This is a genomic window from Spirosoma sp. KCTC 42546 (assembly GCF_006965485.1).
GTDB lineage: Bacteria > Bacteroidota > Bacteroidia > Cytophagales > Spirosomataceae > Spirosoma.
On record NZ_CP041360.1, the window covers coordinates 8260871 to 8491556 of the forward strand.

The 230686-nt window shown below is 47.4% G+C and carries 185 protein-coding genes and 1 tRNA gene (2 of these 186 cut by a window edge); 133 read left to right on the forward strand and 53 right to left on the reverse strand.

The genetic code is table 11. The features are described from left to right. The 3 genes from EXU85_RS33595 to EXU85_RS33605 all read left to right on the forward strand — a co-directional run. On the forward strand, positions 1-2019 hold the 3' portion of the coding sequence (locus EXU85_RS33595; RefSeq protein WP_142776261.1) for a LamG-like jellyroll fold domain-containing protein. 63 nt of this gene lie to the left of the window's left edge; the window shows 2019 of its 2082 coding nt (coding positions 64-2082); the start codon falls outside the window, past its left edge; it ends in the stop codon at positions 2017-2019. Positions 2020-2063: 44 nt separating this feature from the next. Next, positions 2064-3305 (forward strand): DUF6588 family protein, encoded by a 1242-nt coding sequence (locus EXU85_RS33600; RefSeq protein WP_142776262.1) that lies wholly within the window; start codon positions 2064-2066, stop codon positions 3303-3305. Between the two features lie 246 nt (positions 3306-3551). Then, positions 3552-4673 (forward strand): acyltransferase family protein, encoded by a 1122-nt coding sequence (locus EXU85_RS33605; RefSeq protein ID WP_246859357.1) that lies wholly within the window; start codon positions 3552-3554, stop codon positions 4671-4673. Between the two features lie 26 nt (positions 4674-4699). Here the strand turns inward: EXU85_RS33605 and EXU85_RS33610 are convergent, their stop codons facing one another. Next, positions 4700-5659 (reverse strand): FAD:protein FMN transferase, encoded by a 960-nt coding sequence (locus EXU85_RS33610; protein ID WP_246859358.1) that lies wholly within the window; start codon positions 5657-5659, stop codon positions 4700-4702. 93 nt (positions 5660-5752) lie between these two features. Here EXU85_RS33610 and EXU85_RS33615 point away from each other — a divergent pair, with 93 nt between their 5' ends. Beyond that, positions 5753-5956, forward strand: coding sequence for a hypothetical protein (locus tag EXU85_RS33615; RefSeq protein ID WP_142776265.1), 204 nt, complete (start codon positions 5753-5755; stop codon positions 5954-5956). Positions 5957-5967: 11 nt separating this feature from the next. On the opposite strand, the gene aroC is transcribed toward EXU85_RS33615, so the two are convergent. Both aroC and EXU85_RS33625 read right to left on the reverse strand, forming a co-directional pair. Then, entirely contained in the window at positions 5968-7047 is a 1080-nt protein-coding gene (aroC, locus tag EXU85_RS33620; RefSeq protein ID WP_142776266.1) for a chorismate synthase, read from the reverse strand. Positions 7048-7195: 148 nt separating this feature from the next. Beyond that, positions 7196-8665, reverse strand: a complete 1470-nt coding sequence (locus EXU85_RS33625; RefSeq protein WP_142776267.1) for a BatD family protein — start codon at positions 8663-8665, stop codon at positions 7196-7198. Positions 8666-8773: 108 nt separating this feature from the next. Here EXU85_RS33625 and EXU85_RS33630 point away from each other — a divergent pair, with 108 nt between their 5' ends. Continuing rightward, positions 8774-8977: a hypothetical protein gene (locus EXU85_RS33630; RefSeq protein WP_142776268.1), complete on the forward strand. Its 204-nt coding sequence runs from the start codon at positions 8774-8776 to the stop codon at positions 8975-8977. 138 nt (positions 8978-9115) lie between these two features. Here the strand turns inward: EXU85_RS33630 and EXU85_RS33635 are convergent, their stop codons facing one another. Continuing rightward, on the reverse strand, positions 9116-10510 hold the full coding sequence (locus EXU85_RS33635; RefSeq protein ID WP_142776269.1) for an MBL fold metallo-hydrolase RNA specificity domain-containing protein: 1395 nt from the start codon (positions 10508-10510) through the stop codon (positions 9116-9118). Positions 10511-10615: 105 nt separating this feature from the next. Between EXU85_RS33635 and pbpC the strand changes: the two genes are divergently transcribed. The 41 genes from pbpC (at position 10616) to EXU85_RS33840 (ending at position 61238) form a co-directional block, all read left to right on the forward strand. Beyond that, entirely contained in the window at positions 10616-13006 is a 2391-nt protein-coding gene (pbpC, locus tag EXU85_RS33640) for a penicillin-binding protein 1C (protein ID WP_142776270.1), read from the forward strand. 61 nt (positions 13007-13067) lie between these two features. Continuing rightward, a complete protein-coding gene (locus EXU85_RS33645; RefSeq protein WP_142776271.1) occupies positions 13068-13505 on the forward strand; it encodes a nuclear transport factor 2 family protein in 438 nt (145 codons plus the stop codon). A gap of 94 nt (positions 13506-13599) precedes the next feature. After that, the gene (locus EXU85_RS33650; RefSeq protein WP_142776272.1) at positions 13600-19083 is read left to right on the forward strand and encodes an alpha-2-macroglobulin; all 5484 of its coding nucleotides are present in this window, start codon (positions 13600-13602) and stop codon (positions 19081-19083) included. Positions 19084-19224: 141 nt separating this feature from the next. After that, the gene (locus EXU85_RS33655; RefSeq protein ID WP_142776273.1) at positions 19225-20367 is read left to right on the forward strand and encodes an NAD(P)/FAD-dependent oxidoreductase; all 1143 of its coding nucleotides are present in this window, start codon (positions 19225-19227) and stop codon (positions 20365-20367) included. Between the two features lie 95 nt (positions 20368-20462). Next, the gene (locus EXU85_RS33660; RefSeq protein ID WP_142776274.1) at positions 20463-21176 is read left to right on the forward strand and encodes a methyltransferase domain-containing protein; all 714 of its coding nucleotides are present in this window, start codon (positions 20463-20465) and stop codon (positions 21174-21176) included. After that, complete coding sequence (locus EXU85_RS33665; RefSeq protein ID WP_142776275.1) at positions 21173-22225, forward strand: type III polyketide synthase; 1053 nt, start codon at positions 21173-21175, stop codon at positions 22223-22225. Before EXU85_RS33660 ends, EXU85_RS33665 begins: the two co-directional genes overlap by 4 nt. Next, a complete protein-coding gene (locus tag EXU85_RS33670; RefSeq protein WP_142776276.1) occupies positions 22219-23016 on the forward strand; it encodes an SDR family oxidoreductase in 798 nt (265 codons plus the stop codon). Before EXU85_RS33665 ends, EXU85_RS33670 begins: the two co-directional genes overlap by 7 nt. Then, positions 22994-23473: a 3-hydroxyacyl-ACP dehydratase FabZ family protein gene (locus tag EXU85_RS33675; RefSeq protein WP_168207912.1), complete on the forward strand. Its 480-nt coding sequence runs from the start codon at positions 22994-22996 to the stop codon at positions 23471-23473. Before EXU85_RS33670 ends, EXU85_RS33675 begins: the two co-directional genes overlap by 23 nt. Continuing rightward, the gene (locus tag EXU85_RS33680; RefSeq protein WP_142776277.1) at positions 23466-24737 is read left to right on the forward strand and encodes a beta-ketoacyl synthase; all 1272 of its coding nucleotides are present in this window, start codon (positions 23466-23468) and stop codon (positions 24735-24737) included. Before EXU85_RS33675 ends, EXU85_RS33680 begins: the two co-directional genes overlap by 8 nt. Positions 24738-24744: 7 nt before the next feature. Then, positions 24745-25002 carry an acyl carrier protein gene (locus tag EXU85_RS33685; RefSeq protein ID WP_142776278.1) on the forward strand — a complete coding sequence of 86 codons (258 nt, stop codon included), beginning with the start codon at positions 24745-24747 and terminating at the stop codon, positions 25000-25002. Continuing rightward, positions 24999-25625: a 4'-phosphopantetheinyl transferase superfamily protein gene (locus tag EXU85_RS33690; protein WP_142776279.1), complete on the forward strand. Its 627-nt coding sequence runs from the start codon at positions 24999-25001 to the stop codon at positions 25623-25625. The genes EXU85_RS33685 and EXU85_RS33690 overlap by 4 nt, the downstream gene beginning before the upstream one ends. 194 nt (positions 25626-25819) lie before the next feature. After that, entirely contained in the window at positions 25820-27253 is a 1434-nt protein-coding gene (locus tag EXU85_RS33695) for a hypothetical protein (RefSeq protein WP_246859359.1), read from the forward strand. Positions 27254-27355: 102 nt separating this feature from the next. Next, positions 27356-27868: a gamma carbonic anhydrase family protein gene (locus tag EXU85_RS33700; RefSeq protein WP_142776280.1), complete on the forward strand. Its 513-nt coding sequence runs from the start codon at positions 27356-27358 to the stop codon at positions 27866-27868. A 103-nt stretch (positions 27869-27971) separates the two neighbouring features. Further along, on the forward strand, positions 27972-28595 hold the full coding sequence (locus EXU85_RS33705; protein WP_142776281.1) for a HupE/UreJ family protein: 624 nt from the start codon (positions 27972-27974) through the stop codon (positions 28593-28595). 212 nt (positions 28596-28807) lie between these two features. Next, positions 28808-31198: a M1 family metallopeptidase gene (locus EXU85_RS33710; RefSeq protein ID WP_142776282.1), complete on the forward strand. Its 2391-nt coding sequence runs from the start codon at positions 28808-28810 to the stop codon at positions 31196-31198. A gap of 24 nt (positions 31199-31222) precedes the next feature. Then, the gene (locus tag EXU85_RS33715; protein ID WP_142776283.1) at positions 31223-33628 is read left to right on the forward strand and encodes a M1 family metallopeptidase; all 2406 of its coding nucleotides are present in this window, start codon (positions 31223-31225) and stop codon (positions 33626-33628) included. 120 nt (positions 33629-33748) lie between these two features. After that, positions 33749-36343: a zinc-dependent metalloprotease gene (locus tag EXU85_RS33720; protein ID WP_142776284.1), complete on the forward strand. Its 2595-nt coding sequence runs from the start codon at positions 33749-33751 to the stop codon at positions 36341-36343. Between the two features lie 65 nt (positions 36344-36408). Then, positions 36409-36482: transfer RNA gene (locus EXU85_RS33725), tRNA-Pro, on the forward strand. Positions 36483-37081: 599 nt separating this feature from the next. Further along, the gene (locus EXU85_RS33730; RefSeq protein WP_111346203.1) at positions 37082-37918 is read left to right on the forward strand and encodes a MotA/TolQ/ExbB proton channel family protein; all 837 of its coding nucleotides are present in this window, start codon (positions 37082-37084) and stop codon (positions 37916-37918) included. Between the two features lie 73 nt (positions 37919-37991). Next, positions 37992-38618 carry a biopolymer transporter ExbD gene (locus EXU85_RS33735; protein ID WP_142776285.1) on the forward strand — a complete coding sequence of 209 codons (627 nt, stop codon included), beginning with the start codon at positions 37992-37994 and terminating at the stop codon, positions 38616-38618. 55 nt (positions 38619-38673) lie between these two features. Beyond that, on the forward strand, positions 38674-39210 hold the full coding sequence (locus EXU85_RS33740) for a biopolymer transporter ExbD (RefSeq protein ID WP_142776286.1): 537 nt from the start codon (positions 38674-38676) through the stop codon (positions 39208-39210). 4 nt (positions 39211-39214) lie between these two features. Then, complete coding sequence (locus EXU85_RS33745) at positions 39215-40039, forward strand: energy transducer TonB (protein WP_142776287.1); 825 nt, start codon at positions 39215-39217, stop codon at positions 40037-40039. 7 nt (positions 40040-40046) lie between these two features. Next, on the forward strand, positions 40047-40268 hold the full coding sequence (locus EXU85_RS33750) for a hypothetical protein (protein ID WP_142776288.1): 222 nt from the start codon (positions 40047-40049) through the stop codon (positions 40266-40268). Next, positions 40261-41193, forward strand: a complete 933-nt coding sequence (locus tag EXU85_RS33755) for a PstS family phosphate ABC transporter substrate-binding protein (RefSeq protein WP_142776289.1) — start codon at positions 40261-40263, stop codon at positions 41191-41193. The genes EXU85_RS33750 and EXU85_RS33755 overlap by 8 nt, the downstream gene beginning before the upstream one ends. Before the next feature lie 89 nt (positions 41194-41282). Further along, positions 41283-43064 carry a tetratricopeptide repeat protein gene (locus EXU85_RS33760; RefSeq protein ID WP_142776290.1) on the forward strand — a complete coding sequence of 594 codons (1782 nt, stop codon included), beginning with the start codon at positions 41283-41285 and terminating at the stop codon, positions 43062-43064. 171 nt (positions 43065-43235) lie between these two features. After that, the gene (locus EXU85_RS33765; protein WP_142776291.1) at positions 43236-43817 is read left to right on the forward strand and encodes an adenylate kinase; all 582 of its coding nucleotides are present in this window, start codon (positions 43236-43238) and stop codon (positions 43815-43817) included. Positions 43818-43826: 9 nt separating this feature from the next. After that, positions 43827-44831, forward strand: a complete 1005-nt coding sequence (gene obgE, locus EXU85_RS33770) for a GTPase ObgE (protein WP_142776292.1) — start codon at positions 43827-43829, stop codon at positions 44829-44831. Between the two features lie 59 nt (positions 44832-44890). Continuing rightward, a complete protein-coding gene (locus tag EXU85_RS33775; protein ID WP_142776293.1) occupies positions 44891-47866 on the forward strand; it encodes a sialate O-acetylesterase in 2976 nt (991 codons plus the stop codon). A gap of 184 nt (positions 47867-48050) precedes the next feature. Then, on the forward strand, positions 48051-50234 hold the full coding sequence (locus tag EXU85_RS33780; RefSeq protein ID WP_142776294.1) for a T9SS type A sorting domain-containing protein: 2184 nt from the start codon (positions 48051-48053) through the stop codon (positions 50232-50234). A 205-nt stretch (positions 50235-50439) separates the two neighbouring features. Then, positions 50440-50811 carry an NADH-quinone oxidoreductase subunit A gene (locus EXU85_RS33785; protein WP_142776295.1) on the forward strand — a complete coding sequence of 124 codons (372 nt, stop codon included), beginning with the start codon at positions 50440-50442 and terminating at the stop codon, positions 50809-50811. Positions 50812-50892: 81 nt separating this feature from the next. Next, positions 50893-51438, forward strand: coding sequence for an NADH-quinone oxidoreductase subunit B (locus EXU85_RS33790; protein WP_142776296.1), 546 nt, complete (start codon positions 50893-50895; stop codon positions 51436-51438). An 84-nt stretch (positions 51439-51522) separates the two neighbouring features. Next, the gene (locus EXU85_RS33795; protein ID WP_142776297.1) at positions 51523-52023 is read left to right on the forward strand and encodes an NADH-quinone oxidoreductase subunit C; all 501 of its coding nucleotides are present in this window, start codon (positions 51523-51525) and stop codon (positions 52021-52023) included. Between the two features lie 87 nt (positions 52024-52110). Next, positions 52111-53343: an NADH dehydrogenase (quinone) subunit D gene (gene nuoD, locus EXU85_RS33800; RefSeq protein WP_142776298.1), complete on the forward strand. Its 1233-nt coding sequence runs from the start codon at positions 52111-52113 to the stop codon at positions 53341-53343. 15 nt (positions 53344-53358) lie between these two features. Next, positions 53359-53859 carry an NAD(P)H-dependent oxidoreductase subunit E gene (gene nuoE / locus EXU85_RS33805; RefSeq protein WP_142776299.1) on the forward strand — a complete coding sequence of 167 codons (501 nt, stop codon included), beginning with the start codon at positions 53359-53361 and terminating at the stop codon, positions 53857-53859. Positions 53860-53868: 9 nt separating this feature from the next. Then, a complete protein-coding gene (gene nuoF / locus EXU85_RS33810; protein WP_142776300.1) occupies positions 53869-55209 on the forward strand; it encodes an NADH-quinone oxidoreductase subunit NuoF in 1341 nt (446 codons plus the stop codon). Between the two features lie 66 nt (positions 55210-55275). Beyond that, a complete protein-coding gene (locus EXU85_RS33815) occupies positions 55276-56361 on the forward strand; it encodes a 2Fe-2S iron-sulfur cluster-binding protein (protein WP_142776301.1) in 1086 nt (361 codons plus the stop codon). A gap of 116 nt (positions 56362-56477) precedes the next feature. Next, complete coding sequence (gene nuoH / locus EXU85_RS33820) at positions 56478-57632, forward strand: NADH-quinone oxidoreductase subunit NuoH (protein ID WP_142776302.1); 1155 nt, start codon at positions 56478-56480, stop codon at positions 57630-57632. Positions 57633-57703: 71 nt separating this feature from the next. Continuing rightward, entirely contained in the window at positions 57704-58270 is a 567-nt protein-coding gene (locus EXU85_RS33825) for an NADH-quinone oxidoreductase subunit I (protein WP_142776303.1), read from the forward strand. 91 nt (positions 58271-58361) lie between these two features. Then, the gene (locus tag EXU85_RS33830; RefSeq protein WP_142776304.1) at positions 58362-58916 is read left to right on the forward strand and encodes an NADH-quinone oxidoreductase subunit J; all 555 of its coding nucleotides are present in this window, start codon (positions 58362-58364) and stop codon (positions 58914-58916) included. A 146-nt stretch (positions 58917-59062) separates the two neighbouring features. Beyond that, the gene (locus EXU85_RS33835; RefSeq protein WP_142776305.1) at positions 59063-59935 is read left to right on the forward strand and encodes a PHB depolymerase family esterase; all 873 of its coding nucleotides are present in this window, start codon (positions 59063-59065) and stop codon (positions 59933-59935) included. A 124-nt stretch (positions 59936-60059) separates the two neighbouring features. After that, a complete protein-coding gene (locus EXU85_RS33840; RefSeq protein WP_142776306.1) occupies positions 60060-61238 on the forward strand; it encodes an acetyl-CoA C-acyltransferase in 1179 nt (392 codons plus the stop codon). 68 nt (positions 61239-61306) lie between these two features. On the opposite strand, the gene EXU85_RS33845 is transcribed toward EXU85_RS33840, so the two are convergent. From EXU85_RS33845 to EXU85_RS33860, 4 genes are all read right to left on the reverse strand, one after another. Further along, positions 61307-63103, reverse strand: a complete 1797-nt coding sequence (locus EXU85_RS33845; protein WP_246859361.1) for a LysM peptidoglycan-binding domain-containing protein — start codon at positions 63101-63103, stop codon at positions 61307-61309. Positions 63104-63498: 395 nt separating this feature from the next. Further along, the gene (locus EXU85_RS33850) at positions 63499-64263 is read right to left on the reverse strand and encodes an SDR family NAD(P)-dependent oxidoreductase (protein ID WP_142776308.1); all 765 of its coding nucleotides are present in this window, start codon (positions 64261-64263) and stop codon (positions 63499-63501) included. Between the two features lie 192 nt (positions 64264-64455). Beyond that, positions 64456-65385: an AraC family transcriptional regulator gene (locus tag EXU85_RS33855; RefSeq protein WP_142776309.1), complete on the reverse strand. Its 930-nt coding sequence runs from the start codon at positions 65383-65385 to the stop codon at positions 64456-64458. Between the two features lie 42 nt (positions 65386-65427). Further along, positions 65428-65757 carry a helix-turn-helix transcriptional regulator gene (locus EXU85_RS33860; RefSeq protein WP_142776310.1) on the reverse strand — a complete coding sequence of 110 codons (330 nt, stop codon included), beginning with the start codon at positions 65755-65757 and terminating at the stop codon, positions 65428-65430. Positions 65758-65958: 201 nt separating this feature from the next. Here EXU85_RS33860 and EXU85_RS33865 point away from each other — a divergent pair, with 201 nt between their 5' ends. The 7 genes from EXU85_RS33865 to EXU85_RS33895 all read left to right on the forward strand — a co-directional run bounded on the left by EXU85_RS33865 (position 65959) and on the right by EXU85_RS33895 (position 76008). Then, positions 65959-67044 carry an efflux RND transporter periplasmic adaptor subunit gene (locus EXU85_RS33865; protein WP_142776311.1) on the forward strand — a complete coding sequence of 362 codons (1086 nt, stop codon included), beginning with the start codon at positions 65959-65961 and terminating at the stop codon, positions 67042-67044. 41 nt (positions 67045-67085) lie between these two features. Continuing rightward, on the forward strand, positions 67086-70181 hold the full coding sequence (locus tag EXU85_RS33870; protein ID WP_142776312.1) for an efflux RND transporter permease subunit: 3096 nt from the start codon (positions 67086-67088) through the stop codon (positions 70179-70181). A gap of 199 nt (positions 70182-70380) precedes the next feature. Next, positions 70381-71727 (forward strand): TolC family protein, encoded by a 1347-nt coding sequence (locus EXU85_RS33875; protein WP_142776313.1) that lies wholly within the window; start codon positions 70381-70383, stop codon positions 71725-71727. 16 nt (positions 71728-71743) lie between these two features. Beyond that, positions 71744-72148 (forward strand): VOC family protein, encoded by a 405-nt coding sequence (locus EXU85_RS33880; RefSeq protein WP_142776314.1) that lies wholly within the window; start codon positions 71744-71746, stop codon positions 72146-72148. Between the two features lie 110 nt (positions 72149-72258). Then, the gene (locus EXU85_RS33885) at positions 72259-74070 is read left to right on the forward strand and encodes an acyl-CoA dehydrogenase family protein (RefSeq protein ID WP_142776315.1); all 1812 of its coding nucleotides are present in this window, start codon (positions 72259-72261) and stop codon (positions 74068-74070) included. Between the two features lie 145 nt (positions 74071-74215). Continuing rightward, positions 74216-74701, forward strand: a complete 486-nt coding sequence (locus EXU85_RS33890) for a GyrI-like domain-containing protein (RefSeq protein ID WP_142776316.1) — start codon at positions 74216-74218, stop codon at positions 74699-74701. Between the two features lie 128 nt (positions 74702-74829). Beyond that, positions 74830-76008 carry a Gfo/Idh/MocA family protein gene (locus tag EXU85_RS33895; RefSeq protein WP_142776317.1) on the forward strand — a complete coding sequence of 393 codons (1179 nt, stop codon included), beginning with the start codon at positions 74830-74832 and terminating at the stop codon, positions 76006-76008. Between the two features lie 91 nt (positions 76009-76099). Here the strand turns inward: EXU85_RS33895 and EXU85_RS33900 are convergent, their stop codons facing one another. From EXU85_RS33900 to EXU85_RS33915, 4 genes are all read right to left on the reverse strand, one after another. Further along, complete coding sequence (locus EXU85_RS33900) at positions 76100-77002, reverse strand: DUF4249 domain-containing protein (RefSeq protein WP_142776318.1); 903 nt, start codon at positions 77000-77002, stop codon at positions 76100-76102. Positions 77003-77068: 66 nt separating this feature from the next. Next, the gene (locus EXU85_RS33905) at positions 77069-79510 is read right to left on the reverse strand and encodes a TonB-dependent receptor (protein ID WP_142776319.1); all 2442 of its coding nucleotides are present in this window, start codon (positions 79508-79510) and stop codon (positions 77069-77071) included. A 173-nt stretch (positions 79511-79683) separates the two neighbouring features. Next, positions 79684-80568 (reverse strand): PPK2 family polyphosphate kinase, encoded by an 885-nt coding sequence (locus EXU85_RS33910; RefSeq protein ID WP_142776320.1) that lies wholly within the window; start codon positions 80566-80568, stop codon positions 79684-79686. A gap of 1 nt (position 80569) precedes the next feature. Beyond that, complete coding sequence (locus EXU85_RS33915; RefSeq protein WP_142776321.1) at positions 80570-81451, reverse strand: PPK2 family polyphosphate kinase; 882 nt, start codon at positions 81449-81451, stop codon at positions 80570-80572. A gap of 112 nt (positions 81452-81563) precedes the next feature. Between EXU85_RS33915 and msrA the strand changes: the two genes are divergently transcribed. Both msrA and EXU85_RS33925 read left to right on the forward strand, forming a co-directional pair. Continuing rightward, positions 81564-82130, forward strand: coding sequence for a peptide-methionine (S)-S-oxide reductase MsrA (gene msrA / locus EXU85_RS33920; protein ID WP_142776322.1), 567 nt, complete (start codon positions 81564-81566; stop codon positions 82128-82130). Between the two features lie 280 nt (positions 82131-82410). Continuing rightward, positions 82411-82935 (forward strand): hypothetical protein, encoded by a 525-nt coding sequence (locus tag EXU85_RS33925; protein WP_142776323.1) that lies wholly within the window; start codon positions 82411-82413, stop codon positions 82933-82935. A gap of 74 nt (positions 82936-83009) precedes the next feature. Here EXU85_RS33925 and EXU85_RS33930 read toward each other — a convergent pair whose 3' ends face one another. Next, positions 83010-85136: a prolyl oligopeptidase family protein gene (locus tag EXU85_RS33930; RefSeq protein ID WP_246859362.1), complete on the reverse strand. Its 2127-nt coding sequence runs from the start codon at positions 85134-85136 to the stop codon at positions 83010-83012. A 200-nt stretch (positions 85137-85336) separates the two neighbouring features. Between EXU85_RS33930 and EXU85_RS33935 the strand changes: the two genes are divergently transcribed. Further along, positions 85337-88561, forward strand: coding sequence for a sensor histidine kinase (locus EXU85_RS33935; RefSeq protein ID WP_142776324.1), 3225 nt, complete (start codon positions 85337-85339; stop codon positions 88559-88561). On the opposite strand, the gene EXU85_RS33940 is transcribed toward EXU85_RS33935, so the two are convergent. The 4 genes from EXU85_RS33940 to EXU85_RS33955 all read right to left on the reverse strand — a co-directional run bounded on the left by EXU85_RS33940 (position 88558) and on the right by EXU85_RS33955 (position 92097). Continuing rightward, complete coding sequence (locus EXU85_RS33940; RefSeq protein WP_142776325.1) at positions 88558-89100, reverse strand: PolC-type DNA polymerase III; 543 nt, start codon at positions 89098-89100, stop codon at positions 88558-88560. The genes EXU85_RS33935 and EXU85_RS33940 overlap by 4 nt on opposite strands. Positions 89101-89192: 92 nt before the next feature. Further along, positions 89193-90710 (reverse strand): S41 family peptidase, encoded by a 1518-nt coding sequence (locus EXU85_RS33945; RefSeq protein ID WP_142776326.1) that lies wholly within the window; start codon positions 90708-90710, stop codon positions 89193-89195. Between the two features lie 188 nt (positions 90711-90898). After that, entirely contained in the window at positions 90899-91108 is a 210-nt protein-coding gene (locus EXU85_RS33950; protein ID WP_142776327.1) for a hypothetical protein, read from the reverse strand. 80 nt (positions 91109-91188) lie between these two features. Then, complete coding sequence (locus tag EXU85_RS33955) at positions 91189-92097, reverse strand: DMT family transporter (protein WP_142776328.1); 909 nt, start codon at positions 92095-92097, stop codon at positions 91189-91191. A 234-nt stretch (positions 92098-92331) separates the two neighbouring features. On the opposite strand from EXU85_RS33955, the gene EXU85_RS33960 reads away from it, so the two are divergent. The 11 genes from EXU85_RS33960 (at position 92332) to EXU85_RS34010 (ending at position 103367) form a co-directional block, all read left to right on the forward strand. Beyond that, positions 92332-92874: a DUF177 domain-containing protein gene (locus EXU85_RS33960; RefSeq protein WP_142776329.1), complete on the forward strand. Its 543-nt coding sequence runs from the start codon at positions 92332-92334 to the stop codon at positions 92872-92874. 85 nt (positions 92875-92959) lie between these two features. Continuing rightward, a complete protein-coding gene (gene rpmF / locus EXU85_RS33965; protein WP_142776330.1) occupies positions 92960-93154 on the forward strand; it encodes a 50S ribosomal protein L32 in 195 nt (64 codons plus the stop codon). Positions 93155-93300: 146 nt separating this feature from the next. After that, a complete protein-coding gene (gene plsX, locus EXU85_RS33970) occupies positions 93301-94242 on the forward strand; it encodes a phosphate acyltransferase PlsX (RefSeq protein ID WP_142776331.1) in 942 nt (313 codons plus the stop codon). A gap of 99 nt (positions 94243-94341) precedes the next feature. Then, positions 94342-95325, forward strand: coding sequence for a beta-ketoacyl-ACP synthase III (locus EXU85_RS33975; RefSeq protein ID WP_142776332.1), 984 nt, complete (start codon positions 94342-94344; stop codon positions 95323-95325). Positions 95326-95430: 105 nt separating this feature from the next. Next, positions 95431-95994, forward strand: a complete 564-nt coding sequence (efp, locus tag EXU85_RS33980; protein ID WP_142776333.1) for an elongation factor P — start codon at positions 95431-95433, stop codon at positions 95992-95994. A gap of 96 nt (positions 95995-96090) precedes the next feature. After that, positions 96091-96570, forward strand: a complete 480-nt coding sequence (gene accB / locus EXU85_RS33985) for an acetyl-CoA carboxylase biotin carboxyl carrier protein (RefSeq protein WP_142776334.1) — start codon at positions 96091-96093, stop codon at positions 96568-96570. 128 nt (positions 96571-96698) lie between these two features. Beyond that, positions 96699-98042: an acetyl-CoA carboxylase biotin carboxylase subunit gene (gene accC, locus EXU85_RS33990; protein WP_142776335.1), complete on the forward strand. Its 1344-nt coding sequence runs from the start codon at positions 96699-96701 to the stop codon at positions 98040-98042. Between the two features lie 144 nt (positions 98043-98186). Then, on the forward strand, positions 98187-99839 hold the full coding sequence (locus tag EXU85_RS33995) for a sodium/solute symporter (protein ID WP_142776336.1): 1653 nt from the start codon (positions 98187-98189) through the stop codon (positions 99837-99839). A 5-nt stretch (positions 99840-99844) separates the two neighbouring features. Beyond that, on the forward strand, positions 99845-100933 hold the full coding sequence (locus EXU85_RS34000) for a serine hydrolase (protein ID WP_142776337.1): 1089 nt from the start codon (positions 99845-99847) through the stop codon (positions 100931-100933). A gap of 82 nt (positions 100934-101015) precedes the next feature. Then, on the forward strand, positions 101016-101870 hold the full coding sequence (locus tag EXU85_RS34005) for an inositol oxygenase family protein (RefSeq protein WP_142776338.1): 855 nt from the start codon (positions 101016-101018) through the stop codon (positions 101868-101870). Between the two features lie 114 nt (positions 101871-101984). Next, on the forward strand, positions 101985-103367 hold the full coding sequence (locus tag EXU85_RS34010; RefSeq protein ID WP_142776339.1) for a sodium:solute symporter family protein: 1383 nt from the start codon (positions 101985-101987) through the stop codon (positions 103365-103367). Here the strand turns inward: EXU85_RS34010 and EXU85_RS34015 are convergent. The 5 genes from EXU85_RS34015 to lhgO form a co-directional block, all read right to left on the reverse strand. Further along, positions 103335-103871, reverse strand: coding sequence for a GNAT family N-acetyltransferase (locus EXU85_RS34015; protein ID WP_142776340.1), 537 nt, complete (start codon positions 103869-103871; stop codon positions 103335-103337). The genes EXU85_RS34010 and EXU85_RS34015 overlap by 33 nt on opposite strands. A gap of 39 nt (positions 103872-103910) precedes the next feature. After that, positions 103911-104357, reverse strand: coding sequence for a DinB family protein (locus tag EXU85_RS34020; RefSeq protein WP_142776341.1), 447 nt, complete (start codon positions 104355-104357; stop codon positions 103911-103913). A gap of 53 nt (positions 104358-104410) precedes the next feature. Further along, positions 104411-104863 carry an NUDIX domain-containing protein gene (locus tag EXU85_RS34025; RefSeq protein ID WP_142776342.1) on the reverse strand — a complete coding sequence of 151 codons (453 nt, stop codon included), beginning with the start codon at positions 104861-104863 and terminating at the stop codon, positions 104411-104413. A gap of 155 nt (positions 104864-105018) precedes the next feature. Continuing rightward, positions 105019-105519 carry a Dps family protein gene (locus tag EXU85_RS34030; RefSeq protein WP_142776343.1) on the reverse strand — a complete coding sequence of 167 codons (501 nt, stop codon included), beginning with the start codon at positions 105517-105519 and terminating at the stop codon, positions 105019-105021. A 95-nt stretch (positions 105520-105614) separates the two neighbouring features. Further along, positions 105615-106811 (reverse strand): L-2-hydroxyglutarate oxidase, encoded by a 1197-nt coding sequence (lhgO, locus tag EXU85_RS34035; protein WP_142776344.1) that lies wholly within the window; start codon positions 106809-106811, stop codon positions 105615-105617. 191 nt (positions 106812-107002) lie between these two features. On the opposite strand from lhgO, the gene EXU85_RS34040 reads away from it, so the two are divergent. Further along, the gene (locus EXU85_RS34040) at positions 107003-108388 is read left to right on the forward strand and encodes a sulfatase (RefSeq protein WP_142776345.1); all 1386 of its coding nucleotides are present in this window, start codon (positions 107003-107005) and stop codon (positions 108386-108388) included. Positions 108389-108401: 13 nt separating this feature from the next. Here the strand turns inward: EXU85_RS34040 and EXU85_RS34045 are convergent, their stop codons facing one another. Next, positions 108402-109661: an anthranilate phosphoribosyltransferase gene (locus EXU85_RS34045; protein ID WP_142776346.1), complete on the reverse strand. Its 1260-nt coding sequence runs from the start codon at positions 109659-109661 to the stop codon at positions 108402-108404. 241 nt (positions 109662-109902) lie between these two features. Here EXU85_RS34045 and EXU85_RS34050 point away from each other — a divergent pair, with 241 nt between their 5' ends. The 4 genes from EXU85_RS34050 to EXU85_RS35585 all read left to right on the forward strand — a co-directional run bounded on the left by EXU85_RS34050 (position 109903) and on the right by EXU85_RS35585 (position 116359). Further along, on the forward strand, positions 109903-110913 hold the full coding sequence (locus EXU85_RS34050; protein WP_142776347.1) for a hypothetical protein: 1011 nt from the start codon (positions 109903-109905) through the stop codon (positions 110911-110913). Positions 110914-110971: 58 nt separating this feature from the next. Continuing rightward, on the forward strand, positions 110972-114520 hold the full coding sequence (locus EXU85_RS34055; RefSeq protein ID WP_142776348.1) for an SNF2-related protein: 3549 nt from the start codon (positions 110972-110974) through the stop codon (positions 114518-114520). Positions 114521-114597: 77 nt separating this feature from the next. Continuing rightward, a complete protein-coding gene (locus EXU85_RS34060; RefSeq protein ID WP_142776349.1) occupies positions 114598-115734 on the forward strand; it encodes an ATP-binding protein in 1137 nt (378 codons plus the stop codon). 349 nt (positions 115735-116083) lie between these two features. Then, complete coding sequence (locus EXU85_RS35585; protein WP_168207913.1) at positions 116084-116359, forward strand: hypothetical protein; 276 nt, start codon at positions 116084-116086, stop codon at positions 116357-116359. Between the two features lie 188 nt (positions 116360-116547). On the opposite strand, the gene EXU85_RS34070 is transcribed toward EXU85_RS35585, so the two are convergent. The 3 genes from EXU85_RS34070 to EXU85_RS34080 form a co-directional block, all read right to left on the reverse strand. After that, positions 116548-117924 carry a Gfo/Idh/MocA family protein gene (locus EXU85_RS34070; RefSeq protein ID WP_142776351.1) on the reverse strand — a complete coding sequence of 459 codons (1377 nt, stop codon included), beginning with the start codon at positions 117922-117924 and terminating at the stop codon, positions 116548-116550. Positions 117925-117964: 40 nt separating this feature from the next. Further along, positions 117965-119137, reverse strand: coding sequence for a S9 family peptidase (locus tag EXU85_RS34075; protein WP_142776352.1), 1173 nt, complete (start codon positions 119135-119137; stop codon positions 117965-117967). 181 nt (positions 119138-119318) lie between these two features. Further along, complete coding sequence (locus EXU85_RS34080) at positions 119319-120338, reverse strand: LacI family DNA-binding transcriptional regulator (protein ID WP_142776353.1); 1020 nt, start codon at positions 120336-120338, stop codon at positions 119319-119321. Positions 120339-120727: 389 nt separating this feature from the next. Between EXU85_RS34080 and EXU85_RS34085 the strand changes: the two genes are divergently transcribed. The 6 genes from EXU85_RS34085 (at position 120728) to EXU85_RS34110 (ending at position 132387) form a co-directional block, all read left to right on the forward strand. Beyond that, positions 120728-123772: a TonB-dependent receptor gene (locus EXU85_RS34085; protein WP_142776354.1), complete on the forward strand. Its 3045-nt coding sequence runs from the start codon at positions 120728-120730 to the stop codon at positions 123770-123772. Positions 123773-123898: 126 nt separating this feature from the next. Then, positions 123899-125374 carry a RagB/SusD family nutrient uptake outer membrane protein gene (locus tag EXU85_RS34090; protein WP_142776355.1) on the forward strand — a complete coding sequence of 492 codons (1476 nt, stop codon included), beginning with the start codon at positions 123899-123901 and terminating at the stop codon, positions 125372-125374. A gap of 241 nt (positions 125375-125615) precedes the next feature. Further along, complete coding sequence (locus EXU85_RS34095; RefSeq protein WP_142776356.1) at positions 125616-126737, forward strand: hypothetical protein; 1122 nt, start codon at positions 125616-125618, stop codon at positions 126735-126737. Positions 126738-126882: 145 nt separating this feature from the next. Then, positions 126883-128688, forward strand: a complete 1806-nt coding sequence (locus tag EXU85_RS34100; protein WP_142776357.1) for an FAD-dependent oxidoreductase — start codon at positions 126883-126885, stop codon at positions 128686-128688. Positions 128689-128806: 118 nt separating this feature from the next. Then, positions 128807-129718 carry an FAD:protein FMN transferase gene (locus EXU85_RS34105; protein WP_246859363.1) on the forward strand — a complete coding sequence of 304 codons (912 nt, stop codon included), beginning with the start codon at positions 128807-128809 and terminating at the stop codon, positions 129716-129718. An 80-nt stretch (positions 129719-129798) separates the two neighbouring features. Next, complete coding sequence (locus EXU85_RS34110; RefSeq protein WP_246859364.1) at positions 129799-132387, forward strand: glycerophosphoryl diester phosphodiesterase; 2589 nt, start codon at positions 129799-129801, stop codon at positions 132385-132387. Positions 132388-132547: 160 nt separating this feature from the next. On the opposite strand, the gene EXU85_RS35590 is transcribed toward EXU85_RS34110, so the two are convergent. Both EXU85_RS35590 and EXU85_RS34115 read right to left on the reverse strand, forming a co-directional pair. Further along, entirely contained in the window at positions 132548-132706 is a 159-nt protein-coding gene (locus EXU85_RS35590; protein WP_168207914.1) for a hypothetical protein, read from the reverse strand. A 29-nt stretch (positions 132707-132735) separates the two neighbouring features. Continuing rightward, entirely contained in the window at positions 132736-133176 is a 441-nt protein-coding gene (locus EXU85_RS34115; RefSeq protein ID WP_142776359.1) for a hypothetical protein, read from the reverse strand. Between the two features lie 36 nt (positions 133177-133212). Here EXU85_RS34115 and EXU85_RS34120 point away from each other — a divergent pair, with 36 nt between their 5' ends. Continuing rightward, positions 133213-134940, forward strand: a complete 1728-nt coding sequence (locus EXU85_RS34120; RefSeq protein ID WP_142776360.1) for a sodium:solute symporter family protein — start codon at positions 133213-133215, stop codon at positions 134938-134940. On the opposite strand, the gene EXU85_RS34125 is transcribed toward EXU85_RS34120, so the two are convergent. Further along, the gene (locus tag EXU85_RS34125) at positions 134896-135303 is read right to left on the reverse strand and encodes a putative toxin-antitoxin system toxin component, PIN family (RefSeq protein ID WP_142776361.1); all 408 of its coding nucleotides are present in this window, start codon (positions 135301-135303) and stop codon (positions 134896-134898) included. The genes EXU85_RS34120 and EXU85_RS34125 overlap by 45 nt on opposite strands. After that, positions 135303-135536, reverse strand: coding sequence for a hypothetical protein (locus EXU85_RS34130; protein ID WP_142776362.1), 234 nt, complete (start codon positions 135534-135536; stop codon positions 135303-135305). Before EXU85_RS34130 ends, EXU85_RS34125 begins: the two co-directional genes overlap by 1 nt. A 68-nt stretch (positions 135537-135604) precedes the next feature. On the opposite strand from EXU85_RS34130, the gene EXU85_RS34135 reads away from it, so the two are divergent. Together EXU85_RS34135 and EXU85_RS34140 are read left to right on the forward strand one after the other, a co-directional pair. Beyond that, a complete protein-coding gene (locus EXU85_RS34135) occupies positions 135605-137671 on the forward strand; it encodes a glycoside hydrolase family 2 protein (protein ID WP_142776363.1) in 2067 nt (688 codons plus the stop codon). Continuing rightward, entirely contained in the window at positions 137646-139928 is a 2283-nt protein-coding gene (locus EXU85_RS34140) for an FAD-dependent oxidoreductase (protein WP_142776364.1), read from the forward strand. Before EXU85_RS34135 ends, EXU85_RS34140 begins: the two co-directional genes overlap by 26 nt. A gap of 178 nt (positions 139929-140106) precedes the next feature. Here the strand turns inward: EXU85_RS34140 and EXU85_RS34145 are convergent, their stop codons facing one another. The 5 genes from EXU85_RS34145 to prmA all read right to left on the reverse strand — a co-directional run bounded on the left by EXU85_RS34145 (position 140107) and on the right by prmA (position 149193). Continuing rightward, a complete protein-coding gene (locus tag EXU85_RS34145; RefSeq protein WP_142776365.1) occupies positions 140107-141846 on the reverse strand; it encodes a GMC oxidoreductase in 1740 nt (579 codons plus the stop codon). 58 nt (positions 141847-141904) lie between these two features. After that, a complete protein-coding gene (locus EXU85_RS34150; protein ID WP_142776366.1) occupies positions 141905-142840 on the reverse strand; it encodes a CPBP family intramembrane glutamic endopeptidase in 936 nt (311 codons plus the stop codon). A 144-nt stretch (positions 142841-142984) separates the two neighbouring features. Beyond that, a complete protein-coding gene (locus EXU85_RS34155; protein WP_142776367.1) occupies positions 142985-143212 on the reverse strand; it encodes a hypothetical protein in 228 nt (75 codons plus the stop codon). Between the two features lie 35 nt (positions 143213-143247). Then, positions 143248-148323: a hypothetical protein gene (locus EXU85_RS34160; protein WP_142776368.1), complete on the reverse strand. Its 5076-nt coding sequence runs from the start codon at positions 148321-148323 to the stop codon at positions 143248-143250. 39 nt (positions 148324-148362) lie between these two features. Then, the gene (gene prmA / locus EXU85_RS34165; protein WP_142776369.1) at positions 148363-149193 is read right to left on the reverse strand and encodes a 50S ribosomal protein L11 methyltransferase; all 831 of its coding nucleotides are present in this window, start codon (positions 149191-149193) and stop codon (positions 148363-148365) included. A gap of 133 nt (positions 149194-149326) precedes the next feature. On the opposite strand from prmA, the gene EXU85_RS34170 reads away from it, so the two are divergent. From EXU85_RS34170 to EXU85_RS34190, 5 genes are all read left to right on the forward strand, one after another. Next, positions 149327-149887: an RNA polymerase sigma factor gene (locus tag EXU85_RS34170; protein WP_142776370.1), complete on the forward strand. Its 561-nt coding sequence runs from the start codon at positions 149327-149329 to the stop codon at positions 149885-149887. Continuing rightward, positions 149884-150504, forward strand: a complete 621-nt coding sequence (locus tag EXU85_RS34175) for a hypothetical protein (RefSeq protein WP_142776371.1) — start codon at positions 149884-149886, stop codon at positions 150502-150504. The genes EXU85_RS34170 and EXU85_RS34175 overlap by 4 nt, the downstream gene beginning before the upstream one ends. 68 nt (positions 150505-150572) lie before the next feature. Further along, positions 150573-151463, forward strand: a complete 891-nt coding sequence (locus EXU85_RS34180) for a DUF4097 family beta strand repeat-containing protein (RefSeq protein WP_246859365.1) — start codon at positions 150573-150575, stop codon at positions 151461-151463. An 11-nt stretch (positions 151464-151474) separates the two neighbouring features. Then, complete coding sequence (locus EXU85_RS34185) at positions 151475-152785, forward strand: hypothetical protein (RefSeq protein ID WP_142776373.1); 1311 nt, start codon at positions 151475-151477, stop codon at positions 152783-152785. A gap of 6 nt (positions 152786-152791) precedes the next feature. Continuing rightward, on the forward strand, positions 152792-153964 hold the full coding sequence (locus EXU85_RS34190; protein ID WP_142776374.1) for a porin family protein: 1173 nt from the start codon (positions 152792-152794) through the stop codon (positions 153962-153964). Between the two features lie 8 nt (positions 153965-153972). Here the strand turns inward: EXU85_RS34190 and EXU85_RS34195 are convergent, their stop codons facing one another. Beyond that, positions 153973-155328: a thioredoxin family protein gene (locus EXU85_RS34195; RefSeq protein ID WP_142776375.1), complete on the reverse strand. Its 1356-nt coding sequence runs from the start codon at positions 155326-155328 to the stop codon at positions 153973-153975. A gap of 204 nt (positions 155329-155532) precedes the next feature. On the opposite strand from EXU85_RS34195, the gene EXU85_RS34200 reads away from it, so the two are divergent. Together EXU85_RS34200 and EXU85_RS34205 are read left to right on the forward strand one after the other, a co-directional pair. Next, complete coding sequence (locus tag EXU85_RS34200) at positions 155533-156318, forward strand: isochorismatase family protein (protein ID WP_142776376.1); 786 nt, start codon at positions 155533-155535, stop codon at positions 156316-156318. 22 nt (positions 156319-156340) lie between these two features. Further along, positions 156341-156970 (forward strand): LON peptidase substrate-binding domain-containing protein, encoded by a 630-nt coding sequence (locus tag EXU85_RS34205; protein WP_142776377.1) that lies wholly within the window; start codon positions 156341-156343, stop codon positions 156968-156970. Positions 156971-157067: 97 nt separating this feature from the next. On the opposite strand, the gene EXU85_RS34210 is transcribed toward EXU85_RS34205, so the two are convergent. Next, positions 157068-158219 carry an AI-2E family transporter gene (locus tag EXU85_RS34210; RefSeq protein WP_142776378.1) on the reverse strand — a complete coding sequence of 384 codons (1152 nt, stop codon included), beginning with the start codon at positions 158217-158219 and terminating at the stop codon, positions 157068-157070. A 292-nt stretch (positions 158220-158511) separates the two neighbouring features. On the opposite strand from EXU85_RS34210, the gene EXU85_RS34215 reads away from it, so the two are divergent. Together EXU85_RS34215 and EXU85_RS34220 are read left to right on the forward strand one after the other, a co-directional pair. Further along, positions 158512-159225: a response regulator transcription factor gene (locus EXU85_RS34215; protein WP_142776379.1), complete on the forward strand. Its 714-nt coding sequence runs from the start codon at positions 158512-158514 to the stop codon at positions 159223-159225. Between the two features lie 119 nt (positions 159226-159344). Next, entirely contained in the window at positions 159345-160379 is a 1035-nt protein-coding gene (locus tag EXU85_RS34220; protein ID WP_142776380.1) for a cell wall metabolism sensor histidine kinase WalK, read from the forward strand. 95 nt (positions 160380-160474) lie between these two features. On the opposite strand, the gene EXU85_RS34225 is transcribed toward EXU85_RS34220, so the two are convergent. Beyond that, a complete protein-coding gene (locus EXU85_RS34225; protein ID WP_142776381.1) occupies positions 160475-161737 on the reverse strand; it encodes an aspartyl protease family protein in 1263 nt (420 codons plus the stop codon). Positions 161738-161975: 238 nt separating this feature from the next. Between EXU85_RS34225 and tpiA the strand changes: the two genes are divergently transcribed. Together tpiA and EXU85_RS34235 are read left to right on the forward strand one after the other, a co-directional pair. After that, positions 161976-162740 (forward strand): triose-phosphate isomerase, encoded by a 765-nt coding sequence (gene tpiA, locus EXU85_RS34230; protein WP_142776382.1) that lies wholly within the window; start codon positions 161976-161978, stop codon positions 162738-162740. Between the two features lie 102 nt (positions 162741-162842). Then, positions 162843-163370 (forward strand): cupin domain-containing protein, encoded by a 528-nt coding sequence (locus EXU85_RS34235; protein ID WP_142776383.1) that lies wholly within the window; start codon positions 162843-162845, stop codon positions 163368-163370. On the opposite strand, the gene EXU85_RS34240 is transcribed toward EXU85_RS34235, so the two are convergent. From EXU85_RS34240 to EXU85_RS34250, 3 genes are all read right to left on the reverse strand, one after another. After that, complete coding sequence (locus tag EXU85_RS34240; protein ID WP_142776384.1) at positions 163363-164433, reverse strand: hypothetical protein; 1071 nt, start codon at positions 164431-164433, stop codon at positions 163363-163365. The genes EXU85_RS34235 and EXU85_RS34240 overlap by 8 nt on opposite strands. Next, positions 164414-165040, reverse strand: a complete 627-nt coding sequence (locus EXU85_RS34245; protein ID WP_142776385.1) for a hypothetical protein — start codon at positions 165038-165040, stop codon at positions 164414-164416. Before EXU85_RS34245 ends, EXU85_RS34240 begins: the two co-directional genes overlap by 20 nt. Positions 165041-165112: 72 nt before the next feature. Next, complete coding sequence (locus EXU85_RS34250) at positions 165113-165685, reverse strand: RNA polymerase sigma factor (protein ID WP_142776938.1); 573 nt, start codon at positions 165683-165685, stop codon at positions 165113-165115. Positions 165686-165850: 165 nt separating this feature from the next. On the opposite strand from EXU85_RS34250, the gene EXU85_RS34255 reads away from it, so the two are divergent. The 5 genes from EXU85_RS34255 to EXU85_RS34275 all read left to right on the forward strand — a co-directional run bounded on the left by EXU85_RS34255 (position 165851) and on the right by EXU85_RS34275 (position 171857). Then, complete coding sequence (locus tag EXU85_RS34255; protein WP_142776386.1) at positions 165851-166294, forward strand: hypothetical protein; 444 nt, start codon at positions 165851-165853, stop codon at positions 166292-166294. A 123-nt stretch (positions 166295-166417) separates the two neighbouring features. Then, positions 166418-168712: an ATP-dependent helicase gene (locus tag EXU85_RS34260; RefSeq protein ID WP_142776387.1), complete on the forward strand. Its 2295-nt coding sequence runs from the start codon at positions 166418-166420 to the stop codon at positions 168710-168712. A gap of 104 nt (positions 168713-168816) precedes the next feature. Next, entirely contained in the window at positions 168817-170436 is a 1620-nt protein-coding gene (locus EXU85_RS34265) for an OmpA family protein (protein WP_142776388.1), read from the forward strand. Positions 170437-170550: 114 nt separating this feature from the next. Beyond that, positions 170551-171420, forward strand: a complete 870-nt coding sequence (locus EXU85_RS34270) for a transglutaminase family protein (RefSeq protein WP_142776389.1) — start codon at positions 170551-170553, stop codon at positions 171418-171420. Further along, positions 171420-171857 (forward strand): hypothetical protein, encoded by a 438-nt coding sequence (locus EXU85_RS34275; RefSeq protein WP_142776390.1) that lies wholly within the window; start codon positions 171420-171422, stop codon positions 171855-171857. The genes EXU85_RS34270 and EXU85_RS34275 overlap by 1 nt, the downstream gene beginning before the upstream one ends. 71 nt (positions 171858-171928) lie before the next feature. Here the strand turns inward: EXU85_RS34275 and EXU85_RS34280 are convergent, their stop codons facing one another. Then, entirely contained in the window at positions 171929-172876 is a 948-nt protein-coding gene (locus EXU85_RS34280; protein ID WP_142776391.1) for a hypothetical protein, read from the reverse strand. A 381-nt stretch (positions 172877-173257) separates the two neighbouring features. On the opposite strand from EXU85_RS34280, the gene EXU85_RS34285 reads away from it, so the two are divergent. After that, positions 173258-174076 (forward strand): Fpg/Nei family DNA glycosylase, encoded by an 819-nt coding sequence (locus EXU85_RS34285; protein ID WP_142776392.1) that lies wholly within the window; start codon positions 173258-173260, stop codon positions 174074-174076. 50 nt (positions 174077-174126) lie between these two features. Beyond that, the gene (locus EXU85_RS34290; RefSeq protein ID WP_142776393.1) at positions 174127-174987 is read left to right on the forward strand and encodes a pirin family protein; all 861 of its coding nucleotides are present in this window, start codon (positions 174127-174129) and stop codon (positions 174985-174987) included. Positions 174988-175094: 107 nt separating this feature from the next. Here EXU85_RS34290 and EXU85_RS34295 read toward each other — a convergent pair whose 3' ends face one another. Next, positions 175095-176360: a DNA polymerase IV gene (locus tag EXU85_RS34295; protein ID WP_142776394.1), complete on the reverse strand. Its 1266-nt coding sequence runs from the start codon at positions 176358-176360 to the stop codon at positions 175095-175097. A gap of 143 nt (positions 176361-176503) precedes the next feature. Here EXU85_RS34295 and EXU85_RS34300 point away from each other — a divergent pair, with 143 nt between their 5' ends. Next, on the forward strand, positions 176504-177193 hold the full coding sequence (locus EXU85_RS34300) for a LexA family transcriptional regulator (RefSeq protein ID WP_142776395.1): 690 nt from the start codon (positions 176504-176506) through the stop codon (positions 177191-177193). 86 nt (positions 177194-177279) lie between these two features. Here EXU85_RS34300 and EXU85_RS34305 read toward each other — a convergent pair whose 3' ends face one another. Then, entirely contained in the window at positions 177280-179058 is a 1779-nt protein-coding gene (locus EXU85_RS34305) for an ABC transporter ATP-binding protein (protein WP_142776396.1), read from the reverse strand. Positions 179059-179272: 214 nt separating this feature from the next. On the opposite strand from EXU85_RS34305, the gene fusA reads away from it, so the two are divergent. The 28 genes from fusA (at position 179273) to leuB (ending at position 220067) form a co-directional block, all read left to right on the forward strand. Next, positions 179273-181384: an elongation factor G gene (gene fusA, locus EXU85_RS34310; protein WP_142776397.1), complete on the forward strand. Its 2112-nt coding sequence runs from the start codon at positions 179273-179275 to the stop codon at positions 181382-181384. A gap of 130 nt (positions 181385-181514) precedes the next feature. Further along, on the forward strand, positions 181515-181769 hold the full coding sequence (locus EXU85_RS34315) for a hypothetical protein (RefSeq protein WP_142776398.1): 255 nt from the start codon (positions 181515-181517) through the stop codon (positions 181767-181769). Beyond that, positions 181766-182089, forward strand: a complete 324-nt coding sequence (locus EXU85_RS34320; RefSeq protein ID WP_142776399.1) for a type II toxin-antitoxin system RelE/ParE family toxin — start codon at positions 181766-181768, stop codon at positions 182087-182089. The genes EXU85_RS34315 and EXU85_RS34320 overlap by 4 nt, the downstream gene beginning before the upstream one ends. A 134-nt stretch (positions 182090-182223) precedes the next feature. Continuing rightward, entirely contained in the window at positions 182224-182529 is a 306-nt protein-coding gene (gene rpsJ, locus EXU85_RS34325) for a 30S ribosomal protein S10 (protein WP_012930032.1), read from the forward strand. A 178-nt stretch (positions 182530-182707) separates the two neighbouring features. After that, positions 182708-184762 (forward strand): DNA mismatch repair endonuclease MutL, encoded by a 2055-nt coding sequence (gene mutL / locus EXU85_RS34330; RefSeq protein ID WP_142776400.1) that lies wholly within the window; start codon positions 182708-182710, stop codon positions 184760-184762. A gap of 37 nt (positions 184763-184799) precedes the next feature. Next, a complete protein-coding gene (locus EXU85_RS34335) occupies positions 184800-185579 on the forward strand; it encodes a rhomboid family intramembrane serine protease (protein ID WP_142776401.1) in 780 nt (259 codons plus the stop codon). Between the two features lie 2 nt (positions 185580-185581). Continuing rightward, a complete protein-coding gene (locus EXU85_RS34340; RefSeq protein ID WP_142776402.1) occupies positions 185582-186505 on the forward strand; it encodes a rhomboid family intramembrane serine protease in 924 nt (307 codons plus the stop codon). A gap of 253 nt (positions 186506-186758) precedes the next feature. Further along, on the forward strand, positions 186759-188693 hold the full coding sequence (dxs, locus tag EXU85_RS34345) for a 1-deoxy-D-xylulose-5-phosphate synthase (RefSeq protein ID WP_142776403.1): 1935 nt from the start codon (positions 186759-186761) through the stop codon (positions 188691-188693). Positions 188694-188779: 86 nt separating this feature from the next. Then, positions 188780-190027, forward strand: a complete 1248-nt coding sequence (locus EXU85_RS34350) for an aspartate kinase (protein WP_142776404.1) — start codon at positions 188780-188782, stop codon at positions 190025-190027. Between the two features lie 342 nt (positions 190028-190369). Further along, entirely contained in the window at positions 190370-191017 is a 648-nt protein-coding gene (locus EXU85_RS34355) for a response regulator transcription factor (RefSeq protein WP_142776405.1), read from the forward strand. A gap of 19 nt (positions 191018-191036) precedes the next feature. After that, entirely contained in the window at positions 191037-192815 is a 1779-nt protein-coding gene (locus EXU85_RS34360; RefSeq protein ID WP_142776406.1) for a sensor histidine kinase, read from the forward strand. 98 nt (positions 192816-192913) lie between these two features. Next, complete coding sequence (locus tag EXU85_RS34365) at positions 192914-196141, forward strand: TonB-dependent receptor (RefSeq protein WP_142776407.1); 3228 nt, start codon at positions 192914-192916, stop codon at positions 196139-196141. Between the two features lie 98 nt (positions 196142-196239). Beyond that, positions 196240-197808 (forward strand): RagB/SusD family nutrient uptake outer membrane protein, encoded by a 1569-nt coding sequence (locus EXU85_RS34370; protein WP_142776408.1) that lies wholly within the window; start codon positions 196240-196242, stop codon positions 197806-197808. 150 nt (positions 197809-197958) lie between these two features. After that, positions 197959-199044 (forward strand): IPT/TIG domain-containing protein, encoded by a 1086-nt coding sequence (locus EXU85_RS34375; protein ID WP_142776409.1) that lies wholly within the window; start codon positions 197959-197961, stop codon positions 199042-199044. Positions 199045-199227: 183 nt separating this feature from the next. Continuing rightward, positions 199228-200325: a glycosyl hydrolase gene (locus tag EXU85_RS34380; protein ID WP_142776410.1), complete on the forward strand. Its 1098-nt coding sequence runs from the start codon at positions 199228-199230 to the stop codon at positions 200323-200325. Positions 200326-200404: 79 nt separating this feature from the next. After that, complete coding sequence (locus tag EXU85_RS34385; RefSeq protein ID WP_142776411.1) at positions 200405-202237, forward strand: glycoside hydrolase family 9 protein; 1833 nt, start codon at positions 200405-200407, stop codon at positions 202235-202237. A gap of 498 nt (positions 202238-202735) precedes the next feature. Next, positions 202736-203410, forward strand: a complete 675-nt coding sequence (locus EXU85_RS34390; RefSeq protein ID WP_246859366.1) for an RNA polymerase sigma-70 factor — start codon at positions 202736-202738, stop codon at positions 203408-203410. Positions 203411-203506: 96 nt separating this feature from the next. Then, positions 203507-204511, forward strand: coding sequence for a FecR family protein (locus EXU85_RS34395; protein WP_142776412.1), 1005 nt, complete (start codon positions 203507-203509; stop codon positions 204509-204511). A 17-nt stretch (positions 204512-204528) separates the two neighbouring features. After that, positions 204529-208047: a TonB-dependent receptor gene (locus EXU85_RS34400; RefSeq protein ID WP_142776413.1), complete on the forward strand. Its 3519-nt coding sequence runs from the start codon at positions 204529-204531 to the stop codon at positions 208045-208047. A 20-nt stretch (positions 208048-208067) separates the two neighbouring features. Continuing rightward, on the forward strand, positions 208068-209510 hold the full coding sequence (locus EXU85_RS34405; RefSeq protein ID WP_142776414.1) for a RagB/SusD family nutrient uptake outer membrane protein: 1443 nt from the start codon (positions 208068-208070) through the stop codon (positions 209508-209510). 61 nt (positions 209511-209571) lie between these two features. After that, a complete protein-coding gene (locus EXU85_RS34410; protein WP_142776415.1) occupies positions 209572-210771 on the forward strand; it encodes a YncE family protein in 1200 nt (399 codons plus the stop codon). 178 nt (positions 210772-210949) lie between these two features. After that, positions 210950-211561 (forward strand): YhcH/YjgK/YiaL family protein, encoded by a 612-nt coding sequence (locus EXU85_RS34415; RefSeq protein WP_142776416.1) that lies wholly within the window; start codon positions 210950-210952, stop codon positions 211559-211561. 147 nt (positions 211562-211708) lie between these two features. After that, the gene (locus tag EXU85_RS34420) at positions 211709-212650 is read left to right on the forward strand and encodes a D-2-hydroxyacid dehydrogenase (protein ID WP_142776417.1); all 942 of its coding nucleotides are present in this window, start codon (positions 211709-211711) and stop codon (positions 212648-212650) included. Positions 212651-212735: 85 nt separating this feature from the next. Beyond that, positions 212736-213884, forward strand: a complete 1149-nt coding sequence (locus EXU85_RS34425) for a zinc-dependent alcohol dehydrogenase family protein (protein WP_246859367.1) — start codon at positions 212736-212738, stop codon at positions 213882-213884. Then, on the forward strand, positions 213884-215362 hold the full coding sequence (locus EXU85_RS34430; RefSeq protein WP_142776418.1) for an NAD-dependent succinate-semialdehyde dehydrogenase: 1479 nt from the start codon (positions 213884-213886) through the stop codon (positions 215360-215362). The genes EXU85_RS34425 and EXU85_RS34430 overlap by 1 nt, the downstream gene beginning before the upstream one ends. A gap of 166 nt (positions 215363-215528) precedes the next feature. Next, complete coding sequence (locus EXU85_RS34435; protein ID WP_142776419.1) at positions 215529-216800, forward strand: MFS transporter; 1272 nt, start codon at positions 215529-215531, stop codon at positions 216798-216800. Between the two features lie 92 nt (positions 216801-216892). Then, the gene (locus tag EXU85_RS34440; protein ID WP_142776420.1) at positions 216893-218785 is read left to right on the forward strand and encodes a malate synthase; all 1893 of its coding nucleotides are present in this window, start codon (positions 216893-216895) and stop codon (positions 218783-218785) included. 208 nt (positions 218786-218993) lie between these two features. Continuing rightward, complete coding sequence (leuB, locus tag EXU85_RS34445) at positions 218994-220067, forward strand: 3-isopropylmalate dehydrogenase (RefSeq protein WP_142776421.1); 1074 nt, start codon at positions 218994-218996, stop codon at positions 220065-220067. A gap of 62 nt (positions 220068-220129) precedes the next feature. Here leuB and arsB read toward each other — a convergent pair whose 3' ends face one another. The 5 genes from arsB to EXU85_RS34470 form a co-directional block, all read right to left on the reverse strand. Continuing rightward, positions 220130-221194: an ACR3 family arsenite efflux transporter gene (arsB, locus tag EXU85_RS34450; protein WP_142776422.1), complete on the reverse strand. Its 1065-nt coding sequence runs from the start codon at positions 221192-221194 to the stop codon at positions 220130-220132. After that, positions 221191-221640 (reverse strand): arsenic resistance N-acetyltransferase ArsN2, encoded by a 450-nt coding sequence (arsN2, locus tag EXU85_RS34455; protein WP_142776423.1) that lies wholly within the window; start codon positions 221638-221640, stop codon positions 221191-221193. Before arsN2 ends, arsB begins: the two co-directional genes overlap by 4 nt. A gap of 3 nt (positions 221641-221643) precedes the next feature. Next, positions 221644-222075 (reverse strand): arsenate reductase ArsC, encoded by a 432-nt coding sequence (locus EXU85_RS34460; protein ID WP_142776424.1) that lies wholly within the window; start codon positions 222073-222075, stop codon positions 221644-221646. 18 nt (positions 222076-222093) lie between these two features. Beyond that, positions 222094-222975 (reverse strand): arsenite methyltransferase, encoded by an 882-nt coding sequence (locus tag EXU85_RS34465; RefSeq protein WP_142776425.1) that lies wholly within the window; start codon positions 222973-222975, stop codon positions 222094-222096. Between the two features lie 80 nt (positions 222976-223055). Next, positions 223056-223382, reverse strand: coding sequence for a helix-turn-helix transcriptional regulator (locus EXU85_RS34470; protein ID WP_142776426.1), 327 nt, complete (start codon positions 223380-223382; stop codon positions 223056-223058). A gap of 126 nt (positions 223383-223508) precedes the next feature. On the opposite strand from EXU85_RS34470, the gene EXU85_RS34475 reads away from it, so the two are divergent. After that, on the forward strand, positions 223509-224330 hold the full coding sequence (locus tag EXU85_RS34475) for an aminotransferase class IV (RefSeq protein WP_142776427.1): 822 nt from the start codon (positions 223509-223511) through the stop codon (positions 224328-224330). Here the strand turns inward: EXU85_RS34475 and bioD are convergent. From bioD to EXU85_RS34490, 3 genes are all read right to left on the reverse strand, one after another. Further along, complete coding sequence (bioD, locus tag EXU85_RS34480; RefSeq protein WP_142776428.1) at positions 224295-224933, reverse strand: dethiobiotin synthase; 639 nt, start codon at positions 224931-224933, stop codon at positions 224295-224297. The genes EXU85_RS34475 and bioD overlap by 36 nt on opposite strands. A 103-nt stretch (positions 224934-225036) precedes the next feature. Further along, a complete protein-coding gene (locus tag EXU85_RS34485) occupies positions 225037-226215 on the reverse strand; it encodes an 8-amino-7-oxononanoate synthase (RefSeq protein WP_142776429.1) in 1179 nt (392 codons plus the stop codon). 185 nt (positions 226216-226400) lie between these two features. Then, positions 226401-227447 carry a zinc-binding dehydrogenase gene (locus tag EXU85_RS34490; protein WP_142776430.1) on the reverse strand — a complete coding sequence of 349 codons (1047 nt, stop codon included), beginning with the start codon at positions 227445-227447 and terminating at the stop codon, positions 226401-226403. A gap of 78 nt (positions 227448-227525) precedes the next feature. Here EXU85_RS34490 and EXU85_RS34495 point away from each other — a divergent pair, with 78 nt between their 5' ends. From EXU85_RS34495 to EXU85_RS34505, 3 genes are read left to right on the forward strand one after another with little or no spacing between them, the layout of a single operon-like run. Continuing rightward, positions 227526-228050: a GNAT family N-acetyltransferase gene (locus tag EXU85_RS34495; RefSeq protein WP_142776431.1), complete on the forward strand. Its 525-nt coding sequence runs from the start codon at positions 227526-227528 to the stop codon at positions 228048-228050. Positions 228051-228056: 6 nt separating this feature from the next. Next, positions 228057-228476, forward strand: coding sequence for an rRNA maturation RNase YbeY (gene ybeY / locus EXU85_RS34500; protein ID WP_142776432.1), 420 nt, complete (start codon positions 228057-228059; stop codon positions 228474-228476). A gap of 12 nt (positions 228477-228488) precedes the next feature. Then, positions 228489-229436, forward strand: coding sequence for a polysaccharide deacetylase family protein (locus EXU85_RS34505; protein ID WP_142776433.1), 948 nt, complete (start codon positions 228489-228491; stop codon positions 229434-229436). Here the strand turns inward: EXU85_RS34505 and EXU85_RS34510 are convergent. Continuing rightward, complete coding sequence (locus EXU85_RS34510; protein WP_142776434.1) at positions 229422-230213, reverse strand: SDR family NAD(P)-dependent oxidoreductase; 792 nt, start codon at positions 230211-230213, stop codon at positions 229422-229424. The genes EXU85_RS34505 and EXU85_RS34510 overlap by 15 nt on opposite strands. 67 nt (positions 230214-230280) lie before the next feature. Here EXU85_RS34510 and EXU85_RS34515 point away from each other — a divergent pair, with 67 nt between their 5' ends. Beyond that, positions 230281-230686, forward strand: the beginning of a protein-coding gene (locus tag EXU85_RS34515; RefSeq protein ID WP_142776435.1) for a nitrilase-related carbon-nitrogen hydrolase. The gene runs 767 nt beyond the window's last position; 406 of the gene's 1173 nt are visible here — the first part of the coding sequence; its start codon is at positions 230281-230283; its stop codon lies off the right edge, out of view.

Consider the following 230686-nt stretch of genomic DNA (forward strand, 5'->3'; position numbering starts at 1 on the left):
AGCCCCAAAACCGTCGACACGCCCGCCAGTCCAGCCGCAGGCTTGACCGAAGCCGACAAGATCCAGGTTGCCGAAGCCTACGGGGCCATTGCACAATCGGCTACGCCCATCCTGCACGGATCGACGCCCGAAAAAATCAGGGCAGCTTATCAGGCTCAAAGCAGTACTTATCGAAAAGTTTCGGGCGTTACCGATGTTCGAATCAACCCGAATGAGCTGGTCGTTACGTTTACGAAGGGCATTCAGGTGGCCTGGAGTTTTGGGTATCCCGAAAGCGAGTCGCTTTCAGACGATGAACTCGACGAAATTATGCCCCAGAGCATTTCGATTCCGGGCACGACCGACAACCGGCAGGCTCGCACGGCCGCCGACTATCCCGGTAATAAAAAAGTAGTCTGGATCAACCAGCACTCCAACGACGACGGGCATGGAGGTACCGCCAGCTTTTATCCACGGATTCGCGCCAGCTTTCTCAACAAAAACTATATCGTCGATAACATTCCGAACGAAGCCATGACATTGGACTTTATGGGCAGCCAGTTGAGTCAATACGGCGTTATTTTTCTCAATTCACACGGTGCTTATGACGAAGCCACCGGGCATACCTGGATCTGCACCGGCGCACGGGCTATCGGCGATGCTCAGATGAACCGGTTGGCCTCTCCCTCTCCCCAACCCTACAAAGACGATTTTATAGCTTACCTAAACCAATACGTTCAGCTCCAGAACGATGAACGCTTCTTGGGATTGCCGATGCGCGTTAATGTGTATGAAGAGCGACAGCAGAACAACTACGTATACCGGGCTTATATCGAAATTTCGGACGAGTTGATCCAGCGTGTGTACGCAAAAAAACGTTTTCCCAACAGCCTGGTGCTGCTCAATATCTGCCAGGGTAGCAAAGACCGCAATAAAGCCCTCCTGAAAGCTTTTACGGCCAACGGCGCCAAACTAGCCCTTGGCTGGGACGAAATCCAAAACATTGGCGTGAAGGCTTTTGCCAATTTGCTGGGTTCGATGCTGGCAGGTTACAGTTTTGCGGATGCGTATGAGCAGATTCCGAATAATCTGCGCAACGGCTGTGTGCTGCCCGAATGTAGTGGCTATGCCAACATGAGGGCCGATCCCAGCCTGAGCGACGATGCCCTGAAAAGCCTTTATCTCTACAAAGCCGACCTCAGCAGCGGGCTGGTTGCTTATTTCCCCTTTGAGGGCAACGCTACCGACAAAAGCGGTAACAACAACCACGGCCAGGCCAACGGCATCGACTATGTGGCGGGCCAGAAAGGCAAAGGAGCGTACTTCCACGGGGTTCAGCAGGCCGACGCTTCGTTCTCTAACGTCGATAAGATATTTCTTCAGCCCTCCTCTTCGCTCACCTTTCAGAACGGAATGACGATTTCATTCTGGATAAAACTACCTACCGATACATTCTGGCCCGACAAAGCCACCTACTGCAATGGAGCCACTTTAACGGGCTATACGTTTGGGTGGGGGGGTATTTTTTCGCGTATGCCCGACGATCTGGCATCTTACCAGGGACCAATAGTAGGGGTTCCGCCAGGCTTTCAGTGTTTTGTTAACCTATCACCCAACATCGGCACCGGTATTACGAGTGGTATCACGAGCCAGCATTATGACCTGACTCCTTATCTGAGTCCTGTAGAAAGCTCACTAGCTTCATTCATTACCAGCTCTGATCGGTTTCTGCATGTGGTGATGGTATTTAAAGGCAAAACCGTCAAATTTTATACAGATGGTTCTGAAAACGGATCGGCCGAGCTACCCCGCCCTTTATATGCCGAAGCCGCCGACAAGCCCATACTGATTGGCGCAGGCCGAAATGTTCACCTGCCTTTCACCGCCAAGCACTACCTCTACAGTGGAGCGGTAGCCGAACATTTTCACTGCTTCCAATATATCCACCCACTCGAAGGCGTGCTGGATGAACTGCGTATCTACAACCGTGCCCTATCGGCCCCCGACGTAAAACAGCTTTATGAAACAGACCGGCAGTAACGACTAAATCACCATCATAACGAGTAACCGTAACCCCTTAATCCATGAAAAATACGTGTGTTAGCATACTCCTCGGCGTGCTGCCGCTGGCGGCCTTTTCGCAGAAAGTTGAAGGGCTTGGCAACACTATAGCTTACCCGGAGGAGGCCCGTCAGCTCATCGGGGAGGCCTCAAAAAGCTTTTTAAACCTGGTGCCCGGTGGCTACAATACAGTCTGGTTCTCGGCACCCTCTACGCTGAAACCCGGCAAAGTCGACTTTAAATTTACCTTCACCGCCAGTATAGCCCCCAAATCGGCCGAAAGCTTTACGTGGCATCCTGAAAGCTACCCGCACTATGCCGTTGCAAACGGAGCTACGTCGCTGCCCACTGTATTGGCAGGCCCTGACCAAAAAGCCTTTATCATCACCCGCCCGCCTGCCCATTTAACACCCGCCGAAGCCAGCCAGTACACAACCTTAGCCGGGAGCGATACACTTCAGGGTAGTTCTCTTGGCCGTACCTTACCAGGGTTTATTCCGCAGCTATCCATCGGCTTACCGCTCAACTCCGAGCTTACGGTTCGCGGCTTAACGTTCGGCAAAAAATTTGGTCTTTATTACTGGGGGGCTGGGTTGAAACACAACCTGGGCCGAACCTTGAAATGGCCGTTCGACCTGGCTATTCAGTTGGGTTTTACGCGATTCAATATAGAACGGACTGATTCAACGGTGGTGCCCAACCTTCCCCGGCAAACGCCTGTAGTAGCAGGCTTTGTCAGTATAGAAGGCAACAAGTCATACACACCTGTTTTATACGGAGTTGATATGTGGCATGTGTCGGCCACCATTGGTAAAACGTTTTCGACCAACTTCGACGACGGCCGAACGCGCCAGTTCACGCTGTATGGGGGTCTTCAACTCATGCAAAGTACAACCCACATGGGCTACAGCGGTACCCTGCCGATTCAACTGATCGAAACCCGGCGCGACAATCCGAATTTCCTTAAACCCGTTACAACGGGCTGGACGGGGTTTCAGATCCAGGATACTTATACGCGTGTAGGCGCGCTGGGTGGCATGGAATATAAATCCCTGTCAGACATACGGTTATCGCTGGGCGGCACCTACCAGCCCGACGGCTACGCCAGCCTGAACGCCACCGTTGGCGGGCCTCCGCTAAAAATGCTCAAAGGCACAGCGCAGGTTATGCTCCTGCCTACGGTTATTGTGCTGCGGGCTATATCTTATGCCTTCAGTTATCAGTATCGTGTTGTGCACCCCTGGCATTGGTGGTACTACTGGTAAGAAAGGCAGGTTTCCAGGCATAAGGAGGCTCACTAACTATTCCTGGAAACCTATTTTCAAAACAGAGTCGACGGCTATACGTGCAACTGGCCATATCCTTACAAAGCATCAACCTATTTTTTGTGTTGATGCAACCGAAGCAAGTAACCCCGCATCTTCCAGATAATCAGCTCATTTTAGATTATCATGGCCACCGTTCAACATCAACGAGAACATTATATTGATTGGATAAGGGTTATCGCCTTTATGATTTTAATCTTTTTCCACTGCTCCATGCCCTTTGTGCAGTTTGGCTGGGAAATAAAAAATAAGGAGCATTCTCTCTTCCTCGACCGACTTATTATCTGGCTTCACCAATGGCGGTTACCCTTACTGTTTTTCATTTCTGGCGTAGGGGTTAGTTTTTCGTTACGTAAGCGATCAGTTCTTTCGTTTTTTGGCGAGCGCATTGTTCGGCTGTTCATTCCTCTGGTATTTTCAATGTTATTTGTCATACCTCTCCAGGTATATTTTGAGCGACTGCAAGAAAAGAAGATCAGTGAATCATACTGGGATTTCTACCCTTCGGTTTGGAATTTTATACCCTATCCGGACGGAACGCTTACCTGGAGCCACTTATGGTTTATTGTCTATCTTTTCGTTTTTACAATCTTACTATTACCCGTTTTCTCTTTATTCAAGATCAGGGCTCTACACGGTTGGAAGCAGCGGATCAACCCTTTCTTTAGGCATCCATCCGCCAATCTTTTGCTGGCAGCCCCCTTCATCATATACTATTTCCTATGGTACATCCGGTGGCCCGTTCAGGGTAGTTTACTTGATGACTGGTTCCTGTTTTATTCATCGATTACGTTTTACTTCATCGGTTATTTTCTGGCCGATCTGCCCTCATTCTGGAAAACCTGCGAAACGTATCGAAACTTTTTTTTAGGGGTAACCTTATCTTGTCTGGTTGTCCTTTTCTGGAAGTATTACTGGTCAGTAGAGCTGCCAAAGCAACAGGATGCTTCGCTTTATAGTTACGGCTTTTTCGATGGGTTACACATCTGGTCAATCATCCTGACAATCATTGGGTTTGCACGACGATATCTAAATTTTTCCAATCCATCACTCGTGTATTTAACCTCGGCGGTTTACCCATTCTACATTCTTCATCAAACGATCATTGTGGCAACGGGCTACTACATTGTTCAATGGGAAAGTCCGATTTGGATCAAGTTGACTAGCCTGATTGTGGTTTGTTTTACCTTGATCCTTCTACTGTACCATTTCCTGATTCGTCCCTTTGTTCTCACACGTATCCTGTACGGGCTGAAGCCTAAGCAACTAAGGCCAACAAATCACGTATCGTATGCCGAACAGGAATAGTGATGGTTCCTGGGCAAAATCAATGGTCAAAACTCAGCCGACTGCCATTTGCGCAGTTGGTCGTGTTTGTTTTCCAGCATGAGCAGTTTTACACCCGGAAATTGGCCTAACAACCGACGGCTTTTCCGTAATCCGGCCACGCTGAAAACCTTTGTTAGTGCATCGGCCTGATACCCGTTGGGTGCCAGGACGGTAGCCTGCACAAAGTGATGTAATCCAAGCCCGGAACGTGGGTTCATAATGTGCGAGTAGCGCCGACCCTTATACTCTAGAAAACGATACGTATCGCCAGAGGTTGTGATAGCCGCATTTTTGAGCAGAATGGTTTTTGTGTCCATATCACCAGCTTTTCCTGAACCAATGCCAACCCGCCAGCCAGTCAGATTTGGAGGAGAATCTCCAGCCAAAATATCGCCACCAATATCAATCAGAGTAGACTGTATTCCGAAGCCATGAAGAACGTTCAGGGCTTCGTCGATCGCAAAGCCCTGCCCAATCCCACCAACATCCAGCCGCATATGAGATCGGCGTAGTCGTACCGAACGAGTGGTGCTATCTAACTCCATCAGTCTATAGCCAACAGCACGTCTGGCCCGATGACGTTCCCTCACGGTTGGAAATTCCTTCCGGCGAACAGCCCTTCGCCAAAGCAATGACAGCGGTCCAAGGGTTGGATCATACCGACCCTTAGAAAGTCGGGCGATAGTTTGTGCTTTTTGCAGAACGTTAAACAAATCCATCGAAACCGGTGTCCATTGGCCAGACCCACTGGTAGCGGACAACCGATTGATTTCGGAGCCGTCCATGTAATCGCTCATAACCTGGTTCAGGGAATCCATCCGGGCCGATACTGCGGTATAGGCCCGTTGAGCTATCAGGCTGTCGGGTGCGTAAAAAATGACATTGAATTGCGTTCCCATCAAGCCACGGTGAAACGAAAACCGCGTCTGAGCGTTCGACTGGGCATGAACAAAAACTGGTAGCAAGTTTATTGCTACCAGATGAACTAAGGTAAAATGAAGGAATAACGTAGTCCGCAAACTATTTTTACACGATATGTTTATCAAGCTACTTACAGTATGGTCACGATCAAAAATAAATTCGTTTTACTAGCCGCCGGTTTCTGGTTATCAGGCATTGTACTTATCCTAATTGGCGCAGGGGTTAAAAGTGCACGTCCTGATGTTGCCGGACCATTATTAACTGTGGGAATTATAGCGCAGGCAGCTGGCTTCGGCTTCTTAGGATTTGCGATTATGCAGGCAGTTCTAAAGAAAAAGTGAGTGGCAGCGATCTAAACGCGCGCTACCTTATCCCGCAGATACATATCAGCTAGCACCAGGGCAGCCATGGTTTCTACAATGGGCACGGCACGGGGTACAACGCATGGGTCATGCCGACCTTTGCCCGAAACGGTAACGGCCTGCCCATGTACATCTACACTATCCTGATCCTGCATGATGGTGGCTACCGGTTTGAAGGCCGTTCTAAAGTAGATATCCTCGCCGTTGCTAATTCCACCCTGAATGCCGCCCGATTGATTCGTTTTTGTCCGAACTCGACCCTGTTCATCGGTATAAAATTCGTCGTTATGCTGAGAGCCGTATTGTTCTACCCCGGCAAATCCGCTACCGTATTCAAATCCTTTTACGGCATTGATACTGAGCATAGCTTTACCCAGTTCGGCATGGAGTTTATCGAAAACAGGTTCGCCCCAGCCCACGGGAACTCCCGTCACAACGCAGTCGACAATACCGCCAATAGAATCGCCCCGCTTACGTGTTTCATCAATATAGGTAAACATTTGCTCAGCCGTTTCGGGATCGGGGCAACGAACGGCATTTTCTTCGGCCAGAGCCAGATTTAATTCCTGATATGGCTTATCAAGTTTTAGTTTTCCTACCTGAGAGACATAGGCCTGAATCTTAACCCCTTGTTGTGCAAGCAGTAATTTGGCAATGGCTCCAGCCGCTACGCGAGCCGCCGTTTCGCGAGCCGACGAACGGCCACCACCCCGGTAATCGCGGGAGCCATATTTAGTCTGATAGGTATAATCAGCATGAGATGGCCGGAATTGCTCGGAGATATGGCCGTAATCTTTACTTCGCTGATCGGTATTTCGAATAAGCAGAGCAATAGGCGTTCCCTGGGTTTTTCCATCAAATACGCCTGAGAGTACCTCAAATTCATCTGCTTCACGCCGTTGGGTCGTTATGCGCGACTGCCCAGGTTTCCGTCGATCTAGTTCATGCTGAATAAAGTCTGTATCGAAGGCTAATCCGGCTGGGCAACCGTCAATCACAACGCCGATACCCGGCCCATGGGATTCACCAAATGTAGAAATTCGAAATAGCTTTCCGTACGTACTGCTCATGCCTGTTGGGTAATATGTATTCAGGCAAAATTAGCTAGTTATTGAGTCATTATTTAGCCGGTTCGCATCAACAATCCCCTGGCAGAACGCCTATCTTTATATAACTGCCTAAAATACTGACGATTAGAAAAATATTTTATGATACTAACTATCGTCCTGTATCCTGTTTTTTAAAAAAAACGAATACCATTCCGATCAACATAACCAAAATAAGCACATTGGCAATGGCCCGAACCAGCACCGAAATGCTAATTGGCTGGAGTGTACTATCCATGGCTTCAATACCTGCATATAGCGAGTGATCAGTCGTTATACCTGATGACGTTTCGCCATTAGCTCCCGAACCACTACTGGGTGCCGCCACCTGAGCTGCGGCAGTAGGATTTTTGTTCCCAACCTGGAGTCGCAATTGTGGTCGAAGTGTATCGTATTGCCCGGTTTTGGGGTCGAAGTAAATCCATTGGAAACGGTTCGCCAATGAAATCTCTCCATTCTGGTGTGGTACAATAAAGTAGCTGAATGTTTTACGGCCTGTTACCTGATTCCCATTATTCGTAACTGTGTGGCGTTCTTCGGGCGGAAACACATCAAACTCTGCTGTTTCATTTGAAAGCGCGGGAGCAGGAAGCGTAGCAATATTTCCCTCTCCTATTACGGTTAGCGTATAGCGAACACTTTGCCCTATAGTAACACCCTGCCGATCTAGCCCTTCTTCCAACTGAAACGACCCGACCGGCACCCTTCCCCGCAGTGGGTGCGGAGGTAATGCCTTAACCGTTATGGTGAGTGGTCTGCTGGTAAATACTACTGTTTCGGGCTGAGATGAGGGTGGCCCAATGTTGGGTCGTGGACGTACTAACTGAAGCGACACGGCGGGCAATCGTAAATCCTGATTCGAAAGCGGGAAAAAGACGGATTGGTAGATACGAAACTCCCGGAATCTTTTCCCTCTGATTAGGATTGAGATCGGCTTCAATTCTGTAATGGCCAGGTTTTCCTCCCACGAGTTAGCCGGACGGATTTTTTTGGTGATCTCCTGTAATTGCTTGTCGAGAGCGGTAAAATTGAGGACGTATGGATAGTCATCGGCAATATACAGTGATAGGGTCAGCGCCACGTCTTCACCCGCATAAACCGACGATTTAGACGCACGTAGTGATAGAAAAGCGGCTTTCCCTGTAACTACATCTACCGTATTAAGTGTAGTAGCGGTTGGTGCAGTTGCCGTTTTGGAGGGCAGAACAACTAGTACTGCCCCATCCGAACGCACGGTTTCACCATTAATGGTAATCGTAAATGGTGGCAACCGAAATCGACCGGAAGCAGTAGCCAGATAATTTTGCGTAATTACTTGATTAGTAATTGTTTTTCCACCAACTTCACTAGGGGAAACACTAGTCGATATTCCTTGTTTAGTGAATCCGGTTATATCAGGAAAGGGAATGGTAACCCTATTTTCGCTATTGGGAATGATGACTGAAATAGTAAAAGGCCGCTCAATAGGAAAAGTAGTTTGGCTTAATTCAATAGAAGTAACATTATCAGGAACTTGTCCAAAAGCTATACTACTACCCAAGAAAAATAATGCAAAAAATTTGCGGAATATTGCAAGTAACATTGTTATTTTGAAGCAACAATTTTCATAGTAAGTCGTTACCGATATAAGAACGAACCAGTCAACCTCTTTCAATATCCATAGGCTTCCTAAACAACAAATTAATACCCTATGCTCTCTATGCTCGAATATATCAAAACCATCCTTCAGAAGGTGAGTTTTGATAAATCTCTTTTTGAAAAAGAATTGGCCAAAGCCATTAAGTTGCTCATTCCAAAAGAAGTTAAGCAACTAAAACGCTGGTGTTATCTCCAATTTGGCAAAGTTTACCGAGTGGTATTGAACCACTGTTTTTCACGGGTTCGGTTCACCTGACAAAGTAGTCTGACGGCTAAAAAAGCTCCCCTGGCTTCGCGAAGCCAGGGGAGCTTTTTGTTTTGTCCGTATTCGGTCTACGGTAATTAGTTTACGGTTAATAACACGCATGCGCAGCCAACCGTAAACCAAATACCTTTACAGATTCACTTTCTGTCCCATTTCAGGTATCTCTATATGCTGAAATCCAGCCGCCTGCAGGTGATCTTTCCAGATAAGTTGCTTGTCGTATTCGCCATGAACCAGAAATACCTGTTTAACCTGAGCGGGATTCTGGCAGCTCAGAAAGTGAAGCATTTCCTTATAATCGCCATGGGCCGAGAACGAGTCCATAATAGCTACACGGGCAATAACCGGGTATCGTTCGCCAAAAATTGTCACTTCCTTATCACCCCGCTTCAGAGCGCCACCCAGGCTGGTTGGCGATGCATAACCAACCAGAAGAATGGTGGTATTGGGTTTTGTAATGTTGTTCTTGATATGATGCTTGATACGTCCGGCCTCAGCCATGCCCGATGGCGCAATGATAATACAGGGTTCTTTGCTATCATTGATGGCTTTCGACTCGTTTACGTCCGTCACATAATGCAGATTAGGGAAATTAAACGCATCGCCATCCTTTTTGATATAAGCCAGAATATCCGGATTAAAATCTTCTTCATGATCACGCATGACCTTCGTCGCTTTCACCGACATTGGGCTGTCGATATACACTGGCAAACGGGGTAAACGACCTTCACTTTCTAACTGGTCGAGCGCATAAATCAACTCCTGTGTACGGTCAACTGCAAAAGCCGGAATAATGAGCTTACCCCGCCCTTCTACACAGGTCTGCTGAACGATATTGAGCAAATGCGCTTTCATATCAGGTTCCGCTTCATGCAGTCGGTCGCCGTAGGTCGATTCGCAAATGATGTAGTCAGCCTGTGGGAAGGTATCGGGCGAGCGCAGAATTTTATCATCGGGACGGCCAATATCACCACTAAAAAAAAGATGCTTCTCCACCCCGTTGTCTTCAATCATCAGGCTAACGGCTGCACTGCCCAGTAAATGGCCCGCATCGGTTAGTAAGCCCGTCACTTCATCGCAAATCATGAACGACTTTCCATACTGCACGGCTTGCATCTGATCGAGTGCCTTCTGTACGTCTTCTTCGTCATAGAGTGCCTCAAGCTCAGGCTCGCCCCGGCGCTTACGTCGCTCATTAACTCGTTCGAGGTCGCGTTCCTGAATCCGCGCACTATCCATGAGCATCACTTCGCAGAGATCAATTGTGGCCGATGTCGTGTAAATTGGGCCTTTGAACCCCTTGCGCACGAGCCTGGGAATCAGCCCTGTGTGGTCGATGTGCGCATGCGAAAGGACCATGTAATCAACCAGGGCCGGATCGAATCCAAACTGTTGGTTCAGCTCATCGGTGTTGATCCCCTGAAATAGCCCACAATCGAGCAAGATTTGTTTGCCACTGGCGGTGGTCAGCAAGTGTTTACTGCCTGTAACGGTACGGGCTGCGCCGAAAAATTGAATGGTCATGATTTAGGTATGTTCTCGGTAAATCTGTGCGTTTCTTTGTACATCTCCGTGTACAAACTATGCTACTGAGACGTGCAAATAAACAGAGAGTTTCACGGACTTATCATGGTGACTATTGAAAAAGGTAAAATCCTGGCGAAGCAACTCTGGAAATCGCGTTTTGTGAAAACCAGTATCACCGCTATATTGATTTTTTTCGGCCTGGATTTCTTTTTCCCTGTTCAAACCAACGTACCGTATTCAACGATCATTACGGCCCGAGACGGCTCCATTCTGCATGCCTTCCTGAGCCGCGACGACAAATGGCGCATGTATGCCGAACTCAATGAAATTACGCCCACCCTACGCGATGCCATTCTGTTTAAAGAAGACAAATACTTTCGATTTCATCCCGGTTTTAATCCAGTGGCCATGCTTCGGGCAGCGGCCCGGAATCTGCTAAAAGGTAGACGAACGTCCGGGGCTTCGACCATTACGATGCAAACGGTACGGCTTCTCGAACCGCGCGACCGCACCTATGGAAATAAACTAATTGAGTTGTTCCGGGCCTTGCAGTTAGAAGTTCATTTCTCGAAAGATGAGATTCTGCAACTGTACCTGAATCTGATTCCGTATGGGGGTAACATTGAGGGCCTTAAGTCGGCATCCCTGCTTTATTTTGGTAAACCGCCCGTATTGCTTAGTCTGGCCGAACTGACAACACTGACCATTATTCCGAACCGGCCATCGAGTCTACGACTAGGGGTCCGAAACGCGCTCATTGTGCAGGAACGCAATCGGTGGCTCGCACGCTTCCAGAAGGCACACCTCTTCGACGATGTAACTATAACTGATGCGCAACGGGAGCCACTCAACGCGTATCGTCGGGAAGCTCCCCAACTGGCACCGCACCTATCGCGTCGGCTCCGGGCCGAAAACCCAACGACTCCAATTATACAGTCAACCCTGAACCCGACAGCACAAACCACGGCAGAACGGTTAGTGCAGCATTACGCCGATCGTATACGAGCCTATAATATCCACAATTCGGCGGTATTGATTGTGGATAACCTATCACAGGAGGTGGTAGCGTATGTCGGCTCGGCAGATTTTGGGAATGCCTTCGATGGCGGTCAGGTAGATGGTGTGCGCGCGGTACGATCCCCTGGTAGCGCGCTAAAACCGCTTCTGTATGGGTTGGCTTTCGATGAGGGTATCATTACGCCCAAAACCAAATTGGCCGATGTGCCGAGCAACTTCGGTGGCTATGAGCCCGACAACTACGATCGACGTTTCAATGGCCCAGTTACAGCTGAATTTGCCCTGGCGAATTCGCTGAATATTCCGGCCGTTGCGTTGCTTAAGGAAATTGGAACCCCATCTTTAGTATCAACCCTTCAGAAAGCCGGATTTTCGGCCATAAAAAAACAGGCAAAAGAGTTGGGGCTTTCCATGATTCTGGGTGGTTGCGGTGTTACACTAGAGGAGATGACACGGCTCTATACCGGGTTGGCGAATGGGGGGAAGATGAGGGAGTTACGGTTTAGTGTGAATACTACCCCACCGACCCGTCGGACCGCCCCGGCCCCGCCCCTTAAAAAAGGGGCGGGGCCGGGGGTAAGTCTTTTATCCCCCGAAGCCGCCTACCTGGTTACCCACACCCTCACCCAAATCACTCGTCCAGATCTGCCCAATAACTTCGACAATAGCTATCACCTTCCGAGGATTGCCTGGAAAACAGGCACCTCCTATGGCCGGCGTGATGCCTGGAGTATTGGCTATAACCAACGGTATACAATTGGGGTTTGGGTTGGTAATTTTTCGGGGGTGGGTGTAGCCGAACTTAGTGGCGCTAATACCGCGACGCCTTTGCTGTTTCAGCTGTTCAACGTGCTGGACTATAATTCATCAACGGGTTGGTTCCGAATCCCCAAAGGCGCAACCAAATTATCGTCGCGGCTTATATGCCCCGAAACGGGCGACGTTCCAGGCGAGTTTTGTACCAATCCGGTGACAGACTATTGCATTATGGGCGTATCTAGATATAGGCGTTGCCAGCATCGGAAAGCTGTTTTCACCAATGCATCCGGGACAATTTCCTATTGCGCCCAATGCCGTCCGGATAGCGGTTCCGTGCGTCGCTCCTATCCAAATTTGGCGCCGGAAGTCATTACGTTTTACCAAAGTCGTCATATTCCGTTTGAGGTAGTCCCTCCTCATAATCCATCCTGCGAACGGGTGTTTGAGAATATTGGCCAGACTGGACCGCAGATAACGGGACTGAATAACGGTAGTGCGTATTTTATCAACCCAAAACAACCTGCCGAAATGGAGTTGAGCTGCCAGACTGCCAATGATGTACAAACCGTATTCTGGTATTTGAACGATAAATTTTACCGACGAGCCAAGCCAACCGAAGCAGTATTTTTCAAACCTAAAGCGGGGGCGTTAAAAATTTCCTGCGCCGATGATAAAGGTCGGAGCAGTGATATTCGGATACTAGTAAATTATGAGTAAGTGTTTGTTTATCTTGCCTTTCTCACGTAGTTATTTACCCTCAAACCGAATTAACGTATCCATGAAACTAGTACTCCCCTTTATTACGGCACTTCTTCTCTCCACAGCCACCTTCGCGCAACAAGCTACCGATTCTACACAAGACCCAACCGCTCTGGGCAATGCCTTCTTCAAAGCCATGCTGGATGAAGATAGCAAAACCCTTGGCACCTTAGTCGCCAGCGATTTCAGCCTCGTTAGTTTCGATGGTAGCACCGTTGATGGCGATATGCTTGTACAGGGCGTTGGGGGTGGTTTCGTGGTGGTTGATGCAGCTACCGTATCGGATACCCGGACGCGCCAGTATAATAGCGATTCGGCCGTAATGACGGGCATGTGGAAGGCCAAAGGTAATGTTCAGGGAAATGGGTTCGATAATTCCGTTTCTTTCTCGGTTGTATGTGCCAAACAGGGAGGCTCCTGGAAAATTGTTAACGTTCAGTTTACACCTACCCGGTAACTACCGCTTAGTAAGTCAGCTACTGGAAACCAACCCACTCCACAATTTAGGAGTGGGTTTTTTCGTCTATATTCGGCCTTTCACTCCTACCGTCATGCAAACGCGACTCTTTAGACCCTTTCTGTTTTTTTCTCTACTCTCGCTTCTTCTTTTTCAATGCTCGCGTCTACCGTTCAATGAAGTGTCCGTAGTAGGTCGCAATTTTGATGATGAAATTCAACAAACGCAGAACCTCACTTTTACCTTCAACAAAAACGTTGGCCCAACCAATCAGTTCGATGAATGGGACTCCACTCAATATGTGCGTTTTATACCTGCCGTTCGGGGGAAATTTAAGTGGACGGCGCCAAATGAACTGGTCTTCTCACCCGCCCGTGCGTTTGACCCAGCCACGGATTACCGCGCCGAACTGACCGATGATTTACTGAAGCGGTCGGACACCAAAGACTTGAAAATTTCGGGCGACGAGATCGCGTTTCATACACCTTATCTGCAACTCACTGGTACCGAAAACTGGTGGTCACGTTCCCGCGAAACGGGGCAGCCTGTTGCTAAAACCCGGCTGAATTTTAACTACCCTGTTTCGTCCGCAGAGATAGCCAGCAAAGCCGCTGTTTCGACTGAAGACAAAGCCCTTAGCCTGCAAACATCCCCTAGTGATGCACAAAACTCTGTTGCGCTCACGCTCACGAATGCGCCAGCGCAGAAAAACGAACAACCTCTAACCGTCAAGCTAGAAAAAGGGCTGAAAGTACCGAACACCGCTTATGTAAGCAAAGATGTTATTGAGGAAACCAGTACGCTCCCTTCTCGCTATAAAGTCGAAGTGGCCGATGTGCAAACGAGCTTTGAGAATAATAAGGGCATCGTTCGGGTTATTACTACGCAGGAACTACAACCCGCCGAACTGAGCCAGTATTATACCATTCAGCCAGAGGTTGAAACAACAGCCGAACTAACCGAAAATGGGTTCATTATCCGGGGTAACTTCAACGAGATAGATACGTACGTTCTTACCCTGACCGACCAGATTCGGGGTGTATTAGCAACGAAACTGGATGAGCCGGTAAGCAAAGATCTATTCTTCGGGAAGATGCCCGCCAGCATCCAGTTCGCCAATAAAAAGGCGCTCTATCTATCGTCAAAAGGTGCACGAAACATAGGACTTAACATCGTTAACGTGCCGAAAGTACAGGTCAAAATAGCAAAAGTCTATGAAAACAACCTTCTGAATTACTTCCGTAGTAATCGCTACGAGGAGTATAAAGAAAACGCTAATGGCGAATGGGGACCATCCGGATCGTTTAATTATAGTGATGACGAACCGGGGTATCTAAGCGATGTGCTCGTGAAGAAAACCATTGAAACTGCCGATTTACCCAAGGTTCGGGGTGTTTCGGCATTGAATCTGGCTCTACCCGATCAGAATAATAACTTTAGAGGTGTTTACCTGGTTTCTGTCGACTCAAAAGACGAAGCGTATTTACAAGCCAGCCAGCTTGTCTCGGTCTCCGACATTGGCCTGGTGGCCCATGAGACAAAAAACGAAGTGCTGGTCTGGGCCAATTCCATCCGTACCGCAGAACCTCTTCAAGGTGTTGAGGTAACCCTGGTGAGCAATAACAATCAATCTGTTTATACACTTAAAACCGACGGCAGCGGCTTTGTTAAGTTCGATAAGGTAACCGAGAAAGCGCCGGGCTTCAAAATTGCGCTCCTTACCGCCCGCACTGCCGACGACTTCAATTTCCTGTTCCTGCCCGACACGCAGGTTGAAACCTCCCGCTTTGAGGTAGAAGGCAAGTACGATAATGAGTCTGGATTCGATGCCTTCGTATATGGTGACCGTGACATTTACCGTCCCGGCGAAACCATTCATTTCAACACCGTTATTCGGGCGCAGAATTGGCAAAGTGTTGGTGAAATTCCGGTGTTGATCCGAGTGTTAACGCCCAATGGCCGCGAATTTCGTACGTTCCGAAAAACCACCAACGCACAGGGAGCCGTTGCCACCGACGTACCCCTGAACCCTGCCGCCGTAACCGGTAGCTACACCATTGAAGTACTGAATGCGAACAACGTCTTGCTCACATCACAGGCGGTGAGCGTTGAAGAATTCGTTCCCGATCGGATTAAAGTGGATGTGCTGACCGATAAGACAAGCTACAAATCAGGGCAGACCATTACACTATCGGCAACGGCGATGAATCTGTTTGGCCCGCCTGCGTCTGATCGGGCGTATGAGGTAGAGCTACAGCTGAAGCGTAAAGTATTTGCCCCCAAAGGCTTTGGTGATTATGATTTCGATATTCCAAATGGCCAGTCCGGTACTGCCGGAGAAGCCGCGGGCAAACCTGATGTTTTTCCAAAAGAAGTCCGGCAGGGACGTACCAATGCCAATGGCCAGGCCACTGAAAAATTCCCCATTCCAGCACTCTATCAGGACATTGGCCTGCTTGAAGCCAAACTATTCGTAACCGTCTTTGACGAAAATGGCCGACCTGTTAATAGACTCCGCCGATTGGACGTTCTAACGCAGGATACGTTCTTTGGTGTGCGGCTTCCGGATCGCTATGTAGCAACCAACGCCCCGGTTGCGGCTGAACTCGTTGCACTTGACCCCGACGGTGCACTCCGGGCTTCAGCTTCCGCATCGGTCGAAGTGGTACGCTATGACTACCAAACGGTGATCGAGAAAGACGGTGATCGGATAAAATACTCGACTAAACGGCGTGAGAAATCGGTTTACACAAACTCGTTGCTATTCAAAGGTGGGAAGTCAGCCTTTCGTTACGTACCAACCGTTTCGGGTGAATACGAAATCCGTGTTCGGCGGCCTTCGGCACAGAATTATGCAGCCACTAGTTTTTACGCGTACGGCTACGGAAGCACCTCAGCTTCATCGTTTGAAGTAAGCCAAGAAGGTCAGGTGCTAATGACCCTCGATAAACCGACTTACCAAACCGGCGACAAGGCAAAGGTCCTGTTCAAGGCTCCTTTCGATGGTAAACTGCTCGTAACTGTCGAGCGAAATCATGTACTTGAACAACACTGGTTAACTACAAGCAATAAATCAGCTGAATGGAGCTTTTCGGTTGGGAGTGAGCATTTACCGAATGTGTACGTAACGGCCACCCTCATCCGGGCCATCGACAACACAAACTTACCTTTGACGGTTGCCCATGGTTTTGCGCCCGTGTCTGTTCAGGATGCTGACACAAAACTTCCGGTCACAATTACGGCGGTGACCCAATCGCGCTCGAAAACGAAGCAAACGATTCGGGTGAAAACAGCGGGCAATTCTCAAGTTACGGTGGCCGTGGTCGATGAAGGAATTCTGCAACTCAAGAACTTCAAAACGCCCGATCCACACGGGTTCTTTTATCAGAAACGTGCGCTCGAGGTTGGTAGTCACGATTTATACGCACTGCTCTATCCTGAACTGTCACTAAAATCCACATCGAGCGTAGGAGGTGACGGCTATGACCTGGAGAAACGAGTGAATCCACTTAGCAATGGTCGCGTTCGATTAGTTGCCCTCTGGAGTGGTATTTTAGAAACTGGCTCTGACGGAGAAGCTGAATTCTCGGTAGACATCCCGCAGTTTTCGGGCGATTTGCGAGTCATGGCCGTTGCCTACAAAGACAACGCCTTTGGGTCGGCAAACAGCAATATGAAAGTGGCCGACCCTATTGTGATTAGTACGGGCGTTCCTCGTTTCCTCACCCCCGGCGACCAGCTCGAACTGCCAGTCAACCTAAGCAACACAACCAAACAAGTAGCCAGCATTACAGCCAAACTAAGCCTTACCGGACCGTTACTTGCCGATAGCTTATCTACCCAGAAGCTCACGATTCAGCCCGGACGTGAAAGCCGAGCCATCTTCCGAATTTCGGCAAAACAGGCCATTGGTGCCGGAACCATCACGATAGCAGCCAACGGATTGAATGAAACCTTCACCGAAAAAACGGACATCACGGTTCGACCAGCGGCTTCGTTACAGAAAACATCGTTATCAGGTGCCGTAGCGGGTGGAAAAACGCAAACGTTGCAATTAGCGGGCAATTTCCTGTCCGGCACTGCTAAGGCCAGTATTACGCTAAGCCGGTCGCCGGTGGCGCAGTATGGGCGCGAGTTGTCGTATTTGCTCGGTTATCCGCATGGTTGTATCGAGCAAACGATCTCGAAAGCTTTCCCACAATTGTATTTTGCTGATCTGGCCAGGCAACTATCTACCAACACCTATTTTGTTCGGGCGGGCGAGAGCGATCTTAATCCAGCCACCAACGTTCGGCAGGCGGTACAAACGGTAGAAAGTCAGCAAGCATCAAACGGCGGTTTCACGATGTGGCCGGGTATGGTTGCGGTAGCAGGTAAGTCGAATGTGGACGAATGGGCCAGCGCCTATGCCATGCATTTCCTGGCCGAAGCGCAGGAAGCGGGTTATGAAGTCCGGCCATCGGTGCTGAGTTCGGCCATCGACTTTTTAACGACCTTCACTAACAGCCCGGCCACTGAAAACGCCGTTACGTTCGATGAAACGGGTGGAAAAACGGTTCATAAGGTGGCTAGTCGGACTAGTATTTACGGGCTTTATGCGCTGGCAGTAGCAGGCAAACCGAATCGGTCGGCTATGAATTATTACAAGCAGAACGCGGCCTTACTTACACCCGACAGTCGTTATTTGCTGGCATCAACCTTCTTCCGCGTTGGCGACACTCGCAGTTTTGCCGCTCTGCTTCCTAAACGGTTTACGGACAATACAACCGGACGGCAAACAGGGGGCAGTTATGCATCACCTGTGCGGAACCTTGCCCTCGTTCTCGACGCACTAGTTGATACGGACATTAATAACATCCAGATTCCGACATTGGCCCGCCAGCTATCGGGAGCCTTGAAACAGACCAGTTACCTCAACACGCAGGAAGCCGCGTTTGCGTTTCTGGCACTGGGCAAGCTGTCCCGCCAAACAGCCAACAGCACCGCTACGGCTACGTTGACTGCCGGAGGAAAATCGCTGGGCACTATGAACGCAGCTTTGCTCAATCTAAAGCGTGTGCCAACAAATGCGCCACTTAATCTGAGTGCTCAAGGCAGCGGGAACGTATATTATTTTGCCCAGAGCGAGGGCATTCCGGCGAGCGGAAAAATTGCGGAAGAAGACAATGGGGTTCAGGTTCGTCGTCAATACTTGAATCGGGAAGGTCAGCCCATAAGCGATATCCGGCAGAACGATCTGGTGGTGGTAAAAATTACCCTCGCCAGTACCAATGGTCTGAATGTAGAGAATGTTGTTGTAACGGATTTGCTCCCGGCCGGGCTTGAGGTCGAAAACCCGCGCCTGACGGAGCCTCGCGACATGCCCTGGATCAAGAAACCAGACGCCCCTGACTACTTCGACCTGCGCGACGACCGGATCAATTTTTACACAACAGCTACCGGAACCGAGCGCACGTTTTATTATCTGACAAGAGCCGTATCGAAAGGTCGCTTCGTTGTGGGGCCGGTGTCAGCCGATGCGATGTACAATGGCGAATACCGGAGCTATAACGGAGCAGGTGTTCTGGTAGTGAAATAATAGTAGAACGCTGCTAACGCTGATCTTTATGATTTACGCGGGTATAATCTGTGTAAATCATAAAGATCAGCGTCATCAGCGGGCTATTGTGTCAAACATGTTGGCTCATCGTATAGTTTATCACCCAAAACGAGACAATCCATGCTCCAGGATGCCGACATACTTATTATTGGTGGTGGTTTGGCAGGGCTGACGGCGGGCATTCATCTATCTCGGGAAAACTTTCGAGTCGCTCTTATTGAAAAACATGCCTATCCACAACACAAAGTATGTGGTGAGTATGTATCCAATGAGGTATTGCCTTATCTGCACCAGTTGGGTATCTCAGTTGATGGCTTACATCCTTCTCGAATACATCGTTTTTTGTTTAGTACCGTTTCTGGGAAAACAATAGAAAGTGAATTGCCGCTGGGTGGATTTGGCATTAGTCGGTACACACTCGATGACTTCCTATATAAGCAAGCCCTAATTTCTGGCGTTTCCATTATACAAAGTCAGGTAACAGATGTTCAGTTTCAGAATGATCAGTTCACAGTACGTACATCCGACGGGAAAGTGTATACATCAAAACTGGTTATTGGGGCTTATGGCAAACGCTCGTCGGTAGATAAACAACTCCAACGGAACTTCATACTAAACGAGTCGCCGTGGATGGGTGTCAAGGCTCATTACAAAGCCGATTTTCCCGATGATTTAGTATCGCTTCACAATTTCGATGGCGGATACTGTGGGCTGTGTCAGGTAGAAGACAACCTGGTTAATGCCTGCTATTTAACGAATTACAGCAGTTTCAAAAAACATAAAAACCTTGAGGCCTTTCAACAGAATGTCATGAGCCAGAATCCTTTTTTAAAGGATTTTTTTTCTAAGGCCATCCCATTATTTGATAAGCCCTTGACAATTAGCCAGATCTCATTCGCGAAAAAGCAACCAGTCGAAAACCACATGTTAATGTGTGGCGATACCGCTGGGGTTATTCACCCATTATGCGGAAATGGTATGGCGATGGCCATTCACAGTGCCAAAATTGTTTCCGAATTAATCATTAACTATTACAGAAGTACAAACCTGAATAGGGAGGTTTTGGAAGATGAGTATACCATTTCCTGGAATTATTTTTTCAAAAAAAGATTGACCACGGGCCGAATTGTTCAATCCTTATTACAACGACCCTTTCTTGCATCCGTTTTAATGAGTGGCTTACAACTAACTCCTGCTATGCTACCCTTACTGATTAAACAAACGCATGGCGAACCATTAGTGGGTAACTATGTAGACAGTTAGAGTAATAAGTGAATGTAATTTCGTTAAATTTTACGAAAGAATAGAATCCAAATAATCAACAGAATCCAGGTTGGCCCAAGTAATTTTTTACGTTAATGATTGTAAATACTGCACAGCGTACATCCAAAGAAGAATTTTTAGACGATTTTTCGCTGGAAGGTGATGAATTACGGGATGCGTTAGACAAAATTGCCACTATTAATCAATGGTTGGGCGGGAATAAAATTACGCTGGATGGATTAAAAAAATTACTAAAAGATCAGCCAAACGGGAAGGTAATTTCGGTTGTCGACGTAGGTTGTGGAAATGGTGATATGTGTCGGGCAATTGCTGATTTTGGCAAAAAAGAAGGTATTCCGTTTAAAATTCTGGGCATCGATGCAAATGCCGATGCCATTAATCATGCAAAGGCCTGTTCTGAAGCCTACCCAACAATAACCTATACGTCTGCAAATGTCTTTGGCGACGAATTCGCTTCGTTGACGTACGATGTCGCCGTATGTACCCTAACGTTACATCATTTCTCCGATAAAGAAATTTTACAACTGATGGGTTTATTAACTAACAAAGCTACACTTGGTGTAGTTATCAATGACCTACAACGTAGTGCCTTGGCTTACCGTCTTTTTCAGCTTATCTGCGTTGTATTTGGGCTTACTAAATTATCTAAAGAAGATGGCCTGACCTCTATTTTGCGTGGCTTTAAAAAGCATGATTTAGAATCATTTTCTAAAGAACTGCAATTAAAAAAATACTGGATTAACTGGAGGTGGGCTTTCCGCTATCAATGGATTATCAAAAACCTATGAGTGTAAAAATTACAGCAGTAGCAAAAGCATTACCAAAAAATTGGCGTGACACAAAAGACATTTTACCATTTCTGGAAGTTTGGCTGGCTGATCAGGATACTCGTTTTCAACGAAAAGTAAAAAAGATTTTTGAAAACGCAGCGGTTGATCGGCGCTATTCAATTATGGGACCAACTGAGGTTTTTGCAAAAACGTCGTTCGCCGAAAAAAACGCGATATATAGTCGAGAGTCTATTAAGTTAGGGGAAGAAGCGCTTAAAAATGCACTAGCCAAAACAGACTGGAAACTAACCGATATTGATTACCTGATTACGGTAAGTTGTACGGGCATTATGATTCCGTCGTTGGATGCGTATCTGATCAATAGACTACAAATGCGGCAGGATGTGGTCCGGCTTCCTGTTACTGAAATGGGCTGTGTAGCTGGTGTATCTGGTATCATCTATGCCAAAAATTTTTTAAAGGCAAATCCTGGTAAACGGGCTGCCCTGCTAGCGGTAGAGTCGCCAACAGCGACGTTTCAGCTGGATGATTTTTCGATGGCTAATATTGTTAGTGCAGCCATTTTTGGGGATGGGGCCGCCTGTGTGTTGCTATCGTCCAATGAAGCAGATAAAGGGCCGGAAGTAATTGCCGAAGATATGTATCATTTTTACGATGCCACCCATTTAATGGGATTCGACCTCTCCAATACAGGCCTTCAAATGGTCCTGGATAAGTCGGTGACCGATACGATAGCCGCCCATTTTCCCGACATTATTTATCCATTTCTGGCAAAAAACCAGTTGAGTATCGATGAGATATCGCACTTGATATTCCACCCTGGTGGCCGAAAAATTGTGGAGGTTGTGCAGGAGATTTTTGGCAAAATGGGCAAGAATATTGACGAAACGAAAGAGGTGTTACGCCTGTATGGTAATATGTCGAGCGCTACGGTGCTTTATGTATTGGAGCGATTTATGGATAAACAGCCCGCCAAAGACACCTACGGGCTCATGTTAAGTTTTGGTCCAGGGTTTTCGGCACAACGCGTTTTACTGAAGTGGTAAAAGAATTTAGCGATAAAAATTATTGGGCCGTTATTTTAGGTGGTAGCCAGGGATTAGGGTTGGCAACAGCACAAAAACTGGCGCGTCATGGTATGAATATGTGTATCGTCCACCGCACCCGAAAAGCGGACCTTCCTGCTGTTGAAGCCGAATTTAAGCAACTTGAAGCGGAAGGTGTTTTACTCAGGCAGTACAATGTGGATGCCACCAATGCTGACAAACGCCGTTTCGTAATCACCGATTTACGTGAGCATTTGGGTACAGATGGAAAAGTAAGAGCCTTAGTCCACAGCATCGCTAAGGGGAATTTAAAACCGATGATCTCAGATAATAAGCCTCAACTTCAGCATGACGATTTTCAGTTAACAATTGAGGCCATGGCAATTAGTTTATACAACTGGTCGAAAGACTTATTAACCGCTTCATTATTTGCCACCGACGCACGTATCATTAGTTTCACCAGCGAAGGAAGCACCAAAGCCTGGAAAAACTACGCGGCCGTTTCGGCAGCCAAAGCAGCTTTGGAAGCTATCTCCCGAAGTATTGCGCTGGAAATGGCCCCTTCGGGTATTCGGGCAAACTGCATTATGGCAGGCGTTACAGATACCGCTTCATTACGCATGATTCCCGGTTACGAATCTTTATTAAGTCATAGCAAACAAAGGAATCCATTTTCCCGATTAACCCAAGCAACCGATGTAGCCAATGCAGCGTATCTACTCTGTAAAGATGAAGCGGCCTGGATTAATGGTACCGTGATTCAGGTGAATGGCGGTGAACACCTTCAATAACGATTACCCCTTGCAGACGTTTAGCCATATCCTCTCAAAGCTACCCTACAGCAAACCCTTTTTGTTTGTGGACAGTCTGTATGCAATCGATGAAAATGGGGTTGAAGGGAGTTATACCTTCCCCGCTGATTCGTATTTCTACGAAGGACATTTTGCTGAAAAACCGGTAACGCCCGGTGTTATTCTGACGGAAGTTATGGCCCAGATAGGCGTTGTTTGCCTGGGTATATTTCTACTGGCAGATACCCACTCCAGCGACATCGAAATAGCCCTTACGTCTACCCAAGTCGACTTTTACAAACCCGTTTTCCCCAGCGAAACCGTTATTGTACGGTCTACGAAAGACTATTTTCGATTTCATAAGTTGAAGTGTAACATAGAAATGTTCAACACTACTGGAGAGTTAGTTTGCCAGGGTGCCATTTCAGGTATGATGAAATCGAAAAAGTATGCGTAATCGAGTCGTTATCACGGGCCTGGGTGTAGTGGCACCAAATGCAGTGGGTGTACCTTCGTTTTTAGAGGCTATTCAGGCAGGCAAAAGTGGAATTACCTTTCACCAGGAATTAGCCGACCTTAAATTTTCCTGTCAGATTGGAGGCATTCCACCCGTAACCGACGCACATAAACATCAGTATTTTTCAGACTTACAGCTTCATCAACTCAACAGTAGTGGTGTTATCTATGGAGTGATTGCTGGCATGGAAGCCTGGCATAACGCCGGTTTACCAATAGCCACCCATGAGCCAGACTGGGACTGTGGTATCGTATTCGGAACCGGTATTTTGGGAATCGACAAACTTCGGGAAGCAATTTATAAGGTTGATCAGGGCCAGGTCAGGCGATTAGGCAGCACTGCCGTTGTGCAAACCATGACCAGTGGGGTAAGTGCTTACCTAAGTGGAATGTTGGGACTCGGCAACCAGATTACAGCAAATTCAGCCGCCTGCGCTACGGGCACCGAAGCCCTTTGGCTCGCCTACGACCGTATCGCAAATGGTCATGCTAAACGAATGCTGGCTGGTAGCTGCAATGACCATGGACCTTATATTTGGGGTGGCTTTGATGCCATGCGTGTGCTACCCTATCAATACAACAACTCACCAGAGAAGGCATCAAGGCCCTTGAGTGCTACCGCCAGCGGCTTCGTTCCGGCCAGCGGTGCCGGTGCGCTGGTACTGGAATCCCTGGATAGTGCGCTGGCGCGAAAGGCGACTATTTATGCCGAAATTGCGGGGGGACACGTCAACTCCGGTGGCCAGCGGGGTGGCGGCTCTATGACAGCCCCTAACCCGAACGCTGTTAAACGCTGTATCCAGAAAGCAATGGAACAGGCCAATGTTCAGCCTGAGTCTATTGATGTGATTGACGGCCATTTAACCGCTACAATTAAAGATTCGGCAGAAGTGACCGCCTGGTGCGAAGCACTGCAACGAAGAGGAGCCGATTTCCCGATTATTAATTCGCTAAAATCCATGGTGGGGCACTGCCTGAGCGCTGCCGGAAGCGTTGAATGTGTGGCCGCCGTTTTAGAGTTATATAACGGATTTATTTACCCCTCTATCAATTCCGAAGATACACACCCTGAAATTTCTGCACTTATTGCCCCCGAACGAATTCCGCAACATCCTATTCAAAAAGATATTCAAGTCATTGCGAAAGCCAACTTTGGTTTCGGAGACGTGAATGCGTGTGTTATTTTGAAAAAATTTCAATCCTAAACGAGCTATGCAAACGAAAGAAGAGTTAATCAAGACCCTAAAGAAAATTGTAAAGCCATACGTTCAGGATGAGCAGGCGTTTGAGAACGTTACCGAGGAAACTGACTTCCTGAAAGACCTGAAAATCAATTCGGCAAACCTGGTCGACATTGCCTTAGACGTAGAAGAAGCGTACGATATAGAGATCGATAATGAGTCGATGGAGCGAATGCTCACGGTTGGCGCTGCCGTCGAAATCATTATGAGCAAGCTACAGGAGAAATGATCGGCAACGATATTGTTGATCTGGCGCAGGCAAAACGGGAAAGTAACTGGCAACGCAGCGGGTTTCTGAACAAGCTGTTTACTGCCTGCGAACAACAACTAATCCATACAGCCGATGATCCTGAACGTATGGTCTGGCTGCTCTGGAGTATGAAAGAAAGTGCGTACAAAATAGGTATGCGTGAAACCGGGAAACGCGTTTTTGCTCCTCTAAAACTAACCTGTCATATCAATCTATTGAGTGAGACAACGGCCGAAGGAGTCGTTTTTCAGGAGAAAGCTTACCAGACAAAGTCATCGATTACAACAAACTACATTACAAGCGTAGCAACGCCTGTAACCAGCTCTCCCGGTTTCCATCAAGCAGTTATTCCACTTGAAAGTGCCATTTATCAAAGCCAGACTATCCGTATTCGAAAAGAAGTAAAGCAATACTGCACTGATACATTAGCCATTCCAGAAAGCAATAGTTCTATCCATAAAGATCAACAGGGAATTCCTGTATTATGCCTTATCAATACAATAGGAGAACTACTTACTATACCCATTAGTATAAGCCACCACGGCTATTATGGATCATTTGCTATATGTACCCATAGGCTTCTGCCTATGTATAAATTTTAATTAAACACGGGCTGAAGCTCATGGGTACAACTTACATCACCTCTTAAATAGTCATTCTTGGGCATTTCACTCTACAGTCGGCGTAGAATTGCATGCCAACATTTACCTTACTTCATCGGTTATAGGTGTTATAATCGCATTGGTACGTTTTTTGGCTTATCTCAATCGCTATTATTAAAAAATGCTACAACGTTATGAAAAGGAAAATTTGGGTAGTAGGTGCTTTATTGGCCGCTACCGTTAGTCTGTCGTCCTGCGCTTCGTTTGAGAACTGGCTGTACGGCGATTCAAAAAATAGCCGCGAGGACATCGTTCAGCGGGATCGCACAAGTAACAAACGCGATAGCCGGAATCCACGGGCTAAGAATGAGGATAATGAAGGCAGTGTGTTTAGCCGTCGGAATCGGGATGATGATCGGATGAGCTTGAATGATAACTCATCAAACGCCTACAGAAATCCGTATAACAGCACGTATCGGTCTGACGATCGGGACGACCGGCCCAGCCGAATGTCGGGTAGCAGTTCGTACAATAACCGCTATAACGATTATGATAATGACCGTTCTTACGATAGCCGGGATTCGTATAATGATCGGGACAACCGAAACTCCTACACTGATCGGCGAGACAATCGGGATTCGTACAATAGCCGCTCTGATGACCGGGATAACCGAAACTCTTACAACGATCGGTACGATAATCGTCGTGACTCCTATAGTAATCGGTACGATGATCGGGATAGCCGAGATTCCTACAACGGTCGGTCAGATAATGACAACTATCGCAACCGCGATGCCTACAACGACCGTCGGGATGATGACAGAAACAATAACGACCGGTACGACAATCGAAATTCATCGAACGATCGGTACGACAGCCGGGATAACCGCAACTCCTATTCGAATAACGACCGCATGATGTCGGATCGCGATAATCGAGACAATCGGGATAACCAGAACAGTCGGTATAGCGACAGCAGCAATTCGGATCGTCAGTCCAACAACCGTGATAACCGTTCCAGTTATAACGATCGCCGGGATGACAACCGAAATAATAACGACAGTCGAAACAACGACTATCGCAACGATGATCAGAACAATCGGAACAATACTAATCGCTCCGATGACCGCCAAAACGGTAATTATTCTGACAATCGCGATAATCGTCGGAATAATGACGACAGTCAGAACAGCCGCAACAATCAGGATATGAACGATAATCGGCGGAATAATGATGACAACCGGGATAATCAAAACAATAACGACAACCGGAATGGCCGCCAGGATGATCGAATGGAGAGTCGTAGCAACGATCAATCCAGTAACCGGGCATCGGACCGCGACCGTCGCGATTTAACAGATCGGATTTCGGCACAGATGGATAAGCTCGACGATCAGATTGACGACGCCAAAGCCGATGTAAAAAACGAAAGCCGACGGGATCGTAAAAAACGGGAAGATCGAGTTAAAGATCTGGAAGATAAGCGCCGTCAGTTAGCGGATTCTTATTATAAAGTACAACGATCCAGTGAGGATGATTTCGACAAAGTGAAAAAAGAAACGAATAAACTTGTTGATGATATTGGCGATACAATTGATAAAGCCGTTGATAAGGTTGATAAAAAATAAATTAGTACTCGCCTAGTATACCTGAAGGGCTGGTTCAGTGAACCAGCCCTTCTTTATTTGATCAGAATGTAGCAATAAACGTGAACGGCCTATCTTTGCAGCATGGCACTGATTAAATCTGTTCGGGGTATTGGCCCGGTCTTTGGCGAAAACTGCTGGTTTGCCGAAAACGCTACAATCGTGGGCGAGGTAAGCATGGGGCGTGACTGTACGGTCTGGTTCAATGCCGTAATTCGTGGTGATGTCAACTCCATTACCATTGGCGACCGGACCAATATTCAGGATGGGGCTGTCATTCATTGCACATACCAAAGATCCAAAACTACTATTGGCAACTATGTATCCGTAGCCCATAACGCGGTTGTGCATGGTTGTACGATTGAAGACAATGTGCTAATTGGCATGGGCGCCATCGTTATGGATGGGGCCGTTATTGGCACGGGCAGTATTATTGCCGCTGGCGCTATTGTCACGCAAAATACGGTCGTGCCACCGGGTTCTATTTACGCGGGAAACCCAGCGCGCTTCCTAAAAGCCGTTTCGCCTGAGCAAGGTGAAGTCTTTGCGCGAACGGCCAATAACTACGTCATGTACGCAAGCTGGTTTAAGGAGTAAATTAGTGGAGTAGGTGGAGTGAGTGCAGTAAGTAAACTCAGTTGCTGTAACCATTTCACGGACTCCACCTATTCCACTCACTCCACCTACTCCACTAAATACCATGGACGATTTTCTGATCTATCTTCGCTTAGGTTTCGATCACATTACAGATCCTCGTGGGTACGATCATATTTTATTTGTTGTTGCGCTCTGTGCGGTGTATACCCTGCAACAGTGGCGACAGGTATTGATTCTGGTCACGGCATTCACCATCGGCCATTCGATTACGCTGGCGCTGGCAACTTTACAACTCATTCATTATAAGACCGATTTGATTGAGTTACTTATCCCCATTACGATTCTGATTACAGCCATCACCAATTTCTTTTTTCAGGAGCCTAAATCGAAATCACGATCATCGTCTACACCCCAACTAGCCTATCGCTCCTGGCGATACGGTTTGGCTCTAACGTTTGGGCTTATCCATGGAATGGGCTTCTCTAACTACCTCCGCAGTTTACTGGGCAAGGAGGCTGATATTATACAGCCTTTACTGGCCTTTAACATCGGACTGGAAATTGGGCAGTTAGTTATTGTTAGTCTCGTGCTGGCACTGGCCTATGTTCTGATTGGTCTGGGGCGGGTCAGTCGTTTACGCTGGACGCTCATTATATCAGGCATGGTAGCGGGCATGGCCCTATCGCTCATAATCAATAATGAGTATTTGAGCGAGTTGTTAAAGTAACCCTATTTTTAGTCTGGATACACTCCTTCGTTCGTGAACGAATAGAGAAACTATTGGGGTAGGTCTATCTGATTTATGCGGACACAAATCCTGCTAATTTGACAATCCTTCTCAAAAGACAAACTTGTCTACAATCCATTCTTCATAATGCCAATTACAGAACCTCTTTTTTCGTATTTTTACCACGCTAATCAACAACTATAAACCAATTTATGCAAAAGATAATTTTGCTGCTGACGAGTTTGGCCATTCCCTTATTGTCTGCTCAGGCTCAGGCTCCTCCGCCAACACAACGTGCCAATACGCGTTTCGAGCAACTTGGCCCGATCCTGCCCACCCCTAATACCTTTCGTACGGCTTCTGGTGCACCGGGTAAAGACTATTTTCAAAATCGTGCTGACTATGATATAAAAGCTACTCTTGACGATACCAACCAAAAAATAACGGGCTCAGAAACAATCATCTATCACAATAACTCAGGAGATATATTGCCTTATGTCTGGCTTCAGTTGGATCAAAACACGTTCCGGGCAGATGCTGATGGCAGAACTACACAGACGAGTAGCATCAGCGAACAAGGAGCAAGTTTCCAACAGATCAGTGCTGGCCCAACGCTGGCGGCTAAAGATTACGGCCACAAAATTACAGCCGTGCGCGATCAGGCTGGTAAACCCCTTAAATACACCATCAACCAGACCATGATGCGTATTGACTTGCCTCAGCCCGTAGGCCCAGGTAAGACGGTAACATTTTCTGTTGACTGGAATTTCAAAATCGTAGATGTCAGAAGTACTGGCGCTCGGGGAGGCTATGAGTTTTTCCCGAAAGACGGCAATTACATCTACGAAATAGCTCAGTGGTTTCCACGTTTATGTGCTTATAGTGATGTAACAGGCTGGCAGAACAAGCAATTCTTAGGACAGGGCGAGTTCACGTTAATCTTCGGCAATTACAAACTAGCCTTAACCGTACCGAACGATCATATTGTGGGCGCCACCGGCGAGTTGCAGAATCCAATCCAGGTATTAACGCCCACGCAAATAAAGCGGTGGAATGAAGCCAAAGGGAAAGGCGATAAGCCCGGCGAAAATCCAGTGGTTATCGTAACCCAGGCCGAAGCCGAAGCCGCCGAAAAAGGCAAACCAACCGGTACTAAAACCTGGATTTACAAAGCAGATAATGTTCGTGATTTTTCCTTTGCCAGTAGCCGAAAATTCATCTGGGATGCCCTACAACCCAACGTAGAAGGGAAACGGGTTTGGGCTATGTCGCTATATCCGAAAGAAGGAAATCCACTTTGGGGCCAATATTCAACCCGGCTTGTGGCGCATACGCTTCTCTCCTACTCACGCCGGACAATTGCATATCCTTATCCGGTAGCGTACTCGGTCCACGGGCCTGTTGGTGGTATGGAATATCCAATGATCAGCTTCAACGGGGCACGGCCCGAAGCCGATGGCACCTATTCGGTAGGCACAAAGAATGGACTAATTGGGGTGATTATCCACGAAGTAGGTCACAACTTCTTCCCTATGATTGTCAACTCCGATGAGCGCCAGTGGTCCTGGATGGACGAAGGTCTGAATAGTTTTATGGAAGGATTGGCCTGTTTAGAGTGGGATGCGAACTACCCCGCACGGGGCATCGATCCTCAGTCTATTGTTCCGTACATGCGTATGGACTCTACTCTACAGGTTCCCATCATGAGCAGTTCGGACAATATTCCCAGAAATACATTTGGACCAAACGCCTATAGCAAGCCTGCTACGGCCCTGAATATTCTCCGGGAGACGGTTATGGGTCGCGAGTTATTCGATTACGCCTTTAAAGAATACGCTCGTCGGTGGGCATTCAAAACGCCCGAACCTGCCGACTTCTTCCGTACGATGGAAGATGCGTCGGGGGTTGATCTGGACTTCTTCTGGAAAGGCTGGTTCTACAGTGTGCAACCCGTTGACCAATCCCTGGTAAAAGTTGACTGGTTCCAGGCAAGTTCGCAAAACCCGGAAATCACCAAAGCTGAAGCGCGTGCAGCAGCCCAAAAACGAGCCAATACCATTAGCAAACAGCGTGATGCGTTGAGCAAAGATCAAACCGTTGTGGCGCAGGACAGTACCATGAAGGATTTCTACAATAGCTACGATCCCTATGCGGTTACGGATGCTGATAAAAAGAAATATCAGGATTACCTGGCTACGTTATCGGCCGAAGAACGGGCATTAGCCGAAGCAGGCACTAATTTTTACACACTGTCGCTGAAAAACAAAGGTGGTATTCCAATGCCGGTAATTGTACGGATGGAGTTTGAAGATGGTACAGATTCGATAGCTCGCTTCCCGGCAGAAATCTGGCGTTTCAATGACGTTTCCATTAATAAAGTTATTGCTACACCCAAAAAAGTGAAGCAATGGACACTCGATCCCTACTATGAAATAGCCGATATTAATACGGAAGACAATTCTTTTCCACCGAGAGCACAGCCTAGTCGTTTTCAATTATTTAAACAACAACAGCGTGGAGGGGGTGCAGGGCCCAATCCGATGCAACAACAACGTCAACAATCACCGGCTACACCGGCTAAACAAGGTAGCGGCCGTAACTAACAAAGTTTTAACTTCTGATAAACTATGAGAAAACTAGTGTTGATGGCTAGCCTGGTCTTTGGGTCGGTGGCCTCATTCGCTCAGGTACCAACGGCCCCTACTCAAAACGCAAACACGCGTTTCGAGCAGCTTGGCTCCATGATGCCTACGCCCAATACCTTCCGTACAGCATCTGGCGCACCGGGTAAAGATTATTTTCAGAACCGCGCCGACTATGATATTAAGGTTGAACTGGACGATGCCAACCAAAAAATTATTGGTTCTGAAACTGTTACGTATCATAACAATTCAACTGACGAGCTGCCTTTCATCTGGCTCCAACTCGATCAGAATCTGTTTGCCAAAGGGTCTATCGGTAGTGTTACCCGAACGGGGGGTGTAAACGAAAGCGGCATGAGCTTCGCTCAGTTGCAAAATCTGACTTCCGTTCGCGAACGGAGTAGTCAGCAGGCGTCTGATAAATATGGCTACCACATTACGGCCGTTAAAGATGCTAAGTCAGGTACTGCACTGAAATATACCATTAACCAGACAATGATGCGGGTTGATCTGCCAACAGCCATCAAGCCCGGCGGGACCTATTCGTTTAATGTAGACTGGAATTATTTCGTTACCGAATACTACGGTCGTAGTGGCATGGAGTTTTTCGCAAAAGACGGTAATTATAATTACTTCATTGCCCATTGGTTCCCCCGCTTGTGCGCCTATAACGACGTAAACGGCTGGCAGAACAAGCAGTTCCTGGGTCAGGGCGAATTCACGCTTATTTTCGGCAATTATAAAGTAGCCATTACCGCCCCTAGTGATCACGTTGTTGGCGCTACCGGCGAATGCCAAAACTACAAGCAAGTACTTTCAGCTACGCAACAGAAACGTTTAGCCCAGGCGGCTACGTCGAAAAATCCGGTTGTTATTGTAACACAGGAAGAAGCCGAGGCAGCACTAAAAACCAAACCAAGCGATAAAGTAGGCAAGAAAACATGGGTTTATTCGGCATCTAATGTCCGTGACTTTGCGTTTACCAGCAGCCGCCGGTTTATCTGGGATGCTATGCAGACCGATGTGTACGGCGACGGGCACAAAATCTGGTCTATGTCGTTTTACGCCAAAGAAGGCAATCCACTATGGGGACAATATTCAACTCGCGTGGTTGAGCATACCCTGAAATCGTACGGCAATCGCACCATCAAATATCCATACCCTGTTGCTATTTCATGCCATGCCACGGCAGGTGGTGGTATGGAATACCCGATGATTTCGTTCAACGGTGGCCGCCCGGAAGCGGATGGGACGTATTCAGAGCAAACGAAAGCAGGCATGATTGGGGTAATTATCCACGAAGTGGGTCATAACTTCTTCCCCATGATTGTTAACTCCGATGAACGCCAGTGGACCTGGATGGATGAGGGATTGAATACCTTCTGCCAGTACCTCGCCGAAAAAGAATGGGACTATAATTTCCCAAGCCGCCGGGGCGAGCCACAGTACATTGTCGATTACATGAAGTCTGACAAATCGGTCCTGTCGCCCATCATGACGTCGTCCGACAACGTAATTAGCCTTGGGCCAAATGCGTACGCGAAACCAGCTACGGCGCTTAATATCCTGCGCGAAACTGTAATGGGTCGTGAGTTATTCGATTACGCCTTTAAAGAATACGCTCGCCGATGGGCGTTCAAAAGCCCCGAGCCAGCCGATTTCTTCCGTACGCTGGAAGACGCATCGGGGGTTGATCTGGATTGGTTCTGGAAAGGCTGGTTCTACGGCGTTGAACCTGTCGATCAGGATTTAGTCGAAGTAGATTGGTTCCAGGTTGACTCGGGCAATCCTGAAGTGACCAAAGCAGCCGCTCGCGCTGAAGCGCAACGTCGGGCCGGAACCATCAGTAAGCAACGTGATGCCGCCACCCAGGCCGAAACGGTTGTTGCCAAAGATTCGACCATGAAGGATTTCTATAATAACTATGATCCGTATAAGGTTACGGATGCTGACAAAAAGAAATACCAGGACTATTTGGCTACGTTGAGTGACGAAGAGCGCAAAACGCTTGAGACAAATGCAGGAACCAACTTCTATACGTTATCGCTGAAAAATAAAGGCGGTATACCAATGCCGGTTATTATTCGGATGCAGTTTGAAGATGGTACGGATTCGGTGGCCCGCTTCCCGGCGGAGATTTGGCGCTTCAACGATGTGTCGATCAAAAAGGTCATTGCTACTCCTAAAAAAGTAACGCAGTGGACGCTCGACCCATTCCAGGAAATTGCCGATATAGACGCCGAAAACAACTCATTCCCCCGAGTGGCTGCCCCAACTCGTTTCCAGTTGTTCAAACAACAGCAGCGTTTTGGTCCACAGGGACCTAACCCAATGCAACAGCAACGGCGGGCTACACAGCCACCGGCCACCCAGGGTAGCGGAAAGAACTAACCAAGCAATCCTAAATACGAATACCGTAAAAAGCGGTCTTTGACGATTAAGTTAAAGACCGCTTTTTGTTGGATCACTAAACTGTACAAACAGATTAAACTACAGACTTTTACTAGTATAATGAAAATCTCTATTTCGTTTCTAGCTCTTTTTACACTGATCAGCCTTGCTGGCATTTTAGGTGTACAGGCCCAAACTCCTTTACCAACTTCACCTTCATCGCCAACCATGACGTTGCCCGGTGCCACAACCGCAACACCCACCGCAACAACAGTTGTAGCAGCGCCGAAAGTGCCTATGAAACCTTACCGTGAGGTAATTACGGCAGCAGCCCAGACAAGCAGGGGTTTGTTTACCGCCCATCGGGTCGACGAAAAGTATTATCTTGAAATTCCGGACACGTTATTAGGTCGGGAGTTTATGGCCATCACCCGTATTGCCAAAGCACCCACCGGAGCAGGTTACGGCGGAGAACTGGCCAACCGGCAGGTATTACGCTGGGAACGGGGCCCAGACAAAAAAATCTTGCTTCGGGTTGTGAGCTACATCAATGTAGGGAATGATACGTTGCCCATTTCGCAGGCCGTTCGGAATTCCAATGTTGAGCCCATTGCTGCCGCTTTCGACATAAGAGCAATTCGTAAAGACAGTGTAGCGGCATCCGTCATTGATGTAACTGACTTTTTCAAAGGAGATAATCAGGTGGTCTCAATTAATCCAATTACAAAATACCGTTACCGACTAACAGCCTTATCCCCAGAGCGATCATTTGTGCAACGCATCAAATCGTATCCGATTAATACCGAGGTGATGGTAACGAAAACGTTCACAGTCAATACAACACCCGTAGTACCATCGCCCGTACCATCCCCACTGCCCACAGTAGCTCTGCCCGTTGGTAATGAAGCAGGTGCGGTGACGATGGAGATTAACACATCCATGATTCTGCTACCCCGTACACCCATGCGGAAACGGTTGTTCGATAGTCGGGTCGGCTTTTTCGCCAATAGCTACACGGTATATAATGACGCATCGCAGCGAACAGAAGATGAAACATTTGCTGTCCATTGGAAACTGGAAGCCAAAAATGCGGCTGACATGCAGCGTCAGAAAGCCGGTGAGCTCATTGAGCCGCGCAAGCCCATCGTCTATTATATTGACCCAGCCACGCCCCTTAAGTGGCGAAAATTCCTGAAGTTGGGCGTTGCCGACTGGCAGGTTGCGTTTGAAAAAGCAGGCTGGAAAAATGCGATTATCGCTAAAGACTGGGATAATAAAGATACAACGCTTAGTCTGGAAGATGCCCGCTACTCGGTGATTCGCTACTTCGCATCGGATATCGAAAATGCGTACGGGCCAAACGTCCACGATCCCCGCTCGGGTGAAATCATCGAAAGTCACATCGGCTGGTATCATAATGTGATGAACCTGCTGCGGAAGTGGTATATGGTACAGGGAGCCGCGGTAGATGTTCGAGCACGCAAACCAAAATTTGACGATGAATTAATGGGGCAACTGGTCCGGTTTGTATCGTCGCACGAAGTAGGGCACACACTTGGGTTACGACACAACTACGGATCCAGCCATGCTACACCCGTTGAAAAGCTGCGTGACAAAGAGTTTATTAAACAATACGGACATACGGCATCTATCATGGACTACGCCCGGTTCAACTACGTAGCACAGCCCGAAGATGGTATCACAGACTTATTTCCGCGTATTGGCACCTACGACATATGGGCTATCGAGTGGGGCTATAAACCAATATACGACACCCCAACACCCGAAGCAGATAAGATGATCTTAAATGAGTGGGTAAAAAAACATGTTGGTGATCCACGTTATTGGTTTGGTACAGAAACAAACCCACTTGATCCACGTTCACAAAGCGAAGATTTAGGCGACAATGCCATGATTGCCAGTACATATGGCATTAAAAACCTAAAACGAATTCTACCAAATCTCACCAAATGGACGGGCGAAGAAGCAGAAGATTACGATAAGTTACGGGAAATGTATGGTGAGATTGCCGGACAGTACAGACGGTATATGGGCCATGTGACTAAGTATATAGGGGGAGTATATGAAACCCCTCATACATACGACCAGGCTGGCATTGTGTATGAGCCAACGCCCCGCGGGCTACAGAAAAGCGCTGTAGCCTTCCTGAATCAACAATTGTTTCAAACACCAGCCTGGTTGCTAGATGCTAAAATCATGCAACTTGTCCGTCCAGATCAAGGCGTTGATTATTTGCGAACCTTGCAGGAAACCACCCTGAACAGCCTAATGGACATTGGCCGACTAACACGCCTGATTGAAAACAGTAGCCGACCTACCAAGTCATACAGTCTGGATGAGTTCATGACAGACCTACAGTTATCGATCTGGCGGGAGTTAAAGGCGGGACATTCCATTGATGTGTATCGTCGGAACCTTCAGAAAGTATATGCGGAGAAATTAATTTCGATGTTAACGCCCTCACCTGCGACTGCCCCAGCGGCCGGATTTGCGGGTAACGGTTTCCGCTATAATGCCGGTCCGATTGCCGATGTTCGTAAATCCGATATTATGTCTGAGGTACGAGCCCAATTAGTTAACCTACGAGGTAGTATCAAGGTAGCTATTCCCCGGCAAACCGATAAGATGAGCCGGTATCATTTAAGCGATGTGCTAGCCCGTATCGACAACGCATTAAATCCTAGACGGGGATAATAGCCATTTTATCCAGTCAAATCTTTTGACAATTACCTATACTTCGCTACTTTTGCACACCCATTCGGGATGTAGCGCAGTCCGGTAGCGTGCTTGCATGGGGTGCAAGAGGTCGTGGGTTCGAATCCCGCCTTCCCGACAGTTAAAAGTAAGGAGTTACGGCAACGTGGCTCCTTTTCTTTTTTTACTGGATTATATAAATAATCCTAAGTCAGTCGCTCAACTCCCCTAGAGGTATTCCTGCCGACCCTTACATCTTTTTAGCCAATAGATCACCCCAACTACGTTTTCTATATTTTTTTGGAGGTGATTATGGAATCACTCACTCTGCTGCATCTATACAAAAGCGAGGCACAAGCAAAGTCTGTTAACGTCTCTTCACAATCTTAACAATTATTTTATGAGCAACGCCCCACCTTTATAATCAGTCAACAATCCAGCCGATTAAAAAGGGCTTTATGTACGTTAGTTGAAAAACAAGGCTTTAGCTTGGTGGCTCTCCAACGAAAATAAAGTAGAGAAGAAAGGATATGTGCAAGTATTTATTGCTGGATTACAATACGAGTGAAACATTTGACATATAGAATTGTGTGGTTTTTGGCGGAAAACACATATTTTTGTGGAGGTTCGACGGTGTTTCTACTAAATTTTTAGCTGGACGAACCGAAAGAGTCTAAATTTTTCACTTTTTTTACCGGGTAAACCAACTTTTAATTTTAACCCTACAGTCCAGTTCCAATGAAAACACAAACTCCCTCTCCAGCACCTGCCAAAGCACCGGCACCAAAAAAGAAGTCATCAGGTGGCCTAAACCCCGCGTTAGTGATCCCGATTCTGCTGATTATCGGTATTCTGACGTACATGTTCGTCTTCGGTGATGGCAGCCACTTTCAGGAAGGTGACAACACGAAAGAACCACTCCCAGGCGACTACTTCGGTACCGTTTACAAGGGCGGATTTATCGTACCAATTCTGTTCACCTGTTTTCTGACGGTGCTGGTATTCTCGATCGAGCGTTTCATCACGATTGGCCGGGCCAATGGCTCAGGTTCAATTGACGATTTCGTTCGGAAAATTAAAAGCCAACTAGACCGTAACGAAGTAGCAGCCGCCATTCAGGAATGCGATCGTCAGAAAGGTTCGATCGGTAATGTTGTAAAAACCGCTCTGGTTAAATACCAACAATTAGCTACCGATACCGAACTGAACAAAGAACAAAAATTAGTAGCGCTGCAAAAAGAAGTAGAAGAAGCAACAACGCTCGAATTGCCAATGCTGGAAAAAAACCTAACCATCATTGCTACGCTGGCTTCGGTTTCTACCCTGATTGCTCTGCTCGGAACTGTACTTGGTATGATTCGGGCCTTCGCAGCCATGGGTGCTACAGGACAGCCTGACACAGGTGCGCTTTCAACTGGTATTTCAGAAGCCCTTGTAAACACAGCTCTGGGTATTGGTACGGCTGCTATCGCAACGATCATGTATAGCTATTTCACAAGCCGTATTGACGTGCTGACCTATAACATTGATGAGATCGGCCTGAGCATTCAGCAGAACTTTGCGGCTCACTATTAAGCCGAATTTGCACAGTTGATGTACTTTAACCAACCTGCCCGACTCGTTCGGGCAGGAAGAAACAAAATAACTCATGCCAGCAGTTAAAATAAAACGCGCCAGTTCCACAGTGGATATGACGGCGATGTGCGATGTGGCGTTTCTGTTGCTGACGTTCTTTATCCTAACGGCTCAGTTTAGGTCTCAGGATGCTGCCGCTATTGAAACGCCTTCGTCCATCTCTGGAATCAAAGTCCCTGATAGTGACATTATGACTATCGGTCTTGGTCGGGATGGCAAAGTGTATTTCGGTATCGACAATGCGCAAAACCGTATTGCCATGCTGGATAACATTGCTGCCGCTAAAGGGCTTACCTTCACAAACAACGAGAAGAAGGAATTTTCGCTGATGTCGAACTTTGGATTACCAATTAACCAGTTGAAATCTTACCTGAATTTGCCCAAAGAGCAACAGGCTAAGGTAAAACAATCAGGTATTCCAACAGACTCGACGGGTGCAGGTCCAACAAACGAGTTGAAAGAATGGGTTTACAATGCCCGTAAGGCTAACAATGGTCTTCGAATTGCGCTGAAAGGTGATAACCTCGCCAAATTCCCCGAATTCAAGAACGTATTAGCTACGCTACAAGCACAGAATATCAATAAATTCAACCTGATTACGGGGACAGAAGCTCCTCCAGCAGGCTGGAAAGCTGATTAACTCGTAGCGATTGCAATTAAAATTCATTTTCACCACGAGAATCTGTTAAGAAAACATGGCAGAAATTAACACTGGCGGTGGTGGTGGTAAGCATGATGGTGGTAAGGTCAGGTCAAAAAAAGCGTCAACCCGCGTGGATATGACGCCCATGGTTGACCTGGGATTTCTCCTGATTACCTTTTTCATTCTCGCTACTACCCTGAGCAAGCCATCTTCGATGACGCTCAACGTGCCGGATAAAACACAAAAGGAAGAAACGGAGCCTATTAAGGCGTCCAACGTAATGACGATCTTTCTAGGGAAAGATAACAAGGCGCACTACATTTTCGGTAAAGCAGCTGGTGAAGACCCTGAAGTGAAAACCGTTGGCTATGGCTACGAGTTTCGGCAGGCACTCACAGAAAATGCGAAGAAGGTAGGTGGCGAAAAGTTTGTGGTAGTTATTAAACCAACCAAAGAATCAACCTACAAAAATATGGTTGACGTATTGGATGAAATGGCTATTACGAAGCTAAAGCGCTACGCCCTTGTGGACGCATTGACTCCCGATGAGAAAAAGCTTCTCAAAGACAAAGTAAAATTAGACATATAACACCATGGCACAAATCGATTCAAATGCAACACTCGATGATATCGTGTTTGCTAACCGACATAAAGCGTATGGTGCCTATGATTTACGGAAATCATACCCTAAGGCTGTAACCCGCGCCCTCATTATTGGTGGTGTACTCTTCACCCTTGGTGTGCTTTCTCCTACAATCATTAGTGCTTTAACTCCAGAGAAACAGGAGCAGGCAATGGTGGAAGTGGATTTGATGAAACTCCCTCCTCCACCTATTGATCCTAATGAGCCACCACCACCGCCACCACCACCGGTAGAATTACCGAAGGTGAACACGGTGAAGTTCTTGCCGCCCGAAGTAAAACCGGATGAGGAAGTACCGGAGGAAACGCCACCGCCAGCTGTTGAAGAACTGAAGGAAGCCGTAGCTGCCGAAAAAACGCAGGAAGGTGACCCAAATGCTGAAGAAGTTATTGCAGCTCCTGAAGCTACAGCCGCTCCAACCAAGGTAGAAGTTGCCGTTGAAGCTGCTCCGAAAGAAGAAGAAATCTTTACGGTAGTAGAACAACAGCCAGAATTTAGTGGTGGTATGGCAGCACTTGGCCAGTACCTAAGCAAAAACCTTCGGTACCCGGCTGCTGCACAACGGGCTAACGTTTCGGGCCGCGTATTCGTGAGCTTCGTAGTTAATACCGATGGTAGTATTCAGGACGTTCAAGTCTTGAAAGGGCTAGGATTTGGTACAGATGAAGAAGCACAACGTGTAGTGAAAGGCATGCCTAAATGGCGCCCTGGTAAACAATCAGGCCGTCCTGTTCGGGTAAAGTATAACCTGCCTATTAACTTTACGCTGGAATAATTCATCTATGCGCAGACAAAATAGTGGCCCAGCACGGCTAACGCTGTATATTTCAGTTTTGGCTTCGCTGGCATACATGGGAGGAGGCATCGCACTGATTGCCTCCTCTCAGTCTTTTGGGATGTTGCCTGAAACCGGACCATTTCGATATGGGATGGGAATACTGCTACTACTGTATGGAGCTTTCCGGGCTTATCGGGCTTATCTACGTTTTCAGGAAAATGAGTAATCGACTTCTTGCACTTCTGGCATTCGCAGTTGGCTTAATGAGCTGCGGCAATGGTAAACCACCTCTGGACAATCCATCGCAGGGTAGTATTGTTGTTGCTGCCGACGAATCCTTTCAACCCCTCGTAACGCAGTTGGTCTCGGCCTATTCTGGGATTTATCCGAATACTAATTTCAAAATTGTTTTTAAACCTGAGCAGGAAGCCATCAATATGATGCTTCAAGATAGTGCTCGGATTGTATTCACGACACGTGTATTGAAGCCTAATGAACGTGCGATCCTTGATCAGCGAAAAATAAAGGGAGCGACTGAAAAAATTGCTACTGATGGCGTAGCACTCATTATCAACAAAGCCAATACAGATAGCCTGATTACAATGGCGGATCTAAAACGTATTTTTAATGGGCAGCTAAAATTATGGGGGCAGCTCAAAGGCGGCAATCAAAATAGTCCTATTACATTGGTCTTTGATAATAACAATTCCAGTAATTTGGAGTTTGTATTAAAAACTTTTAATGTCAAGGACGTAAAGAACTTACGAATATTTACCACTCATTCAAACCGCGAGGTTATAGACTTTGTGCGTAAGAATCCGTCGGCGCTTGGTTTTATTGGTGTTAACTGGATTAGTGATAGTGATGAACCCCTTTCCGTTGAGTTGGCCCAGGACCTCCGTGTAATGGGTGTTTCGGATAAGGAAAATCCAACGAAACGGGATGACTATTTCCAACCCTTTCAGGAAGATTTAGGCATGCAGCGCTATCCCTTACGGCGACCTGTTTACATCTTAAGCCGCGAAACGCATCCAGGCTTAGGAGGAGGGCTAATTAATTATATAGCTCGGGATGCAGGTTCTCTAATCATTCGTAAATTGGGGCTTTGGCCCAGAACGCCATACGATCGGGTTATTAACCTGACAAAATGAGGAAGTTTTTTTGGTTTAATCGCAATTTTTTAGTTTTGTCAATTGTTTAATTAGCACATAACCTTTTTTTCATTTCCAACTTGAAGTACATGATGAACAACCAGAAGCAGTCGCTATTGACCATCCTGTTCGTTGGGGCGACCATGACGACTCCTTTAGTGGCGCAGGATCTCCAAACGGCCTTACAGGATGTTGAGGCTGAGCGATATACTAAGGCAGAACAAACGCTAACAAAATTAGCCACAAGTTCGCCCACGGCTGAAAATCAGTTTTACCTCGGTTATTATTACCTCAGAAGCGGTCAACCTGATAAAGCAAAGGCTATTTTTGAGAAAGGAGCCGCTGCCGATGCTAAAAACCAGTTAAATAACGTTGGTTTGGCTGGCGTTGCACTGGCAAAAAAAGACCGTAGCACAGCTAAATCGCTTATTGATAATGCTGTTGCACAAACTAAAAGCAAAGATGAGGCTGTCTTAATCCGAGCTGGCGAAATGTACACCTTGTCTGATCAGACAAATGACCCTGCAGAAGCACTTCGATTATTAACATTAGCTCAGGAAAAAGACAAAAAGGGGGAGCATAAGGATGAGATCGAAATGCTCATGGGTGATGCTTACTTCCTGAAAAATGATGGTGGTAACGCTATTACGAAGTATGAAAATGCATTGGCGGCTAAACCAACGTTGGCAGAGGCTAATTATAAAATTGGTCGTTTATACCTTCGTGGCAAAAATTACGCAAAAGCCCAGGAATTTTTTAAACTGGCTATTCAGAATGATCCCGAGTTTTCGCCTACCTATCGTGCTTATGCCGATGCATTAGCAAATTCAAGGGCATATAAAGCGGCTGCTACTAACTATGAGTTGTTTATCCAGAAAAGTGGCACAACCGATCCTGAATTGCTACTTGACGTTGCTCGTTACAAATTCTTAGCTCAGGATTACCAGGGCGCTGTTACTTACCTGGATCAGCTAAAAGGGAAAATAAACAACCCTATTATTGATCGGATGTACGGTTGGGCTTATTCTGCTTTAGGGAAGAATCAGGAAGCAGTTGAAGCGTTGAATCGTTTTATCTCGACAGCTCCTCAAAAAGTAATGGTTGATGACTATAAATACCTGGGTCGTGCACAAGCTAAACTCGGCACCCCCGAGGGCGATTCATTAGGTATCATGAACCTGGAAAAAGCCGCACCTCAGGATACAACCGAAAACTTGTATCGTGAGATTGCTAAGACGTATTACGACGATAAAAAATATGATAAGGCTGCCGAGTATTATGCCAAGACAATCAAGAACGACAAGAAGCCTCTGAACAATGATTACCTGTTCAATGGCTTAGCCAACTATCAATATGGCTTCCGGGTTGGGCGTGATACTACAGCTGCCCCAATGGATACGGCTCAGATTCGTATAGGACGCCAGACGTATTTCTTACGTGCTGATTCTGCCTTTGCTCAAATGGCACAACAGGTTGAAAAAACTGCTGGCGAAACGTATCCACTAGCCTACTACTACCGTGGTCAGTCAACGTACTATGCATATCCATCTGCGATATCGCTTTCAACGGGTGCAGCTGTCCCTTTTTACGAAAAGTTCATTGAGCTGGCAAATGCCGAAACGGATGCGGCAAAAAAACAGAGCTATCAGAAAAACCTGATAACATCTTATAAATTTTTAGCCTCTTATAATCTGGCTAAAAAGGATGATGCAAAAGCCAAGGAGTATTTTAACAAGGTACTGGAATTAGACCCGAATGATGCTGATGTGAAGAAAGCGTTGGAAGGTCCTAAACCAGCGGCTGCACCAGCAAAACCAGCGGCTACCCCTGCCACTAAGGCACCAGTAAAAAAGAAAGTAGCCGATAAATAACAGAAATTCTGACTTAAAAATAGAAAAGCGTAGGTTTGACACCTACGCTTTTTTCATTTCCTGGCATAAAGCGAGTGACTATCAATGAATATAGCTATTATTTTCCCGAGGGTATCGTAACTTTGCGGGCGCAATTTTTTTTCGACTACACGACACTACCCAGAGACGCCGATGCTTAACCTTGTACTGTTTGGCCCGCCAGGAGCCGGAAAAGGTACCCAAAGCGAAAAACTTATTCAGAAGTACAACTTAGTTCACTTATCAACGGGCGATTTGTTACGATCGCAAATTGCAGCCGGTACAGAACTAGGTCTTCGAGCCAAACAATTAATGGATCAAGGCTTATTAGTGCCCGATGAGGTAGTAATTGGCATGATTGAAAACAAACTACGCGAAAATCAGTCGGCACCAGGCTTTATTTTCGATGGCTTTCCGCGCACTGTTCTTCAGGCAGAAGCCCTTGATCAATTGCTTAGCCATTATCAGGCACCCATTGCAACTATGATTGCGTTGGTTGTTAATGATGAGGAGCTGATTCGACGCTTACTAAAACGAGGTGAAACATCTGGCCGTCCTGATGACAGAGACGAGGCAACTGCTCGCCGACGTGTAAGTGTTTACAATAAAGAAACAATGCCCGTAGCTGACTATTATAGTCAACAGGGAAAATTCGCAGCTATCGACGGCATAGGTAATATTGACGATATTTTTCAAGCAATTTGCCAAAAAATTGAGGAGTCGGTAGCGAGGTAAAGGATAGTTATGGCTTCATCAAATTTTATTGATTACGTAAAAATAAACTGTCGTTCAGGGGCCGGAGGGGCTGGATCTGTCCACTTTCGCCGTGAAAAACACGTCCCTAAAGGTGGACCTGACGGGGGTGACGGCGGACGAGGTGGCCATATTATTCTTCGTGGAAATTCCCAGCTATGGACCCTTCTGCACCTTAAATACCGTAAACATGTTAAGGCGGGCAATGGTGTAGCAGGCGAAGGGGGACGACGAACCGGAGCTGAAGGCGAGGACGTTATTTTAGAAGTACCCCTTGGCACTATTGCTCGTAATCCAGAATCAAGCACTAAACTTGCTGAAATCACGGAAGAGGGGCAGGAGATTATTCTGTTTCCGGGTGGAAGAGGTGGTCTCGGCAACGATCATTTCAAGTCATCGACGCAACAGGCTCCCTATTACTCTCAAACGGGAGAGCCAGGTAGAGAAGAGTGGGTCATATTAGAGCTAAAACTATTAGCTGATGTGGGCTTAGTTGGTTTCCCTAATGCGGGCAAATCAACCCTTTTATCCGTCTTATCCGCTGCCAGACCTGAAATTGCAGATTACCCGTTTACAACCCTTGTTCCTAATTTAGGGGTCGTAGCTTATAGGGATTATAAGTCATTTGTGATGGCCGATATTCCCGGTATAATCGAAGGAGCATCGCAGGGTAAAGGCTTAGGATTACGATTTCTACGACACATTGAACGTAATTCGATACTGCTATTTTTAATCCCAGCCACTAGCGAAGATATTTGGCAGGAGTATAACACACTATTGAACGAGTTACGCGAGTTTAATCCGGAACTGATGGATAAAACTCGTATTCTAGCCATTACCAAGATTGATCTGGTCGATGACGACGCTTTAGCACAAATCAAAAATAGTGTGCCCAAAAAAGTACCTGTTACCTATATTTCCTCGGTTAGTCAACGAGGTTTGGATGAGTTAAAAGATATTATTTGGCAAAATCTGACGACTGTTGAGCCAGTATGATAGGCTAATGTTGGTCTATCTGTTATCCGTCAGTTCGGCTGGTCGCGTTTTCACTTATTATGAACTATTTTCTCAAGGTTTACGGTACAGTGCTTTTACTTCTGATATCTCTATCGGTAAAGGCGCAACTTCAGGTTTCATTCCCCACAACCCGAGCCATTCTTCAGCGAAATAATTCTAATCAGGCTACCATCCGAATTACTGGATATTACACATCCTCTGTCACACGAATTGAAGCCCGACTACAGGCTCGAGATGGCGTGGGCACGTCAACAGATTGGCAAGTTATCCAGAATACCCCAGCAGGTGGAGTCTTTGCCGGTGATCTGACAGGAACCGGTGGCTGGTATAATCTCGATGTCAGAGGAATGAATGGTGACCAACAGGTAGGTACTATAACGACTGTTGAACGCGTAGGAATCGGTGAAGTATTTATTGTGGCGGGCCAGTCTAACGGGCAAGGCGTGCACCAGAATTCGCCTAACCCCAGGAATGATCTTGTCAATTGTGTGAATTATTTATATCCTAGTAATGGCTTCCCAAATGATCCCCCAGCACCCGTTTTTACATTATTAGATAATACAACAGACTTTACAATTGCCCCGAGAGGAGTAGGTAGCTGGTGTTGGGGACAGCTAGGTGATATTTTAGCCAAACGTCTAAAAGTACCCATTTTATTTTTTAACGCAGCCTTTTCGGGAACAGCCGTCAGAAACTGGCGTGAAAGTGCACCTGAAGGAGGTACAGCTTATGGGGTTTATAATGGAGATCCTTACCCAGGACGTCAACCCTATATCAATCTTAAGATTTCGCTGCAATTTTATGCAAATATGCTTGGCCTGCGAGCCGTACTTTGGCATCAGGGTGAGGCAGACAACTTAATTAATACATCAACCAGTTCTTACGTTAACGATCTGAAAACCGTAATCAACCAGGCTCGTCAGGATTACAATAAGAATATGGCTTGGGTTGTAGCACGGGTTAGTTATGGCGATTTTATTGGAGGTATTGATGAGGCTATTATTGCAGCTCAAAACCAAGTGATTAGCTCTACGCCAAACGTATTTGCAGGACCTAACAGCGATATAATTCAAGTTCCCCGAAAACGTGCTCCCCTTAATGATCCCGAAGGTTTACACTTCGATTATGATGGCCTTGTTGACATAGCGAATGCCTGGAATAACAGTTTAACTGATTCATTTTTCCAAAGTGCCCCCCCCATAAGTGCGTCCCCATCCCCTACAATATCCGTTGCCTGTGCTAGCAATAACACACTTACACTGACTGTCAATGGGAATTATCCAACTGTACAATGGGAATCGGGAGAATCAGGTAGTACAATCACTAAAGGCGCAGGTATCTATCGAGCTAAAATTAAAGATGGTTTAGGTAATACATTTTACTCTAGCCAGGTACGTGTATCGGATGCGCCCGTAGCTTCAGTGGTAGACAATCGCCCTCCATCCGTATGTATTGGTAGTAGTTTAGGCTTGACGGCTAACTATGATAATGTTATATGGTTGAATCAACAAACGAATACAACCGTTGCCACCACACGTACACTTTCTACGACGACGGCAGGGGCCTATTATATTCGTTATCGAGACGTAAGTGGCTGCGATTTTACGTCTAATACGCTAAATGTTACAGTCAATTCGTTGCCAGCTACACCTGCCATTACAAATGATAAGCCCACTACTTTTTGCCAGGGTGATAATACAGCCTTAAGAGCGAGTAGCGATAATGTTCAATATAACTGGAGCGACGGCCAGAAAAATAAAGTAGTGACTATTGGATCTTCTGGTTCTTATTTCCTGACCGTGACCGACCAAAATGGCTGTACATCTGCTACGTCTAATACGGTTGCAGTTACAGCCAATCCAGTACCCGCTAAACCCGTTATTTCAACTAATGGCCCTACAACCTTCTGCGCAGACCGGACAATTACCCTAACAGCTCCGCAAGAAGTAGCTTATCAATGGACCAACGGGCAGACGAGTCAAAGTATCACATTGAATCAATCAGGAGATTTTGCCGTTCGCACTCAGAATCAGTTTGGCTGTACATCTGAGCAGTCTGCTATCATTACACTTAAAGTAAACCCTTTGCCAGATGTACCGACTATCTCACCACTCGGAGCAACTACATTTTGTGATGGTAATCGTGTGTCCTTGATAGCAAATAGTCCATTTGATGTAGTTTGGTCAAGCGGACAAACCAACAAATCCATTACGATTGGCACATCAGGGAATTATGCGGTACAGGCTCAGGATCAAAATGGTTGCCTATCTTCCTATTCACCCATAATTGTTGTTAAAGTCAACCCCCTGCCCACTACGCCAGTCATACTAGCGAACCCATCTCCTATTATCTGCGAAGGTAGTCAGGCTACATTGCGCGTAGACGGTCCTTATACGGTTTTCTGGAGTACGGGGGATTCAACACAACGAATTACAACAGCAAATGCAGGAACTTACTCAGCTAAAGTACGAGATGTGAATGGATGTGTTTCGGCACAATCTGGCTCAATAACGGTAGAGTTAAGACCAATTCCACCGCCACCAACTGTGAATATTATTGGTACCTATACCCTTGAGGCAGTTAGCTCAACGAATGGTACACTATTTCGCTGGCGTCGTGATAATGATTCGCTCGCCGTTCAATCGGCGACTATTAAAGCCAACCAGTCAGGTACTTATACCGCCCGTTCTTCTATTATTTATTCGCAAACGTTAACCTGTTTTTCTCTTCCATCGGCTCCCGTTTCGTTTACCATTGATGTAAATAATAAAGGCCTAAGCGTTTACCCGAACCCAAATCCTGATAAAATTTTAATCGTAGAGACCCGCGAGAATCTAACTAATGCTGTGCTCACAATTTATACGCTGACTGGTCAGGTAGTACTAACAACCAGCGTTCCTTCCTTCGACGACCGGAAACAGCTAACACTAACAGGCATGCCATCGGGGTCCTATATTTTACGTGTTCAGGCTGCAGACTTCGATGTTTCCAAGCGAATTATCCTAGGATTGTAATATTAATCCTAGGATAACCGTTCAATCATAGAAACTAGCTTTAAATTTGCATTTTACCGGGATAGTAAATTCTGGCAGATGAACTGCTGAGCGCTTAGTAAGAGCGGTCTGGTTTTTGCATGAGTTATTGGTTAAGGTCAACACCACCACTAACAGAAAAGGGAGAGTTATTGATAGATACCAAATGAACAACAATTATTTTCTAGTATGTCTGCTAACGTTGGGGCTGGTTGCTGTTAGCTCAAGAACCACTGCCCAGACTAGCAGTCAAGTACTCAAAATTACCTACCCAGAAAGTAGGGCAATATTTCAACGTGAAAATGATAATACCAGCACAATCTATTTGTCAGGTAGCATTTATCAACCCATTGATAGTGTTCAGGCACGAGTTCAGGCAGAAGAAAATGGGCAGGGTTTAAATACGGAATGGGTTACTATTCAGCGAAATCCACAAGGTGGAATTTTCCAAGGTTCAGTGCGCGCAAAAGGAGGATGGTATCGCCTAGAAGTACAGGCATTTGTTGGCGGTAAAGCGGTTGGTACAGACGTTGTTCGTAAAGTTGGTATTGGCGAAGTCTTTATTATAACTGGCCAGTCGAACGCACAGGGCTTTCAGAATTATGGCGCTTTGGGAGCAGCTGATGATCGGGTTAACTGCGTATCGTATGATAACATTACGGCTAACTCACTTGCTGACCCTCCAGCTCCAACCTTTCAACAGCTTAGTGCTACATCAATTATTGGGCCACGTGGGCAGAGTGCCTGGTGTTGGGGCGTTTTGGGTGATCTGATTGTGAAGCAGTACGGCGTTCCGGTTTTGTTTATCAATACTGCCTGGTCAGCAACAATTATTAAAAACTGGCATGACAGCGCTGATGGCCTACTTGCTAAAAATATTTTTGCGATTGGCACTCCCGACGAAAACTTTCCGGTTGGCATGCCCTATGCTAATCTAGTAATTGCCCTTCGCTACTATTGCTCTCTTCAGGGTCTACGTGCAGTGTTATGGCAACAGGGCGAAACAGATAATGTACCCCTACATTCCAGCCGAAAAGACTATGCGGATAATATGCAATACATAGTCAATAAAACCCGTGCGGATACAGAGCGTTACCCAGCCTGGGTTCTGGCAAGATCATCGTATAATGATGGGCAGGTAAGTCAGGATATTATTCAAGCACAGAACGATGTTATAAACACCTATAACAACAATGTTTTTGCTGGCCCATTTACTGATAACATTCAAATTCCCCGTTTTGATATTGTTCACTTCGGTAACCGGTCAACAAACAATCCAGGAGATAAAGGCCTGAATGATTTAGCACAAGCTTGGTTTTCTAGCCTGAACGCTGTTTTTTTTGCCAGTTCAAGGCCACTGCCACCTTTACCTCAGCCAGCCATTGCCGTTACTTGTGGTACATCCAATAGTAACCTGACCCTAAGTCTACCCGGATCGTACAAATCCTATACATGGAATTCTGGCCAGACAACACAGACAATTACGGTTAACCAACCGGGACTTTATAGAGCCGTGTTGAAAGATAGAAACGGGAATACGTATCTGTCGCCTGCTATTGAGGTACAAAGCCCAATTCAGCCAGCAACCCCAACTATTTCATTAGCCAGTCAGCCAGGGAAAGTAGTTGATAATCAGCAGCAAATCTGTGCGGACTCAACGTTATCACTCATTGCCAATACGTCTGCAAACAGTACAGGTTTATGGAGTCTGAGCACGACAAGTACCCTTAGCAAAACGATTGCCTTGACAAAATCCGGCAACTATTCTTTACAGGCTGTTAATGTATATGGTTGTAAATCTGTTCAACCAGCAATTGTTAGCCTAACGGTACGGCCCAAGGTTCCCACACCCAGTATTGAACAAATTGGTGCCTATAGTTTACAGGCCGTGCTTCCTACACCAACAGGTGGCCAACCTGATTTATTCGATTGGCGACGAGCTGGTGGAGAAGTAATTCCGCAAACCAGTGCTGTTGTAAAAGTGGTTGTATCCGCTAACTATTCGGCTCGTGCCAAAACAACATTTACACTTTCTAATGGGAATAATCTAACCTGCTACTCAGACTACAGTGCCCCTAAGGCATTTACATTTGACCGATCAAACGGGGGGCTGAGTATTTACCCAAACCCATCAACAACGGGGACCATTACGATTGAAACGATTGAAAACCTGAAGAACGCAGATGTTGACGTGTTCTCGTTGAGCGGGCAAAAACTCTTCTCAACTCAGGTTCCAATTCTCGATGAACGTAAATCCATTGACCTCTCGGGTCTGTCACAAGGCATTTATTTGGTTCGGGTTCGTTCGGCGGGTTTTGATGTTTCCCGACGGATTATTATTAATCGATAATTAATTCCACGCATTTTACACCAAAAGCCTTTCGGTACCGAAAGGCTTTTGGTGTTTTCTACTGGTTTAGTCTCTGTATCAGGCATTGGTTAAACAAGCCATTGTCGTATCTTTGAGTCATATTTAGTGTAGAGTAACGTAGACTCGCTATCGTGAGTCTATTGGTTTTATCGCTACATTTGCGCCGGTCTTCTCAACTCATTGTATGAACACAACTTATGTTCCGGCTGATTATTTGCCGGTGCTTATTCAGCTTGGTTTAGCTATTGGTTTCATCGTGGCAACCATGATTGCTACCCATGCTCTTGGGCCAAAACGTCATAGCCAGAAAAAAGATGATCCATTCGAATGTGGTATCCCAGTACAGGGAGATGCACGCACCCCAATATCTATTAAGTATTTTCTGATTGCGATCCTATTCGTCCTGTTCGATGTGGAGGTGATCTTTTTATATCCCTGGGCAGTTAATTTTAAGGGCTTGGGCATGACCGGATTTGTTGAAATGGTCCTGTTTATGGGTTTACTCCTGGCAGGCTTCTATTACATCATCCGCAAGGGTATTCTCAAGTGGGAATAGGCCCTAACAAATGAATTTTAGAGCATATTTATTCGTTGTTATACTAACTAACTACAACCGCAACGGCGGACCGTGTTTTTTATGGCAGCAGACATTAAATTGGCCGAAGCCCCCGCGAGTTATGATGGCCCAGGTTTCTCGGCTACTTCGTTTGATAAAATAATTGGGCTGGCTCGGGCAAATTCGCTCTGGCCCCTGCCGTTTGCAACCTCATGCTGTGGTATTGAATTTATGTCAACCATGGCCTCACACTACGATTTAGGCCGCTTTGGTGCTGAACGCCCCAGCTTCTCTCCACGTCAGGCAGATATGTTGCTTGTGGCAGGCACCATTGCCAAAAAGATGGGCCCTATTGTAAAGCAAGTCTATCTACAGATGGCCGAACCTCGCTGGGTTATTGCCATTGGTGCCTGTGCTTCTAGTGGAGGCATTTTCGATACTTATAGTGTTTTGCAGGGCATTGATCGCATTATTCCGGTTGACGTATACGTACCGGGTTGCCCTCCTCGCCCAGAACAGATTCTGGATGGTGTACTTGCAGTACAGGAACTGGCAAAGAATGAGTCACTACGCCGGCGCAATACCGAAGAGTATCAGAAATTACTGAGTTCCTATAGTATTCAATAAATGGAAGATTGGTAAATGCATCTATACGACCAGAGTCGACTATAGCATCTACCAATTTACTTATCACTCACTCACTCATTGACGATGCTGACCAACGAAGAAGTTGCGCAGACAATTATTAACCAGTTTGGCGAGGCTGTTACAGACTTTGATGATCCGTATGACCTGCTAACCTGCTCAACCAGCCGCGATCAGATCATTCTTTTGGTAACGTACCTGAAAGGTCATCAGACGTTACAATTTGGCTTCCTGACAGATATTACCGCGATTCATTACCCTGACTCGACTGGTAAGGAGTTCTGTGTAGTCTATCATTTACACAGTTTGACCAATAATTTCCGCTTACGGATCAAGGTCTATCTTACTGCCGATGATGTGCATATACCAACGATGGTATCTCTATTCGCCAGTGCGAACTGGATGGAGCGAGAAACGTTCGATCTGTTTGGTATTATCTTCGACGGGCATCCTGACTTACGTCGGATTTTGAATATGGAGGAAATGGATTATCATCCCATGCGTAAAGAGTATCCGCTCGAAGACGGTACACGGGAAGATAAAATTGATGCATTGTTTGGACGATAACAACTAGCGAAAGAGCGAACGAGTGAAAGCACGGAAATCCATTTGCCAGCCACTCTTTCACTCATTCGCTCTTTCGCTCTTTATATTATGGTTTCTGAAGAACTAGACATAGCGAATAAAAATCTGCCTGCCGAGCAAGGCCCGGTTCAGTATGTTAATGAGCTAACAACGCTTAACCTCGGTCCCACTCACCCCGCTACACACGGGATTTTCCAGAACATCCTGCAAATGGATGGGGAGAAAATCGTGTCGGGCGAGCAAACAATTGGGTATATCCACCGGGCATTTGAGAAGATTGCCGAGCGACGACCATTCTACCAGATCACGACGCTTACCGACCGGATGAACTATTGTTCGTCACCCATTAATAACATGGGCTGGCACATGACCGTCGAGAAATTGCTGGGTATCGATATTCCAAAACGAGCCCAGTATATCCGAGTAATTATGATGGAGTTGGCTCGTTTGGCCGATCACCTCATTTGTAACGGTATTCTGGGTGTTGACACCGGTGCTTTTACCGGCTTCCTCTATATCTATCAGGAACGGGAGAACATCTATGAAATCTACGAAGAAGTTTGTGGTGCTCGACTAACCACAAATATGGGTCGTATTGGTGGCATGGAGCGTGATCTCTCCCCTACTGCCATTCGCAAAATCAATGAATTGCTGGTTCGTTTCCCCAAAGTACTGGCTGAGTTCGAAAACCTCTTCAACCGTAACCGGATTTTCATGGACCGTGTTATTGGGGTGGGTGGCATTTCGGCAGAACGTGCTTTGAGTTACGGATTTACGGGCCCTAACCTCCGGGCGGCTGGCGTGGATTATGATGTACGCGTTATGAACCCGTATTCCTCGTACCAGGATTTTGAATTCGACATTCCAGTTGGTCAAAGTGGTGATACTTACGACCGCTTCATGGTTCGGAACGAGGAAATGTGGCAGAGTTTGCGCATCATCAAGCAGGCAATGGATAATCTGCCGCAAGGACCCTACTACGCCGACGCCCCCCAGTACTATCTGCCTCCTAAACAGGAAGTCTATAAAAACATGGAAGCCCTTATCTATCACTTCAAGATTGTGATGGGTGAAATAGACGCTCCCGTCGGCGAAGTCTATCATGCTGTTGAAGGTGGTAATGGTGAGTTAGGGTTCTACCTGATTAGTGATGGTGGCCGTGCTCCTTATCGGTTGCACTTCCGCCGTCCATGTTTTATTTATTATCAGGCATATCCTGAAATGTGCAAAGGCCTGACCTTATCAGATGCCATTGTGATTATGAGTAGCATGAATGTAATTGCTGGCGAACTGGATGCGTAAATCCTGCCGAAACGTATGATAACAGACAATAACTCCGCCGTACAATTCACGCCCGAACGATTAGCAAAAGCAAAGGAAATTATTGCCCGCTATCCCGAAGGAAAACAGAAATCAGCCCTATTACCCCTCTTGCATGTATTGCAGGAGCAGGAAGGCTGGACCAGTCCCGAAGGTATGGATTATGTAGCAAGAATGCTTGATATTCAACCCATTGAGGTTTACGAAGTGGCGTCGTTCTACACTATGTATCACCTCAATCCGGTTGGCAAGCATGTTATTGAATATTGCCGAACGGGCCCTTGCTGCTTAATGGGGGGCGAAGAAGTATACGCCCATCTGAAACAGCGACTTGGCATTGATACGGGTCAAACGACCGTTGATGGGCAGTTCACCCTTAAAGAAGTAGAATGCCTTGCTGCTTGTGGTATGGGTCCCGTATTTCAGATTCGGGAGAAATATTACATGCACCTCACCAACGAGCGCGTGGACGAAATCATTGACGAACTGTCGAAATAACCTCCCCCCATGGCTACCAAAATTTTAACTGAACATATCAACGTTCCCGGCATTGAAACCTTCGATGTATACCGGAAGCAAGGCGGCTATACCGCTGTTGAGAAGGCAATAAAGACAATGACTCCCGAGTCTATTGTCGAAGAAGTAAAAAAAGCGGGGGTGCGCGGCCGGGGTGGCGCGGGCTTCCCGATGGGTATGAAGTGGAGCTTTCTGGCTAAGCCAGAGGGTGTTCCCCGTTACCTGGTCTGTAATGCTGATGAATCGGAACCCGGTACATTTAAGGACCACTATCTGATGAAGAACATTCCCCACTTACTTATTGAGGGAATGATTATTTCATCGTTCGCATTAGGTGCCAACAAGTCGTTCATCTATGTGCGGGGTGAGTTAATGTATGTGATTCATATCCTTGAAAAAGCCATTGCTGAAGCAAAAGCAAAAGGATTTCTGGGTAAGAATATTCTGGGCTCTGGTTACGACCTTGAGCTGGTCGTACAACCAGGTGGAGGAGCTTATATCTGTGGCGAAGAAACCGCTCTGCTCGAATCATTAGAAGGTAAACGCGGCAATCCACGGAACAAACCGCCGTTCCCAGCCGTAAAAGGCTTATATCAAAGTCCAACAGTTGTTAACAATGTTGAATCCATTGCCACAACAGCCTGGATAGTGAATAATGGCGGAGAGGCTTACGCCGGTATCGGTATCGGGCGTAGCACGGGTACGAAGTTAATTTCAGCTTCAGGCCACATCAATAAACCCGGTGTGTATGAAATTGAACTCGGCGTTCCAGTTGAAGACTTTATTTATGCCGATGAGTGGTGCGGAGGTATTCGTCCGGGCCATAAGTTCAAGGCACTGGTAGCGGGAGGATCATCAGTGCCCATTTTACCAGCTAACTTAGCGTTGACACTGGCTAATGGCGAAAAGCGTTTGATGTCTTACGAGTCACTTTCGGATGGTGGTTTCGCAACAGGCACTATGCTTGGCTCGGGTGGTTTTATACTTTTCGATGAAACATCCTGCATTGTTCGGAACACCTGGAACTTCTCACGCTTCTACCATCACGAATCCTGTGGACAATGTAGTCCCTGCCGTGAAGGAACGGGCTGGATGGAGAAAGTTCTGCATCGTATTGAATACGGTCACGGCCATCAGCAGGATATTGATCTGCTAGTTGACGTAGCCAAAAAGATCGAAGGAAATACAATTTGCCCGCTCGGCGACGCAGCGGCCTGGCCCGTTGCCAGTGCAATTCGGCACTTCCGGGATGAGTTCCAATGGCACATCGACCACCCGTCCGAAGCAACTCAACCGGGTGCGGTCTATCGGGGAGAAATGGCATTGGTATAATGTAACGCGGCCGGAAAGCCGTGCAATACTTAATTGACCTGTGGCTTTCCAGCCGCACTACGATATATGGAAGACGTAAAGCCGCAATTACTTAAAGTCACGATTGACGGAATTGAAGTTGAAGTCGAGCCGGGTACAACCATTTTGCAGGCCGCTCGTAAAATTGGACCAGCAGTTGCTCCTCCGGCTATGTGTTACTATCAGCCACTAAAAGGTAGTGGCGGTAAATGCCGGGCTTGTTTGGTGCGTGTTGCAGCGGGGTCAGCTAAAGATCCTCGCCCGATGCCCAAACTGGTGGCTTCCTGTCTGACAGCTGTGCAGGATGGTATGATTGTCGAAAACGAAACCAGCCCACAGGTTATTGACGCCCGAAATGGTGTAGTTGAGTTCTTGTTGCTCAATCACCCGCTCGATTGCCCCGTTTGTGATCAGGCTGGCGAGTGCGATCTCCAGAACTTTGCGTTTGACCACGGCAAATCCACAACTCGTTACGAAGAAGACCGTCGGACGTTCGAGAAGAAGGACATTGGTCCCTATATTCAGTTGCACATGACGCGTTGCATTCTGTGCTATCGTTGTGTGTACACGGCTGATCAAATCACCAACAAGCGCGTTCACGGTGTATTGGGCCGGGGTGATGCCTCTGAAATTGGTACCTACATCGAAAAAGCGATTGACAATGATTTCTCGGGCAACGTCATTGACGTATGCCCGGTTGGTGCATTGACGGATAAAACCTATCGGTTCAAAAATCGGGTGTGGTTTTCTAAACCCGTTGACGCACATCGTGATTGCCCAACCTGCTCGGGGAAAGTTACACTTTGGTACCGGGGCGAAGATGTAATTCGGGTAACGGCCCGTAAGAATGAGTGGAGCGAAGTACTGGAGTTCATCTGCAATACCTGCCGGTTTGACATGAAGAAAACTAGTGATTGGACAATTGAAGGCCCAACGAAGATCTCCCGGAGTTCGGTTATTTCGGCTAACAAATATCGGGCTGATACCATAAAACCAAGCTTTGGCCAACGTTTAGCCGCTGCCGAATATAAGTCTATTCATGATGAGCGGGATACGTCGCAATTGGGTATTAAACAATTAGCCCCAGAACGTTTTGCGAAGGTATTGCCATCAGCTTTGGACCCAGAACCTTGAGAAATTAATCAGGTATATGGTTTACAGTTTTCGAAATTTGATTGGCTAACGCATCAATAGCAATCTTGCGTTAGCCAACTAAATACCGAAAACTGTACATCGAAAACTTTTTAAAAATGGACTTAACCATATTACTCGTTAAAGGAATCATTATCCTTGCGATTTTCGCGATAACGCTCGGCATTGCTGCGTACTCTACGTATGCTGAGCGCAAGGTGGCAGCCTTTTTACAGGATCGTATCGGCCCAAACCGAGCGGGTCCGTTTGGGCTTTTACAACCCCTTGCCGACGCGGGAAAAATGTTTTTCAAAGAAGACTTTATTCCAGCTCAGGCCAGCAAGTGGCTGTTTATTCTTGGTCCCTGCTTAGCCATGCTAACGGCTTTGATGTCGAGTGCAGTCATTCCTTTTGGCGACACCATCAAATTTGGCAACTATGCCATTCCGGTACAGGCTATTGAAATTAACATTGGCGTGCTGTATATCTTCGGCGTCGTTTCGTTGGGCGTCTACGGCGTTATGGTGGGTGGTTGGGCATCAAATAACAAATTCTCGTTGTTAGGTGCTATTCGGGCTGCTTCGCAAAATATCAGCTATGAAATTGCGCTGGGCCTATCGCTTATTGCCATTTTGATGATGAGCGGCTCCTTGTCGCTAAAGGCGATAATTGATGAGCAGGCTACATTTTTTGAGTGGAATATTTTCACCCAGCCCTTAGGCTTTATTATTTTCCTGACCTGCTCCTTTGCCGAATGTAACCGTACCCCCTTCGATTTGCCTGAGTGCGAAACGGAACTCGTTGGTGGTTATCATACCGAATACAGTTCAATGAAACTGGGCTTCTATTTATTCGCCGAATACATCAATATGTTTGTTTCCTCGGCGTTTATTTCGGCGCTATATTTTGGCGGTTTCCACTACCCATTCATGAATGAAGTGGGGCAGGCGCTTGAAAAATCGCTAGGCACCATAACAGGACATAATGTGGCAACTGCCCTTGGTGTTATTGTTTATTTCGGTAAGATCTTCTTTTTCATTTTCTTTTACATGTGGGTTCGCTGGACGCTTCCTCGTTTCCGGTACGACCAACTTATGAATTTGGGCTGGAAAACATTTATCCCGCTGGCGATCCTTAATGTTGTACTAACCGGCGCAGGCTTACTGTACAATTTCAAATATGCAACCTGGCTAATTGCCATTGTGATGATTGTATTGGCTGTAACCTCAACGGCTCGTGCACCAAAACGAGATATTATTCCTCAGCAGTCATAACTATTGAGTAGGGAGTGTTCAGTAATAATGGTTGATTAATGGCTGATCATTCTCTACTAACCACTACGTTTATGCAACTAACAAATCGCTCTAAACAGGTCAGTAACAAGGAAATGACCCTGGCGGAGAAGATGTACTTACCTGCGGTTATTGGCGGGTTAGCCATCACTATTCGCCACTTTTTCCGGAAGAAGCCGACTATTCAATACCCAGAAGTAAAAAAATATCTTGGCCCTATCTATCGGGGGCATCATATTTTGAAACGAGATGAGCAAGGTCGCGAACGTTGCACAGCTTGTGGCTTGTGTGCGGTTGCCTGCCCGGCAGAAGCGATTTCGATGGTGGCGGCCGAGCGCAAAAAAGGCGAAGAAAGCTTATATCGAGAAGAGAAATATGCAGCTGTGTATGAGATCAATATGCTTCGCTGCATCTTCTGCGGATTGTGCGAAGAAGCTTGTCCCAAACAGGCTGTTTATTTACGCCACGACCAAATGGTCCCCGTTTTTCAGGAACGTGACGAGGTTATTTATGGCAAAGATAAACTGGTTGAGAAGATGGACGACCGGTATATCCGGGCTAATAACTCCGAAGTAAAGACGACGCCAACCGAACCTAGCCTAACACGAGCCGCGACCTAAAAACTGTCATTTATTGTCATTAAGTAGTCTCAAAGCAGTAATGCTAATGACAATTAATGGCGATCTAATGACAAAAAATGACAACATTTTTATGACTGAGACATTTAATTTTTTTAAAACACTAACGCCCACCGGCTACCTATTCCTACTCCTGACAGTCATCACCCTGTTCAGTGCCATTGGTGTTGTAACCGCAAGAAACCCTATTTATAGCGTTCTAGCCCTCATTGCTACGTTCTTCTGCTTGTCTGGTCATTACATATTATTGAACGCTCAGTTCTTGGCTGCGGTCAATATTATCGTTTATGCTGGGGCTATTATGGTCTTGTTTCTGTTCACCATCATGTTCCTGAATTTACGGAAAGAGGATGAAGAGTCGAAGACTAACCTGACAAAGATGATATCTGTAGTGGTTGGTGGTGTGTTAATGGTGATGCTCATCACTATTTTCCGGGCTAAAAGTGCTCAGGTGCCAACCGTTAATTCAGCAACGTTTAGCTCTAAAACAGGGTTGGTTGAGAACTTGGGCCAGTTACTTTACAGCGACTATATTTTGCCCTTTGAATTAGCGTCAATCCTCTTCATCATTGCTATGGTCGGTGCAGTTATGCTCGGTAAGCGCGAAGCAGGCGACCGGCATTTCTGACCAGGATTCATGTGATTTTATTGACTGACGTTGATTAATTGTAAGCCGCTCGATGAGCGGCTTATTTTGTTCGTGGAGTATGAATAAATATTAGGTGCTTTATGTCAAAAGGAGATAATTTAGTTAAACATAGTCCCATTCATTCTATGGTAAGATTCTTACTGCTTATATGTGTTCTTGGCCTGAGCATTGCATCGGCACAAAAGCCATTATTAACTGACTCCATTCTAGTGGAAGGGCATTATCGAACCTTTCATTTTATAAAACCAGCGAAAGCAAATTCATCATTAATTTTCATTTTGCACGGTTCGGGAGGAAATGGAGAAGGAGCCCGAAAAGGTGCGGAAAAGCTGGAAGAAAAATCAGACAGTGAAAATTTGTTGCTGGTTTACCCAGATGGCTATAAGCGCTATTGGAATGAATGTCGTAAAACGGCAAACTCGGTAGCCAATAAAGAGGACATCAATGAAAATGCTTTTTTTGGCGAAATGATCAACTATTTCACCAAAAAGTACCAAATCAATACAAAGCAGGTTTTCGCGGTGGGTACATCCGGCGGTGGACATATGGCCTATAAACTCGCATTGACAATGCCCGAAAAATTTCGGGCGATAACTGCCCTGATTGCTAATCTTCCGGATACGAACAACCTGGATTGCCCCGAAAAAAGAATTGCGGTCCCGGTCATGATTGTGAATGGTACGGCCGATCAGACAAATCCCTATGAAGGCGGGGAAGTTATAACTGGCACAATTAGTATGGGACTTGTTCGGTCAACCGAGCGCACATTCCATTATTGGGCAGATTTGGCAGGCTACAAAAAACAGCCGCTCAAAGAATTATTACCCGATACCGATCCGAATGATCACAAAACTATTGAGCGGTATACCTACAAAGAGAAAGGCAAACCAGAGGTTACGTTATTAAAAGTAATTGGAGGTAAACACGACTATCCGAACGACATTAATGTCTACCTCGAAGCCTGGGATTTCTTCAAAAGGCAGCTAACTCAACCCTGAACCATTGTAGTTTCCAAAGAAAAATAGTATGCTTGCATAATAATTTTCTTTGGAGGTAATTATTCAGTTCAAAAATTGGTTATTCTGTTAATTTCCTGCTTAACCAGTAAATAACATTGCTTTTATGGACGCATACATTGTAGCCGGATACCGTACTGCAGTGGGAAAAGCCCCACGTGGAGGTCTCCGTTTCACCCGCCCCGACGATATGGCGGCTGAAGTAATCAAGCATTTATTAAGCCAGGTACCTAACCTCGATCCGGCTCGTGTTGAAGATCTAATTGTAGGGAATGCAGTTCCCGAAGCCGAACAAGGCATGCAGATTGCCCGGTATATTGCGTTGCTCTCCTTGCCGAATAGCGTACCGGGTATGACCATAAATCGGTATTGTGGTTCAGGGTTGGAAGCAATTGCGATTGCATCGGCCAAAATCCACGCTGGACTAGCCGACTGTATCATTGCCGGAGGCACCGAATCAATGTCGCTGGTACCCGTAATGGGCTGGAAAACGGCACTGAATTACGAAATCGCCAAAGAACACCCAGACTATTATATCGGTATGGGTCTTACGGCTGAACAAGTTGCTCAACAGTTCAAAATCAGCCGTGATGCGCAGGATGAATTTGCCCTGGAATCACATCAGAAAGCATTAGCAGCCCAGAAGGAAGGAAAATTCACCGACGAAATTGTGCCCATCAAGGTAAGCGAAACTTACTTCGACGCAGAAAGTAACAAAAAGAAAACCCGTGAATGGACCGTCACGCAAGATGAAGGCCCACGTAAAGACACCAGCGCCGAAGGTCTGGCTAAGCTAAAGCCTGTGTTTGCGGCTGGTGGCTCAGTAACTGCCGGTAATTCGTCGCAAACATCAGACGGAGCCGCTTTTGTGGTTGTCATGTCGGAGCGGTTAGTCAATGAACTGAATTTAAAGCCGGTTGCTCGCATGGTTTCTTACGCTACAGCAGGTGTTGAACCTAAAATTATGGGAATTGGGCCTGTTGCCGCCATTCCTATTGCGCTCAAAAAGTCGGGCTTAAAGCAAGACGATATTGATTTAATTGAGCTAAACGAAGCCTTTGCGGCTCAGTCGCTGGCAGTTATTCAGGAATTAGGCCTTGACCGCAGCAAGATTAATCCGAATGGTGGAGCAATTGCTTTAGGCCATGCGCTCGGCTCAACGGGTGCTCGGTTATCAGTGCAATTGTTAAACGAAATGCGTCGTCGTGACCAAAAATATGGAATGGTGTCTGCCTGTGTAGGCGGTGGCCAGGGCGTTGCCGGGATTTTTGAACGGCTTAATTAAGTAGGCAGACTGCTATAAGCCTTGCTGGTTTCAAGATTGAAGCCGGTTGTACGGATACAACCGGCTTTTTATTTCCAAATCAGCAAGATCTGGCCAACTTCAATCACATAGCTTTTCAGATCATTCCAGCGTATCAAATCCTTAACCATTACGTTGTTCTGGAGCGCAATCCGATAGAGTGTTTGTCCAGCACGAACCGTGTAAAAAATCGCATTTCGTTTCGGTGGTGTAGGCTGAGTAACCTGAACTGTTTTTCGCTTATAAATTGGTCTGCTAACAACTAGACGTTGTTTGTCACTCATACCGACTATTAGCTTTTGGCCCACCCGAAGTGGAATACGTTCCGACAGTTTATTCCAGTTGTAGAGTTGGTTAACTGTAACCCCATATAAACGGGAAATCGCATAATACGTCTGACCGGGTACAACCGTATGCCATTTTATGGCTCGTGGAATGTCAATCGGTGCCGTATCGCGTAGGGTAAGTGTATCATCCTCCACTACTGCTGAATGCAGGCTATCTTTTGCTATTACCAGACTATCATTTTCTATACCGGACTTTGGTAAACTAGTGCTCTCGTCAGGCTGATCCTGTAATGAATCCTGAACAGATAATACGAGTTCGGTTCTGGCTATGGTAGGCTCCTCGGGAGCTAATTGGATGTACTCTACAGGCCGGTTGTCTGGACGTTTCGATTGCAACCACATGATTCGCCCCGGTTGTAGTCTCTGAATAGCTGCCATACGATTGTACTTCAGGATTGATTCTAACCGAACACCATATCTATTTGATATCTCTAATAAAGTCTGATTTCTCTGTACAACGTGAAACGGGATTTTAGCACGCTTAGCTTTGGGTTGGAGATAATAAACCTCGCCAGGTCGGATAACGTCATGCTCCGCATTGAGGTCATTGAATGTAAGGAATTTATCAACCGAAATATCCCCGTAAAATGCCAACGTAATTGCATTATCACAATTCTGGGCCTGTACACCATGGCGGTCATTAATCTCGTAAAAAACGGCGGCCGACCGTAGCTTATCCAGTTTACCTGTTGATTTAACTAACACAGGAAAAGCGCTAGCTAGTGGATATAAGCCCTCATTTTTGGGCTCCGAGCTAGCCAATGTCTGTACATTCGAAAATTCGGCGGGTGTTACCTGAACAAGTACAGAGTACTCCTTATTGGTTGGAATATAAGCCGTTTTCAGCCACTTATTGAAAGGCCTTATCCGGTCGTCGGCGATTTGTAAACGCTGGGCAATTGTATGAAGCGTTTGGCCCTCACCATTGGGATAGGTATAAAGGATATAGTTAACTGTTGGGCGATAGGTTAACGACTCCTGTTCAAAAACCAGCTTGCGGGCTATAATCTTCCAGATTAGTGGTGGACTTTTGGGACCAAGCAAAATATACGCTGGATCAATTGATTGAGAAACGCGTAGATCTGTATTCTCCTGAAGATAGTTTAGCAAGGTCAACACGTAATTTTTCTGTGTTTCCTGCAAGCGAGACAAATGATTGAGCACAGCTTCTGTACTTATCCCTACATGATATCGTTCATCAACATAACTATCTATACGAAGACGAAGATTTCGTGCCTGAGCCTGCGACAAACCCCAGAACCCAAGTGAATCTACATCGGCAAAAGGCAAGAGTACAAAGCGAAAATCATCGGGCAGATTGGCCTTGTTCAACAGTGGTTTCAGGATGGGAGTCAACTGCTGTAATGCACTAATATCGTTGTGAATATTAGTTGGGTACGCATACAAAAGTTGCATTTCCTGCTGAATCAGGGACTTACTCTGTTGGGTCAAATGAATGGGCACCCCCGCCAACTTAATATCAGAAGGAACGTCTGGCAATGATTGCCCATGTAAGTAAGGGCTTGATAGGGTTAGCCTAGTTACTAAATAAAGTATAGTGAAAACCCGGAATACTAAGTTTTCACACATGATCAGAAACGACAACAACACAAATCTTATTTTCCATCAAATATCTATATTATAAGTTACCAAAATAAGCTTATCATCTCATTGATGTTAACTTATTTGTGACCTATTTACATAATATATCAACTTGAATTGGAGAAAAATTGTTAAAGAAATTGAGTAATTGGCCGGATAGTACACAGAAAAATCAAAGCCATCAATAGGGATTGGCTATTGATGGCTTTGATTTGTTACTGAAAGATGTGCTGTCTTGTTGACTATAGTCCAACTGGGTCGAATAGATAGCCTGTTCACTTCTATTGATTGTGCTATAGGTTCATACCGCCCGACACTTCAATACGCTGGGCATTTATCCATTTTGCATCGTCGGTACATAAGAAAGCCACAACCCCACCGATATCATCAGGACGGCCAACCCGACCTAAAGCCGTTATACTGGCAAGATGCTGATTTACGTGCGGATTATCTCGAACAACACCACCGCCAAAATCCGTTTCAATGGCACCCGGCGCTACGATATTAACCGCAATACCCCGCGAACCTAGTTCATTGGCCATATACTTAGTCAATGTTTCAATTCCGCCTTTCATAGATGCGTAGGCGGCATAGCCGGGTGATGTAAAACGGGCCAGGCCTGTAGACAGGTTGATAATTCGGCCACCATCATTAATAAGCGGCAGTGCTTTTTGAGTCAAAAAGAATACGCCTTTGAAATGGATGTTCATCAGCAAGTCAAACTGCTCTTCGGTCGTTTCGGCAAATGAAGCCCGAATTCCTATACCTGCGTTGTTGATTAAAAAATCAAAATGGTCGGTAGCAAACGTGTCTTTCAGAACGGCGGTGAGCTGACTGAAAAACGCATCAAAACTTTTTGTATCACCCGTGTTAAGTTGTAGCGCTGCCGCCTTCTGGCCTGTTTTTTCAATTTCAGCGACTACAGCCAGGGCTTCGTCTTGTTGACTGTTATAGGTCAGAATTACGTCGATACCTTTTTGGGCAAGGCTAAGCGCCATGTCTTTACCCAGGCCACGGCTTCCGCCAGTGACCAAGGCGATTTTACTGTTGGTTGTCATTATTCAATGTGTTAGTTGATAAACTACGCTTGTTTTATCCACAGAGACGCCGAGAACACAAAGAATTGTTGAATTGTGTTGTTGCTCAGTTCCATCGTCTGTTGAAAAGTTGATGGAACAAAGGTAGAGCCATTGCCAGAGCGGCCGTTTGCAAACATCAATCTAATAGTTGCAAAATTCAAATCAGGGCTTTTACGCACGGAAGGCCACAGGTGAAAGTGACGTCTGTTTACGGAAAAAATTGGAGAAATGGGCCACCTCTTCAAAGCCCAGGCTGTAAGCGATTTCGGAAATGTTCCAATTGGTTTGTTTCAAGAGGATTTTAGCCTCCTGCACAATCCGGCTGCTGATAATATCGGTAGTGGTTTTACCAGTGTTTTCCTTTAAGACTTTATTGAGGTGATTGACGTGAATTGCCAACCTCTCCGCGTAGTCTTTGGCGGTACGCAAGCTGAGCTTTTGGTGGGGCGATTCAATCGGGAATTGCCGCTCTAGCAGTTCAATAAATAATGAGGAAACGCGAGCCGAAGCCGTATGGGTAGGATATAAGGATGTGGCAGGCTGTAATTTTTGTCCGTAGTGAATCAGTTCAAGCACATAATTACGGATTAGGTCATATTTATAGGCGTAGTTCGAGCCTAACTCCTTGTGTATCTTTTTGAAAATAAATTCTATTTCTTCCGTTTCTTCGTCAGAAAGCTGGAAGATCGGATAGCCGCCGGGCTGAAAAATAGGCAGTTCATCGGCCACAACACCGCTTTTTGCCTGTACTAAAAATTCATCGGTAAACACACAGAAATATCCCGCCTGGTCCATATCCTGCGGCAAGTAATGATAAGGCACTTTAGGAGTTGCGAACAGGAGTGCATTTTTCTCAATGTCGATCACCTTATCTGCATACTCAGCCCTGTTTCGTCCGCGAATCAAACTTATTTTATAGTAGGCTCTTCGGTTATAGGGCATGAACGACTTGCCCTTGCTTCTGGCAGTCAGATCAGCTATACTAAATACATTGAAATGGCCGATCTCCTTGTTTATTCCCTCAGGTAACAGAGAACTCAAGCCTCCCTCTTCGGACGGAGTAATTTGTTTATAGAACTCGTCGAGTGAAATAGTTTCCATTGCCTTATTTGTAAAATTCAACTATAGGCAATTTTAAGAATCCTACGCTTCTTCTACAGAAGTGGTATTATTTGCCGCCTTCAGAACGGAATCTAAAACGCCGGGAAATTTTTCTTCCAGATCGTGCAAACGTAGCGAAGTCATACTTTGAGTTCCTTCTGTTCGGATATGAATAATTCCAGCCTCGCGCAACACACGCAGATGATGTGACATCGTCGATTTGGCTACGGGCGTCGGGATGGCCCCACAGGGCTGCTCACTCGTAAGTTTAGCCAGACACTGTACATAATTTAACCGAACCGGATCACTCAACGCATGTAACACACAGGTTAAGCTAATCTGGTCAACGGTGGGGTGCTGGTACTGTTTCATAAGCCATTTTCTTCCAATTCTCTCTAGACTGTAGAAAACAACGTAGCTACAGTAATTGCCAATACAACGATTAGGCAGCTCAAAAAAATTCACTGTTTTTTCAAACGAATGAAACCATCTAGCATACACCCTTGTTCGACATCCATAAAACAATATAGTTCGATAGTTATAGAACATTAAAACAATACAACCTCGTTTATTATGAAAACGCTCAATAATCGAACAAAATCGCTCATCGCCGGTATCGTAGCCTTTACCGTCGCCCTTTTTTTCATCACACCAAAGCTGTTCTCTAATAAACCAGCGTCGCCTGCCAGCAAGTCCGCTGCTGCGCCACCTGCCGATACGAAAGTAGCTACCGATGTTTTTGTCGTAAAACGCGAAACGATTACCGACGAACTTCAGACCAACGGTACTATTGCAGCCAATCAGGAAGTCGATTTAGTCAGTGAAGTAGCGCGTAAACTGGTTCGGGCCTATGCCCGTGAAGGTAGCTACGTTGGACAGGGAACCCTGCTCTTCAAATTAGATGACGCTGACCTGCTGGCCAAAAAACAAAAGATAGCCCTTCAGGAAAAGCTGGCGAAGCTCGACGAAAAACGATTCCGTGAACTGCTCGCCACCGAAGCCGTCAACCAACAGGAATACGACAAGATTTTAACCAACCTGAATGTGTTACAGGCCGAGTTAGCCATGGTCGATGTTGATCTGGCGAAAACCGAAATTCGGGCACCTTTCTCGGGTCGGCTGGGTCTGAAGCGCGTTGATGTGGGTGCTTACGTAACCCCTGCTACCGTACTGAGTTCGTTCGACGATTTGAGCCGGGTGGAAATCAACTTCACCATTCCCGAGAAATATGCGTCGGATGTTCGGGCTGGCCAGGCCATTCGCTTTACGACAGAGAATAGCAGCCAGCAATTCGTAGGCAAGGTTACGGCAACAGAACCGAAGCTGGAGGCAAACACGCGGAGTTTGTTGGTAAAAGCTGTTAGCGACAACGCAACCGGCAAACTCGTACCGGGTTCATCGGCCAAAATCGCCTTTGCATTACACGTAGCTCAGGATGGTATTTTGATTCCGACCGAAGCCCTGATTCCAACCGCCAAGGGGTATTCATTGTTCCGAATGAACCAGGGCAAAGCCGAACGCCGGGACGTAAAAACGGGAAGCCGGACCAAAGGCACCGTTCAAATTCTGGACGGCCTATCTATTGGCGATACTGTACTGACCACCAACTTACTACGGCTCGATACGGGCGTACCCGTCACCATTTCAACTGTCAATTAGGCATCTATTGCATTCATTATTGACTTAACATTTACCCAATTATGAGTTTGTCGGGAATTAGTATTCAACGGCCTGTGCTGGCCGGTGTACTCTCTGTATTGATTATACTTTTTGGTTTCGTTGGACTAACCTATCTGGGAATTCGGGAATATCCCGTCACAGATTCACCCATCGTTACCGTTACAACAACCTATCCGGGAGCCAGCCCGGACGTAATTGCCTATCAGATTACGAAGCCACTGGAAGAAGCAATTGGCGAGGCCAACGGCATTCGAACGATCTCATCGGTATCGCGTGAAGCCGCTAGTGTAGTCACGATTGAGTTTAACCTCGACGCCGATCTGGAAGCCGCAGCCAACGATGTGCGTGATAAAGTGACGAAAGCCCGACGCTTACTTCCCGGCGATGTTGATCCGCCCATTGTGGAGAAAGCCAACAGTGGCGACATCGTAATTTTCATGGCGGTGGAAAGCAAAACCCGCAGCATTCTGGAGGTCAGCAATATTGCCTCAACAGTTATTAAAGAGCGGATGCAGACCATTCCCGGCGTGAAGCGGGTGGGTATTGCGGGTGAGAAAAAGTACGCCATGCGGCTCCGAATCGACCCGGCAAAACTGGCGGCCTATCAATTAACGCCGTCAGATATTGAACAGGCCCTACGAAAAGAAAACGTGGATTTACCGTCGGGTCGTATTGAAGGCGACCGAAACGAGTTGACCGTACGAACCCTGGGACGACTCACGAAAGAAGACGATTTCAATAACATGATCGTCAAGCAGGAAGGGAGCAGCATTATCCGTTTCAGGGATATTGGCTACGCCGAATTAGGTGCGGAGAACGAACGAACCGCCATTCTGAACAGTCTGAAAGGGAATTCGCCAACAATAGGCGTCTTTGTTGAACCCCAACGGGGAGCCAACGCCGTAGCTATTGCCGATGAATTTTACCGTCGACTGAAAGAATTACGGAAGGAAATTCCGGCTGATTATCAACTAACTATCGGGAAAGACTTCACCGAACCAATTCGCGACTCGATCTCCGAGGTAGAAGAAACGCTCTTCATCGCCTTTGGGCTGGTTATCCTGATTCTGTTCCTGTTCCTGCGCGACTGGCGTTCGACCATTATTCCGGTTGTGGCTATTCCGGTTTCCATCGTATCAGCCTTCTTCATTATGTATGTGGCTGGCTACTCTATCAACATTTTAACACTGTTAGCCTTAGTATTGGCGATTGGGCTGGTGGTCGATGATGCCATTGTGGTGCTGGAAAACATCTATGCGAAAGTTGAAGAAGGCATGTCGCCTTTGCAGGCTGCGTTCAAAGGATCATCGGAAATCTATTTTGCCGTTATCTCAACAACCATTACACTGGCTGCCGTTTTCCTGCCGATTTTATTTCTGCCGGGGATTACCGGTAAGCTCTTTCAGGAGTTTGCCGTGGTCGTAGCGGGTTCAGTAATCGTGTCGGCCTTTGTGGCGCTGACGCTTTCGCCCATGATGAGCGCGTATCTGCTCAAACGGCACACCAAACCGAACTGGCTCTATCGCACAACGGAACCGTACTTCGTGACGTTGAACCGAGGATATGAAAAGTCGCTGGGCTGGTTTCTGCGCTACCGATGGGTGGCTTTCCCAACGCTTATCGGTACGTTCGGTTTGATCTACTTCATTGGAAAGCAACTTCCTTCTGAACTGGCTCCCCTGGAAGATCGCGCTCAGATCAGTCTGGCCGTGATTGCGCCCGAAGGTTCGTCGTACGAGTACACCGAGAAGTACATGAACGAGATCGCCAAATTCTCGGTCGACTCCACGCAGGGTTTGTTTCAGACCTATTCCATTCTGGCGCTCACTTTTGGACCACCCGCTCCGGTCAACGTTGCTATCCAGAATACCTTCCTTAAGAAAGCCGATCAGCGGGCAACCACCCAGGCCGATGTATTCGCGACCTATTCCCGAAATGCCCAGAATTTCAGAGGAGTTATGGTGTTCCCGGTTCAGCCGCCAACGATTGGTAGCCGGTTTGGTCAATCCCAGCCCGTTCAGTTTGTGTTGCAGGGTACTAATCTAGCCGCCATCACAGATGTATTACCGAAGTTTATGGATGAGGCCAGAAAAAGCCCGATCCTTCGCTTTGCCGACTCCGATCTAAAGGTCAATAAGCCTGAGTTGGTACTTCAAATTAATCGAGATAAAGCCGCCGAATTGGGTATATCCGTTGCCGAAATCGCCCGAGGTCTGCAATTGGCCTTGAGTGGACAACGCTACGGCTACTTCATTTTCAACGACCGCCAATACGAAGTTATCGGTCAGCTCCAACGCCAGGATCGCGATACGCCTTACGACCTCAAATCCATGTACGTACGCACCCGAACGGGCGATGTCGTTTCGCTGGACAACCTGGTTTCGTTTAAAGAAAGCATTAGTCCTGCCGCCATCTACCGCTACGATCAGGCGATTTCGGCAACCATTTCGGCGGGTCTGGTACCAGGCAAAACTATTGGTGACGGCGTTGCCGAAATGAACCGGATTGCCCAAAAAGTATTACCGCCAACCATCAAAACGTCGTTGGCAGGCGAATCCCGCGACTTTGCCGAAAGCTCATCGAGTCTTCTCTATGCGTTCGTGTTCGCGCTGATTCTGATCTATTTGATCCTGGCCGCCCAGTTTGAAAGCCTGATCGATCCGTTTATTATCCTGCTCACGGTACCAATGGCCATGACGGGCGCACTGCTCAGCCTGTGGATTTTCGATCAGACGCTCAACATTTTCAGTCAGATCGGCATCATTACCCTAATCGGTCTGATTACCAAGAACGGTATTCTGATTGTCGAATTCGCCAACCAAAGCAAGGAAGCAGGCCTTAGCCCATTAGAAGCCGCCAAGGTAGCCGCAGCTTCCCGGTTCCGCCCTATCCTGATGACCAGTTTGGCGATGATTTTCGGAACAATTCCGATTGCCCTTACCGAAAACAGCCGCAACTCGCTTGGAACCGTGATCGTTGGCGGACTCCTGTTCGCGGGTTTGCTGACGCTCTACATCATTCCGGCGGTGTATTCTTATTTCTCTCGCGTACCGAAGCATAGGGAGGAAGAAGTGGGCGCATTAGAGCCAATAATTGATCACGCAGAAGCTCTTTAAACTCCCGTTCTCGCTTGGCTATCCGACCGGGCTGGAATTGGTACCTGATCACGCAGAATTGATCTAAGCGCGGGTGTGACCCCGATGGGGTCAGATGTTTATAGCACAAAGGGTCTCTCTATAAACATTTGACCCCATCGGGGTCACACGTAGCCTCGCTCAATACCCGGCCCAATCATTCTTTTTCATTAAAAATCTCATGAAACACATAAATTATATCACCACGCTATCCCTAACAATAGCCCAACTAATCTTGAGCCAGATAGCCCAGGCCCAGGTGCGGCAATTGACAATGGACGATGCGGTCAGGCTGGCGCTTGATAAAAATCGGGACTTGCAAGTAGCTACACTGGAAACGTCGAAATCAGCTCAGAAAGTAGTAGAAGCGCGGGGTTACGCCTTGCCAACTGTGGCGGCTTCGGCACAGTATCTGTATTATTTCAATAAACAGGTGTCGTTCCTGCCCGGCAGCTTTGTCGGCCTCGGCGATGATCAATTGGCGACATTTCGGGTAGGTGGATCGAATGCATTGCTGGGTGGTGTTGCTGTATCGCATCCGCTTTTTCAGGCTAGTGTCCGATCGGGCATCCGAGTTGCGCAAATCGATGAATCAGCTACAGGCGAAGCATTGACGACTGTCCGGGCCAACGTCGTCACGGATGTAAAAAAGGCCTATCTGGACGTACTCATTACGCAGGAGCAACTCCGACTGCAACAGCAAAGCATTGTCCGAAATGAGCAGGCGCTAAAAGATTCCAGGTCATTGCTGGCCCAGGGACGGGTGTCACGCGTCGATACGCTACGGGCCTTCGTTACCGTTGAAAACCTGCGCCCAATGCTCATTCAACTGACAAATCGGATTGGCATCACCAAAACGATTTTAAAGCAAACGATGGGATTAGACGAGCAGGAGGTCATCGAACTTCAGGATTCTCTACGTTATAATGAAGCCCTATTCGCTTCGCCAGGAACAGACGTTTTTCTGGACGCCGTGCAGGCTCGCCCCGAAGTGCGTCGGCTGGAGTTACTGGAGAAACTGAACCAGGAACAAATCGTACAACAGATCGCTGAAAAGCAACCGAAGCTATCGGCCATTGGGCTGGCGCAAGCGCAGTCGCAGGCCAATAATTTCCAGGTGGGAGATTACAAATGGCCGGTTAGTTCATACATAGGGCTACAGGTGAATGTCCCGATTTTCACCGGCTTCCGAACAAACTCCCGCATCCAGCAGGCGCAGATAACCCGTCAGCAAAGCAATACGCAACTGGCTAATCTTAAAGAGATTGTACGAGCCCAGGTGAAAATTGGCTTAGCCAACGTAGAAGAAGCACGTCTTCGGATTCAAACCCAGCAACAAACCATTTCGGTAGCGGAACTAGGCTATCGCATCACCCGCGATCGCTGGAAACAGGGCATTGCCTCCCGGTTAGATATGTCGGATGCTGAACTTTCTCTGACGCAAGCCAAATCGAATTATCTACAGGCCGTATACGATTACCTCACAGCCACAGTTAATCTGGACAAGGTATTGGGAAAGATCAAGTAACACGTCAAAACACATCATGGAAAAAGCTATAAAAGAACTCAGACTTATTCTCACCGTCGAAAATCTGGATGAATTGATCAGTTTCTACCGGGACACAGTTGGCCTGGAAACATCGAAAGAATGGCACGAGGACGCTGGTAACGGGATCATTCTGGATGCAGGCCGGGCATCCCTTGAATTGATCGACGCCAAACATGCAGCCCGGATCGATCAGATTGAAGTAGGTAGCCGGGTTTCGGGGCCTGTTCGGCTGGCGTTGCGGGTTAGCGAGCCTGTTGCCACTGCAACCGAGAAATTAATTGACGGGGGAGCTACTTCGGTTGCCCCGCCCACAACTGCGCCCTGGAGTGAGGTCTCCCGAGTTAAGGCACCAGATGGTATGCAAATCACCTTATTCGCTACCTCTACACTTGCCGATTAGTTTGCTTAAACAGCCGAAGGAAAAATATTATTAGTATGCTTGCATACTAATTTTGAAATGATTTTCTTTGTCGTATAATTAGTATGCAAGCATAATAAACTGACTGCAATATGATTGCGACAGAGCCTAAAGCCTCCATTAAGGGTGGCGAGTTCCTGATCAAAGAAACCGAAGCCGCCAAAGTCTTTATTCCTGAAGAATTTACTGAAGAGCAACTGATGATTGCGGCTACCTGCCGTGAGTTTCTGGAGCGGGAAATCTGGCCACGTCTGAATGAAATCGACAATGCCAAATCGCCAGAGTTGATTTCGTCTTTGATGGACAAAGCCGGTGAATTGGGCATTCTGGGCACATCAGTGCCTGAGCAGTACGGTGGTTTTGGTACCAATTTTAATACGTCGATGCTGGTTGCCGAAGTAACGGGCGCTGGGCACTCGTTTTCGGTAGCCTTATCCGCTCATACAGGGATTGGCACATTACCCATTGTGTATTATGGTAATGACGATCAGAAATCGAAATACCTGCCTCAACTAGCCAGTGGCGAATGGAAAGCGGCTTATTGCCTAACCGAGCCCGATTCTGGCTCGGATGCGAACTCGGGTAAAACGAAAGCCATCCTTTCCGAAGACGGTAAACACTATGTGCTGAATGGTCAGAAAATGTGGATTACCAATGGTGGATTTGCTGACGTATATATCGTGTTTGCGAAGATCGACGAGAACGGGCAAACAGATAAAAACCTGTCAGCCTTCATCGTTGAGCGTACGTACGAAGGCATCACAATGAACGAGCCGGAGCACAAGATGGGTATCAAAGGCTCCGATACGCGTCAGATTTTCTTCAATGATGTGAAAGTACCGGTTGAGAATTTATTGTCGGAACGTGGCAATGGCTTTAAAATCGCGGTCAATATTCTGAATATCGGTCGGATTAAGCTTGGTATTGCAGCCATTGGCGGTTCGAAAGAAGTGCTTAACAATGCCATCCGCTATTCAAACGAGCGCAAGCAATTTAAAACGGCTATCTCTCAGTTTGGTGCCATCAAGCATAAACTGGCCGAGATGGCCCTGAAGATTTATGCGTCCGAAACAGCCTCCTATCGGGCGGGTCAGAACATCGACGATCTGATCGAGGACTTTAAAGGGCAGGGTATGGAAGACGGCCAGGCGAAATTGAAAGCCCTGGAGCAGTTTGCCATCGAATGCGCCATTATGAAAGTCCACGGATCGGAAGTACTGGATTATGTGGTCGATGAAGGCGTTCAGGTATACGGCGGTATGGGCTACTCAGCCGATGCACCCATGGATCGCTCCTATCGCGATGCCCGTATCAATCGCATTTTTGAAGGCACGAACGAAATCAACCGGATGCTCGTGGTGGACATGATGCTGAAACGGGCCATGAAGGGCGAACTCGACCTAATGGGCCCAGCCATGGCCGTTGCCAAAGAAATCATGTCGATTCCAGATTTTGGATCGGATGAGGAAGAAGGCTTGTTCATTGCTGAGAAAAAAGTCTTGAAGAATCTGAAAAAAGCGGCTCTGATGGTATCGGGCGCTGCTGTACAGAAATTCATGATGACCTTATCGAACGAGCAGGAAATCCTGATGAACGTGGCCGATATGGCAATTGAGGTGTACGTAGCCGAATCTGTCTTGTTGCGTGTTGAAAAACTAATTGGCATCAAAGTGGAAGATGCGGTTGCGCTACAAAAGCAAATGGCCTTAGTCTATTTGCACGAAGCGGTTGAGAAAGTCAACAATGCTGGCCGGGCAGCTATCACCTCCTTTGCCGAAGGCGACGAATTACGCGGTATGTTGATGGGTCTGAAACGGTTCACCAAAATTGAGCCGATGAACCTCAAAGACGCCCGCCGTCAGATTGCCGACGCCATGATTGCCGAGAACAAGTATATTTTTTAAGTATAATCGACAGCTAAATACCGCGAGCCAGCCCACAAGGTTGGCTCGTTTTTTTGTAAGGAAACCTAGTTCAACCCTACTGACATACCGCTGTCACTACCCCACCCGACCTTTGTTGCGGTCATTCACAAATTCCCAACAAATCATGACAACGCAACTGACAATTCCCGAAAACGCTTTATCTGAAAAAGAAACACAGCCATTCACCGCACTCACATTTACGACTCGCACCACCTTACAGACGCTGTCGCAATATGCGCCCAGTGTTGCTATGGAACTCTATAAAGAAGCCAGTCGACTTAATTTGGACATCGCAGGCCCGATTCAATGGATTTATACGGATGCCACTGGCGACGTAACCAAAGAGTTTCAGTTGGAGATTGTCTTACCCATTCGCCAATCGGGCGAGCAATCGGCCGAATTTTCGTACCAGGAGTTTCCCGCATTTCGCTGTTTATCTTACACACACACAGGCCCCTGGAGTGAATTCGGCGAGTTATATGATGTCCTTTTTGGCCAGTTTCACCGGGATGGCAATCAGACAGATGGGCGCGTTCGTGAGGTGTACACTGTCGTTGATTTGGAGCATATGGAAAATTGCGTAACCGAGATCCAGATTGGGCTCCTGTAAACTCACTTTTTAAATAGTAAACGATCTGGTACCGAAGCTGGTAGAAAACCCGGCTTCGGTACTTTTTTATGGACTCCAGCGCGTATCGTGGTTTACGCAGCTTAACCGAGTCTTAGAACGGCCTATTCATGAAAAATCAGCAATCCAATTCCCGGCGAACCTTCCTGCGTAATCTGGGCGCGAGCGCATCGGCTCTGTCGCTACCCCTGCTCGGCTATGCCGATAATCAACTTGTTCAGAACGAATCCAGTGGTCTTTATTCATTCCTGACAAACCCTGATACCAAAGGCCTGGGGCAACCTGGCCGCAAGTTAGGCATTGCCCTGGTTGGCTTAGGCTACTACAGCACGAACCTACTGGCTCCGGCTTTACAACAAACGCAAAACTGCCGCCTGGCGGGTATTGTAACGGGCACGCCGTCAAAAGCCGACGAATGGATGAAGAAGTACAACATTCCGAAGGAGAACGTCTACGACTACAAAACCTTTGATCGAATTGCGGATAACAAAGATATTGATGTGGTCTATGTCGTGCTTCCTAACTCGATGCACGAAGAATACGTTGTTCGAGCAGCCAAAGCGGGCAAGCACGTCATTTGCGAAAAACCCATGGCTATTACGCCAAAGGCCTGCCAGAATATGATCGATGCCTGCAAAAAGGCGAATAAGCAACTGGCCATTGGTTACCGGCTTCACTACGAGCCATTCACCAAAGAGATTATGCGCTTAGGCCAGGAAAAAGTATTTGGAGCCGTCAAATTCGTGGAGAGCAGTGATGGCTTCCGCAGTGGCGATCCTAATCAGTGGCGTCTGAAGAAAAGTATGGCGGGTGGCGGCCCGCTCATGGATGTTGGCATCTACGCCATCCAGGGAGCCCGGTACGTAACGGGCGAAGAACCTATTTCGGTGACAGCCCAGTTTGCCCCGAAAACAGATCCTGTAAAATTCAAGGATGTTGAAGAGACGATGTTCTGGCAGTTTGAATTTCCGAGCGGGGCGGTTTCCAACTCAACCACTAGCTATGCGTCGGGTGTTGAACGGTTGTATGCTTCCTGCGAGAAGGGCTGGTTTGAATTATCGCCCGCGTTCGGCTATGGACCACTGAAAGGCCGTACCAGCAAAGGGCCCATCGAGATGCCGGTTGTGAACCACCAGGCCGCCCACATGGACGGTGTGTGTAAAGACCTCCTTGACGGCAAGCAACTACCCAGTCACGTTACCGGCGAAGAAGGCTTAAAGGATGTGACCTTGTTACAGGCCATTTATCAGGCCGCCGAAACAGGGAAGAAACTTAAGTTGAAAGCGTAAGATGTGAATGGATAATGAATAATGTAAAATGAATAATATCTAACGTGCTAATTATTCATTTTACATTATCCATTATCCATTCACATAAAATCTAATCCTCTCGCACCCGAATGTTAGCCTGAACTACACTCGCCGTTCTGCTGCGAACGGCAGAGGTCATAAAAAAGCCCGTTGCTGTTCGTCCGGTAACATTCGTATTGATGATATTCGTCGGAACATTAGCTGGAGGTGTGGCAAACAGGCCGCCATTTGTAATCTGAGTTCGCAGTTGCTGCCAGAATGTAAATGCGTCCTGCGTTAACGAATGAACCTCTACCTTCACCACGTCATTCAGCGCATACAGGCTGTCGGGATTGACTGACCGACGGATGGGAACAATAAACGCCAGCCCATCGGCAACACTTGAGTTACTGCCAAACACCCCATCCTGTGAGGTAATAATATTTCTGGGTTTATTCTGCAACTCACCATTCTGGAAGAATCGAATCCGGTAATAGTCCACCCGATTAGGGAAGTCAGTAGCATAAAACTCAGCCCGGTAGCCTTCTGTTTTTGACAAAGGGTTGAGCTTCCGTTTCACAAAAATGATCGAGTCGATGGGAGGCACCGGGTTCATTTTCGAGCTAGCCTTGTACGTTTCGCCCTGATAGGTAATTGTTAGTTGGTAGCTTCGTCCAATGTGGCCTAAGGTATCTTTCCCAGCTGGTTGCCAAACGTATTTACCTGTATTTGTAGGATCTACAAACTGATAAGTTTTCCCGGCATCGTCAGCAACCGTAACCGTTGCGCTGGTTGCGGCTGGCGCGGTACTATTATCAAAATAGGGCGCTGTTGTTGTTAGTGTAATCGTTTGTGAACCAGGCTGATCGGTTAGTATACCCTCTACCGAAAGCCGAATTGGTCCCGTATCGAGTTTCGCATCAATAACGGTGGTGCAGCCGTTCAGGCCTAGAACACCAATTAGTAAGGCTAAAAATATATAGTATCGTTGCATATGTAGTATCGACCCAGCGGGTCGGGTGTTTATCAATATATCGGCCGACCCAGAGGGTCGGCGCTACTAAAATTTGAAATTATAGGTCACCGAAGGGATGATTGTCGCGAACACAGAATAGCGAATGGCTTCGGTAACCTGTGGATTGTCGGCGTTCGGCTGGAAATAAACCGAAAACGCATTTTTGCGTGCGTACGCGTTATAAACCGAGAAGACCCAGTTATCTTCTTTTCGTTTACCCGGACGTTTGCGTCCTTGTAGGGTGGCCGCCAGATCGAGTCGGTGATAAGCCGGAATCCGGTAATTGTTGCGGCCGTCGTAGATTGGCCCTACGTAATCGCCAAACACAAATCGACCCGTTGGAAAGGTGCCTGGCGTACCACTGGCATAGGTAAATGTGGCCGAGAAGTTCCAGCGTTTGGCATTTGGCGGATCAAACAACAGCACAGACGTCAGCGTATGTCGTTTATCGAAACGAGTCGGGTACCAGTTATCATTGTTGATTCCAGCTACCTGCCGCTCGGTTTTGGCTAGTGTATAGCTAATCCAACCATTAACTACCCCGGTGTTTCGCTTAATGAAAAACTCAGCTCCATAGGCCCGTCCTTTGCCACTGAGCAAATCCCCTTCGAGGTATTTGTTTAAGATCAGGCTCGCTCCATCAATGTAGTCAATCTGATTCTGTAGCCATTTATAATAGACCTCCACCGAAGCTTCGAACTCACTACCGGCTCCCTTCGTGCGTCCAAAGTTCTTAAAGAAACCACCAGCAATCTGATCCCCAACCTGCGGCTTAATGTTATTGGTAGAGGGCGTCCAGATGTCTAAGGGTGTTGATGCAGTTGTATTGGAAATCAGGTGGATATACTGCGCCAGCCGGTTGTAGCTTAATTTGAGTGAGCTATTATCAGTCAAATCGTATTTGGCGGCAAAACGCGGCTCCCAGTTACCATACGTCTTTACTACATCCCCTCCCCGATACGCCACAGTTGTGACAACTTCTCGCCGGGTTCCCAGGGGTACATCAGTCTGGAATGTATACGCTTCTCCTGGCCCAACGTAGTTGAATAAGGAATAACGAAGGCCATATTGAAGCTGTAGTTTAGTAGTCAGTTGTTGTTCATTTCCAACATAAAGCGCGGCCTCGAAAGCATGTTTATTCGCTATCCCAAATGAACGGACACTTCCCGAACTGGCAGCTGTAGCCGTACCAGGTTGAAAATCATGAATGATAGCCTGTCCGCCAAACGTAATCGTATTCTTCCCCAAAAACAGGGAAAAATCAGGTTTCAAACTATAATCGACAATTCGGGAATCAGTTCGAAAATAGTCATTCGGCGTTTTCTGTTTCAGGTCGGTATTCAGCGAATAGTCGTAATTGCTGTAGTAGGCCGTTGTATTCAGGAATAGCCGGTCGCTGAATACATGGTTCCAGCGGGCCGAAAGCGTCGTGTTTCCCCAGTTGAAACCAAAGTCGGCACCAAACACATCGCGCCCCAGATAGCCCGATAGAAACACGGTATTTTTATCGTTGATATGGTAGTTACCTTTAGCGGTAAGATCGTAAAAATAGAATTTAGCTCCTTTCAAATCGCTGTTTAGAAAGGGTTGGGCCAGAATATCCGCATACGAACGTCGTGCGGCTACAATAAACGATCCTTTTCCTTTAAATAAGGGACGCTCGTACGATAAACGGCTAAAAATAAGCCCAATACCTCCGTTCAATTCTGGTTTCTTGGCATTCCCTTCTTTTAATCGAACATCCAGGATCGATGCAATCCGCCCCCCGTAGTTGGCAGGGATGCCGCCCTTGATGAGTTTCACATCTTTTACAGCATCAGGATTGAATACCGAAAAGAAGCCAAATAAGTGAGATGAATTGTAAACCGGGGCTTCATCCAGCAGCACCAGATTCTGGTCAATACTTCCCCCGCGAACGTTAAAGCCGGTTGCCCCTTCGCCCACGGTTGAAACGCCCGGTAGCAGTTGAATGCTCCGGATAACATCAACCTCGCCCAACAAGGCGGGAATACGTTTTAGAGTTTTTACGTCAATCTTATTGACGCTCATTTCAATATTTTTGACGTTATCGTCTTCGCGTTTCGTGGATACGATGACCTCTTGCAATTGCTTTCCTTCCTGCTTCAGTTCAAGATCCAGGCGCACATTACGATCCGCTAGATCGACCGCTTTCGTTTCTTTTTCATAACCAACATAGCTGATCACCAAGTGGTAACTTCCTGGTGGCAGCGTTACAGCATAAAATCCATAGCTGTTTGTGACAGCCCCAGTGTTCGTTTCTTTTACGTAAACCGAGACACCGATTAACCCTTCTCCATTGGCGGCATCCTTTATGTAGCCACTAACCGTCAGGCCCGCTGCCCGGACACCTTTGTCCTGTGCAGCTCCAATCTTGTTTGTAGTTAACGAACCCTGTGCGTTGCTACTTCGCAGGGGCAGGCAAAAAAGGAAGAGAGAGTATATCCAAAGTAGTGTAGTATATTTCATTGCGTTTGTCGTAGTCCACCTATCTTTAAAATGGCGGTTCGGATTGGTAACGCAAAAGTATGTCTACTCCTATTAGTATTAGGCAAAAATTAGATAAACCATCTAAATCAAGAGCTGAACGGTAGCCGGCGTAGGACAAAACCAATAAGTGTGATTTAGAAAAGGAACAACGGTCAGGATTTTCTATCTTGTTTTTTAATCTGCCTGATTAACGATTGGGCTTCTTTTTTGTCGGTCGTGGGAAAATGAACTGGTAACGATTCTATAAGTTCGGTTAAAATATGGGCAATGATGAGCTGTTGATTGATTCGGTCATCGCTTGGAATTACATACCAGGGATTTTGTTTGGTAGCGGTGGCATTGATCGTATCTTCATAAGCTAGCAGGTGTTTAGGCCAGAACTCCCGCTCTTTCAGATCGTTTTCACTAAGTTTCCATTGCTTTTCCGTGTCTTCTAAACGGGCGATAAGCCGCTTCCCCTGCTCTTCTTTAGACACATGAAGGTAAAATTTCAAGACTGGGAAGCCATTCCGAAACAGGTAATCTTCAAAATGGACAATGTCGTCAAATCGCTGTTTCCAGAGAATAGTTTCGTTTTTAGGGACTAAGTTCGCTGGGATCAACTGCTCTTGTAAGCGCTCCGGGTGAACACGCAGCGCAAGAACTTCCTCGTAATACGAGCGGTTAAATACCCCAATGATACCGCGTTCGGGTAACTCCTGCCAGAATCGCCATAGAAAATCATGCTTCAGGTCTTCCTCTGCCGGCTTCTTGAAAGGGGCCATCTGAAATCGGGATGGATTCACACCTTTAAATATCCGCCGAATACTACTGTCTTTTCCGGCGGCATCCATGGCCTGAAAAACAACCAGCATGCCATAATGGCCATCGGCATGCATCCGATTTTGAGCCTGATCCATACGGATAGCCAGCTCGTCGACCTGTTGGTTTTGGTCGGCTTCATCACGGTAGAACGGCTCGATGAGGGTTGGCATTTCACGAATTGAAAAGGGTTGCCGTCCATCATATCGAAATGTACTTGTCTTAACTTTTCCCATACTACTGCGCCTGAATGACAGGAATTAGCTTCTGTAACTCCTTAAATCGTTTGTCGTCGGGCTCAGGAGTAGAAATTGGCAGTTTTTTAAGTTCGTCGATAATGATTTGTCCGACCAGTAATCGCATATTCTTTTTATCGTCGGCAGGAATTATATACCAGGGCGCATTATCGGTAGCTGTTTCAGCAATGCAGGTCTCGTAGGCATCCTGATAGTCGTCCCAGAAATCACGTTCTTTCACATCCCCTTCCTGAAATTTCCAGTTTTTTTCCTGGTCTTTAATCCGTTCAATCAGCCGCTCGGCCTGTTCCTTTTTTGAAACATGCAGGTAAAACTTAATGGTTGGGAAGCCATTTCGGTAGAGAAACGTTTCCATATCCCGAATTGCCTGGTAGCGGTGTTTAAATAGTTTGTCTAAATCGGCGGTCACTTTTTCGGGCAATCGCTGACTCTGTGTCAGAATTTCCGGATGCACTTTCGTTACCAGTACCTCTTCGTAATACGATCGGTTAAATACCCCAATTGTGCCACGCTCGGGCAGTTCGCGCCAGCTGCGCCATAAAAAGTCGTGGTCGAGTTCCTGATCAGTTGGACGTTTGAACGCATATACTTTTACGCCGGCGGGATTTGTACCCGTAAACACATTCTGAATAGTTCCGTCTTTTCCGGCAGCATCCAACGCCTGAAATACAGTTAGCAAACCGTATCGGTTGTGGGCGTACATCTTTTCCTGCCATTTATCGATTTCAGCGGCCTGTTGCCGAAGTAGTGCTTCATAATGGGCATCATCTTCGTACAAATCATCAACTTTGGTGGGCGCTTTTTTCAGCTTGAAGGATTTGTCTCCGTCGTAACGAAAACGGTCGGTATTGAAGTCTTTCACAGGGTTTGATGGTAAACTTTACGTGGGTAAGCACTGTTAACTAAGTAGACAAATTAACCTAATAAAACCTATAAGGTTTGAGAAATCGGATAGGTTTATAGAATCACAAGTTATGACCACAAATCAATCGACCAATCTGGCTAAAGCGACTTTTGGAACAGGTTGCTTCTGGTGTACAGAGGCCCTCTATGAATCGCTCGATGGTGTTATCTCGGCGGTATCAGGCTACGAAGGTGGGCACAAGGTCAACCCAACTTATACTGAAGTTTGTACCGGCACAACCGGGCATGCCGAGTGTGTAGAAATCACCTATGATCCGGCAAAAATTACTTACCAGGAGTTACTGGAAGCTTTCTTCCGAAGCCATGACCCAACGTCTCTAAATCGGCAGGGTAATGATATTGGTACGCAATATAGATCGGTTATTTTTTACCATACCGATGAACAGAAGCAGCTAGCCGAAACTGCCAAAGTAGAGTTAAACAAGTCGGGGGCATATGATAGCCCAATTGTTACGGAGATCAGCCCAGCCGAAACGTTTTACGAGGCAGAGGCCTATCATCAAAGTTACTTCGCCAATAATCCCAACCAGGGCTATTGCGCCTTTGTCGTTGCTCCCAAAGTTGAGAAATTCAGAAAGGTTTTTAAAGAGAAATTGAAACCTGAGCTTGCTCATTAATACTATAACCACACAAAGGGTATAGCCTTTAAGCTCCTCACTATGAGGAGCTTTTTTTGTATTATTTAGCAAATAGATTAAAAAGCCATGAAATCGACTTATCTGAATGACTTGTTTTCGATGATTTTCATCATCGTCGATAGGTTATACGGCCCTGTTTGCTATGTTTGTTGCGTAGGCGAATATATGACCGATTAATAAGTGGTTCGTCTTAACGTTTGTTAGGCCCATAGATTCGCTTTTACTTTGTCTCAAATTTTAACGCAAACAATTGAATCAAATGAAAAAAATCCACTTTACTCTCTTGCTGGTCCTTGGTCTTTTAGCCGGCACGAAATCGTTCGCTCAGATGTCAATTGACAAAGGGACTAAGTTTATCAACCTGGGTATTGGCGTAGGTGGTTATGCAAGTGCAGGTGGGATCGCCTTTGGAGGCTCTGCGGACTTTGGTGTTGCTCCAAATTTCACCGTCGGTGGCCAGGTAGCCTACCGTAGTTTTAACTATGGCTATATTGGTTATAATGATAAAATCAATTATCTCTACTTTGCAGTTCGCGGTTCATATCACTTTAACGAATTATTGAGCCTAAGTACGGATAAAGCTGATCTTTATGCAGGTCTCGGCTTAGGATACGAGAGTGTTTCTTACAGCAACAGTATTTATAGCGGTACTGCTTTTGGAAGCGGTATTTTCGTTCCTGTTCACCTTGGTGGTCGTTATATGTTTGCTGAGAAAGTAGGAGGATTTGCTGAATTAGGAACAGGCATTGCTCCACTTCTTTTAGGAATTACATTCAAGCTGTAAGCAGAGAAATAATTTAACTAGGCACAAAAAAGGCCAATCCTGATCAGGATTGGCCTTTTTTGTGCCTAGTTAAATTATTTCTCTGCCACTTCCTTCAAACTGGCTACGCCCATATTCCAGAGAATAAAGGAGTAAATGTCGGCGGTGGTTTCGATGTTCTTTTTGGTATTGCTGGCACCGTGGCCCGAGTTGGTGTCAATTCGAATTAGTACGGGATTCTTTCCTTTATATACCTCCTGTAAGGTGGCTGCATACTTAAACGAGTGAGCCGGTACAACCCGGTCATCGTGGTCGGCCGTTGTGATGAGGGTAGATGGGTAGTTCAAACCAGGCTTAATATTCTGTATGGGCGAGTAGGCATATAGTGCCTTAAACTCTTCGGCGTTGTCGCTGCTGCCATAGTCACTAATCCAGCCCCAGCCAACCGTGAATTTATGGAATCGCAGCATATCCATCACACCCACAGCTGGCAAAGCCACCCGAAATAAATCGGGCCGTTGATTAATAACTGCCCCAACTAGCAACCCTCCGTTAGAGCCACCCTCCAGCGCTAACTTTTGTGGAGACGTATACTTCCGACTAATCACATACTCGGCAGCTGCAATACAGTCGTCAAATACATTCTGTTTCTTGAGTTTCATGCCAGCCTCATGCCATTTTTCGCCGTATTCGCCACCGCCCCGCAAATTCATTTGTACGTAAACGCCACCCTGCTCTAAAAAAGGAATCAGCAACGCATTAAAATAGGGAGACAGACTTATGTTAAATCCTCCATATCCATACAATAATGTTGGATTCTGGCTGTCACGTTTGAGCCCTTTTCGATACGTAATGAACATGGGCACTTTAGTACCATCTTTGCTCGTGCAAAACTCCTGTACCGTTTCGTAGTCGGTTGGTTTAAAATCCACCTCCGGCTGCCGGAATAAGGTACTCTTTTTGCTGGCAATATCGTATCGGTAAATTGTTGGCGGAAAGGTGAATGATGTAAATGTGTAAAACACAAACTTGTCGTCCTGTTCGCCCCCAAAACCCGCTGCCGATCCTACAGCAGGCAATTGAAGTTCATGATCTAGTTTACCCGTTGGCAAATCGTAAACATGAATGCGGGTGGTTACGTCCTTTAAATAATTCGCAAATAATTTACCGCCTGCGGTAGAAGCCCCCTCAAGTTTTTCGGGTTTTTCGGCCACAAAGTCTGTCAGTTTCCTCGTATGAGGTTGCACCCGCGAGATTTTGTAATTGGGCGCGCCGTTGTTATGATGTACTAGCAGCTCGTCGCCCAGGTTATCAATAACCGTATAATTGTACTTGAAGCCCTCAAATAATCGCTGAAATGCAGTATCTCCAGCTTTGAGGTCTTTGTACCAGATTTCGGAGCCATCGGTGCCTTCAGAAATGTTCAGGATCAGAAAACGTTCATCCTCGGTAGTTTGTGCACCCATATAACGTAGTGGATGCGCCTTGTCTTCATATACCAATGGATCAGTCGATTGGGTGGTACCTACGCGGTGGAAATACACCTTCTGAAATTCATTCTTGGAAGATAATTCCTGTCCGATGGCTGGTTTATCGTAACGGCTATAATAAAACCCATCGCCTTGCCACGCAGCTCCGCTAAACTTCGTCCATTCGAGTTTTTCGGGTAGCGTCTCAAGCGTATTCATATCCATGATCTGAATGGTTTGCCAATCGGAGCCTGCCTTTGATACCGTATAAGCCGCATAATGCCCGGTTTTGGAAAGACTGAATCCGCCCAGGCGCGTCGTACCATCGGCCGATAATTTGTTGGGATCAATAACTACTTCGGGTTTTCCATCGAGACCTTTCTGACGATATAGCACCGACTGGTTTTGTAAACCATCATTCTTGCGAAAATAAAAATAAGCTCCCTTGCGCGACGGAGCCGAATATTTCGGGTAGTTATAGACCTGCTCCAATCGAGCCTGTAACTGCTTACGATAAGGAATCTGGGCCAGGTAGTCGAAGGTAACTTTGTTTTCAGCTTTGACCCAGTCGGCTGTTTCGGCCGAACGATCATCTTCAAGCCAGCGGTACGGATCGGCAACCTGCGTACCATGATAGCTATCGACCTGATCCGTTTTTCGGGCTTGTGGATACGATAGTGGCTGGGCGGCCTGCCCCAATGCAATGGATGAACTCAGCATGAAACACAAAGGAATAGGTTTAAGAAATTGCATCGGCGGATGAAGGTTAGAACAAATGATAACGAACTACCTACGAATTTACGGCAAACCGCCAGAATCCCTATATTTCTTAGTTATTATTACCTACAGCCGAAGTAATAGCCTGAAAATGGTATTTATTGGTTGACAAACTTGGATATTTAGTAAATAGATAGCTCATTTACAGTCCCTTCCTACAAGCTTATTTTATTTCCATGACACGACTTGGCTGCTTATGCTTCCACTTCCTCTTCCTGAGCTTAGTCCCTCAGTTTGGGTGGACACAGTCAGCTTCGTCAGGTACTGTGTTTCGAATAGACCATGTTGGTGTTAGCGACGGGCTGACGCAGGGATCGGTTTATTATATGCTGAAAGATAGTCGTGGGTTTCTATGGCTAGGCACACAGGATGGTCTAAATCGCTATGATGGGCATCGCTTCCGCACGTATCGTCCAGCACTTAATAAAGATGGAACTATTCAGTCTGGCACCATTCGGGGGATTAATATTTTTGGCATCGTTGAAGACTCCGATGCCAACTTATGGATCGGTACAGAAGAAGGACTAAACCGCTATGATCGAAAGAAAGACCGTTTCGATTGTTTCTTTGTTAATGACTCTAAACATAGGCAAACTCGCCTGAGTAGCCGCACAATTCCATTTTTCATTAACCAAACTGAACTGATTTACCTCAGTGATTCGGAGGGCTTAGTACAGTTCGACTATCGAAAACGGCATAAAACCATATTGGCCGCCAACTTACACCCTACTAAAGAATACGATCTACAAAGCTCGGCAGTTCGATCAGCAACGGGCGATATCTGGCTTCATGCTTCTACAGGTCTACTCCGCTATAATCCTAAAAGCCAATCCCTTTCGCATTATTTCAGCAGCCATCCTCATAACCTGTTTGGGCAGGCGCAGGCCATTTTTTCATTTTATATTGATGCTGACGATATTGTCTGGCTGGGTACTGGAACTGGGCTGATTCGCTTTGATTATCGTCAGGCAACTTATCAGACATACACAGTATTGGGAGCCAAACCTATAAGTGCTATTTATAGCATTGCCTCCGATCAGCGTGGGCGGCTGTGGCTCGGGACGCAACGTGATGGCGTGCTTTACTTCGATAAACGAGCACGAATGTTTGGACAGGTTCATAGCTTCATGAAAAATACCCGCCAATTGAGCGAGTTTAAAATCAGCAAAGTATATATCGATAACCTGGGGATTGTATGGGCCAATACCGATCCTGACGGGCTAGCTCGCATTGTTCCAGATGCCTTTTTATTTGGCGGACTTACGAAAGCCCAGGTTAGTGATACCCTCCCCGCTAATCAACGCCTAAGTAGCTATACCGTCCGGGGTTTTTTAGAAGAGCGCTTCGACCGGCTATGGGTTCTTACCCAAAACGGCATTGATATCCTGGATCCTCGTACCAACCGTATTACAGAGCGCTATCTAACCAATATTCCATCAAGTAGCGGCCCTGTTCGAAGTATTGCCCGAAGCCTTTATCGCGATCCTCAGCGACGCATTTGGGTAGGTAGAACGGGCGGGGTAATGGCGTTCGATCAAAAAACCAAACTATTCGAATCCATTTTGTTTCCATCCTCGACCAGTTTACTAAGCGCCAATTATGTGCGTAACCTGGTCAGCATTTCCGATACAATGCTGGTAGCAGCTACCGAAGATGGGATTTATGCACTGAATACAGTCCAACGTAAATGGTCTAAAGTACCTGTGCTGGATGGGCAGAATATATTTAGCCTTTGGTACAATGCACCCGCCCGGCAGCTATGGGTTGGTACGTATCTGAATGGGTATTACTGCTACCAATTATCCCGAACTGGAGACTCTCCGGCGGGAGGTTTTCAAGCCAGAGGAGTCAAGCCACTGAATTGGAAATTTATCCGATCGGGGTTAAAAGGCTATATGGTGCTCCATATTCGGCCTGATGCCAGCAAGGAAACTCTTTGGCTTTCCTGCGACCGGGGCGCCGTAGCGCTGAACGCTCAAAGTGGCAAGTTTCGTTTGTACACCGAGCGCCAGGGGCTAGCCAGTTCATTTGTCTATGGTACGCTTACCGATGCCCAGAATAAAATCTGGATGAGTACAAACCGAGGCATCTCGCGCTTCGACCCAACCACACAGGCAATGAAAAACTTTACTCCTACAGATGGCCTTCAGGGATACGAGTTCAACGGGAATGCGTTTGTACGCATGGCAAATGGTGAGTTATATTTTGGGGGCGTTAACGGATTTAACCGGTTTCGTCCTGACGCTTTCCATAGCAGTTTAGTTAATCCCTATGTTTATATTTATTCATTGAGCATTAACGAGGTGCCATTTACTACGGATATCTATGTAGGAGAAGCAACGCGCATCGACTTAGATCATACCCAAAATACGCTGGCCCTGGAATTTGCCGCTCTGGATTTCTTTAGCAACGGCCAGAATAATTATCAGTATCAGCTAACTGGCTATGATGACCAATGGGTGCGGGCGGGAGAACGCAATTACGTCCGATACGCAAACCTGCCCCCTGGCGATTATACATTTCAGGTCAAAACAGCAAATCAGGATGGTTATTGGAGTCACCGTATCCACAAACTAGCCATTCATATTGAGCCGCCTTTCTGGAGAAGTATATCCTTTATACTAATCGTTATTGTACTGATCATACTAGCAATATGGGGCTGGATTCGTCAGCGAGAAAATGCTATCCGTCGCCAGGAAGTGGACCGCCTGCGGCTGGCTTATGATATTCAGGAACAGGTAAAAAAAGATATTGCCCGTGACTTACACGATGAAATTGGGACCCGGCTGGCTACGATCAAATTATATACTACTCAACTTACCCAGTTAGCGGGTGAGAACCCGAAGATTTTGGTACTCAAAGCTACCGTATTCGAATTAATCAATGATACCATTAGTGATGTTAGGAACCTGCTTCGAAAACTAAATCCACAAACGCTGGAGCGGCACGGCTATGTAGCAGCTGTGGATGAACTGTTTTCTCGTATTAGTGCAAGTGGTGTTATTGACGCCCAATTCCTTCTCAGCGAACCGACCGAGAATACCGATCGGCTCCCTACTAATACTGAAGTAATGTTATATCGAATTACACAAGAGTTAGTCAGTAACTCGTTAAAACACGCTAACGCCAATCGGATAGATTTACACATGCTCTACCAGTCTGATCGCATTGTGTTAATCTACCAGGACAATGGCCTTGGGTTCAGTTACGAGCAGGCACAAAAAAAGGGAGCTGGCTTAGGCATCGGCAATATTGAATCGCGAGTGGCCTTGCTGGGCGGACGCATTTCCTGGCAGAGCAAACCGAGTTATGGCGTTCAGGCTACAATTGAAATTCCAACCAGTTCTGTTAGCCGACATCGCTCAACTAAATCGCCAACCAATTTGCCACAATCAAGTTAACGAAGGTCATCTATCGGCGTAGAAACGCGGGGAATTATTCCCTGAGAATCGTGGCGGAGTAACATTTCAAATAGCAGAACCGTAGCGGCAGCATCGCCCTGCGCACGGTGCCGACCATTGAGCGGAATACCCAGCGAACGGCAAAGTTTCCCTAAACTATAAGAAGGATAACCCGGAATCAGTTTACGGCTTGTTCGAACGGTGCAAAGGGTTCGTCGAAAGAAATCATGCCCTAACCAATTCAATTCTTTCTGTATAAAACTAAAGTCGAAGCCGACGTTATGCGCTACGAAAACAGCATCTTCAGTAATACTAAGGACATCGTTAGCCACGTCGGCAAAGGTGGGTGCATCCTGAACCATTTCTTCCGTTATACCAGTCAGATGCCGGATAAAGGGTGGAATCGGGCAACCAGGATTTAACAAGGAATGGAAAGAATCAACAACCTGCTGACCGTCGTGACGGAAGATGGCAATTTCAGTAAGGCGGGATGGGCCTTTCACGCCCCCAGTTGTTTCAACATCAACGATACAATACACTCACGAATCGGTTAGCGCCACTCTATCGGCGCGTTTATTAGTAAACACTTTTCAGCAAGCAATCAGTTCGCTCCTGACGATCTGGCAATTGTCTATTCTTGTATAGCAGGCAACGGCAAAGACGCCTGCAAAGGTCGGGATAAAATTGGTTTACGAGCAACTACCCCCTGCTGAATCAACCGGAGTGTGTAGTCGAGCACATAATCTCGGTTACTCATCAGATCATCGTAACTACGTGTAACCGTAAAATCGGGTTCAACCGTAAAACCATTTGCCCGATCTGGCACAACCGCATGGGTTAGTTTTTTTAGTGGAATCCGAACCTGAAGCTTAGAATAAGGCAGGGTTACGGTTTTAAAGTGACCTGCAAAATCTCCCCAATACGCGCTCCCGCTGGCTTCGCCAATGAACGTTCCCATGCCGGCATCAAGCGTTTTGGCCAAAACAGTCGTCGTTGCCGAAAAAGATGCACCGTTCATCAGGAAATACAGATTTCCCATAAATGCATCCTTATGACGAGGCCGATAACGCCGGTGTGACGAGCGACTGGCAAAACCACCCGCATCATCGGATTTATATTGGAGGCTAAAATTGAGTACCGATAGCGGATTCCAACGGGTAATAAGCTCAGCTTTGGCAGCCCGTTTCATTTCCTCCTGCTGCATGAGTCGGAACGGCTTTGGCATCCAATAGCGTAGTAATCGGGCTGAATTCAGCACCACTCCTCCCCCATTCCCCTGCATATCAACAACAAGGTTCTGGATATTGTCTTGACGGAGTTGTTTAAAAGCCCGCTTCAAACGTCGGTTAAATGCCCACTGAAACGGGTCTTTCTTTTTCAAGCCCATAAAAGACGACACGCGTAACACAGCCGTATGCGTAAGTGTATCTACAACCCGGACGGATAGGTTGGCCGGCTGATTCATCTCAACACCGTATCGACGTCGTATCGTTGTCCGAAAATTACTCAGATTCGGGCAGCGCAGGCGAGTTTGTCGAACCAGCGTATCGCCCGAAAGCCGGTACGTAATCGAAACTGAATCGGCAGAACCATACCAGGCTGCATAATAGTCAGCAAATTGCACCAGGCTCCACTGTCGGCGTCCGGTTAAATTATCACCATCGGAGCCGGAGTGGTCGGAATTCATTAGTTCGGTATGCAAATCGCCTATGGTACGGCCATTTATGGTAAGCAGTTCCGTACCGCGCTGAAGGCTCGTATCGGCCGAAACATTATGACTGATAAAATACCTGGTATCGACGGGTCGAATATAAAATGGCAGGAAACGAGTCTGCTTCCCAATATAGTTTTTGCGGTGATTCAGGTTTGTATGCCCGTCTTTCAGTGCCGTAACGTATGGACTGAGATGGTGAAAAAACGTAAGGTAATCCATCGGCGCAGTTAGCCGGTTATAGAGCGAATCGTAAAGTTGCTCCATACGCGGTTGGGGTGTATAATAACCCATGCCCGGATGCAATAGATCCAGTTTACGCTTAAGGTAAGTAAAATCGGTACGAGTCTGGGCAGCGGTCAGCGTCTGGGCGGGTGCCGTCAGGCAAGCCATCCCGATCAGCAAGCCCATTAAGCATAGAGTTTGGCCAATCTTCATCTTCACACGTTACGGTAGCAATCCATCTTTTCTGATGGGGCACTATTTGTAGGGTGAAGATAAGATTTGGCCTAACTATAATCAAGCAAAAATGTTTAACTATTCATTAAAATTTTGCACCTGCCTGAAAAAACAGGTCAATTCGTAACCTAACGGATCATTACTATTTAGTTAGTATAGCTCGTCTGCTAACTATCTTTACGGTGTGGAATCACCGTCCAGTGTTTTGCACCGGGTATGCGCTCAGCAACAATCGCGGCTGCTACGTCTTCCAGATTTTCTTCGTTTGTTGTGAAGAACAAGCTTTTAGACTGATCATCATTCTGCGTTGTGCGCACCTCATAATATTCATTATGGTGTTCAATCGTATGTTTCTCAACAAGTTGGTATTGTGCCATAGTAGTAGAATAGTTAGATAAGAGTAACTCACAATCCAGACAGATAGTTATTCGGACAAATCACAGAATCCCAAGCTTACTTACCCAAGTACTGTAATTAGTGCAGCCCCACCCACCATAATGCCTGCCCCAATGAGTTTCCGCAGGATTCCTTGCTCACGAAAAAACTGGTATCCGAATAAAACACTGACTAAGGCTGATATCTGAAACAGGGCTAATACATACCCAACCGGCATAGCCGCCAGCGCAATATTACTCGCCATCTGTGATATACCAATAGTGACACACAAAGCCAGGTAAGTTGTTTTCTGTGCAAGAAACACCGTAATCTGCCCGCGCCAGGTGGTGCGCATGGTTCGTATAATCCAGATCAGGGTAAACCCAAAACCCAATAAGCACCAGTAAAAAAAAGCGATGGTCGGCGTTGAAAGGATAATGGCTTTCTTTAGAAATGCCCCATCAATGGCCGACAGTACGAGAGCCACTAACCGTAACTTCACCTCTGGTCGCTTAACTAGCCCGATAACACCTAAAAAACCAGACTGCCTGACACGCTGTTCCTTATCATTTAACACAACATAGCTCCCCGCCACAATCAGCAATACACCCGCTACGCCCCACCAGCCAGGGATTTCATTCAGTAAAAAAATACTGAACAACATGCCCACAACGGCCTTATAGGCATTAATCGGCCCCAGTACCGACAAATCGCCGATGTGAATGGCTCGCACCAGAAACACATTTCCAAACATAGCAAACAGGCTGCTCACCAGCATACTTTGCCAAAATTCAGTGGATAATCCTACTAAACGGAGTTGTGGCCAGAATACAAGACTAACTGCCATTAAAACCCCGTACGTTACCGACATAATGAAAAGAGGGTCTGCTGTCCGTTGTGCCAGTTGTTTTTGAAACACATTGGCTAATGGATTGACCAGAATACGTACCAGAATGGCAAAAGAAGTAAGTGTAAGTATGGTTAGGATCATAAAAAGCATTGCAAACAGCCAGTATTTAGCCAAACTGGCTAGTGAGCAAATTTAATTTTAATGACAACATCAATGCTTCTCTCGCAGGATTAACTGGATTTCCGCTCAATAAAAACCCTATTGAGCCTGTAATCCTGTCAAAAAAACTTGTCGTGAACCTTTTTTAACACATCACTTTCCTGATTAACAAACAATTCGTACCTTTGCGGTCTTATTTTGGATCGACCAATCGAAGTGAACCCATTACGCGCATACGACATTCATATTGTCGGTCTTGACAACAAACGTTACGAGTACGATTTCACGTCGGACAACTCGTTTTTTGTCGCGCTGGAGCAGGAATTGATCAAGGCTGGTACTGTTAAGACACATTTGGTACTTGAGAAATCCGAAACGATGATTCGGCTTGATTTTCATATCGTAGGGGTAGTTGAACAAACCTGCGATCGGAGTCTGGACGAATACGATGAGCCTGTTGATACCCGTCAATCAATGTTGCTTAAGTTCGGCGACCACAACGAAGAGTTGAGCGACGAAATCGAGCTTATCGAACGAAATACAACAACGATTAATGTAGCCCGCTACATTTTTGAGTTCATTAGCCTTTCACTTCCTATGAAACGACTTCACCCTCGTTTCCGGGACGAAGAAGAGGAGGAGGATGAAGAAAACGGTAAAGTTATTTATCGTTCCGGTGACGTAGAAAGTAACGATGCAGACGACCAGCAGACTATTGACCCCCGCTGGGCCGCTTTGCGAAAACTGAGTGATAATTAATTCGTTTGACGTTCGTGGTTTGAAGTTGTTACTGCACCTTCAATAATGGACTACAAACCGTAAACTATAAACTACAAACTTAACAATGGCACACCCCAAACGACGCCACTCCAGCACCCGGCGCGATAAACGCAGAACACATTACAAAGCTACCCCAGTAGCTCTTTCAACCGACGCTCAAACAGGCGAAGTGCATCAGCGCCACCACGCCCACGTTTTTGAAGGAAATCTGTTCTACAAAGGGCAAATGGTTATTGAGAATTACGCCAAAACGGCCTAAATCTTACTGATTGCTGAAAAGTATTTCGTTGACGTCTTTCCGAAGATGAACGCGAAATACTTTTTTATTGCCCGTCACCTCCCTATTTTTACGCGTATTTAGTTTATAATCCAGCTTACCTGGGAGATATTGAACAAACCGAGTCAATGAAAATTGCAGTGGACGCAATGGGTGGCGATTTCGCTCCCGAAGCAATTGTGGAAGGAGTTATACTGGCCGCTGCTGAATTGCCGGAACATGTAACTATTGTGCTGATTGGAAAGCAGTCTGTTGTTCAGGCGCTCATGCAAAAGCACAGTGCAGATGCAGTTGCCAACATTGAACTGGTCAACGCAGAGGACGTTATCGAAATGAGTGAGCATCCGACCAAGGCGCTCTCACAGAAGCCCAATTCCAGTATTGGAGTTGGGTTTAAGCTTTTGAAAGACGGCCAGGTCAACGCGTTTTGCAGTGCTGGTAATACGGGAGCAATGCACGTAGGTGCTCTGTTCAGTATTAAAGCGATTGAAGGCATTTTGCGTCCATGTATTGCGGGTTTTGTTCCGCAATTAACTGGCGGCTATGCAGTTATGCTCGATATTGGAGCCAATGCTGATTGCAAGCCCGAAATGCTGGCTCAATTTGGCGTGGTGGGCTCGATCTACGCCCAATATATTTTTGGCATTGACCAGCCTCGGGTTGCCTTGATGAATATTGGTTCGGAAGAGCAAAAGGGGTCACTCGTTGCACAGGCGGCACATCAACTCCTGAAAGAAAATCGTCGAATTAATTTTGTTGGAAATATTGAAGGGGGAGACTTCTTTGAAGGAAAAGCCGATGTAATTATAACGGATGGCTTTACGGGCAATACCATGTTTAAATTAGGGGAATCCTTTTATAAGGTTGCCAGCCAACGTGGTATCAGCGATGAATTCCTGGATAAAACCAATTATGAATCTGTGGGTGGGAGCCCAATTTTGGGCGTTAATGGCAATGTGATTATCGCCCACGGAATCTCGTCGCCCTTAGCCATAAAAAACATGATTAACCTGGCCATCCGGCAGGTTGAGTCCAATGCATACACTAAAATTGCACAAGCACTGAGTTAGTTTGCTGTTTACAGTTTACAGTTGGCTATCGCATGATAGTATAGTAAGGATGCGTCAGCTAACGATAAACCGTAAACTGAAAACTTTCCAATATCACTTATGAGTAAAGCTGCCATAACAGGAATCCACGGCTACGTTCCCGACTATGTGCTGACCAATGCCGAATTGGAGCGTATGGTGGATACAAATGATGAATGGATTACAAGCCGCACCGGTATTAAAGAACGACATATTCTGAAAGGCGAAGGCATGGGTTCTTCGCACATGGGTGCAAAGGCTGTGGCAGGTTTGCTGGAAAAGCTTAACATTAAGCCGGAAGAAGTCGATTTACTCATCTGCGCTACTACCACCCCCGATTATGTGTTCCCCTGTACCGCCAATCTCATCTGCGATATGGTTGGTATCCGAAATGTCGGAAGCTTCGATATTCAGGCAGCTTGCTCGGGTTTCTTATATGCACTTACCGTTGGTTCCCAATTTATTGAAACAGGTAAGTATAAAAAAGTAGTGGTTGTTGGAGCTGATAAGATGTCGGCTATTGTCGATTATACGGACCGGACTACCTGTGTCCTGTTTGGCGATGGAGCCGGTGCTGTCATGCTCGAACCGAATGCCGATGGCTTTGGCATCGTGGATTCTATTATCAAATCGGATGGAATTGGGCAAAACCATTTATTCCAGAAGGCCGGGGGTAGCCGTTACCCACCCACCCACGAAACGGTAGAAAAACGCTGGCACTACGTTTATCAGGATGGGCCTTCTGTCTTTAAGTTCGCCGTGAAAAACATGGCAGACGTATCAGCAGAGATCATGGAGCGTAATCGCCTTTCAGGATCTGATGTCGCCTGGCTAGTGCCTCACCAGGCAAATAAACGTATCATTGATGCCACTGCACACAGAATGGGAATCGAGTCGGAGCGGGTCATGATGAATATCCATAAGTATGGCAACACGACAGCAGCCACGATTCCACTGTGCTTATTCGATTACGAGTCTCAGCTCAAAAAGGGCGACAATTTAGTGTTAGCCGCTTTTGGTGGAGGCTTTACCTGGGGAGCCGCTTATGTGAAGTGGGCCTATTAACTCTTAAATGGATAATGAACAATGCATAATGGGCTTAACCAAACACGTTAGCTCAGTTTCTGTTTTATTATTCATTTTACATTAATCATTATTCATTAATAAAAAATGGCAACGACCGCAGATATCCGCAACGGACTGGTCTTAAATTACAACAACGACCTTTTTCAAATAACAGAATTTCAACACGTTAAGCCCGGCAAAGGTGCTGCGTTCGTACGTACCAAACTGAAAAGCCTGACAACGGGTCGCGTGATTGATAATACCTTCAACTCGGGAGCAACAATTTACCCTGTGCGTGTTGAACGCCGAAAATTCCAATATCTTTACAAAGATGAATCCGGGTATAACTTCATGGATCAGGAGTCATTTGATCAAATCAACCTCGACGAAAAACTTGTTGAAGGAGCTGATCTGATGAAAGAAGGCCAGGAGGTCGAAATTCTGATCAATGCCGATGCCGACACACCCCTTTCCTGTGAGTTACCACCGTTCGTTGAGCTGGAAGTAACCTATGCCGAACCAGGCATCAAAGGCGATACAGCCAACAGCCCCAAAAAGCGGGTTGAAGTAGAGTCGGGAGCTAAAATTATGGTGCCGCTATTTATCGAATCTGGTCAAAAAATACGGGTTGATACCCGCACACGCGATTACGTAGAACGAGTGAAATAAGTTTTTGAATGATGAATTATAAATGATGAGTATACCAAGCTGATTGTCATTCATAATTCATCATCGCTCCGGCGACCCGGTCATCATCCAAAAGCTATGAGTACACAAGATATTCAACAACTAATCGACTTTATCTCGCAATCGGGCCTGGATGAAGTCAATATCGAAACAACTGACCTGAAAATCAGCGTCAAACGGTATGGACAAGGCGCTCCTGTCGCTCCCGTTGCTGCACCAGCAGCTCCGGCTCCAGTTGCACAGGCGGCTCCGGTAGCTAGCATGCCAACAGCTGCGGCCACGCCAGTAGTATCGGCACCAAAAGCTGATACGTCGAACTACATCACCATCAAATCGCCGATGATTGGCACCTTCTATCGGTCGGCGAATCCAGAATCGCCCATGTTTGTAGAGGTGGGTGATAGTGTCACCGAAGGCAAAGTTGTTTGCATCATCGAAGCCATGAAGCTCTTCAACGAAATCGAGTCGGAAGTATCGGGCCGCATCGTGAAGATTCTGGTAGAAAATGCCACTCCAGTCGAATACGACCAACCGCTGTTTTTGGTAGAACCCATTTAATTTAATGAGTGAATGAGCGAATGACCGGGCCGCCGGAGCGGTGATTGAGTGAATGTAGGCATGCATCAGCTATTCATTCACTCAATCACTCATTCGCTCATTCGCTCATTCACTCATTCACTTAGACCATGTTCAAAAAAATATTAATCGCCAACCGGGGAGAAATCGCGTTGCGAATTATCCGCACTTGCCGCGAAATGGGCATTAAAACGGTGGCCGTTTACTCAACTGCCGACCGCGATAGTTTACATGTACGTTTTGCCGATGAAGCTGTTTGTATTGGTCCACCCACTAGTAAACAGTCTTACCTAAGCATTCCCAATATTATTTCGGCCGCCGAAGTAACCGGTGCCGATGCTATTCACCCTGGTTACGGATTTCTATCTGAAAATGCTGAGTTCTCGCAAATCTGCGCGGATTATGGTATTAAGTTTATTGGCGCTACTGCCGAGCAGATCAACGGCATGGGCGATAAAGCCACGGCAAAAGCAACTATGCGCGCTGCCGGTGTTCCGGTCATTCCGGGTTCCGACGGTCTGCTTGAATCGGTTGAGCAGGGCAAGAAATTATCGGCCGGGATGGGCTATCCCGTTATTGTGAAAGCAACAGCGGGCGGAGGTGGTCGTGGTATGCGTATTGTCCGGTCTGAAGCTGATTTTGAGAAAGCCTGGAATGATGCCCGTACAGAAGCTGGCGCTGCGTTTGGCAACGATGGTCTCTATCTGGAAAAATTCGTTGAGGAGCCTCGCCATATTGAAATTCAGATCGTAGGGGATCAGTATGGCAAAGTTTGCCACTTGTCGGAGCGTGATTGCTCCATTCAGCGTCGACACCAGAAATTAGTGGAGGAAACACCCTCTCCCATTGTTTCCGACGATCTTCGGCAGCGTATGGGCGAAGCGGCTATCAAAGGGGCACAGGCCATTGGCTATGAAGGTGCCGGAACGGTAGAGTTTCTGGTTGATAAACACGGGGAGTTTTATTTCATGGAAATGAACACCCGGATTCAGGTAGAGCACCCAATAACCGAAGAAGTTACGGATTTCGACCTGATCAAAGAACAAATTAAAGTGGCGGCTGGGGCTGAAATTTCAGGCCGAAATTATACCCCGAAACTCTTTGCCATGGAGTGTCGGATTAATGCCGAAGACCCGGCCAACGGTTTCCGGCCCTCACCGGGCAAAATCACGAACCTGCATTTTCCGGGTGGTCATGGCGTTCGGATCGATAGCCACGTTTATAGCGGCTATACCATTCCGCCGAATTATGACTCCATGATTGCGAAATTAATTGTGTCGGGCCAGTCGCGAGATGAGGTTATTACGCGTATGAAACGTGCTTTGCAGGAATTCGTAATCGAAGGCATAAAAACCACGATTCCGTTTCATATTAAACTGATGGACGATCCTAAATTCCGCTCTGGACAGTTTACTACAGCCTTTTTAGAGACGTTTGATTTTAGTAAACTGTAAGGAGTAACGTGGACATCTTGTCTGCAGAGAGAAAACGTATAGGCCATATTACTAGGCGGACATCTTGTCCGCGTTACATTAGAAAAACCTAGGTGACTTGCTTTAGTGACAAGTTACCTAGGTTTTTTCATTTTACCCACCCGTATGAATCATCTCGCTACAGCCGATTACATCGTTTTCTTAATCTATTTTATCATCGTTGTTGGCTACGGCTATTGGATCTACCAGCGAAAACGCTCATCCCAAATGAGCACCACAGATTTCTTTCTCGCAGAGGGCTCCTTAACCTGGTGGGCTATTGGGGCTTCACTGATAGCCTCAAATATTTCGGCAGAGCATTTCATTGGTATGGCGGGCTCAGGCTTTGCGATGGGGCTAGCCATTTCATCGTATGAGTGGTTCGCAGCGGCTGTGCTCATTATCGTAGCTGTATTTTTCATTCCAATCTACCTCCGAAACCACATTTACACTATGCCGCAGTTTCTGGCGCAGCGGTACAGCGATACGGTCAGTACGATTCTGGCAATATTCTGGCTGGTGGTTTATGTATTGGTCAACCTGGCCTCTATCTTGTATTTGGGTGCCATTGCGATTGAGTCATTGGTAGGCATTTCCTTTACAGTCTGCACGATTGGACTGGCCGTGTTCGCCATTTTTATTACATTAGGTGGGATGAAAGTTATTGGGTATACCGATGTAATTCAGGTAGTTGTACTGATTTTTGGTGGACTAGTCATTACTTATTTAGCCTTACAGCTAGTCGCAAAAGATACGGGCGATACCGCCATTGGGATGACCAGTGTCTGGAATGGGTTATTGTCTCTGCGGCAACGGGCTGATGGTCACTTTCATATGTTCTTTGCCAAAGGGCATCCGTATTACGATGTTCTACCAGGGATGGCGTTAGTTACAGGTGGCATGTGGCTTAACAACTTGTACTATTGGGGCTGTAATCAATACATTGTGCAACGGGCGCTAGGCGCCGATCTGAAGACTGCCCGAAGCGGGATTCTGTTTGCGGCATTTCTAAAATTAATGATCCCGCTTATTGTCGTTATTCCTGGCATTGCAGCCTTTGTATTATACCAAAGCGGGCCTTTCCGCGCAGCCATGACCGATGCATCGGGAACGGTGAAACCCGACCAGGCTTATCCTGTATTGATGAACTTATTACCTGTCGGAATGAAAGGCCTTGCCTTTGCAGCGCTTACCGCTGCGGTTGTTGCTTCGCTCGCTAGTAAATGCAATTCTATTTCGACCATTTTTACCCTCGATCTATATAAAAAGTACATCGACAAAAACGCTTCGGATAAGAAACTGGTTAGGGTTGGGCGATGGGCTGTTATTGTATCGTTTGCCATAGCGATCTCAATTGCACCTATGTTGCGCTCGCTCGATCAGGTGTACCAGTACATTCAGGAATACACTAACTTTATTACACCCGGTATTTTTGCCATTTTCCTGCTTGGGTTCTTTTGGAAACGGGCTACCAACCGAGCCGCGATGACGGTGGCTCTTCTGACCCTGCCACTATCACTTTTACTCAAATTCTGGCCAGAAGTGATGGATCTGGTTGGTGTTCAGGCCGATTCGATCCCGTTTCTACACCGAACGACCTGGGTATTCTGCATAGACATCCTTTTAATGGTGCTTGTCTCCTTAACTGATCCAGCCAGTCATGTTCCTCAGAAAGGCATCATTGTTGATCGAAGTTTATTCCGGGTTACCCCTTCCTTTGTCATTGGGTCTGTTAGTATTTTCGGTATTTTGGCAGTCTTGTACACTGTCTTCTGGTAAGATCGATGTTGAAATTTCTGCTGGCTGGGCTACTGCTTATGTCAACTCCTGTGCTGGCTCAACTACGTGAACGGCTTGACTCACTGATGCGGGCCACGACAAAACCCAATCAGCCGGGGTCTGCTTTGTTGGTTGAGATCGACGGTAAAATCGTTTATCAGAAAGGATACGGCCTGGCCAACGTTGAGAAGAAATCGCTGATTACATCCGAAACTAACTTCCGAATGGCGTCTGTTTCGAAGCAGTTTACGGCAATGGGGGTTCTGCTTTTGGAAAAAGAGCACAAATTATCTCTCGATGATCCGCTGGTTAAATTCTGTCCCGAGTTTACCGGGCAAGTGGCCCGGAAGGTGCAGGTACGAAATTTGCTAACTCACTCATCGGGGATTCTGGATTATGAATCGGTTATGAATCCCAACCAGCGAGCACAATTGGTAGACGCCGATGTGCTCACGTTACTGAAAGATCGTGATTCACTTTATTTTGAGCCGGGGAGCCAGTTCCAATACAGTAACTCTGGTTATTGTTTGCTGGCATTGATCGTCGAACGAGTATCAGGGAAGTCATTTGCGTCGTTTATTCAAGAGCGAATTTTTCAGCCTTTGACGATGAATCAGTCGGTTGTTTATGAAGCGGGGAAACCGATGGCTAATCGGGCTATGGGTTACAGGCAAAAAGGGAATACGTTTGTTTTCTCAGACCAGAGCGTAACCAGTGCGACCAAAGGCGATGGTGGCGTCTACACATCGCTTACCGATTATAAGAAATGGAGTAATGCGCTTCAAAATGGAACGTTACTTGATCTTAAGGCGGCTATAACGCGCATGAAGCAAGCCATTCGGTCAAAGCCGGGTAGTTATTATGGGGCTGGCTGGTTTTTCCGTGAGCCAACAGAGCCCGTTTTGTTTCATTCAGGTAGTACGTGTGGTTTTAACAATTATGTGGTAAGCATACCATCAAAGAAGTTTTTGATGGCCTATTTTTCGAATAAAGCCGATAACAAAGCCAATGCCGAAGCCGTTTTAAAAATCCTTACTGATTCGGGTCAGCATGAAGTGGCTAATATCCTGGTATTGGATGAATTAACCCGATAGTAACTTTAGTCCATTTTGTGGCTCTATTGTACTGATTAACAGTAATAAATTTGTAGATTTACCGTCTAAATTTTAGTTCGTCATGATCAGCGAAACCGCCCCCCTTACCAGTCTCGATCAGTGGGAAGACGACCTACTGAGTCGCTACCCAGAACCCGAGCATAAGTCGAAAGAAGACTATCGGAACTACGACACGCCAGAGCGTGATACGGTTCGTGAGTTCTATCGGCTCAATCACACGTACCAGACCTATGATTTCGTGCGGGAAAAGGAGCGCGAGTTTCTGAAATTCGATAAGAAAGAATTGCCGGTTTGGGGTGCTATGGAGTTTTTGAACACCCTTGTTGACGACTCCGACCCCGACACCGACCTCGATCAACTTCAACACCTGCTTCAAACTGCTGAAGCCATCCGTGCCGACGGTCATCCAGACTGGTTCGTACTAACAGGCTTTTTGCACGACATGGGCAAAGTTCTTTGCCTGTTCGGCGAGGCTCAGTGGGCTGTGGTTGGCGATACGTTCCCAGTTGGCTGTAAGCATTCCGACAAGATTGTTTATCCCGAGTTCTTCGTTAACAACCCTGACAGCTACGACGAGCGGTATAACACCAAATACGGCGTTTACGAGCCGAACTGTGGCCTGCGCAACGTGCATATGTCCTGGGGGCATGATGAGTATTTGTACCAGATCATGAAAGATTACATGCCCGAACCGGCACTGTACATGATGCGCTATCACTCATTTTACTCGCAACACCGCGAGGAAGCGTATAATCACCTGATGGACGCGCACGATCATGAGCTATTCAAGTGGGTGCGTAAGTTCAATCCGTATGATTTGTATTCAAAAAGCCCAAAACCACCCGTTGTAAGCGAGTTGAAGCCCTATTACGAAGACTTGATTGCGAAGTATTTGCCCGCAACGCTAAAGTTGTAATTTTTTTAGTAAACACAGAGATAACGGAGATTGGCATGGAGTACACAGGGGATTGACAACACTCCGTGTACTCCATGCCAATCTCCGTTATCTCTGTGTTTACCATTCTTTCCCATGCTCCTCTTTTTTATAAGTCTTTATCTACTTTCCAATGTTGCTGTCGGTGCATGGGCAGCCCGGCGCGTTACGACGTCGCAGGATTTTGTACTAGCCGGGCGTGGATTGCCATTATTTTTGGCAGCATCGGTAACCTTCGCCACCTGGTTCGGCTCAGAAACCATTATGGGGGCGCCCGCCATGTTCGTGGAGGGTGGGTTTCTGGCCGTGATAGAAGAACCCTTTGGGTCGGCATTGTGTCTGTTTCTGGTCGGGGCTTTCTTCGCTCGCCCTTTGTATCGGCTCAACATCACCACTTTCTCCGATTATTTCCGAATCCGGTTCGGCCGGTCGGCGGAGTTGTTGTCGGCATTGATCGTAATACCCTCCTATTTTAGCTGGATTGCGGCCCAGCTGGTGGCCATTGGTATTGTGCTAAGCGTTGTGACAGATGTTCCTCGTGAGTATTGCATCATTGCCAGCGCGGCCATTGTTATGATTTACACCTTGCTGGGGGGCATGTGGTCCATTTCTGTCACGGACTTTTTTCACAACCTCATAATCATTCTGGCACTCGCCGTTCTGGGTATCATGCTTTGGCAGGAAGTTGGTGGTTGGGAAACCATTCAGAAACGGACACCCGTTGGCTTTTTCCGCTTTTTACCCAACTCGACTGATAAAGACTGGCTGGCTTATATCGCGGCCTGGATAACCATTGGCTTAGGTTCCATTCCACAGCAAGACGTTTTTCAGCGTGTTATGGCTGCCAAAACAGAAAAGATTGCTGTTCGGGCATCTTATTTAGCTTCTGGCATGTACCTGACGATAGCGATGCTGCCGCTATTTATTGCACTCAGTGCTAAACTCCTCCACCCCGATTTACCCAAAGACAATCAGCTTATCATTCCAAACATGGTTATGCGGCATGGAAGTTTACCCTTGCAGGTATTGTTCTTTGGGGCTGTAACTTCGGCTATTCTCAGCGTATCGAGTGGGGCCATTCTGGCTCCGGCAACGGTCTTCGGCGAAAACGTTATGAAGTTTTTTCAGCCCGATATCAGTGATCAGGCACTACTGAAAACGATCCGCTGGGCAGTCGTAGTTATCTCGGTTGCTTGTGTCCTGATGAGTACCACCCGCGATACCAACATTTTTGACCTAGTTGGCGAATCATCGGCCTTTAGTCTTGTCTCGCTGTTTGTGCCCCTAGCAGCCGGTATTTACTGGAAGCGGGCTAACCTGCTTGGATGCCTATGTTCAATGGTGATTGGCCTTGCCGTGTGGCTCATCTGTATCTGGCAAACGACCGACATCTCCCCGATGCTATGGGGTTTGGTTGCCAGTGCAGTAGCTATGGTGGTTGGGAGTTTAATCCCGTGGGGGAGCGTAGCTAAAAACTAAGGTGGTCCGCATCGTCCCTTTTTGCAAAAAATCATTTTCGATTACCTTTTCCAGCACAAAGCCACTCTTTTCCAGCACTCGAATGGAGCCTTTATTACGTTCATCGCAAGTGGCCTTGATGGTTTTTGCGTTGAAGGTATGAATAGCCAGTTCGACTAGCTTACGAGTCACTTCTGTAGCATAGCCCTGGTTCCAGTAGTCGGGGTGAAGTATATAGCCCAACATAGCTTCCACAGGCTCTTGTTCACTAATAGCCAATTCGCAACCGCCTATGTGGCGACCATCCTTTTTTAATTCAACAGCAAATTCATAGGCTAATCGTGGCTTTTCGTTCTTCCTTTCCTGTACTTCTTCCAGAAATTCCTCCGTATCCGCCAGTGTATTGGGCCCCCAGGGCGCATATTGAACGACCATTGGTTGGCTAACATAGGCTTGTATCGACTCCAGATCCGTAGGTCGGTAATCCCGAAGAATCAACCTTTCTGTTTCAAATTGCTCGTCCATACGTCCATTGTATGTCTGAATTCCAGCAAAAAAACGCACTTATACATCCAGTAATCGCCGGTGGTAATTGATCTGACCAAGGTGATACGTCAGATGCGTTGTCAAATGAACCAGCAAATAGCCTGTCGACGTCTTTTTGTCGAAAACTAACTGGGGATATTCATCATTAAGCTGCTCATCCGTTACCCTATCGAGTGCTTGATCAACAACGTTGATGGTTTCATCGATCTTTGTTAACAGTTCCAACTTCGGAATAGCCTTCAGCGAAAATTCAAGCTCCCGATGCCGGATATAACCCGTTTTCCCAAGTTCAGCACCGATGTAGGTGTTCAGATTGCCAATCAAATGCAGACACAGATTACCCGCCGAATTGGCGATTCCTTTATCGATATACCACAATGTAGACTCGTCGGTATAGGCGTCTATTTCGTCCCTTAGTCGCTCAAGGTCTCGGCGGAATAGGGTTTTTAAAACCTGAATAAGCATACTATGATCAATTTCTTAGGCTCTTGAATAAAAAGCTGTAGTCTATTTGCGCCTTAGCCAAAATACTGTTGCTCAATACGCCCGATATAGCCTAAATAGGTAGCACTACTAAACCAGGGCAGAATTTTCGCGCCGATGTTCGGGTACATATTCAGGCTGGCTAAATCGGTTATAGGCTTCCAGACTAATTCAAGGGCCGTGGTTTCGGCCGGATTCAGGATTGGTTCACCGTTGATATTTCGGGCGGCAAACACAACGTGTAAGACGTCGTCGTTGCGTTGGGTCAGTAGCATTTCGCCCGCCAGAATCATTTCACCAACATCTACCGAAACCCCTAATTCTTCCCGGATTTCGCGTACGATGGTTTCGGGCAAAATTTCGCCCCGGTCGGGGTTGCCCCCCGGTAAGGCGAACACATCCTGACCGCCGTAGCAGTAACGCATCAGTAAAACTTCGGTTTGGTTGGCGTTTTGCCGCCAAATGAGCGCAGATGGGCGAACTTTCATACAGGCAACTTATACAAGAGCGGTCGTCTTTCCCAATTTATCATCGGAAAAGACGACCGCTCTTTTTGTCATGCTGACGAAGGAAGCATCTTAAGATATCCAAACAACTAGGTTGGGACGATTTAAGATGCTTCCTTCGTCAGCATGACAAACAACTAATCCCGTGTTGTTTCGAACAGAAACCAGGTGCGTCGTTCGGTTTCGTCTATATAAACCTCCAGCAAGCTGGCAGTGGCTACATCTTCGGCATCGTCGGCAATTTTATGAGCCTCGCGCATGTGCTTGGCCATCTTCCGATTCTCGGCTTCCAGGTCCTTCAGCATATCATGCGCCGATACGAAATCCTCGTCATTATCTTTTACATGCTGTAACTGAGCGATATGCGCGATCGATCGGATGGTGTTTCCACCAATTTTCCGAACGCGTTCGGCTAATGGATCAATCGTTGCAAAAATTTGCTCAGCCTGTTCGTCTAATAGCAAATGATAGTCGCGGAAGTGTTTTCCTGACATATGCCAGTGAAAATTTTTCGTTTTGACATAGAGCGCAAAGGCGTCGGCAACGAGCCGATTCACTGATTCAGCGACCTTCTCGCGACCTTTTTCCTTCAAATCTGAAGGTGTATCTAGTTCATCAATTTGATTGATAGCTTTCATGAGTCAATCTGTTTTAAGGCACGAAGCCTGTTGCACAGAAAGAACTCTATGGGCATCGTATTGTTTGTTAAAACACGATTAACTCAATCGGTTTCTTAAAACCGAGCCATCACTTTCTCCGAGACCGTTTTCCCAATCGACAACGACGATGTAGCAGCGGGCGACGGGGCATTCACAACATTGATCGCTTTATCAGTTTCCAGAATGGCAAAATCATCGAGCAACCCGCCTGTCCGATCGCAGGCCTGGGCGCGAACGCCCGCTCCACCGGGCTCTAGATCCGACTCCTGAATTTCCGGAATCAGAGCCTGTAGGGCTTTGGTAAAGGCAGCTTTCGAGAAGGAACGGTACATTTCGCCCAAACCGGTTTCCCAGTATTTAGCGGCCACTTTCTGAAATCCCGGCCAGGTAAGCGTTTCGAAGAGTTCTTTTAGGTTAATATCTGATTTCTTGTAACCCTCCCGCTGGAACGCCAGTACGGCATTAGGGCCAGCTTCTACGCCCCCGTGAACCATGCGCGTAAAGTGAACGCCCAGAAACGGAAAATTCGGGTCAGGAACGGGGTAAATCAGGTTTTTAACCAGATATTCTTTCTGAGGCTTAATCTTGAAATACTCGCCCCGGAACGGTACAATGCGTACATCAACCCCACCTGGCTGCGTTAATTGGGCCATTTTATCGGAATATAGCCCGGCGCAGTTCACGACTAGTTTGGTTTCGTAACGGCCTTTATTGGTCACAACAATACTCAGGCTCGTACCCGGAGTTATCTGTTCAACCCGCTCATTCAGGTGGATTTCGCCACCCAGTGCCTGAAACTTCTCGGCGTACTTATCGGATACCTGCTTGTAGTCGATAATACCTGTTTGCGGAACGAACATACCCGCTACGCCCGTAACGTGAGGTTCTAGTTCACGCATTTCGGCGAGCGTGAGTTTTTTTAAGCCGCCCAACCCATTTAGTTGACCACGCTGATAGAGCGTTTCCAACTGCGGTAATTCTTCCTGTTTGGTCGCTACCACAATCTTGCCACACAGATCATACGGAATACCTTCTGCATCGCAAAAATTAATGAGCATCTTATAGCCCTGGATGCAGTTGGTGGCTTTCAGGCTTCCCGGTTTGTAATACAACCCGGAGTGAATGACGCCACTATTATGGCCGGTCTGATGGCGGGCTACGGCCGCTTCTTTCTCAATCAGAACGACCTTAAGACCCGGTCGTTGTTGTTTTAGCTGCAAAGCGGTAGCCAATCCTACAATACCACCGCCAATAATGAGTACGTCTGTCATCTTTGGTTAATAACCTTCAACAGCAAAGGTACAGCGCAATGGTCAAAAAAAACGGATACGGTAAAACCTCACGACTTATGCTATCTAAGCGATTATTTTTATTGAAATTGTTCCTGGCTCTAGAATTAGATTAGTAGGAGCCTATCCTCAATCGCTTATTTCGCTTTAAAGGCAATTGACCTGAGTTTTTTATGACTATTCGACTGGTACTTCCAATACTAGGGATAGGGCTGCTGTTTAATAGCTTTGGCCCGTCAATACCACTAACTAAGCAGAAACAAACGAATCGGCCGCCCAACATTATTCTGATTCTGATCGACGATATGGGTTCGGCCGATGTGGGTTGCTATCGCCCCAGCAATTCAGTCAATCAGGTGCCACCCACGCCCAACATCGACCGGCTGGCAGCCGAGGGTATTAAATTTACCAACTACTACAGCGCGGCCCCGATCTGTTCGCCCTCGCGAGTAGGCCTTCTTACGGGAAATGTACCCGGCAAATGGCGGATCACCTCATTTTTGGCCGAGCGAAAACACAACCGCACCTGCGAACAAGCCGATTTTCTGGACGCTTCGGCCCCCTCTGTAGCACGTGAACTTAAAACGGTGGGATATTCTACGGCCCATTTTGGCAAATGGCACATGGGAGGTGGACGTGATGTTAATAATGCGCCCGGTATCCGACAATACGGTTTTGATGAATATGCCAGTACCTGGGAAAGCCCCGACCCTGACCCACTACTCACGTCGACCAACTGGATTTGGGCTAAATCAGATAGTGTGAAACGCTGGAACAGAACGGCCTACTTCGTTGATAAAACTCTCGATTTTCTGAAGCGAAACCCAGGTAAACCCTGCTACATCAACCTTTGGCCCGACGATGTTCACACGCCTTGGGTACCTGACGAAACAACCCTCAACGAGTTTCCAAAGGGAACCGAAAACCCACGTGAATTCAACGCCGTGCTGGCCGAACTCGACCTACAAATTGGTCGCCTGATGGCGGGCTTGAAAACATTGGGCATCGATGACAATACGCTCGTTATGTTTACCAGCGACAACGGCGCTTTGCCTACTTTCCAGGGAAAACGGTCGGGCACATTCCGAGGTAGCAAGCTTTCGCTTTACGAAGGTGGCATTCGGATGCCTTTCATCGTGCGCTATCCGGCTCGAACACCCAAAGGCAGCCTTGATAATCAGTCCATAGTGAGTGCAATTGACTTACTGCCCACGTTGGTAAGTCTGGCGGGTAAAAAGGAGAACCGGGCTCGATCTGATGGTGAGAATATGGCACCGGTGCTGCTGGGTAAACCTGCTGTTCGAAAGAAACCCCTTTTCTGGGAATATGGTCGTAATAATGAATCGTTTCGCTACCCGGCAGGCCGCGACAAGAGCCCGAATCTGGCGATGCGGGAAGGAAACTGGAAGCTGCTGGTGAATACCGATGGTTCTGGCGCGGAACTCTATAATCTTCTCACCGACCCTTCCGAGCAAACGGATGTAGCCAATCAGCACGCCAAGTTGGTGGGCGATATGCGAACTAAGTTACTAACCTGGCGGGCGGGTTTAGCAAAATGACAATAGTAAAATCTTATCGCAACTGCCCTTCAATCCAATCGAGGCCTCGACCGTAGAGCGCGTGGGCAAATCGAACCCGGTTATCAAAATCGGCATTCGCCGTTTTCCCCTCAACCATAAATTGACGAACAAGTCGGGCATTATCGAGTGCCTGAGGCTGCTCGTATTCTGTTTCGGTTTCGGTCCGAAAGGTGGAGAAAGCGCCTGAATCGCCCTCAAAATGCTGGAAAAACAAATGCCCTCGTGGCGTTCGAACGGCGCACAATACCCCACACGCCCGGCTGGTTGATGGAGCCAGGCTCCCTTCCAGGCCCCGTTTCAGGACAATAACGCCATCGAAGCCAGCCAACATCGCCAGTTCTGCCATTTTCATCTGGTAGGTAATATGAAATACTGACGTAACCAGAATTTGAGCATGACAGGGATTCAATACTTTTTCGAGCGTCGCCAGAAAAGGGCGTTTAATAATAACATGGCGACGATCTACCCAGCGATTCAGCGCGGGCGATAACGCTTTCTGATCAAGTACCCAGCCGTAGGATGCCAAAGGCGTATCGAGTTCGTGGTTGCTTTGCAGAAACTGGCAACCCAGATTCATGTATAAATCAAGCGCGTTGAGCGTAAACTTGGGGCCTCCCGATCGGCCAACTAATGAGATGGCCCCGTAACCCCGTTTCTGAACTAGTTGCGCCAGCAGGGGCGTAATCAGGTAACTGTTCTCGACCCCATCAAACGGTTCGGCCAGTTGAACAAGTGGCCGGTCGGCACAACTCATTGAGCCAAAGCCGGGAGTGAATGTCCGTTCGGCGGCCCGCATCAGGCCCTGGTATTCTTCATTGGTCTCGTGCCGAACCCGCATGATACTAGCGGCAAGGCCCCGGAACGTTTCGCACCGACCATCGCTAAACAGGTAATCGCCCAGTTGCTCGGCTTCAGAGACTTGCAGGTTGGCCCCCCGAACCAGTTTAGTAGCAATGGGTAGTAAACCTTCCGGTAAATCGGGGCAAAGTTTGTTAATAAAAAAGGTTGGATGCGAGAAGGCTCCCTTTCCGATTACATCTTCCAATGTCCGCTCTTCGGCGGTTGGTCCTTTGGCCAATAAGGCTCCCAGAAAGGCTCCCCGTTGCAACGGATGGGCGGTTGGGTCAATTAATGCAGCTCTGCATTCCGTTAATAGTTCAGGGGTGAGCGGCTTACTACCGTACTTACCGATACCAATGTGTTTGATACCACGCCCAAGCGGGGTACTAGCAGCAGGTGCGTCCAGAACCATATGACTAACTGGTTTAACTGAGAGATAGGGAGTAAGTAAATGTAAGTAAAAAAGATTGGCTTTTTAACCGCCAACTTGGCGAAAATGACCCTTTTACGTGATTTAGCGATCCGTTTATCATTAAAATCCTTTCTACTAAAGTCGTTGTCCAATTATGAAACAAGTATAAAGATTTAGTTTTGGCCTGTCGTAGCTAAAATGTTCTTCGTCAGCCAGTAACGTTCTATTATTTACCACGTCCATGCTTCCAGTTCGCAACTTTATCTCATCCCGAATACTGGCGTTCTTACTGCTAACAATCTTGCTGATTGGGGTAGAAGTGATGGTTACGCAAACAGTTGTTTTTGGCAAGAACCCACTATTGCTATCCGTAGGTGTATTAGTCGATTTGGTTTTCGTAACAACGGGCCTGTTTTACTGGATCGTGTCCAAACCGCTTCGGTTAGCTTCCAACCGACTTCTGCTGATAGCCTTACTCATGCTACGAGTAGCGCTTTTTATTTTACCATCGAACGCTCAGCTACCCAACCAGTTTTGGCCTTTTCTGTTGATTTTCAGTGAGGTAATGGTGCTGATCATTGCAGGATTACGTATCCGAACCATCGTCCAAACGTATCGACAGCTACGCCCAGCGACTGATCCAGAAACTGCTCTCCGACTGAGTATGGCAACCGTTTTCGGCGAACAGGCTTCAGCGTTTATGCTTGGCGAAGGGGTTATTCTGTATTATGTGCTGTTCGGCTGGCGGCTTCAGGCCGATGTTCCAACTAGTACTAAACCGCTGACAACTCACCGCCAATCGGGGCAACTAGCCTTGACTGTCGGGTTGCTGGTTGTAGGTTTAATCGAAGAAGTGGCCGTTCACCTGCTCGTAGCCCGCTGGAACCCAACTGCGGCAGTCTGGATAACCATCATTAGCGCTTATGGGATGCTGTTTTTTGTTGCCGATGCAATAGCAACCGCTAAACGACCGTCGTACCTGTCGGACACTCACTTGCAGCTTCGTTTAGGCGTACGCTGGCGAGCTACCATTCTCCGATCGCAAATTGCCCATGTCTCGTTTATCAATGAAAAACCGGCTAAACAATCTGGACTTCTTAATGGAGCATTCCTGACCAGTCCGAATCTTTTATTCGTTTTTACTGAACCGATTACCTTCATCGGGCCTTATGGTATTCAGAAGAAGGTTAGTCGATTTACGATTTTTGTGGATGACCGAACGGCTTTCAACCAATACTTGTGCCGCGAGTAAACCCGTTATAGAATTGTTGATCCTCTATTATTGTACTCGGATTAAGAGTTTGTGACATATGGCAGAACGCATCACCTACGGCAAAACATGGTGGGGCCAGCAGTGGCTAAACGCCCTGACAAGCATCGACATGGCGAACCGCATTCCACGCGGAAAAACCTATGCCAATCAGGGTGCCGTAATGGGATTACTGATTTCCAATAATCAGATTAGTGCCTCTATTAAAGGATCGGCTCCACGGCCGTATAAAACCAAGCTATCGGTACCCCTTTTTACGGATCAGGAAAAAGACTGGCTTCTGACCGAAATTCGGGAAAATCCGGCCATACTGGCGCAACTGTTGAACCGCCAGCTCCCGCAGGAATTGACCGAATTTGCCAATCGGCGGGGCATCAAGCTATTTCCGAAGTCCTTTCAGGATTTGACGATGGGTTGCTCCTGCCCTGACTTCGCCGTGCCGTGCAAGCACCTGGCGGCCGTTATTTATATCATTGCCAACGAAATTGACAGAAATCCTTTCCTGGTTTTCCAGCTAAAAGGCCTGGATATTCTGGAAGAACTCCAGAAAGATCAGGCCAACACGATCGGTGGGAACATGGGGGCCGTTTTTTCGTTCAAAGAAATCTGTACCGACGAGTTCCCGGATGATGAAGATTGGGTACCTGACGAAAAAGCGCGGGCCAGCCTGGATTTTGCTGCCATTCCATCCTTATCGGACCAACTACTGGGTCTGCTTTCGCCCGATGTAACGTTTACCAAAGGTGACTTCCATAAATCGCTGGCCAAAGCGTACAAGTTATTCAGTAAGCCTATATCCGATATAAAACCGTTCTCGCAGGAAGAGCGGCCCAACTTCAGCGACAGCATCGAGCTACAACTCGATGAAGTTATGTCGGTGAAGAAAATCAGTATGTTTAGTGAGCATGGCGAACAACGATCGCTCAGCGGCTTCACCTTAAGCGACCTGATTAGCTGGCTCGATACGCTCACCGAAGCCGACTGGCCTGAAATGAGCGATTCGGTTCGATCGTTGTACCTGACTCATCAGTTCTCAGCGGCTCTGCTTCGCCGGGGAGCAATCGTACCCCAATTGCTGCGGGTCGGGCCAGCCGAAGAACACTACCGGGTACGGTGGATTCCGGCGACACTGAACGAAGCCGTTAAACAGGTAACCGACCGACTGAACACGCAAATTCCGCCAACACTGCTGACGGTTCGCTGGCAGAAAGAATGGCTGGCGCTACCCGGCGAGCAACTGACTCTGACACTCTGCTCGCTGTTTTTGCGTAAGGTTATCAAACCAACAACCATTGAACTTTGGGAACGATGGCCCCTCGAAGACGCCGATCGATTGTTTTTTGGTATCGAAACCTTACGATTTGAAGGGTTTGGTCGGAAAGAGATGCCATTGGCGATGCAGCTATGGCTAAACGATTTTTTCCTAACCCACAAGCGATTCGTACCAATTCTGGCCGTTGAGGAAAATGAATACGGCGATGAGTTTCGGATGAGTCTGCTTATTCGCGACCGCGACGCCACTGATACGGGAGGAACGCCCGCAGCCCCCATACCTTTACCAGACTTATTAGCCAAAAAGAAACACGCACCCATTCGGATGGCGGTTTTGCAGGATTTGCTGGTGCTATCCCGGCACTTTCCTGATTTAGCCAAGTTGACCCGGTTGGGTGGGGGCGCTTACCTCGCCTACTCCCCTTCTGAATTTGTCCAGGTTTTGCTCGATACGCTGCCGCGCATGCAGTTGCTGGGCATTGCGCTCTGGCTACCGAAGTCACTTCAACACTGGGTTCGTCCGCAGGTAGGAGCACGATTGAAAGCGAAAGTCACAGCCGATGACGCCTTCATGCGCCTGGACGATATGCTGACCTTCGATTGGCAGGTTGCCCTTGGTGATGAGATGGTAAGCGTGAGTGAATTTCAGAAATTAGTCGGTCGCACAACGGGCTTGGTCAAGATCAAAGATCAGTACGTATTGATTGACCCAAATGAGCTAACCAAACTTTATAAACAACTCGAAAACCCGCCCGAACTTACAGGTTCAGACTTGCTCAAAGCGGCTTTATCGGAAGAATACAGAGGTGGGCGCCTGGGCATTTCGCCCGAGGTTCGGAAACTGGTCAAACAGTTTACCGAAAGTGCTGCCCAGCCCCTGCCCGATGCGTTACATGCCACCCTACGGCCCTATCAGCATCGGGGTTATGATTGGCTTGTCAAGAATACAGCCCTCGGTATGGGAAGCCTGTTGGCTGATGATATGGGACTAGGTAAAACCCTGCAAATCATCGCTCTACTTCTAAAGTTTAAACAGGAAGGCCGATTTAAGAAACAAAAGGGGCTGGTTGTTTTACCAACTACATTGCTGACGAACTGGCAAAAAGAAATAGCCCGGTTTGCCCCCGACTTACAGGCTCAGGTTTATCATGGTTCGAGTCGTAAACTCCCAACCGCCGACGATACGTATGATTTACTTCTGACGACTTACGGCGTGATTCGGAGCGATCTCGATAAGCTCAAGAAAACGACCTGGGCAGTAGTCGTTATCGACGAAGCTCAGAACATTAAAAACTCCGATACCGAGCAGACAAAAGCCGTTAAAGCATTAAAAGCACCAATTCGGATTGCGCTCAGCGGTACGCCTGTTGAGAACCGATTGTCGGAGTTCTGGAGTATTATGGACTTCGTAAACAAGGGGTATCTGGGCGGTTTGAGCAAATTCAACGAGGAGTTTGGCAAGCCCATTCAGCAGGAGCGCGACCACCAGAAACTCGATCAATTCCGGCGAATCACGAGTCCGTTTTTACTCCGGCGCGTTAAAACTGACCGAAGCATCATCAGCGACCTCCCCGATAAAATCGAGAACAATCAATTCTGTGCCCTCACTACAGAACAAGCTGCTCTATACCAAAGTGTTGTTCAGGAAAGCTTACGAGCCATTGAGGAAAAAGACGGCATCGCTCGTCGGGGTCTGGTTCTGAAACTAATGACTGCACTCAAGCAGATCGGCAACCACCCGCAACAATATCTGAAGAAGAGCAACAGCAAAGATGGCGGTCCTTCACCTGCTCTTTCCGGCAAGGCCACCTTGCTACTCAGTCTGCTCGAAACGATTTATGCCAACCACGAGAAAGTGCTGATTTTCACGCAATACCGTGAAATGGGTGAATTACTATCCCAATTTATCCAGCAGACATTCGGTCAGCAACCGCTGTTTCTGCATGGTGGCACCTCCCGCCCTGACCGCGACCAGATGGTTGAACAGTTTCAGAAGAATCGCAGCGACCACACGTTTATTCTGTCGCTTAAAGCCGGTGGTACTGGCCTGAACCTAACCCAGGCCAACCACGTCATTCACTATGATTTATGGTGGAATCCGGCTGTCGAATCGCAAGCCACCGACCGGGCCTTCCGCATCGGTCAAACGAAGAACGTATGGGTGTATCGGCTTATGAACCAGGGTACACTCGAAGAAAAAATCGACGCCATGATCCGCTCCAAACGCGAACTAGCCGACCTCAGCGTCAAAACCGGCGAAACCTGGCTGGGCGATTTGAGTGATACGGAGTTGAAAGAGCTGGTGAGTTTGGGGTAATTTTCAGCAAAAAGTGTTAATTGGATGAGTTTATTCAGTGAATTAACGTTAATTCACTGAATAAACTCATCCAATTAATGAAATCGCGGATTCCACGTAGTATTCAACCGACTATCGCGTCGCAGCTTCGATCAAATAAAGTGATTTTGTTAGTTGGCGCAAGACGGGTTGGTAAGACCGTGCTGATGAATCAACTGGCGGATTCATTTGATGGCACGAAACTGCTTCTTAATGGTGATGACCTCAGCACCGCTGACTTGCTAAATGATCGGCGTGTTGCCAGCTACAAACGCTGGCTGGGCGACACACAACTACTGCTTATTGACGAAGCCCAGGTAATTCCAGAGGTTGGCCGGTCGTTGAAACTGCTGATCGATTCGTTCCCGGATCTGACCATATTCGCCACAGGATCGTCGGCTTTTGACCTGGCAAATCGGGCGGGGGAACCGTTGGTAGGCCGTCAGCTTACCCATACGCTCTATCCATTAGCTCAACTCGAACTATCAGCAACGGAAACCTATTTTCAAACGCGTGACCAGTTGACTGACCGGCTCATTTTCGGTAGTTATCCAGATGTGGTACAGATGGAAAATACCAATGACCGCATTGACTACCTAAAAGGCATGGTATCGTCGTATTTGCTAAAAGACATCCTCTTATTCGAACAGGTAAGAAACGCCCACAAAATGCTTCAGCTACTCCAACTAGTTGCCTATCAGGCAGGTAGTGAGGTATCGACGGATGAACTGAGCAGACAACTACAGATTGATCGAAATACGGTGGTCAGGTATCTTGATCTGTTTACAAAGGTATTCATACTCTTCCGATTAGGCGGCTATAGCAACAACCTACGCAAGGAAGTGACGAAATCATCGAAATGGTATTTCTTTGACAACGGGATTCGTAATGCACTGATTAACAACTTTAGTCTGCCTGATCAACGCAACGATATGGGTGCTTTATGGGAAAACTACCTGGTTTCGGAACGTATCAAGCGCAACGCTTATCTACGAAGTCAGGCAATACCTTACTTCTGGCGAACGTATGATCAACAGGAGCTTGATTGGCTAGAAGAAACCAATGGCCAGTTGAGCGCTTTTGAAATGAAGTGGAATACAAACCGCGTTCGTTTTCCCAAAGCCTTCCAAACAGCTTATCCAGAGGCTTCTTTATCCGTTGTGAATCCTGATAATTATTTGGAGTTTGTTACATGACATAATTAACTTGAATGTTTTGACTCTCTAACTAAAGACATGGTATATAATTCAGACACAATGCCACTGATTCCAACTCGTTCTGCCCAAGAAATCACATTTGCAGACTTCATACTCGTTCATCACCTGCCCCCTGGTATGGGTCAAGGATATGTGCATGCATCTCACCCAGCCGATTCGTGTTCGGTTGCTCAGGTACTCAATATTGCCAGATACAGCAATTCAACAATATTGCAAACTGATATAGGCCAAATTAACCTCAGTGCTATGGATGAAGGTGATGCCTACAAAATTGATATGTGTCGTCATCTGCTTAGTCCCGCAACTACGCTTGCTATAGCCAAAAGGCTTGCAAAAAATAAAACTAAAGTTTCTCCCTAAAGGTGTTTTTTTAGCCCATTCTCAAAAAGTTAAGTTAATTCACAATGCTGATTTTAGCGCTGATACTATCGACAGCTATCAACCAACTGAAAAGATAAGGCACTTTTTATGTCATTATACCTTGGCGAAGGGAAGTGATGGTCCTAGCAAACATCCCCGTTTTCTATTTCTCAAATCAGAATACGATAGACTTATCAAGAAAGATCAATTCATTGAGCTAACGCTTACTTATGATTTTGATTAGTCCTTAACCTCAGCGTCAAAACCGGCGAAACCTGGCTGGGAGATTTAAGTGATACGGAGCTGAAGGAACCGGTGAGTTTGGGGTAATTTTCAGCAAAAAGCATCAATTGGATGAGTTTATTCAGTGAATTAACATTAATTCACTGAATAAACTCATCCAATTGATGCTTTTATCCTTATATCGGTCTCTTACACCTTTTTCGGATCTGGGTGTGTATACGGGCTTCGATACTCTCTGGCGAGCATTTTGGTAGCTTCTTTGTCGCCAACTACTTCCCGTTTCACAGGATCATAGACCATGGGGCGACCTGTTTCCATCGACATATTGGCCAGAATGCAACTAGCCGTTGAAATATGCCCTTGCTCAATATCAGCAACGGGGCGGCTGCTTTTTTCAATGGCGTCCAGGAAGTTAAGCATGTGCAGGCGGGTAGCAGGGGCTGCGTTCAGCTCAATTTTTGGATTGGTGTCTTCCGTAACGTCTTCTGGATATTTCTCTTTTTCATAGACGACATCCATATGTATTTTCTCGCCTTTTCCATCCGGAATGAAGTCGCACTGCATCGTACTACCCCATAAAGTTCCTTTTTCGCCGTAGAGCGTAAACGACCAGGGATAATCGGGATTGTTGGCCGTTCCCCAGGTTTTGTGATGCCACACACAGTTCAGTTCATCATACTCAAACAGCGCCGATTGCGTGTCGGAAATGTTCGATTTGCCCTCTTTCTGAACGTAAATGCCACCGTGTGAGCTAATCCGCTTTGGCCAGCCGAGGTTCAGCATCCAGCGAACGGTATCGAACATGTGTACGCACATATCGCCCGTAATGCCATTGCCGTACTCCTTGAATGTCCGCCACCAGCGCACATGGGGTAAGCCATCGTAAGGACGAAGCGGAGCGGGACCCGTCCACATGTTGTAATCCAGAAAATCAGGGACGGCTTGCACCGGGGGATTACCATTGGCCCGCATATGCAGGTCACAGGACATCTCTACGTGCGATATTTTACCCAGCAGACCCGCATCAACGATCTCTTTCTTAGCTCTGATCAGGTGAGGGGTGCTTTTGCGTTGCGTACCCACTTGCACAACCTTATTGTATTTCCGGGCAGCGGCTACCATCGCTTCGCCTTCCATGACGTCGACGCTGATCGGTTTTTGCACATACACGTGAGCGCCCGCTTTCACACAGTCGATCATTTGCAGCGCATGCCAATGGTCGGGGGTACCGATGAGGACAATATCCAGCTGATTTTCGGCCAGCATTTTTTTGTAATCGCCATACAGCTTTGGAGTCTGACCCGATTTCTGCCGCTGGCTCACCAACTTTGCCGCACCCGCCAGCATATTTTTATCAACATCGCACAGCGCGACAACATCTACAGGAGCAACCTGAATCAGGCGGAGTAAATCACTTTTGCCATACCAGCCCGTACCAATCAGGGCAACACGATACGCCTTTGGTGGATGCATCAGGTCCAAACCCCTGGCCCCAAAGGCGGTAAGCGCGAGTGAAGCCGTGGTGCCTTGTATAAACCGACGACGGTTAATATTGAATAGTTCCATGTGAATTGATAGTTCAGGCAGTAGCCAGGGTTTAAGTGAATTATTGTTTTAATAGCGCCATTACCGCATCATCGCCCACAACGGCACGGGCCGGGCGTGGGTGTTCGGCAGTAAAAACTTGTAAATCGGTAGCAGGTAATACGGTATTCGGCGTTTCGTCGATTTGACCATCTTTCAGAACACGGTTCAAATCCAGCTTCAGGTATTTCGCCAGGAAGTGGTAGGCGGCTGCCCGTTTGTTAGGCCCATAATCATGACCTTCCGTTGGCAAATGCACATTCTCGACCTTGTCTTTCGCGCCGTAATAGCTGTAAATGTTCTGGATATACGGATACTCCACATTCGGCGTATTCTTGGTCCAGTCTTTCCCGTCCGACACCAGTAGCATCGGCCGGGGGGCAGCAAGCGCGGCAATTTCGACGTTGCTGGTCTGATGCGTAGGACGCTTATGAATCGGCATGCCGCTTTCGCAAACGCAGCCCCCGAAAAAGTGGGCCGACACCATCACAACAGGTACCGAAACTTTTATGCGTGGATCGAGTGCAGTAAGCAGAAAGGTCTGCGTTCCCCCACCCGATTCGCCCGACATAGCAATCCGGTCTTTATCAACATCGGGAAGGCTGGTCAGGAAATCCAGTGCCCGCATCCCGTTCAACGTTTGTAGTTTTAGGGCTTCCGGAAGTTTATGCTCCGATTGCTTCGAATCTCCGTAGCCGATCATGTCATACGAAAACACGACAGCGCCCATGCGCGCTAGTGTCGCACACCGCTGTTGGGTGTATTCCATCAAGCGATTGTCCTGATTAGCGCCATGACCGTGTGAGCAAAGAATGCCAGGCACTTTTCCCGTTGCATTTAACGGTCGGTACAGGTTTCCCGTCACGAAAAATCCAGGCAAGCTCTCAAAGGCGACGTTCTCGACTGTATAACCATTTAATTTCCGAAGACTATGCCGGATGGGTTGAAGCGGAGCAAACTTGGGTTTCTCGGGCAGATTCATGCCCTCCCGAATACCTTTCCGAATCAGCGCTGCCCGAGAAACCCAACTGGCTTTGTCATGATAGGTGCTGGCAAATGTCTTCAACGCTTTTGCCCCCTCCTCTTCGGTGAAATAAGCGCCCTGGCATAAATCTGGGCGAGCCGGGTTAGGCTGCGCAATGACTCCTGTTAAGCTAATGACGTAACACAAAAGGAAGGAAATTCGGGCTGTCATAGATTTTAGTTCGTTTCACTAAACACGGAAACTAAAAGCGTCCTTTCATAAACTCTTACTCCCTGTGTGTCTGGTAATAGACCGCTGATTTTTAAGATTCATACGATCAATATGATTTAAGGCGAAAATCATATTGATCATAAGCATCTGCCGGCCCGCCGACGGTTGGTTCTATCCTAGCTCACTTCACTGTCGATCCCCGAATGATCAGATTGGTCGGCAACACGACTCGTTCAGGCTGAAACTCGTCTTCTTTAGTCAGCAACTGCCGGACTAAAACCTGAGCGGCCTGCTGGCCGAGTTCAGTAACGGGTTGAGAAATGGTTGTCAGGCCCGGTTCAATCAGGGCCGAAATGGGGTCGTCGCTAAACCCGACGAGCGCCAGATCATCGGGCACACGAATGCCCCGACGTTTGGCAACACTTAAGGCTTCGAGCGCAGTGGGGTCATTGATGGCAAACAACGCATCGGGTGGATTGGGCAGATTCAGCAGATGATTTACGTAGATGTTTGCCTTGTCCAGATTCAAATCATAGGAAATGATCAGTTCAGTATCAACAGGAATTCCGTACTTGGTTAAGGCATCACGGTAGCCGTTAAGCCGATTGCGGCTATTGGTGAGCGTGTCGGGTCCAGCCAGGTGCGCAATACGCCGTCGGCCGGTTTGAATCAGGTGCTCGACGGCCAGAAAAGCACCGTTATAATCATCCACCGTTACATTCGACACGTTCATCTCTTCACAAACGCGGTTGAAAAACACGACCGGAATACCCTTGCGCTGAAAAATCTTGAAGTGGTCGAAGTTGCGGGTTTCCTTCGTATGCGACACGATCAGGCCATCGACCCGGCTCGCCAACAGAGCTTTTGCGTTCGACACTTCCGTTTCGTAGGATTCATTCGAGTGACAGATAACCACATTGTAGCCCGACCTGGCCAGTTCTTCCTGCGCGCCAATAATCACTTTGGGGAAGAAAAAACTGATAAACTCCGGCACTATAATCCCTACCGTGCCCGTCCGATTGGTCAGTAACGAAATGGCCAACTGGTTTCGCTGGTAATCCACCTGGGCCGCCATATCGAGGATACGCTGGCGCGTCTTCCCGTTCACATTCGGGTGGCCTGTCAACGCCCGAGACACTGTTGATTTAGAAATCCCTAAGGCTCGGGCAATATCAATGATTGTGGTCTGATGTGTTGCCATAAACGTAAAGTTACTGGCGCGAGTATTCACTCGTGCCAGCATGGACACTACCAAGACATAAAATATAACAAATCTAATTTTATCTCTCTTCGTCCACTCTCCTATAAGCCTAAGCCGACTTTATTCTACTGAAAATATTGGGAACATTCCCAAAATATTGGGAATGTTCCCAATAAAAAAAGTCAATAAATTCTTTGCAGAATCACTATATGGGGTTAACATCGAATAAGTATTCAAAAAAGTCATCTATTCATGCTATTAACAGAGCAAGCAGTAAGAGATTATCTTTTTTGACACAAACAGAGCTTATCTAGTACCACCTTAGAACATTTTGTACTTTTTCAATTTTAACCATTCCTAAATCGAACGGGCAGTATGCTGCTTTACTTATGAAATCTATTCTACTACTACGAAGCGTGATCGGGCTGGTTTGTCTACTGCTAATCACGCTGGTGAGTCAGGCACAATCGACTCGCACCCTGACGGGCCGCATCACCGATGCCACAACCAACGGAGGGCTTCCCGGTGTTAACGTCCTTGTCAAAGGCACGCAACAAGGCACAACCACCAATGCAGATGGCCAATACACGCTCAATGTGCCAGCCAGTGCGGCTACCTTAACTTTTTCTTTTATTGGCTATGTATCTCAGGATGTGGATATCGCCAATCGAAGTACCATCGATGTTACACTAAAAGCCGACGACCGTTCGCTGAACGAAGTAGTGGTGGTTGGTTACGGAACCCAACGTAAGATTGAAACCACAGGCTCAATTGCGTCGGTAAAAGCAGCGGATCTGGTGCAAACGCCAGTTTCCAACGTTGCGCAGGGTCTGCAATCGCGGGTGGCCGGGGTTCAGGTGAGCCAGAATACGGGCGCTCCTGGTGGTAATATCAGCGTCCGGATTCGCGGAACAAACTCGATCAACGGAAGCTCTGAGCCACTGTATGTTGTGGACGGTATTCAGATTTCGAACAGTGGTGGTATCAATGACGTCAGTCCACTATCGACCATTAACCCGAACGATATTGAGTCAGTCGAAATCCTGAAAGATGCCTCGGCATCCGCTATTTACGGATCGCGGGCGGCCAATGGCGTTGTCCTGATCACGACCAAACGGGGTAAAACGGGTGCTACCCGCGTGACGTTCGATAGCTATTACGGCGTTCAGAAAGTAAACAAAACCTTGCCAGTTTTGAATGCGTCTCAATTTGCGCAGTTAGAAAATGAGGTGTTTAAAAACAATTTCTACCCCGACCCTGCATCCTTAGGTGAAGGCACGAACTGGCAAAGTCTCATTTTCCGTCAGGCGGCTATCCAAAACCACCAGTTGTCGATCAATGGTGGCAACGAAAAAACCCAGGTAGCTCTTTCGGCGAACTACTTCAACCAGGACGGCATTATCATCAATTCTGCCTTCAAACGGTATTCATACCGGCTGAATGTTGACCACCGGGTAAGCAAACTCCTGAAAGTAGGTACCAGTCTATTAGGCAGTTACGCGATTAACTCGGGGGTTACAACGGGATCTGAAACGATTGGTGATGCGGGCGTTGTCACGGCTTCCATCCTCGGCGCAGCCATTGGCGCACCGCCAACGTTGGTTCCTTACCGGGCCGATGGTACGCTCTTTCCATTTGGCGAACAAGCCGGTGGCCAATATCGGGAAGTTACGAACCCGCTGAACTTCGCCAGCGTCCTGAACCGGAACGCCATCAAACGGACGCTTGTCAACTTGTACGCTGATTTCAGCATTTTGAAAGGGTTAACCTACCGGGCATCGTTCAACGTAGATCTGCAAAGTAGCCTGCGCGACGGATACTCGCCCCGTTCGATTGTCAATAAAGCGGATTTGAATGACAACTCGGGGTCGGGTTTTAAGCTGAATGCCAATGGCTTGGCTTTACTGCATGAAAGTATTCTGACTTACAGCACGCTATTCGCCCAGAAGCACTCATTTAAAGCAACGGCGGTAGTGGCCTCCCAATCGGAGGACAACAATTCAAATCAGATCAACGCCACCGGCTTCCCGAACGATGCCACCCAAAACGAAGCCCTGCAACTGGCGTTAACCCGTACGGTTACCAGCAGCCGAAGTCGTACTCGTTTGGATTCGTACCTGGCCCGTATCAATTACGGCTATAAAGACAAGTATTTTCTGGATTTGACCGCCCGGGTCGATGGGTCGAGTAAATTCGGAGCCAATCACAAGTACGGTTTATTTCCGGCTGTTTCTGCCGCCTGGCGGATTATTGAAGAGCCATTTGCCAAGAACATTTCCTGGCTTTCGGATTTGAAACTGCGTGCCAGCTACGGTATTACCGGAAATGCCGGTGGCCTTAACCCGTACCAATCATTGGCAACGGTTTCGGCACCTAACCCTGGCAGTGATTACAACATTAATCACACGTACATGATTGGCATTAATCCATCAGGCATCGCCAATCCCGATTTGCGTTGGGAAAAATCTGCCCAAGCTGACATTGGTCTTGACATTAGCTTACTCAACAACCGCATCAGCGTCATTGTCGATGCGTACCAGAAAACTACCAAAGACTTATTGTATGTAAAAGGCCTGCCGTTAAGCTCTGGATATGGCACCATTACCGGCAACTTTGCCTCGCTGGAGAACAAAGGACTAGAATTCGCCGTAAACGCCCGGATTCTGGATGGTCCTCTGAAATGGAATGTGTCTGGTAACATGACCATGAACCGGAATAAGGTGCTGGATCTGGATGGTGGCACTACGCAGGAACGGTTTATTACCGCTTATTCAATCTTGAAAGTTGGTCAGCCACTTGGTGTTTTCAAAACCTACGTATTCGATGGGATCAACCAAACCGGCGATGCTATTCTTCCCGGTTACGACGGCCGTTTGGGTGGGCTGAAAGTGAAGGACATTAACGGCGACGGCACCATTTCGGCTGCCGATCAGGTGATCACCGGCAATCCGAACCCAAAGTTCATTTACGGTTTCTCCACGAATTTGTCGTTCAAAGGATTTGACCTGAGCATGTTCCTGTCGGGTTCGCAGGGGAACGACATTTACAATGCCGCCCGCCTATCGTTTGAAATGCCATTGGGACAACGGAACCAGTTGGCAGGGCTTGCCAATCGCTGGTCGCCTACCAATCCGAGCAATCAATACGTGAGCGGTTTTCAAGCCGGTCGCCTACCCGTGACGAGTCAGGTGGTTGAAGATGGTTCGTACCTGCGCTGCAAGAATCTGACGCTGGGCTATACGCTGCCACGCATTAAAGGGGTTCAGCAAATTCGGGTATATGTGAGCACCAACAACCTGTTCACGATCACGAAATACAGCGGTTTCGATCCGGAAGTGAATACCTATGCGGGATCAAATACCGCCATCGGTATCGACAATCTGGTATATCCACAAGCCAAATCATTCCTGGGCGGTCTTCAGGTCACGTTTTAAACCAGGATTTATATGATTCAACTGACTGACTATGACTTGGATTGATTAAAGTGTTTCGTAGAAACTAAAAAAATCAAGGTCGGTCAATAAAATCAAAAAAATCCCGGTTCAGACAATCTCAAACACATGAAAAAGATACTTATTCCTATACTCGTTGCCTTCGGCCTGACCTCCTGTGAGCTGGATGAAACCATTTATTCGTCCATTTACACCGAAGCCTTTTACAAAACTGCCGCCGATGCGGAGAAAGGACTCATTGCAGCTTACGATCCGTTTGCGGATATGTACAGCGGCCCGGCCGGAACCCTGATCGCTGACTTTAGCGATGATCAGACCTATCCGCGTGGCGTGGTGGGCCGTAATACGTTGACGCTCTTTACCTACGACATCAACTACACGACTCAGAAAAGTAACTCCCGACTCAACGAGGCCCCCCAGCAAATCTGGACATCGGGCTATGATGGCATCGAAAAAGCCAACTGGATTATCGCCAAAGTTCCGGCGGCTGTGATGGACGAAACCCGCAAAAAGCAGATCATCGGCGAAGCCTATTACCTGCGGGCGTTCTACCTCTGGATGCTCACCAAAAATTTCGGTGATGTAGTGATCAAGACCACGCCCAGCTATTCGCAAGCAGATGCCATTCTTGGCAAAAGCCCAAAAGCCGATGTGTATAAGCAGATTTATGCCGATTTAGACCTGGCCTTCGCAGCGGGTTTACCATCCTATCCGGCGGTTGATAAAGGCCGTCCCTCTAAAGAAGTAGTCAATGCGCTGTATGCGAAAGCGGCTTTGTATAACGAAGAGTGGCAGAAAGCGCTCGAAAAAGCCCAGGCGGTAATCACATCGGGGAAATACTCCCTGATGCCGGATGTACGCAACGTGTATAAATACGATCAGGAAGATGCCGCTCGTATCGAGAATATGTGGGCGTATGAAGTTGATCCGATTTCACCGGGTCGGTCGCACCAGTTAACGGGCCTGTGCGGGCCTCCTGCCAGCGCCGGACCGGAATACGGCAAAACGACCTTCGGATCGATGTTCGCGTATCAGTCATTCTACAATTCATTCAACCCTGCGGATAAGCGCCGACTACTGCTCGACACGACCTACGTGGATAAAAATGGCAAAACCATTCCACAAAGGAGCATTACGCCCATTACAACCGACGGCGTATTGATCAAGAAATACCAGGACCCAGTTTCGACCCTGAATTTGATCCCAAATATTCCAATTTTCCGCCTGGCCGATATGTACCTGATTGCCGCCGAAGCCGAAGCCCGTCTAAACGGCGCGACGCCCCTGGCGTATGGCTACATCAACACCATTCGGAAGCGGGCAGGTTTGCCTGATTTACAAACCGGTCTAAGTAAAGACGCCTTCGTTGATGCCGTTCTCCAGGAGCGAGCCTGGGAGTTTTTTGCCGAAGGCGACCGCTGGTACGACCTCACCCGTACCGGCAAATTCCTGACGGTTATTCCCAAGGCCGTCAACGCCGTTTATCCGGTTCGGAACGTAACGGCGAAGAATAAATATTTCCCGATTCCGCAGGATGAACTGAACGCCAATCCGAAACTGGAGCAGAATCCGGATTGGAAGTAAGAGTACCCCTAAATCCCCTAAAGGGGACTTGGCTCATGCTTAGAAAAAGTCCTCTCTAGGGGATTTAGGGGTTTTTAAAACGTATCCTCGGTCTGTGTCCTCACCACAGCCAGTCAAACTCCTAACCTGACGGCTATGGTGTCCTCACAGAACGCTTTAATGACGGCTAGTCACAGACGTTCTGTGAGGACACAGACCGAGGATGCGGATGCAAAAGCAAAATTAAAGACCTTATTTAGAAATGATACGCTCAACGACTTTTTTACTAATCCTTCTCACTCTTTCCGGTTTTTCGGAACGGCCGGAAGGGTATGTCAGGAAGTCGGAGAAAATACGGGAGTTTACCATTACGGAGAACGATACGACGTCATACACCCTAAAACTGGCTTTTAATGAGCTGGATCAGCCGTCGTATTTCTTTCGGAATGTGTTTACGCCCGTCTGCCTGACGGGTGAGTGCAAGCCAGTATATATCAATTTCTATTGGGATCTTTTGGGCAACTACACTCGCTACGATTTACCGCCGGGAGAAGTACTCACCAAAATGGATCACCGGGAGTTCAAACAGGAAGACTACGATAAGTTACGGGACATTCTGGACAATACGAACTCGCTGCTGAAAGACGTAGCGATGGAGGATCTGGTCGGGAAAGGCACCGAAAATCTGGCCGACTCGGTAGATGCCAAAGCGGGCGCGACCTTGAAAACCGTTAAAAATGAAGTGATCGATGGCGCGGTGTATACCTGTTACACGCTTTGGCACATCGCTCATGGAAAGGTGGCCGATGAAATGCAAAAGATAACCGAATCGTACCGGACAGACGACCTGCTGCACCGCTTTCTGACTAGCAGTAACTATCATTACCAATACTGGGCAATGGAGAAAGTGGTCGATAAGGCAGGGAATGTAGTGGAGGCATTTACGACCGATATGCTGCAGATCATCCGGGGGAAAAACGTTTTTACGGCCCGATCGGCCTTGCAAAAAATTAGTAACCCGTTTTTTGCTAGTAATGCTCGTCAGGTCTGGCTTTGGGAAACCTACCAATCAGCGGGCTACCCAATGCAAATCGCTATTCTGAAAAAGCTGGCTAAAATCCCGTTCCAGAATTCGCTGGCCGAAGCAACTGCTAAAGCGATGGTTAATGCCAATCGGGAGCAGTTTACGCTGATGCTCAAGTTGCTGGAAACTCAGCCCAAATTGTCCGAGAAAGCCCTGCAAACGATGGCCAGTGAGTTAGATACACCCAATCAGGACTATGCAACGGAGATCAACCGAGTCCTAACCAATTTCCATCCGAAGAACCGCGCTGTTGTGGCAAAGATGAACGCCTTTAAACATAAAGCTACGCAAACCAGATAGAACGCTGATTATCATGATTATTAAGATTTCTCTATGATATTTTCAGCAAAACAGAATATCCATTTCAGCTCAAGAAATTATAGATCATAACCAATAATAAGCATCATAAAAATCAGCGTTCTATCAATCCAAATCGAAAAATGAGATGAAATCAATTTATCAATTTCTGTTCTTCCTGCTGCTTTCTCTGCCTCTGGTGGCGCAGGATCAGGTTTTTGTCGAGACGGAATCGTTTCAGAATAAAGGCGGCTGGGTAATCGACCAGCAATCCTTTGTCGTTATCGGTTCCTCCTACATGATGGCCCACGGGATGGGACGTCCGGTAAAGGACGCGACAACAACAGTAAGCTTCCCCAAAAAGGGCAAATACCAACTCTGGGTACGCACCAAAGACTGGGCCCCTTTTCCGAAAGGTCCAGGGAAATTTCAGGTGGTCGTTGATAATCAGCCCGTAAAAATGGTCTTCGGCGAAAGCGGTTCGGACGAATGGAAATGGTATAACGGTGGAGAAGTTGATATTAAAAGCGATCAGGTCAATCTGGCCCTACATGATTTAACTGGTTTCAACGGTCGCTGCGACGCGATTCTGTTTACGAACGCGCCTAAATTCACACCACCTGATAAGCTGGAGGCATTAACTGCCTTTCGGAATAAACTACTCAATCTGACCGGCACTACGGCCAATGCGGGGCAGTTCGATCTGGTTGTTGTTGGAGGAGGTATTGCCGGAACCTGTGCCGCACTTTCAGCCGCTCGCATGGGTTTAAAAGTGGCCCTGATTCAGGATCGCCCGTTGTTAGGCGGAAATAATAGTTCGGAGGTTCGGGTGCATCTCCGGGGCGAAACCGATCAGAATCACTATCCTAAACTCGGCCGTATCGTTCGGGAAATGGACAATGGCGATCCGGGCAATGGCAATCCGAACGGCAACGAATATGGCGATGCCCGGAAAATTGCCATCGTGAAAGCCGAACGGAACATTAAGCTGTTCCTGAATACCCACGTGTACAAAGCCGAAAAAGATAAGGATAAAGTAACCGCGGTTGTGGGCAGAGATATAGCTACCAACAAGGAAACTCGCTTCGAAGGAACCTACTTTGCCGACTGTACCGGCGATGGTACGCTCGGGGCTCTGATTGGTGCCGACTACCGGTTTGGTCGCGAGAGCAAGGCCGAAACGGGGGAATCACTTGCCGCTGAAAAATCGGATAACTTTACGCTGGGTACATCCAATCTATGGGCCTCGCTGGAGCGAGATACCGCTTCGTCATTCCCCGAGGTGCCCTGGGCGCTGCCCTTTTCGGATGAGTATCACATCGATGAAGCTCGCTCCGACTGGCAGTGGGAAACGGGTTTCGGGAATTATAACACCATCACCGATGCCGAGAAAATACGCGACCATAATCTGCGGGCGATCTACGGCAACTGGTCATATCTGAAAAAGAATAAGTCCGAAAAATACGCGAAGCGTGAACTCGCCTGGGTGGCTTACATTGGTGGCAAGCGCGAATCTCGTCGGCTCCTCGGCGACCATATTCTTACCCAAATGGACATTCAGGAAGGCAAACAATATCCGGATGGCACCGTAACCGCTACCTGGACTATTGACTTACACTTTCCTGACCCCAAGAACAGCAAATACTTTGAGGGACAGGAGTTTTTTGCCGGAACGAAACACATCAAAGTGGCTCCGTATACCATTCCATACCGCTGTTTGTATTCGAAGAATATTTCCAACCTATTTATGGCGGGTCGTAACATCAGTACAACACATGTGGCTTTTGGCAGTACGCGCGTTATGCGTACCTGCGGTATGATGGGCGAAGTTGTTGGCTTTGCCGCCTACATGGCTAAAAAATACAATACGGCTCCACGGGGCGTTTATCAGGAACACTTGCCGGAATTTATGGCAATCATTAAAGATGAACCCACAGCAAGCAGCAAGCCTTAGAAGAACCCCCAACCCCCTAAAGGGGGCTAAAACCTCCGGGAGAAAAGCCCCCTTTAGGGGGTTGGGGGTTCTTCTATTTCTCTTCACTACCTCTTTCTCAGCGGCCACGGAGCTGCCAATGGTCAATCTGGAAGGGGAAGCGCAGGGAACAACGTATCATATCAAGTACCGGGACGAGCAGCAGCGTAATCTCAAAAAAGAAATTGATTCGGTCCTGATCACGATTGACAAATGCCTGTCGACCTATCGGGCAGACTCCGAGATTTCGCGGTTCAATCGGTCGGAGAGGCACCAGTTTGAGTCGCCCTATTTTTATCCGGTTTTGAAAAAATCGGAAGAAGTATTCCGGGCAACCAACGGGGCTTTTGATCCAACCGTCATGCCGTTAGTCGAAGCCTACGGGTTTGGTCCTAAAAAAATACGATTACCTGAGCCAGTTAACATTGATTCATTAGTACAACTAGTTGGTTTTCAAAAGGTCTCATTCGACGCTGTGTCGATCCGGAAGCTAACCAAAAATATACGGCTGGATTTCAATGGGATTGCCCAGGGTTACTCGGTCGATGTTGTTTCGGAGTTTCTGGAAAGTAGAGGCATTGATCGGTACATGGTAGAAATTGGCGGGGAGATTCGTACTAAAGGGAAGAAAGGCGAAGACCAGGTCTGGACAATCGGGATTGAAAACCCACTTCAGCCCGGAAAAATGCTGACGACTCTGAAACTGGTAAACCGGGCGATGACAACCGCTGGAAATTACCGCAACCACTACGAATCGAATGGCCAGACGTTTAGCCACATCATCAATCCCAAAACGGGGATGATGGAACAAAGTTCGGTGTTGAGCGTAACAGTTTTTGCACCGGATGCGATCACTGCCGATGGGTACGATACGGCCTTTTTCGTGATGGGTCTGGACGCCACGAAGCGGTTTCTGTCGACCCGGAAAGACCTGGACGTATACATTGTTTACACCGGGGAGGACGGCCAACCAAAGACATTCGTTACCGAAGGATTGAAAAAAGAGCAGTAGCCAATAAATGGATAATGTAAAATGAATAATGGATAACTGGTGACTCCAATTATCTATTGTCCATTAGTTTAAAACCTGATATGAAAAATAAACTAATAGCCACTGTCTATTTGCTGACGCTAAGCGCCTTTGCAAGTTTTAGCTCAACCAATGGACAGACCATTTCACCGCAATTGGCCAACGATCGAATTCGTTTGGTCTGGGCGAAAACGGCCCGTGGCTTTGAAGGAAAGCAGATTCAAGTGAAGAAAGGCGACCGCTGGCTAACCGTTGGGACACCATCCGGCGAAAACACCTTGCTCTATACGGCCGAGAAACCGTCCGATAAGCCGGATACAACATTTAAAGACCTTACTGGTGCTGTTTTCCCAAGCGAAAAATACCATTATCAGCAAGTGCAATGGGCGGAAAGCACCAATCCGGTTTCACTGAACAAAGCCGGTCAGGCCATTCACTTTTTCCCGCAAAAAGCAGAACAGACAAGTAAAAACAACCTGGTCTTTCGGCAGGAAACCGACGTTGCTACGATTGTTACGGAATGGACGTTAGACCCGAAGTTCGCGTCAGATATTATTGTCAAACAGACGATTACACCCAAGAAAGCGGGTTATTTTTCCCTCGCCACTCCAACACTCGCTACAGTTACTGAACAGAATCTGGCCTGGGCAACGGTACCGGGCTATTTTCAGGGGAACAAGCTTCAGCCAAATTTTGCACTGGCGTATGCCTACGGACACGGCATTCCAACCCTGCCCGTTATCTATCGCGAACGGTGCGCCAGTACACTTAGCCCGATGATTACCACCAAAAATGGGGTTACGCTCGCCGTTATTCCCGAACCGGGTCTGGCACGCGATCCCTGGGCAAACGACAAAATCACGCAAATAGACTGGAACATTGGGCTGTCGCACATGAACCGCAAAGCCCAACTGTCTCCAACGCTATATTATCCCGTTTTGGGCGAGCCAAAATCGGCGTTAAAATCGGGCGAGTCGATTAGTTATACCTTCCGATACAGCCTCACCGATGGTGACTGGTTCAAGGCACTGAATCATGCAGTCTACGACATTTATCAGTTCAAACAATCATTGGCACTGCGGCAAAGCAAACAATCGTTGATCGATCGCATCGAAAAAATGCACCATTACCTGACCGACCCGAAAACATCGTTATGGAACATTGAGGAATTTGAGGGCAAGAAAATCGGGGCGCAATCGTATCTGGGTGGCGTAGTTGGTTCTAACAAAGACGCCATGAAAAACTCCGATTATGGTGCGATGTGGATGCTGGCCAATGCAACGAAAGATCCGCTGCTCACCCAAAACGTGTTGCCCTACGCCGAGAATTTCAAACTCGCCCAGCAGGAAACGGGGAATAGCTTTTTCAAGGGCGCACCCGAGGGCCAGTATTATCTGGCAAAATCCAAAAAGTTTGTGGAGGAGTGGGGCGAGGTTGTCGAGCCTATTGGCCTCACCTATTACACCATGCTCGACATTGGCAATATGCTGTTGTTCGAGACTGCCAATACCGAACTGAAAGAACGACTGCGCTTCGGTGCCGACCGGCTGTTAACCTGGCAAAAACCGGATGGTAGTTGGGCAGTGGCCTATGACCGTCATACGGAAAAGGAAATTTTCAAAGACATTCTGGATGTCAGACCCACATTCTACGGATTAATTGTGGCCTACCGCATCCTGCAAGAGCCTAAGTATCTCGCAGCAGCCCGAAAAGGGGCCGACTGGTTTCTCAAAAACGCCATTGCAACGGGAAGCTACCTCGGTGTATGTGGCGATGCACGCTACGCACCCGATTTCGCGACGGGCCAGTCGGCACAGGCGCTCTTGGATCTGTATGATTTAACCAAGGACGCCCGCTACAAAGCGGCTGCTATTATCGCTGCTAAGGTGTATACCACGTCGATTTACACCCACCCAATTGCCAGCCATAAAGCAAAAACCGTAAACGGAACCCCGCGCGAAGACTGGGAGATTAGCCAATCGGGGTTGAGCTTTGAACATGGTGGCATTTTCGGTTCAGCGACCCGGAACGGGCCTATTCAACTCTGCAGTCATGCGGGCCTGTTCATTCGGATGTATGGCTTAACCAAGGAGCCCATTTTTGCCGATATGGCCCGTGCAGGTGCCATCGGACGGGATGCGTTTGTCGATCCCAAAACCAGCGTTGCGTCCTATTATTGGCAAACCATGAACCGAGGTGCCGGTCCTTACCCGCACCATGCCTGGTGGCAAATTGGCTGGCTAACCGATTACCTGATGGCCGAAGCCGAATTGCGGTCAGCCGGTAAAGTGACCTTTCCGCGCGGGTTTGTAACGCCAAAAGTTGGTCCGCATCAGACCTACGGTTTCAAAGCCGGTACGATTTACGGCCAACCGGCCACACTCTTGATTCAGGAAGGATTAGTACAACCCGACAGCCCCGTTATCGACTACATGCTGGCCCAATCTGCCGATCAGAAAAAGCTATACGTCGTTTTGCAGAACAATCGGGCACAACCAACGAAATCTAAATTAGTCCTCAATCCGACAGTATTAAAAAAGAGCATTGCAGGTGCCAAGTGGCTTCCCACGAATCAGACGGTTTCTGCCGATGCCCTCTCGATTGAGTTGCCGGGCTTTGGGCAGAGTGTACTAGAAATTGATTTACAGTAAGGTTGGAGTTAAACGTAGTTCTCGTTGGGCGTAGTCTCTGACTGCGCTCAACATAAAAACGTAGCCATAAGATGAATACAACCATGGATACAGCAGTCATTGTCATTTCCCTGGCTTTTTTACTGAGAATCGGGTTGTTGTTTGCCCGAACGGGGGATTATTACTTTTTTTTAAGTTGCTCAGGAAGCCCCGCACGTTCAAGAACCTTGTTTGCCCTCTCCAATTTTTCGGCGAAGGGTTCCCGTCCGTCTTTTCCTTTCAACACTTTCGTCGGAACAATGACAGACGCAGTTAAGTGGGCATCTTTAGGAGATTTCATGTTGCTGCTTGTTTCTATGAATGTAGAATTTATTTCTTTTCAATCAAATACAACTCGTATTGCTGGCTTATATCGAATGATTCCCAAGCATCGTTTCGAAAGCCAAACAACGAATAGAGGGGAGCAAGTTCAGAAAGGCCCCGGTTAATTGCCATACGATAAAGACGGTTACGAGCGGGTGTATTTCCGCTAAAAATAATAAGTCGATCTGGATACTTGGTTAGAAATTCGTTGATGACCCAAAAGGTAGTGGCCATGATTTTACCTGTGTCGCCATTATCGCTAACAACAGAATCGTCAAGCTCTCCAGATAGTTGGTTATAGTCGCCCAGGGCCAGGTTGTATACGCTGGAATTGATAGTTGGAGCCAGAATGATCGCTTTTAAAATCAATCCGTTACGGCCAATACTTTCAAAGAAAAACTGTGTAGCGTCGGCATTTGATTGGTAGGAATAACTAGGATGTTGCACAAATCACGGATTAATTTTCGTCAAAACTAAACAATCTTGAATACAACCATAGATACTGCCGTCATCGTCATTTTCTCAGCCTTTGTGCTGGGTATAGGCATGCTTTTTGCCCGAACGGGCCGGAATTTAAAGTCCTTCTTTGCGGGTGGCGAGGCCGTACCCTGGTTCATTGGCGGCTTGTCGCTGTTCATGAGCTTCTTCTCGGCGGGTACGTTCGTGGCATGGGGTTCTATTGCGTACAAACACGGCTGGGTGGCCATCACCATTCAGTGGACCATGTGCATTGGGGCACTGGTAACGGGAATTTACCTGGCACCCCGCTGGAAACAGACCGGAGCACTGACGGCCGCCGAGTTCATCCGTGCTCGCCTGGGAACGAATGTTCAAAAAGTCTACATCTTCATTTTTACGCTGGTTTCGCTGTTCATCAAAGGCTCGGTTCTCTATCCGGTGGCCAAGTTGGTTAGCTCATCACTGAATTTACCACTCGTTCCCTGCACCATTGGCCTAGGCTTTTTTATGATTGCCTACACGGCGGTTGGCGGATTATGGGCCGTAATGGTTACCGATATTTTGCAGTTCGTGGTACTATCGGCAGCGGTGTTTATCCTGCTGCCTTTGTCCCTCGACCGAGTTGGCGGATTGGATGGATTCGTGAAAGCAGTGCCCGACGATTTCTTCAACCTTATCAATGGCGAGTACACCATCGGATTTATAGCTGCCTTCGTGATTTATCACATCTGTTACATCGGCGGAAACTGGACGTTTGTGCAACGCTACACCAGCGTCGACAGTCCGAAGTCGGCGCGCAAAGTGGCGTTTCTATTTGCGGGATTGTATCTCATCAGCCCGGTCATCTGGATGATGCCGCCCATGATCTACAAGGCGATCAATCCATCGCTAACGGGTTTGGACACCGAAAATGCGTATCTCATGATCTGCAAACTCGTGTTACCACCGGGCCTGCTGGGGCTTATGCTAACAGGTATGTACTTCTCGACATCGGCGAGTGCAAACACCGCGCTGAACGTAGTATCGGCTGTTTTTACCAATGACATTTACAAAGGTTTGATCAATCCGAAAGCGTCTGACAAAAAGCTGATTCGGGTAGCCCGAGGCTCTTCCTGGGTGTTTGGCTTAGGGATGATTGGCATTGCCTTGATGGTGCCCGCAGCGGGTGGCATTGTTGAAGTGGTGCTGAGCATTTCGTCCATTTCGGGCGGGCCACTGCTTGCTCCTCCCCTTTGGGCAATGTTCTCTAAACGCCTGACCAGCCGGGCAACGCTTTGGGTAACGGGTATCGGGCTAACCGTCAATCTGTTCTTCAAAATACTGGCTCCTCTACTGTTAGACTTTAAGCTTACCCGAGGGGCCGAAACCATTATTGGGGTAGGGCTTCCCCTATTGCTTTTACTTGGCTATGAGCTATGGGCACGCTCGAAAGACGTGACAGCCAATGAATACTATCAATACCTGATTGCCCGCCAGCAAAAGCGGGATGATGCCCAGGCCGAATCACCCGAAGAAGCCCTGGCGATACGGAAACAGAATCGGTTTGGGTTACAGGTAATTGCTGGCTCCTTAGTATTCACTGCGCTCATGCTGGGTGGTTTAAGCACATTTGCCGAAGTGGGCGGGGGTATTACGGCCTGTCTTGGTGGCGTCATTCTGCTGGCAGCATTGATTCCCTATCGTGCTTCCCAGCGGGTTCAGTTGGGGTCAGAACCGCAGCAAATCGAGAAACTCATCAATACGGATAACTGATAAGCGGGGAAATTCGATGTCACGAAGAATAGAAAAATGTCGGTCCTCGGAGACTAAATGGTCAGCGTTTGCCACTAAAGCGCAGTCCACATATTTGTTGTCGTCAGGATCATTATGCATTAAGCCCCATTCAAAATATATGGGCTGTAATGAGCAGTTTTCTAACGAAAGCAAAAGTTTAATGACGTTATCGGCAATTGCTGGGGAGGTTTTCTCCGCTAGTTTTTCGTGGTATTCCAGCAAAATATCTGTGCTCAGAACCAAGTCAAACTTACCAGCTTTTAAGGCGTCAAAAATTAGTCGGTATGGCGACGCCACGGGAAGGGAAATCAATAACACATTAATATCCAGTACAATTCTCATTAAGCAGTACGGCTACGCATGTGCTCATTTTTCCAGCCCTCAATGGTTTGCTCATTCCAGCCTTTTTCCTGCCATAACTGGTTCATCTCACTATCAATTTTTTTGGCAAAGTAATCAGCCAGCAAAAGCCGAATCTCCGTCAATTCTGTGTCGGAAACGGCATATGGATACAACTTCAGCAGTTCCATCTGAAGGTTGCTCAGTTTCGAGGGTATTGGTTGCGAAGTTGCCATACTGTACTTCTTTTTCACAAATATAAAATAAAGCTTAGCGAATTTATGAGCGAGCCATTCTTAACCACATGACATATACAAGAAACAGTTTACTAGTTCTTTTGATTTTGGGACTACTCACAACGAGTTTCGCCCAATACACTATTCGCGACCCCAAAGCCATCCCGCTTCATGGTCAATGGTCATTTGCGATGGACCCACAGGAAGTTGGCGAAAAGGCTAGCTGGTATCGGGAAGGAGCGCCATTGGGCCGCTGGGATAACGTAACGGTTCCACACTGTTTTTCGGTCGATCCCCGGTATCAGTTTTATACCGGAACGGTCTGGTATCGCCGGACTTTCCCCTGGCAACCAAGCGCTGGGAAACGTGTACTACTTCATCTCGACGCTTCGTATTACAAGACAACAGTCTGGATCAATAACCAGAAAGTGGGTACACACGAAGGCGGTTATACCCCCTTTCAATTCGATATAACCAGCTATTTAAAGACGAAACAGGCCGACGGTTCCGATAATACAATCGCCATTTCGGTCAATAATAATACCTGGGGAGTGGGCACGGTTCCGGGCGGAAAAGATAACAACGAGCCCAATGATCCGTTTCCGGGCTGGCTAAATTATGGTGGTCTTATCCGCCCCATCTACCTGACTGTTGAACCAGATGTCTTTGTCGAAAATGTAAAAACCGAAGCGATGCCAGATTTGGTAAAAGGCACAGCAACCCTAAAAATTAAAACCCGGATTCGGAATGCGAGCGGGCAGGCCGTTACGCCAAAACTGGCGTTTCGGGTGGAGCAAAATGGCAAACCCATTACGCTAATCTGGAAACAGCAACCGGGTAATATAGGCACGAACCAAACCGCCGTACTCGAAGCGGAGAGCGTTTTAAAAACGACCGACGTAAAACTGTGGAGCATCGACCAACCGACCTTGTACGACTTACAGGTAGTAGTCGCCACAGATACAGTCCGAACCCATTTCGGGATTCGTAAAGTGGAGGTTCGCGACACACAGATACTGCTAAATGGGCAACCCATTAAAGTAGCGGGTGGCAATCGCGTGGTCGATCATCCCGGCTTGGGATCACTGGAGCCCGATTGGCTGGTGGAGAAAGATATGCGGCTAATGAAAGAAGCCGGTATGGAGCTTCACCGATTAACGCACTATACGCCGTCTGAAGCCATTTACGATTGGGCCGACCGCAACGGCATGCTGATTATCAGCGAAGCCGGCAACTGGCAACTGACACCAAGACAAATGGACAACGATACCATCCGCACAAAATTCCGTCATCAGTTTCGGGAGATGGCCGAGCGTGACTGGAATCACCCCTGCGTGATTGCGTACAGCGTGGGCAATGAATACCTCTCCGAACAACCAGCCGGGCAACGCTGGACCAAAGACATGATTGCCTACGCCCGCGAACTCGACCCAACACGTCTGTACACCTTTGCGTCGATGCGGCTCAATTCATTACCGAAAAAGCCTGAAGATGAGGCCAGTCAATACTGCGATTTCATTTCGACCAATACGTACGGCAATCACCTCAATATCCTGAAACATATCCATTCACTTTACCCCGACAAGCCTATTTTCATCAGCGAATATGGCACACGTGCCGATGGTAAAGATGGCGAAGCGGGTCAGGTTACACACCTTGAGAAGTTCCTCTCCGATATTCGGCAACTGCCTTATGTGGTTGGGGCCTCGTGGTGGTCGTTTAACGATTATTTGAGTCGGCATAATGGTACGAATGCCGATGGCACTCGCCCGTGGGGGCTGGTCCGGTGGGATCGGTCGAAGCGGCCACTCTACCAAACGCATCAGGCCGGCATGGCCCCCGTTACGGTTGAGAAAATCAGTTGGGAAACGGGTAGCGAGGGTGTGCATGCCTTAAAGCTGCGCGTCACAGCCCGCAAGGATTTTCCGGCGTATGCCCTCAAAAACTACTCCTTAAAAACAAATACCAGAACTATTCCTATTCCTGACCTTCAACCTGGCCAACAGGCCGATTTAAGCATTCCCGTGCGTGGTTTCGACAAAACACTATCTGTGGAAGTCATGAAGCCAACCGGATTTTCTATTCTCATCCAAACGATTGATTTAACGAATGATACGCGAACAAGCAGCCGATAAACGAACGCTGAAAACCATTCGCCATGATGCCGACCTGATTGTTGTTGGCGGAGGCCTGTCGGGCGTTTGCTGCGCCATTACGGCTGCCCGGGCGGGTATCCGGGTAGTGCTGGTACAGGACCGACCCGTACTGGGCGGCAACTCATCATCCGAAGTTCGACTATGGGTATTGGGGGCCACTTCTCACATGGGGAATAACAACCGCTGGGCACGCGAAGGCGGGGTCATTGACGAATTATTGCTCGAAAACCTGTACCGCAACCCGGAAGGTAACCCACTGATTTTCGACACCATATTGCTGGAGAAAGTAGTACTGGAACCCAACATCACGCTGCTGTTGAATACCGTAGTGTATGAAGTGGAGAAATCGAACGCCGAGACGATTAGCGGCCTCAGAGCCTTCTGTAGTCAGAACAGTACGGCCTACGATCTGGTAGCGCCACTTTTCTGCGATGCCTCGGGCGATGGCATCGTTGGGTTTCAGGCGGGTGCTGCCTTCCGAATGGGGGCCGAACGGCATGAGGAGTTCGGAGAAAAGTTTGCCCCGACGGAAGAATATGGCGAATTACTCGGGCACTCTCTTTACTTCTACACCAAAGATACCGGTCGACCGGTTCGTTTTGTTCCACCCGCCTATGCGCTGGATGATATCACCAAAATACCGCGTTATAAACGCTTCAACGCGCAGGAGTACGGTTGTCAACTCTGGTGGATTGAGTATGGTGGTCGACTAGACACGGTTCACGATACCGAAACCATTAAGTGGGAGCTTTGGAAAGTCGTGTACGGTGTCTGGAATTACATCAAGAATTCGGGGCAATTTCCCGAAGCCGAAACCATGACACTCGAATGGATTGGGCAGATTCCCGGCAAGCGCGAGAGTCGCCGGTTCGAAGGTGATTACATGCTAACCCAACAGGACGTCGTTGAGCAACGAACGCATCCCGATGCCGTAGCCTTCGGTGGCTGGTCGATTGATTTACACCCCGCCGATGGTATTTTCTCGGAGAAACCGGGTTGTAATCAGTGGCACAGCAAGGGTATTTACCAGATTCCTTTCCGCTCGCTGTACAGCCATAACATAACCAATCTTTTCCTGGCCGGACGCATTATCAGTGCTTCACACGTAGCGTTTGGGTCGTCCCGAGTAATGGCTACGGGTGCTCACGTTGCACAGGCTGTAGGTATGGCGGCTGCGGTTGCCACGCGCAATCACCTATTACCCCGCGACCTGACGGAGCCTACGCACATCCGTGTGTTACAGCAGGAGTTACTGAAAGCGGGTCAGCATATTCCAGGTATTGAACTTAAGGATGATGAGGATCTCGTTCAGCAGGCAAAATTATCGGCTTCCAGCGAATTTGTCCTGAGTGATCTACCGCCCGATGGCCCTCTACTCCCACTGACCTCTTCAGCGGCTCAGATGTTGCCGCTGCCGATTGGTCCTGTTCCGCAAATGACCGCTTTCGTGACCGCCGATCAGGATACAACGCTAACGGTTGAGCTACGACGAAGCAGCAAGCCGTTTAACCATACGCCCGATGTAACGCTGGAAACGTTGAGCATCCCGGTACGCAAGGGCAAGCAGGAACTGAACCTGCCGTTTACAAGCCAGCTTTCGGAGTCGCAATATGGGTTTGTCATGTTCATGAAAAACGAACACATTCACCTGCAATACAGCCAATTGCGTGTTACGGGCGTGTTATCAGTCTTCAACAAGATCAACCCGGCGGTTTCGAACTATGGCAAACAGGAGCCAACCGAGGATATTGGTGTGGATACGTTTGAGTTCTGGTGTCCTGAACGTCGGCCTGCCGGTCATAATATTGCCCTTCGGATTCAACCAGGCATTCGGTTGTTTAGTCCAGCAAACGTTCGAAATGGGATTCAGCGGCCTACGAATCAGCCCAATGCCTGGGTAGCTGACGTTCGCGACGCGAATCCCACGCTAACGCTGAACTGGCCTACCCGACAAAAAATCAGCCGTGTGGAACTCCGCTTCGACACCGACTTCGACCACCCACTGGAAACGGTCATCATGATTCACCCTGAAACCATCGGCCCTTTCTGCGTGCAGGAATATGTTGTGTGTAATGATCAGCAGGAGCGTATTTTCCATCAGGCACATAATCATCAGACCAACAACACCATCCGGTTCGAGCAGCCGATTGAAACAAGTAGCTTGACGATTCATTTAAAGAAAAAGGATGGGTTAGCTCCGGCTTCGCTGATGGAAATTCGGTGCTATGCGGAGTAGTTGATTATTCAGCTCCGCAGGAGCGACCTGTTAATAGCAAAAACGACTTCCTCTGCTCTTAAAGCGCCGTAGGTGCGACCTCATAACAACATATGGGTCGCACCTACGGCGCTTTTTATAAGAATAAAACCAACCTACTATTAACAGGTCACCTCTACGAGGCTTTTATACCATCCAATCAATGTTTCAAATCCCCCCGTTTCAACGCCTTTACCGCGTAGTCTGCCGCTCGGGCCGATAAGGCCATGTAAGTTAATGACGGATTCTGGCAGGGCGATGACGTCATAGCCGCTCCGTCGGTGCAGAACACATTTTTAACTATATGGTGCTGGTTAAATTTATTGAAGACCGAATTCTTCGGGCTGGTTCCCATACGGGCTGTACCCATTTCGTGGATACTTAGGCCCGGATGCGCCTGTGCATCAAACCCTTTTATATTCGAAAATCCCGACTTCTCCAGCATTTGCACAGCCTGATCGTGGGCATCTTTCCGCATAAGGGTTTCGTTTTCCCGGTAGTGAACGTCCATTTTCAGGACGGGCTGTCCCCATTTGTCCTTGATTTCATCGGTCAAATAAACCCGGTTGTCTTCGTAGGGCATGCACTCGCCAAAAGCATCGAGGGTAATTTTCCAGGTACCAAACTGTGTGGCTTTCTCCTTGAAGTCGGCGCCGAAGCCTTCTTCATGGTAGGCATGATCCCAGTTTTCGCGGTTGGTGTACACCTCAAAGCCGTAGCCCCGCCTGAAAGCCTGTTTCTCCTGATTCGGTAGGTTTCGGAAGCGTGGGATGTATAATCCTGCCGGATGTCGTCCGTAGTAGTATTTATCTAAATCGTGATCATAATCAGCGGTGGCACCTACATGGAAATGGTGATCCATCAAATTGCGGCCCAACTGGCCACTATCGTCCATGCCGTTCGGAAACCGCTTCGATTTGGAATTCATCAGAATGTACGTCGAGCCCAACGCCGACGCATTCAGGAAAATGATGCTGGCCTGAAACTCATGCCATTGGTGCGTTTGCTCGTCAATCACCCGAACACCCGTTGCCCGGCCTGTCTTTTCATCATAAATAATAGAATTGACGATAGAATGCGGACGAACCGTAAGCCGTTTAGTCCGGCGGGCAGCGGGTAAAGTGGCGGACTGTGTGCTGAAATAAGCGCCATACGGACAGCCACGCATACAGAGGTTCCGATACTGACACTTCGCCCGGCCCAGGTTCATTTGCTCCTGCGTCGGTGCTGTTAAATGAGCGGCCCGTGCTGAAATAACTTTCCGATCGGGGAAACCTTTATTCACCGTCTGGCGAAAATGCGCTTCTACGCAGTTGTCAGGCATGGCAGGTTGAAACTGACCATCAGGCAGATGCGGCAACCCGTCGCGGGTTCCAGCAATTCCAGCAAATTTCTCCACATAATCGTACCAGGGCGCAATGTCTTTATACCGAATGGGCCAGTCGGTGGCGATACCCTCTTTGTCATTCGCTTCAAAATCAAGATCCGAAAAGCGAAACGAATAGCGCCCCCACATCAATGACTTCCCGCCTACCTGATAGCCCCGAATCCAGTCGAACGGTTTTTCTTCGACGTACGGATTTTCCAGGTCGTTCACGAAATATTGGTGAGTCGCTTCGGTGATGGAGAACCCCGTCCGATTCTGCACTGGATACTGTTTCAGCAACACCAAGGGCATAGCCTGATTATGGTGCGGGAAATCCCACGGATTCATGGTGGCCGTGTGGTAATCAGTTATGTGCTCAACCATTCGCCCTCGTTCAAGAAGCAGAACGTTGAGTCCTTTTTCGCAAAGCTCTTTTGCCGACCAGCCACCGCTAATACCAGAACCAACGACAATGGCATCAAATTTTTTGCCGGATGGAATGGGAGGTTGTGCGGAAGTTTTAGAATGGCTCATGCTATTTAAACGCAAAGGGCGCCAAGGTAAGCGCAAAGAACGCAGAGTTTTTTTACACTTACCGGTTAGCTCCCTGCAAAAAGGCGGCAATTTCCATGCCCCAGGCAATGCCGATGTGAATAAGCAATCCGCCCCAGATGCTTCGGGTGCTTAGTGCTAACACACCGAGTAAATAGCCGCCGAATATGGATGAGATGGCTTCTCCCAATGGCCGTCCAAAGTGAATGGAGCAATACCAGACAACCATTGGCAATACCGCTCCGTGTCCGAGCACGCGGCTCATGCCAATCACGAGAAAGCCCCGAAACAGTAGCTCCGTTGGCACAAAATCCCAGCCGTAACAGAGTTCATATACGAGCGCAGTTACCCACTCAGGCACGCCGAAAAACTCATTGGCGTTTGTATCGTGATAGGTTGGGTACGATTGCAGAAAATCTGGCTGAAACGATGCCAACGTGATAAGTGGAATCATCAGTGCCAGCATGATTGCATAAAGTACGAGACCCTTACGCTTTGGGGCCATGCCATAGAAACTACTTGGGTAGGGATCGGCAAATTTGTAGAACAGATATAATGGCAATACAATTGTGAGCACGGATTGCAGATTGTGCAGACAGTAATAGGCAAACACATAAATCTGCCCATCAAACAGCTGCCGACTCCACTCGCTGTGGCCGTAAAATCCAGCATAAATTGAATAGGAAATCAGCGCAACTCCACTCCGAAGCCAGAAATCCCGACTTCGCCAGACATCGGCCCGCTTATGGAAGTGCGTCCAGAGCCAGACACTGACGTAGTAGGCCGTTGCGTATAAACAGAAGTACAGAACCGGCCAGATTGGCTTCCCTTGAAACGAGTCGATATACGAATCTTCGAGATCAAGGTAAAAATTGACGGTGAGCAGCAACGCGGCCCAGGCAGCGGTTGCCAGATAAAGATCAAGCCGAAAATCAATGCGGAGATGATTGCGCAGGTCGTGCCAGAGAGCTTTCACGTAGACTTTATAGCGGTGGGGGATCGTTTTTTGTCATTCCGACGAAGGAGGAGTCTCAAGTTTCGCAATAGTCAAGCTTAAGATTCCTCCTTCGTCGGAATGACAAAACGCCATTTATAGGAAAGTTACACGGTCATCTCAATCTTATAACTCATCTAACAACTCTCTAGCCGATTTCAATTTAATTTTCCCCTGTTGGTGAAGCTCCACCTCCTCCAGAGACTCTTTTAAGTCATTAATCCATTCCTGTTGCTCAGGCGTGAATGATTTGGCTTTAGATTTTACACGTGGTTCAGCCTTAAACTTTAGGTTCTGCACTAACTCCATGAAGAATTCAACCTTGTTATCTGGCACTTTCACTAAAATGTCCATAGCATGTTCCGTTTGTCGTAACAAATAAACAGAAATCAGAATCCTTCTTTCTCCGCTTCCTTGTCTTTTTTCTTTTCGTCTTTCTTTTTCTCCTCTTTCACGACCTTCTGCCCCGGCTGGATCTTTGGTTTTGGAGCAGGTTTGGCTTTGGTTTTATATTGATCGAGGTAGCGATCTACGAAGAGCGTTTTTTCATCAACTGTAGCGGGTACCACTTCCAGTGTCGCTTTGGCGGAGTTTTTAGAACCGGCGATCAGCCGATCGTTGATATCCTGCTCCGAGGTAACAATGGCCAATTGGCCTAAAGCGGTTGGTGAGTTCCCTGGCTTATAGTCGTAAAATACCCACACATCGGGCGAGGCTTCGAGGTAAATACTGGCTTCATCCCCGTTACCAGTCTTTCTGATTTCGACAAAACCATCCATCTGGGCATTAATATCCGTTGCCATAATATTTGATACACCCAGCCGGCCAGTGCTGTAGAACGCATTGTACTTCGTAGACCAGCGTAGATTAGCATTCGCCAACACGAGCATCGCATTCAATTTAGGCGATGCCAGATTAAGCGCCACATGCTGGTTCTGCGCTTTCACCCGGTATGTCTCCACAGCTTGCAAGCCAATTAGAGGCAATAGCTTATCAGACAGACGATTCAGGTCATCGTCAGCCGCTTCGTCGTTCTTCTCTTCCTGATTTGCTTTAACGAGTTTATCTGAGATAAGACCGTTAATTGGATCAGGTACGGGAAAGGCGAAAGTCAACAACGTGTTGAATCGATATTGGCTACTGTCAATATTAATCCGCGCCGATCCAGCCGAAAGCAGGTACTCATGCGGGGCCGAATTCATCAGGTTCATCTTGCCTTTGAAGGTCATCACTCCGCGTGCGTCATTGAACGTGAATGCATTTTCTACTTCATCTTCTACGGCAGCAACTGCAGCTGTGCTATCAGGCTTAGCGCTGTCGGTTTTCGTGCTATCTGTTGTAGGAGCGGCAACATCCGGCTGGCTAGCCGATGGCTCACTTCCTTTTGACGCTATCCGATATACTTTATCTTTCTCATCGTAGCGCATAATTCCCGTTGCCGAAAAAAGATCATCGTCTTTCGAATCTTCTTTAGGCGACAGGAATGTTGGATACAGCCCTGCACCGCCCAACCGGAAATGAATCCCGGCAACTAGTGGTTGCGCTCCCTCGTTCTTTAGATTTTTATCTACCTTAATTTCAAGCCGCTCAGCAACTTTCTCTTTAAATGGAATCCAGCCCCCAACCAGATCCTGCCGTTTTTTCAAGGCCGGTTTAATAAAGCCGTCCATAGCCAGATCGCGGGAAGGCGCCTGCATGGCAATAGTCCCTTTAAACAGCATTTTTGGAGCCAGTTGCAGGTTATCATCTTCGTCAACCTCGGCTCGGGCAACGGTGAAATAGGTTGTTACGGGCTTAGCTGTATTATTCCTTTTGCTGCGTGCGGCAGCACGACCTGTTTTCTTAGCATCAGCGGTCAATGAAGGCGCTTCGGGCTTGGTAGAGGCAACAATGGGCGCTTCTTTCAACTCAAAACTACCCATTTTGATGCTGGCTGTATCGCCTTTGGCAGTGGCAAACTGATAAGTAGCATCGCCTGCAAAACGCGTTCGGGAAAGCACTTGAATATTCCCATTTTTGAGTCGGTGAAACAGGTTGATTGTGTCCAGTTCCAGTTTGGCATTTTTGAGTGGCATCATCTCGCCATTGCGTCGGATGGATACCAGACCTTTGTCGGGATAAATCCGGGCATCGGCCGACGTTATATAGGGTACGCCACTGATGCTCAGGGTTCGCTTTTCGGAGTCGTACAAAGCTGCCGAACCGTTGAACGTTAGCCCTTCCTGTTCCTCAGCGGTGGCCGTAAAGGTTGATGTTTTCACATCGCCCTTCATAGCAATGGTTTTAGCGTTCACATTCCACTGAGCCCGGTTAATACTTGTTTTATAGGCTGCAAATGGAAACTCTATGCTAGCCTGCATGGTATCGCCGATACTTTCTTTTTTGTTGATCGCTAAGCCGACAATGCCTTTTACCTGGTTAAAGTCTACATCGACATCATTACCCAGCAGAACTGGTTTGCCGGCTGGTGTTCCAGGAGTTTCTATAGCCGAAACAATCTTAAACTGAGCACTACTGGCAAGGAACCCCTCTTTATTGAATTTAATATTATTGGAGGCCGTTTCAGAATCTCTCCGGCGGAGGGTTCCATTCCCGAACAATCCAGACGAGCGGAGCACGATACTACCCTCGAGATTAGTTGTTGCGTTGTAGAAATTGAAGTTATTCTTCTGCGTCGTAATAACCATGCTATCCACCTTAGGCCACCATTTCAGACTGAAATTATTCACCTGCACCTGGGGGAAATAGCCTTTCCCAACAAGGCCTTCCTTGATCTCCCCTTTTTCGCCCGAAGCCAGCAGCGAATCGGTCATGAACAAAATACCCTTAGTATTCAGGCTGGCTGTCATATGGTTTAACACACCTTCGGCCCGAAGCCCACTCTTGTCCATGGTTAACTCACCCGTAAACTTCACTGTCGAAGGGGCTGTGCCTTTCTTACCCGCATAAACGGGGTAGCCGGTTATCGGCGCTTTATGCGTGAATCCTAACGTGTTGTCTGGCATCGTGACAAGCTGGGCTTTGAAGGGCGGAAAAATACCATCGGAGTAGAATGTACCTACGAAGGCAATGTCGCCCTTACCAAGGCTGTCGTTGTCAATAGCCGGAATTTTAAAATAGACCTTCTGATTATAAGTAATATCGCCCCGAACTGGCTGGTTAAAATACACCGTCATGCCTTCGGGCATCACTAAGCGCTGGGTGGTTTTCTTACCCGCTACCTGACCCGATTTGTTGTCGGAGCTGGCTAAATAAACCGTTCCTGGATTCTCGTATTTAATATCACCCCCAATTTCGCCCTCTTTACCCTGAGCCGCCAGTTTCTGCGACGAGAAGGTAATGGAATCAATCTTGTTAAGATTCATCGAGAACTTGTCGTAATTAAACTTCAAGTCGCGACCAGCGTAACGCAATGTGCCCGCTTTAAGCTGGCCATTGAGCGTAAAATCGCGTCCTTTGCCTACGCGGAGTATTTTGTCGGATGGATAGCCGAATACTTTGAGCGAGTCAGACAGAGTAAACCGGTTAACCCCCCGGATGGTCAGAATTTTGTCGTCGAGATTGATACTTGCATTCTTGATGCTATCATTGGAGGCAAAGACCGACTGCACCTGGAAGTTATCATAGTCACTTTTCTTTGCATAGGCCAGCACATACAAGAGCCCTTTCTGGCTTAACCGCATCTCTTGCGTTGTTGGATTGCGAGTGATATACCCTTCCAGCACCATCCGATTCAGCGAACCCCGAAGGGATACAGGATTGACATTTTTGGCAAACTGGGTTATATCGTCGTCGTAGAAGGTGCGTTGCTTTTTGGTTGATACGAAATTAGCCACGATTTGCAGGGGGTGAAATCCGTAATCAACTGTTAAGTCAGCGTACCGTTGGGGCTGAAAATAATCGAACGACTCGAAGCGCACGGGTACTTCCCGTTTGGCACCAACCTGATAGAAATCGACCTTTCGGCGGGGTAAATCCCAACGCACGATTTCGGGCAGAATGTAAAACTTGTGGTACGAATCAGCGTAGGGAACGCGCGCGTAATCGGTTCGTTGTTCGCGGTCGAGCCAGGCAATCCGCTGTTTTTTATCGTACCGAAATAGTACGGATGGGTGGGTGATGGAATCGGCATCGACATAGCCAATAAAGGAAGCTGAGGTCGCCGAAATTGTTGGACGTATGCCCTTCGCGGCCACAGTCGACTTTACAGGTTCGATTGTATTAAACCCCGACTGCGCTAAGCCTGCCTGCGTTGAGTCAGATACAACACCGTTTGCCGATGTTGTATCACTCATGTTGAAATCGAACCGGCGGCTAGTGGCTTTAAAGGCAGGTTTGCCGTTGTATTTAACGGTTAGTTGAGCGGGTTGCCCACTTGCCGATGCCCCAACTATTTGTGTTCCCGATAGTGCTAACCCACCCCGATAGTCAATATCTGGTCCAAGATCAGGCAGTTTAACGTCGTTTTGCCACGACATAAAGCGTGGATAGGTGGTCGGTCCTCCTTTTTTCTTGCTGACGTATTCAAATACTCCTTTAATGGGCTTGGCAGGTCCGTAGGTCAACGTAACGTCGTCGGCCTGTAGGCGAGGGTTCATTGTTGTGAGCGCATATTCGCTCAGAGTCACGAAAATATCAGGTCGCCCGGCGGTTGCCCAAGTGAACTTGCCGCCCTGGCCAACCAGGATGCCGTCTTTGAGCATCAAATCCCCACTGGTATTTGCTAAAACCGCCGAATCGCCATTCGCAACAATCGCCAGTGTTACGTCTTTTAGAGTAATAAGCGCTCCTGAAATCGTTGGAATGAATCGACGCTGCGGAATGTACTGAGGGCCTAACTGGCGCGGTTGTGTTGAGTCAGCAGAGGCTGGTGTATCCCAACCATCGAAGCGAGACCGATCGGCGGCCGCTTTAGCCGCTGCTATGGAGTCGGCAGGGGTTTGAACAGCGCCGGGCTCAACAGGTTTCAAGGGCTCAACGTAGCGTAGCTGAAACGTACCGCCAACTGCATGGAGTTTGTTGTAGTTACTAGCATAGAGTTCGTGCCGTTCCATAAATCGCCGAACCGTTTCTAGACTACGCGCAAACGCTTTCGGATCGTTCGCATCGAATAGTTTCTCGGCAATGGTGAGCAAGCCATCTACATTAGTAGCAGGCTGTTGCTGGGCTGTCAGGTAGAGCGATTCATAAAACGGCGTAAAGTGCGTAGCCGCTGGAAGCCGTTTTTGATTCATTTTCCGACTCAGTACCATTACCCGCTCCTGCTGTTGTGCTGACAGACGATTCTCGGACCAGAGTGCCTGTAGGTTCGTTCCGGCCCGAACGGCCACTGGCCCACCCGTTGCCATCAGTTTCTGCACATCGGCCATAAACTGCTCCGGCTTATCAGAAAGTCGAACCGCCTGACCGAACGAAACGGTCGTGGTTATCAGCGTTATTATCAGGCTATAATAAATACGATTCATATCCAGCAACTGACTTGAGGAAGACTGTTGGGCCTCAAATCAGGATTTATAAAATGACAAAGAAGTCCATTGATTCGTAGTTGCCCGCTTGAGTAAGTTCAATCCGGCTTCTACAGCTTTCTGTTCAATATCTGGCGCGTCGTTTTCGTAAAAACCACTTACAACAAGATACCCATTATTCGTCAATAAATTTGTGTAGGAGGGAATTTCAGCCAGCAATATATTCCGGTTGATGTTGGCGAGTACAATATCATATTGGGTCGTCGGGTCAACATCAGCAATCGTCCCCTGAAACACCGTAGTCTTCGGACAGTTGTTTAGCTCAGCGTTCTCGCGGGCATTTTCAACGGCCCACTCTTCAATATCGAAAGCCAGTACCGTTTGGGCTCCCATTTTCTCGGCCAGAATCGCCAGAATTCCGGTACCACTTCCTACGTCAAGCACTGTTTTCCCTACAAAATCAAGACCAAGCTGTTGTTCCAGCATCATGGCGGTGGTTTCATGGTGACCCGTACCGAACGACATTTTCGGATTGATGACAATGTCGTAACGAAACCGGGCATCCGACTCGTGGAAGGATGCCCGGACCCGGACTTGGTTCGCCACCTCTATCGGCTCATAATCACGTTCCCACTCGGCGTTCCAGTTTCGTTTCTCTAACGAACTAACTTCATAGGCTATTGCGGTCTGACCAGCGTATTTAGCAATCAATTCCTGTATAGCCTCTTCATTGAAGTTCGGTTCAGTTATATACGCATTCAGGCCTTCATCTGTTTCAACGAAGGACTCATAACCAAGTTCGGCCAGTTCGGCAGTCAGAATATCCGTATAATCGGGCGACAAGCGCAGTTGGAGTTCACTATAATTCATACCTCAAAGTAACGAAAAAGAGGTAAGTTGTTCGATGCGAACCCAATTAGCAATCATGAATAAATTTATTTCCCTTGGGTTCCAACCTTTCACTACGCTCACTGCACTTTAGGTCGAAGCAATTATAAAATTAATGTTCCGTTTGGCAACTCCAACCAATTTATATGAACATGACCCGGTTGAGAGAGACCTTGTCGAGCGTTGTCTGATGGTAAATCAGCCAGCAACCCGCCAGGCAGCCCAGCGGCAACTGTTCGAGCGGTACAAACGGGCCATGTTTTCGACAGCCTATCGCATCCTTACTGATTATGACCACGCTAATGATGCATTACAGGATGCTTTTGTCGAAGTATTTCGGGGCCTCAATCAGTTTGCCTTTCGGTCAACGCTGGGTGCCTGGATTAAAACCATTGTTGTTCGCCAGGCGATACGAAAGCAACAGTTTGAAGCTCGTTTTTTAACAATCGATGAAACGTTGCACGACCAGCCTATGCCTTTTAGAGACTCTCTTACAGGAGCAGAACTGGATGCCGCTATTCGAACATTGCCCGACGGAGCGCGAACGGTTTTTCTGTTGATCGAAGTAGAAGGTTACTCCCACAAAGAAGTAGCCGAGATGCTAAGTATATCAGAAGGCACGTCGAAATCGCAGACGAGCTATGCTAAAAAACTATTGAGACAGCGACTATCATGAATGAGTCAATGCCACAACTGCCTGAATACGAGCCACACCCAGCTCTCTGGGCGCGGATTGAGGCTGATTTACTAGCTGATGAGCAATTGGACCGTATGGTATCTGACTTACCAACGCACGAACCAAAAGCAATGCTATGGGAGGCCATTGAGCAAGACCTGAACATCCAGGAATCGGCAACTATCCGATCACGCTGGAATCTGGTTCACAGCCAACAATTCTGGACAAGAACAGCGGCTGCCGCCGTCATCATGTTGGTTGGAGTTTGGCTCTTTCTACGTCCTGAGGCAACTGAAGCTGTTCGAATTGAATACTCAATCGAACAGACCAATACGCAACCAGATAAAGCCTCAACGGGATTGGCCAATGAGTCATCAGCAGATGAGCGGGCCGAACAGTTCATTGCTCGTCAATGCGCCGAACAGCAACAGGCTTGCCAGCGTCCTGAGGTGCATGAGCTTCGTAATCAGCTGACAGACCTCATTGCTGAAGAGAAGCGCATCGAGCGCGAACAAGCTGTTTTTGGGGACGACCCAGCCCTGATTCGAGCACAAGTTAAAATCGAAAACCAACGGGCCGAAATCACAAAAGAGCTCATTACCCTTCTTCGCTCATGAAAACATTGTCTATACGGTCACGATCTGTGGAGCAGTCAACTCGGCCAAAAATTCCTCGAAGGAGACTGATGGTTTTAATCCACTTCGTATTCCTCGCAACGCTCAGCTTCGCCCAGACACCCGTACAGGTAGTTACGAAGGTGATCGAAAAAGAACTTACTTATCAGGAAGGTCAACCGATACACCTGAACGCCCAAAAAGCTGATCTGATCCTGAAAGGCTGGAATCGGCCAACGGTTTCGGTTAGGTTACGGCTAATAGCCAAACACCCAGACCGAGCCATCGCTGAGCGAGAACTAGACTATCACCAATATACACTACAGGCAGAGAACGGTCAACTAGACTTGTCGAACCGTTTTGTTATCCCCAAACAATCGGGCAAACTACAAAGTCAGCTTAAGGCCGTTTATGAAATTAGCTTACCAAGCAAGGCGTTTGTGGTAGTCAGTAACTCGTTCGGAGACATACGATTAAGTGATCTTGCTGGCGACGTTTCCGTGAAATTCGAATTTGGAAAGCTAACGCTCGATGATATTGCGGGTAAGCTCTCTGTTACATCAGACTATGGCGATGTTGATGGACGTAATCTCAGCGCTGCCCTGACGGTAAAAGCCCAAAAAGCCGATATCACTTTGCGAGATATAGGCGGAACTGTTAGTCTTCAAAGCCGTTATGGCAAGCTGGCAGTCTTTCCTTCCACAACACTAACTGTGCTGAAAATAGAGGCTGCCCGTACCGAAATACTCGTATCAACAAAACGAATCTCCGACTTCAGGTTCGATGTTATTTCAAGCTTCGCCGACATCCGTGTGCCTGAAGGATTAACCGAACAGCTCAGCAAATACAACGATAAGCAGGTATTCAGCTATCAGCCAGCTAGTCGCAAACCTGAAATTGCGATCCAGAACAGTTACAGCCCCATCAGTATACAAGGAGAAAAACCGCTGGTCAACCGATAAACGTCACCGTCATGAAAACACAGTTAATGAAGTCAGCAATCTGGATTCTAATTATAAGCTCGACCCTAGGAACGGCCTGGGCGCAGGAATGGTCATTTGGCCCGAAGGCATATCTGGGCCTGGCCCAGCGCCGTAGCATAGGCGATCAGGTACGAATAGGTTCTACCCTGCTATCATCCGTAAATTATGGCGATGCAGTTGGAGGCTCAATCGGTGTTTTTGCTCGCTATGATCGCACAATGTGGTACATGCAGGCCGAAGCAACCCAGGGAAAATATTCATTGGCAAACACAAACATAAGTGGGACCACAGGCAGCTTTCCGACCTATCCAAGCGCAATACGAACGGATATCCGCCTGATTGCAGGCGTTAAACCATTACCCTGGCTTCGGTTAAGTGCTGGCTTAACGGGCGTTTTCAATCGGTGGAAGCAATCGGACTATGCCAGTAGCATTCAGACCTATCAGCAATACAGTCAGCAGTACCCAGCAGACAAGGAGAGGTATTTAGGCTTTGTTGAGCAGTATCAAACCGCTAGTGATCTTCAGAAAAGTTACAAGAAGACAAATATAGAAGGTCAACTAGGCATTGGTACTGACATAGGTGGCCTAACCCTCGATCTGACGTATGCTCACAATATTACTCCTGTTGTTAATGGCATTACCACCCAGAACCAGACGTATTCGTTTCGACAGCAATATGGGTATTGGGCACTGGGAATAGGCTACAAACTTTTTCCATTAAAACAGCACTTACTAGCTCCTCGCAAAAACAAGGCCTTTGAACGCCTGCAAAAGGATATACCTTTCTATAGGAATGAATTTCATGTGTCAGTTGGCCTCCTGGGTGAAGATATTGGCAGTCGACTTATTTACGAGAATCGCTATACGCGTTACCTGACACGACGAGTTGGCCTAACCGGCGGATTGACGTTCTCAACTAGTTTTCCAGGCAATGCTGATCGTTCCAATTATACGCCGTTGACAAATCAGTATATGTTACTGGCCGGAGTTCGGCTACTGCCCCTCTATAGTCGTCGGCATACGATAGGCCTGACAACGGGTCCGCTCCTCATGTACACGAATGAGCTACGGGCTGGAACTAGTACCACTCAATCAGCAAACGGTCAGGTCATTCGTTATCTGGACCTTAATCAGCATGCTGCCATCAATCAATTGTCAATGGGTTGGCATAGCAGTTTTGATTATCACCTTGCGCTTACGGATCGCCTGATTGCTGGCCCCTGGCTTCGGATGATTGGAGACTCATTCCTCGTTCCAGATTACGTCAATTTTGGTATTCAAGCCGGTTATCGCTTCTAAAACATCATGAAAAATATATTGATTTTCTGTTTACTCATCAGTAGTAGGGCAATAGCCCAACTCCCTAACCACCAACGCTTTGAGGCAGAAATGGGCGTTTCGGCACTAAACTTACCTACGCCTTATCGTTCCGGCTGGCATCTTCGGCAACAGGTAACCACCTATTTCCGGCCACGTCTAGGCCTCGCACTGGGAGTAGGCTGGGGTACATCCGCCAACAATGATCCACTTAACAGCACCGATCCAGCTTCTGCTGGCTCCTCCCAACCCGACCCAGCTCAGCTACCAACATTTTACAGACGGCAGGATCGTATGACTGACTTTTCGGTAGTTGCGTTACCCATTCTAACAAATCACCATCAGGTAAAAATACATCTTGGTTTATCGGTTTATCGCTCTCGTGAAGTAGGCGTTGATCGCCTTATCCAGGAAGATCCCCGTTCTCCATTGTACCGGGTTGTTGGAAAATTTACCGACACCCGCCGAGTGGTACCAATGGCTGCGCTGAGTTATGACTATCGGCTTTCGTCACGCTGGGGACTTGGCATTAATAGTACAGCTTATTTTACCGGCGACGGACAACCTACAACTACACTAGGCTTACGGGGCACTTACCGTTTTGGACTGCTGGCAGACTCACTTGGTATGAAACCTATTCCCTGGGGCGATCTGCGGGCAGGTATTCGACTTGGTACCAGCGTAGTCAGCCAAAATAAAATGGGGCCAGGTGGACGCTATAGGACGCGTTTTATTGGTGGACTTTGGGCAGAGTTACCCTTATCACTAACCTGGGCAGTTCGTGGTGAGCTGAATTATGCACAGCGCGGCTATAAGTCTGTTGAGGTATTAGCAGGAAACACCCGGTATCTATCGAGTTTTGCGAGTCTTAATTACCTCGAGTTACCCTTGTTATTTCGGCACGAGGTTGCGTACCGATGGCACCTTTACACAGGACCCTATCTGGCATTTTTCCTGAATGGGTACTCGGAGACCGAAGGCACACGAAATGGACCAATTCAACCCCATACAAGTAGTGGTTTAATGATTGGTACATCATACACGATAACCGAGCGCATTTCGGTCGATTTACGCTATCAACGTGATTTGGTTCAAATTTCCAGCACGCCATACGCTGGTTTTCACTCATTTCAGCTAACAATGGGCTGGGCCTTCAACTAAAGGCTACCCTACAGCGTGCCATTTTTCATTTTGTTCAGTGTTGCCTCCAGCGAAGCAGACATTGGTGTACCTCTATCCTTTTCTTTTTTAACGGCTTTTGTTTGCCATTCCAAAGCCTCTTCTTTTCGCCCAAGCCAGTACAGAATATGCGCATAGGTATCCATCAGGCTTCCATCTTCCCGATACTCCAGCGTACGCTTTGACCAGGTTAGCGCTTTGTTAAGATAGACCGAGTCACGCGTTAGCTCCTGAAAATCCCAGGCGGCCTGGTTCAGTGCACTTACAAACCGTTGCGTATTAGGAAAGGCCATCGTCGTAATTACCTGACCGTTAAGCGGAGCCTTAGTAACAGCTCCAGTAGGCTGAGTGAATTCACCCCGCATCCGACGCTGGTGATCTAGCTCGTCTAGTTTCTGAACAGAGTCAACCCGGGCCGTCATAAACTGCTTGTCATAATAGTCTGATGCCAGCCTCAGGTATCGAAGCGTGTCCTGAATGCCTCGATAATAGCGCATCATAACCCACTCTCGGGCTGCTAGTCCATTTTTGGTATCGTTCTGGTACGTTCGTTGCCGGAATATGGCCGTCCGCTCAGCCAAGGATACATTCTTTTCTTTGATTGCCTTCCGAAGTGAGTTATTGACAATGCGATTATTTAGCTCAACGGCTTTGTTCCAGCCAACGGCTTTATAAAGGCTATCCGTTTTGGCGTAATTACGTCTGAATACAAAATCAGCTTTACTATCTACTACAGGTCCTTGTTCAAAAATAAACCGAAGCACCTGGCCAGACTGTAGAGAATCAGCGGGTAGACTCATAAGGTACGCATCTAACGGCTCGTTTGTCGATAAACCCATTTCGCGTAAGCGATCAATGTACGTTCGCATGAATTGGGGGGAGCGTTCGCCTTGGGCATACGCTTCCGTCAACGATTTTAACGGCTGTTCTTTGTTCTTTGTAAGGGCCTCTTCCGCTTTTTCCAGATAAAGCCGGTCAAAACTGGTACTACCACAATAGCGGACAAGCGGGTTTTCATCGGCATCCATAAATAGCGATGATGGTATACACTCAACGTCTAATTTTTCGGCAAGCTCTTTACCAATCCCGGTTGTTCCATCGGTTCGAAAACTAATAAAATGCATCGCGAATTTCTCCCGCACGAGTGGACTGGTAAATGCCGTAGATGCAACGTCGGTACAGGCCCCACAACTCGGCCTGTCGAAATGCAGGAACAGCAGTTTCTTCTCTTTTTTTGCTTTCTTTAAGGCATCGTCCCAACTACCTTTTTCAAAAACAATGCCTTGTGCCGATAAAAGCTGAGGTATCAATGCAAACAAAAGCAGGAATGGATAGCGTAATTTCATACGATGTATGGTATGGAGCGAGAGTTGAGTGTATGCATGGAAACATGGTCTACAAATCAACAATCCAAACAACACAATTACAAGTTAATCATCTTTAGAATATATTAATAAGTGCGATATAAAACGCATCAATTAGCTAATACTAGGTCCTTTAAACAGTGTTTCTTTGTTTATCGGCTTTAGTGTATTTCTTCTCTATTCATTATGACAAACGCCTTTCTGATAATTGATGCCCAATACGATTTCTGTGATCCAGATGGTGCCTTGTTTGTGCCAGGTGCCGAGCAGGACGTTGATCGAATAGCAACCCTCATTAAGCAACACGCCGATCAGATTGACCATATTGTTGTTACGCTCGATACACATCATGTGCTAGACATTGCGCATCCCTTATTCTGGCAGGATTACTCAGGCAAGCACCCAGCGCCATTTACGCAAATCACTGGCGCCGATATTGATGCAGGTCGATGGATAGCACGTTTTTCGACTGAGAAAGCAAAACAGTACGTTCATGACCTCGAAGCCGACGGACAGTTTACTCATTTCATCTGGCCTGAACACTGTTTGGTTGGCTCTCGTGGAGCAGCCTTGCATGATAGTCTATTTGATGCACTGAAGGGCTGGTCAAGCCAGCGAGACCTCGATTATGTAGCCGTACAGAAAGGGTTGTACCCTTTATCAGAACACTTCGGTATTTTTCGGGCGCAGGTGCCCGATCCAGCGATTCCTGAAACTCAACTCAATACGGCTCTTATTGCCGATTTGGTGCGCTTTGATAACGTTTACCTAATGGGAGAAGCTAAATCTCACTGTGTGGCAAATAGCCTCAAACAGTTGCTGGATTTTGCACCCGAACTTGTTCCGAAACTGGTTGTCGTGACTGATTGTATGTCGGATGTTACAGGGTTAGGCTATCTGGCCGACTCCATTTACGCCGAGGCCCAGGCCCGAAACGTCCGTTTTGTGGAATCAGGCGGGGTTTTCAACTAAAAACTCGTACCTTTTCGGCGTTATGGAAAAGACGCTCTCCCTATTTCCTCTCAACCTGATTGTTTATCCTGGCGAGGATCTGAATCTTCATATTTTTGAACCGCGCTATCGCCAGCTTATCAATGAGTGCCTGGAGGAAGAACGCACATTTGGCATTCCAGCCTTTATTAATAATAAACTTCCCGGTTATGGTACCGAGATGCACGTGACAACGCTGCATAAACGCTACCCCGATGGGCGAATGGACATTAAATCAAAGGGGCTGGGTGTTTTTCGATTAGTGAATTTTGAGAACCCGGTACCCGGAAAGCTTTACGCTGGTGGTGAGGTGGAATTAGTTGAACCCGGCGACGGGTACAGTGCACACGCGACGGCCCTGGCCGAGCGACTGGAGCGATTATATGGACTACTACAAATTGAAACAGACTATAAATCGACAGTAGAAAACCTATCGTATAAAGTTGCCCATAAGGTTGGGCTATCGGTAGAGCAGGAATATGAACTACTTACTCTGGAAACCGAAGCTGAACGTCAGCTTTTTCTGATCCAGCACCTAAATACCGTATTGCCCGTAGTATCGGATATGGAGCGCACAAAACAGCGTATCCGCATGAACGGCCATTTCAAAAATCTTGACCCGCTAAATTTTTAGGGATTAGTGGAGTAGGTGAAGTGAGTGTAGAGGTCCTGTATGTGCAATTCACTTTACCTACTCCACTTACTAGACCTACTCCACCAATTTCACTAACTTAATTCTTCTCTTCAATTTTCCCGATTTTCTTGGCTCGTTTCGGTAGCTGTTCAGCAAGTTCCTGTAAATTTTTTATTGGCGGGCGTGGTTTTTCAGCTTCGCCGATTAGAAATCCGTAGGGTTTGAGTGAGTCAACCTCATCGAAAATAACTTTTAGAATCGCGGTTAATGGTAGGGCTAAAACCAAGCCGGGAAGACCCCAGATGTTTTCCCACAAAATGAGGACTACAATGGCTGCCAACGGATTAATACTGACTTTAGAGCCAATAATGTAGGGGGTAATAAAGTTACCTTCCAGCGTTTGTACGAACAGAAAAACACCAATTACACCCAATGCTTTGAGTGGATTGTCCTGCGTAACTAAGGTGTAGGCAGCGGGTAATAAAGAGCCCATAGAAAGACCAAAGTAGGGAATCAATACTAAACAGGCTCCGAAGAATCCGAAGAAAATAGCATAGTCCACCCCTAGAATGAGCAGGCCAACGGTCATGAGGGTACCAATGATCAGAATAACCAGCACCAGACCCGCCAGATAATCTTTTACGACTTCGTAAATTCCTTTCATTACACTATCAATCTTGGACCGGCGTAAATCACTGAAGGCTTTATAAAAGAACGACCGGAAGAAATCGCGATAGAGCAAAAAGAAGAAGGAAAAAATTAACACCAGAAATAGATTGGTAATGATGTTGGTTGTAGCCAATAGGGTTGAGGTCAGGATAGTGCCGCCTTCTGCCAGGCCCTGACTGAGGTATTTTTTTACTTCAGTTACCTGACGCTGTCGATTTATATTTAAGCGTTTATCGGCAAAGGTTTGTATACTGTCGATGTATTCATTACCTCGTTGAGCGAATTTGGGAAGAACTTCAGCAAAGCTGCTGATCTGTACTGAAATGCCATAGAACAAACCTGTTAGTATAGCCAGGGATAATAATAAGCAGAGGACAATTGCTAGTACCCGTGGTACTTTCCAGTTTTCGAACCTTTGCACCAGCGGAAATAGCAGGACAGCAAATAAAATGGCAAATACCAGAGGAATAAGCAGCCCCTCCAGCACATGAAGGCCATAAACGATAATAACTAATGAAAGCAGTACGCAGGCAAGTTTTGCATAGGAAGGTAATTGAACCTCCGGAAAGCGATTATTCATAGTGGCAGGTAATAACCGACGATGGCTTATTGTTATTGGTAGCATTCGGTTAGATTCCCTACCTAGCCAACCATCTACCCTAGGCTTTAGTTTGGGTAATTAACATTCTTTAGTGAGATTAGTAATCTCATTCTCAATTAGAAATAAAGCAACGTATTTGTGACGAAGCTGTTAAGTTTTTGTTAAGGATGCGTTTAGCATTGGTAACGTTGAGGATAAGCCACGTAACTTCGGGCTGCCGATGGTACGGCAATCTACTAACGTAGGTCATACTCACCAACTCTCACTTCGTATGAGTGCCGCTAAAGCTGCTCAACCCCTGCACCGCGTTTTAGTCGTAGACGACGACGCCGACATCGTTGAGATGCTCGAATATAACCTCAACAAAGAGGGGTACGAGGTTCGTACAGCAACCGATGGACGGAAAGCCATCGACATTGCGAAAACGTACCTGCCTGAACTCGTACTGCTCGATATTATGATGCCTCATCTGGATGGCATTGAAACAGGGCGGCAACTACGCGATATCGCTGAATTGCGCCAAACGTATATTCTCTACCTGACCGCTCGTTCGGAAGAATACTCCGAAGTTGCCGCTTTTGACGTAGGTGCCGACGATTATATTACAAAACCGATTAAGCCTCGCGCTCTGATGAGCCGGATTAACGCCCTGTTTCGGCGTGAAGCACAGAAGGCAGACCCAGGCGAACAAATTACCATTGCCGACCTGCTAATTAACCGGAAGAATTATTCAGTTAGCCAGAACGACAAGTCAATCATTTTACCAAAGAAAGAGTTTGAGCTACTGTTTTTTCTGGCACAGCACCCTAATAAAGTCTGTAGCCGGGAAGAATTGCTTCAAAAAATCTGGGGGGCCGACATTTACGTGCTCGAACGTACGGTAGACGTACACATCCGAAAACTGCGCGAAAAAATTGGCGACACTCACATCCGAACGCTTAAGGGTGTAGGCTATATGTTTACCGATCAGCCAGAAATTGGTTGAATCGATGAACTAGGTGGAGTGAGAGCAGTGAGTTAATTTTGTCATGTTACGAGTGTTACAAAATAGCTGGCGGCCGGCCCCACTACACCTACTGCACTCACTCCACTACTTAACCCTACATGTCTCTAAGTCCCCGCATCATTGCGCTTTTGCTGGCTTGCCTGATTTCAGCACTAACGCTGGCCTTCCTGACATTTGTTGAAGGAGTTACAAACACGATGCTGTTTGTCGTGGGGCTTTCGTCATTCGCTATCTCGTTTTTTCTGGTGCTTTATGCCATTGAGCTACTCGTGTTTCGGGAAGTCAATAAGATGTACAAAACGATTCACCAGCTTAAAATCCGTGACTTCAGCATCTCCCGAAAATCAATTATTAAAAACAATAATCCATTCAAAAAATTAAACGACGAAATCTTTGTGTATGTCGCCCGGAAACAACGGGAGATTGACGAATTGAAGCGATTGGAACAATTTCGCCGGGAGTTTCTGGCAGACGTCTCGCACGAGCTAAAAACACCCATTTTTGCGGCTCAGGGCTTTATTCACACACTCATTGACGGGGCGGTTGACGATGAGAACGTTCGGGATAAGTTTCTCTCAAAAGCCGCCAAAAGTCTCGATGGACTCGATGCACTTGTCAAAGATCTGGTTGTTCTTTCGCAACTGGAAACTGGCGAAGTAAAAATGAGTTTTAGCCGAATTGACCTTGCTCATGTTACCCAGGAAGTTTTTGACCAGTTAGAAACAATTGCTCAGGCAAAAAAAGCATCGCTCACCCTACGAACAACCCAACCCGGCCCTGTATGGGTGAAAGCGGATCCGCAACGCATTATGCAGGTGATGACCAATTTGATTGAGAATGCGGTGAAATATGGCAATGAGAACGGTCGGGTTGTTGTGAATCTTGAAGAAGACAAAAAGCACATTCTGATATCCGTTCGGGACAATGGGCCCGGTATTCCGCCAGAGCACCTGAGTCGAATTTTTGAGCGGTTTTATCGCGTCGAAAAGAGTCGTTCTAAAGACCGGGGTGGTACGGGTCTGGGGTTAGCCATTGTGAAACACATTTTAAATGCCCACAAAGCCAAGATCACCGTAATGAGCAAAGTAGAGAAAGGCACGACCTTTCGCTTCAAGCTGGAGCGGATGGAATGATGTTAAACGAAGTGAAGTAGTCAACGTACGTGCAGTAGATCCATTTATAGCATACCGGTACACCTACTCTGATTACTTCACCAACTCCACTTTCCCTAAATCAGCCGTTTGAGGAAAAAGTGGGTTATTATTATCTGGCCATTTCGGCGTACCAGTAGTGACACTTCTTTTCCTTCACCTTTCTGGAGAATTTTGTAGATGTCACTGATTGATAAATCTTTCGACGAGTTATTATTGACAAATAGCACTTCATCTCCTTCTACCAGGCCAGCCATAGCTGCTGGTGAGCCGGAAAGGATTTTATCTACGTAGTAATTTCGGAAACTATCCCCCTTGGCCCGAAGCTCCATGCCGCTCATATCGTGTTCAAAGCTCTCGCGCATAAGCCGTTTGATGGGCTTCATAACAATGTACTGATCAGGGTAATTGAACGTAACATTGAACCGACGTAGTAATTCACAGCCTACATTACCCTGACGTTCAGGCATATTCACCAGCTTCATGCCAAATCCTAAGCTATCCGGAAAAGAGGCCAGAATGTTATCCATCTCATACCGTCCAAACCGGATTTTCTGAATCCGACCTAGTGAGCCGTTGATGACCCCATTCAGGCCTCGTCCTAATTGAGCACGAATATTCTTTTCGGGAATAGGCATCGAAGCCGTACTGCGTGATCGATCAAGTAAAAGCGCATGACCTGCCCCAGTATCTAAAACAACCCGCAGCGGTAGTGACTTTGTACCATCGTATACAGATAAGGCATCTGTATACGCCTTTGTATCCTGAATGGTGATGGGATAGCGGTCGCCTTTATGTTTGCGGTATTTATATTTATCGGGCTTCATAATCAGAAGCTCGCGCCGTTGAAAATCAACATTGACAACGAAGTTGGCAAAAATCTCGTACCCAAAGATTCCGTGAACCGGTGTCCCGACATACTCTGACAGTTTGAGTATGTCTTCATCTAAAATAACCAGGTTATGATGTGCGGCCTTCAAACCACCCATTGTCAGGCTGTTATTGATCGCAATGGATGCCGATAGGCTACCCCCTTCACCCGCCCCACTGATTTTGACTTTTCGAGTCAGCGTAAGTGGTTTCTTCTGTAGAGCGTCAGGGTCGGTGATAATGGTGTTGCTAACCCCCGTATCCAAAATGAAGTACAACGTATCTGACTCATTGATACGAACGGGTACAATGATCAGATTCGAGTGAAGTTGAAATGGAATGCGGGTCCAGGTACGATTCCCGGCAATAAAAAAACCGTATCTATCCTTATCAGGCGTGCGCTGAGGATCATCTCCTCGCGCAGCCAGGGAGGACAGTAGTAGTCCAAAGGCTAGTATCAGCGTTTTCATGTAGATTTATTTATTACATTAAAATTACGCATTTTTTTATCCGAATAACACAATAACTTATTGATTGGTTTATGGCGGTTATAAATGGTAAAACAAGCATATAAGGGGTTCTACAAAATTTAGGCCGCGTGATGAAGAACACGTTCGGTTTAAAACCCCTAATTTCGCCGGGATTACCGAACAAATGGCCCGTTCGTTTGATTCAGAAAACTGATTTTGAACACCTTACTAATTTATTATGCGGAAGAAAATTGTTGCCGGAAACTGGAAAATGAATAAAACAGCCGACGAAGCTCAGGCCCTGCTATCGGAGGTTATCAATATGGTTAAAGAGGAGGTTACGGGTGATGTAACGGTTGTATTATGCCCTCCTTCACTTTATCTGGCTACAGCGCAACAAGCTGTAACGGCTGGCGGCAAGGTTTCGATTGGCGCACAGAACTGCCATGAAAAAGCATCGGGCGCTTATACGGGTGAAATTTCGGCCCCAATGCTCCAGTCGATTGGCGTTAACTACGTGATTCTGGGTCATAGCGAACGACGTCAATATTTTGGAGAAACCAACGCCCAACTGGCCGAGAAAGTAAATAGCGCACTTCAATACGGTCTGGTACCTATTTTCTGCTGTGGCGAATCACGTGATCTCCGCGAAAACGGCGATTACATTGGTTTTGTAAAAGATCAAATTACGGAAAGCCTGTTCCACCTATCGGCCGAATCATTTGGCAAAGTGGTTATTGCCTATGAACCTATCTGGGCTATCGGTACTGGACTAACAGCATCCTCAGCACAGGCACAGGATATGCACTTTGAGTTACGCCAGCACATTGCCGGACAATACGGCGATACAGTGGCTCAGGATACATCAATCTTATACGGTGGCAGTGCCAATGCCCAAAATGCGGCTGAACTCTTCGCTCGCCCTGATGTAGATGGTGGCCTGATTGGCGGTGCATCACTCAAAGCAGCTGATTTTCTAACCGTTGTGAAAGCAGCTCAATAAGTCAATGGGTGAAGTAAGTATAGTGAGTGAAGTAAGGGGAGGCAGTGTACTCACTCCACCTCTTTCACTCACTACACTTACTTCACCCACTCAACATTAAGTATGACCGCTGCTTACTACGTCCAGGCTTTCAACATGCTACCTCATCCCGAAGGTGGCTATTTCGCAGAAACGTACCGTTCTGCCGACGTAATTCCGCATACGGCTTTACCCGGTCGATTCGGTGGAGATCGGTCGTACAGCACAGCTATATACTTTCTGCTCGAAAGTCATCATATGTCAACCCTGCATCGTATCCAGGCCGACGAGGTCTGGCATTTCTATACGGGTGGACCGCTGGAAATTTTCGTTATTTCGCCAACTGGATCGTTGAGCGTAATTCGCCTGGGAAACCGCCCAGATCAGGGCGAGGTGTTTCAGGCTGTTGTCCCGGCTGGGCACTGGTTTGGATCAAAGCCCATTGTGGATACGACTGTTACGAATATGGCCGTCAATGCAGCCGGTTTTTCCTTAGTTGGCTGTACCGTAGCGCCAGGATTCGATTTCAATGATTTTGAGATCGCTAATCGGGCCACGTTACTGGAAGAATTTCCTCAACACCGGGCAGTAATCGAGCTGCTAACTACCTAAAATTCACGTTCCCGAATTTAGAGACTACCCGTACTTTAGTGCCGGAACCACTCCCTACTGTGCCAATATACTGCTTCGTTAATCGCGGCCCACGGTGGTTGTCACTATCAGTTGGCTGACTTTTAAAATGCATCGTTGACCCCGAATCATAATTAAAGTTGCCATAACTAACAGTCACATTGAAGTCGCAGTCGTTATTATGGTCCATTGGCAGAGCTACTGACGAATACGCGGCCTGGATATCAACGTTATCGGCGGTTTTCAGGAGCTGATCGATACGAAAGCCCCCCGAAAATTCGACTTTTATTTTTCCAGACTCGCGAAGTGTACCGATTTTGGCACCTGAATAATTAATATCGGCATCTAACTTACCTACATCCCCGATGTTCATCTTCCCAAACTTATTGGTCAATACCAGCACATTTGCCCGCGAAAGTTCGAGGTTTCCATAGGCCATATCTACTTTCCCCTGCCCGAAATTTCCGATGTCTGCTTTGCCGTAAGCTACATCTATATCAATCTGGCGGCCAGTCAGCTCCTCAGCACTAAAATTACCGTATCGGCTATAAATAGTTAATGGAGCCTGAAACGCAGGAATATTTGTGTTACCAAACTTATTTCGAACGGTCAACGCATTCTGTTTGGGCATCATTACGTCATAATTAATCTTGACGTAATTGCGATCGCCATTATCTTTCCATTTCCCCAAACTCCAGTTTGAGACCGTATTCTGGCTGAAATGGGTGCGAACGAGAATCTGATCACCGGTTCGTTTTTCTTCAATAGATACAGCATCTAAAAACCTCTGCACCCGTTCGTCAGAGTCCGAATTAGCCAGAATCGTGATCTGGACCCGGATTTCACTTTTATCCCAAAGTCCAATCTTGACTTCGCCAAATTGATTGTCAACGACCAGTTGATCCTTACTATCTACATCAAATAGTTTGATAATCGTCTTCTTCTTTTCAACGGTACTTTCATTCACCCCGACGTCAATCGGTTCCCCGGCCCAGGAGAAGATAGGGCCAAGGCAGATCAAAACACTATACAGGACTCGCTTCATTGGTTTGTTGTTTAATGCGCTGAATAACACGCAACTGTTCATTAAGCAGATTAATCTGGAGTTGTAGATTCTGAATCATAGCCTGAATCAACACTTCCTGATTCGGATTTTGGGGAAAATCCGCTTTCAGCGACTGGTATGATTTTTCCAGCCGATCAAGGTCGGTCGCGAATTCCTGATACAAAGCCGGATTACCTTCCGTCATATGTTTCAGTTCAGCGCGTTTATCGTCAATTAGCCGGGTGTATTGCACCACTTCTTTGGCATAAGTCGGACTAGCAGCTACAATAGCTGGCTGATGCGTAACGCCATATTGCTGGTTCATGTATAGAAAGCAACCTGCTAACAACAATACCGCAATGGAAGCAGCTACACGCCAATCCAGCGTAGGCCAGCCTATTTGCCTCCCCCCATTCAAAGGCCGGTTGTTATGAACCTGTAAAAACGGCGAAGCGATATTCAGGCCTGCCTGCTCAGGTTCTGGTTTGTCCAGACTGGATTTGTCAAGGCCCGCTTCTATCCTTTTCCAAAGATCCAGCGAGGGTTCTTTGTCATCAAAGGCTTCGTGGTTATCCCGTACAAAGCGTTCAAGTTTATCCTTTTTCATATCAGCATCGACTTCCTTCGGGGTTGTCGTTCTTTTGGGTACTCATTGGCCTGTTCCAGTAGTAACAGGCTTTTATAGTAATTCTAGTAATCGTTTTTTCCCTCGTAAATATTGTGTTCTCGATGTGGTTTCGCTAATGTTCAATACGTTACCAATTTCTTCATGATCATAGCCTTCAAACAAATACAGTGATAACACAACCCGATAGCCTTCTGGCAGCAGTTGCATGGCTCGCCGGACCCGCTCTACTTCTAACTGAACACCGTCTTCGTCATAAGGCTCCGTGTCGGCAAAGTCGGGGCCATCATCTTCGCCAAACCGGTGTGACTCCAGATCTACTAACTCTAACCGTCGGCTGCGCAGATGGTTAATAGCCCGGTTCACAACAATCTGCTTTAGCCAGGCACCAAACGTACTCTGCCCCCGAAAGGAGTTAATATGACTAAACGCATCCATAAAAGCCTCCTGCAGGACGTCTTCGGCTTCGGCTTCATGATTCAGAATCCGCAGGCAGACGTTATACATCGCCTTTACGTAATGCTGGTAAAGTTCATACTGAGCCCGGCGCTCGCCCTGCTGGCAGCGTTTGACCAATTCAGCATGACGGTCAGGATACGGCGATCCGACATTTCGGTTCGATTCCAACAGGTTCAGTGGCTCGGTATCGTTTCTAGTAGATTGCAATCAGGAGAAAGATGCAGGAAAGTTAAAGATGTTGCACAATAATTTAGAAATTTTCCGCGTTTCTGCATTCGCTCGCTGTAAGCGCTGTTTTTCTGTATATTAGACATAAATTTTACTCCTTTGTCCATGTACGAACAAAAATATAATCCGCCATTTCTGGTTCATGATGACGGCACCAATTCACCTTATGACCATCAGCGGATCATTAGCAAATTAACGTTTGAATTAGGGCTCCTGTATTATCACAAGCAGACAATACCATTTATTCCACTTCCTAAAACCCCATTAGATGAAGGACCGGGATATCCGGCACCTGACGTAATCCTATTTGATGAAAAAGTGGAACAAACTCGTGTCATTATTGAAGTTTGTACAAACCGTAGTGCTAGGACTGATTTACGCAAGGTTATTCGCTTAATTGAAGAAGGCGATTACGGCTTTCTTGAAGGCTTCGTTTACAATTACAAAACATATGAATGGCTTCGTTATCGTAAGGGCGATGGAGGAGCCGCTACTGCATCATCATTTTCAGAGGTGATGGGGGTCGATTTGGGCCCAATGTTACAATGAGTTTGTTACAGCGATTTTATTAATTCGGTACACCATCTCCCCAAAGATACCCATTTTTGACGCGCTCCCCTACCAAATTTTTTCCTACTTTTACTTGTTATAGAAGGAAGAGGAACGAGCCTAATGGTTGATTATATTTCTGGATTAAATGAACCCCAGCGGGAAGCCGTCATGCACGGCAATGGCCCACTGATGATTATAGCCGGTGCCGGTTCGGGGAAAACCCGTGTACTGACCTACCGCATTGCCCATTTGATTGAAACCGGTGTTGACCCATTTCGGATTCTGTCGCTAACCTTTACTAACAAGGCTGCGGGTGAAATGCGAAATCGGATTGAGAAAGTGGTGGGAACGGAAGCCCGTAATATCTGGATGGGGACTTTCCACTCCGTGTTTGCCAAGATTTTACGCATCGAAGCCAAGGCGATTGGCTATACCAGCAATTTCTCCATTTACGATACCGACGATTCAAAGTCGCTGTTGCGAAGCATTATTAAAGAAATGGCGCTGGATGATAAGGTCTATCGCGTTAACAGTGTGTTCGGACGGATTTCGGGTGCTAAAAACCGGCTTATCGGTCCCGACGACTACATTAATAACTCGGTGATTCAGGCCGATGACGAGTCGGCACGGATGCCGCATATTGGCAAGATTTATAAGCAATACGCACTCCGGTGCTTTGCGGCCAATGCCATGGATTTCGATGATCTGCTGTTTAACACTAATGTGTTATTCCGCGATCACTTAGACATCCTGAATAAATACCAGCACAAATTTCAGCACGTGATGGTCGATGAGTTTCAGGATACCAACGTATCCCAGTATCTCATCACGCGAAAGCTGGCAGCTGTTCATCAGAATATTTGTATTGTTGGTGACGATGCGCAGAGTATTTACGCATTCCGGGGTGCCAACATCGAGAACATTCTGAATTTCCAGCGCGATTATGGCAAAGAAAACGTCAAGATCGTAAAGCTGGAAGAGAATTACCGGTCAACCAATACGATTGTACAGGCAGCAAACTCCATTATTGCCCGTAATAAAAATCAGTTAGAAAAGCATGTCTTCACGTCCAATGAAGAAGGCCCCCTGATTGACGTGATCAAAGCGTCGTCGGATAACGAAGAAGGCCGTTTGGTGGCATCAGCCATCTTTGAGGCTAAGATGAACGAATCGCTGGTCAACAATGATTTTGCGATTCTATACCGTACCAATGCGCAGTCGCGGGCCTTTGAAGAAGCCCTTCGCAAAGTGAGTCTTAAGTATCGTATTATTGGAGGCTTATCCTTTTACCAGCGCAAGGAAATTAAAGACCTGATTGCTTATCTACGCTTTGTGGTCAATCAGCAGGATGAAGAAGCGTTCAAGCGGATTATCAACTTGCCCAAGCGCGGTATCGGCGACACGACCGTTGCCAAAATAAGCGTGATTGCTGCCGAAAAACAGGATTCGGTCTGGGAGATTGTTGCCGAAATCAGTAAGCACGTTGCGGGCCGGTCGGCTTTCGCCATTGAGGGGTTTGCCAATCTGATCAAAAGCTATAAGCTTTTGCTCGATCAGAAAGATGCGTTTGAGGTGGCTTCACACATCGCCAAAACGTCGGGCCTACTGAAAGAACTCTACGATGACAAAACGGTTGAAGGCCTAGCTCGTTACGAAAACGTGCAGGAGTTATTGAACGCGATCAAGGAGTTTGTTGATAATCAAGACAATGAGGATAAGAGTCTTGGCGCGTTCCTGCAATCCGTATCGCTACTCACCACCGCCGATGAGAAAGAGGATGACGGCGATAACGACCGAATAACGTTAATGACTATTCACGCAGCCAAGGGACTGGAGTTCAAGAATGTGCATATCGTTGGCCTGGAAGAAGATCTATTCCCCAGCCAAATGATGCTCGAAAGCCGGAATGATCTTGAAGAAGAACGACGCTTATTCTACGTAGCCATTACACGTGCCGAAAAACGCCTGACCGTATCCTACGCCGAAACCCGTTATCATTACGGCCGGTTGAAGATGTGTGAACCAAGTCGGTTTCTGTTGGAAATCGATCAGAAATACATGAAGCAGTCGAAGCAACGGTCGGCACCGAGTCGGCTGGATTTTGACCGGCCCGAGCGCGATCGCAGCGAAAGCACGTCCACCGGTTCGATGGCCTTTGTCCGTTCACTAGCGCAGAAAACCGCCCAGCGGCAGGCTCCGCAACAAGCCGTTACCCACACGCCCTCGGCTGACTTTGCTCCTACCAGTACGGCAGACCTTGCCTCCGGGCAGCGCGTTGAACACGCAAAGTTTGGTTTCGGGACAGTTAAGAGTGTAGACGTAAACGGTACGGAACGCAAAGCCACTATTCAATTCGAACAAGCAGGCGAAAAGGTGCTGTTGCTAAGTTTCGCGAAGTTACGTGTCGTGGCTTAGATAGATCAGCGTATATAGTGTGACCTTTATTAAGGGTCACACTATATACGCTGATTTCATCGTTTTCTTCTTTTACAGTATCCCCACTCACCTTTCATAATCGTATGAATGCCAATGGTGCCCTAGCCGCCAGCTTGATTTTCCTGTTCATTTCGTTGAAAACCAGGGGGCAATCCGGCAAAGACTCCACGAAAGTCGAAAACCTCGGCAATCAGGTCAATTCGGAATATAATGAGATCAATCCGATGATTTCGCCGGATGGGAAGACCCTCTATTTTGCCCGTATCAGCCACCCCAACAACACGCACGGTGTTAAAGGCAGCCAGGACATATGGTACTCTGAACTGGATGCAGCCAGTGGCAAATGGGGCCCAGCCCGGCGTATGGGCTTTCCTTTAAATAAAGACGAATACAACTGCGCCTACAGTATAACGCCCGATGGGAACTCCATGCTCATAAAAGGGCAGTACAACAACGGAACCTACGAAACGCGTGGCTTTTCGCTCAGTAAGAAAACTGCTGGCGGGTGGTCGCCCCCGCAGAAAATGGATATTCCAAATTACGTGAGCATGAGCAAGGGGCAATTCGACTGTGGGTTTATGTCTGCCGATGGGAAAGTGCTACTGATGGCATTCAGCGAGAAGAAGAACAGTAAGGAAGACGATATCTACGTTAGTTTCCGGCAGAAAGACGGCTCCTGGACAAAACCCATGGATCTTGGCCCGGAAGTAAATACCAAATTCACGGAAACGACCCCATTTCTGGCACCCGACGGCGCCACCCTGTATTTTTCGAGCAATCGCGAAGGCGGACTGGGAAGTAACGACATCTATGTTTGCAAACGGGTCGATAAAACCTGGAAACACTGGTCGAAGCCAGTCAACCTGGGTCCCAAAGTGAATACGGATGGGTATGATGCCTATTATACGCTGGCTGCTTCGGGTGATTATGCGTATCTGACCACCTTTAAAAATACACTTGGCAAAGGCGATATTGTACGCGTTAAACTCTCGGATAGCCAACCAACGAATCAGCCGGGCAAATTGGGAGGGGGCGGAGATGATGTAGCCAACAAAACCGATATAATCCGCCCTGATCCAGTGGCGCTCATTAGCGGGAAAGTTATTGATCAGGCTACCGGTAAGCCCGTTGAAGCCCGCATTATTTATCAAACACTACCAGACGGAGCCGAAGCTGGTGAAGCTACTTCTGACCCAATCACAGGTGAGTATAAAATTGTGCTTCCCTACGGTCAGAAATATACAATGCGGGCTATTGCCAAAGACTTCATTGCAGAAGGTGATAATATTGACCTTACCCAGCCCAAAGGCTTTCAGGAGATTACGGGCAAGCAACTTAAGATGATTCCTATTTTAGCAGGAGCAGTCATACGTCTGAATAATATTTTCTTTGACACGGGCAAATCAGAGCTTCGTCCTGAATCCAGTCCTGAACTTGACCGATTGGTTAATACCCTGAACGAGGCCCCCAAAATGACCATTGAAGTACGTGGACATACGGATAATACGGGCTCTAACGAAATCAACAATAAGCTTTCGCAGGATCGTGCCGACGCTGTTCGCGAATATTTTATCAGCAAAGGCATTGAACCGGATCGTGTAGCAAGCAAAGGTTTTGGTGAGACCAAACCCGTTGCAACTAACGATACCGAAATCGGCCGTCAGCAAAACCGTCGGGTAGAGTTTGTAATTGTAAAGAAGTAAGAACCCCGTACGGCTAATCTTTATACGTAAAGCGAAAGAAATACGTCAACCATACGCCGTTTTTTGAGTTACTCTAATTGACTAAAACACGTTTTAAATCTTTTATTTAGCAATATGCAACTCAATGCCGGCTGTGAGCTATCCTTTCAGGCACAAAACCCAACGCCTTTAGTGTTAATGCTTCGTCCACGCTCGGGTGCCGGACAGTGGATTATTCGGGAAGAATATCAGATTACCCCCGCCGTGAATGTGACGGAATTTACGGATATGTATGGCAATCTCTGCCAGCGGGTTGTGGCTCCGGAAGGGCCGTTTTCCATTCACTTTTCGGCAACTGTTCAAACCGCCGATCTGATTGACGTTTCACCGGGCGCTCCCCTCACACCCGTTGAGGATTTACCCGATGATGTACTACATTATACATTACCAAGCCGGTATTGTCAGTCCGATCAGTTAGGCAATTTGGCTGCCGAAATTACAACGGATAAAGAGCCTGGTTACGATCAGGCCGAAGCCATTCGAAAGTGGATTCACGAGAATATTAAGTACGAATACGGAACCAGCAATGCCAGTACATCAGCCATTGATACAGCCAATAGCCGGATTGGTGTTTGTCGCGATTTTACACATCTTGGCATTTCACTCTGTCGTTCATTGAATATTCCGGCCCGTATGGTTGTTGGCTATTTGTATCAACTTGATCCGATGGATCTCCATGCCTGGTTTGAAGCTTATGTAGATGGTCGATGGTTTACGTTCGACGCTACCCAGGCCCAACCCCGTGGTAACCGGATCACGGTGGCTTATGGGCGCGATGCAGCTGACGTGGCTTTTACAACACAGTTTGGCCCCATGCAGCTCAACGACATGAAGGTATGGGTCGATTCGGCCCTGAATGATGTAGAAGAGAGTGAAAAAAACGGTGATATGGTTGCAACTCCTTCAACTTCGTCGGGGTCTCTTATGGAAACAGACAAAAACTAATGAAGAAACAACTGCTGTTCTGCTCATTGATTGGTACCCTGACTGCCTGCCAGCATGAGGCCGACATTCAGCCAAACCCATCGTCGCTGGCAAGCGAAGTTGTTGGCACATACCGTACCAATTTCTACCTCGATCCTTCCTCCGTAGCTACGCCTGTTAACCAGCTACCCTACGCCGAGTTAAAGTCCGAGTCAGATAGCAGCGTTACCTTAATTTACACGAAACTATATCCAGCTAAATCCAGCCAGTCTATTGAGCACATCCTATTAGGGCGTCAGACAGATGGTATTCAGCTACGTGTTGCCGATTCGAGCATTGGTACGTTACAGACGGACCGTGTTTTTACAAACAACGGGATGGAAAAGCAAGGTAAACTTCTTCGCATAACGGTGCCAACCGATTCGCAAACTGTTCTGAATTTCGCTGGATTCAAATAAGAAGTCAGTCACAAAAAAGCGCGATACCGTTGGGCATCGCGCTTTTTTTATGGGATCTATTCCTGATACAACTATCGAACCGCAAATTCACCCGAACCAATACGGAACCCTTCCGAATAGAGTTCTATTGTGTATTTACCGGGTTTGTAAGGAATACCACGGGTATAAAGCAGTTCAACGTTTTGCCCGTTGCTGGTATAATTAACCGTCTGCTTGGTCGTATAAATGGTTTCGTTTCCGTCAACCGTAAACGTACCCGATCCATTAGCCATATCTGATACAACTGCACCCGATGGGTCAAGAACCCGGACAAAAACGTCTTTCGGTTCTTCTTTCGTCAGTGGGTTATCCAACAGCGTATAAACCAGTTTAATTTTATCCAGGCGCTTAGCTTTATACGAATCGTCGTCTTTTACTTTGCCCTTAGCATTGACCGCAAATACTTTTACATTCTGCGCTTTCAGAGCTGCCGCCCGGGTAACCTTAGTGCTGAGTTCCTGATTTTGTGACTGTACTTGCGACACAACTGTGGTTACTGAATCACGGAATTGCTGACCTTTTACTTTCAGGCCCGTATTTTCTTCGTCCAATGCTTTCACATTGGTAGCCAGCGTTACGTTTTCGCGCTGTAGGTTAGCAATAAGCGTGTCTTTTTCAACCAGGAACGCTTCGTACTGCTTGATTTTCGCGTCGTATTTCGCAATTGAGATACGGATACCTTTTTTCAAAGTTGCCTTATCACCTTCTAACTGCACTTTCATTTTTTCCAATTCCGACACATCGCCACCTAATTTTTGTACTTCAGCGATTTTAGCATCCAATGCCGTTGAAATCGAATCCAATTTAACACGAGTTGTAGATAGTTCTTCAACCCGTTCAGATATAGTCACTTCCTGATTTTCAGAAACTTTTTTCTGATCAAAATACAGATAACTCGACACCCCAGCCAAGCCTGTCATAATGATCAGGGCAGCCAGGAGAGCACCATTTGTTTTTGCCTTTGGCGAATTATTTTCCATTTCAAATTTTCAGTTTAAGATTAAACATGCACAAACTTGTAAAAAAAGCCGCTTTCGCGGTTGTGTAGAGGTTGTTACATCCGATATCGGTGTTGAACGAAAAAGTGAAATTCGACTACGAAAATTAGAATTTGCCCTCCGAACAATACTATCGGAACGCCAGCTTACAGCAACCTATTGTAACGCACAACTGATTGCACTTAAAAAAGGTTTTTTAATTACCCACCAGAAACCACAAAACTAGCCAATGATTATCAACAAGATAGACCGTAAAATAAATATTCCATTTAGAGCGTCATACGCTTAGCCATTCATAAGCTCCGATCAACTGATCTATAACAACCCAAACGTCAGTTGGTTAGTAGTTAAAACCCCCAAACAATGCCAGAACTTCCTGAGGTCGAAATTAGACGACACTATCTCGAAACTTCATCTCTTCACCAGCCAATCGCTCACATTGACGTTGAGGATAAGAAGCTACTCACAACTGATTATAGTACGCTATTAACTACACTGGTTGGTCGGCAATTTACCGGTACACGTCGGGTTGGGAAGAACCTGTTCGTGTTTACTGATACCTCTGATGTTATCGTTCATATGCACTTTGGTATGACCGGTGATTTAGAATACTACCATTCATCGATTGATCGGCCTCGGTTTGCCCGAATCGTATTTGAGTTCAACAACGGGTTTAATCTTGGCTTTTTGTGCCCACGCAAGTTTGAGCGAGTTGGCTTGGTCGATGATATAGACGCCTTCTTACGCCGAAAAAAAATTGGTCCAGACGGGCTTACTATTTCCCTGGAGGAATTAAATGAACGTGTACACCGGAAGAAAGCTCTTATAAAGCCCGTCCTCCTTGATCAGAGCATTGTAGCCGGTCTTGGTAACTGGATTGTAGATGAAGTTTTATTCCAGGCTTGCATTCATCCCGAGCAACGAGCCGATACGCTTACGAATAGACAGATGAGTCAACTTCATGCAGCAATTCACCTTGTGCTCAAAACGGCAATTCGCTATGAAGCTACGTACCGGGATTTTCCAAACAATTTTCTAATCCATGTGCGAGAGTGGGATGATTCTCCTTACGATGATGTCGAAGCTCATAAATTCTGCCCTCGCTGTGGCACCCGCATCGAACGTTCGGTAGTGGGTGGACGTACCACCTTCTTCTGCCCCAAGGAACAACTAATTTGGTGAACTTGTGAATAACTAATCTTGTTGATGTATTAAATGTATATACATTAATTATGTCAACACAACGAACAATTGCTGATATACGCACAGCCACGCCAAACAGTGTTGGTGATGGCTTCATAGGATTAAATGCATTTCATCCACAGGGATCACGCCCGTTCAATCCTTTCTTACTTCTGGATCATCACGGTCCAATGCAGGTGAAGCCATCAAACAAACCCAAAGGTGTTGATCAACACCCACACCGGGGATTTGAAACGGTAACAATTGTATATGAAGGTGCCCTCGAACATCGCGATTCGGCTGGAAATCATGGCAAACTCTTTGCCGGTGATGTGCAATGGATGACGGCCGCATCGGGAATCATTCATGAAGAAAAACATGAGAAGGAGTTTTCCCGTCAGGGAGGTCAGTTGGATTTTGTACAATTGTGGGTCAATCTGCCTGCTAAAGACAAAATGAGTCTACCGAACTACCAGGATATTTCAGCATCGAAAATTCCAACATCCGTATTACCGGGCAGAGGAAACCTACGTGTCATTGCGGGTGAATTAGCGGGCTTACAAGGTCCCGCCAGTACGTTTAGCCCCATTGTTGTAGCGGATTTAACGCTTACCGCTGGGCAATCAGAAACACTCACTATTCCCACTGACTACGCATTGATGATCTACGTATTAGGTGGTTCTGCCAGTCTTATCGGAGAGACTATTAATCGTGGACAACTTGCGCTTATGAATAACGATGGCGATGCGGTTACGCTCTCAACGTCTACAGACGCCAAAGTGCTTATTTTGGCAGGCGAGCCAATCCGGGAGCCATTAGCGGTGTATGGCCCTTTTGTAATGAATACTCGTGAAGAAATTCTGGAAGCATTCGAAGACTTTCAGAATGGAAAAATGGGTGTCTTGAAGTAATGGTCACTCATTGGCATTTGCTTACACATCATTATATAGACATTTATTGATTTTTCCTGTAAGTGACTTGTATTGACGCGCAAGCAAATGACGATAAATGACCATTTTTATAAATCCTTGATATTCCCAAAACCAATAACATCCCTGTAGATCGGGTTGTCGCGCAGTTCTGTTGCCCGAACCAGTTTGTCGGCACCAAACTTTGTTTTTAGATCGTAAAGAGTTTTTCGGAGCTTATTTTTCTGTATATCGTTACTGAATAAACTAAACGGAACCATATCGGCAGGAATGAATCGAAAAACAACTACAGACATACTTCGTAGGTGTTCGTTCAGAACTGGTTCACATGTATGGGCTACCTGAAATTTCTCCAATCGTTCCCGGATTATTCGATACAGTTCAGGGCCATCCTGCTTAGGATCGGGAAAATGCACTTCATAGTTGTAGGTTTTGCCGGTATGATATCGGCAGGAGAATGACATATCCTGACAAAAAATACCCTTTCGGACCATCCGCCGTTCCAGTGTCAAGCAAAGCGATTGCAGTAGTTCATCCAGACGTTCGGTCGTTTGTCGTTGCTCAGTAGAAATTGTTCGCATGGCCGACATACTTTTTAATTCATCATTCGTCGACAAATCAACTTCTCCGCCGAAATTAAGTCGCAGATGCCAATGCCAGCCAACAATACTTTTACAGACCGCCCGTAAATGATCAGGCGAGGCATAGCGCAAATCCAGTGGCGTATGAACACCCCCTGCCTGCAAGCGGGCGGCCATCCGATGGCCAATTCCGGGCAAATCGGTGAGGGTTAATGAACGTAGAACTTCGTCGATCGTTTCGGGGGTGATTACGGTTAGGCCATCAGGCTTTTGTATGTCAGAGGCTAATTTGGCCAGGAATACATTAGGAGCAATACCTATCGAGCAGCGCAGCCAATCCCCAACCTTCCCTTTAATAGCCTGTTTAATAGCCAACGCCACCTGCCGCATATCTTTATACACGAGTTGGTAGTTCGTTAAATCCACTACTGCTTCGTCAATACTTTTAGGCACCACATCATCCGAAAATGTTCGAAGTACCTCAACAATCTTGACGTGGTATTCCCGATACCGATTAGGGTGGGTTTCAACCGGAACAAGGTCTGGGCATAGCATAATGGCCTGATCTAAACGCATCCCCGTTTTTACTCCCTGCAATTTGGCTTCTACGGAAGGGGCAATCACGCAGCCATGACGTCCCGTATAAACACATACGCCAACTGGCCGGCCACGCAGCCAATAATTATCCTGTTGTTCGCAAGATGCAAAGAAACTGTTCATATCCACGAATAACATCGTTGGGTTTGTATGCGAACTAAGTCGATTCCGGTTCATCAATTTTTGGCTAAGAATGTGGCTTTTCGTATAGTCATTCGTCTGTATTTATAGTATATTTGCTGTAATACAAGCGCAATATATTTTACTTGTATTATACTATCAACTATCTATCTGCTAATGGCAGGAATTAGTTTAAAATAATTATTACTACTGTGACTATCCAGGACCGACTAAAGCAGGTTTTCGACGCCCTAGGCATTACTATTTATCAGATAGCCAAAGAGTTAGGCGAAAACCCATCGAAATTTTATAATATTCTGAACGGTCGGGCAAAACCCTCCTACGACACAATAATGAGCTTGCTGGCCTGTTACCCACAGATCAGCGCTGATTTCCTGATTCGTGGCATTACACCTGTTCTAAATCCACCCGAAGGAAACGCTCAGTTAATGCTGGTCAGTGACGACACAATCGAAGTTCCGTTTGTGCCAGTTAAGTTTTATGCCACATTTGTTGAGAGCTACTCTGATACAATTAGCCCAGCAGACACCGAGTCTTTTCGGGTGCGCAAACCGTTACTAAAAGGCCATAAAAACCCGGTTGTGCTGGAAATTTCGGGCAGTAGTATGAGCCCGCAACTAACGCATGGCGCCAAAGTATTGGCGGTCCCCATCAGTGAAAACAACTGGGAATACCAGTCAGGGGGAGTGTATGCCGTGATGTACAGGGATTATTTTGTGGTCAAGCGCATCCGCGATAATGAGCTGTTAACTCGCAAGTACCTTACGCTGCATTCCGATAATCCAAATGGTGGTAATGTAACGGTACCTCTACAGGACATTCGGGGACTGTGGAAAATAGTAGCGATTGTAGAAGCCCCCGTTGAATAAGTAATTAGTTAAATAGTCAAAATGGTCAGGAGTCGTCAGGCGTTGATAATCAATGCTTGACGGCTCCTGACCATCGTGGACCAATCTTAAACTCCATCCTGCTCCATCACCTCTTTTTGGTGCGCCCACATTTCCTGGAAAATTGGGCTACGCTGACGGAGGTCGGTGAAACTTCCCTCATCGACGATTCTGCCATCCTGCATAATATAAATATAGTCGAATAGGGGTAGCAGGTGAAGCCTGTGGAGGGTGGACACAATGGCTTTATCAGCAAACTCACGTAGGAGGCCCCGGTAAATTGCCAGCTCAGTTTTTGGATCTACACTGCTAGTTGGCTCATCCAAGAGAACAATATCGCTTGACCGGGCCGCCAATACACCCCTTGCTAATGCCAATCGTTGCCGTTGTCCGCCGGACAAATTCACGCCTTTTTCCTGAATATTCGTATCCAGACCGTTCGGAAGTTGCTTTACAACGTCTGTAAAGTGAGCAACCCGGCACACATCATTGACTTCCTCCTCACCAAACGGTAGACCGAGGGTGATGTTATACGCAATTGTATTCTCAAAAATTTCCGGCTCCTGCGGAAACAGGGTTACCGTATTGGCAACCGCATTCAGATCGGGAATAGGTTGTCCATCTACGCACACCGATAACCCCGACTCGGGTAAATACAAACCACGTAACAATGTTAGTAACGTACTTTTACCGGAGCCGCTTTCACCAATAAAGGCCACTCGCTTACCTCGGGCCAACTGAATCTGCAGATCAATCAAATTGGGTACTTTTTGTGTAGAGCTGCCCACACGTCCATGGGAAAAGTTGAGACCAGCAATATCGATAATACGCCAGTTTACAGGCAAGGTTTCATGTTCTGGACGCTCATGACGGGCATAGGCTTCACCAATACCACGTGCGGTCTGAACGTCGGTGTTGAACTGAACAATCTGCGTGTATTGCCAGGCAACATCATGAAACACACTCGTAAACTGATTGACATAACCCAATAAGGTTACCAGGCCGCCAATCAGAAATACCTGCCCCGGAACATAATGCTGATAGATATAACCTGAAGCTAGCGTAATATAAATTAAGGCAACCAGCAGCGAAGCAACGAACCATTTCCATTCGTTAATCTTCACCTGCCGCATAAACGGTGGAAAAACAAGCGCAACTTTACTAGCCAATGCCTGTTGAATTCGCTCCTCCAACCGTAGCGTGATCACAGTACTAATATTGGACAGGCTGTCGAACAGGGTTGACGAAACAATATGCTCCCGCTCGTTAGTTTCGTCCAGCGCTTTAATAAATGGCCTGTCGAAACGAAGAATTACCCAAATTGTTAGGGCGCCCAACGCCACCCCTACCAGCCCAAAAGCAGGGGAAAAATAGAGCATAGCACCGAACGAAAACACAAATTTTGATAGGGCCTGAAGGTAAATGAAGCCATCCTGAAAAAATGTTTTGAGTGCATCATACGCTTTTCGGATTCGATTGATGGTAGCCCCGCTATGGTGATCTTTATGCCAGCCAACCGGTAGATGCAAGGTCTGATGAAACAACTCATCCAGAAAATTACGGCTCAAATTAAACGCCAATCGCCGTTCCATAACCCGTGCTGGCCCATGAAACGCCCACTCCAGCAACTCTAATCCCATATAACCCCCCGCATACAACCAGACCAGTTGTAGAATAGCCGTTTCCTGCTGCTGAAGTTTGCCTATGAACCAGCCAAATAGCAAAGGACGCAAGGCCGCTACCACATTGGCCATGACAAACAGAAAATAGACTAGTATATATTGCCGTTTTTCCTGTCGGGCATACGTCCAGGCTGTTCGGAGTAAGGCTATGTATGGATTTTGCATGATTCCAAGTTACAGTCTCATTTTCTGAAACCTAGTTAACTAGTAGAATGGACAAAAAAGGCGAATAGTTTCTACGATATTCTTAGCCTATCCATTGGTTTTGTGGTTGACTTTCAGTAATTTTGCGTCCTGATTTACAAAAGGGTCATCTGCCTCTTGTAGTGACCCTTTCCTTTCGAGTTCAGAAAAACATAACTTTCAGTATAACAAGCTAATGGCTCGCGATTTAAATTTCACGAGAAACATCGGTATCGCTGCCCACATTGATGCGGGTAAGACGACCACAACCGAACGAATTCTCTATTACGCCGGGGTAAGCCACAAAATTGGTGAGGTACACGATGGTGCCGCAACGATGGACTGGATGGAACAGGAGCAAGAGCGGGGGATTACGATCACCTCGGCCGCTACGACTGTTGACTGGACCTACCGTGAACAAAAGTACCACATTAACATCATTGACACACCGGGGCACGTTGACTTCACCGTTGAAGTAAACCGTTCCTTACGTGTACTTGATGGGCTGGTGTTCCTGTTTAGTGCCGTTGACGGTGTTGAGCCTCAGTCGGAAACCAACTGGCGCTTAGCTAACAACTACAACGTAGCTCGTTTGGGCTTCGTGAATAAAATGGACCGCTCTGGTGCCGATTTCCTGAACGTGTGCAAGCAGGTGAAGGAAATGCTGGGTAGCTATGCGGTTCCTCTTCAGTTACCAATTGGTGAAGAAGAAAACTTCAAAGGTGTTGTTGACCTCGTTAACTTCCGCGGAATTCAGTGGAACGAAGACGATAAAGGGATGACCTTCCGTGAAGTTCCTATTCCGGCTGATATGCTGGATGAAGCAACCGAATGGCGTGAGAAACTTCTTGAAGCAGTTGCTGAATTCGACGATTCGCTGATGGAGAAGTATTTTGAAGATCCGGAATCTATTTCGGAAGACGAAATTCTGGCGGCTCTGCGTAAAGCAACCATCTCGATGAAAATCGTGCCGATGCTTTGCGGTTCGTCGTTCAAAAATAAGGGTGTGCAAACCATGCTCGACTATGTGATGGCGCTGTTGCCATCGCCAATGGACAAGGAAAGCATCAAAGGAACGAATCCAGAAACAGGTGAAGAGATTTCCCGGAAGCCTTCATCGACGGAACCATTTTCAGCACTTGCGTTCAAAATTGCTACTGATCCTTATGTAGGTCGTCTGTGCTTTGTTCGTTCGTATTCAGGTGTACTGGAGTCGGGTTCTTATATTCTGAACAACCGTTCGGGGAACAAAGAGCGTATTTCGCGGATTTTCCAAATGCACGCCAACAAGCAAAACCAGATTGAGCGTCTGGAAGCTGGTGACATCGGTGCCGTAGTTGGTTTTAAAGACATTAAAACCGGCGATACGCTGTCGGATGAGAAGCACCCAATCGTTCTGGAATCAATGGTATTCCCAGAGCCCGTTATTGGTTATGCAATCGAGCCTAAGAAATCAGCGGATCAGGATAACTTCTCGAAAGCAATTGGTAAACTGATTGAAGAAGATCCAACTCTTAAAGTTGAGTCGAACGAAGAAACTGGCCAGACCATTATCCGTGGTATGGGTGAGCTTCACCTCGAAATCATCATCGACCGGATGCGTCGTGAGTTCAAGGTAGAAGTAAACCAGGGTGCACCACAGGTAGCTTACAAAGAGAAGCTTACCAAAAATGTTGAACACCGCGAAGTTTATAAGAAACAAACGGGTGGTCGCGGTAAGTTTGCCGACATCGTATTTGAACTCGGACCTCGTTCCGAAGACGAAACTGGTGTTATCCAACCTGGTTTAGAGTTTGTTAATGGCATTGTTGGTGGTGTTATTCCTCGTGAATTTATTCCTGCCGTACAAAAAGGCTTTGACGAATCGCTGAAAAACGGTCCGTTGGCTGGCTTCCCACTCGAAAGCATGAAAGTCCGGTTGTTCCACGGTTCGTACCACGACGTTGACTCCGATTCGCTTTCGTTTGAAATGGCAGCTCGTTTAGGCTTCCGCGAAGCGGCTCGTCAGGCTGGTCCGAAACTGCTCGAACCAATCATGGCCGTTGAAGTATTGACTCCCGAAGAATACACAGGTCCAATCACAGGTGATTTGAACCGTCGTCGGGGTGTAATGAAAGGCATGGATACAAAAGCGGGATCACAAGTGATCAAGGCTGACGTTCCTCTTTCTGAACTGTTCGGTTACGTAACGGATCTGCGCACCATGTCGTCGGGTCGTGCTACGGCTAACCTGACGTTCGCACACTATGAGGTAGTACCCCAGAACATTTCAGATACGGTTGTAGCGAAAGAAAAAGGCGGAAAATAGTAATCGCCTAACAGAAATAGAGATTATTTGCAATGGACGCCCAGTATCTGGGCGTCCATTGCTTTTGTGTCCCTTGAACTTTAGAGATAGTTTCCCTAGTTTAGTAGCATATACATAAAATAAGATAGACATGAACGTGCAATATATATCTAATCGTAAAGGCAAGCGCACTGCCGTTGTACTTCCTATCAAAGAGTGGAATAAAATTAAAGCACAACTTGCCCTACCCGATGAGGATCGAGACGAGGACGGTCTGCCGTTAACCAAAGCCGCTTTGCTGGCAGATGTAAAAGAAGCGTTGGAGGAAGTAAAATTATATAAACAAGGAAAGGTTCAATTGCAATCAGCTCGTGACTTTCTCAAAGAATTAGAAGCTGGAGAATGAACTACGAAGTAATATTATCTGCACAGTTCAAACGAATCTTTAAGCGACTCTCTAAAAAATACAAATCTCTAAATATTGAACTTGAAAAGCTGATCGATTCACTTGAGGTAAGCCCAACACAAGGCACCTCTCTCGGTCAGAACTGTTATAAAATCCGGCTTGCTGTTCGTAGCAAAAGTACAGGAAAAAGTGGTGGGGCAAGGGTCATTACATACGTTGTTACCGCAGATGAACAAGTCATTTTGCTGACTATCTACGACAAGAAAGTCAAGGCGAATCTGAAATCGGGCGAATTAGACCAGTTGCTCAACGATCTTTGAAGTAATCCCCACAAAATCACAGCAATATCTTTTTATTTTGCCTAATTTCCCCTACCTTTGCACCCGCATTTATTCGCCCGACTGGAGTAAATGGTTCTTTCGGCGGGCACTTTTACCTAACGAACCAAAACACAATGAGCCAAAAAATTCGCATTAAGCTGAAATCGTTCGACCACATGCTGGTTGACAAGTCGGCAGAAAAAATCGTGAAAGCGGTTAAATCGACGGGTGCTATCGTAAGCGGTCCCATCCCCCTGCCAACCAACAAAGAAATCTACACGGTTCTTCGTTCGCCCCACGTGAACAAGAAAGCGCGGGAACAGTTCCAACTTTGCACCTACAAGCGGCTTGTGGATATCTACAGCAGCAGTGCAAAAACGGTTGATGCCCTGATGAAACTCGAATTGCCGAGTGGTGTTGATGTAGAAATCAAAGTCTAACGACTTCTTTCTTAAGGCTTGCAATGCCGCAAGTGCGAATCCTACAGGTTTCGGGCTTGCGGCATTTTCGTCTATAATCAATTCCCTTTCGTTTCGTTGAATTATACGTACAATCTGCCTGTTATTTTTGTATATTGTATGACAGGGCGACACGCCGTTCTGGGAGATTTTATCCGTTATGTTAAACGTCATTCAGCTACTGCCCGACTCAATAGCCAACCAGATTGCGGCTGGTGAGGTCGTGCAGCGGCCAGCCTCGGTGGTAAAAGAGTTGCTTGAAAACTCGGTCGATGCAAAAGCCAAATCGGTTCAGGTTATTATCCGTGAAGCGGGCCGCAACCTGATTCAGATTGTGGACGATGGCCTTGGTATGACTGAAACCGATGCCCGCATGAGCTTTGAGCGTCATGCCACGTCTAAAATTCGGTCGTCCGATGATTTATTCCGCATTCGTACAATGGGTTTCCGGGGTGAAGCACTGGCTTCTATTGCCGCCGTGGCCCAGGTTGAGATGCGTACACGCCGGGCCAGTGATGAGTTGGGGACATTGGTGCGGATAGAAGGCTCAGATATTAAGGCGCAGGAAGCCATTTCATGTTTGCCAGGGACAAACATTCTCATTAAAAATTTATTTTTCAACGTACCCGCCCGACGTAATTTCCTGAAATCGAACTCGGTGGAGATGCGTCATATTATCGACGAGTTTCAGCGCGTAGCGCTGGCTAACCCTGAGGTGGGTTTTTCGCTGTTCCATAACGATCAGGAAATTTATAACCTGCCAGCCGGAAAGCTTAGTCGACGAATTGTTGACATGTTTGGCAAAAGTTACCGGGAACAGTTGAACTTCTGCGAGGAGCAAACTCCCTACGTAACAGTACACGGCTACATAGGAAAGCCAGAATCGGCGAAGAAAGCGCGGAATGAGCAATTCTTTTTTGTCAATAATCGCTTTATAAAGCATAACTATCTGCACCACGCCGTTGTGGGTGCTTATGAAGGCACGCTCCCCGAAGGCAGTCACCCTTTTTATGTGCTGTTTATAGACATCGACCCATCGCACATCGACATTAACATACACCCCACTAAAACGGAGATAAAGTTCGATGACGAACGATCGGTTTACGCCATCATGATGGCTGCCGTCCGGAAAGCGGTCGGGGTATATAATTTATCACCTTCGCTTGATTTCGACTCTGATGTTAATTTCCTGGCAGGAGTGCGGCCTGATACGTCGAAATCGCAATCTGGGGGTACAGCTGTTCTTCAGCCAACCTCTAAAGTAAATGGCCCAGGTACGAGTTCAGCGCGCCCAATCACACCTTCGTGGGCGTCTGGAGCAGGCCAGCCCGCACTAGAACGCACTTCATTACGAACTGATGCCTTAGACAAAGCTGCTGGTAGCGGCTTCGATGTTCCTAAAAAACCGAACACAGACCGGCCATCGGTCAATAACTGGAAAACCTTGTATGAAGGTGTAGCTGGGACAGAAATTCCTGAGACTTCACTGGATCCTGGTGAAACAGGGGGCGACTGGTTGGGACCCTCTAAACAAACCACGGCATTACAGGACCAGCCTTCAGCTGAGAGCGAGCCCATTACAATGGGTAGTCGGGCCAATCAGCTACCAGTTGGTTTAGAATCATCTGAACAGGGGGTTCCCATGCTGGTTGAAGATGAAAATATTGTACAGGTGCAAAATCGTTACCTTTTGGCACCTATCAAGTCTGGAATACTGCTGATTGATCAACGTCGAGCTTATGAACGAATTTTGTACGATCAGTTTCACACTGCCCTAACCAAGCAGAATGGCGTTTCGCAACAATTATTATTCCCTAAAACGATTACGCTGGCTCCGGTCGATTTTCAATTAGCGCTCGAACTTCGTGAGGATTTGACCCATCTCGGGTTTGAATTCGACGAACTGGGGGCGAACACATTTGTGATTCGGGGTGTTCCAACCTTGACAATGGGCGAAAATGAAGAAGAACTTTTCGCTAATTTGCTCGCTCAATTGCGGGCCGATACTGGCCGGTTGAAGCTTGACAAGATCGAGTCGATGGCACGTTCTATGGCACGCCGGTCATCTATGCATCATATAGCCCGCCTGAGTGCTACTGAGTGTCGAGCCTTAGTAAATCAATTGTTCGCATCAACGAACCCTAGCTACACGCCAACCGGCGAACCAGTGACAGTTGTGCTTACGTTAGATAAAATTGCAGGACTTTTGCGCTGATTATTGCGTTAATCCGCCTAAATTAGTTGATATTAAGATGTTTAACCTTACTCCAGTAGTTCGCGTATTATTAATTATAAACGTAGTAGTCTTTCTGGTTACGAATGATGCGATTATTGACCAATTTGGCCTGCATTCGTTTCTGTCTGACAAATTCAATCCGATTCAGTTATTGACGCATATGTTCTTGCATGGTGGCTTTAACCACATTTTCAGTAACATGATTGGGTTAGTCGTTTTTGGACCATTGCTGGAGCAATTTTGGGGACCACGTCGATTTACGTTTTTTTACTTTTTTTGCGGTTTAGGTTCTGCATTATTATTCTCGGGCGTAAACTATTTTGAGATGCACGACGTATATGAATCCATTCAGACCTATCGTGCAAACCCTAGTTTTGAGAGCTTTTCGGCCTTCATTGACCAGCATGCTGGCTCCTATTATGACCGACTAGCCCCGTTTATGGAGCAGTTTAAACAGTTTCCAAAGGATAGTAAAACTATTGAGGCTAGTATAACCATTGCCAATCGAATTCTCACAAGTCAGGTCGATGAACCGATGGTAGGTGCTTCTGGTGCCGTTTTTGGCGTAATTATGGGTTTTGGCTTATTGTTTCCGAACACTGAGTTATTTTTATTGTTTCTACCTATACCGATTAAAGCAAAGTACCTCGTTATCTTTTACGGAGCCTTTGAACTTTACTCGGGAATTTATCGGGCACAAGCCGATAACGTTGCTCATTTCGCTCATATAGGCGGAATGTTATTTGCATTTATTCTCGTGAAATACTGGGGTTCCCAACGAAAAACGTTTTACTAGTGATGAGCGGCTTATTCGAGGATTTTCGGAGCGAATTCAATAAGCCCAACAATACGTTGGTGCAATTGATCTTGATCAATACGGTTGTTTTTCTGGTCTTGTTGCTGACGAAAGTCAGCCTGACAATGGCCGAGAAATTATTCGTATATGACTTTATACAGGAGCAGTTAATGCTCCCTGGTACATTGAGTGCATTTCTGCACAAACCCTGGACGCTGTTTACTTACTTTTTTACGCATGAAGAGATTTTTCATATTCTCTATAACATGCTGTTCTTGTACTGGTTCGGTCGGCTTATTGATGAATACTTGGGCAACCGAAGGCTCATTGGCCTATACATTATGGGAGGGATTGCGGGTGGATTGCTCTTCCTGGCTATGTATAATTTGGTACCCTATTTCCGGAATCAGGAAATTACTCCCCCTATGCTGGGTGCATCCGCAGCGGCCTTTTCGGTAGCTGTAGGGGCAGCTACATTGCTACCTAATTATACCTTCCATTTGCTCTTCTTTGGCCCAGTTCGTATCAAATACATTGTCTTCTTCTTTATTGTCCTTTCGGTTGCGCAATCCGCAGGGACGAATGCAGGAGGGAATCTGGCACACTTAGGTGGCGCATTAATGGGATTTTTCTACGTTAAGTTGCTGCAAAATGGTACAGACCTGGGTCGCCCGATTTACTGGATAGCCGATGGATGGAGTAATTTACTCAAACCAAAACCAGCCGTTAAGGTGTCCTATCGCCAACGAAGTAATGCCAGTACACAGGCAAGTTCGTATGTCTCATCAACAGGCACAGCGTCGTCCATATCAACACCCGACCAGGATGAAGTTGATACAATCCTGGATAAAATTTCACGATCTGGTTACGAAAGCCTAACCCGCGAAGAGAAGCAAAAGCTTTTTCGGGCCAGTCAGCGAAATTAAAAGAAGCAAAGAGGTACTGAGTTGTCCTCAAAAACGATGACTCGTTATGTAGTATAATTCAATTGAAACTATTTCTTTTTAAAATCTAAGCCTTTGTTGCCGACGTATATATACAGAGGCACAGAGGCTTAGATTTTTTATAGTTGTTAAAAAAACTGTAGCTTCGTTGTTTCAATACAATGGGCAAACCACCAACAGAACAATCTATTCTGGACGTGTGTTGTTGTAAGACAGACGTTTATCTGCTATCACCATGCTGATTACCCCTGGCAGTCTTTTAGCCACAATTAATACTCCCAACGACCTTCGTAAACTCGATAAATCCCGCTTACCTCAGGTTGCCGATGAACTCCGTCAGTTTATTATCGACGATGTTTCGGTTTATGGTGGCCATTTTGGAGCTAGTCTGGGGGTAGTTGAACTAACCGTTGCGCTTCATTACGTTTTTAATACCCCTGACGATCAACTAATTTGGGATGTAGGCCACCAGGCTTATGGACACAAAATTCTGACAGGCCGCCGGGAGCGTTTTCATACAAATCGGTTCTACAAAGGCCTTTCAGGCTTTCCGAAGCGGAAAGAAAGTCCTTACGACTCCTTTGGTGTAGGCCATTCGTCTACGTCTATTTCGGCCGCTTTAGGCATGGCTGTGGCCTCACAGTTGCAGGGGAATTTTCAGCGAAATCACATTGCAGTTATTGGTGATGGCGCTTTAACCGCTGGCGAAGCCTTTGAAGGCATGAATCATGCTGGCGCAACGGATAGCAATTTGCTCATTGTGCTGAATGACAATTGCATGAGCATCGACCCCAATGTGGGCGCGCTGCGCGAATATCTCACCGACATTACAACCTCGCAAACCTATAATAAGGTTAAAGACGAAGTCTGGAATTTGCTCGGCAAAATGGATAAGCTGGGTAAAACAGCGCAGGAGTTAGTTTCGCAGGTACAGTCGGGAATTAAAAGTTCGTTACTGGAACAGAGTAATTTGTTCGAGTCATTGCACCTACGTTATTTTGGCCCGATTGATGGTCACGATATTGATCATCTGGTGAGTGTGCTGGCCGACCTTAAGAATATTCCAGGCCCCAAATTATTGCATATCCTGACCGTAAAAGGAAAAGGGTATGCCCCTGCCGAAAAAGACCAGACCAAGTGGCATGCACCCGGTTTGTTTGATAAAGTGACGGGGGTTATCCAAAAGAAAGTATACGACACACCTCAGCCGCCCAAATACCAGGACGTATTCGGAAACACGTTAGTCGAATTAGCGGAGCAAAACTCACGTATCGTGGGTGTAACGCCAGCTATGCCTTCGGGTTCCTCGATGAATATCATGATGAAGGCCATGCCAAAGCGGGCCTTCGATGTAGGTATTGCCGAACAGCATGCCGTAACGTTCTCGGCGGGGATGGCTACGCAGGGTGAAGTTGTCTTCTGTAATATTTACTCGACGTTCATGCAGCGGGCCTACGATCAGGTTATTCACGACGTCTGCATCCAGGAACTGCCTGTAATTTTTTGCCTAGATCGGGCTGGTTTTGCCGGGGCTGATGGACCAACCCATCACGGAGCCTACGATCTGGCCTATATGCGCTGCATCCCAAATATGATTGTAGCAGCTCCCATGAATGAGCAGGAGTTGCGAAACATGATGTTCACGGCCCAGTCTGATGAAGTACAGCAGGGAAAACAGGCCTTTACAATCCGGTATCCACGGGGCGAAGGCGTGATGCCTAACTGGCGTACTCCCCTCGAAAAACAAACTATTGGTAAAGGCCGACTAATTAGCGATGGCGAAGACGTTGCTATTCTGACCATTGGTCATATTGGCAATTATGCCATTCAGGCCACAGAGATGCTGGCGAAAGAAGGTATCCGACCTGCCCATTTTGATATGCGTTACGTAAAGCCGCTGGACGAAGAGATGCTTCATCAGATTTTTAGTCGTTTCAACCGCGTTCTAACGGTTGAAGATGGCTGTATAATGGGCGGTTTCGGTAGTGCGGTACTGGAGTTTATGGCCAATCATGGCTATATGGCCCGAGTTAAACGATTAGGTATTCCTGATGCTGTTATCGAACATGGTGAGCAAATCGAGCTTCATCATGAGTGCGGCTTTGATCCGCAAGGTATTGCCGATGCCGTTCGGGAGTTACTATTTACCGGCAAGACCATAGCCGTATAAAATTCTATTTTCGACAGGATTACCGGATTAACAGAAAATTATTTCACTCTGTTAATCCGGTAATCCTGTCTATTTTTTTTGCGTATATGAAAGTTTTCAAATTTGGTGGAGCCTCCGTAAAAGATGCAGATGGTGTTCGTAATCTGGCCGAAATTGTTCGGACGCAGGGTCAGGATGTTCTGGTCGTTGTATCGGCGATGGGCAAAACCACCAATGCACTTGAGGACCTTGTTCGCGCCTATGTGAATCAACAAGCAAACAATGTTCACACTGGATTGGCCACTATAAAAGCGTATCACAAACAAGTTATCAGTGATCTAGCCCTAACAGGGGAGTTTAGTCCGGTTTATGAGACATTCGCTCAACTGGAATCCTATTTGTCGCAAAAACCCAATGGCTCATACGACGAGATCTATGATCAGATCGTTTCATTAGGTGAAGTGTTGTCTACCCAGATTATAGCTGCCTATCTACAGCAACGTGCTATTACAGCCCAGTGGCTGGATGCTCGGCAGTTGGTCTGTACCGATACAACCTTTCGTGAAGGCCGAGTTGACTGGGAGGAAACCAGCCTGCGTATTAACCAGAACGTACCTGAAACTGGCGTCAAAATAACCCAGGGATTCGTTGGACAAACACAGGCGAATCGGACAACTACGCTCGGCCGCGACGGGTCTGACTACTCGGCAGCCATCTTTGCCTATTGCCTCAATGCCGACAGTGTTACGATCTGGAAAGATGTACCGGGTGTGCTCAATGCCGACCCACGCTGGTTTGATGAAACGATACTATTAGACAAATTAACCTATCAGGATGCTATTGAACTAGCCTACTATGGTGCTACTGTTATTCATCCTAAAACGATTAAACCTCTGCAAAACAAGGGCATCCCTTTATATGTACGGTCGTTTTTAAAGCCGGATGCACCCGGAACCGTTATTGGCAATTTCGAGCAACACCTATCGACACCCTCATTTATTTTTAAGGTCAATCAGGTCCTGATCTCACTTCGCCCAAACGATTTTTCGTTTATCGCCGAAGATAATCTAAGCCGAATTTTTGGCCGTTTTGCCCAGGCTGGGGTGAAAATCAACCTGATGCAGAATACAGCGATCAGCTTTTCGGTCGTTGTCGATAATAATCCTGACCGGGTACCTGCCCTATTGACCCTATTAAAGCAAGATTTTCGGGTTAGTTATAACGATAGTCTGGAGTTAATTACGATTCGTTATTACGATCAGGGCACCATCGACCGTGTTCTGGTCAACAAAAGATTATTACTAGAGCAGAAAAGCCGCTATACCGTGCAACTCGTTGTCAAAGATTTGGGGTAAATACTTCCTTTATAAAGCCTGAAATAATAAGCCACTACGTTCTATTTAACTGACCATCAGCTTACTTAATACATCATTCCATTTTTCTATTCATAAGTCCTCTTTTAGGAAACTGGTTAATCTAACCTGGGAATTTTATAGAATTTCCAGGTTAGCAGCTACTATAGGGTTTTCCCTAAATTTATATAAAGTTGGGTTTTCACTATTCTCTAAGCCGTATCATTAGTCCTATTTTTGCTAAACAAAATTCTATTTACCAGAAGCGTAAGCACGAGGATTGAGGGTAAACCAACAGGGGAAGCAAGCCAGCAATGTTCCCACGCTACTTATAAAATCAAGTAAATGATACGAGTACTTATAGCAGATGACCATAATGTCTTTGTTGAAGGCATCGAGTCACTTATTTCGGGCGCTCCGGATATTAAGGTGACCGAACGGTGCTATACGGTTCAGTCAGTTATTGAGCGCTTAAATCAGACAACAATTGATGTGGTTCTGCTGGACATTTCGTTCCCGCAAATTGAAGACGGGCTTAATCTGTGTGAACATATAACCCGCCTGTACCCAAAGACAAAAGTGGTTGCGCTAACCATGCACGACGATGCCAGTCTCATTAAACGAGTCGTAAAAAAAGGGGCCAGAGGTTATTTACTAAAGAACACAACCAAGGTTGAGCTACTCCAGGCGATCCAGACGGTTCACCATGAGAAGCAGTATTTCAACGATACCATTACGCATATTCTGTTAAACGATGGGCCTAAGACCCGAAAATCGACCGCTGGGTCAGGCATAAAACCAAACCTGACACCCCGCGAATCGGAAGTGTTGACGCTCATTGCGCAGGGACTGACAACCCAACAAATGGCAACTCAGCTATTTGTTAGCGCTAAAGCCGTTGAATTTCACCGGAGTAGTTTGCTGATGAAGTTCGGGGTTCCCAATACCGCTTTGCTGATTAAGACGGCTATGGAAATGCACTATATTGATTGACGTTGTGCCCTTTACCCTGATGAAACCCAATTCTACGTCTTCTGTACTCTCCTCCTGGTGGATCATAACCCTCTTGCTCCTTGGGCTAGCTGGCGGGTTCCAGCCGGTTAGGGCTGGGTCGGAATCGGCGTCGATTGATAGCTTGAAAAGGCAGATCAAACAGTTGGTTCAGGATAAGAAATATGGACTGGCGGCAAAATCGTATGAGCATTTAGGCTGGCTATACCATCAGCAGTACGGCTATAACAAATACACCATGGATTCGTACTTCAGCGGATTGAAGTATTACAACCTGATTGGTGATTCGCTGGGTTATTACAACGAGCATATCGTTATCGGCGATTATTACACGCATGATTATTTCATGCAGCCCTATGCCGAGAAATATTTGCGGAAAGCACAACAGTATTTTGAGCGAACCCACAATATGCCCAAGGTTATCGAATGTCGCCTGGGATTTGCGAACATCGCTCAAAAAAGAGAACCTATACCCAGTGATTTGCTAACTCAGTTGCGCAAAACTGAGCAATTAAGCGCCCAATACAAGCAAACGTATTCGCAGGCTTACGCCCTGAATCTACTAGCAAACACCTATTCGCGGGTCAAACAACCGGATTCTGCGGAGTATTTTGTAGCGAAAAGTTTGACGATGTCTCGTCAATTAAAGATTAACTGGCTGATTGCGTTGAATCACTTTTACCTCGGCATTGTCAACCAGTTCAGAAATCAGTCAACGGCAGCGATTGAGGAATACCAGAAGAGCTTCGTCATCGCTGAATCGGAGCATAACCTGTCTATGCTACGGGAATTATCCAAGCATATGGCCGATAGCTATTCGCGAATGGATGATCACAAAAATGCATACGTGTGGTCACTCAAAGCCCTTGATTTTACGAACCAGTTTTACTCATCGGAGCAGACCAAAAGCATTCGTCTCCAGGAATTGGACAGTCAGATCAAAACGTTGGCGGTCGAAAAGCAACTGATTGAAGAACAAAGTCGAAATCAGCATGTGCTCAACTCCATGCTGGCCATTGGATTGCTTATCAGCATATTAGGCGTAGGCGCTTTAATATTCTTGCGTCGTCAGCAAAAGTTGATCGCGCATCAGGAAACAGTCATTGCGCAACAGCAGATTCGGCAGTTAGAATTGAAATCGCTGCGGGCGATGATCGAAGGTCAGGAGGGCGAACGAAGCCGAATTGCCCGCGACCTGCACGATGGGTTGGGTATCCAACTATCCCGAATTAAGTTGTTTGTGGAAGCGCATCAGGAGCAGTTACCCTTATCGGTGAAAGAACCGTTGAACCAGTTTCTGGATGAAGCCTGTACGGAGACACGGCTAATTTCCAACGATTTACGCCCCTATGCGCTATCTACATTTGGCCTCATTCCGTCTATGGAAGATCTGGTCCAGAAATTAAATCTGGTCAACCAGACAAAACTGATTCTGGAACATTATGGCGAAGTTCCAGATCTGGGTGATGAAGCTTCCGTCATGATTTATCGGGTTGTGCAGGAGCTACTCAACAATGCACTAAAACATGCTGATGCTCAAACCGTTACCATCCAGATAATGACCAGCGACGAAACCACCCTGATTAGTGTAGATGACGATGGGCGGGGGTATAACTTCGACAGTAAACCGTTACAAGGCAATGGTATCGCCAATATTCAATCACGTATCGCTTATCTGGGCGGGCAGGTTATATGGCAGAGTGAAGCCGGAAAAGGCACCTCCGTCATGATTTCACTGCCCATGCAGAAATTGCTGAAATCCGCGTCCGTTTCCGCTTAATAGCCAGTACACCTGACTAAAAAATCAGCCAGCAGTTACAATAAAATCAGAATTATCTACTAAGTCTATTGTTTAAGTTAACTCTTAATTTTTTCCTCATGATTAAACATGTGCTTTCGGGGGCCTTCGTCCTGAGCAGTTGGATAGTTGTCCACGCACAGGAGCGAGCCATTACCAGTACAGCTACGGAGAAGAACCCGCCTGCACTGGCAACCATAAAAGCGGCCAGACCTATTCTTAACACGCCATCAGATACCAAAGCCCTGATAAAGGGAGTCGTATCCGATGAAAAAGGAAACACACTTCCAGGCGCAACGGTATCGGTGAAGGGCACGCAACTGGGAACTACCACCGATGTGAACGGGCGGTTCTCGATCAATATGCCTGCGGACGCCAAAGTACTGGTTATTTCCTTTATCGGGATGAAAACGCAGGAAATTGAAGTTGGCTCGCGAACGAATCTGAACATCACCCTCCAAACGGGCGATCAATCGCTGGACGAAGTTGTCGTTATCGGCTATGGTACAGCCAAGCGTTCGGATGTTACGTCGTCGATTACGACCGTGAAAGCGGCTGATTTGAAAGATATTCCAGCGGCCGGTATCGATCAATTACTTCAGGGGAAAGCAGCCGGTGTTACTGTGACCAGCAATGGCGGACAACCCGGCGGTGGCGTATCGGTCAAAGTTCGCGGGGTTACGTCCATCAACAGCAACGACCCCCTATTTGTAATCGACGGTGTGCCGTTTGTAGGCGGAAATACCTCGAATAGCACCGGCTACGCGGGTTTGGGTGGTGGCGATGGGCAGACCGGCAACAGCGTAATGGCCATGCTGAACCCTAATGACATTGAAAGCATCGATGTGTTGAAAGATGCCTCAGCACAAGCCATTTACGGATCACAAGCGGCTAACGGTGTCATTTTGATCACGACGAAAAAAGGAAAATCGGGCGAAGGCAAGATCAACTACGAAACCTACACGGGCGTTTCGGAAGTGGCCCGGCGATTGAACCTGATGAAGTTGCCCGATTTTGCCCGTTACCAGAACGAAGTCCTGCCTATTATCGGGAATCCGGTAGCCGATGAGTTCAAAAACCCCGATTTGCTGGGCAATGGTACCGACTGGCAGGAGGCTATGTTTCAGCACGGAACGATCAGTAACCATCAGCTGAGTTTTTCGGGCGGTAAAGACCGAACCACCTACTATCTGTCGCTGAATTACTTCGACAACAAAGGGATTCTATTGGGTTCCGATTTTAAACGATATGCGTCCCGCTTCAGTCTCGACACCCAATTGAAAAGCTGGGCCAAAGTGGGTATCAGTGCCAACGTGTCGCGCAGTATCCAGAACGTATCCTTGGCCGATGCCGCCGAAGGAACCATCTGGTGGGGTGCTTCAACCAGCCCATTAACGCCCGTAAAAAATATTGATGGTACCTGGGGTGGTGGCCAAACAGTAGGTGGCGTGCAGTACTACGGATCAAACCTGGTCGGGAACAGCCAGTACCGGGGCAATACCAAAACCTCGAACAACGTGTTTGGTAGCCTTTACGCTGAATTGCAGTTTACCAAAGACCTGTCGTTACGGAACGAACTTTCCTACTCCCTAGGGCAGGACAACAACATTGCGTATCAGAAAGCTGGCAATGTGGGCAGCACATCGTTCCGGAGCAAACTGATCGATTCCCGTTCGGATAGCTACTATTGGTCGCTCACCAACTACCTGAGTTATACAAAAAACCTCCGAAAACACGGTATTCAGGCAACAGTTGGACATCAGGTACAAAACTCCTACTACCAATCTATTTCGGGAAGCAAAGTGGATTTGCAGGCCAATATTTTTGACCTCAACACCGGTAGCGCCGACCAGACCACCTGGGGCCTGAGTGGTGGCAAGGGCCAATGGGCGATGGAGTCGTATTTTGCCCGTGCCAACTATACCTACGATGATCGGTACTCGCTGTCGGCTAGTTTCCGGACGGATGGTTCGTCGAATTTCGGGCCAAACAACCGGTGGGGTTCGTTCCCTGGTGTATCGGCAGGCTGGACAATCTCGAACGAGAAATTCATGAAAGGACCTATTGCCACGGTTCTGAGCTATGCCAAACTGCGGGTAGGCTATGGGGTGGTTGGTAATCAGAACTTCCCCGGCGGTGCCCCTAACCCCGCATACGTTGGAGCCGTGCAATTCTTCTCCGGTCCGGTTGGTTTCGGCTCCTCAAACATGATCAATGGCATTCCGAACCCGAACCTGAAATGGGAGTCGGTAAAAACGACCAACGCCGGGGTTGATTTGGGCTTCTTCAACGGGCGGATCGATGCAACGATTGATGTCTACAAAAAAGTTACGTCCGACATGATCATCTTCCTCACCGGCCCCAACCTGATTGGCGTTGGCGACCAGTGGGATGATTTGAAAGCCCCTCTGGGTAATGCCGGTCAAATGACCAATACAGGTGTTGATATTGGCCTGACGACCACCAACATCAAAAAAGGCAACTTTAGCTGGAAGACGAACGTCGTATTTACGCAATTCACCAACCGTTATGACAAAGCAGCCAGTGCTGCCTCGGCCCTGGATGGCAAAGTGTATTACAACAACTACCTGATCACGCACACCACGCCCGGCAACGCGGTTGGTTCGTTCTGGGGACTAAAAACAGATGGGTTGTTCCGTACGCAGGCCGAACTGGACGCCAGCCTTCCTCAATTTGGCTATAAGGTGAACCAGACCGAAACCTGGCTGGGTGATGTTCGCTTCAAGGACATCAACGGCGACGGCAAAATCGACGCGCAGGACTACACCTTTATTGGCAGTCCATTACCGAAATTCACCTGGGGCTTTACCAACACGCTCAACTACGGCGACTTCGATTTCTCGTTGTTCCTGCAAGGGAGCCAGGGGGCCAAAGCGTTTAACTTCCTGCGCTGGCAATTGGAGGGTTTGAATAATGCCTATACCAACCAGCTACAAACGGTAACGGATCGCTATACCGAAGCCAACCCGAACGGCTCACTGCCGCGATTTACCAACACCAACAAGAACAACACCGCCATGTCGGACCGCTACGTGGAGGATGCTTCTTACTGGCGTATTCAGAACATTACGCTGGGCTACCGACTACCTAAAACGTTGCTCAGCAAGGTGAAGGTATCGAACCTACGGATTTACGGGACGATTCAGAACCTGAAGACCTTCACGAACTACTCTGGCTACGACCCCGAAATCGGCGCGTTCAACAACAGCATTAAGCTGATGAATGTAGACACCGGCCACTATCCGAACCCACGTACGTTCACCGTAGGCGCCAATCTGCAATTCTAAAATTATTGAGTGAATAAACGATTGAGTGATTGAGCGAATTAAGCCGCTCGTAAAATTCACTCAATCATTCATTCACTCAACCACTCAATAAAAAGACTATGAAACTCAAGCCACTATATGCCCTGATACTTCCGGCGGTACTGTTGTCTTCCTGCTCGAAAGACTTCATTGACCGGCCTTCGCTGTCGGGTACCACAACCGGAAACTATTACAACAATGCGGACGAAGTACGGGCCGCAACCAGTACACTTTACAGCGGCTTGCCCTGGCGCAACTACGAAAGCCGCGCCCAGGATGCCATCGGCGACGTTATGGGCGGGAATATGTTTACCTACACCGACGTCGAATACCTGAACTTCTCCGTCTCGTCGGCTTCCGATCGGGTTGGCGCGGCCTGGGGTGCGTTTTACAAGATCATTGGCTATGCCAACGTCATGATCAAAACGTTTGAAGAGAAGAAAGCTGCTGGTGGTGGGGCCGCTTACCTGGACCCGGCTATCGCCGAATGTCATTTCATTCGGGGTACCATCTATTTCTACATTGCCCGTACTTGGGGTGCTGCCCCGATCATCACCGATCCAGGTGCAACGGCGTTGTCCGGCAACTTTAATATTCCCCGTTACCTGCAAAAAGATGTGCTTCGGTTTGCACTCGATGAATTGAAACTGGCCGAAACAGGCTTACCCGAGTCAGATGTACCGGGCCGCTTGACGAAGTACTCGGCGAAGGGCATGATGTCCAAGCTGTACCTGTATAACAAGGATTACGCCAATGCGAAGGCGAAGGCCGAAGAGGTCATCAATTCGGGCAAATATGCGCTGGTTGACGATTACATGGGCATGTTCACGAAAATGAGCCTGAATAACAACGCCGAAACCTTATTCTCGATTCAGCACCAGTTGGCGGGTGATCCCTGGGGAACGGGCAATATCAAAAACCCGGATCGTGGCGCTGGTGCGTTGCGTACCGCCGAAGCCGATGCCTGGGAAATGTATGTTCCTTCGCTCGATTTATTGAAAGAATACGAGTTTGGCGATCTACGCCGGAAGTGGTCAGTAATGGAACAGGGCTGGACGAATCCGAACTGGAAACCCCAACGCGCCAATGCTCCCAAGTACAACGCCTTCATGGCCAATGGATTTAAGTACGATACGTTGCAACCCACCGAAGATGGCGGCAGCCTGAACGCTACCCGTTCCAATATCGTCAAGTACTTTGCGGGACCAGGGAAAAGTTTTGGTGGCGAAGCGGTGCTAGGCCAGAATTCGGGCAACAACGTCGTACTTCTTCGCTATGCCGACATCCTACTGATTTACGCGGAGGCTACCCTGGCGGGTGCCGCGTCGACCAGCGATGCGAAAGCGCTTGACGCCCTGAATAAAGTCCGGAGCCGGGCGGGTTTGTCGCCCCGAACATCATTTACACAAGACAATATCCTCCACGAACGTCGGGTGGAGTTTGCCTTCGAGGGCGACTACTGGTACGATATTCAGCGGCAGGGATTTGCCAAAGCGAAGTCGATCATTGAGAAGCAAAACCGTGGAACGGTGACGGGAGCAACCTATCTCACCAATTTCACGGAAGACAAGATGTTTCTGCCGATTCCGGCTGGCGAGATCGTTCAAGACCCCGAATTGGGCAAAGATCCAGTTCCTTACTACAACTAAACTATTGGCAGGGTCTGGTTTTGGTATACTGTTTTCGGTTTAAAGTGGGCTGATGCCAGCAAGGCAGATGCCCAGTTGACCGCACCAACGGACCGCATAGCGGAACCGAGAACAGTAAACCAAATACCGTAAACTACAAACCATATTCCAATGAAATTCAACCAATTAGCAACCTTATCATTCCTGGCAGCAGTAACTGCTTTCACGATAAGCTCCTGCACAAAAGATACCGACGGAAGTCCGCAAATTGCCCCCGGAAATCCCGTCGCCACCAAGCTCATGCCCGACTCCGCAGCGGGCGGATCGCTGGTTACGTTAACGGGTACGGGCCTGGGCGATATTCGCAGTATTGTTTTTGAAAAAGGGAATGTACCTGCCGGGTTTCAATCCACGCTCAATACCGAAGGGGCCATTCTTTTTCGGGTACCTTCGGAGGTGCTGGGCGGCACGCAGAACATTATTTTCACCAACAGCGCGGGTAATACCCTAAAGGTTCCATTCAAGGCGCTGGCTTATCCGACGGTGACCTCCGTCTCGAATTATAATTTCACGAAAGGCACCGTCATTACCCTCACTGGTAACAACTTCGACGATGTTACGGCGGTTACGCTGACCGATTCGATAAAAGGCGTGTCGGACCCGGTAACGATTGTTTCTAAAGCAAAAACGCAACTAGTTGTCCAGATGCCCGCGTCGACACTGAACCGCGCTCCCCTGCGCATTACTAACGGCACCGGGCGAATCACGTCTCCGCAGGAGTTTGTGAATGTCGATAAAGCTTACCAAATCTTTACGGATGCCTATGGCACTGGTTTCCAGGATGGCTCCTGGGGCGATGCAGCTGCCGTATCGACCAAAGAGTTTGCATCGGGAACAGCCTCCATTGGCAAAAACTTTCAGAAAGGCAACTGGCATTTGATCGCGTTTGCGAACTGGTCAGGATCAGCCATTCCATACTCTGCGGATTACACCTATGTAACGGGCTGGATCAAAGGCGCTTCGGCCGATTACTCGCTTTACTTAACGACCGACGCAGGCAAGGCTGGCTTTGGAGATTTTGTTGAGACAAATAAGATCAATGTAAAAGCAGGCGTCTGGAATTACTTCAAGATCAAGCTGTCGGCGATAGATTTCTGGATAGCTGGCAAAACCCTAACGCAGGTCGGTTTCCGGATTCAGGGGCCGGATAAACAGGATGAGACCTTCTATTTCGATGACCTCATGCTGGTAAAATAGCGTATTAAGCATTGATTTTGAATCAAACTCACAAGTCCAAGCTCCCAAAACCTCCTGAATGTCAGCCAGGTAAAGCCCTAAAGTTTACCCTGTTTTTCTCCCCTCTCCCGTTTTGGGAGAGGGGTCGGGGGTGAGGGAAAGCGACCAATTCGGGAAGTTTATTTACCGGAACATTTTATCCGTATGCTCTCATTTTTACCGCAGAAACCTGGCCTTTCTCTTCTAGCCATATTCCTGGCAATTAGTATTTCCAGTTGTAAAGCTGCCGAATCTGTTGTCGTACCCGACACGATACAGCAGCCAACAACGCCCACACTACCAACCAAACCAGCAAGCCAACTTGCTAATGCCCAGGCCACCTCATCAACAAAAAACCTATTTGCTTATTTAACGGACCAATATGGGCGTAAAGTAATTTCAGGTCAGCAGGATGACGTGGAATACGTTCTGGATAAAACTGGTAAAGAGCCCGCCATTGGCGCGTTCGATTTAATCGACTACTCACCCAGCCGTGTTCAATTTGGCGGATCGCCAACCCGTACCAGCGAAGCCATGATCAACTGGGCGAAAAAAGGCGAAGGCCGGGGCATCATTAGTTTGTGCTGGCACTGGAACGCCCCCACCGATTTAATTAATCAGGCACCCGACAAACTCTGGTGGAGCGGCTTTTATACCCGCGCCACTACCTTTGATCTGGCAGCTACACTCGCCGATAAAAACGGGGAGCGCTATAAACTGTTGCTACGCGACATTGATACTATTGCGGTGCAACTCCGGAAATTTCAGGATGCCGATGTACCCGTATTGTGGCGTCCTCTACATGAAGCGCCCGGTGGCTGGTTCTGGTGGGGGGCTAAAGGGGCAGGTCCGTTTAAAGAACTCTGGCAAATTCTATACAACCGCCTAACCAACGAGCATCAACTGCACAACCTGATCTGGGTATATACCGGAACCGATACCGTGAATCCAGACTGGTATCCTGGCGATCAATACGTTGACATTGTAGGACTGGATATTTACGCAGACTCAGCTGCCGACTTAAGCACCAACTGGACCAGCACACAAGTCCGATTTAATGGCAAAAAGCTGGTAACCCTATCAGAAACCGGTAATCTGCCAAGTCCGGATAAAATTCGTGGCGTTGGCACGTGGTGGTCGTGGTTTTCCGTTTGGAACGGTGCCGACTGGATTAAAAAACAGCCAATTGAGCAACTCAAAGCCGTTTACGCCGATCCCGACGTTATTACCCGCGACGAACTTCCCAACTGGCGTCAGCCCTGAGCGGAACGTTCCGTATCTTGCTCACCATTTTCCTGATCTTAGCTGGGATTGACATAGGATGAAGAACCTCAAGTTGATTATGCAGTTGCAAAAACGGCTCGTCGAAAACCCAAACGGCCTTGCTAATTCAAGCCTACACAAAGCAGTGATTTTTAGTCTTTTGCTAATAATCTTGGCGATTACTGGCGTTAATGGGCAAGCCGTATCAGAATCGATTCGCCTTAATCAACTTGGCTTTTACCCCAATGCACCCAAAATCGCCATCGTTCTGGGCGATGTATCCGGCCCCTTTCAGATAACCTCAGCAGACGGCAAGAAAGTCCTTTTCTCTGGAGCACTCAGCCAGCCACGCCAGAACGCCATTTCCGGTAAAACTGCCCGAACGGCTGACTTTTCATCATTCCGTTCAACCGGTACCTTCGTAGTGGTTGTACCCGGTCTGGGCCACTCCTATCCATTTTCGATTCGCCCGAACATACACCGGAATCTGGCTATTGGTGCTCTAAAAGGATTCTATTATCAGCGAGCATCCATTGATTTGCCCGAAACCTACGCCGGACAGTGGCACCGACCAGCCGGTCATTCAGACACACGCGTACTCATTCATCCATCGGCGGCTTCGGCTACTCGTCCGGAGGGTACAACGATCTCATCGCCAATAGGTTGGTACGATGCGGGGGATTATAACAAGTATATCGTCAACTCAGGCATTACGATGGGTACGTTACTGTCGCTGTACGAAGATTTCCCTGATTTCTGCCGTACAGTTGATACAAACATACCAGAGAGTAAAAATAACCTCCCCGATTTACTGGACGAGTCTTTATGGAACCTTCGCTGGATGTTGACTATGCAGGACCCAGCCGATGGCGGTGTTTATCATAAGCTCACCAACGCCCGCTTCGATGGGATGATTATGCCCAATCAGGCCGATAAAGACCGCTATGTCGTTCAGAAAAGCATTACAGCTGCTCTTGATTTTGCGGCTGTGATGGCGCAGGCAAGCCGTGTGCTCCGACGATATAATAAGGAATTGCCAGGTCTGGCAGATTCGTGTGTGACGGCAGCAACCCGCGCCTGGCAATGGGCCAAGCAGAACCCCAACGCCCGCTACGACCAGACTGCCATGAACAAGCAATTTGAGCCGGACGTAGTAACGGGCGGCTACGAAGACCGTGACGCTACTGACGAATGGATTTGGGCCGCTGCCGAACTCTATCTGACCACAAAAGAGGATGCTTACTATACGGCCGTCAGTCTGTTTCCCGACGAGAAGACGCCACTGCCTTCGTGGCCGCAGGTGCGTACACTGGCGTATTACTCCCTGGCCCGCTTTGCAAACGATCTAACGCCAATCGCTCAAAAAGACATCCCTCAACTTAAAAAGCGACTGATCCAATTTGCCGACCAGCTTCGGCAGGATGTAGATAAGCAGGCTTATCAAACCGTCATGGGGAAATCGGCCAGCGACTACATCTGGGGAAGCAGCGCCGTAGCATCCAATCAGGGAATTGCGCTGATTCAGGCGTATCGCTTAACGAATGACCGAGCGTATCTGGATGCTGCATTAACCAATCTAGATTACTTATTAGGTCGTAACGCTACGGGCTATTCGTTCGTAACCGGCTTTGGCAGTAAATCAACAATGCACCCGCATCACCGTCCATCCGTAGCCGATGGCATAGAAGCCCCAGTTCCGGGCTTGTTATCGGGTGGTACTAATGCAAATGCTGCCCGACAGGATAAATGTGCGGGCTACACCACTACAGTTGCCGATGAGGTTTATCTCGACGATGCCTGCTCCTACGCATCTAATGAAATTGCCATCAACTGGAACGCCCCACTGGTGTATCTGGCCACCGCCCTGGAAGCTCTACAAAGGAAAGCCAATTACAGCGCGCTTCAGAAATGAGTTACATACGATAACTCCAAAGCTTCTTCTACTATTTTCATTGGCTGACAGTTCGTGAATAAATAGTTCACAGATCTCCCTATCACATAGCCTTCATTTTTAGAAACTGTAGACTCACTCATTAAAAAGTGAGTCAGGACAAATTAATTCATAGCTACTTTCCAGATTAGCGGCTCTTCGGCTATGGACTATAGCCGTCTAATGGGCTACGGTTGGCTCTGTTGCTCTATTCTAGCCACGAGAACGCGTTTGGAGTGACTTTGCCAACCCTACTCTGCAATACTCTTTAGCGCCTATTTTTTCCCTCTTACCACTCCCCCCACATTGTATAATTCAATTTTTAAAGAAAATAATTAAAAAACGACTAAGGGTATTTCAGTCCGTTAACGTCTCTATCCCAGAATGTGCTTCTACAATAAGGCATTAACGGGAAGTATAGTAACAATTGGCGTACGCATTTGCAGAGTAATGAACCACTAGCTTCATTCACCAATACCAATGGGACAAATCCGACAATTAATTCAGAGCAAAGAGCGAGGTCAGCCACATGTTGGGATATTGGAAGAAGCAGAGGATACACCTTCAATAAAAGGAAACCTGGACACAGAGTTGTTTTTGCGGAAAACCTTTGAGCAAAATGTCGACGCTGGTATTAGCCTTTTATTTCGGCATTACTATGCTATGCTATGTAGCCATGCTGTCCGCTATGTTTCCTCCAAGGCCATTGCCGAAGATATTGTATCGGATATATTCTACGAGTTTCAGGTTGACCAACGACACCAGACAATCACGTCTTCGTATAGAGCGTATTTGTTTACGATGGTCCGAAACCGGGCTTTCGATCATGTTCGGGCCGAAATGCGCCATACCACCTCGCTCGATAAAGCCGATTTAATTCCAGCCCATATCACCCAAAGTCCTGATTCAATTACACAGTATGAAGAGTTATATCATGATGTAGAAAATGCAATCAATACCATGCCCCTAAAGCGCCGTCAGATTTATGTTATGCACCGCTTTGAAGGAAAGAAGTACCAGGAAATAGCCGATGAGCTTCACCTTTCGTTACGCACGATTGAAGCCCATGTGTATCAGGCTATGCGCCAGATTCGAAGTACGCTAAAAGATAAATGGCTGATGATAATTTGTATCACTGGTCAGTTTTGGTACTAAACTATTATTTTTTAGCCCGATGACTACGTGTTTTTAATACCTGAAACAGTCATACTGGTACCAACGCTACTCACACACTGTTCTAACGCTTCTCTCATGAAAAATCAGGTATCGAAAGAAACACTCTTCAACTACTTCGCTGGTGGGGCAACCGCCTTGCAGAAGCAGTTGATTGATGAGTGGGCGAAAGACGACAGCAACCGGGAGTTCTTTTTTGAGTGTTTAGCCATATGGGAAAGTCAGAATCCACAATTCATAGCAGATAGCAATGAAGCGCTAAAGCGGCATCAGCAACGTATCATTAACCAGCCCACAAACGAATCTCCAGGCAACTTAGGTGAACCCATAACGCACTGGTTGAAGCCATTCTGGTTTCGTAGCCTGATTGCAGCTTCGGTAGGTGTTCTGCTTTTACTAGGTGGTCTATTTTTCAAAGACAACCTACGGTTTAAAACCTACAGCACTACGTTTGGTGAAACGCGTTCGGTTACCCTTTCTGACGGAAGTCAGATTACGCTGAATGCGAACTCATCGTTACGGGTACCTCGCTTCGGATTCGGCGAGGAAACCCGGGAGGTTGTTTTATTAGGCGAGGCCGATTTCTCCATAAAACACTTACCCAACCACCAACGGTTTGTTGTTCAGACCAATAAGAATTTTGAAGTAGTGGTTTTGGGCACAGAGTTTCTGGTAAATACCCGCGAGAAAGGAACAAAAGTCGTACTGAATAAAGGTAAAGTTCGGCTTCGGTATCAGGAAGGCAAGGCGAATAAAGAGCTAACGATGAAGCCAGGTAATCTGGTCACGTTTGACAAAGAGGGACATGTCAGTGTAAAACAAACACCTAAACCACAAGATTTTATATCCTGGAAAGAACACCGATTTGTATTTGACGGAACAACGCTGGCAGAGATCAGCGGTCTTTTTGCTGAGAATTACGGGATCACACTTCAGATACCCGATAAAGCCCTGACCCAATGGACCATTTCAGGAGCTTTCACCGCCTACAATGCAAAAGAACTTATCGAAACATTGGCTAGCGCATCAAATCTGACTTACAGACAACAGGGTGACACCATCGTGATTACCCAGCCCCATTAACCCAAAACCTATCTAATATGAAAAAAAGTATATTCTTCCTACTCCTCATCGGAGTAGGGCTGGGCGGAGTACGTCCTGGTTTTTCACAAACACTGGCCCGGGCGCAACAGGTTCAGCAACGGGAACCAGCCCTGAAAGCGTCGTCGAAAAGGCTAAAAGACGTACTGAAACAATTGCAGGAGCACTATGCCATCGATATCCTGTTTTTTGATCGCAACGTAGATGGACTAACGGTGGCGGCCGATGCCGTTAATTTCAATACCAATATTGAAACGAACCTTACGACCATCCTTAAACCGTTGGGACTTCGCTATAAGAAAGTAAAAAACGGCGGCTATGTGGTTGTGGGGAAAGAACCTGCCGAAAAAACAGAAGTCAATATTAAGCCGATCCCGGTGGTGTTTCCCCCGCATTCCGACAAAACGGAAAATGAAACCGATACCCGCCAGTCCGCATCCGACTCTGGAACCGAAGTAGAGGTTTACAAAGAAAAAGCGGCCGACATTACAGTTCAGGGTACAGTAAAGGATGATAAGGGCGAGGGATTGCCCGGTGTGAGTATCGTACTCAAAGGGGCACAAAAAGGAACAAATACCGACGCCGATGGACGATATAAACTGGATGTGCCCAATGCGTCCTCTACGCTGATTTTCAGCTTTGTTGGCTACCAGCCTCAGGAAGTTGTGGTTGGCAATCGGGCTACCATCGACATTGTTCTGAAAACCGATAACAAGACGCTCGACGAGATTGTCGTAATCGGATACGGCTCGATCGAGAAGAAAGATCTGACCGGGTCGGTTTCTTCGGTTGGGAGTAAATCCATCCAGGAGCTGGCTGTTCCCAGGGTGGATCAGGCGCTGATGGGCAAAGTTGCCGGGGTACAAGTAAAGCCCGTTTCGGGAGAGCCGGGTGCGGCACCACAAATCAGAATACGGGGTGTGGGTAGCATCTCGGCCGGAGGTGGTCCTTTATATGTGGTTGATGGATTCCCCATTTCCAGCATACAGACCCTGAATCCTAACGACGTAGAAACCATTGACGTCCTGAAAGATGCTTCGGCCACCGCCATTTATGGATCTCGCGGATCGAATGGGGTTGTAATTATCAATACCAAACGGGGAAAGAGCGGCAAAGCCGTTATCAACCTCAACTATCAGCTTGGCTTCCAGAGTATAGCGAAACGACCCGTTTATCAGACAGGACTGGAAGAAGCCCAGCACTATCTGGATGGCGTTCGTAACCGGAATATCGATGAAGGCAATGACGTGTCAGGAAACCCCACCACCTGGAAAGCGCCGGTTCCGCAAACGATTGTCGATGTTCTTTCGGGAAAAATAACAACCAATGAAGACCCACTGGATGCCATACTACGCACAGCTCCTCAACATCAGTATCAGCTGAGTGCCACGGGTGGTACTGAGAATGTTCGATACGCCTTAAGCGGTGAGTTCCTCAATCAGGATGGGATTATTCTCAACAGCAATTTCAAACGCTACTCCTTCCGGGCTAATATCGACGCACGGCTTACGCCCAAACTTACCCTAAAAGTGAATTTCAACCCATCCTATACCGATAAAACGAACGTTGGTGGAGCTGGGGCCGAAGACCTAACAACCTATAGCGATATCACGAACAATCCCTTATACAATGCCATCGTAATCCCAACCTATCAATCGTTATATAACCCAGATGGAAGTTATTATCCATTTGGCAACGGCCTGGATGCGGTCGTAACCAGCAAAAATCCACTCGCACTGGCCCAGGAGGTGAAGGGTAAACAAAAAGGCTTTGGCTTTTTAGGCAACACTTTCCTCGAGTACTCCATCCTGAATAATCTGAAGGTAAATGTGATGTTGGGGATTAACCTGATGAACATTAAAGGCAGTTACTTCAAACCCCAACTGCCCGCCTTTTTAAATGAACTGGCTACGGGTTCCGATAACGCATCCATGCGGTTGAACTGGATTACAGAAACAACGGTGAATTATACCAAAAGCCTGGGTAAACACAACTTCACGGGCTTACTGGGCTACACTACCCAACGCGAAACGTTTGAATCCAACACGCTCACTAGCAACAGATACCCCAATAACCTGGTGCCGACCCTAAGTGCGGTGAGTGGCCTGTTAACGGGTGGCTCCTCCAACGTAGCCGAATGGTCGCTGGTCTCTTATTTAGGTCGTATCAACTACAACTACAACAGCAAATATTACGCAACGGCCTCAATTCGGACGGATGGTTCATCTCGTTTCGGATCAGACAATAAATATGGTTTATTCCCCTCGTTAGCCTTAGCCTGGCGCGTTTCGGACGAAAACTTCATGAAGGATATCCGTGTCCTGAACGAGTTGAAACTGAGAGCCAGTTACGGGAAAACGGGGAACAACAACATTGGCAACTACGACCAGTTGGCAACGATCAACTACGAAAAATACGTATTGGGCAATACCGGAATCGGGGGCTATTCGGCTGGCCGATTGGGAAATCCAGCCTTGACCTGGGAAAAACAGGAGCAGATCAATGCCGGTATCGACGTGAGCTTTTTAAACAATCGGGTTGCGTTGACCATCGATCACTTCCGCTCCAGAAACACCGATCTGCTGTTAAACGTGAATGTCCCGGACATCACGGGATTCAATACAGCCCTGAAAAATATCGGCGAAGTCAAAAATACAGGCTGGGAATTTGCCCTAAACACCGTCAATATCGAAGGGAAATTTCGCTGGCAGACAAGCCTCAATTTCTCCATGTACCGCAATCAGGTGACCAAGCTGGGCCCATCTGGCGACCCGATCATTTCGGGCGGCAACATCACGATGATTGGTCAACCCGTTGGTATGTTCTACGGCTGGCTGACAAACGGCATTTTTGCCACGAAAGCTGACTTGGACAAAGGTCCCCTGTGGAATCCCGGCGGACGCGATGCTTCGCGCGTGGGTGATGTTCGTTTTGTGGACGTTAGCGGCCCCAATGGCGTACCGGATGGGATCATTAACAGCTTCGACAGAACCATAATGGGATCGCCCTATCCTGATTTCTACTATGGCATGACCAATAATTTTTCGTATAAAAGCTTTACATTAAGTATCAGTCTGCAAGGCGTTCAGGGCAATAGCGTGCTGGCTTTGTCCAGAGAGCAATCAGCCAACAATAGAGCCCGGTTCCGTCAGTACGCCATCATGAATAACTACTGGAAATCGGAATCCGATCCGGGAAATGGATACGCCGTACGGCCTAATGATGTGCCGACCGGCAATTTCAGAGGTACCTATAGCCAACGGTGGCTGGATGATGGTTCTTATCTGCGGATCAATAACATCGCCTTTGGGTATGCCATGCCCGAACACATTGCTAAAAAGCTCACTTTCAGCGCCATTCGCCTGTCGTTCACGGCTAACAATCCATTTCTATTTACGAAATACATTGGCTTTAATCCGGATGTCAGCCTGAGTTCCAGCCCGCTCACCCCCGGCAACGAGCGCTACGATTACCCCACTGCGAAGGCGCTAATTTTTGGCATTAATCTGGGTTTCTAACCCGTTAAAAAGTTCATAGCATGAAAAAGATCCTAACCTTACTCGCTGTATGCTCGCTGCTATTAACCGCCTGTAATAAGCAGTTTATTGAAATCCTTCCTGTTGATACGGTAACGCTTGATGGGCTGTATAAAACCGATAAAGATTATCAGGACGCCGTCATTGGCATCTATGGTATTTACCAGGATCAGTACCAGAATATGTATTATTTCGGCGATATCCGCGGAGATGATGTTTGGGATGAACTGGTAAAGGGCACACCGGGGGCCGTTGATAATTTTACCCTTTCAAATGATGATGGTTTACTAATCACGACCTGGCGAAATTATTACAAAGCCATCACCAGGGCCAATACCTTATTGGAACGGATCGCATCGGCCGATGTAGCCGTGGTAAAGAACAAAGATCGCCACACGGCCGAGGCTAAATTCCTTCGTGCCCTGGCCTACTTTGATCTGGTCAGAATTTTCGGGGATGTGCCGATGGTTACTACAACCTTGTCTATTGATGAATCCTACAAAACGCCCCGCGAAAAAGTCGACAAAATTTATGATGAAGTTATCATCAAAGATTTGCTCGATGCGGAGTCCAAACTACCTGCGAGTTACTCCGGAACCGATGTGGGCCGGGCCACCAAAGGCGCTGCGAAAGCACTGCTGGGCAAAGTATACCTGACCCGCAAGGATTTTGTGAAGGCCGAAGCCAAATTACAGGAAGTAACCACCATGGGCTATGCCCTATTACCTAACTGGGCCGATTTGTGGGATTACTCCAAAAACGAGCACCACAGCGAATACATTTTCGACATCGAATACGAACAGGGATTGGGCGGAGAAGGCAGCATTTATACAAACCGCTTTACACCCAAAGTGACGTCGATGATTGCGTTTTACGGTATTGCAGGCTCCGTCGATGATCAGAATACCCCCCACCAGGTGCTGTTCGATTTGTTTGAGGCTAAGGATAAACGGAAAGACATTACCGCTTCGCGAGGCTACACGGATGCAACTGGTAAGTTTATTCCGATTCTTATCTCATCGAACAACATGTCGGCCTATACGCGCAAATACATTGCGCGGATCACCACTGCCAACGACAGCCCTGCCAACTGGAAGGTGATTCGGTATGCCGATGTATTGCTCATGTATGCCGAAGCCCTGAATGAAAATGGGAAAGCATCGGCCGCGTTACCCTACCTGAATCAAGTCCGCACCCGGGCCGGGATTGACGCGCTTGGAACGCTGTCGCAGGCAGATTTACGTGATCAAATCGTTCTGGAACGCCGTAGAGAGCTGGCTTTTGAAGGCCACCGCTGGTTTGATTTAGTACGTACCGGACAGGCATTTACGGTGATGCAGAAATACGGCATGCGATCTTACAACACCTTGTTCCCCATACCGCTTGCCCAGATTCAATTAATTAACAATCCGGCTATATTTCCTCAAAATCCCGGGTATAATTAAGCCATTTCCCGATTTCAAGTATGCAGACTAATTCCATGTTTAACCTCAAATAATAACGATAATGAATTCTAAACGAACTATACTCCGCTTACTGATCGGCGCGCTGTTCCTGGTCTCGGCAACAGCCTGGATATCCTCTCCTAAACACGAACTCGCGGTCAATTTCACAAAACCTGCCCCTAAAGTCCAGCGCTATCTTTATGTAGCCACACCCGGTATCCGGAATTATCTGGGCTATGGTGGGCACGGCATCCAGGTCTTCGATATGGATAATAACCACAAGTTTGTCAAGTTCATCAGCACTCCTGGTGGTCTGTTAAAAAAAGACGCTCGATCTCCTACTGGTACGATGAAAAAAGGCATTCCATCGAATGTAAAGGGAGTCGATGTTAGTTTAGCTTATAACTGCATTTATATCAGCACCCTAGAAGCCATACAATGTATCGATCTGGTCACGGAAAAAACGCTGTGGGAAAAAGAATATGAAGGTGGCGTTGACCGGATTTCCATCTCCCCCGATGGCAAGATTATCTATGCTCCGTCTTTAGAAAAAGAGTTCTGGAACGTACTGGATGCCAAAACGGGTGATATCATCAAGAAAATCGTTACCAATTCGGGTGCCCACAACACCATTTACGGCCCCGATGGCAATTACGTTTATCTGGCTGGTCTCAAATCAACCATGCTGAACGTGGCCGACACCAAAACGCACACGGTAACCAAGCAGGTTGGCCCTTTCGGGGCAGATATTCGCCCCTTTACGGTTAACGGTTCGCAGACGCTCGTTTATGTGAATGTGAATGGCTTGCTGGGTTTCGAAGTCGGGGATTTAGTAACCGGGAAATTCCTGCACCGGGTTGTGGTTGAAGGCTGGAATATGGGTGAAGTAAAACGGCATGGCTGCCCAAGCCACGGTATTGGCCTAACGCCCGACGAAAAAGAACTCTGGCTGTGCGATGGTGCCAATTACCGACTGCACGTCTTCGACAATACGGTGATGCCGCCCGTTCAGAAAACAACGATCGCGTTAAAAGATATGCCCGGCTGGATCACCTTTAGCCTGGATGGCAAATACGCCTATCCCGCCACCGGCGATGTGATTGATGTGAAGACCCGTAAAATCGTGGCTTCCCTGGAAGATCAGGATCATAACGATGTACAGAGCGAGAAAATGGTGGAAATCCATTTCAGCGGTGGCAAGCCCGTTGCCGCTGGCGATCAGTTTGGTCTTGGTCAGGTAAAGAAAGCAACCAAGAATTAGTTTGATATTCGCCCATATTAAGATTGTTTAGGGTATGCACAAATACGTATTTTTTGTCATTCCGACGTCAGGAGGAATCTCGAGTTTCTCATTAGTCAAGTTTGAGATTCCTCCTGACGTCGGAATGACAAAAAATGCCCATAACTTGTCTTCCTGTAACCGAAATCCTAAACAGATTATGAAAAAAACACGCGTAAAGCTCTCTCTGGCAATTACCCTGCTGGCCGTCCTGCTTGTTCAGTTGCCAGGCCAGGCGCAGGCAACTACCGAAAAAACAGCGAAATGGTTTGCCAGCCAAACCTGGCTAAATGGCCTGCAGGCCAAACCGTCTGAAACGATCAACAAAGAGGAGTTTGCCAAGCAATATCAGGCCAATAAAGCGGCCTGGGATAAAGCGTTTGCCTTTTTGCGAGATACCGATTTCACGAAGCTCCGGGTGGGCAAATACCCAATTGACGATGAGACTGTGTATGCTACCATCAGCGAAGGCCCGCCAAGAGAAATTTCGAATGAAAAGTGGGAGGCTCACCACACCTATTGCGACATTCATTTTGTGGTGAAAGGAAAAGAAAAAATTGGTGTCATGCCCGTAGCCAACGCGAAGGTTAACCAGGATTACAATTCGACCAAGGACATCGGGTTTTATACCATCGACAACGGAAATTTTTACGTAGCCGAGCCCGGCGTTTTCTTCATAGCCACCCCCACCGAAGCGCACAATCCCAGTAACCGGGTGGAGGGGTACGATGGGGTAAAAAAAGTAGTCGTCAAAGTCAAAGCCGCACAGTAGTTGTCTAAATCAAAATTAATTTAACCACAGAGCGGTTCGCCGTTGCGACACAGAGAATAATTAATGTCTAGCTCTGTGTTCTCTATGCCGCAACGGCGAACCGCTCTGTGGTTAATAAATTTTCATTGCTTCAACTCATAAACGAAAATGGAGTTAGTATTTCTGGACGTCAAGACAATGGGAGACATCCCGAATCTAACACTGATAGAGAAGTACGGCAACGTTACTTACTATCAAACCACCCGACCTGAACAGACGCTGGAGCGGATACAGGATGCCGATATTGTGATTACCAATAAGGTCGTCCTCAACAAATCCATCATCGAACAAGCCCATAAGCTGAAATTCATTTGTATCTCAGCCACCGGCACCAACAATGTCGATAAAGTAGCCGCCGAAAAGCGGGGTATTCCGGTTAAAAATGCCTCGGACTATTCGACCCAAAGCGTTACCCAGGGCACTTTTGCTATTCTGTTTCACCTGTTGGTCAATATTCCTTATTTCGACCAATATGTAAAAGGAGGAGACTACTCCAAAACCGATATATTCACCCATTTTGGCAATGGCTTCTGGGAGTTAAACGGCAAGCGATTTGGCATTATCGGACTGGGCGCAATTGGCCGACAGGTGGCAAAAGTAGCTGCTGCGTTTGGGGCTGAAGTTGTGTATTATTCCACCTCGGGTCAGAATACGGATCAGCCCTACCTGCGTCTGGACCTGGACGAATTCCTGGGCACATCCGATGTGGTTTCTATTCACGCGCCACTGAATGAAAACACAGCCAATCTGATGAACTATGACCGGCTGAAGCAGATGAAGAGGTCGGCCATTCTGATCAATGTAGGCCGGGGGGGCATTGTCAATGAAGCGGATTTAGCAAAAGCGCTGGATGAAGAGTTGATTGCCGGAGCGGGTATCGATGTGTTCACACAGGAGCCCATAAATCCGCAAAATCCACTGTTGCATGTAACAAACAAAGACCGTCTGGCTTTGACTCCACACGTTACCTGGGCCAGTATTGAAGCCCGCACATTACTCATGGAAAAAGTGGGGCGCAACATTGAAGAGTTTTTACAGGAACGTCATTGATAGTCATTAGTTGCCATTTATAGGCATGCATTGCTGAAGCCTTCCTAATCCCTAAATGACAACTAATGACTATCAATGACAACCCATGACCACAACGAACAGCATCATGAAAATAAAAGCAGCCGTCCTACATGAAATGGGCAAAGAACGCCCGTATACGAGCAGCCATCCGCTGACGATTGAAGAAGTCGAATTACAAGCTCCCCGGAGTGGCGAAATCCTCGTACAGATTAAAGCGGCTGGCCTTTGTCATTCCGATTTATCGGTCATTGACGGAAATCGGCCGCGCCAGATGCCAATGGTGCTGGGTCACGAAGCCTGCGGAGTTATTGTCGAGCTAGGTCCCGACGTGCATGATATTGCCGTTGGCGATCATGTCGTGTTCTCCTTCCTTCCGATCTGTAACCATTGCATGCCCTGCATGACGGGCCGTCCGGCTCTCTGCGAAAATGGCCTTGCCGCTAATAATAAAGGAGAACTGTTAGGCGGTGGCTTCCGACTGGAAGATCAGCAGCAACAACCCATTCATCACCACATGGGCGTGTCTGGCTTTGCCGAATACACCGTTGTATCCCGAAAGTCGGTTGTAAAAATAGACCCCACTCTCCCCTTCGACATTGCCGCCCTGTTTGGTTGCGCCATCATGACGGGTGTTGGGGCCGTGATCAATACGGCGAAATTAATGCTCGGTCAAACTGTACTGATCACCGGCATGGGAGGCATTGGCTTTGCCGCCTTGCTGGGCGCACTTGCCGGAGGAGCCAGTAAAATAATTGTAGCCGATGTTAACAAAGAGAAATTAGACAAAGCCCTCGAGCTGGGAGCCCATGCCGTAGTTAATTCTTCGGAAGCCGATGCGGTAACGCAGGTAAAAGATCTAACCAACGGGGGCGTAGATATTGGCTTTGAGTTTGCCGGGGTCGTAGCGGCATTGGAATTCACCTACAATGCCACGGGTCGCGGTGGCAAAACGGTTACGGCTGGCTTACCGCACCCCAGCAAGATGATGCAGCTTTCGCCTACAAAACTGGTGGCCGATGAACGGACATTACAGGGGTCGTATATCGGTAGCTGCGTTCCCGTTCGGGATATTCCGGCCTATATTGCCCTCTACCAATCGGGTCGACTGCCTGTTGATAAATTGATGACCCATAAGCTACGTCTGAAAGACGTAAATGAAGGATTTGAACGATTGGCAAAAGGCGAAGCCATTCGCCAGATAATCACATTCTGATGATGAACGAAACGCACACATCAACAAAACGGGAGGTTACTAATTCGCTGATCAGAACCCAGTCGTATGTAAACGGTACATGGGTAACGGCCGCCAGCGGAGAAACTTTTGACGTGATTGACCCGGCAACCGGTGGCGTCATTGCATCTGTTCCCGATATGGGGCAGGCCGATGTACGTGCAGCCATCGAAGTGGCCCATGCGGCTTGGCCCGCTTACCGGGATTTGACGGCTAAAGAACGGTCGAATTTGCTCCGGAAATGGTTTTCGCTAATTCTGGAGAACAAGGACGAGTTGGCGCAACTCATGACCATGGAGTGCGGCAAGGTCTTATCGGAAAGCCTCGGCGAAGTCGACTATGGAGCTTCGTTTATCGAATGGTTTGCCGAAGAAGCGAAACGCACCTACGGCGATGTGATTCCAGCCAATACCAAAGACAAGCGGCTAGTCGTCATTAAGCAGTCAATTGGTGTAGTGGCAGCTATTACACCCTGGAATTTTCCACTGGCCATGATTACCCGCAAAGTTGGGCCGGCCCTGGCCGCAGGTAGCCCAGTCATTGTGAAACCACCTTCCGAAACACCACTTACGGCACTGGCCATATCATATCTGGCCGAAAAAGCTGGATTTCCACCGGGCGTTTACAATACCGTTACGACCTCCAAAAATGCCGAAGTCGGCCTGGAACTCTGTGAAAACAACAAAGTCCGTAAGCTATCCTTCACGGGCTCAACGGCCATTGGTAAGCTGTTAATGAGCCAGTGTGCCTCCAACCTGAAGAAAATATCCCTGGAGTTAGGCGGTAATGCCCCCTTTATTGTCTTTGACGATGCCGACATCGATGCAGCCGTGAAAGGGGCCATGGCATCGAAGTTTCGGAACAATGGGCAAACCTGCGTATGCGTTAATCGACTCTATGTGCATGATAAGGTGTACGATGAATTTGTCGGCAAGTTATCGGATGCTGTCGCAGCGTTACGGGTTGGTAATGGCCTGGATACCAATTCGCAAATGGGTCCTTTGATCAACGAAAAGGGGCTCAACAAAGTAAAACACCATCTGGAAGATGCCCTGTCGAAAGGAGCCAAAGTTGTTGTGGGTGGAAACGAGATGGAAGGATTGTTTTTTCAACCCACTGTCCTGACCGATATAACACCCGATATGATTATTGCTCGAGAGGAAGTCTTTGGCCCCGTAGCACCCATCGCCCGCTTTACCGACGAGAAAGAGGTGATCCGGTTGGCGAATGATACGCCCTACGGTCTGGCGTCTTACTTCTACAGCAAAGATATTTCGCGTTGCTGGCGGGTAGCCGAAGCCCTTGATTATGGCATGGTAGGTATCAATGAAGGCATGATTTCAACGGAAGTAGCACCCTTTGGTGGCGTAAAAGAATCAGGCGTGGGCCGCGAAGGCTCAAAGTATGGCATGGACTACTTCATGGAAATCAAGTACCTGTGCTTCGGCGGCATTAGCTGATAATAAATTCATTAAACACAGAGACACGGAGAACACAGAGTTGTCTTTGTATTATTAATCTACATTTCCATAGACTGTGACCCACATGATGGAAAGAGATAAATATCTCTGTGTTCTCTGTGCCTCTGTGTTTAATGACCTTTTTGCCCCTAACTAGACCACCCACATGATTGAGCCCATCTACAAAAACGATTCCCCCCAAACTGGTGCGAAGACTCCGTTTTCCATTGCCCGACAACTGTTTCAGGTTCCGGTGATCGTGGCAGCTCTGGGTTACTTCGTCGATATCTATGACTTGCTGTTGTTTAGTATTGTTCGGGTACAAAGCCTGAAAGATGTAGGCGTTTCGGACGCCGGTATGTTAAACGAGGGAATCTACCTCATAAATATGCAGATGGGCGGCCTGCTCATCGGCGGCATTCTATGGGGCATTTTAGGCGACAAAAAAGGGCGACTCTCTGTACTGTTCGGTTCTATTCTGATTTACTCGCTAGCCAACATTGCCAACGGCTTTGTCACAAGTGTCGATCAATATGCCATCTTACGCTTAATCGCCGGGATCGGTCTGGCAGGCGAGCTGGGAGCTGGAATTACGCTGGTAGCGGAGGTATTACCCAAAGAAATTCGGGGCTATGGTACGTCCTTAGTAGCCTCAGTAGGGCTTTTGGGTGCGGTGCTTGCCTATTTCATCGCCGAACAGTTTGCCTGGCGGAATGCCTATTTTATTGGTGGGGGGCTGGGCTTGATGCTGCTCGTTATGCGGGTTAGCGTATTTGAATCCGGTATTTTCACCCAGGTTAAGGAGCAGGCGGTTGCCAGAGGTAATTTCCTTCACCTATTCTCCTCCAGAAAGCAATTTCTGAAATACCTGCGCTGTATTCTCATCGGGTTGCCGGTCTGGTTTGTGGCGGGCATTCTCATGACCTTCTCGCCAGAATTCGGGAAAGAACTCCATCTTGATGGGCCTATTGTGGCCGGGAAGGCCGTTATGTGGGAATACATTGGTTTGTCTATCGGCGATTTATCGAGTGGTATCTTAAGCCAGTATTTCAACAGCCGGAAAAAAGTGTTAGGTCTGTTTCTGGCCTTAACCGCTGCTCTGGTTGCCGTCTATTTATATGTGCCGCTGCACTCGACCACTGCCTTTTATGCTGTTTGTAGCTGTCTTGGCTTTGCAGTTGGGTACTGGGCCTTATTTGTCACCATTGCTGCCGAGCAATTTGGTACGAACCTCCGCGCAACGGTAGCGACTACCGTACCAAATTTCGTGCGAGGGAGTATTAACATCATGACGCCTTTATTCCTGCTGTTTAGAGGGGAGTTCGGTATTATACAAGGCGCCGGGCTGCTCGGTTTGCTTACACTTGCCATAGCTTTCCTTGGACTCTGGAAAATGGAGGAAACCTTTGGGAAAGACCTGAATTTTCTGGAAGAATAGCCACTCATTCCTGGTAGAAGTCGCTCCTGAGTACAACTTACCACTCAACCCAACTAAACTATAGTTTTGCGTACCAACTCTGATTTAGACGTATGAACAACCTTACGAACAACCTTACCATTAGAGACAACTTACAGGACATCTATCCTGATGTGTATACCGCAGAAGCCCTTTCAGCCCTTTCTACGCTGGCTCCCTTTAACAAACGCATTAAAGAAGTCATGGATACCAGGATGAAGCGTCGGGCAGCGCGTCAACAAACACAAACGCGAATAACGTTTCTCGATCCTGAAAGTACGATTCCCGGGACCACCATCAAGGTGCAGGATGCACGCGATGGCAACTTCGAAGGCGGAATTGTTCCTTCCGATTTGCAGCGTCAGTGGATTCAGGGAACGGGTCCTGCGGCCAAACCCAATGCATCAGTTGAAAACAGCATCCGGAATGTAGCCTATGCCTTGCTCTCGGGTGCCGATGGCTGGATGTTCGATGGTGAAGATGCGCTGGGACAGGTCACGACAATGTCGCTCGACAACCAGCGGAACCTGAAACTGGCTATTCATAAAGACCCGCTATTCCTGAAAGTAGCCGAAAAAGTGGCCGACGAAATGAATCGCTGGGCGAAATCCTTCTTAGGACGAGAAACCATCACCGACTGGGAAACCCAGTTGAACTTTACCACCAAGATATTCCGCGCTCGTGGCCTTCATCTCGACGATCGGCATATCCGCGATGCAGACGGTGTAGCCCTGGCCGCATCCATCGTTGACGCCACCCTTTACGTTGTCAATAACTATAAGGCATTGCAAAGCGCCGGGTCATCTATCGTGCTATACTTGCCGAAGATACAAACTGCCGAAGAAGCGGGTGTCTGGAATAAACTACTTAGCGCCCTGGAAAGCCACGTTGGGCTGGAAATTGGAACGATCAAAGTCTATGTACTGGTCGAACAGCTCGAAGCGACTCACCAATTGATGGAAATTCGGGCGGCCCTTGGAAAGCACTTTGTGGGTTATAACACTGGTCGCTGGGATTACATTAACAGTGTATCCGATGCCATGGCCTGGGATAAAACCTTCATTAATCCCAACATTGAAGCCATCACGATGACCTATGGCTACATGCGCAACTACGAAGACCGCGTCCGGCGGGCCGTTAATACGCCGGATGTAAACGGTAATTTCGCCTTGTGGCAGGGCGGTATGGAGCCCAATATCCCTGTCGGCTCCGAAGAAGGCGTTTCGGCCAGTATGAAAAAAGCCGTGGCCGGTGCCGAACGGGAACAACGCGAAGGAGCCAGTGGTAAGTGGGTTGCCCACTGGAAAATGGTGCACATCGTCCGCCCTGTCTGGGAGAAAGTCGGACAGGCCAACCAGTTAGGCCGAGCATTTCCCCGGCTTACATACACGCAGCAGGACGCCGATGGCTTAATCCTGATTGAACCCGCTCCAACCGATATTCGCGGGGCCCGTAACCTGCTGAGCGTTGCTCTGCAATACGGCAATGCCTTTGGGCAGGGCATGCAGGCTGCTGCCCTGAAACCCGCCGATTTTTTCGGTAATGATGATATTTTATACCTGATGGAAGATATGGCTACTGGCGAAATCCGACTGAGTATTCTCTGGGAATGGGCGCATAAAGGAGCCATTCTGACAGAGGATGATTCGGAAACGGGCACAAAAGCTGGCGACGTCTTCTCGGAAGCGTTGTATGAAACATTACGGGACCAGGAGTATGACAAACTTCTCAAAGCGAGCAACAAAGATGTATTCGACTCCTCGAAAACGACCACGCTGCCTATTGCCCTGGAAATTGCCGACACCTACATGCAGAGCGAAGTAAAACCACCCTGGTTCATTGATCTGCTGAATATCAACCTCAACAACACAGACCTGGATGTAGCGAAGCGCCGGATTCGCCTTTATATGGATACGCTGGTCAACAAGGGTGCCCGTATCACCGAAAACCTCGACTTTGCCGATTAGTGTTAATCAGCCGGTGTTAGATACGCCATATCTTGGAGATATGGCGTATCTAACACCGGCTGATTAACACTTTATCTTCCCCCAAACTCATCCTATACGTGCGATTTTGCTGCCGGAAAGGGCTACTTCAGCCAGCCTTTTTCAGCAGCATAGGCGCTAGCCTTGTGCCTACTTTTTTCAGTTTCACCAATTTCAGCTTAAAACGATAATGGCAAAAAAACATATAATCATTGCTCCCGGCGATGGAATCGGACAGGAAGTGACCGCTGTCGGCAAACAGGTAGTCGAGAAAGTTGCGGCTACGTTTGGACACGAATTCACGTACGACGAGGTGCTAATCGGTCACGTAGCCATTGAAGCATTCGGGACCCCGCTGACTGACGAATCGCTGGAGAAAATGAGAGAGTCGGATGCGGTCTTATTTGGGGCCGTAGGTGATCCCAGATATGATAATGACCCCACGGCGGCCATGCGCCCTGAACAGGGTTTATTTAAAATGCGGAAGGAACTGGGACTGTATGCCAACATCCGGCCCATAAAGCTATTCGATGAGTTGTTAGACGCATCGAGCATTAAGGCCGACGTATTGAAAGGTGCCGATATTTTATTTTTCCGGGAGCTTACCGGAGATGTTTATTTTGGCGAAAAAGGCCGCAGAAACAACGGTGATACCGCGTTCGATATGGCCGAATACAGCCGTTATGAAGTCGAACGCATTGCCCGGAAGGCGTTTGAAGCCGCCCGTACCCGCCGGAAAAAACTCTGTTCGGTAGATAAAGCCAATGTGATGGAAACGGGTCGATTATGGCGCGAAGTTGTTCAGAAAATGGCACTGGACTATCCAGATGTAGAAGTAGAACACCAATATGCCGATGCAACGGCCATGTTACTGATAAAAGCGCCCCGCCGATTCGATGTGGTAGTAACAGCTAATCTATTCGGTGATATCCTGACGGACGAAGCTTCACAGATTGCAGGTTCGATGGGCATGCTGGCATCCGCATCCATTGGCGATGGAACGGGCGTATATGAGCCTATTCACGGTTCAGCACCCGACATTATGGGCAAAGGCATCGCGAATCCAATTGCTTCGGTATTATCGGCCGCGTTAATGTTTGATATTTCGTTTGGCATGAAGGCCGAATCCGACGCAATTATTCAGGCCGTGGATAAACTGCTGAAAGATGGTTTCCGCACTCGTGATATTGCAGACACAGCCACACCAGACGCCAAAATTCTGAGTACCGAGGCAATTGGCGTTCAACTGTTAAAAAACATATAGCCCCGTGATTACAAGGCTACACACCCATTCAGCATAAGGCGTAGCTACGAAAAAGAAATACCTCATCGTTGCGTTTGAAACACCTTTTTAGAATCCGGAGCAAACTTCTTTTCTTGTTTCAAAGCAAAATTGACGAGCAGAATCAGCACTGGAACTTCAATCAGCGGTCCAATAACGGCGGCAAAAGCTGCACCAGAATTGATTCCAAAAACCGCAATTGCCACCGCTATTCCCAGTTCGAAATTATTACCCGCTGCCGTGAAGGCAAGTGATGTCGATTTTGAATAATCGGCTCCGGCTCGCTTGGCAAGGTAAAAAGCCGAAAAGAACATAATCGCAAAATAGATTGTCAAGGGCAATGCGATCCGCAGCACATCAAGTGGAATAGAGACAATGAGTTGTCCTTTCAGACTGAACATAACCACAATTGTGAGCAGGAGAGCAATAAGCGTAATGGGGCTGATGGCGGGCAAATAGGTTTGCTCATACCATTCCTTACTTTTCAACTGTGTGAGAAGTAATCGGGAGAACAGACCAGCCAGAAAGGGCACGCCCAAATAAATGAATACACTTTGAGCAACTTCACCGATGGTAATAGCTACTGCGTAGCCATGCAGCCCGAACAAGGGAGGCAACAATGTAATAAACAGCCAGGCATAGACCGAATAAAACAGCACCTGAAAAATACTATTGAAGGCTACCAATCCAGCGGCATAGAGCCGATCTCCACCCGCCAGGTCGTTCCAGACAATGACCATAGCAATGCAGCGGGCAATACCAATTAGAATCAGTCCTGTCATGTATTCGGGCTTGTCTGGCAGGAAAATTACGGCCAGCCCGAACATCAGCAATGGACCTATAATCCAGTTTTGCAGCAACGAGAGGCCAAGAATCTTCGTGTTCGCAAACACCTTCGGCAATTCGCTATAGCGCACCTTCGCTAAAGGCGGGTACATCATCAGCACCAGTCCAATAGCCAGTGGAACATTTGTTGTGCCCGAATTGAATCCATTTATGAAGTACTGCGACTGCGGCCAAAAATAGCCAGTCCCCACTCCGATCAGCATCGACAGAAAAATCCACAAGGTCAGATAACGGTCGAGAAACGATAGTCTGGCTGACTTCATGCTTCCAGTTGGTTTACCAGCCGCTTCATCACAATGGCCGATGAAGGACATAGATCACTGAATTGCTGCGTCTGTTGAATAGCTGCCGGTACATCCTGGCGAGAAACCACACGAAAGCCATGACGCGCAAAATAACGGTCGGCGGTTGTTGTAATTAAATACAGTTCTCCTAGTCCGTCTGCTTTGGCAGTTTCCAGTAATTGCCCAACCAGTTGAGCACCGACCTGTTTACCCTGATAATTGGGATCAACTGCTACAGAACGCAGGAGGGCAATGGGGCCAAATCGTTCTAAACCTGCTACACCAACATAGGCGTCCTGCTCTTTGGCAATGACAAAATCAGGCAGATCAGTCGGTAAATCATCGGTCAGTAAATTTCCCTGCTGCAACAGGGAGACAACGGCCGCTTTGTCTTCCGGGCGGGCATTTTCGATGTGTAAGGCCATTGATTAGTGAGTGCTCGGTTCGCTTGCTGGCAAACGGGTTTCGATGAATTCCTGACAATAAACCTTAATCAAATCCCGCACACGGCGGAATGACGTCAAATCATCTTCTCCTTCTGTGTGACCTGGATCAGGAAAACTGTGGTGGATCAACTCACCAGCCGAAGGAAAAAACGGGCATTGCTCCCGAGCGTTGTCGCAAACCGTAATGACATAATCGAACGGAATATGAACGTACTCATCCGCATGATTTGAGGTATGATGCGAAATTTCAATGCCATCTTCGGCCATTACCTGGATAGCCAGCGGGTTCACACCATGAGGAGCCACACCGGCGCTATAAACTTCCGCCCGATTACCCGCGAAATACTGCAGATATCCCTCGGCCATTTGAGAGCGGGCCGAATTACCCGTGCAGAGTACTAAAATTTTTTTCATTGTTTGATCTGTAATGGATTAATTGCAACAATCTGGACCACAGCACGAAACCGTTGGCCTGATAGCAACTTCAGGCTTTTGGGCAAAGACAGTCACGCTGTAGATACCCTGATCTTTCTGACGATAATCAGCGATTTCCTGATCTGACAAGTAGTTTTTCAGTACTTCATCTGGCATGGCTATTTCGCGCTCTTTTTGCACAAGAATCTTGGTAAATCCTGCATCCTGCACCAACTGTAAATAATCATCCTTCTGGATTGCCCCCGATACACAGCCAACATACAATTCGGCATCGCGTTGTAAGCCTTTAGGCAACTCCCCTTTTAGCACAATGTCGGAAATACTAAAGTGGCCACCTGGTTTCAAAATCCGGTAGGTTTCGGTGAAGGCTTTGCGCTTGTCAGGTACCAGGTTCATCACGCAATTACTTACGACTACATTGGCCAGATTTTCTGGTAACGGCATGTCTTCAATATCGCCATAAACGAATTCAACATTGGTAAAACCAAGTGATTTGGTGTTCTTACGAGCACGGTCAATCATAGCTGGAGTCATATCCAGGCCAATTACCCGCCCGGTTTCTCCTGTTTCTGCCCGAGCCACAAAGCAATCGTTGCCCGCCCCTGAGCCCAGATCAACCACCACATCACCTGGTTTGATCTGGGCAAATTGAGTTGGCAAACCGCAGCCCAGCCCCAAATCAGCTTCAGCTATGTACCCGTTCAGTTCATCGTAACCAACTGTCATATCAATGGGTACGCTTACCGATTTTTCCGGCCCACAACATGACGTAGGACCCGCTTGGGCACTTCCACAGCAGCCAACGGCATCGTCTGGCTGTTCGGCAATAGCGCCGTATTTCTGGCGCACAACTTCTTTAATTTGTTCAGCAGTTTCCATAGGCTATCTATCGGTTAATTGTAATATTACGATTAATAAACGCAAAAAAATACCTGCCGAAGCGTCGGCCGGGCCATTAACTAGCAGCAGGAGACGGATACGAATGACTTCAGCGTGGCTCCGAATACCTGCTGTGCTTCTTCCCATACAACCGGGTTAATGCAGTAACATACACGTGGTGGGTTGATGTCACCCTGAATAATTCCTATCCGTTTTAATTCCTTCAAATGCTGAGAAACGGTTGCCTGAGCTAAATTCAACTCACCTACCAAATCACCACAAACGCAGGCTTTCTTTGCAATCAGCATTTGTAGAATTGCCACCCGTGCGGGATGAGCAAATGCTTTCGCCAAATCGGCAGTCCGGTTCTGTTCGGCAGTAAAGATTTCGGTTTTCGTAACGCCCATGATGCAAAGGTAGTGGAAAGAATATCAATCGCAATATTACGATTAATATTCTTTCCACTACCTCTCCACTGAGAATGGTAAGTTCATTTGTTCTATCTTTGAATTTGGGTCACCAACGCTACGTTTATGCATTACGGCTATTTCAACGGCACAATTGCTCCCACCGACCAGCTTTCTGTTGGGATCACGGATCTCAGCCTGCTCCGCGGCTACGGGCTATTCGATTATTTTCTGACTTACAACGGGCGACCATTTCAATGGGATTGGTACTGGGAGCGATTTCAGAATTCGGCTTCCCGGATGCACTTGCCGCTGCCCCTCGGGAAAGAAGAAACCTATAGCATTTTGCTTGACCTGATTGAGCGGAGTGGTGGTGTTGATGTTGCGTTTCGGTTTGTCATGACGGGTGGTTACTCCGCCGATAGCATTACCATTGAACGTCCTAATCTGCTTATTCTAACGGAATCCGTTCATCCAGTACCGCCAATTCAGTATGAGAAGGGCATCAAAGTGATTCTGGATGAGTACGTTCGGGAAATGGCCGAGGTAAAAAGCACGGATTATAAACGGGTGATTCTCATGGCGCAAGCCATAAAATCGGCCGGAGCTTCTGACCTTCTTTATCAGAAAGGGGGCGAAATCAGTGAGTTAAGCCGCAGCAATTTCTTCCTTATCAAGGGCGACCGTCTGATTACCCCAAACCGGAATATTCTGCATGGCATCACGCGTCGAACCATCCTTCAATTAGCTCAGAGCGACTTTCAAATTGAAGAGCGGCCAGTTTTACTTTCTGAGCTGTATGATGCAGAAGAAGCGTTCACCACCAGTTCAACCAAAAAAGTACTGTCTATTGTCCAGATCGGCGAACTGATAATTGGTGATGGAAATCCAGGGCCGAAATCCAAATTTCTATTAGACCGGTTCGATGATTTGACGAAGAGTTGGTAGTAGAGCTCCTGCATATGTACGGATAACTTCCTTCGTCACACGCTCCTCCTGCCCTATTCGCCCAAGGCAGGGCAAGCCGGTATAGTCTAAGATAAAGGATTCGGTAGCCTCCACAGTAGGCCCGTTAAATAGGATACCGAGCAATGGAATGTTACGGCTTTTACAGGCTTCCACCGACAGGAGTGTGTGATTAATACTTCCCAGATAATTTCGGGATACCAGCACCAATGGCAAACCCAGTTTTTTAACCAAATCGATATTTAGTTCGTGCTTATTGAGCGGAACCATCAATCCCCCCGCCAGTTCAACAACTAACGCATTATTGGTTTCAGGTAAATTGATGGTAGCCAACTGAATAGTCACGCCGTCTAATTCAGCGGCTGCATGGGGCGACATGGGTTGCGTTAGTCGGTAGGCTTCCGGGTGAAACTGTGACGTTGAATTACTGATCAGGCTTCGTACAACATCTGTATCGGAATTAGCCAACTCGCCCGACTGAATGGGTTTCCAGTAATCTGCGTTCAACGCTTCCACGACTACCGCAGACGCGACCGTTTTACCAATTTCGGTGCCGATTCCGGCAATAATGAGTTGAGAGGGCATTTACTACTATTTCTTGAGAGATTGGACAACTTATCATTTTACTTCCCGGTGTGACTCCGATGGGGTCACACAAAATATGATGAATCTACTTCTGCTTACTTGCCTATATCTTAAGCTCGCCAAGCAAGGCGGTTTGTAAAACTGTAAGAAGCTGATCTATTTCGTCTGTTGTGTTAAAGGAATGAATGCATAGGCGAAGCCGTTCCTGCCCGACCGGAACTGTCGGACTCAAAATAGCCCGCACATCTAACCCCACCGCCTGGGCCTGGCTGGCCACGTACCGAGCCTGATCATTACCCGGTATGATCAAACACCGAATCGGCGACCGACTATTTGTCCACAGTGCATCGGGCAGCAGTTCGCTGGCTCGTTGCCGAAAATGGGTAAGCCGCTTATACAGTTGGGTTCGGTTATCGGTATTGGTCGTTACATACACATGAGCACAGCGGATGGCCAGCAAACTATGCGGAGGTAAGGCTGTTGTATAAATAAAGGGGCGAGCAAAATTGATGAGATACTCACGCAGTACGGCTGGACCAACAATAGCCGCGCCATGAACACCCAATGCCTTTCCAAAGGTATGGACTCGGGCAAATACGCGCTCCTGCAAACCCAATGCAACCACTAAGCCTTCTCCATTAGGACCATACAGACCCGTAGCATGTGCTTCATCAACCAGTAAAGCCGCGTCATAGCGATCACAAAGCTCAACCAGTTCGCGTAAAGGAGCCACATCGCCATCCATCGAATAGACAGACTCAACAGCCACAAAGACCTGCCCCTTTCCCTGCAATTCGTGAGTTTGGCGGAGTTTATACTCCAGGTCTTCTAAATCGTTATGACGAAAACGCTGGCGACTAGCATAACTGAGACGTGCGCCGTCAATCATACTGGCATGAATCAACTCATCGGTCAGGAGAGTATCCCCTGCTCTGGGTAGGCAAGCCAGCAAACCAAGGTTAGCATCGTAGCCCGAATTAAAAATAAGCGCGGCTTCGGTATTGTAAAAACGAGCCAGTTCCTGTTCAACTACATCGGCCAGGGCCGTTTGACCTGCTAGTAATCGCGAGCCGGTTGCCCCTGTACGAGCGCGTGTCTGCGCAACATCAGCCTGCTGGATAGCCGCTTTCAGTTCGGCAGACCGGGCAAAACCCAGGTAATCATTTGAACAAAAGTCAACTAAACCATCTGCAATACGCAGTTGACGCAACAGGCCGCTTTGCCGATAAGCAGCTAATCGATCTGATACAAGTTGGGCAACCGAGTGCGTCACTATAGCCATAGCGACAAAGATAAAACGGCCCTCTTTAACGTTGAACAATTTCAGACCATCAATTGCGAAAATGTGTGTAAGTCCTTAGTTATCCACATGTTGATTGTGGATAACTTTAATTTGAGGTAATATTCAGGCTAAAGGATAAAAGAAAATAGACACCAATAGAAACACATTGTCAACATAAGAAACATCTAGTTACCAATTGAGAGTATTATTTTACCAAACTGTTTTCCAGCCTCCATCTTACGCATCGCTGTTTCGGTAGCCACGAGCGGGAAGATCTCATCTAGTACAGGCACAATCTGTTGGTCGCTTATTAATTTAATCATATCGGTAAACTCGCTTTCAGTGCCCATAGTCGTTCCAAAAATTGATAGTTGTTTAAAAAATACTCTAGGTGGAATAATGTCGTTGATTGTCCCCGTGGTTCCGCCAAAGAAAGCGATCCGTCCGCCCGGAGCAGCTACATCGATAAGCCTGGAAAAACCAGGTCCACCCGCACTGTCAATGATCACATCAAAGTAACCTCGGGCTGGATGGCCTACTTGCCCTTCAGTTGCTTTTGCAAGAAGAAGTTTGTGCCAATCAGGCTGGCGATAATTGACACCCCCCGTTGCTCCTAACTCTCTCGCTTTCTCTAGTTTCTCATCAGATCCGGATGTAACCCAAACCTCCGCCCCTACCGCTACGGCAAATTGCAAGGCAAATAGGGCCGCACCACCACCAACGCCAGTAATCAATACTTTTTCAGGAGGTTGACTACCACTTTTATTCAGCTCAGCTTTTGTCATTAGTGCTCGCCAGGCAGTCAGACCCGCTAACGGGAGCGCAGCCGCCTGCTCGAACGTGAGATGTTGGGGCTTATGATGAATATAGTTACGGCCCACAACTACATAGTCGGCAAACGTACCGTTGGTGGGCATACCCAGAATCTGGAAGTCGGCTCCGTAAAACTTCGGATTACCGCCCCAGTTCATCCCTGGATTAATGACAACCGCCTGGCCCAGCCAACTAGCATCAACGCCTTCTCCTGTATCAACAACAACACCAGCTCCATCTGAACCCAGAATAACAGGTAGTTTAATACCAGGATATAAGCCCTGTTGAATAAACACGTCGCGATGATTGAGCGATGCCGCCTGAAGTTTTACCAGTACTTGGCCCGGCCCGGCGGTTGGTATGGGCGCATTAATAAGCTGGACGGGTTGGTGAGTACCTCCGAGATAAACTGCGTTCATGGACTGAGTCATAATTAGGAATACATTCGCACGACACTACCGGACCGTTTATATTTGCCCAACACGTCTGAATAGGCAATGATAACATACCGAGAAGCTACCGCCGACGATGCAGATCCGATTGCCCGGCTGCATAGCCTCAGTTGGCAACAAAACTACAGAGGTATTTGGAGAGATGATTTTTTGAATGGCCCTGTCCTTGAAAACAGGCAGGACGTTTGGCAGAAACGGCTTACTCAACCCAGCCCGAACCAGCACGTTATTATAGCCGACTCGAATGGGGTAATTTGCGGATTTGCCTGTGCTTACGCCGATGAGGACCTCGTTTGGGGAACGCTACTTGATAATCTGCACGTTCATAGTGATCAGAAAGGACGTGGAGTTGGCACGGTTCTGATCAAATCGGCAGCTCGCTGGTCGTACCAGATGAATCCTCAATCAGGGTTTTATTTGTGGGTATTGTCGCAAAACACCAGCGCCCGAAGATTCTACGAGCGTTTAGGCGCAACGAACCAGGAGTTGGTGAGAGATGAAAATCCAGGCGGAGATTTCTCGGATGCGTTCCGATACGTATGGCCTGATGTAACGCAATTAATTGGATAAAAACGCATGATTCGGTTTTTTAACGAGGACGTACCCTATAAGCTTCCACAGAAGCAAGCAACCCGCCAATGGCTCAACCAGCAGGCTAAACGGGAAGGCTATGCGGTTGGTGAGTTAAATTATATTTTTTGTTCCGACGAGCATGTGCTACAGGTTAATCGGGATTACCTCCACCACGACTACTATACAGACATCATTACGTTTGATCAAAGCGAAGACGAGAGCAAACTAGAGGGCGACATTTTCGTCAGCGTGGAGCGCGTGGCCGATAATGCAACGCAATTGGGTATATCGGCTGATCTAGAGATGCGTCGGGTCCTGGCTCATGGGCTCCTTCATCTGTGTGGCTATGGCGATAAAACCGATGAAGAAGCAGCTCAAATGCGGGCAAAAGAAGAAGAATGGCTAACCTATTACCTGCCTTAACGTTCCCAGTCTATGCGTCTACTCCTCTCTTTGTTAGTTTTTCTGGCTTTTGCCGTACAAGCACAGAAACAAATAGTCATTACTATCGACGATCTGCCGACCGTATCAAAAGCTTATGCCACGCCGGAAGGCCGACTTAATCTGACAAAGAAATTACTTTCGCACTGTACAGCATTCCAGGTTCCGGCCATTGGGTTTGTAATCGGCAATTCGTTACGGACAAACTCCAAACCCGATTCTAACCAGATCGGACTTCTAAAACTATGGTTAAATGCCGGTCTGGAATTAGGAAATCATACTCTGGCACACAAAGATTATAACAACATATCATTTGAGGGTTCAAAAGCGGATATTATTGGGGGTGAGTCAATTGTGAAGAATCTAGTTCAGCAACGAGAGAGGCCTTTCCGTTATTTCCGGCACCCCTACTTACGAAAAGGTGATACCCAAGCCAAAAAAGACTCGCTGGAGCAATTTTTAAAACAACGCGGCTATCAGGAAGCACCTGTTACCATTGATAACTCAGATTGGCTCTTTTCCCGCGCTTATGACAATGCTTTGCTTCTGAGCGATACAGCACTAGCGGCTCAAGTTGGTAAACAGTATGTGACGTATATGCTCAATTGCGCAGCTTATTATGAGGCACAAAGTGACTCGCTTTTTAACCGGCAGATTTCACAGATCTTACTAATTCATGCCAATACCATCAACGCCGACTTTTTGGGCAAATTACTGGCAGGGTTAAAACAGCATGGATACACTTTTGTCTCGTTAGATAAAGCATTGACTGACACAGCTTACCGTTCCGTAGATCACTATTACGGCAAAGGCGGCATTTCGTGGCTACACCGCTGGGCGTTAACGTTGGGCAAAAAAGGAGCTTTTTTCAAGGGTGAACCCGAAGTCCCTGCCATGGTTGATGAACTGGCGAATCGAACTGTAAACTTACCCGGCCGTTAACCCGCCATCTATCTGAAGAGCCTGCCCAGTAACAAAAGCATTGTCGTCTGAGCAAAGCCATAGAATGGCCTGAGCAACTTCTTCGGGTTGCCCAAAACGGCCCATAGGCACCATCCGGCGCATTCGCTCTTCCATGCCAGGTGCAGTACCAATCAATTCATCGACCATTGGTGAGTGCGTATATACAGGGCAAACGGCATTGATTCGGATATGATGCCGTACATATTCCAGCGCAGCTGTTTTCGTCAATCCAATAACGGCATGTTTAGAAGCACTGTAGGGTGCCCCCATAGGCATACCCCGCACCCCTGCAATGCTTGATACATTCACAATTTTACCCCCGACTGGATGGTCCCCGACTGGATGGCTATTAACCTTTTGAGTGAGCATCTGACGAATCTGGGCCTGCATGCCATAGAATACACCGCCAACGTTTATAGCCATTATCTGATCGAAATCCTGCTTTGTCTGATCGAGTAATCGGCCAAACTTACCCCCAATACCCGCATTGTTGATACCGATATCCAAACGACCAAACACATCCACAGTTTGCCTTACAGCTTTTTCTATCTGATCTGGATTAGAAACATCGCAAGGAATGAACAGCGCCCTACCACCCTGCTGCTGAATTTGCTTAGTAGTTTCCCGGCCATTTTGTTCGTTAATTTCAGCGACAACAACAGTCGCACCTGCGTTGGCGAATGCCAGTGCGGTTACCCGGCCAATGCCTGAGCCAGCACCGGTGATGAAGGCAATCTGATTCGTAAACGTAGACATCCGCAGCGAAGAAGCAGTTAATTAAACGCTGAAAATAATGCTATTTTGTGGCTCATGCATCGTTTTTATGGCAATCAATCGTAGAAAATACACGGTTATTCTGCTAATAGGCCTGGCTCTATGCTACGGGTTGTTCGGCTTATGGACTATATGGTTCTTTGGTGGCCAGGATAAGCCCGCAAAATCCTCAAAAGCGAATACGCAAATCCGCTCATTCGAGCAATTCGGCACTCGATCAGATCGTGGGAATCTGTTAGGGATTCAGCCCTGGATGGAGCCCGCCGATTATCGTACAGGGTTGACTTTCCGCGAAAAATTAGCCGGGTATTTGAAAACTGCGAAAGACAGTGGGCTGGTCATACCTCAAAAAACCATTGTCATCCTGCCCGAATATATTGGCACCTGGCTAGTGGTTATGAATGAACCTGAGCGGGTATACAGTGCCTCCACCATTCAGCAGGGATTAACGGCAA

Bases quoted from the DNA above. Each gene is read 5' to 3' on its own strand.
- EXU85_RS33600 (WP_142776262.1), top strand. From the start codon at position 2,064: ATGAAAAATACGTGTGTTAGCATACTCCTCGGCGTGCTGCCGCTGGCG.
- EXU85_RS33605 (WP_246859357.1), top strand. From the start codon at position 3,552: ATGATTTTAATCTTTTTCCACTGCTCCATGCCCTTTGTGCAGTTTGGC.
- EXU85_RS33615 (WP_142776265.1), top strand. From the start codon at position 5,753: ATGGTCACGATCAAAAATAAATTCGTTTTACTAGCCGCCGGTTTCTGG.
- aroC (WP_142776266.1), bottom strand. From the start codon at position 7,047: ATGAGCAGTACGTACGGAAAGCTATTTCGAATTTCTACATTTGGTGAA.
- EXU85_RS33625 (WP_142776267.1), bottom strand. From the start codon at position 8,665: ATGTTACTTGCAATATTCCGCAAATTTTTTGCATTATTTTTCTTGGGT.
- EXU85_RS33630 (WP_142776268.1), top strand. From the start codon at position 8,774: ATGCTCTCTATGCTCGAATATATCAAAACCATCCTTCAGAAGGTGAGT.
- EXU85_RS33635 (WP_142776269.1), bottom strand. From the start codon at position 10,510: ATGACCATTCAATTTTTCGGCGCAGCCCGTACCGTTACAGGCAGTAAA.
- pbpC (WP_142776270.1), top strand. From the start codon at position 10,616: ATGGTGACTATTGAAAAAGGTAAAATCCTGGCGAAGCAACTCTGGAAA.
- EXU85_RS33645 (WP_142776271.1), top strand. From the start codon at position 13,068: ATGAAACTAGTACTCCCCTTTATTACGGCACTTCTTCTCTCCACAGCC.
- EXU85_RS33650 (WP_142776272.1), top strand. From the start codon at position 13,600: ATGCAAACGCGACTCTTTAGACCCTTTCTGTTTTTTTCTCTACTCTCG.
- EXU85_RS33655 (WP_142776273.1), top strand. From the start codon at position 19,225: ATGCTCCAGGATGCCGACATACTTATTATTGGTGGTGGTTTGGCAGGG.
- EXU85_RS33660 (WP_142776274.1), top strand. From the start codon at position 20,463: ATGATTGTAAATACTGCACAGCGTACATCCAAAGAAGAATTTTTAGAC.
- EXU85_RS33665 (WP_142776275.1), top strand. From the start codon at position 21,173: ATGAGTGTAAAAATTACAGCAGTAGCAAAAGCATTACCAAAAAATTGG.
- EXU85_RS33675 (WP_168207912.1), top strand. From the start codon at position 22,994: ATGGCGGTGAACACCTTCAATAACGATTACCCCTTGCAGACGTTTAGC.
- EXU85_RS33680 (WP_142776277.1), top strand. From the start codon at position 23,466: ATGCGTAATCGAGTCGTTATCACGGGCCTGGGTGTAGTGGCACCAAAT.
- EXU85_RS33685 (WP_142776278.1), top strand. From the start codon at position 24,745: ATGCAAACGAAAGAAGAGTTAATCAAGACCCTAAAGAAAATTGTAAAG.
- EXU85_RS33690 (WP_142776279.1), top strand. From the start codon at position 24,999: ATGATCGGCAACGATATTGTTGATCTGGCGCAGGCAAAACGGGAAAGT.
- EXU85_RS33695 (WP_246859359.1), top strand. From the start codon at position 25,820: ATGAAAAGGAAAATTTGGGTAGTAGGTGCTTTATTGGCCGCTACCGTT.
- EXU85_RS33700 (WP_142776280.1), top strand. From the start codon at position 27,356: ATGGCACTGATTAAATCTGTTCGGGGTATTGGCCCGGTCTTTGGCGAA.
- EXU85_RS33705 (WP_142776281.1), top strand. From the start codon at position 27,972: ATGGACGATTTTCTGATCTATCTTCGCTTAGGTTTCGATCACATTACA.
- EXU85_RS33710 (WP_142776282.1), top strand. From the start codon at position 28,808: ATGCAAAAGATAATTTTGCTGCTGACGAGTTTGGCCATTCCCTTATTG.
- EXU85_RS33715 (WP_142776283.1), top strand. From the start codon at position 31,223: ATGAGAAAACTAGTGTTGATGGCTAGCCTGGTCTTTGGGTCGGTGGCC.
- EXU85_RS33720 (WP_142776284.1), top strand. From the start codon at position 33,749: ATGAAAATCTCTATTTCGTTTCTAGCTCTTTTTACACTGATCAGCCTT.
- EXU85_RS33730 (WP_111346203.1), top strand. From the start codon at position 37,082: ATGAAAACACAAACTCCCTCTCCAGCACCTGCCAAAGCACCGGCACCA.
- EXU85_RS33735 (WP_142776285.1), top strand. From the start codon at position 37,992: ATGCCAGCAGTTAAAATAAAACGCGCCAGTTCCACAGTGGATATGACG.
- EXU85_RS33740 (WP_142776286.1), top strand. From the start codon at position 38,674: ATGGCAGAAATTAACACTGGCGGTGGTGGTGGTAAGCATGATGGTGGT.
- EXU85_RS33745 (WP_142776287.1), top strand. From the start codon at position 39,215: ATGGCACAAATCGATTCAAATGCAACACTCGATGATATCGTGTTTGCT.
- EXU85_RS33750 (WP_142776288.1), top strand. From the start codon at position 40,047: ATGCGCAGACAAAATAGTGGCCCAGCACGGCTAACGCTGTATATTTCA.
- EXU85_RS33755 (WP_142776289.1), top strand. From the start codon at position 40,261: ATGAGTAATCGACTTCTTGCACTTCTGGCATTCGCAGTTGGCTTAATG.
- EXU85_RS33760 (WP_142776290.1), top strand. From the start codon at position 41,283: ATGATGAACAACCAGAAGCAGTCGCTATTGACCATCCTGTTCGTTGGG.
- EXU85_RS33765 (WP_142776291.1), top strand. From the start codon at position 43,236: ATGCTTAACCTTGTACTGTTTGGCCCGCCAGGAGCCGGAAAAGGTACC.
- obgE (WP_142776292.1), top strand. From the start codon at position 43,827: ATGGCTTCATCAAATTTTATTGATTACGTAAAAATAAACTGTCGTTCA.
- EXU85_RS33775 (WP_142776293.1), top strand. From the start codon at position 44,891: ATGAACTATTTTCTCAAGGTTTACGGTACAGTGCTTTTACTTCTGATA.
- EXU85_RS33780 (WP_142776294.1), top strand. From the start codon at position 48,051: ATGAACAACAATTATTTTCTAGTATGTCTGCTAACGTTGGGGCTGGTT.
- EXU85_RS33785 (WP_142776295.1), top strand. From the start codon at position 50,440: ATGAACACAACTTATGTTCCGGCTGATTATTTGCCGGTGCTTATTCAG.
- EXU85_RS33790 (WP_142776296.1), top strand. From the start codon at position 50,893: ATGGCAGCAGACATTAAATTGGCCGAAGCCCCCGCGAGTTATGATGGC.
- EXU85_RS33795 (WP_142776297.1), top strand. From the start codon at position 51,523: ATGCTGACCAACGAAGAAGTTGCGCAGACAATTATTAACCAGTTTGGC.
- nuoD (WP_142776298.1), top strand. From the start codon at position 52,111: ATGGTTTCTGAAGAACTAGACATAGCGAATAAAAATCTGCCTGCCGAG.
- nuoE (WP_142776299.1), top strand. From the start codon at position 53,359: ATGATAACAGACAATAACTCCGCCGTACAATTCACGCCCGAACGATTA.
- nuoF (WP_142776300.1), top strand. From the start codon at position 53,869: ATGGCTACCAAAATTTTAACTGAACATATCAACGTTCCCGGCATTGAA.
- EXU85_RS33815 (WP_142776301.1), top strand. From the start codon at position 55,276: ATGGAAGACGTAAAGCCGCAATTACTTAAAGTCACGATTGACGGAATT.
- nuoH (WP_142776302.1), top strand. From the start codon at position 56,478: ATGGACTTAACCATATTACTCGTTAAAGGAATCATTATCCTTGCGATT.
- EXU85_RS33825 (WP_142776303.1), top strand. From the start codon at position 57,704: ATGCAACTAACAAATCGCTCTAAACAGGTCAGTAACAAGGAAATGACC.
- EXU85_RS33830 (WP_142776304.1), top strand. From the start codon at position 58,362: ATGACTGAGACATTTAATTTTTTTAAAACACTAACGCCCACCGGCTAC.
- EXU85_RS33835 (WP_142776305.1), top strand. From the start codon at position 59,063: ATGGTAAGATTCTTACTGCTTATATGTGTTCTTGGCCTGAGCATTGCA.
- EXU85_RS33840 (WP_142776306.1), top strand. From the start codon at position 60,060: ATGGACGCATACATTGTAGCCGGATACCGTACTGCAGTGGGAAAAGCC.
- EXU85_RS33850 (WP_142776308.1), bottom strand. From the start codon at position 64,263: ATGACAACCAACAGTAAAATCGCCTTGGTCACTGGCGGAAGCCGTGGC.
- EXU85_RS33855 (WP_142776309.1), bottom strand. From the start codon at position 65,385: ATGGAAACTATTTCACTCGACGAGTTCTATAAACAAATTACTCCGTCC.
- EXU85_RS33860 (WP_142776310.1), bottom strand. From the start codon at position 65,757: ATGAAACAGTACCAGCACCCCACCGTTGACCAGATTAGCTTAACCTGT.
- EXU85_RS33865 (WP_142776311.1), top strand. From the start codon at position 65,959: ATGAAAACGCTCAATAATCGAACAAAATCGCTCATCGCCGGTATCGTA.
- EXU85_RS33870 (WP_142776312.1), top strand. From the start codon at position 67,086: ATGAGTTTGTCGGGAATTAGTATTCAACGGCCTGTGCTGGCCGGTGTA.
- EXU85_RS33875 (WP_142776313.1), top strand. From the start codon at position 70,381: ATGAAACACATAAATTATATCACCACGCTATCCCTAACAATAGCCCAA.
- EXU85_RS33880 (WP_142776314.1), top strand. From the start codon at position 71,744: ATGGAAAAAGCTATAAAAGAACTCAGACTTATTCTCACCGTCGAAAAT.
- EXU85_RS33885 (WP_142776315.1), top strand. From the start codon at position 72,259: ATGATTGCGACAGAGCCTAAAGCCTCCATTAAGGGTGGCGAGTTCCTG.
- EXU85_RS33890 (WP_142776316.1), top strand. From the start codon at position 74,216: ATGACAACGCAACTGACAATTCCCGAAAACGCTTTATCTGAAAAAGAA.
- EXU85_RS33895 (WP_142776317.1), top strand. From the start codon at position 74,830: ATGAAAAATCAGCAATCCAATTCCCGGCGAACCTTCCTGCGTAATCTG.
- EXU85_RS33900 (WP_142776318.1), bottom strand. From the start codon at position 77,002: ATGCAACGATACTATATATTTTTAGCCTTACTAATTGGTGTTCTAGGC.
- EXU85_RS33905 (WP_142776319.1), bottom strand. From the start codon at position 79,510: ATGAAATATACTACACTACTTTGGATATACTCTCTCTTCCTTTTTTGC.
- EXU85_RS33910 (WP_142776320.1), bottom strand. From the start codon at position 80,568: ATGGGAAAAGTTAAGACAAGTACATTTCGATATGATGGACGGCAACCC.
- msrA (WP_142776322.1), top strand. From the start codon at position 81,564: ATGACCACAAATCAATCGACCAATCTGGCTAAAGCGACTTTTGGAACA.
- EXU85_RS33925 (WP_142776323.1), top strand. From the start codon at position 82,411: ATGAAAAAAATCCACTTTACTCTCTTGCTGGTCCTTGGTCTTTTAGCC.
- EXU85_RS33930 (WP_246859362.1), bottom strand. From the start codon at position 85,136: ATGCAATTTCTTAAACCTATTCCTTTGTGTTTCATGCTGAGTTCATCC.
- EXU85_RS33935 (WP_142776324.1), top strand. From the start codon at position 85,337: ATGACACGACTTGGCTGCTTATGCTTCCACTTCCTCTTCCTGAGCTTA.
- EXU85_RS33945 (WP_142776326.1), bottom strand. From the start codon at position 90,710: ATGAAGATTGGCCAAACTCTATGCTTAATGGGCTTGCTGATCGGGATG.
- EXU85_RS33950 (WP_142776327.1), bottom strand. From the start codon at position 91,108: ATGGCACAATACCAACTTGTTGAGAAACATACGATTGAACACCATAAT.
- EXU85_RS33955 (WP_142776328.1), bottom strand. From the start codon at position 92,097: ATGATCCTAACCATACTTACACTTACTTCTTTTGCCATTCTGGTACGT.
- rpmF (WP_142776330.1), top strand. From the start codon at position 92,960: ATGGCACACCCCAAACGACGCCACTCCAGCACCCGGCGCGATAAACGC.
- plsX (WP_142776331.1), top strand. From the start codon at position 93,301: ATGAAAATTGCAGTGGACGCAATGGGTGGCGATTTCGCTCCCGAAGCA.
- EXU85_RS33975 (WP_142776332.1), top strand. From the start codon at position 94,342: ATGAGTAAAGCTGCCATAACAGGAATCCACGGCTACGTTCCCGACTAT.
- efp (WP_142776333.1), top strand. From the start codon at position 95,431: ATGGCAACGACCGCAGATATCCGCAACGGACTGGTCTTAAATTACAAC.
- accB (WP_142776334.1), top strand. From the start codon at position 96,091: ATGAGTACACAAGATATTCAACAACTAATCGACTTTATCTCGCAATCG.
- accC (WP_142776335.1), top strand. From the start codon at position 96,699: ATGTTCAAAAAAATATTAATCGCCAACCGGGGAGAAATCGCGTTGCGA.
- EXU85_RS33995 (WP_142776336.1), top strand. From the start codon at position 98,187: ATGAATCATCTCGCTACAGCCGATTACATCGTTTTCTTAATCTATTTT.
- EXU85_RS34000 (WP_142776337.1), top strand. From the start codon at position 99,845: ATGTTGAAATTTCTGCTGGCTGGGCTACTGCTTATGTCAACTCCTGTG.
- EXU85_RS34005 (WP_142776338.1), top strand. From the start codon at position 101,016: ATGATCAGCGAAACCGCCCCCCTTACCAGTCTCGATCAGTGGGAAGAC.
- EXU85_RS34010 (WP_142776339.1), top strand. From the start codon at position 101,985: ATGCTCCTCTTTTTTATAAGTCTTTATCTACTTTCCAATGTTGCTGTC.
- EXU85_RS34015 (WP_142776340.1), bottom strand. From the start codon at position 103,871: ATGGACGAGCAATTTGAAACAGAAAGGTTGATTCTTCGGGATTACCGA.
- EXU85_RS34020 (WP_142776341.1), bottom strand. From the start codon at position 104,357: ATGCTTATTCAGGTTTTAAAAACCCTATTCCGCCGAGACCTTGAGCGA.
- EXU85_RS34025 (WP_142776342.1), bottom strand. From the start codon at position 104,863: ATGAAAGTTCGCCCATCTGCGCTCATTTGGCGGCAAAACGCCAACCAA.
- EXU85_RS34030 (WP_142776343.1), bottom strand. From the start codon at position 105,519: ATGAAAGCTATCAATCAAATTGATGAACTAGATACACCTTCAGATTTG.
- lhgO (WP_142776344.1), bottom strand. From the start codon at position 106,811: ATGACAGACGTACTCATTATTGGCGGTGGTATTGTAGGATTGGCTACC.
- EXU85_RS34040 (WP_142776345.1), top strand. From the start codon at position 107,003: ATGACTATTCGACTGGTACTTCCAATACTAGGGATAGGGCTGCTGTTT.
- EXU85_RS34045 (WP_142776346.1), bottom strand. From the start codon at position 109,661: ATGGTTCTGGACGCACCTGCTGCTAGTACCCCGCTTGGGCGTGGTATC.
- EXU85_RS34050 (WP_142776347.1), top strand. From the start codon at position 109,903: ATGCTTCCAGTTCGCAACTTTATCTCATCCCGAATACTGGCGTTCTTA.
- EXU85_RS34055 (WP_142776348.1), top strand. From the start codon at position 110,972: ATGGCAGAACGCATCACCTACGGCAAAACATGGTGGGGCCAGCAGTGG.
- EXU85_RS34060 (WP_142776349.1), top strand. From the start codon at position 114,598: ATGAAATCGCGGATTCCACGTAGTATTCAACCGACTATCGCGTCGCAG.
- EXU85_RS34070 (WP_142776351.1), bottom strand. From the start codon at position 117,924: ATGGAACTATTCAATATTAACCGTCGTCGGTTTATACAAGGCACCACG.
- EXU85_RS34075 (WP_142776352.1), bottom strand. From the start codon at position 119,137: ATGACAGCCCGAATTTCCTTCCTTTTGTGTTACGTCATTAGCTTAACA.
- EXU85_RS34080 (WP_142776353.1), bottom strand. From the start codon at position 120,338: ATGGCAACACATCAGACCACAATCATTGATATTGCCCGAGCCTTAGGG.
- EXU85_RS34085 (WP_142776354.1), top strand. From the start codon at position 120,728: ATGAAATCTATTCTACTACTACGAAGCGTGATCGGGCTGGTTTGTCTA.
- EXU85_RS34090 (WP_142776355.1), top strand. From the start codon at position 123,899: ATGAAAAAGATACTTATTCCTATACTCGTTGCCTTCGGCCTGACCTCC.
- EXU85_RS34095 (WP_142776356.1), top strand. From the start codon at position 125,616: ATGATACGCTCAACGACTTTTTTACTAATCCTTCTCACTCTTTCCGGT.
- EXU85_RS34100 (WP_142776357.1), top strand. From the start codon at position 126,883: ATGAAATCAATTTATCAATTTCTGTTCTTCCTGCTGCTTTCTCTGCCT.
- EXU85_RS34105 (WP_246859363.1), top strand. From the start codon at position 128,807: ATGGTCAATCTGGAAGGGGAAGCGCAGGGAACAACGTATCATATCAAG.
- EXU85_RS34110 (WP_246859364.1), top strand. From the start codon at position 129,799: ATGAAAAATAAACTAATAGCCACTGTCTATTTGCTGACGCTAAGCGCC.
- EXU85_RS35590 (WP_168207914.1), bottom strand. From the start codon at position 132,706: ATGAAATCTCCTAAAGATGCCCACTTAACTGCGTCTGTCATTGTTCCG.
- EXU85_RS34125 (WP_142776361.1), bottom strand. From the start codon at position 135,303: ATGAGAATTGTACTGGATATTAATGTGTTATTGATTTCCCTTCCCGTG.
- EXU85_RS34130 (WP_142776362.1), bottom strand. From the start codon at position 135,536: ATGGCAACTTCGCAACCAATACCCTCGAAACTGAGCAACCTTCAGATG.
- EXU85_RS34135 (WP_142776363.1), top strand. From the start codon at position 135,605: ATGACATATACAAGAAACAGTTTACTAGTTCTTTTGATTTTGGGACTA.
- EXU85_RS34140 (WP_142776364.1), top strand. From the start codon at position 137,646: ATGATACGCGAACAAGCAGCCGATAAACGAACGCTGAAAACCATTCGC.
- EXU85_RS34145 (WP_142776365.1), bottom strand. From the start codon at position 141,846: ATGAGCCATTCTAAAACTTCCGCACAACCTCCCATTCCATCCGGCAAA.
- EXU85_RS34155 (WP_142776367.1), bottom strand. From the start codon at position 143,212: ATGGACATTTTAGTGAAAGTGCCAGATAACAAGGTTGAATTCTTCATG.
- EXU85_RS34160 (WP_142776368.1), bottom strand. From the start codon at position 148,323: ATGAATCGTATTTATTATAGCCTGATAATAACGCTGATAACCACGACC.
- prmA (WP_142776369.1), bottom strand. From the start codon at position 149,193: ATGAATTATAGTGAACTCCAACTGCGCTTGTCGCCCGATTATACGGAT.
- EXU85_RS34170 (WP_142776370.1), top strand. From the start codon at position 149,327: ATGTTCCGTTTGGCAACTCCAACCAATTTATATGAACATGACCCGGTT.
- EXU85_RS34175 (WP_142776371.1), top strand. From the start codon at position 149,884: ATGAATGAGTCAATGCCACAACTGCCTGAATACGAGCCACACCCAGCT.
- EXU85_RS34180 (WP_246859365.1), top strand. From the start codon at position 150,573: ATGGTTTTAATCCACTTCGTATTCCTCGCAACGCTCAGCTTCGCCCAG.
- EXU85_RS34185 (WP_142776373.1), top strand. From the start codon at position 151,475: ATGAAAACACAGTTAATGAAGTCAGCAATCTGGATTCTAATTATAAGC.
- EXU85_RS34190 (WP_142776374.1), top strand. From the start codon at position 152,792: ATGAAAAATATATTGATTTTCTGTTTACTCATCAGTAGTAGGGCAATA.
- EXU85_RS34195 (WP_142776375.1), bottom strand. From the start codon at position 155,328: ATGAAATTACGCTATCCATTCCTGCTTTTGTTTGCATTGATACCTCAG.
- EXU85_RS34200 (WP_142776376.1), top strand. From the start codon at position 155,533: ATGACAAACGCCTTTCTGATAATTGATGCCCAATACGATTTCTGTGAT.
- EXU85_RS34205 (WP_142776377.1), top strand. From the start codon at position 156,341: ATGGAAAAGACGCTCTCCCTATTTCCTCTCAACCTGATTGTTTATCCT.
- EXU85_RS34210 (WP_142776378.1), bottom strand. From the start codon at position 158,219: ATGAATAATCGCTTTCCGGAGGTTCAATTACCTTCCTATGCAAAACTT.
- EXU85_RS34215 (WP_142776379.1), top strand. From the start codon at position 158,512: ATGAGTGCCGCTAAAGCTGCTCAACCCCTGCACCGCGTTTTAGTCGTA.
- EXU85_RS34220 (WP_142776380.1), top strand. From the start codon at position 159,345: ATGTCTCTAAGTCCCCGCATCATTGCGCTTTTGCTGGCTTGCCTGATT.
- EXU85_RS34225 (WP_142776381.1), bottom strand. From the start codon at position 161,737: ATGAAAACGCTGATACTAGCCTTTGGACTACTACTGTCCTCCCTGGCT.
- tpiA (WP_142776382.1), top strand. From the start codon at position 161,976: ATGCGGAAGAAAATTGTTGCCGGAAACTGGAAAATGAATAAAACAGCC.
- EXU85_RS34235 (WP_142776383.1), top strand. From the start codon at position 162,843: ATGACCGCTGCTTACTACGTCCAGGCTTTCAACATGCTACCTCATCCC.
- EXU85_RS34240 (WP_142776384.1), bottom strand. From the start codon at position 164,433: ATGAAGCGAGTCCTGTATAGTGTTTTGATCTGCCTTGGCCCTATCTTC.
- EXU85_RS34245 (WP_142776385.1), bottom strand. From the start codon at position 165,040: ATGAAAAAGGATAAACTTGAACGCTTTGTACGGGATAACCACGAAGCC.
- EXU85_RS34255 (WP_142776386.1), top strand. From the start codon at position 165,851: ATGTACGAACAAAAATATAATCCGCCATTTCTGGTTCATGATGACGGC.
- EXU85_RS34260 (WP_142776387.1), top strand. From the start codon at position 166,418: ATGGTTGATTATATTTCTGGATTAAATGAACCCCAGCGGGAAGCCGTC.
- EXU85_RS34265 (WP_142776388.1), top strand. From the start codon at position 168,817: ATGAATGCCAATGGTGCCCTAGCCGCCAGCTTGATTTTCCTGTTCATT.
- EXU85_RS34270 (WP_142776389.1), top strand. From the start codon at position 170,551: ATGCAACTCAATGCCGGCTGTGAGCTATCCTTTCAGGCACAAAACCCA.
- EXU85_RS34275 (WP_142776390.1), top strand. From the start codon at position 171,420: ATGAAGAAACAACTGCTGTTCTGCTCATTGATTGGTACCCTGACTGCC.
- EXU85_RS34280 (WP_142776391.1), bottom strand. From the start codon at position 172,876: ATGGAAAATAATTCGCCAAAGGCAAAAACAAATGGTGCTCTCCTGGCT.
- EXU85_RS34285 (WP_142776392.1), top strand. From the start codon at position 173,258: ATGCCAGAACTTCCTGAGGTCGAAATTAGACGACACTATCTCGAAACT.
- EXU85_RS34290 (WP_142776393.1), top strand. From the start codon at position 174,127: ATGTCAACACAACGAACAATTGCTGATATACGCACAGCCACGCCAAAC.
- EXU85_RS34295 (WP_142776394.1), bottom strand. From the start codon at position 176,360: ATGAACCGGAATCGACTTAGTTCGCATACAAACCCAACGATGTTATTC.
- EXU85_RS34305 (WP_142776396.1), bottom strand. From the start codon at position 179,058: ATGCAAAATCCATACATAGCCTTACTCCGAACAGCCTGGACGTATGCC.
- fusA (WP_142776397.1), top strand. From the start codon at position 179,273: ATGGCTCGCGATTTAAATTTCACGAGAAACATCGGTATCGCTGCCCAC.
- EXU85_RS34315 (WP_142776398.1), top strand. From the start codon at position 181,515: ATGAACGTGCAATATATATCTAATCGTAAAGGCAAGCGCACTGCCGTT.
- EXU85_RS34320 (WP_142776399.1), top strand. From the start codon at position 181,766: ATGAACTACGAAGTAATATTATCTGCACAGTTCAAACGAATCTTTAAG.
- rpsJ (WP_012930032.1), top strand. From the start codon at position 182,224: ATGAGCCAAAAAATTCGCATTAAGCTGAAATCGTTCGACCACATGCTG.
- mutL (WP_142776400.1), top strand. From the start codon at position 182,708: ATGTTAAACGTCATTCAGCTACTGCCCGACTCAATAGCCAACCAGATT.
- EXU85_RS34335 (WP_142776401.1), top strand. From the start codon at position 184,800: ATGTTTAACCTTACTCCAGTAGTTCGCGTATTATTAATTATAAACGTA.
- EXU85_RS34340 (WP_142776402.1), top strand. From the start codon at position 185,582: ATGAGCGGCTTATTCGAGGATTTTCGGAGCGAATTCAATAAGCCCAAC.
- dxs (WP_142776403.1), top strand. From the start codon at position 186,759: ATGCTGATTACCCCTGGCAGTCTTTTAGCCACAATTAATACTCCCAAC.
- EXU85_RS34350 (WP_142776404.1), top strand. From the start codon at position 188,780: ATGAAAGTTTTCAAATTTGGTGGAGCCTCCGTAAAAGATGCAGATGGT.
- EXU85_RS34355 (WP_142776405.1), top strand. From the start codon at position 190,370: ATGATACGAGTACTTATAGCAGATGACCATAATGTCTTTGTTGAAGGC.
- EXU85_RS34360 (WP_142776406.1), top strand. From the start codon at position 191,037: ATGAAACCCAATTCTACGTCTTCTGTACTCTCCTCCTGGTGGATCATA.
- EXU85_RS34365 (WP_142776407.1), top strand. From the start codon at position 192,914: ATGATTAAACATGTGCTTTCGGGGGCCTTCGTCCTGAGCAGTTGGATA.
- EXU85_RS34370 (WP_142776408.1), top strand. From the start codon at position 196,240: ATGAAACTCAAGCCACTATATGCCCTGATACTTCCGGCGGTACTGTTG.
- EXU85_RS34375 (WP_142776409.1), top strand. From the start codon at position 197,959: ATGAAATTCAACCAATTAGCAACCTTATCATTCCTGGCAGCAGTAACT.
- EXU85_RS34380 (WP_142776410.1), top strand. From the start codon at position 199,228: ATGCTCTCATTTTTACCGCAGAAACCTGGCCTTTCTCTTCTAGCCATA.
- EXU85_RS34385 (WP_142776411.1), top strand. From the start codon at position 200,405: ATGCAGTTGCAAAAACGGCTCGTCGAAAACCCAAACGGCCTTGCTAAT.
- EXU85_RS34390 (WP_246859366.1), top strand. From the start codon at position 202,736: ATGGGACAAATCCGACAATTAATTCAGAGCAAAGAGCGAGGTCAGCCA.
- EXU85_RS34395 (WP_142776412.1), top strand. From the start codon at position 203,507: ATGAAAAATCAGGTATCGAAAGAAACACTCTTCAACTACTTCGCTGGT.
- EXU85_RS34400 (WP_142776413.1), top strand. From the start codon at position 204,529: ATGAAAAAAAGTATATTCTTCCTACTCCTCATCGGAGTAGGGCTGGGC.
- EXU85_RS34405 (WP_142776414.1), top strand. From the start codon at position 208,068: ATGAAAAAGATCCTAACCTTACTCGCTGTATGCTCGCTGCTATTAACC.
- EXU85_RS34410 (WP_142776415.1), top strand. From the start codon at position 209,572: ATGAATTCTAAACGAACTATACTCCGCTTACTGATCGGCGCGCTGTTC.
- EXU85_RS34415 (WP_142776416.1), top strand. From the start codon at position 210,950: ATGAAAAAAACACGCGTAAAGCTCTCTCTGGCAATTACCCTGCTGGCC.
- EXU85_RS34420 (WP_142776417.1), top strand. From the start codon at position 211,709: ATGGAGTTAGTATTTCTGGACGTCAAGACAATGGGAGACATCCCGAAT.
- EXU85_RS34425 (WP_246859367.1), top strand. From the start codon at position 212,736: ATGACCACAACGAACAGCATCATGAAAATAAAAGCAGCCGTCCTACAT.
- EXU85_RS34430 (WP_142776418.1), top strand. From the start codon at position 213,884: ATGATGAACGAAACGCACACATCAACAAAACGGGAGGTTACTAATTCG.
- EXU85_RS34435 (WP_142776419.1), top strand. From the start codon at position 215,529: ATGATTGAGCCCATCTACAAAAACGATTCCCCCCAAACTGGTGCGAAG.
- EXU85_RS34440 (WP_142776420.1), top strand. From the start codon at position 216,893: ATGAACAACCTTACGAACAACCTTACCATTAGAGACAACTTACAGGAC.
- leuB (WP_142776421.1), top strand. From the start codon at position 218,994: ATGGCAAAAAAACATATAATCATTGCTCCCGGCGATGGAATCGGACAG.
- arsB (WP_142776422.1), bottom strand. From the start codon at position 221,194: ATGAAGTCAGCCAGACTATCGTTTCTCGACCGTTATCTGACCTTGTGG.
- arsN2 (WP_142776423.1), bottom strand. From the start codon at position 221,640: ATGGCCTTACACATCGAAAATGCCCGCCCGGAAGACAAAGCGGCCGTT.
- EXU85_RS34460 (WP_142776424.1), bottom strand. From the start codon at position 222,075: ATGAAAAAAATTTTAGTACTCTGCACGGGTAATTCGGCCCGCTCTCAA.
- EXU85_RS34465 (WP_142776425.1), bottom strand. From the start codon at position 222,975: ATGGAAACTGCTGAACAAATTAAAGAAGTTGTGCGCCAGAAATACGGC.
- EXU85_RS34470 (WP_142776426.1), bottom strand. From the start codon at position 223,382: ATGGGCGTTACGAAAACCGAAATCTTTACTGCCGAACAGAACCGGACT.
- EXU85_RS34475 (WP_142776427.1), top strand. From the start codon at position 223,509: ATGCATTACGGCTATTTCAACGGCACAATTGCTCCCACCGACCAGCTT.
- bioD (WP_142776428.1), bottom strand. From the start codon at position 224,933: ATGCCCTCTCAACTCATTATTGCCGGAATCGGCACCGAAATTGGTAAA.
- EXU85_RS34485 (WP_142776429.1), bottom strand. From the start codon at position 226,215: ATGGCTATAGTGACGCACTCGGTTGCCCAACTTGTATCAGATCGATTA.
- EXU85_RS34490 (WP_142776430.1), bottom strand. From the start codon at position 227,447: ATGAACGCAGTTTATCTCGGAGGTACTCACCAACCCGTCCAGCTTATT.
- EXU85_RS34495 (WP_142776431.1), top strand. From the start codon at position 227,526: ATGATAACATACCGAGAAGCTACCGCCGACGATGCAGATCCGATTGCC.
- ybeY (WP_142776432.1), top strand. From the start codon at position 228,057: ATGATTCGGTTTTTTAACGAGGACGTACCCTATAAGCTTCCACAGAAG.
- EXU85_RS34505 (WP_142776433.1), top strand. From the start codon at position 228,489: ATGCGTCTACTCCTCTCTTTGTTAGTTTTTCTGGCTTTTGCCGTACAA.
- EXU85_RS34510 (WP_142776434.1), bottom strand. From the start codon at position 230,213: ATGTCTACGTTTACGAATCAGATTGCCTTCATCACCGGTGCTGGCTCA.